The sequence below is a fragment of the Streptomyces sp. NPDC091271 genome, from assembly GCF_044757505.1.
In the GTDB taxonomy this organism is placed as follows: Bacteria; Actinomycetota; Actinomycetes; order Streptomycetales; family Streptomycetaceae; genus Streptomyces.
In genome coordinates this window covers 134508-362120 of record NZ_JBIVVD010000006.1, presented here as the reverse complement: position 1 = coordinate 362120, position 227613 = coordinate 134508, and the positions used below count along the sequence as shown (strand labels likewise).

At 70.8% G+C, this 227613-nt stretch carries 199 protein-coding genes, 2 tRNA genes and 5 pseudogenes (1 of these 206 cut by a window edge); 113 read left to right on the top strand and 93 right to left on the bottom strand.

Features of this window, described 5'->3' with window-relative positions:
• Nucleotides 1-653 carry the 5' portion of a ScbA/BarX family gamma-butyrolactone biosynthesis protein gene (locus tag ACIQM3_RS25745; protein ID WP_401627950.1) on the bottom strand. The gene continues 385 nt to the left of window position 1, outside the view, so 653 of the gene's 1038 nt are visible here — the first part of the coding sequence; its start codon is at nucleotides 651-653; the stop codon falls past the left edge of the window.
• 215 nt (nucleotides 654-868) lie between these two features.
• Between ACIQM3_RS25745 and ACIQM3_RS25740 the strand changes: the two genes are divergently transcribed.
• Nucleotides 869-3766 carry a BTAD domain-containing putative transcriptional regulator gene (locus tag ACIQM3_RS25740; RefSeq protein ID WP_401627948.1) on the top strand — a complete coding sequence of 966 codons (2898 nt, stop codon included), beginning with the start codon at nucleotides 869-871 and terminating at the stop codon, nucleotides 3764-3766.
• 147 nt (nucleotides 3767-3913) lie between these two features.
• Here ACIQM3_RS25740 and ACIQM3_RS25735 read toward each other — a convergent pair whose 3' ends face one another.
• The gene (locus ACIQM3_RS25735; protein WP_401627947.1) at nucleotides 3914-4630 is read right to left on the bottom strand and encodes a DUF5324 family protein; all 717 of its coding nucleotides are present in this window, start codon (nucleotides 4628-4630) and stop codon (nucleotides 3914-3916) included.
• A gap of 348 nt (nucleotides 4631-4978) precedes the next feature.
• Between ACIQM3_RS25735 and ACIQM3_RS25730 the strand changes: the two genes are divergently transcribed.
• On the top strand, nucleotides 4979-5506 hold the full coding sequence (locus ACIQM3_RS25730) for a peptidylprolyl isomerase (RefSeq protein ID WP_401627945.1): 528 nt from the start codon (nucleotides 4979-4981) through the stop codon (nucleotides 5504-5506).
• Between the two features lie 155 nt (nucleotides 5507-5661).
• Nucleotides 5662-6567, top strand: a complete 906-nt coding sequence (locus ACIQM3_RS25725) for a rhomboid family intramembrane serine protease (RefSeq protein ID WP_401627943.1) — start codon at nucleotides 5662-5664, stop codon at nucleotides 6565-6567.
• Nucleotides 6568-6809: 242 nt separating this feature from the next.
• On the opposite strand, the gene crgA is transcribed toward ACIQM3_RS25725, so the two are convergent.
• Nucleotides 6810-7064, bottom strand: a complete 255-nt coding sequence (gene crgA / locus ACIQM3_RS25720; protein ID WP_383567994.1) for a cell division protein CrgA — start codon at nucleotides 7062-7064, stop codon at nucleotides 6810-6812.
• 178 nt (nucleotides 7065-7242) lie between these two features.
• On the opposite strand from crgA, the gene ACIQM3_RS25715 reads away from it, so the two are divergent.
• From ACIQM3_RS25715 to ACIQM3_RS25695, 5 genes are all read left to right on the top strand, one after another.
• A complete protein-coding gene (locus tag ACIQM3_RS25715; protein WP_401628373.1) occupies nucleotides 7243-7968 on the top strand; it encodes a DUF881 domain-containing protein in 726 nt (241 codons plus the stop codon).
• Between the two features lie 117 nt (nucleotides 7969-8085).
• Nucleotides 8086-8274, top strand: a complete 189-nt coding sequence (locus ACIQM3_RS25710) for a hypothetical protein (protein WP_124277875.1) — start codon at nucleotides 8086-8088, stop codon at nucleotides 8272-8274.
• Nucleotides 8271-8909, top strand: a complete 639-nt coding sequence (locus ACIQM3_RS25705; protein WP_401627941.1) for an aminodeoxychorismate/anthranilate synthase component II — start codon at nucleotides 8271-8273, stop codon at nucleotides 8907-8909. Before ACIQM3_RS25710 ends, ACIQM3_RS25705 begins: the two co-directional genes overlap by 4 nt.
• Nucleotides 8906-10321 carry a class E sortase gene (locus tag ACIQM3_RS25700; protein WP_401627939.1) on the top strand — a complete coding sequence of 472 codons (1416 nt, stop codon included), beginning with the start codon at nucleotides 8906-8908 and terminating at the stop codon, nucleotides 10319-10321. Before ACIQM3_RS25705 ends, ACIQM3_RS25700 begins: the two co-directional genes overlap by 4 nt.
• Before the next feature lie 36 nt (nucleotides 10322-10357).
• Entirely contained in the window at nucleotides 10358-11086 is a 729-nt protein-coding gene (locus tag ACIQM3_RS25695; protein ID WP_401627938.1) for a class E sortase, read from the top strand.
• Between the two features lie 80 nt (nucleotides 11087-11166).
• Here the strand turns inward: ACIQM3_RS25695 and pknB are convergent, their stop codons facing one another.
• From pknB to ACIQM3_RS25665, 6 genes are all read right to left on the bottom strand, one after another.
• Nucleotides 11167-13152: a Stk1 family PASTA domain-containing Ser/Thr kinase gene (gene pknB / locus ACIQM3_RS25690; protein ID WP_401627936.1), complete on the bottom strand. Its 1986-nt coding sequence runs from the start codon at nucleotides 13150-13152 to the stop codon at nucleotides 11167-11169.
• A gap of 171 nt (nucleotides 13153-13323) precedes the next feature.
• Complete coding sequence (locus ACIQM3_RS25685; protein WP_401627934.1) at nucleotides 13324-14778, bottom strand: peptidoglycan D,D-transpeptidase FtsI family protein; 1455 nt, start codon at nucleotides 14776-14778, stop codon at nucleotides 13324-13326.
• Complete coding sequence (locus ACIQM3_RS25680) at nucleotides 14775-16175, bottom strand: FtsW/RodA/SpoVE family cell cycle protein (protein WP_401627933.1); 1401 nt, start codon at nucleotides 16173-16175, stop codon at nucleotides 14775-14777. Before ACIQM3_RS25680 ends, ACIQM3_RS25685 begins: the two co-directional genes overlap by 4 nt.
• A gap of 21 nt (nucleotides 16176-16196) precedes the next feature.
• The gene (locus ACIQM3_RS25675) at nucleotides 16197-17702 is read right to left on the bottom strand and encodes a Stp1/IreP family PP2C-type Ser/Thr phosphatase (RefSeq protein ID WP_401627931.1); all 1506 of its coding nucleotides are present in this window, start codon (nucleotides 17700-17702) and stop codon (nucleotides 16197-16199) included.
• Between the two features lie 129 nt (nucleotides 17703-17831).
• Nucleotides 17832-18347, bottom strand: coding sequence for an FHA domain-containing protein (locus ACIQM3_RS25670; protein WP_104787364.1), 516 nt, complete (start codon nucleotides 18345-18347; stop codon nucleotides 17832-17834).
• Nucleotides 18348-18357: 10 nt separating this feature from the next.
• Nucleotides 18358-19218, bottom strand: a complete 861-nt coding sequence (locus tag ACIQM3_RS25665; protein WP_401627929.1) for an FhaA domain-containing protein — start codon at nucleotides 19216-19218, stop codon at nucleotides 18358-18360.
• A gap of 314 nt (nucleotides 19219-19532) precedes the next feature.
• On the opposite strand from ACIQM3_RS25665, the gene ACIQM3_RS25660 reads away from it, so the two are divergent.
• Nucleotides 19533-19615: transfer RNA gene (locus ACIQM3_RS25660), tRNA-Leu, on the top strand.
• A gap of 243 nt (nucleotides 19616-19858) precedes the next feature.
• Here the strand turns inward: ACIQM3_RS25660 and ACIQM3_RS25655 are convergent.
• Nucleotides 19859-20470, bottom strand: a complete 612-nt coding sequence (locus ACIQM3_RS25655) for an FMN-dependent NADH-azoreductase (RefSeq protein WP_401627927.1) — start codon at nucleotides 20468-20470, stop codon at nucleotides 19859-19861.
• A 157-nt stretch (nucleotides 20471-20627) separates the two neighbouring features.
• Here ACIQM3_RS25655 and ACIQM3_RS25650 point away from each other — a divergent pair, with 157 nt between their 5' ends.
• The gene (locus ACIQM3_RS25650) at nucleotides 20628-20972 is read left to right on the top strand and encodes a winged helix-turn-helix transcriptional regulator (RefSeq protein ID WP_401627926.1); all 345 of its coding nucleotides are present in this window, start codon (nucleotides 20628-20630) and stop codon (nucleotides 20970-20972) included.
• A 70-nt stretch (nucleotides 20973-21042) separates the two neighbouring features.
• Here the strand turns inward: ACIQM3_RS25650 and ACIQM3_RS25645 are convergent, their stop codons facing one another.
• A complete protein-coding gene (locus ACIQM3_RS25645; RefSeq protein WP_401627924.1) occupies nucleotides 21043-21495 on the bottom strand; it encodes a MarR family winged helix-turn-helix transcriptional regulator in 453 nt (150 codons plus the stop codon).
• A gap of 81 nt (nucleotides 21496-21576) precedes the next feature.
• On the opposite strand from ACIQM3_RS25645, the gene ACIQM3_RS25640 reads away from it, so the two are divergent.
• From ACIQM3_RS25640 to ACIQM3_RS25625, 4 genes are all read left to right on the top strand, one after another.
• Nucleotides 21577-22650 carry a hypothetical protein gene (locus ACIQM3_RS25640; protein ID WP_401627923.1) on the top strand — a complete coding sequence of 358 codons (1074 nt, stop codon included), beginning with the start codon at nucleotides 21577-21579 and terminating at the stop codon, nucleotides 22648-22650.
• 178 nt (nucleotides 22651-22828) lie between these two features.
• The gene (locus ACIQM3_RS25635) at nucleotides 22829-24283 is read left to right on the top strand and encodes a DUF2252 domain-containing protein (protein WP_401627922.1); all 1455 of its coding nucleotides are present in this window, start codon (nucleotides 22829-22831) and stop codon (nucleotides 24281-24283) included.
• 59 nt (nucleotides 24284-24342) lie between these two features.
• Entirely contained in the window at nucleotides 24343-25368 is a 1026-nt protein-coding gene (locus ACIQM3_RS25630) for a J domain-containing protein (protein WP_401627921.1), read from the top strand.
• A 45-nt stretch (nucleotides 25369-25413) separates the two neighbouring features.
• Complete coding sequence (locus ACIQM3_RS25625; RefSeq protein ID WP_401627920.1) at nucleotides 25414-25758, top strand: rhodanese-like domain-containing protein; 345 nt, start codon at nucleotides 25414-25416, stop codon at nucleotides 25756-25758.
• A 162-nt stretch (nucleotides 25759-25920) separates the two neighbouring features.
• Here ACIQM3_RS25625 and ACIQM3_RS25620 read toward each other — a convergent pair whose 3' ends face one another.
• The 5 genes from ACIQM3_RS25620 to paaA are packed head-to-tail and all read right to left on the bottom strand — an operon-like array spanning nucleotide 25921 to nucleotide 29490.
• Nucleotides 25921-26982, bottom strand: a complete 1062-nt coding sequence (locus tag ACIQM3_RS25620) for a 2Fe-2S iron-sulfur cluster-binding protein (protein ID WP_401627918.1) — start codon at nucleotides 26980-26982, stop codon at nucleotides 25921-25923.
• Nucleotides 26983-27483, bottom strand: coding sequence for a 1,2-phenylacetyl-CoA epoxidase subunit PaaD (paaD, locus tag ACIQM3_RS25615; protein WP_401627916.1), 501 nt, complete (start codon nucleotides 27481-27483; stop codon nucleotides 26983-26985). It lies immediately after the preceding gene.
• Nucleotides 27477-28178, bottom strand: coding sequence for a 1,2-phenylacetyl-CoA epoxidase subunit PaaC (gene paaC / locus ACIQM3_RS25610; protein WP_401627915.1), 702 nt, complete (start codon nucleotides 28176-28178; stop codon nucleotides 27477-27479). The genes paaD and paaC overlap by 7 nt, the downstream gene beginning before the upstream one ends.
• Nucleotides 28175-28465 (bottom strand): 1,2-phenylacetyl-CoA epoxidase subunit PaaB, encoded by a 291-nt coding sequence (gene paaB / locus ACIQM3_RS25605; RefSeq protein ID WP_031090474.1) that lies wholly within the window; start codon nucleotides 28463-28465, stop codon nucleotides 28175-28177. The genes paaC and paaB overlap by 4 nt, the downstream gene beginning before the upstream one ends.
• On the bottom strand, nucleotides 28462-29490 hold the full coding sequence (gene paaA, locus ACIQM3_RS25600) for a 1,2-phenylacetyl-CoA epoxidase subunit PaaA (protein WP_401627913.1): 1029 nt from the start codon (nucleotides 29488-29490) through the stop codon (nucleotides 28462-28464). Before paaA ends, paaB begins: the two co-directional genes overlap by 4 nt.
• A gap of 88 nt (nucleotides 29491-29578) precedes the next feature.
• On the opposite strand from paaA, the gene ACIQM3_RS25595 reads away from it, so the two are divergent.
• The 3 genes from ACIQM3_RS25595 to ACIQM3_RS25585 are packed head-to-tail and all read left to right on the top strand — an operon-like array spanning nucleotide 29579 to nucleotide 32519.
• A complete protein-coding gene (locus ACIQM3_RS25595; protein ID WP_401627912.1) occupies nucleotides 29579-30544 on the top strand; it encodes a DUF5819 family protein in 966 nt (321 codons plus the stop codon).
• Nucleotides 30541-31812 carry an HTTM domain-containing protein gene (locus ACIQM3_RS25590; protein ID WP_401627910.1) on the top strand — a complete coding sequence of 424 codons (1272 nt, stop codon included), beginning with the start codon at nucleotides 30541-30543 and terminating at the stop codon, nucleotides 31810-31812. Before ACIQM3_RS25595 ends, ACIQM3_RS25590 begins: the two co-directional genes overlap by 4 nt.
• Complete coding sequence (locus ACIQM3_RS25585) at nucleotides 31809-32519, top strand: TrmH family RNA methyltransferase (RefSeq protein ID WP_401627909.1); 711 nt, start codon at nucleotides 31809-31811, stop codon at nucleotides 32517-32519. Before ACIQM3_RS25590 ends, ACIQM3_RS25585 begins: the two co-directional genes overlap by 4 nt.
• A gap of 66 nt (nucleotides 32520-32585) precedes the next feature.
• Here the strand turns inward: ACIQM3_RS25585 and paaN are convergent, their stop codons facing one another.
• A complete protein-coding gene (gene paaN, locus ACIQM3_RS25580; protein ID WP_401627907.1) occupies nucleotides 32586-34286 on the bottom strand; it encodes a phenylacetic acid degradation protein PaaN in 1701 nt (566 codons plus the stop codon).
• A 123-nt stretch (nucleotides 34287-34409) separates the two neighbouring features.
• Between paaN and ACIQM3_RS25575 the strand changes: the two genes are divergently transcribed.
• Nucleotides 34410-35000: a TetR/AcrR family transcriptional regulator gene (locus tag ACIQM3_RS25575; RefSeq protein WP_401627905.1), complete on the top strand. Its 591-nt coding sequence runs from the start codon at nucleotides 34410-34412 to the stop codon at nucleotides 34998-35000.
• Nucleotides 35001-35012: 12 nt separating this feature from the next.
• Here ACIQM3_RS25575 and ACIQM3_RS25570 read toward each other — a convergent pair whose 3' ends face one another.
• Complete coding sequence (locus ACIQM3_RS25570; protein ID WP_401520935.1) at nucleotides 35013-35534, bottom strand: Lrp/AsnC family transcriptional regulator; 522 nt, start codon at nucleotides 35532-35534, stop codon at nucleotides 35013-35015.
• A gap of 209 nt (nucleotides 35535-35743) precedes the next feature.
• Here ACIQM3_RS25570 and pdhA (ACIQM3_RS25565) point away from each other — a divergent pair, with 209 nt between their 5' ends.
• The 7 genes from pdhA (ACIQM3_RS25565) (at nucleotide 35744) to ACIQM3_RS25535 (ending at nucleotide 44043) form a co-directional block, all read left to right on the top strand.
• Nucleotides 35744-36907 (top strand): pyruvate dehydrogenase (acetyl-transferring) E1 component subunit alpha, encoded by a 1164-nt coding sequence (pdhA, locus tag ACIQM3_RS25565; protein ID WP_401627903.1) that lies wholly within the window; start codon nucleotides 35744-35746, stop codon nucleotides 36905-36907.
• On the top strand, nucleotides 36904-37935 hold the full coding sequence (locus ACIQM3_RS25560; RefSeq protein ID WP_401627901.1) for an alpha-ketoacid dehydrogenase subunit beta: 1032 nt from the start codon (nucleotides 36904-36906) through the stop codon (nucleotides 37933-37935). The genes pdhA (ACIQM3_RS25565) and ACIQM3_RS25560 overlap by 4 nt, the downstream gene beginning before the upstream one ends.
• Entirely contained in the window at nucleotides 37935-39320 is a 1386-nt protein-coding gene (locus tag ACIQM3_RS25555; protein WP_401627899.1) for a dihydrolipoamide acetyltransferase family protein, read from the top strand. The genes ACIQM3_RS25560 and ACIQM3_RS25555 overlap by 1 nt, the downstream gene beginning before the upstream one ends.
• Nucleotides 39321-39426: 106 nt before the next feature.
• Nucleotides 39427-40302, top strand: a complete 876-nt coding sequence (locus ACIQM3_RS25550; protein WP_401627897.1) for an NTP transferase domain-containing protein — start codon at nucleotides 39427-39429, stop codon at nucleotides 40300-40302.
• On the top strand, nucleotides 40299-41885 hold the full coding sequence (locus tag ACIQM3_RS25545) for a molybdopterin molybdotransferase MoeA (RefSeq protein WP_401627895.1): 1587 nt from the start codon (nucleotides 40299-40301) through the stop codon (nucleotides 41883-41885). Before ACIQM3_RS25550 ends, ACIQM3_RS25545 begins: the two co-directional genes overlap by 4 nt.
• Entirely contained in the window at nucleotides 41843-42985 is a 1143-nt protein-coding gene (locus tag ACIQM3_RS25540) for a potassium channel family protein (protein ID WP_393756420.1), read from the top strand. Before ACIQM3_RS25545 ends, ACIQM3_RS25540 begins: the two co-directional genes overlap by 43 nt.
• A gap of 71 nt (nucleotides 42986-43056) precedes the next feature.
• A complete protein-coding gene (locus tag ACIQM3_RS25535; RefSeq protein WP_401627893.1) occupies nucleotides 43057-44043 on the top strand; it encodes an NAD(P)H-quinone oxidoreductase in 987 nt (328 codons plus the stop codon).
• 87 nt (nucleotides 44044-44130) lie between these two features.
• Here the strand turns inward: ACIQM3_RS25535 and ACIQM3_RS25530 are convergent, their stop codons facing one another.
• The 6 genes from ACIQM3_RS25530 to ACIQM3_RS25505 all read right to left on the bottom strand — a co-directional run bounded on the left by ACIQM3_RS25530 (nucleotide 44131) and on the right by ACIQM3_RS25505 (nucleotide 51523).
• A complete protein-coding gene (locus tag ACIQM3_RS25530; RefSeq protein WP_401627891.1) occupies nucleotides 44131-44679 on the bottom strand; it encodes a bacterial proteasome activator family protein in 549 nt (182 codons plus the stop codon).
• Between the two features lie 107 nt (nucleotides 44680-44786).
• The gene (locus ACIQM3_RS25525) at nucleotides 44787-47651 is read right to left on the bottom strand and encodes an FtsX-like permease family protein (RefSeq protein ID WP_401627889.1); all 2865 of its coding nucleotides are present in this window, start codon (nucleotides 47649-47651) and stop codon (nucleotides 44787-44789) included.
• The gene (locus ACIQM3_RS25520; RefSeq protein ID WP_401627888.1) at nucleotides 47648-48412 is read right to left on the bottom strand and encodes an ABC transporter ATP-binding protein; all 765 of its coding nucleotides are present in this window, start codon (nucleotides 48410-48412) and stop codon (nucleotides 47648-47650) included. Before ACIQM3_RS25520 ends, ACIQM3_RS25525 begins: the two co-directional genes overlap by 4 nt.
• Before the next feature lie 87 nt (nucleotides 48413-48499).
• On the bottom strand, nucleotides 48500-49123 hold the full coding sequence (locus ACIQM3_RS25515) for a PadR family transcriptional regulator (RefSeq protein WP_401627886.1): 624 nt from the start codon (nucleotides 49121-49123) through the stop codon (nucleotides 48500-48502).
• A 71-nt stretch (nucleotides 49124-49194) separates the two neighbouring features.
• Nucleotides 49195-49380 (bottom strand): hypothetical protein, encoded by a 186-nt coding sequence (locus ACIQM3_RS25510; protein ID WP_393756410.1) that lies wholly within the window; start codon nucleotides 49378-49380, stop codon nucleotides 49195-49197.
• Between the two features lie 499 nt (nucleotides 49381-49879).
• Entirely contained in the window at nucleotides 49880-51523 is a 1644-nt protein-coding gene (locus ACIQM3_RS25505) for a protein kinase (protein WP_401627883.1), read from the bottom strand.
• Between the two features lie 294 nt (nucleotides 51524-51817).
• On the opposite strand from ACIQM3_RS25505, the gene ACIQM3_RS25500 reads away from it, so the two are divergent.
• Complete coding sequence (locus tag ACIQM3_RS25500) at nucleotides 51818-53431, top strand: protein kinase (protein WP_401627881.1); 1614 nt, start codon at nucleotides 51818-51820, stop codon at nucleotides 53429-53431.
• Between the two features lie 32 nt (nucleotides 53432-53463).
• Here ACIQM3_RS25500 and ACIQM3_RS25495 read toward each other — a convergent pair whose 3' ends face one another.
• From ACIQM3_RS25495 to ACIQM3_RS25485, 3 genes are all read right to left on the bottom strand, one after another.
• Complete coding sequence (locus ACIQM3_RS25495; RefSeq protein WP_401627879.1) at nucleotides 53464-54522, bottom strand: phosphotransferase; 1059 nt, start codon at nucleotides 54520-54522, stop codon at nucleotides 53464-53466.
• Nucleotides 54523-54547: 25 nt separating this feature from the next.
• Nucleotides 54548-55081, bottom strand: a complete 534-nt coding sequence (locus ACIQM3_RS25490; protein WP_401627877.1) for a pyridoxamine 5'-phosphate oxidase family protein — start codon at nucleotides 55079-55081, stop codon at nucleotides 54548-54550.
• A gap of 84 nt (nucleotides 55082-55165) precedes the next feature.
• Nucleotides 55166-55825 carry a response regulator gene (locus ACIQM3_RS25485; protein ID WP_401627875.1) on the bottom strand — a complete coding sequence of 220 codons (660 nt, stop codon included), beginning with the start codon at nucleotides 55823-55825 and terminating at the stop codon, nucleotides 55166-55168.
• 346 nt (nucleotides 55826-56171) lie between these two features.
• Here ACIQM3_RS25485 and pdhA (ACIQM3_RS25480) point away from each other — a divergent pair, with 346 nt between their 5' ends.
• The 4 genes from pdhA (ACIQM3_RS25480) (at nucleotide 56172) to ACIQM3_RS25465 (ending at nucleotide 60363) form a co-directional block, all read left to right on the top strand.
• Nucleotides 56172-57320: a pyruvate dehydrogenase (acetyl-transferring) E1 component subunit alpha gene (pdhA, locus tag ACIQM3_RS25480; RefSeq protein WP_401627873.1), complete on the top strand. Its 1149-nt coding sequence runs from the start codon at nucleotides 56172-56174 to the stop codon at nucleotides 57318-57320.
• Nucleotides 57321-57322: 2 nt separating this feature from the next.
• A complete protein-coding gene (locus ACIQM3_RS25475) occupies nucleotides 57323-58303 on the top strand; it encodes an alpha-ketoacid dehydrogenase subunit beta (RefSeq protein ID WP_401627871.1) in 981 nt (326 codons plus the stop codon).
• A 10-nt stretch (nucleotides 58304-58313) separates the two neighbouring features.
• A complete protein-coding gene (locus tag ACIQM3_RS25470; RefSeq protein ID WP_401627869.1) occupies nucleotides 58314-59705 on the top strand; it encodes a dihydrolipoamide acetyltransferase family protein in 1392 nt (463 codons plus the stop codon).
• 118 nt (nucleotides 59706-59823) lie between these two features.
• Entirely contained in the window at nucleotides 59824-60363 is a 540-nt protein-coding gene (locus ACIQM3_RS25465; RefSeq protein ID WP_401627867.1) for a hypothetical protein, read from the top strand.
• A gap of 15 nt (nucleotides 60364-60378) precedes the next feature.
• Here ACIQM3_RS25465 and ACIQM3_RS25460 read toward each other — a convergent pair whose 3' ends face one another.
• Nucleotides 60379-60801, bottom strand: a complete 423-nt coding sequence (locus ACIQM3_RS25460; RefSeq protein ID WP_401627865.1) for an ATP-binding protein — start codon at nucleotides 60799-60801, stop codon at nucleotides 60379-60381.
• 208 nt (nucleotides 60802-61009) lie between these two features.
• Between ACIQM3_RS25460 and ACIQM3_RS25455 the strand changes: the two genes are divergently transcribed.
• Both ACIQM3_RS25455 and ACIQM3_RS25450 read left to right on the top strand, forming a co-directional pair.
• Entirely contained in the window at nucleotides 61010-61888 is an 879-nt protein-coding gene (locus ACIQM3_RS25455) for a helix-turn-helix domain-containing protein (RefSeq protein ID WP_401627863.1), read from the top strand.
• Nucleotides 61889-61890: 2 nt separating this feature from the next.
• A complete protein-coding gene (locus ACIQM3_RS25450; protein ID WP_401627861.1) occupies nucleotides 61891-62073 on the top strand; it encodes a DUF397 domain-containing protein in 183 nt (60 codons plus the stop codon).
• Nucleotides 62074-62131: 58 nt separating this feature from the next.
• Here ACIQM3_RS25450 and ACIQM3_RS25445 read toward each other — a convergent pair whose 3' ends face one another.
• A complete protein-coding gene (locus tag ACIQM3_RS25445; protein WP_401627859.1) occupies nucleotides 62132-63031 on the bottom strand; it encodes a D-alanyl-D-alanine carboxypeptidase family protein in 900 nt (299 codons plus the stop codon).
• Nucleotides 63032-63241: 210 nt separating this feature from the next.
• On the opposite strand from ACIQM3_RS25445, the gene ACIQM3_RS25440 reads away from it, so the two are divergent.
• Together ACIQM3_RS25440 and ACIQM3_RS25435 are read left to right on the top strand one after the other, a co-directional pair.
• On the top strand, nucleotides 63242-63925 hold the full coding sequence (locus tag ACIQM3_RS25440; RefSeq protein WP_401627857.1) for a GntR family transcriptional regulator: 684 nt from the start codon (nucleotides 63242-63244) through the stop codon (nucleotides 63923-63925).
• Complete coding sequence (locus ACIQM3_RS25435) at nucleotides 63922-65229, top strand: nitrate/nitrite transporter (RefSeq protein WP_401627855.1); 1308 nt, start codon at nucleotides 63922-63924, stop codon at nucleotides 65227-65229. Before ACIQM3_RS25440 ends, ACIQM3_RS25435 begins: the two co-directional genes overlap by 4 nt.
• Before the next feature lie 62 nt (nucleotides 65230-65291).
• On the opposite strand, the gene ACIQM3_RS25430 is transcribed toward ACIQM3_RS25435, so the two are convergent.
• A complete protein-coding gene (locus tag ACIQM3_RS25430; protein ID WP_401627853.1) occupies nucleotides 65292-66116 on the bottom strand; it encodes a maleylpyruvate isomerase family mycothiol-dependent enzyme in 825 nt (274 codons plus the stop codon).
• Nucleotides 66117-66329: 213 nt separating this feature from the next.
• Here ACIQM3_RS25430 and ACIQM3_RS25425 point away from each other — a divergent pair, with 213 nt between their 5' ends.
• Nucleotides 66330-67127 carry a carbon-nitrogen family hydrolase gene (locus ACIQM3_RS25425; protein ID WP_401627851.1) on the top strand — a complete coding sequence of 266 codons (798 nt, stop codon included), beginning with the start codon at nucleotides 66330-66332 and terminating at the stop codon, nucleotides 67125-67127.
• Nucleotides 67128-67198: 71 nt separating this feature from the next.
• On the opposite strand, the gene ACIQM3_RS25420 is transcribed toward ACIQM3_RS25425, so the two are convergent.
• The gene (locus ACIQM3_RS25420; protein WP_401627849.1) at nucleotides 67199-67705 is read right to left on the bottom strand and encodes an LURP-one-related/scramblase family protein; all 507 of its coding nucleotides are present in this window, start codon (nucleotides 67703-67705) and stop codon (nucleotides 67199-67201) included.
• Between the two features lie 64 nt (nucleotides 67706-67769).
• On the opposite strand from ACIQM3_RS25420, the gene ACIQM3_RS25415 reads away from it, so the two are divergent.
• Entirely contained in the window at nucleotides 67770-69581 is a 1812-nt protein-coding gene (locus ACIQM3_RS25415) for an NHL domain-containing thioredoxin family protein (protein ID WP_401627847.1), read from the top strand.
• Between the two features lie 78 nt (nucleotides 69582-69659).
• Here ACIQM3_RS25415 and ACIQM3_RS25410 read toward each other — a convergent pair whose 3' ends face one another.
• The 3 genes from ACIQM3_RS25410 to ACIQM3_RS25400 all read right to left on the bottom strand — a co-directional run bounded on the left by ACIQM3_RS25410 (nucleotide 69660) and on the right by ACIQM3_RS25400 (nucleotide 73262).
• A complete protein-coding gene (locus ACIQM3_RS25410) occupies nucleotides 69660-69881 on the bottom strand; it encodes a DUF6458 family protein (RefSeq protein WP_124277833.1) in 222 nt (73 codons plus the stop codon).
• 103 nt (nucleotides 69882-69984) lie between these two features.
• Nucleotides 69985-71283 carry a M18 family aminopeptidase gene (locus tag ACIQM3_RS25405; RefSeq protein WP_401627845.1) on the bottom strand — a complete coding sequence of 433 codons (1299 nt, stop codon included), beginning with the start codon at nucleotides 71281-71283 and terminating at the stop codon, nucleotides 69985-69987.
• Between the two features lie 152 nt (nucleotides 71284-71435).
• Nucleotides 71436-73262: an acyl-CoA dehydrogenase gene (locus tag ACIQM3_RS25400; protein ID WP_401627843.1), complete on the bottom strand. Its 1827-nt coding sequence runs from the start codon at nucleotides 73260-73262 to the stop codon at nucleotides 71436-71438.
• Nucleotides 73263-73433: 171 nt separating this feature from the next.
• Between ACIQM3_RS25400 and ACIQM3_RS25395 the strand changes: the two genes are divergently transcribed.
• The 3 genes from ACIQM3_RS25395 to ACIQM3_RS25385 all read left to right on the top strand — a co-directional run bounded on the left by ACIQM3_RS25395 (nucleotide 73434) and on the right by ACIQM3_RS25385 (nucleotide 76169).
• Nucleotides 73434-73874: an SseB family protein gene (locus tag ACIQM3_RS25395; protein WP_103760589.1), complete on the top strand. Its 441-nt coding sequence runs from the start codon at nucleotides 73434-73436 to the stop codon at nucleotides 73872-73874.
• Nucleotides 73875-74046: 172 nt separating this feature from the next.
• The gene (locus ACIQM3_RS25390) at nucleotides 74047-75003 is read left to right on the top strand and encodes a pirin family protein (protein ID WP_401627841.1); all 957 of its coding nucleotides are present in this window, start codon (nucleotides 74047-74049) and stop codon (nucleotides 75001-75003) included.
• Between the two features lie 89 nt (nucleotides 75004-75092).
• Nucleotides 75093-76169: an AI-2E family transporter gene (locus tag ACIQM3_RS25385; protein WP_401627839.1), complete on the top strand. Its 1077-nt coding sequence runs from the start codon at nucleotides 75093-75095 to the stop codon at nucleotides 76167-76169.
• Here ACIQM3_RS25385 and ACIQM3_RS25380 read toward each other — a convergent pair.
• Entirely contained in the window at nucleotides 76164-78284 is a 2121-nt protein-coding gene (locus ACIQM3_RS25380) for a SpoIIE family protein phosphatase (protein ID WP_401627837.1), read from the bottom strand. The genes ACIQM3_RS25385 and ACIQM3_RS25380 overlap by 6 nt on opposite strands.
• A gap of 173 nt (nucleotides 78285-78457) precedes the next feature.
• Between ACIQM3_RS25380 and aspS the strand changes: the two genes are divergently transcribed.
• The 3 genes from aspS to ACIQM3_RS25365 all read left to right on the top strand — a co-directional run bounded on the left by aspS (nucleotide 78458) and on the right by ACIQM3_RS25365 (nucleotide 82324).
• Complete coding sequence (aspS, locus tag ACIQM3_RS25375) at nucleotides 78458-80275, top strand: aspartate--tRNA ligase (protein WP_401627835.1); 1818 nt, start codon at nucleotides 78458-78460, stop codon at nucleotides 80273-80275.
• 150 nt (nucleotides 80276-80425) lie between these two features.
• Nucleotides 80426-81355, top strand: coding sequence for an intradiol ring-cleavage dioxygenase (locus ACIQM3_RS25370; protein WP_401627833.1), 930 nt, complete (start codon nucleotides 80426-80428; stop codon nucleotides 81353-81355).
• 207 nt (nucleotides 81356-81562) lie between these two features.
• Complete coding sequence (locus tag ACIQM3_RS25365; RefSeq protein ID WP_401627831.1) at nucleotides 81563-82324, top strand: hypothetical protein; 762 nt, start codon at nucleotides 81563-81565, stop codon at nucleotides 82322-82324.
• Nucleotides 82325-82408: 84 nt separating this feature from the next.
• On the opposite strand, the gene metG is transcribed toward ACIQM3_RS25365, so the two are convergent.
• Together metG and ACIQM3_RS25355 are read right to left on the bottom strand one after the other, a co-directional pair.
• Nucleotides 82409-84022 carry a methionine--tRNA ligase gene (gene metG, locus ACIQM3_RS25360; protein WP_401627829.1) on the bottom strand — a complete coding sequence of 538 codons (1614 nt, stop codon included), beginning with the start codon at nucleotides 84020-84022 and terminating at the stop codon, nucleotides 82409-82411.
• Nucleotides 84023-84208: 186 nt separating this feature from the next.
• Entirely contained in the window at nucleotides 84209-85651 is a 1443-nt protein-coding gene (locus ACIQM3_RS25355; protein WP_401627827.1) for a VWA domain-containing protein, read from the bottom strand.
• Nucleotides 85652-85942: 291 nt separating this feature from the next.
• On the opposite strand from ACIQM3_RS25355, the gene ACIQM3_RS25350 reads away from it, so the two are divergent.
• The 3 genes from ACIQM3_RS25350 (at nucleotide 85943) to ACIQM3_RS25340 (ending at nucleotide 90343) form a co-directional block, all read left to right on the top strand.
• Nucleotides 85943-88003, top strand: coding sequence for a PhoX family protein (locus tag ACIQM3_RS25350; protein WP_401627825.1), 2061 nt, complete (start codon nucleotides 85943-85945; stop codon nucleotides 88001-88003).
• A 211-nt stretch (nucleotides 88004-88214) separates the two neighbouring features.
• Complete coding sequence (locus tag ACIQM3_RS25345) at nucleotides 88215-89891, top strand: hypothetical protein (RefSeq protein ID WP_401627823.1); 1677 nt, start codon at nucleotides 88215-88217, stop codon at nucleotides 89889-89891.
• Between the two features lie 38 nt (nucleotides 89892-89929).
• A complete protein-coding gene (locus ACIQM3_RS25340; RefSeq protein WP_401627821.1) occupies nucleotides 89930-90343 on the top strand; it encodes an RNA-binding S4 domain-containing protein in 414 nt (137 codons plus the stop codon).
• 16 nt (nucleotides 90344-90359) lie between these two features.
• On the opposite strand, the gene ACIQM3_RS25335 is transcribed toward ACIQM3_RS25340, so the two are convergent.
• From ACIQM3_RS25335 to ACIQM3_RS25320, 4 genes are all read right to left on the bottom strand, one after another.
• On the bottom strand, nucleotides 90360-90605 hold the full coding sequence (locus tag ACIQM3_RS25335; protein ID WP_401627819.1) for a DUF2630 family protein: 246 nt from the start codon (nucleotides 90603-90605) through the stop codon (nucleotides 90360-90362).
• A 49-nt stretch (nucleotides 90606-90654) separates the two neighbouring features.
• On the bottom strand, nucleotides 90655-91596 hold the full coding sequence (locus ACIQM3_RS25330) for an NADP-dependent oxidoreductase (protein WP_401627817.1): 942 nt from the start codon (nucleotides 91594-91596) through the stop codon (nucleotides 90655-90657).
• Between the two features lie 89 nt (nucleotides 91597-91685).
• Nucleotides 91686-92690 carry an endonuclease/exonuclease/phosphatase family protein gene (locus ACIQM3_RS25325; protein ID WP_401627815.1) on the bottom strand — a complete coding sequence of 335 codons (1005 nt, stop codon included), beginning with the start codon at nucleotides 92688-92690 and terminating at the stop codon, nucleotides 91686-91688.
• A 10-nt stretch (nucleotides 92691-92700) separates the two neighbouring features.
• On the bottom strand, nucleotides 92701-93558 hold the full coding sequence (locus ACIQM3_RS25320; protein ID WP_401627813.1) for a hypothetical protein: 858 nt from the start codon (nucleotides 93556-93558) through the stop codon (nucleotides 92701-92703).
• A gap of 127 nt (nucleotides 93559-93685) precedes the next feature.
• Here ACIQM3_RS25320 and ACIQM3_RS25315 point away from each other — a divergent pair, with 127 nt between their 5' ends.
• The 5 genes from ACIQM3_RS25315 (at nucleotide 93686) to ACIQM3_RS25295 (ending at nucleotide 97739) form a co-directional block, all read left to right on the top strand.
• The gene (locus ACIQM3_RS25315) at nucleotides 93686-94108 is read left to right on the top strand and encodes a hypothetical protein (RefSeq protein WP_401627811.1); all 423 of its coding nucleotides are present in this window, start codon (nucleotides 93686-93688) and stop codon (nucleotides 94106-94108) included.
• A gap of 152 nt (nucleotides 94109-94260) precedes the next feature.
• On the top strand, nucleotides 94261-95232 hold the full coding sequence (locus ACIQM3_RS25310) for an ATP-binding cassette domain-containing protein (protein WP_401627809.1): 972 nt from the start codon (nucleotides 94261-94263) through the stop codon (nucleotides 95230-95232).
• The gene (locus ACIQM3_RS25305; protein WP_401627807.1) at nucleotides 95229-96086 is read left to right on the top strand and encodes an ABC transporter permease; all 858 of its coding nucleotides are present in this window, start codon (nucleotides 95229-95231) and stop codon (nucleotides 96084-96086) included. The genes ACIQM3_RS25310 and ACIQM3_RS25305 overlap by 4 nt, the downstream gene beginning before the upstream one ends.
• An 89-nt stretch (nucleotides 96087-96175) precedes the next feature.
• On the top strand, nucleotides 96176-97450 hold the full coding sequence (locus ACIQM3_RS25300) for a MerR family transcriptional regulator (protein WP_401627805.1): 1275 nt from the start codon (nucleotides 96176-96178) through the stop codon (nucleotides 97448-97450).
• The gene (locus ACIQM3_RS25295) at nucleotides 97368-97739 is read left to right on the top strand and encodes a hypothetical protein (RefSeq protein WP_401627803.1); all 372 of its coding nucleotides are present in this window, start codon (nucleotides 97368-97370) and stop codon (nucleotides 97737-97739) included. Before ACIQM3_RS25300 ends, ACIQM3_RS25295 begins: the two co-directional genes overlap by 83 nt.
• 58 nt (nucleotides 97740-97797) lie before the next feature.
• On the opposite strand, the gene ACIQM3_RS25290 is transcribed toward ACIQM3_RS25295, so the two are convergent.
• The 3 genes from ACIQM3_RS25290 to ACIQM3_RS25280 all read right to left on the bottom strand — a co-directional run bounded on the left by ACIQM3_RS25290 (nucleotide 97798) and on the right by ACIQM3_RS25280 (nucleotide 100076).
• On the bottom strand, nucleotides 97798-98220 hold the full coding sequence (locus ACIQM3_RS25290) for a universal stress protein (RefSeq protein WP_401627801.1): 423 nt from the start codon (nucleotides 98218-98220) through the stop codon (nucleotides 97798-97800).
• 93 nt (nucleotides 98221-98313) lie between these two features.
• The gene (locus tag ACIQM3_RS25285) at nucleotides 98314-98979 is read right to left on the bottom strand and encodes an FMN reductase (RefSeq protein WP_401627799.1); all 666 of its coding nucleotides are present in this window, start codon (nucleotides 98977-98979) and stop codon (nucleotides 98314-98316) included.
• On the bottom strand, nucleotides 98976-100076 hold the full coding sequence (locus ACIQM3_RS25280; RefSeq protein WP_362927442.1) for an LLM class flavin-dependent oxidoreductase: 1101 nt from the start codon (nucleotides 100074-100076) through the stop codon (nucleotides 98976-98978). Before ACIQM3_RS25280 ends, ACIQM3_RS25285 begins: the two co-directional genes overlap by 4 nt.
• Before the next feature lie 328 nt (nucleotides 100077-100404).
• Here ACIQM3_RS25280 and trpS point away from each other — a divergent pair, with 328 nt between their 5' ends.
• Both trpS and ACIQM3_RS25270 read left to right on the top strand, forming a co-directional pair.
• Nucleotides 100405-101463 (top strand): tryptophan--tRNA ligase, encoded by a 1059-nt coding sequence (gene trpS / locus ACIQM3_RS25275; RefSeq protein ID WP_401627797.1) that lies wholly within the window; start codon nucleotides 100405-100407, stop codon nucleotides 101461-101463.
• A gap of 33 nt (nucleotides 101464-101496) precedes the next feature.
• On the top strand, nucleotides 101497-101868 hold the full coding sequence (locus tag ACIQM3_RS25270; protein WP_401627795.1) for a VOC family protein: 372 nt from the start codon (nucleotides 101497-101499) through the stop codon (nucleotides 101866-101868).
• 15 nt (nucleotides 101869-101883) lie between these two features.
• On the opposite strand, the gene ACIQM3_RS25265 is transcribed toward ACIQM3_RS25270, so the two are convergent.
• Nucleotides 101884-103896 (bottom strand): NAD-binding protein, encoded by a 2013-nt coding sequence (locus ACIQM3_RS25265; protein WP_401627793.1) that lies wholly within the window; start codon nucleotides 103894-103896, stop codon nucleotides 101884-101886.
• Between the two features lie 606 nt (nucleotides 103897-104502).
• Between ACIQM3_RS25265 and ACIQM3_RS25260 the strand changes: the two genes are divergently transcribed.
• The 3 genes and pseudogenes from ACIQM3_RS25260 (at nucleotide 104503) to ACIQM3_RS25250 (ending at nucleotide 106467) form a co-directional block, all read left to right on the top strand.
• The gene (locus ACIQM3_RS25260; RefSeq protein ID WP_401627791.1) at nucleotides 104503-105570 is read left to right on the top strand and encodes a PucR family transcriptional regulator; all 1068 of its coding nucleotides are present in this window, start codon (nucleotides 104503-104505) and stop codon (nucleotides 105568-105570) included.
• 22 nt (nucleotides 105571-105592) lie between these two features.
• Nucleotides 105593-105796: pseudogene (locus ACIQM3_RS25255) on the top strand (BlaI/MecI/CopY family transcriptional regulator); the annotation flags it as partial.
• A gap of 8 nt (nucleotides 105797-105804) precedes the next feature.
• Nucleotides 105805-106467, top strand: a pseudogene (locus tag ACIQM3_RS25250) (M56 family peptidase).
• Between the two features lie 19 nt (nucleotides 106468-106486).
• On the opposite strand, the gene ACIQM3_RS25245 reads toward ACIQM3_RS25250, so the two are convergent.
• From ACIQM3_RS25245 to ACIQM3_RS25225, 5 genes are all read right to left on the bottom strand, one after another.
• Nucleotides 106487-107734 carry a cation:proton antiporter gene (locus ACIQM3_RS25245; RefSeq protein WP_401627790.1) on the bottom strand — a complete coding sequence of 416 codons (1248 nt, stop codon included), beginning with the start codon at nucleotides 107732-107734 and terminating at the stop codon, nucleotides 106487-106489.
• Nucleotides 107735-107736: 2 nt separating this feature from the next.
• Nucleotides 107737-108207, bottom strand: coding sequence for a cation:proton antiporter regulatory subunit (locus tag ACIQM3_RS25240; protein WP_103515730.1), 471 nt, complete (start codon nucleotides 108205-108207; stop codon nucleotides 107737-107739).
• A gap of 252 nt (nucleotides 108208-108459) precedes the next feature.
• Nucleotides 108460-109905: a flotillin family protein gene (locus ACIQM3_RS25235; RefSeq protein WP_401627789.1), complete on the bottom strand. Its 1446-nt coding sequence runs from the start codon at nucleotides 109903-109905 to the stop codon at nucleotides 108460-108462.
• A gap of 112 nt (nucleotides 109906-110017) precedes the next feature.
• Complete coding sequence (locus ACIQM3_RS25230) at nucleotides 110018-110539, bottom strand: hypothetical protein (RefSeq protein WP_401627787.1); 522 nt, start codon at nucleotides 110537-110539, stop codon at nucleotides 110018-110020.
• 106 nt (nucleotides 110540-110645) lie between these two features.
• Nucleotides 110646-111131: a peroxiredoxin gene (locus ACIQM3_RS25225; RefSeq protein ID WP_401627785.1), complete on the bottom strand. Its 486-nt coding sequence runs from the start codon at nucleotides 111129-111131 to the stop codon at nucleotides 110646-110648.
• 156 nt (nucleotides 111132-111287) lie between these two features.
• Here ACIQM3_RS25225 and ACIQM3_RS25220 point away from each other — a divergent pair, with 156 nt between their 5' ends.
• The 3 genes from ACIQM3_RS25220 to ACIQM3_RS25210 all read left to right on the top strand — a co-directional run bounded on the left by ACIQM3_RS25220 (nucleotide 111288) and on the right by ACIQM3_RS25210 (nucleotide 114254).
• Nucleotides 111288-112031 (top strand): alpha/beta hydrolase, encoded by a 744-nt coding sequence (locus tag ACIQM3_RS25220; RefSeq protein ID WP_401627783.1) that lies wholly within the window; start codon nucleotides 111288-111290, stop codon nucleotides 112029-112031.
• Between the two features lie 74 nt (nucleotides 112032-112105).
• Nucleotides 112106-113800, top strand: coding sequence for a SpoIIE family protein phosphatase (locus tag ACIQM3_RS25215; protein ID WP_401627781.1), 1695 nt, complete (start codon nucleotides 112106-112108; stop codon nucleotides 113798-113800).
• Nucleotides 113801-113852: 52 nt separating this feature from the next.
• On the top strand, nucleotides 113853-114254 hold the full coding sequence (locus tag ACIQM3_RS25210; RefSeq protein ID WP_401627779.1) for a hypothetical protein: 402 nt from the start codon (nucleotides 113853-113855) through the stop codon (nucleotides 114252-114254).
• Between the two features lie 27 nt (nucleotides 114255-114281).
• On the opposite strand, the gene ACIQM3_RS25205 is transcribed toward ACIQM3_RS25210, so the two are convergent.
• Both ACIQM3_RS25205 and ACIQM3_RS25200 read right to left on the bottom strand, forming a co-directional pair.
• Nucleotides 114282-114500: a hypothetical protein gene (locus ACIQM3_RS25205; protein WP_401627778.1), complete on the bottom strand. Its 219-nt coding sequence runs from the start codon at nucleotides 114498-114500 to the stop codon at nucleotides 114282-114284.
• 166 nt (nucleotides 114501-114666) lie between these two features.
• Entirely contained in the window at nucleotides 114667-115257 is a 591-nt protein-coding gene (locus ACIQM3_RS25200; protein ID WP_401627776.1) for a hypothetical protein, read from the bottom strand.
• Between the two features lie 335 nt (nucleotides 115258-115592).
• Here ACIQM3_RS25200 and ACIQM3_RS25195 point away from each other — a divergent pair, with 335 nt between their 5' ends.
• The 4 genes from ACIQM3_RS25195 to ACIQM3_RS25180 all read left to right on the top strand — a co-directional run bounded on the left by ACIQM3_RS25195 (nucleotide 115593) and on the right by ACIQM3_RS25180 (nucleotide 118685).
• Nucleotides 115593-115937 carry a MerR family transcriptional regulator gene (locus ACIQM3_RS25195; protein ID WP_401627774.1) on the top strand — a complete coding sequence of 115 codons (345 nt, stop codon included), beginning with the start codon at nucleotides 115593-115595 and terminating at the stop codon, nucleotides 115935-115937.
• A gap of 304 nt (nucleotides 115938-116241) precedes the next feature.
• Nucleotides 116242-116445: a cold-shock protein gene (locus tag ACIQM3_RS25190; RefSeq protein WP_031090619.1), complete on the top strand. Its 204-nt coding sequence runs from the start codon at nucleotides 116242-116244 to the stop codon at nucleotides 116443-116445.
• A 298-nt stretch (nucleotides 116446-116743) separates the two neighbouring features.
• Entirely contained in the window at nucleotides 116744-118312 is a 1569-nt protein-coding gene (locus tag ACIQM3_RS25185; RefSeq protein WP_401627773.1) for a DEAD/DEAH box helicase, read from the top strand.
• A 64-nt stretch (nucleotides 118313-118376) separates the two neighbouring features.
• Nucleotides 118377-118685: an SCO5918 family protein gene (locus tag ACIQM3_RS25180; RefSeq protein ID WP_401627771.1), complete on the top strand. Its 309-nt coding sequence runs from the start codon at nucleotides 118377-118379 to the stop codon at nucleotides 118683-118685.
• 113 nt (nucleotides 118686-118798) lie between these two features.
• Here ACIQM3_RS25180 and ACIQM3_RS25175 read toward each other — a convergent pair whose 3' ends face one another.
• Nucleotides 118799-119707, bottom strand: a complete 909-nt coding sequence (locus ACIQM3_RS25175; protein ID WP_401627769.1) for a zinc-binding alcohol dehydrogenase family protein — start codon at nucleotides 119705-119707, stop codon at nucleotides 118799-118801.
• A 178-nt stretch (nucleotides 119708-119885) separates the two neighbouring features.
• Between ACIQM3_RS25175 and ACIQM3_RS25170 the strand changes: the two genes are divergently transcribed.
• The gene (locus ACIQM3_RS25170; protein ID WP_401627768.1) at nucleotides 119886-120650 is read left to right on the top strand and encodes an SDR family NAD(P)-dependent oxidoreductase; all 765 of its coding nucleotides are present in this window, start codon (nucleotides 119886-119888) and stop codon (nucleotides 120648-120650) included.
• Between the two features lie 6 nt (nucleotides 120651-120656).
• On the opposite strand, the gene ACIQM3_RS25165 is transcribed toward ACIQM3_RS25170, so the two are convergent.
• Complete coding sequence (locus ACIQM3_RS25165) at nucleotides 120657-121568, bottom strand: ScbA/BarX family gamma-butyrolactone biosynthesis protein (protein WP_401627766.1); 912 nt, start codon at nucleotides 121566-121568, stop codon at nucleotides 120657-120659.
• Nucleotides 121569-121673: 105 nt separating this feature from the next.
• Here ACIQM3_RS25165 and ACIQM3_RS25160 point away from each other — a divergent pair, with 105 nt between their 5' ends.
• Both ACIQM3_RS25160 and ACIQM3_RS25155 read left to right on the top strand, forming a co-directional pair.
• Nucleotides 121674-122318 (top strand): ScbR family autoregulator-binding transcription factor, encoded by a 645-nt coding sequence (locus ACIQM3_RS25160; protein WP_365930852.1) that lies wholly within the window; start codon nucleotides 121674-121676, stop codon nucleotides 122316-122318.
• 92 nt (nucleotides 122319-122410) lie between these two features.
• Nucleotides 122411-123160: a peptidoglycan recognition protein gene (locus ACIQM3_RS25155; RefSeq protein ID WP_401627764.1), complete on the top strand. Its 750-nt coding sequence runs from the start codon at nucleotides 122411-122413 to the stop codon at nucleotides 123158-123160.
• Here ACIQM3_RS25155 and ACIQM3_RS25150 read toward each other — a convergent pair.
• Nucleotides 123138-123503, bottom strand: a complete 366-nt coding sequence (locus tag ACIQM3_RS25150; protein WP_104787217.1) for a PH domain-containing protein — start codon at nucleotides 123501-123503, stop codon at nucleotides 123138-123140. The genes ACIQM3_RS25155 and ACIQM3_RS25150 overlap by 23 nt on opposite strands.
• 126 nt (nucleotides 123504-123629) lie before the next feature.
• Between ACIQM3_RS25150 and ACIQM3_RS25145 the strand changes: the two genes are divergently transcribed.
• The gene (locus tag ACIQM3_RS25145; protein WP_401627762.1) at nucleotides 123630-124475 is read left to right on the top strand and encodes a transglycosylase family protein; all 846 of its coding nucleotides are present in this window, start codon (nucleotides 123630-123632) and stop codon (nucleotides 124473-124475) included.
• A 20-nt stretch (nucleotides 124476-124495) separates the two neighbouring features.
• Here the strand turns inward: ACIQM3_RS25145 and ACIQM3_RS25140 are convergent, their stop codons facing one another.
• Nucleotides 124496-127813: a right-handed parallel beta-helix repeat-containing protein gene (locus tag ACIQM3_RS25140; RefSeq protein ID WP_401627761.1), complete on the bottom strand. Its 3318-nt coding sequence runs from the start codon at nucleotides 127811-127813 to the stop codon at nucleotides 124496-124498.
• A gap of 187 nt (nucleotides 127814-128000) precedes the next feature.
• Between ACIQM3_RS25140 and ACIQM3_RS25135 the strand changes: the two genes are divergently transcribed.
• Nucleotides 128001-129206, top strand: coding sequence for a S8 family serine peptidase (locus ACIQM3_RS25135; protein WP_401627760.1), 1206 nt, complete (start codon nucleotides 128001-128003; stop codon nucleotides 129204-129206).
• 5 nt (nucleotides 129207-129211) lie between these two features.
• On the opposite strand, the gene eccCa is transcribed toward ACIQM3_RS25135, so the two are convergent.
• Nucleotides 129212-133165 (bottom strand): type VII secretion protein EccCa, encoded by a 3954-nt coding sequence (gene eccCa / locus ACIQM3_RS25130; protein ID WP_401628370.1) that lies wholly within the window; start codon nucleotides 133163-133165, stop codon nucleotides 129212-129214.
• A gap of 282 nt (nucleotides 133166-133447) precedes the next feature.
• On the opposite strand from eccCa, the gene eccD reads away from it, so the two are divergent.
• From eccD to ACIQM3_RS25070, 12 genes are all read left to right on the top strand, one after another.
• Nucleotides 133448-134848, top strand: coding sequence for a type VII secretion integral membrane protein EccD (gene eccD / locus ACIQM3_RS25125; protein WP_401627759.1), 1401 nt, complete (start codon nucleotides 133448-133450; stop codon nucleotides 134846-134848).
• Between the two features lie 15 nt (nucleotides 134849-134863).
• The gene (gene eccB / locus ACIQM3_RS25120; protein ID WP_401627757.1) at nucleotides 134864-136303 is read left to right on the top strand and encodes a type VII secretion protein EccB; all 1440 of its coding nucleotides are present in this window, start codon (nucleotides 134864-134866) and stop codon (nucleotides 136301-136303) included.
• A 173-nt stretch (nucleotides 136304-136476) separates the two neighbouring features.
• On the top strand, nucleotides 136477-136812 hold the full coding sequence (locus ACIQM3_RS25115; protein WP_401627756.1) for a hypothetical protein: 336 nt from the start codon (nucleotides 136477-136479) through the stop codon (nucleotides 136810-136812).
• 55 nt (nucleotides 136813-136867) lie between these two features.
• Nucleotides 136868-137188: a WXG100 family type VII secretion target gene (locus ACIQM3_RS25110; protein WP_401627754.1), complete on the top strand. Its 321-nt coding sequence runs from the start codon at nucleotides 136868-136870 to the stop codon at nucleotides 137186-137188.
• Between the two features lie 95 nt (nucleotides 137189-137283).
• The gene (locus ACIQM3_RS25105) at nucleotides 137284-137739 is read left to right on the top strand and encodes a type VII secretion system-associated protein (protein WP_401627752.1); all 456 of its coding nucleotides are present in this window, start codon (nucleotides 137284-137286) and stop codon (nucleotides 137737-137739) included.
• Between the two features lie 2 nt (nucleotides 137740-137741).
• Nucleotides 137742-141146, top strand: coding sequence for an AAWKG family protein (locus ACIQM3_RS25100; RefSeq protein ID WP_401627751.1), 3405 nt, complete (start codon nucleotides 137742-137744; stop codon nucleotides 141144-141146).
• A 23-nt stretch (nucleotides 141147-141169) separates the two neighbouring features.
• A complete protein-coding gene (locus ACIQM3_RS25095) occupies nucleotides 141170-141634 on the top strand; it encodes a YbaB/EbfC family nucleoid-associated protein (protein ID WP_401627749.1) in 465 nt (154 codons plus the stop codon).
• Complete coding sequence (locus ACIQM3_RS25090; RefSeq protein WP_401627748.1) at nucleotides 141631-141996, top strand: hypothetical protein; 366 nt, start codon at nucleotides 141631-141633, stop codon at nucleotides 141994-141996. Before ACIQM3_RS25095 ends, ACIQM3_RS25090 begins: the two co-directional genes overlap by 4 nt.
• Complete coding sequence (locus ACIQM3_RS25085; RefSeq protein ID WP_401627746.1) at nucleotides 141997-156315, top strand: lonely Cys domain-containing protein; 14319 nt, start codon at nucleotides 141997-141999, stop codon at nucleotides 156313-156315. It begins immediately after the preceding gene.
• 183 nt (nucleotides 156316-156498) lie between these two features.
• Nucleotides 156499-159411, top strand: a complete 2913-nt coding sequence (locus ACIQM3_RS25080; protein ID WP_401627745.1) for a hypothetical protein — start codon at nucleotides 156499-156501, stop codon at nucleotides 159409-159411.
• Complete coding sequence (locus ACIQM3_RS25075) at nucleotides 159411-160649, top strand: RICIN domain-containing protein (protein WP_401627744.1); 1239 nt, start codon at nucleotides 159411-159413, stop codon at nucleotides 160647-160649. Before ACIQM3_RS25080 ends, ACIQM3_RS25075 begins: the two co-directional genes overlap by 1 nt.
• A gap of 60 nt (nucleotides 160650-160709) precedes the next feature.
• Nucleotides 160710-161927 carry a ricin-type beta-trefoil lectin domain protein gene (locus ACIQM3_RS25070; RefSeq protein WP_401627742.1) on the top strand — a complete coding sequence of 406 codons (1218 nt, stop codon included), beginning with the start codon at nucleotides 160710-160712 and terminating at the stop codon, nucleotides 161925-161927.
• Between the two features lie 13 nt (nucleotides 161928-161940).
• Here ACIQM3_RS25070 and ACIQM3_RS25065 read toward each other — a convergent pair whose 3' ends face one another.
• Complete coding sequence (locus ACIQM3_RS25065; protein WP_401627740.1) at nucleotides 161941-162159, bottom strand: hypothetical protein; 219 nt, start codon at nucleotides 162157-162159, stop codon at nucleotides 161941-161943.
• Nucleotides 162160-162292: 133 nt separating this feature from the next.
• Between ACIQM3_RS25065 and ACIQM3_RS25060 the strand changes: the two genes are divergently transcribed.
• Nucleotides 162293-163054, top strand: a complete 762-nt coding sequence (locus ACIQM3_RS25060; protein WP_401627739.1) for an HAD family hydrolase — start codon at nucleotides 162293-162295, stop codon at nucleotides 163052-163054.
• Nucleotides 163054-165483, top strand: a complete 2430-nt coding sequence (locus tag ACIQM3_RS25055; RefSeq protein WP_401627738.1) for a glycoside hydrolase family 65 protein — start codon at nucleotides 163054-163056, stop codon at nucleotides 165481-165483. The genes ACIQM3_RS25060 and ACIQM3_RS25055 overlap by 1 nt, the downstream gene beginning before the upstream one ends.
• 30 nt (nucleotides 165484-165513) lie before the next feature.
• On the opposite strand, the gene ACIQM3_RS25050 is transcribed toward ACIQM3_RS25055, so the two are convergent.
• Nucleotides 165514-166206: a class E sortase gene (locus ACIQM3_RS25050; protein ID WP_401627737.1), complete on the bottom strand. Its 693-nt coding sequence runs from the start codon at nucleotides 166204-166206 to the stop codon at nucleotides 165514-165516.
• 79 nt (nucleotides 166207-166285) lie between these two features.
• The gene (locus ACIQM3_RS25045; RefSeq protein ID WP_401627735.1) at nucleotides 166286-167950 is read right to left on the bottom strand and encodes an ABC-F family ATP-binding cassette domain-containing protein; all 1665 of its coding nucleotides are present in this window, start codon (nucleotides 167948-167950) and stop codon (nucleotides 166286-166288) included.
• 526 nt (nucleotides 167951-168476) lie between these two features.
• Here ACIQM3_RS25045 and ACIQM3_RS25040 point away from each other — a divergent pair.
• Nucleotides 168477-169826 carry an SGNH/GDSL hydrolase family protein gene (locus tag ACIQM3_RS25040; RefSeq protein ID WP_401627733.1) on the top strand — a complete coding sequence of 450 codons (1350 nt, stop codon included), beginning with the start codon at nucleotides 168477-168479 and terminating at the stop codon, nucleotides 169824-169826.
• A 40-nt stretch (nucleotides 169827-169866) separates the two neighbouring features.
• Nucleotides 169867-170163: pseudogene (locus ACIQM3_RS25035) on the top strand (VapC toxin family PIN domain ribonuclease); the annotation flags it as partial.
• Between the two features lie 31 nt (nucleotides 170164-170194).
• Here the strand turns inward: ACIQM3_RS25035 and ACIQM3_RS25030 are convergent.
• On the bottom strand, nucleotides 170195-171313 hold the full coding sequence (locus ACIQM3_RS25030) for an NADH:flavin oxidoreductase (RefSeq protein WP_401627731.1): 1119 nt from the start codon (nucleotides 171311-171313) through the stop codon (nucleotides 170195-170197).
• Nucleotides 171314-171491: 178 nt separating this feature from the next.
• Between ACIQM3_RS25030 and ACIQM3_RS25025 the strand changes: the two genes are divergently transcribed.
• The gene (locus ACIQM3_RS25025; RefSeq protein ID WP_401627729.1) at nucleotides 171492-172448 is read left to right on the top strand and encodes an SMP-30/gluconolactonase/LRE family protein; all 957 of its coding nucleotides are present in this window, start codon (nucleotides 171492-171494) and stop codon (nucleotides 172446-172448) included.
• Between the two features lie 149 nt (nucleotides 172449-172597).
• On the opposite strand, the gene ACIQM3_RS25020 is transcribed toward ACIQM3_RS25025, so the two are convergent.
• Both ACIQM3_RS25020 and ACIQM3_RS25015 read right to left on the bottom strand, forming a co-directional pair.
• Entirely contained in the window at nucleotides 172598-173689 is a 1092-nt protein-coding gene (locus ACIQM3_RS25020) for a winged helix DNA-binding domain-containing protein (protein WP_401627728.1), read from the bottom strand.
• Nucleotides 173690-173700: 11 nt separating this feature from the next.
• Nucleotides 173701-174123: a VOC family protein gene (locus ACIQM3_RS25015; protein ID WP_401627726.1), complete on the bottom strand. Its 423-nt coding sequence runs from the start codon at nucleotides 174121-174123 to the stop codon at nucleotides 173701-173703.
• 93 nt (nucleotides 174124-174216) lie between these two features.
• On the opposite strand from ACIQM3_RS25015, the gene ACIQM3_RS25010 reads away from it, so the two are divergent.
• Nucleotides 174217-175200, top strand: coding sequence for a helix-turn-helix transcriptional regulator (locus ACIQM3_RS25010; RefSeq protein WP_401627725.1), 984 nt, complete (start codon nucleotides 174217-174219; stop codon nucleotides 175198-175200).
• A 42-nt stretch (nucleotides 175201-175242) separates the two neighbouring features.
• Nucleotides 175243-176103: a winged helix-turn-helix transcriptional regulator gene (locus tag ACIQM3_RS25005; RefSeq protein WP_401627723.1), complete on the top strand. Its 861-nt coding sequence runs from the start codon at nucleotides 175243-175245 to the stop codon at nucleotides 176101-176103.
• A gap of 58 nt (nucleotides 176104-176161) precedes the next feature.
• Here the strand turns inward: ACIQM3_RS25005 and ACIQM3_RS25000 are convergent, their stop codons facing one another.
• The 6 genes from ACIQM3_RS25000 to ACIQM3_RS24975 all read right to left on the bottom strand — a co-directional run bounded on the left by ACIQM3_RS25000 (nucleotide 176162) and on the right by ACIQM3_RS24975 (nucleotide 183652).
• Nucleotides 176162-176908, bottom strand: a complete 747-nt coding sequence (locus tag ACIQM3_RS25000) for a DUF1838 family protein (protein WP_401627721.1) — start codon at nucleotides 176906-176908, stop codon at nucleotides 176162-176164.
• A 243-nt stretch (nucleotides 176909-177151) separates the two neighbouring features.
• Nucleotides 177152-179239 (bottom strand): protein kinase, encoded by a 2088-nt coding sequence (locus ACIQM3_RS24995; RefSeq protein WP_401627719.1) that lies wholly within the window; start codon nucleotides 179237-179239, stop codon nucleotides 177152-177154.
• Between the two features lie 39 nt (nucleotides 179240-179278).
• Nucleotides 179279-181483 carry a protein kinase gene (locus ACIQM3_RS24990; RefSeq protein WP_401627717.1) on the bottom strand — a complete coding sequence of 735 codons (2205 nt, stop codon included), beginning with the start codon at nucleotides 181481-181483 and terminating at the stop codon, nucleotides 179279-179281.
• Nucleotides 181484-181487: 4 nt separating this feature from the next.
• On the bottom strand, nucleotides 181488-182414 hold the full coding sequence (locus ACIQM3_RS24985; RefSeq protein WP_401627715.1) for a serine/threonine protein kinase: 927 nt from the start codon (nucleotides 182412-182414) through the stop codon (nucleotides 181488-181490).
• 141 nt (nucleotides 182415-182555) lie between these two features.
• The gene (locus ACIQM3_RS24980) at nucleotides 182556-183209 is read right to left on the bottom strand and encodes an SRPBCC family protein (protein WP_401627713.1); all 654 of its coding nucleotides are present in this window, start codon (nucleotides 183207-183209) and stop codon (nucleotides 182556-182558) included.
• A 95-nt stretch (nucleotides 183210-183304) separates the two neighbouring features.
• Nucleotides 183305-183652 carry a hypothetical protein gene (locus ACIQM3_RS24975; RefSeq protein WP_401627711.1) on the bottom strand — a complete coding sequence of 116 codons (348 nt, stop codon included), beginning with the start codon at nucleotides 183650-183652 and terminating at the stop codon, nucleotides 183305-183307.
• 428 nt (nucleotides 183653-184080) lie between these two features.
• Between ACIQM3_RS24975 and ACIQM3_RS24970 the strand changes: the two genes are divergently transcribed.
• Nucleotides 184081-184680, top strand: coding sequence for a hypothetical protein (locus tag ACIQM3_RS24970; RefSeq protein ID WP_401627709.1), 600 nt, complete (start codon nucleotides 184081-184083; stop codon nucleotides 184678-184680).
• Nucleotides 184681-184880: 200 nt separating this feature from the next.
• Complete coding sequence (locus tag ACIQM3_RS24965) at nucleotides 184881-185639, top strand: polysaccharide deacetylase family protein (RefSeq protein ID WP_401627707.1); 759 nt, start codon at nucleotides 184881-184883, stop codon at nucleotides 185637-185639.
• 89 nt (nucleotides 185640-185728) lie between these two features.
• Here the strand turns inward: ACIQM3_RS24965 and ACIQM3_RS24960 are convergent, their stop codons facing one another.
• The 3 genes from ACIQM3_RS24960 to ACIQM3_RS24950 all read right to left on the bottom strand — a co-directional run bounded on the left by ACIQM3_RS24960 (nucleotide 185729) and on the right by ACIQM3_RS24950 (nucleotide 188520).
• Nucleotides 185729-186487, bottom strand: coding sequence for an SDR family NAD(P)-dependent oxidoreductase (locus tag ACIQM3_RS24960; protein WP_401627705.1), 759 nt, complete (start codon nucleotides 186485-186487; stop codon nucleotides 185729-185731).
• A gap of 24 nt (nucleotides 186488-186511) precedes the next feature.
• Complete coding sequence (locus tag ACIQM3_RS24955; protein ID WP_401627703.1) at nucleotides 186512-187858, bottom strand: MFS transporter; 1347 nt, start codon at nucleotides 187856-187858, stop codon at nucleotides 186512-186514.
• 77 nt (nucleotides 187859-187935) lie between these two features.
• Nucleotides 187936-188520 (bottom strand): TetR/AcrR family transcriptional regulator, encoded by a 585-nt coding sequence (locus ACIQM3_RS24950; protein ID WP_401627701.1) that lies wholly within the window; start codon nucleotides 188518-188520, stop codon nucleotides 187936-187938.
• A gap of 247 nt (nucleotides 188521-188767) precedes the next feature.
• On the opposite strand from ACIQM3_RS24950, the gene ACIQM3_RS24945 reads away from it, so the two are divergent.
• The 3 genes from ACIQM3_RS24945 to ACIQM3_RS24935 all read left to right on the top strand — a co-directional run bounded on the left by ACIQM3_RS24945 (nucleotide 188768) and on the right by ACIQM3_RS24935 (nucleotide 190516).
• On the top strand, nucleotides 188768-189304 hold the full coding sequence (locus ACIQM3_RS24945) for a VOC family protein (RefSeq protein ID WP_401627700.1): 537 nt from the start codon (nucleotides 188768-188770) through the stop codon (nucleotides 189302-189304).
• Nucleotides 189297-190100 carry a MerR family transcriptional regulator gene (locus tag ACIQM3_RS24940; RefSeq protein ID WP_401627698.1) on the top strand — a complete coding sequence of 268 codons (804 nt, stop codon included), beginning with the start codon at nucleotides 189297-189299 and terminating at the stop codon, nucleotides 190098-190100. The genes ACIQM3_RS24945 and ACIQM3_RS24940 overlap by 8 nt, the downstream gene beginning before the upstream one ends.
• A gap of 188 nt (nucleotides 190101-190288) precedes the next feature.
• A complete protein-coding gene (locus ACIQM3_RS24935; RefSeq protein WP_401627696.1) occupies nucleotides 190289-190516 on the top strand; it encodes a hypothetical protein in 228 nt (75 codons plus the stop codon).
• Between the two features lie 70 nt (nucleotides 190517-190586).
• Here ACIQM3_RS24935 and ACIQM3_RS24930 read toward each other — a convergent pair whose 3' ends face one another.
• Complete coding sequence (locus ACIQM3_RS24930) at nucleotides 190587-191228, bottom strand: GNAT family N-acetyltransferase (protein WP_401627695.1); 642 nt, start codon at nucleotides 191226-191228, stop codon at nucleotides 190587-190589.
• 320 nt (nucleotides 191229-191548) lie between these two features.
• Here ACIQM3_RS24930 and ACIQM3_RS24925 point away from each other — a divergent pair, with 320 nt between their 5' ends.
• The gene (locus ACIQM3_RS24925) at nucleotides 191549-193840 is read left to right on the top strand and encodes an ATP-binding protein (protein ID WP_401627693.1); all 2292 of its coding nucleotides are present in this window, start codon (nucleotides 191549-191551) and stop codon (nucleotides 193838-193840) included.
• Here the strand turns inward: ACIQM3_RS24925 and ACIQM3_RS24920 are convergent.
• On the bottom strand, nucleotides 193825-194289 hold the full coding sequence (locus tag ACIQM3_RS24920) for a response regulator (protein WP_401627691.1): 465 nt from the start codon (nucleotides 194287-194289) through the stop codon (nucleotides 193825-193827). The two genes, ACIQM3_RS24925 and ACIQM3_RS24920, sit on opposite strands and share 16 nt — an antisense overlap.
• Nucleotides 194286-196058 carry a PP2C family protein-serine/threonine phosphatase gene (locus ACIQM3_RS24915; RefSeq protein WP_401627689.1) on the bottom strand — a complete coding sequence of 591 codons (1773 nt, stop codon included), beginning with the start codon at nucleotides 196056-196058 and terminating at the stop codon, nucleotides 194286-194288. The genes ACIQM3_RS24920 and ACIQM3_RS24915 overlap by 4 nt, the downstream gene beginning before the upstream one ends.
• A gap of 338 nt (nucleotides 196059-196396) precedes the next feature.
• On the opposite strand from ACIQM3_RS24915, the gene ACIQM3_RS24910 reads away from it, so the two are divergent.
• Nucleotides 196397-197257, top strand: a complete 861-nt coding sequence (locus ACIQM3_RS24910) for an alpha/beta fold hydrolase (RefSeq protein WP_401627688.1) — start codon at nucleotides 196397-196399, stop codon at nucleotides 197255-197257.
• A 38-nt stretch (nucleotides 197258-197295) separates the two neighbouring features.
• Nucleotides 197296-197604: a hypothetical protein gene (locus ACIQM3_RS24905; RefSeq protein WP_401627686.1), complete on the top strand. Its 309-nt coding sequence runs from the start codon at nucleotides 197296-197298 to the stop codon at nucleotides 197602-197604.
• A gap of 134 nt (nucleotides 197605-197738) precedes the next feature.
• Here ACIQM3_RS24905 and ACIQM3_RS24900 read toward each other — a convergent pair whose 3' ends face one another.
• From ACIQM3_RS24900 to ACIQM3_RS24890, 3 genes are all read right to left on the bottom strand, one after another.
• A complete protein-coding gene (locus tag ACIQM3_RS24900) occupies nucleotides 197739-198572 on the bottom strand; it encodes a PIG-L family deacetylase (protein WP_401627684.1) in 834 nt (277 codons plus the stop codon).
• A 411-nt stretch (nucleotides 198573-198983) separates the two neighbouring features.
• Entirely contained in the window at nucleotides 198984-200411 is a 1428-nt protein-coding gene (locus ACIQM3_RS24895; RefSeq protein WP_401627682.1) for a PA14 domain-containing protein, read from the bottom strand.
• Between the two features lie 466 nt (nucleotides 200412-200877).
• On the bottom strand, nucleotides 200878-201555 hold the full coding sequence (locus ACIQM3_RS24890; RefSeq protein ID WP_401628368.1) for a DUF4232 domain-containing protein: 678 nt from the start codon (nucleotides 201553-201555) through the stop codon (nucleotides 200878-200880).
• A 407-nt stretch (nucleotides 201556-201962) separates the two neighbouring features.
• On the opposite strand from ACIQM3_RS24890, the gene ACIQM3_RS24885 reads away from it, so the two are divergent.
• Nucleotides 201963-202604, top strand: a complete 642-nt coding sequence (locus ACIQM3_RS24885; RefSeq protein WP_401627680.1) for an SMI1/KNR4 family protein — start codon at nucleotides 201963-201965, stop codon at nucleotides 202602-202604.
• Nucleotides 202605-202776: 172 nt separating this feature from the next.
• Here ACIQM3_RS24885 and ACIQM3_RS24880 read toward each other — a convergent pair.
• From ACIQM3_RS24880 to ACIQM3_RS24870, 3 genes and pseudogenes are all read right to left on the bottom strand, one after another.
• Nucleotides 202777-203004, bottom strand: a pseudogene (locus ACIQM3_RS24880) (hypothetical protein); the annotation flags it as partial.
• 123 nt (nucleotides 203005-203127) lie between these two features.
• A complete protein-coding gene (locus ACIQM3_RS24875; protein ID WP_401627679.1) occupies nucleotides 203128-203439 on the bottom strand; it encodes an NIPSNAP family protein in 312 nt (103 codons plus the stop codon).
• 332 nt (nucleotides 203440-203771) lie between these two features.
• Nucleotides 203772-204167: a winged helix-turn-helix transcriptional regulator gene (locus ACIQM3_RS24870; RefSeq protein WP_401627678.1), complete on the bottom strand. Its 396-nt coding sequence runs from the start codon at nucleotides 204165-204167 to the stop codon at nucleotides 203772-203774.
• Nucleotides 204168-204325: 158 nt separating this feature from the next.
• Between ACIQM3_RS24870 and ACIQM3_RS24865 the strand changes: the two genes are divergently transcribed.
• Nucleotides 204326-205057, top strand: a complete 732-nt coding sequence (locus ACIQM3_RS24865; RefSeq protein ID WP_401627676.1) for an alpha/beta fold hydrolase — start codon at nucleotides 204326-204328, stop codon at nucleotides 205055-205057.
• A 299-nt stretch (nucleotides 205058-205356) separates the two neighbouring features.
• Here ACIQM3_RS24865 and ACIQM3_RS24860 read toward each other — a convergent pair whose 3' ends face one another.
• The 7 genes and pseudogenes from ACIQM3_RS24860 to ACIQM3_RS24830 all read right to left on the bottom strand — a co-directional run bounded on the left by ACIQM3_RS24860 (nucleotide 205357) and on the right by ACIQM3_RS24830 (nucleotide 208597).
• A complete protein-coding gene (locus tag ACIQM3_RS24860) occupies nucleotides 205357-205758 on the bottom strand; it encodes a DNA-binding protein (protein WP_050358426.1) in 402 nt (133 codons plus the stop codon).
• Nucleotides 205755-206003: a hypothetical protein gene (locus ACIQM3_RS24855; RefSeq protein WP_401627674.1), complete on the bottom strand. Its 249-nt coding sequence runs from the start codon at nucleotides 206001-206003 to the stop codon at nucleotides 205755-205757. Before ACIQM3_RS24855 ends, ACIQM3_RS24860 begins: the two co-directional genes overlap by 4 nt.
• Before the next feature lie 363 nt (nucleotides 206004-206366).
• Nucleotides 206367-206980 (bottom strand): annotated as a pseudogene (locus ACIQM3_RS24850) (nucleotidyl transferase AbiEii/AbiGii toxin family protein).
• On the bottom strand, nucleotides 206977-207324 hold the full coding sequence (locus ACIQM3_RS24845) for a transcriptional regulator (protein WP_401627672.1): 348 nt from the start codon (nucleotides 207322-207324) through the stop codon (nucleotides 206977-206979). The pseudogene ACIQM3_RS24850 and the gene ACIQM3_RS24845 overlap by 4 nt, the downstream one beginning before the upstream one ends.
• Before the next feature lie 363 nt (nucleotides 207325-207687).
• A complete protein-coding gene (locus ACIQM3_RS24840) occupies nucleotides 207688-208011 on the bottom strand; it encodes a hypothetical protein (protein ID WP_401627671.1) in 324 nt (107 codons plus the stop codon).
• Nucleotides 208008-208373 carry a hypothetical protein gene (locus ACIQM3_RS24835; RefSeq protein WP_356709407.1) on the bottom strand — a complete coding sequence of 122 codons (366 nt, stop codon included), beginning with the start codon at nucleotides 208371-208373 and terminating at the stop codon, nucleotides 208008-208010. The genes ACIQM3_RS24840 and ACIQM3_RS24835 overlap by 4 nt, the downstream gene beginning before the upstream one ends.
• Before the next feature lie 29 nt (nucleotides 208374-208402).
• Entirely contained in the window at nucleotides 208403-208597 is a 195-nt protein-coding gene (locus tag ACIQM3_RS24830; RefSeq protein WP_024490776.1) for a type II toxin-antitoxin system Phd/YefM family antitoxin, read from the bottom strand.
• A 510-nt stretch (nucleotides 208598-209107) separates the two neighbouring features.
• On the opposite strand from ACIQM3_RS24830, the gene ACIQM3_RS24825 reads away from it, so the two are divergent.
• A complete protein-coding gene (locus ACIQM3_RS24825; protein ID WP_401627669.1) occupies nucleotides 209108-210109 on the top strand; it encodes a hypothetical protein in 1002 nt (333 codons plus the stop codon).
• A 346-nt stretch (nucleotides 210110-210455) separates the two neighbouring features.
• Here ACIQM3_RS24825 and ACIQM3_RS24820 read toward each other — a convergent pair whose 3' ends face one another.
• On the bottom strand, nucleotides 210456-210923 hold the full coding sequence (locus ACIQM3_RS24820; RefSeq protein ID WP_401627667.1) for an NUDIX hydrolase: 468 nt from the start codon (nucleotides 210921-210923) through the stop codon (nucleotides 210456-210458).
• 18 nt (nucleotides 210924-210941) lie between these two features.
• Between ACIQM3_RS24820 and ACIQM3_RS24815 the strand changes: the two genes are divergently transcribed.
• The 12 genes from ACIQM3_RS24815 to ACIQM3_RS24760 all read left to right on the top strand — a co-directional run bounded on the left by ACIQM3_RS24815 (nucleotide 210942) and on the right by ACIQM3_RS24760 (nucleotide 218655).
• Complete coding sequence (locus ACIQM3_RS24815) at nucleotides 210942-211721, top strand: GntR family transcriptional regulator (protein ID WP_360779953.1); 780 nt, start codon at nucleotides 210942-210944, stop codon at nucleotides 211719-211721.
• 138 nt (nucleotides 211722-211859) lie between these two features.
• A complete protein-coding gene (locus tag ACIQM3_RS24810) occupies nucleotides 211860-212192 on the top strand; it encodes a hypothetical protein (RefSeq protein WP_030295466.1) in 333 nt (110 codons plus the stop codon).
• 3 nt (nucleotides 212193-212195) lie between these two features.
• On the top strand, nucleotides 212196-213542 hold the full coding sequence (locus ACIQM3_RS24805) for an FtsK/SpoIIIE domain-containing protein (protein WP_401627665.1): 1347 nt from the start codon (nucleotides 212196-212198) through the stop codon (nucleotides 213540-213542).
• A gap of 36 nt (nucleotides 213543-213578) precedes the next feature.
• On the top strand, nucleotides 213579-214268 hold the full coding sequence (locus tag ACIQM3_RS24800; protein WP_401627663.1) for a DUF2637 domain-containing protein: 690 nt from the start codon (nucleotides 213579-213581) through the stop codon (nucleotides 214266-214268).
• Between the two features lie 13 nt (nucleotides 214269-214281).
• Nucleotides 214282-214470, top strand: a complete 189-nt coding sequence (locus ACIQM3_RS24795; protein WP_382069041.1) for a mobile element transfer protein — start codon at nucleotides 214282-214284, stop codon at nucleotides 214468-214470.
• Nucleotides 214471-214489: 19 nt separating this feature from the next.
• Nucleotides 214490-214645, top strand: coding sequence for a hypothetical protein (locus tag ACIQM3_RS24790; protein ID WP_167398085.1), 156 nt, complete (start codon nucleotides 214490-214492; stop codon nucleotides 214643-214645).
• A gap of 23 nt (nucleotides 214646-214668) precedes the next feature.
• Nucleotides 214669-214974 carry a SpdD protein gene (locus ACIQM3_RS24785; protein WP_401627660.1) on the top strand — a complete coding sequence of 102 codons (306 nt, stop codon included), beginning with the start codon at nucleotides 214669-214671 and terminating at the stop codon, nucleotides 214972-214974.
• 89 nt (nucleotides 214975-215063) lie between these two features.
• Nucleotides 215064-215615 (top strand): GGDEF domain-containing protein, encoded by a 552-nt coding sequence (locus ACIQM3_RS24780; protein WP_401627659.1) that lies wholly within the window; start codon nucleotides 215064-215066, stop codon nucleotides 215613-215615.
• Between the two features lie 100 nt (nucleotides 215616-215715).
• Nucleotides 215716-215907, top strand: coding sequence for a hypothetical protein (locus ACIQM3_RS24775; RefSeq protein WP_401627657.1), 192 nt, complete (start codon nucleotides 215716-215718; stop codon nucleotides 215905-215907).
• Entirely contained in the window at nucleotides 215904-217286 is a 1383-nt protein-coding gene (gene repSA, locus ACIQM3_RS24770; RefSeq protein ID WP_401627655.1) for a replication initiator protein RepSA, read from the top strand. Before ACIQM3_RS24775 ends, repSA begins: the two co-directional genes overlap by 4 nt.
• Nucleotides 217283-217495 carry a helix-turn-helix domain-containing protein gene (locus ACIQM3_RS24765; RefSeq protein ID WP_147982330.1) on the top strand — a complete coding sequence of 71 codons (213 nt, stop codon included), beginning with the start codon at nucleotides 217283-217285 and terminating at the stop codon, nucleotides 217493-217495. Before repSA ends, ACIQM3_RS24765 begins: the two co-directional genes overlap by 4 nt.
• Complete coding sequence (locus tag ACIQM3_RS24760; protein ID WP_401627654.1) at nucleotides 217495-218655, top strand: tyrosine-type recombinase/integrase; 1161 nt, start codon at nucleotides 217495-217497, stop codon at nucleotides 218653-218655. The genes ACIQM3_RS24765 and ACIQM3_RS24760 overlap by 1 nt, the downstream gene beginning before the upstream one ends.
• A 51-nt stretch (nucleotides 218656-218706) precedes the next feature.
• On the opposite strand, the gene ACIQM3_RS24755 is transcribed toward ACIQM3_RS24760, so the two are convergent.
• Nucleotides 218707-218780 (bottom strand) — tRNA-Gly (locus ACIQM3_RS24755).
• Between the two features lie 477 nt (nucleotides 218781-219257).
• Here ACIQM3_RS24755 and dcd point away from each other — a divergent pair.
• Nucleotides 219258-219833, top strand: coding sequence for a dCTP deaminase (gene dcd, locus ACIQM3_RS24750; RefSeq protein ID WP_099173424.1), 576 nt, complete (start codon nucleotides 219258-219260; stop codon nucleotides 219831-219833).
• A 6-nt stretch (nucleotides 219834-219839) separates the two neighbouring features.
• Complete coding sequence (locus ACIQM3_RS24745; protein ID WP_401627652.1) at nucleotides 219840-220340, top strand: phosphoribosyltransferase; 501 nt, start codon at nucleotides 219840-219842, stop codon at nucleotides 220338-220340.
• 75 nt (nucleotides 220341-220415) lie between these two features.
• Here ACIQM3_RS24745 and ACIQM3_RS24740 read toward each other — a convergent pair whose 3' ends face one another.
• The 3 genes from ACIQM3_RS24740 to ACIQM3_RS24730 form a co-directional block, all read right to left on the bottom strand.
• A complete protein-coding gene (locus tag ACIQM3_RS24740) occupies nucleotides 220416-221342 on the bottom strand; it encodes a Yip1 family protein (protein WP_401627650.1) in 927 nt (308 codons plus the stop codon).
• 201 nt (nucleotides 221343-221543) lie between these two features.
• Complete coding sequence (locus tag ACIQM3_RS24735; RefSeq protein ID WP_401627648.1) at nucleotides 221544-223811, bottom strand: heterodisulfide reductase-related iron-sulfur binding cluster; 2268 nt, start codon at nucleotides 223809-223811, stop codon at nucleotides 221544-221546.
• A gap of 92 nt (nucleotides 223812-223903) precedes the next feature.
• On the bottom strand, nucleotides 223904-224500 hold the full coding sequence (locus ACIQM3_RS24730; RefSeq protein ID WP_401627646.1) for a sugar transferase: 597 nt from the start codon (nucleotides 224498-224500) through the stop codon (nucleotides 223904-223906).
• 441 nt (nucleotides 224501-224941) lie between these two features.
• On the opposite strand from ACIQM3_RS24730, the gene dnaK reads away from it, so the two are divergent.
• Nucleotides 224942-226795, top strand: coding sequence for a molecular chaperone DnaK (dnaK, locus tag ACIQM3_RS24725; protein ID WP_401627644.1), 1854 nt, complete (start codon nucleotides 224942-224944; stop codon nucleotides 226793-226795).
• Nucleotides 226792-227445: a nucleotide exchange factor GrpE gene (grpE, locus tag ACIQM3_RS24720; RefSeq protein WP_401627642.1), complete on the top strand. Its 654-nt coding sequence runs from the start codon at nucleotides 226792-226794 to the stop codon at nucleotides 227443-227445. Before dnaK ends, grpE begins: the two co-directional genes overlap by 4 nt.
• Nucleotides 227446-227613 lie beyond the last annotated feature (168 nt).

Below are 227613 nucleotides of genomic sequence, written 5' to 3'. Positions count from 1 at the left end.
CGGATGTCCCTGCGGCCCACGGTGGCGGGAGCGGCGGGAGCGGGCCGGTGGGCGCGCGCGGCGGATGCCGCCCGCGCCTTCCCCAGGCCCTGGGCCCGGAGCATCCCGTACGCCCGGCGGCTGACGAACGTCAGACCGCCCGACGCCCGGAGCGTGGGTGTGCCGTCGAGCTCCACGACGATGTCGAAGTCGAAGCCGAGAATGCGGCCGCCGCGGTTCGTCTCCGGCCGCACGGACAGGTGCAGCACGGTCTGGGCCGGCCGGGCGCCTATGCGCAGCGCCTCCAGGGAGAGCACGTCGAAATTCAGCGCGCTGAAGATGAACGCGCTGTCTATCGCCACGTCGAGGTGGCGGTGCGCGACACACACCCCGGACTGCCGCAGGACCTCGACGAGCAGGAGGAAGTCGTACGCGGCCGGGTGCTCGCCGACGAGGTGGCCGCGCGGCAGCTGGGCGGCGACGTCGAAGGTACGGGTGGTGTCGCCGGGTGCGGACGTCCCGGTCTCCACCGAGTCCGTGACGAAGACCTCGGCCACGGCTGCCCGATGGACCACCGAGCGGGGGAGGGTGGAGTCGAAGCTGAGGGGCACGGGCGCGGGGGCGCCGACGGGAGCGGGTTCGGGTGCTGACGAGCGGCTGACGGGCAGTGCCATGCCTGGAGTCCTCCTGGACCTGTCTGCGTGATGTCTCGTTCGGGGTCGGTTCCTGGGACGGAACCTTCGCCGGAGGTGCTGACGGGCCGCTGGAAGGGACGCTGAACTGCTTCGGAAGGCCGGTGGGGGGCGGCCTGGCGCGAAACAGCCTGTTAATACCAGGAGATCTGATCCGCAGGAGGCTTACGCTCTCTTTACCGTTAACCGGGGGGAAAATGATTGACTCGCACGTACGTTTCGAAGTGATGGGCTCCTTAAGAGCGTTGGTCGGCGGGCGATTACTGCCGCTCGGACCGCCCCGCCAGCGCGCGGTGCTGGTGGCTCTGCTGCTCGGCGGCCCGCGCCCCGTTCCCGCCGACCGGATCATCGCGATGGTCTGGGGTGACGACGCGTCGGCCCACGCCCTCAATCTCGTCCAGAAGTACATATCGGGTCTTCGGCGCTGCCTGCCGGACTCCCTGCCGCTCACCCATTCAGAAGCCGGTTACGTGCTGGGCACGCCCGGCGGGTTCGACTGCGATCTCCTGGAGTTCGAGGAGCTGTTCGCCGCCTCCCGTGCCCTGAGCGAGTCGGGCCGGCCGGCGGACGCCGCCGAAACCCTGGCCAGAGCCATCGCCCTGGCCCGCGGCCCGCTCGCCGAGGGAACCGAGAGCCGCGGTATCGAACTGGAGCGCGACAGATTCCAGGAACGCTGGTTCTCCGCCCAGGAGGAGCTGTACGCCCTGGAGGTCTCGCTGGGGCAGGGCGAACGCCACCTGCCCGAACTCGTGCGCCTCATCAACGAGCACCCGCTCCGGGAGCGCCTGCACGCCCTGCTGATGCGGACGCTCGCCGACAGCGGCCGCCAGGTGGAGGCACTGGACGCCTACGCGCGGATCCGTGAACGGCTGGTCGAGGAGTACGGCGTGGAGCCGGGAGCCGAGCTCAGGGACGCGCACCAGTTCGTCCTGAACGCCGTGCTTCCGGCGGAACGGCCGCCGGAAGCTCCCCTGACACCACACCAATTGCCGAACGCGGTGAGGGACTTCACCGGGCGCGCGGGGGAGATCGAGCACATCACGGAGCTGCTGCGCTCCGGCAAGATGCCCGTGGTCTGTGTGGAGGGCACGGCGGGGATCGGTAAGACCGCTCTGGCCGTGCACTGCGCCCACCTGGTGGCCGACGACTTCCCCGACGGTCAGCTCTTCATCGATCTGAGAGGGTTCGACCGCCTCGGCGCAGCCGACTCGTCCGAGGTTCTCGGCTCCTTCCTGCGCGCGATGGGGGTGGCGGCCCAGCACGTCCCGACGGACTGCCTCGAACGCGGCGCGCTCTTCCGGTCGGTCCTCGCCGCCCGTCGCACCCTGATCGTCCTGGACAACGCGGCCGACGCCGACCACGTACGGCATCTGCTGCCCAGCGCGCCGGGCTGCGCCGTCCTCGTCACCAGCCGCCGTGCCCTGGTCAGCCTGGCCGTGCACGAGGACGCACAACGCATTGTGTTGCCGGTGCTGAGCCCCGAGGAGTCGGCGGAGCTGCTGAGAAGCGCGCTGGGCGGCCGGCGTTCCACCGGGGAGCCGGACGCCGCGGTCGCCGAGATCTCCCGGCTGTGCGGCCACCTTCCGCTGGCCCTGCGCGTGGTGGCGGCCGGATCCGCGGTCGCACCGCACTTCGACCTCAGGTCTGTGGCCAGGGAGCTCGCCGCCGCCGGACCGCTGGCCGGAGCCTCCGTGGCGGACGACGAGCGGGCGTCCGTGGGCGCCTCGCTCGATCTGTCCTACCAGCACCTCGACGACCAGGGGCGCCGAACCCTGCGTCTCCTCGGCCTTCTCCCCGGGTCCGATCTGACCTACGCGGCCGCGGCCGCCCTGACCGGCGCGGACGAGGCGGCCGTCCGCCCGGCCCTCCACGCGCTCACCACGGCGAACCTCCTGGTCCAGCACGCGCCCGGCCGCTTCGGCTTCCCGCACGACCTGCTCCGCGAGTACGCCTGGAAGCGGGCCGGCGACGAGGAGCCGGCCGAGTCCCGGCAGGAAGCGCTGCACCGCCTCATGGGCTGGTACACACAGGTCGCGACCGTGCTCGACGGCCGCGTCGGCCGGATACACGTGGTGGGCCAGGAATCCCGTGCCACCGAGCACGCGCCGGTCTCGGAGGAGGACGCGGAGGCCGAGCTGCGCAATCTCACCGCCGCCGTGGAGCACACCGCGGAGCACGGCCCCTACGTCGCCGCCTGGACACTCGCGGGCATGCTGCGCGAGACCTGCAAGCGCCGTTCCCGGGTCCCCGAGTGGCTCACCGTCGCGAGGGCCGGGCTGCGGGCCGCGCAACGCGGGGCGAACCCGCGCGCGGAGACCGAGCTCTCCCTCAGCCTCGTCGACGCCTCTCTCACCGCGGGTCTCGTCGACGCCGCGGAACAGCACGTCCAGCGCGCCCTGCGGCTCAGCGAGCTCCACGACTGGCCGGATCTGCTGGCCGCCGCCCGTGAGGAGCTGGGGCGGGCCCGCTGGACCACAGGCGCGCTGGACGAGGCGCGCCGACACCTCACGGAATCCATCCGGCTCTACTCGGCGGGCACCGACCATCTGCGGACCGCCCTCGCGTACGGCGCCCTGGGCCGGGTCGAGCTCGACTCGGGGGCGCCGGACACCGCCTACCGTCTCTACTCCCGCTGCCTGCGGCTGATCCGGTCGCAGTCGCACCGCGGGGCCGAGGCGATGACCCTCGTCGAGCTGGGGCTGGTCCACGAGGCGCTGGGTCACCCCCACACCGCGTCGCTCTCCCTTGAGGCGGGCCTCGCCCTCAGCAGGGACAACCGCGGGCTCCAGCGGCCCGAAGCCCTGTCCCAGGCATACCTGGGCGCTTTGAAGGCGAAGGCGGGCGACCACGACGCCGCCCGCTCCCTGTGCCTGGCAGGCATCAGGGTCGCGGAGGAGCTCGGCGATCTCTGGGCCCAGGCGGAGTGCCGCAACGCGGCGGGACGTGCGATGACCGCGCTCCTCTGCCCCCGCGAGGCCGCGGAGCACCACCGCGAGGCCCTCCGGATCGCGCGGGGACTTCACTTCCACCGAGCTGAGCAGCATGCCCTGGAGGGCCTTCGCAGCAACCACCCCGAGCCGTGCCGGGCGGGGTGAGGACGGTGCACTGAGCGGCCGGGTCTCGTTCGGGGAACGTCCGGGGGCCGGGCGTACGCCTGTCGGTTTCACGTGAAACGAGAGAAGGGCGCCGGAAGACCGCGAGGTCTTCCGGCGCCCCTCTCCCACACGCCGTGCGCCGCGTGCTCAGCGACGGTCGTCGTGGTCGCCTTCCGCCGTGTCCGAACCGGCCTCGTCCTGCTTGGCGCGGACCTCCGGGTCGAGCACGGTCGAGCCGCTGCCGTCGACCGATGTCAGGGGGGCGCGGTCGTCGCCCACCTCGGTGGGGGCGGGCGGCTCGACCAGCCAGTCCGGGTTGGCCTGCTTGTCCCACCACTTCCAGGCGGCGAAGGCCCCGCCGGCCAGGACGCCCAGCACGAGGAAGCCCTTGAACGCCCGGCCCGCCTTGGCCCGGCGCTCATGCTTCCTGACGAGCTTCTGGATCTCCTTGGCCGTCACCTGGCCGCGGAGAGCGGCCAGTGCGGCGGTGCTGCGGGCGGTGGCCTCCTCGGCCATGGGGCGACTTGCGGCCACCGCGTACTCGACGCGCGGCACGGTGTAGTCCGCCGCCGTGCGGGCGGCGTTGCGCGTCCGGGCCGCGGCCTTCTGCGCTGCCTCGTCGACCTTGGGGGGTACATGGGTGAGCGCCTGTTCGATACGCGGTGCGAGGTGTGCGCCGTACTGGACGCGGGCCTGCGCGGCTGCCTTCGACACCTTGGGCGCGAGCCGCGCACGAGCCTCGTGCGCGTAGTGCGTGGCCTGTTCCTTGGCCGTGTCGGCGTAAGGCGCCACCACTTCCGCGGCGTGCTGCGCGCTGTCCTTCGCCGAGTAGGTTGCGGCGCGCACGCTGTCGATGCGGGTCACGGGATCCTCCTCATTGGTGGCGGGTAGGTACTCCGCCTATCCACCCAATTCGAAATCATGCCCGCTGACGCCTAGGGCGCCATGCGGGACGGGCATCCGGGTCATGAACGTCATTCTCTGGCAATACGGTGCAAGGGGAGCGTGTCGCAGACGATGCCACGGTTCGTGTCCGCGCGCTTCGTGTCGTCGGGCACTTGGCCGCATTTATCCCGCAGGAAGTGTGGGAAAGGTGCAGGAAAGCGAGCAACAAGGTGAGTGCCGCCCTTCCCGGTGCTGTGACCGCGCTGTGGACCGGGTTCCCCGTGCGAGGATCGGTGGTCATCAGCGGAGACTTACGGAAGGCAGACCGTGGCCGAGCAGCTTTACGCCACTTTGAAGACCAGTCTGGGCGACATCGAGATCCGGCTGCTGCCGAACCACACGCCCAAGACGGTCAAGAACTTCGTCGAGCTCGCCCAGGGCGAGCGCGAGTGGACCAACCCGGAGACCGGCCGGAAGTCCACCGACAAGCTGTACGACGGCACTGTCTTCCACCGCGTCATCAGCGGTTTCATGATCCAGGGCGGCGACCCGCTGGGCAACGGCACGGGCGGCCCCGGATACGAGTTCGGCGACGAGTTCCACCCCGACCTCGCGTTCGACAAGCCGTACCTGCTGGCGATGGCCAACGCCGGACCGGGCACCAACGGGTCGCAGTTCTTCGTGACCGTGTCGCCCACCGCCTGGCTGACCGGGAAGCACACGATCTTCGGCGAGGTCGCCGGCGAGGCGGGCAAGAAGGTCGTGGACGCCATCGCGGCGGCTCCGACCAATCCGCGCACCGACCGCCCACTCCAGGACGTGGTGATCGAGTCGGTCGTCATCGAGACCCGTTGATCCGAGGGAAGGCCGGCCTCCCGGGCCGCTGACCCGGCCGGCCGCCGCCCTGCGGGAACCAACCGCCCTGCTCATCCGTACTGTTACATAACGGGCGAGCGGGGCGGTCGCATGTGTGCCCCCTGCACGGACGAGGACCGAAGGGGCCGTGACCGATGGACCAGCAGCCGCCGGAAGACCAGGACAGGTCCGCGGCCGCGGGCGGTCCACCCACGTGTTACCGGCATCCGGGCAGGGAGACGGGAATCCGCTGCACGCGGTGCGAGAGGCCGATCTGTACGGACTGCATGATCGAGGCGTCGGTGGGCTTCCACTGCCCGGAGTGCGTCCGTCAAGGATCCGGTACGGGCCACCATCCGGCGGCGAACCGGCCGCGGACGCTGGCCGGCGGGAGCGTGGCCGCCGACCCCAGGCTGGTCACCAAGATCCTGCTCGCCGTCAACCTCGCCGTCTTCATCGCGGTCTCGGTCGGCGGCCGTTCACTGCTCGACGATCTGCTGCTGTTCGGCCGTGCCTACTCGGGCGATCCGTCGGCCGGCATCGAAGGAGTGGCGGAGGGGCAGTGGTACCGGCTGGTGACGTCGATGTTCCTGCACCAGGAGGTGTGGCACATCGCGTTCAACATGCTGGGGCTGTGGTGGCTCGGCGGGCCCCTGGAGGCCGCGCTGGGCCGTGCCCGGTACCTCGCGCTCTACCTGCTGTCGGGGCTGGCGGGCAGCGCTCTCACCTATGCGATCGCGGACCCCGGCCAGGGCTCGCTCGGCGCCTCAGGGGCGGTCTTCGGACTGCTGGGTGCCACGGCCGTGCTGATGCGCCGGATGAACTACGACATGCGGCCGGTGATCGCGCTCCTCGTGGTGAACCTGATCTTCACCTTCAATCCGTGGGGCGGGATCGCCTGGCAGGCGCACGTCGGTGGGCTGGTCGCCGGGGCGCTGATCGCGACCGCCATGGTCCACGCACCCCGGGAGCGCCGGAATCTCGTGCAGTACGGAGCCTGTGGGCTGATCCTCGTGGCGGTCGTGGTGACCGTGCTCGTCAGGACCGCCGTGCTCACCTGAGCGGAATCTGTTGCTCCAGGGGTGCGGTTGTCCACAGAGCGTGCCGGATCTTGTGCATGACGTGGGGAACAGGTGTGCCCCTTGTCGCTGGACCGGGTTTTACCAGGCAGGACAAGGGGCGTACCCTCGCGCGACGCGTAAGTGTGTAGTCACACCGGCGTCAACTTCGAGGGAAGTTATCCACAGATCGTCTGACCTTTTCCCCTACCTGTGGATAACTCTGTGGGTAACTCAGGGCAGAGCTACTTCCACTGCGTGGAGACTCCGAAGCCACCGGCGATGAACCCGAAGCCCACCACGATGTTCCAGTTGCCGAGAGCGTCGATCGGCAGGTCGCCCTCGGTGACGTAGAAGACCACGATCCAGGCCAGACCGATGAGGAAGAGCGCCAGCATCACCGGCGCCACCCAACTGCGATTGGTCAGCTTTATGCTCGTCGCCTGCTTCGCCGGCGGAGGCGTGAAATCTGCCTTCTTGCGGATACGTGACTTCGGCACGAGGGACTCTCCTGTCGATGCGCTGCGTGACCGCGCAGGGATCTGTGGCTGGCGCCGGGGCGCGAGGGGGAATGCTGCCTCCCCGGGGCGTCCGTTAGCGTAGTGCTTCCGTGGCGCCTAAGGAGATAAGGGTACGTTGAGCAATTCTGCCGACTCTCCTCGCGGCCCGGCCGGGCGCATGTCCCGATGGCCGGTCCAAGGCCTCACCGCTGCCGTTTTCGCACTGGCCGGGCTGATCTTCGTGACCAGCGCCAATGCGGCCAAGGGGACCGATATCCGGACCGACTCCTCTCTGCTGAAGCTCTCCGACCTCATTCAGCAGCGCAGCGAGAACAACGCGGAGCTGGACGAATCGACCGCTTCCGTGCGCGCGGACATCGACACCCTCGCCCGGCGCGACGACGGGAGCACCCGCGCCGAGGACGCCGAGCTCGACGCGCTGGAGAAGGCCGCGGGCACCACGGAGGTCTCCGGTGAGGCGCTCTCCGTCACGCTGAACGACGCCCCTGCCGACGCCACCGCCAACCCCGGGTACCCCGAGCCTCAACCCAACGACCTGGTGATCCACCAGCAGGACCTGCAGGCCGTGGTCAACGCCCTCTGGGAGGGCGGCGCCCGCGGGATCCAGGTGATGGACCAGCGGCTGATCTCCACCAGCGCGGTGCGCTGCGTGGGCAACACGCTGATCCTGCAGGGCCGGGTCTACTCGCCTCCGTACAAGGTCACCGCCGTCGGTGACACCGGGAAGCTGCGGCAGGCGCTCGACGACTCCACGGCCATCCAGAACTACCAGCTGTACGTGAAGGCGTACGGGCTGGGATGGAAGGTCGAGGAGGACGACAAGCTGAAGCTTCCCGGCTATTCGGGCACCGTCGACCTCCACTACGCACAGCCTGTGGAGTAGCCCGCGGGAGACCCGCGCGGGACTGTGACGCACGTCCGCACGAGCGGCTTTCCACAGCTGACCCACGCCTGTGCCCCGGCCGTTTAGTCTGGTGCCGTACCGAATGGAGGCAACAGCATGTACGGCTGGATCTGGCGGCACCTGCCGGGCAACGCATGGGTGCGGGGCTTCATCTCGCTCGTGCTGGCCCTTGCCGTTGTCTACGCGCTCTTCCAGTACGTCTTCCCCTGGGCGGAGCCTCTGCTCCCGTTCGGTGATGTGACGGTGGACGGCGAAGGCACCAGCGGAGCGGGGTCCGGTCAGTGAGCGCACGCATTCTCGTCGTCGACAACTACGACAGCTTCGTCTTCAACATCGTCCAGTACCTCTACCAGCTCGGCGCCGAGTGCGAAGTGGTGCGCAACGACGAGGTGACCACGGCACACGCCGAGGACGGCTTCGACGGCGTTCTGCTGTCGCCCGGCCCCGGCACACCCGAGCAGGCGGGGGTCTGCATCGAGATGGTCCACCACTGCGCGCGGAGCGGGGTGCCGGTCTTCGGCGTCTGCCTGGGGATGCAGTCGATGGCCGTCGCGTACGGCGGTGTCGTGGACCGCGCGCCGGAGCTGCTGCACGGCAAGACCTCCCCCGTGCTGCACGAGGGCAAGGGCGTGTTCGCCGGACTGCCTTCCCCCTTCACCGCGACGCGTTACCACTCGCTCGCCGCCGAACCGGCGACGGTCCCGCCCGTGCTCGAAGTAACCGCACGCACCGCCGACGGCATCATCATGGGGCTGCGCCACCGCGAACAGGCGGTGGAGGGAGTGCAGTTCCATCCCGAATCGGTGCTCACGGAGCACGGTCACCTGATGCTGGCCAACTGGCTGGAGCAGTGTGGTGACGAGGGCGCGGTCGCGAGATCGGCGGGGCTCGCCCCGGTGGTGGGCAAGGCCGCCGCGTGACCTCACTCCGCCCCTCCGCCGGGCAGGAAGGCCCGTACGCGCAGGGTGCGTACGAGCCCGACGGCACGTTCGAGGCGGCGGTGGAGCAGCTCGCGGACCCGCTGAACGACCCGCTGCCGGGTCAGCGGCCCACGGACCCGTCGGCGGGGCAGCACACCTCGCCCTGGTTCCGGGCGGAGGGCCCCCAGGACAGCGGGACGCAGCAGATGCCCCAGACGGCGCCCCAAGGAGCCGCGGAGACCCCGGGCGAGTGGTACGACCCGGAGGGGTACCAGAGGGACTGGTACGGGCACCAGGGGCCGGAAACAGCTCCTGGCGCACCGACCGCCCAGGGGACAGCGGTGATATCCGGTCAGGGGACGCCGCCCCCGGTCCGGGCAGCAGCTGCCCCGGGCCCCGTGAAAGCTTTCGCCGACGTCCGTCCGGACGCCGCGTGGCCCGTCGCCGATGTCGGCCCGGACCCTGCGCGGCCTGTCGCCGACGTCGGTCCGGTCCTGCACGACGAGACCATGGCGCTGCGGACCTCCGACACCCGGCGGGCGTCGGAGCCGGACGGGGCCGACACCGCCGGTCCCGCTCCCGAACCGCCGCCGACAGGTGGCCGGGCCGAGCGCCGCCGGGCGGCCAAGGGGCACGGCAGACGACGGGGCGAACCCCGGCGCGCCACCGGGACCGAGGCGGCGGAGCCCGCGGTCCCGATGTCACGGCTGGAGGCCCGGCGCGCGGCCCGCGCCGCCAAGGACAGCCCCGCCGTCGTCGCCAGCCGGGTCGTCGGCGAAGTGTTCATCACCTTCGGCGTGCTGATGCTCCTGTTCGTCACGTACCAGCTGTGGTGGACCAACGTCCGCGCCGACCAGATCGCCGGGCGGGAGACGAGCAAGATCCAGGACGACTGGGCCAACGGCGAGCGCAGCCCGGGGGCCTTCGAGCCCGGCCAGGGGTTCGCCATCATGCACATCCCCAAGCTGGACGTGGTCGCCCCGATCGCGGAGGGCATCAGCAAGGAGAAGGTCCTCGACCGCGGCATGATCGGTCACTACGCCGAGGGCAAGCTGAAGACCGCGATGCCGTCGGACGAGCAGGGGAACTTCGCGGTGGCCGGTCACCGCAACACCCACGGTGAGCCCTTCCGCTACATCAACAAGCTGAAGCAGGGCGACGAGATCGTGGTCGAGACGCAGGACGCCTACTACACGTACGAGATGACCAGCATCCTTCCGCAGACGTCGCCGTCCAATGTGTCGGTGATCGACGAAGTGCCCCAGGGCTCCGGCTTCACCGGCCCGGGCAGGTACATCACGCTGACGACGTGCACCCCGGAATTCACGAGTACGTACCGAATGATCGTGTGGGGCAAAATGGTCGAGGAACGGCCGCGCAGCAAGGGGAAGCCCGACGCGCTCGTCGGCTGACGCGAGCTGGACGACATCACGACAGGGACGGGTGCGGTGGCAGCGAGGACCGAGCACGAAGAGCGCACCGACGAGCCGGCGGCCCCGGTCCGGCGCAGGAGCCGCCACCCCGTCGCGACGGCGGTGAGCCTCTTCGGCGAACTGCTGATCACCGCCGGGCTGGTGCTGGGGCTGTTCGTCGTCTACTCACTGTGGTGGACCAACGTGCTGGCCGACCGTGAGGCGGACAAGCAGGGCAGCACCGTCCGAGACCGCTGGGCAGGCGGCCCGGGAGCGCTGGACACCAGGGACGGGATCGGTTTCCTGCACGTCCCCGCCATGAAGAACGGCGAGGTGCTGGTCAAGAAGGGCACCGACACCGAGACGCTCAACAACGGCATCGCCGGCTACTACACGGACCCCGTGAAGTCGGCCCTTCCCTCGGACGCGCAGGGCAACTTCACTCTCGCCGCGCACCGGGACGGGCACGGCGCCAAGTTCCACAACATCGACAAAGTGAAGAAGGGCGACGCGGTCGTCTTCGAGACCAAGGACACCTGGTACGTCTACAAGGTCTTCGCGGAGCTGCCGGAGACGTCGAAGTTCAACGTCGACGCGATCGCCCCGGTGCCCAAGGAGTCGGGCGTGAAGAAGGCCGGCCGCTACATCACGCTGACGACGTGCACGCCGGTCTACACCTCGAAGTACCGCTACATCGTCTGGGGCGAGCTGGTGCGGACCGAGAAGGTGGACAGGGACCGCACCAAGCCGGCGGAGCTGCGGTAGTCACGGACGAACGCACAGGGCCCCGGTCACCGTTGAGGTGACCGGGGCCCTGTGCGTTCGTCCGTACGGCGCTACGCGGGTCAGTCCCCGGAGCCGGACCGGCCGCCGATGATGTCGCCGCCGATCGTGGTGAGGGTGACCGTGGTGCCCTTGGCGACCGGGGTGTTGGGCCCCGGGTCGGCCTGCATCACCATGGCGTTCGGCTTGTCGGACGAGTTCTGCGCGAGCGCGACCACGAGGCCCATTCCTTCGAGCGTTGCCTTCGCCTGCTGGAACCGCTGCCCGACAAGGTCACCCGGGATGGTGACCTGCTCGGGCTGCTCGGGCTGAGCCGGGCCCTTGGAGACCTTCAGGACGATCTGGACGTCCTTGGACTGCTCGCTCGGACCCGTGGGGGTCTGCTCGATGACCGTCCCGGCGGCCTCCTCCGAGTCGACATCCTGCTTCGACACGTTGGTGAACCCGAGGCCGTTCAGCTGTGCCACGGCCGCGTCGTAGGAGCGGGTGCGCACGTCGGGCATCGGCACGGTGGCCTCCTTGGCCACGGTGATCGTGACCTCGGTGTCCTTCTCCACCTTCGAACCGCCCTCGGGGTCCTGGGAGATGACCGTGTCCACGGTCTTCTCGGACTCCTCGGTCTTGACGTTCACCGTGAAGCCCTTGTCCTCGAGCGCCTTGCGGGCGCTGTCCTCGGACTTCTCCAGGACGTCGGGGACCTCGACCTTGGGGGCGCCCGTGGAGACGACGACCGTCACGGTCTCGCCCGTCTCCATCTTCTCGCTCGCGGACGGGGACTGGCTGCAGATCTTGCCCTTTGCCTGGTTCGCGCAGGGTTCCTTGGAACCGACCGCCAGTTTGACCTCGGCGTTGTCCGCGCGCCCTTGGGCCTCTTCCATCGTGGAACCGATCAGGTTCGGCACATCGACCTTGCCGCCGCCGCCGTCGGTGGAGCTGAAGACCGTACGGCCGATGAGGATCGCTCCGATGAGCACCAGGATGCCGGCGACGACCAGGAGGATCGTCGAGGTGTTGCTCTTCTTCTGGCGCCGGCGGTCCGGGCGGTCGTCGTAGCCGTAGCCGCCGTCGTCCGGATTGACCGGGGGCAGCATGGACGTCTGGGCGCCACCCTGGTCCGCGGCCCGCAGGGCGGTGGTGGGCTGGTCGTTGTTGTAGCCGTCGTACCCGCCGTAGCCCCCCGCTCCCATGGCCGCCGCGGCCGCGACCGGCTGGCCGTCGAGGCAGGCCTCGATGTCGGCCCGCATCTCGTCGGCCGACTGGTAGCGGTAGTCGGGGTCCTTGGTCAGCGCCTTCAGGACGATGGCGTCCATCTCGGGCGTGATCTCGGGGTCGAAGTTGCTCGGAGGCTGCGGCTCCTCACGGACGTGCTGGTACGCGACCGCGACCGGCGAGTCCCCGACGAACGGCGGCCGGACCGCGAGCAGCTCGTAGAGCAGGCAGCCGGTGGAGTACAGGTCGGAGCGTGCGTCGACCTGCTCGCCCTTGGCCTGCTCCGGGGAGAGGTACTGGGCGGTGCCGATGACCGCGGCGGTCTGGGTCATCGTCATGCCGGAGTCGCCCATGGCGCGCGCGATACCGAAGTCCATGACCTTGACCTGGCCGGTGCGCGTCAGCATGACGTTGGCCGGCTTGATGTCACGGTGGACGATCTGGGCGCGGTGCGAGTACTCCAGCGCCTGGAGGATCCCGACCGTCATCTCGAGGGTCCGCTCCGGCAGCAGCTTGCGGCCGGAGTGCAGGAGCTCTCTGAGCGTCGATCCGTCGACGTACTCCATCACGATGTACGGGATGGAGACGCCGTCGACGTAGTCCTCGCCGGTGTCGTAGACGGCGACGATCGCGGGGTGGTTGAGCGAGGCGGCCGACTGGGCCTCACGGCGGAACCGTGCCTGGAAGGACGGATCGCGGGCGAGGTCGGCCCGCAGCGTCTTCACAGCGACGGTGCGGCCGAGCCGGGTGTCATGCGCGAGGTAGACCTCGGCCATGCCACCACGGCCGAGCACCGAGCCCAGCTCGTACCGGCCGCCGAGGCGACGCGGCTCTTCCATAACTGATCCAGCCCTCTCCGTCAGTCCCGACCGCACCCGTGTGTGGTCCGGCGGTGCGCTGTTCGCGCATACGCTACCGGGCACGCCCGGCGTGATCGGCCCGCACCCGTCAGCTGATATCCGACCGGTATCCCAATGTGCTGGTGTGAACAGAAGTTGTGACTGGTGTCACTACTTTCCGTCGAGTACCGCCTTCATCACGTTCTTGGCGATCGGAGCGGCCAGCCCGCCGCCGGAGATGTCGTCCCGGTTGGCGTTGCCGTCCTCGACCACCACGGCGACGGCGACCGGGGAGCCGCTGTCGGTCTTGGCGTACGAGATGAACCAGGCGTACGGCTTCTCGCTGTTGTTGAGGCCGTGCTGGGCGGTACCCGTCTTGCCACCGACAGTGACGCCGTCGATCTGCGCGTTGGTTCCCGTGCCGTCCTGGACCACGGTCTCCATCATCTGCTGCACCTTCTGGGCGTTCTCCGCCGAGAGCGGCTCGCTGAGCTGCTCCTTCTCGTGCGTGTAGATGACGTCCAGGTTGGGCGCCTGGCGCTGGGCGACCATGTACGGCTGCATGAGCTTGCCGTCGTTGGCGATCGCCGACGCGACCATGGCCATCTGGAGCGGAGTGGCGCGGTTGGAGGCCTGGCCGATGCCCGCCATGGCGTTCTGCGGCGGGTTGTCCTTCGGGTAGACGCTGGCGTCGGCGCGGACCGGTGTGAAGACCTCTTCGTTGAAGCCGAACTTGTCGGCCTGCTCGATCATCTTCTTGTTGCCGAGGTCGTCGCTCATCTTGCCGAAGACGGTGTTGCAGGAGTAGCGCAGCGCCACCCGGAGCGAGGCGTCCTTGCAGGGGATGTTCCCCTCGTTCTGCAGCAGGTTGGTCGACTGCGGGAGCCGCCAGGGCAGTGGGGAGTCCGTCTTGGCGTCGATGTCGGTGTAGAGGCCGTTCTCCAGCGCCGCGGCGGCCGTGACGACCTTGAACGTCGAGCCGGGCGGGTAGGTCTCCCGCAGGGCCCGGTTCAGCATCGGCTTGTCCTCGTCCTTGAGGAGCTTCTGCCGGGCGTCCGAGTCCTTCATGGAGTTGCCCGCGAAGACCGAGGGGTCGTACGAGGGAGTGCTGGCCAGCGCCAGGACGGCGCCGGTCTGCGGGTCGAGCGCGGCGACCGCGCCCTTCTTGTCGCCCAGCCCCTCGAAGGCGGCCTTCTGGGCGGCACCGTTGAGGGTGGTGACGATGTTCCCGCCGGTCTTCTTCTCGCCGGTGAACATCGACAGGGTGCGGTCGAAGAACAGGTCGTCACTGTTGCCGGTGAGGATGCCGTCCTCGATGCTCTCCAGCTGCGAGGAGTCGAAGGCCTGCGAGGAGTAGCCGGTGACGGGCGCCCACATGGGGCCGTTCTTCCAGACCCGCTTGTACTTGAAGTCGCTGTCCGTGGTCTCGACGGAGCCGGTTACGGGCTCGCCGTCGACGATGATGTTGCCGCGCTCGTGGGCGTAGCGCTCGATCTGGATGCGGCGGTTGTGCTCGTTCGCGGTGAGTTCGTCGGCACGGACGTACTGGATGTAGTTCGTGCGGATCAGCAGGGCCAGTACGAGGATGCCGCAGAAGATCGCGATCCTGCGGAGCGGCTTGTTCACGGTCGGACCACCTGGGTCATCTCGGCGTCCGGGGACGGTGCGGGGGCCGGGGCGGGACGTCGGGCCGTGTCGCTGATTCTGATCAGGATCCCGATGAGCGCCCAGTTCGCGATGACCGACGAGCCACCCTGCGCGAGGAACGGCATGGTCATACCGGTCAGCGGGATGAGCCCCATGACACCGCCGGCGACGACGAAGACCTGGATGGCGAAGGAACCGGAGAGGCCGATCGCGAGGAGCTTGCCGAACGGGTCGCGGGCAGCGAGCGCGGTACGGACACCCCGCTCGACGATCAAGCCGTAGACGAGCAGGACCGCCATCATGCCGGCGAGGCCGAGCTCCTCGCCGACGGTGGCAAGGATGAAGTCGGAGTTGGCGGCGAAGCCGATCAGGTCGGAGTTGCCCTGGCCGAGGCCGGTCCCGAGCGTGCCGCCGGAGCCGAACGCCATCAGGGACTTGGCCATCTGCTCGCTGGCGGGAATCTTGCCCCAGCCCGCGAACGGGTCGAGCCACGCGGTGACGCGGTCCTGTACGTGCGGCTCGAAGGTGGCCACACCGACGGCGCCGGCCCCGGACATCAGCAGCCCGAAGACGATCCAGCTGGTGCGCTCGGTGGCGACGTACAGCATGACGACGAACATGCCGAAGAAGAGCAGCGACGAACCCAGGTCCGTCTCGAAGACCAGGATGAGGATCGAGAACGCCCAGACCATGAGAATCGGCCCGAGGTCACGGCCACGCGGGAGGTAGAGCCCCATAAAACGGCGGCTGGCCAGGGCCAGCGCGTCGCGCTTGACCATGAGGTAGCCGGCGAAGAACACCGCGATGACGATCTTGGCGAACTCTCCCGGCTGGATCGTGCCCACGCCCGGGATGTTGATCCAGATCTTCGCACCGTTAACGGCGGGGAAGAACATCGGCAGGATCAGCAGGATCAGCGCCACCACCATGGAGATGTAGGTGTAGCGCTGCAGGATGCGGTGGTCCTTGAGGGCGATGAGGACGCCCACCATCAGGGCGACACCGACCGCGGAGAAGATCAGCTGCTTGGAGGCCGCAGGAGCGAAGGTCTTGAGCGCCTGGAAGCGTTCCGACTGGTCCAGGCGCCAGATGAACGCCAGACCAAGCCCGTTCAGCAGCGTCGCCAGAGGCAGCAGCAGCGGGTCCGCGTACGGGGCGAATCTGCGGACGGCGATATGCGCCACTCCGCCGAGCAATGCGAGCCCCAGCCCGTAGCCGAGCATGCCCGCGGGCAGTTCGCCGTTGAGGGCGAGGCCCACATTGGCGTACGCGAACACCGAGATCAGGACGGCGAAGGCGACGAGTACCAGCTCGGTGTTACGGCGGCTCGGCGCGTCGATCGCGCCGATGGTGGTCGTGTTGGTGACAACGCTCATGTGCTGAAGGCCCCCTACGGCTTACTGCTTACCGCACTGCAGGGCCAGCTTCTTCTCTTCCTCCGAGAGGCTGGGGCCGGGAGTGGGAGTCGCGGTCTTGGTCCCCTTGGCGGGAGACGTGGCTGACGGGCTGTCGGAGGCGGTGCCGGCCTCGCCCTGGTCCTTGGCGGCATTGTTGTCCGCGGCGGCATTGGTGTCCGCCTCGGCCGCGCGGCGCTGCGCGTCCTTCTTGCAGGCGGAGGCCTGTGCCTCGAGCTCGCTGAGCTTCTTGCGGGCATCGGTGAGGTTGCCCTGGGAGATGGTCGCCTCGACCCGCTTGCGCCAGTAGGGCGGGAGGTACTTGAGTTCGATCTTGGTGTCCTCCTCGACCTTCGAGAGGGACACCCAGGCGAGGTCCTGGCTGATTCCGCGGTACAGCGCGACGTTGTCGTCCTTCGTGCCCACGTAGAACTGCGTCTGGGTCCAGCGGTATCCGCCGTAGACGCCACCGCCGATGACGGCCAGCGCGAGCACGATGTAGAACGACCGCTTCAGCCACCTGCGGCGGCCGCGGGGCTTGACGAAATCGTCGTCGGTGTACGAGTTGAAGGCGTCGTCCGGGCCGGAGCCGTAACCCATGTCGTCGCCGCTGCCAGGGGGGCCGAAGCCCCCGGACGGCGGCGGCACGGGGCGGCCGAGGCCGGCCGCGCGGCCCGCCGGGGTCTCCATGGCGCGGCCGTCGTTCGCCTGGGCGGCCTGGTTCTCGGCGACGGCGCCGACGATGACCGGGGTGTCGTTGAGCTCCCCGGCCAGGGTGTCGTTGCTGTCCACGTCCAGGACGTCGGCGACGATGCAGGTGATGTTGTCGGGACCGCCGCCTCGCAGGGCGAGCTGGATGAGGTCCTGGATGGTCTCCTGAGGGCCCTGGTAGCTGGCCAGGGTCTCTTCCATGGTCTGGTGGGAGACGACGCCGGACAGTCCGTCAGAGCAGATCAGGTAGCGGTCACCGGCGCGGACCTCCCGGACGGAGAGATCGGGCTCCACGTGGTCGCCGCTGCCCAGCGCCCGCATCAGCAGGGAGCGCTGCGGGTGGGTGGTGGCCTCTTCCTCGGTGATCCTGCCCTCGTCGACGAGGCGCTGGACCCAGGTGTGGTCCTGGGTGATCTGCGTCAGGACGCCGTCCCGCAGGAGGTAGGCGCGGGAGTCGCCGACGTGGACGAGGCCGAGACGCTGACCGGTCCAGAGCAGGGCCGTGAGCGTCGTGCCCATGCCCTCCAGCTGGGGGTCCTCCTCGACCATGACGCGCAGCTGGTCGTTGGCCCGCTGGACCGCCGTGCCGAGCGAGGTGAGGATGTCGGAGCCCGGGACGTCGTCGTCGAGCTGCACGAGCGTGGAGATCACCTCGGAGCTGGCGACCTCTCCGGCCGCCTGGCCGCCCATGCCGTCGGCGATGGCCAGAAGGCGGGGGCCGGCGTAGCCGGAGTCCTCGTTGCCTTCCCGGATCATGCCCTTGTGCGATCCGGCGGCGAAGCGCAGGGACAAGCTCATGCGCACCTCGCCCGTCGGTTCGGGGTACAGCCGGTCTCGAGCCACACTGCCCACCCTCCGGTCGGGAGCCGGGCCGGGTCCGTCGTCAGGACCGCGGCGGCTCGCTCGCTCCGCTCGCTCATTGTCGTACTACTTCCGCAGCTCGATGACGGTCTTGCCGATGCGGATCGGCGCGCCCAGCGGAACAGGTGTCGGGGTGGTGAGCCGGGTCCGGTCGAGATACGTGCCGTTGGTGGACCCGAGATCCTCGACGATCCACTGGCCGTCACGGTCCGGGTAGATCCTGGCATGCCTGCTGGACGCGTAGTCGTCATCCAGCACGATCGTTGAGTCGTGCGCCCGGCCCAGGGTGATGGTCTGCCCCTGGAGCGCGACGGTGGTCCCGGTGAGCGTGCCCTCGGAGACGACCAGCTTTGTGGGTGCCCCGCGGCGCTGGCGCCCGGACTGCTGGCGCTGCTGAGGAGGCGCTGCTTGCTGTTGGCGTCCCTGCTGCGGACGGGCGTCAGCGGCAGTGCGGCGTGAGCCGCGCTGCGTGACACGCGTACCGAACAGGTCGCTGCGAATGACCTGGACGGCCACGATTACGAATAGCCACAGAACAGCCAGGAAACCTAGCCGCATGACCGTCAGGGTCAGCTCTGACATTGCCCCCGCTTCACCCTTCGGCTTGCCGGTAAACGATGGTGGTGCTGCCCACGACGATCCGCGAGCCGTCGCGGAGCGTAGCGCGGGTGGTGTGCTGCCCGTCTACCACGATGCCGTTGGTAGACCCGAGATCCTGGATCGTCGAGGGCGTTCCGGTCCGGATCTCACAGTGCCGGCGCGATACGCCGGGGTCGTCGATCCGCACGTCGGCGTCGGTGCTTCGTCCCATCACCAACGTCGGGCGGGAGATCTGATGGCGGGTGCCGTTGATCTCGATCCAGCGCCGCACCTGGGCGTCCGGCATGGGGCCGGACGCGGCCGGAGGGCGCCAGTCGCTGGAAGGGCCTCCGGAGCGCCCTGCGCCCGGCGGCGGGGCCGGGGGCATGGGAGGGGCGGAAGCCGGCGGGTAGCCGTAGCCACCCTGCCCCTGAGGGGCGGCGGGGCGGTTCGGCTGGGCATGGGAAGCGGGGCCGCCCTGCTGGCCCTGCTGTGACGAACTCGACGCCAGGGTCCGGCTGCGTACGCGGTAGAGACCCGTGTCGAGGTCGTCCGCCTTCTCCAGGTGGACCTTGATCGGTCCCATGAAGGTGTACCGCTGCTGCTTGGCGTAGTCACGTACGAGGCCGGACAGCTCGTCCCCCAGCTGGCCGGAGTACGGGCTGAGGCGCTCGTAGTCCGGGGTGCTGAGCTCGACGATGAAGTCGTTGGGCACGACGGTCCGCTCACGGTTCCAGATCGACGCGTTGTTGTCGCACTCGCGCTGAAGGGCTCCCGCGATCTCGACCGGCTGCACCTCGGACTTGAAGACCTTGGCGAAGGTGCCATTGACCAGACCTTCGAGACGCTGCTCGAAACGCTTCATGACTCCCATGGGGCACCTCCTCCGGTGTCGTCATCCCTGTACTGCTTACTGATCGTATCCACGCGTGGGGAAATCGGCTGGTTCCCCTTGTCTGCACAGTGGATGAGTGTCACCTCTCACACGGATCGTAGAGGTGCCCTCCTGACAGTGTCCCGCACTCCGGGTGCACTCAGGAGGAGTGGGGCCAGGCTTTCCGCGTTCCCGGTTCCCCCCGTGGGTTCGGCGAAACAACGGATGTGAATCCACCCTGTCCAGCGTGCTAATCTTCCGTTGTCGCCAGGCGCTCGCACCACTCGGTGAGAGAGTCTGAAAACACCACTCATGCGCGAGTGGCGGAACGGCAGACGCGCTGGCTTCAGGTGCCAGTGTCCTTAGGGACGTGGGGGTTCAAATCCCCCCTCGCGCACAACAGGCAGTCGCTTGCGACCGCCGGGTTGGTTCGACAGAACCCCCGCACCGGAGAGATCCGATGCGGGGGTTCTTCGTTGTCCGGGGTTCTTCGGTGGTGGATCCGGGTGGGTGCGAGGGGTGCTGTGACGAAGCCCGCATCCACCTCGGAAGCACGTCCCGGGGAGGCTCCTGTTTCACGTGAAACGTCAGAACCGCACCTAAAGAGGCCTTTCGTGCGGGCCTGCCCGCCAGGGTCGGCTCAGGCCGCGAGGCGCGCTGCGAGGGCCTTGGCCTTCTCCGCGGCGTCGGTGAAAGCCTGGGCGCGGGAAGCGTCGGCGAGGGGGATGAGCTCGGCCATCTCGGGCTTCGAGTGGGCCAGCGTCAACTCCGGGACGATGAAATCGACTTCGGCTCCCAGCATGCCCGTCAGCACCTTCTCCAGGTAGTTCTGGACGAACTCGAACTCCTCACGCGGCGTGCCGGGGGCGTACGAGCCGCCTCGGCTGGCCACAACGGTGACGGGCATGCCGGTGACAGAGCTGCCGGGCCCCGCGTTGTGGCCCACGATGATCACCTGGTCGAGCCATGCCTTGAGGGTGGACGGGATGGAGAAGTTGTACATCGGCGCGCCGATGAGCACGGCGTCCGCAGCAGCCAGTTCGGCTGCCAGCTCCCCGCGCAGCGGGTCCTCGGCGCCGGCGGCTACGGCCGAGGCGTCCAGGTGGGGCAGGGGGGTGGCGGCGAGATCGCGATAGACGACCTTGCCGTCGGGGTGCTGCTCGCTCCAAGCCGTGACGAAGGCGGCGGTGACCTCACGGGACGTGGAGCCCTGGGGGAAAACGGCGGAGTCGAGGTGCAGAAGCGTGGCCATGGGGATCTCCGTAGGAGTCGGGTGGGCGGATCGGTACGAGCCACGGGTGACGGTCGTGGGCGGGTGAGCGCGATCCGGCTTTTCAGTACGTACCTAGTATTAACATAGTCACTTACTTTTCATAAGCCCCGCACTCCGGCGCAGTACGCTGGGGAGCATGGCGGAACACAGTGAGCAGGCCTGTCGGCAGGTGGATGGGAGCATCACGCGCGTCTTCGAACTGTTCGGGAAGCGCTGGACGGGCCCGATCGTCTCGGTGCTGATGCAGCGGCCGGTGCACTTCGCGGATCTGCGTCGAGCGATTCCGGGGATCAGCGAGCGGATGTTGTCGGACCGGTTGTCCGAGCTGGGGGCGGCCGGTCTCGTGGTGCGTGAGGTCGACGAAGGGCCCCCGCTCCGGGTCGCGTACCAGCTGACGGAGGCCGGCGCCGCGATGGGGCCCGCGCTCGAGGAGCTCGGGCGGTGGGCCGACGCCTACCTCGGGGGCCCGAAGGGCTGCTGAATTTCCGCCGGGCCGCCCGAGGGGCTTCTGACCCGCCGCCGGGCCGTCCCGCGGCGGAGTGGTCAGGTGTCTATCGGGGTCCGGCGTCTTCGCCCGCCGCGTTGTAGCGCAGCAGGTACTCCGCGAACCGTTCGAGATCGTCCGATGTCCACGCTCCGAGGCGTTCCCGGTAGGCGGCGCGCCGACTGGCCTGGGTCGAGGCGAGTGCCTGGGTGCCGGCGTCGGTGGGGTGCAGTACCTGGATGCGCTGGTCGTCCGGGTCCGGATGGCGCTCGACCAGGCCGAGCTTCTCCAGTGCCGCCACCTGTCGGCTGACCGTCGACTTGTCCAGCATGTAGTGCGCCGCCAGGTCGGTCGCGCGGCAGCCGTTCAGGTCGTCGATGTGGGCGAGCAGCGTGTACGAGACCAGCGGCAGATCCGGGTGGAGCCGTGCCGCGGTCGAGCGTGCGCGGCGCGCGAAAGCGGTCAGCTCGCGCTGGATGACGTCCAGCGACTCCTCGCGTTCCCGGGGGGTGTCTGCCACATGAATCACCTTCTCGAATTTTAGTTGTATGCTACAACGAGACTAATAGTTGTAAAAACCAACCATTGGAGGAGTGGTCGCATGTCCGCAGGTCCGAGCTCCGCCTCCGGCTCAACCGCCGGTGCGCTGCGTCATGTGCTCAGCCATCTCATAACGCCGTTGCTGATGTGCATCGGTATGGGGCTTGCCTATCTGGGGGCCTTTCACGCCCCGGCGCCGCACGACCTGAGGGTGGACGTCGTCGGCTCGGGAGCAAGCGCGCAGGTGCTCGCCCAGACCTTGCAGGACAAGGGCGACGGTGCATTGAGTGTGCGTACCGTAGCGAACCGCGACATCGCGGTGAACCACCTGAGGACGCAGCAGAGTTACGGCGCGTACGTCCCGGGCGGCAGCCCTGAGCTCCTGGTTGCCACCGCCTCGTCGGACACCAGCGCGACGGTGGTCCAGAAGGTCTTCACCGAGGTGGCCGCCGAGCAGGGTGCCCCGCTCGAGGTGACGGATGTGGCGCCCACGGCGGATGGTGATCCGACCGGCCAGGGGATCTTCTTCCTGCTGGTGGCGGTCAGTATCGGGTCGTACGCGTCGGTCGCGGTGATCGGCGGTGCGGGGGCGGTGCTGGCCCTGCGGATCAGGGCCGGTCTGGCCATCGGCACCTCGCTCGTGGTGAGTGTGATCGGAGCCGCGTTCGCGGGGCCGGTGTTCGGTCTGGTGGATCACGGCCTCGGCGGACTGTGGGCGATGGCGTGGCTCTATTCGGCGGGGATCCTGCTGATCGGGGTGGGGCTGCACACCTTCCTCAAGCGGTGGACCACGCTCGGCGTGATGCTGCTCTTCGTCATGCTCAACTTCACGAGTTCCGGGGGCATCTTCCGGCCTGAGGTCCAGCCGGGCTTCTTCGGCGCCCTGCACTCCTTCTGGAACGGTGCGGGATTCGTCGAAGGGGTGCGCAGCCACGTGTACTTCGGCGGGCACGCCCTGGGCGGGCACCTGCTGGTGCTGGCTCTGTGGTTCGTGGCCGGCCTGGCCGCCCTGGGGGTGGCGGGCCTGGCCGAGGCGAAGCGGCGTCGCGAGGAGGCGGAGAAGGCGCGTGAAGCGGCCGCCGTGCGGGCTGCGGCCGGGGCCGAGGAGGAGATGGAAGAGGCCGTCGGGGTGTGACGGCCGGACGCCGGGGCTCTGTCCGCAGGCATGGAGGCCCGGCCGCTGCGGGAGGTTGTCCACAGCGGGCTCCGAGTTGTCCACAGGGGCAGACGGCTGTCACGGACGGTTGTACCGTCGTCCGCGGTTGATGTTGGTCGGACGGGACGGCTGAACGAGGCGGGGGAGGCGGCGCACCATGGGCGAAGTCGAGGCGACGGTGCCGGCACAGCGGATGACCGGGGACGGGCGTATCCCGGTCGTGCCCGGATTCGCGCGGCGCGTGGCCGGAGCGGTGCGGCCCGGACCTGGGGCGGCTTCCCCGAAGGCGGCCGGTAAGGCGCTGAGGCTCGAGGTGCCCCGGTCCGCGCACAGTTCGCTGGACCTGCCCGCCGGGAGGCCGGACGCGGTCCAGGCGGTCGTGGAGTCGAACGAGGGCCGGGTGCCCGGCCTCACGCCCATACGGGTGGGGCGGATGGCCGCGACGCCGTTCGCGTTCCTGCGCGGCTCGGCCGGTCTGATGGCACACGACCTGATGGGCACTCCGGTCACGGGCGTGGGCGCCCAGCTCTGCGGTGACGCGCACGCGGCCAACTTCGGGCTGTACGGCGACGCGCGCGGCAACCTGGTCATCGATCTCAACGACTTCGACGAGACCGTGTTCGGCCCGTGGGAGTGGGATCTCAAGCGGCTCGCCACCTCGCTGGTGCTCGCAGGCAGAGAGGCGGGGGCGGACGAGGCCACCTGCCGGCAGGGCGCGTACGACACGGTGGGCGCGTACCGCCGCACGATGCGTCTGCTGGCGGGGCTGCCCGCACTCGACGCGTGGAACGCCATCGCGGACGAGGAGCTCGTCTCGCACACCGATGCCCGGGACCTGCTCGGCACTCTGGAGCGGGTTTCCGCGAAGGCGCGGAACAACACGAGTGCCCGCTTCGCCGCCAGGTCCACGGAGGAGTGCGAGGACGGCGGTCGCCGTTTCGTCGACTCACCGCCCGTACTGCGCCGTGTGCCCGACGCGGAGGCGGCGGCCGTGGCGGCGGGGCTGGAGGGTTACGTCGGGACGATCTCGGCGGACAGGGTTCCGCTGCTGGCCCGTTACGCGATCCATGACGTGGCGTTCCGGGTGGTCGGCACGGGAAGCGTGGGGACCCGGTCGTATGTGGTGCTGCTGCTCGACCACCGCGGTGAGCCGCTGGTGCTGCAGGTGAAGGAGGCCCGCCCGTCCGCGCTCTCTCCCTATCTCGGGCGGATCGGCTTCGAGGTGCCGGACGTGGTGCACGAGGGGCGCCGGGTGGTGCTCGGCCAGAAGCGGATGCAGGTCGTCAGCGACATACTGCTCGGCTGGGCCGAGGTCGACGGCCGGCCGTATCAGGTACGCCAGTTCAGGAACCGCAAGGGGAGCGTGGATCCGTCCGCACTCGTCGCGGACCAGGTGGACGACTACGGGCGGATGACCGGCGCCCTGCTGGCCCGGGCCCATGCGCACAGCGCGGACCCCCGGCTGCTCGCGGGTTATTGCGGGAAGAACACCGAGCTGGACGCGGCGGTGGCCGATTTCGCCGTGACGTACGCGGACCGGACCGAGGCGGATCATGCCGAGCTCGTCCGGGCTGTCCGGGCGGGGCGAATAGCCGCTGAGCTCGGCGTCTGAGCGGGTTCTGCGGCCACCGTGTGTCCTCACGGCGCGGGCCGTGGCCATACGCTGGACGGGTGACCCACGAAGCCGCCGGGGTGCCGACCACCCGGAACGACGAAGACCGGCAGAACCAGGACCGGCAGGACGCGCCGAAGCACGCGCGGGATGTGCCGCGGCACGCGGAGGACGCGTCGCGGGGTGACGACCTGCGGGCGGGCCCGGACGGTGCGCCGGAGGCGGGTCCCGCCTCCGGCGACGCGGCTGGTGATCCCGCAGGCGGCGCGGCTGGTGAGGCCGGCGGTGACGCGGCGGGTGAGGGGGCCGTTCCTCGGCCCGAGGAGCGGCTCGCCAAGGCTGTGCGGGTGGCCGAGCAGGCGCTGATCGAGTTCGAGATCGCGGTGGAGACCTTCCGGGTGGAGGTGGAGAACTTCTCCCGGCTGCATCACCAGAAGCTCGGCCCGATGTACGCCCGCCTCGACGAGCTCGACGCGCAGATCGCGGAGGCGCGGGCCGCGAAGACCGGCGATCCGGAGGACCTGCGCAAGGCCCAGGAGGCGCGGGCGATCGTCATGCCGATGCCTGGTGTCGAGGAGCTCTTCCACGACTGGATGGACTCGGACGGCCTCTCGCCCGAGGCCTCGGCCATGCTCACCGACCAGCCCGTCCGGCCGCCGAAGCGGGTCAGGCCCAGCGAGGAGGCGCGCAAGCTCTACCGGGAGCTCGCCCGTCAGGCACACCCGGACCTGGCACCGGACGAGACGGAGCGGGCACGGCGGGACGAGTTCATCGCCCGGGTCAACGCGGCCTACGGGCGCGGAGACGTGGCGTTGCTGAAGGAGCTGGCCGCGGAGTGGGCGGCGGGGCCTGTGACGCCGGAGCTGCGGCTGAGCGAGAGCGAGGAGCTCTACGCACGGCTGGAGTGGCTGAGCCGCCGTAAGGAGCTGCTGACGGTTCTGGCCAAGGAACTGGAGGAGAGCGCGATCGGTTCGATGCTGCGGATGGCGCCGGACGACCCCGACCGGCTGCTGGACGACATCGGCGAGAAGCTTCTGGCGGAGGTGTCCCAGCGTGAGGGCGAGCTGGCTGGGCTGGTGCAGTAGCGTTCCGGATGACCCTGGCGCGTACGTACGAGAGAAGGCACACCCATGAATTTCGCTCCACTGCCCTCGGTGGACGTCGCGGCGGTTCCGTCGGACGGCTTCGTGCTGGACGTCCGGGAGGACGACGAGTGGGCGGCCGGGCATGTCGAGGGTGCTCTGCACATTCCCATGAGCGACTTCGTGGGCCGCTTCGGTGAGCTGACAGAGGCGGCCGACGACGGTCGGCGTGTGCACGTGATGTGCCGCGTCGGAGGCCGGTCGGCCCAGGTCACCCAGTATCTGGTGCAGCAGGGCATCGACGCCGTGAACATCGACGGCGGCATGCTCGCCTGGGACGGCGCCGGGCGCCCGATGGTCACGGACACCGGGAGCTCGGCCTTCGTGCTCTGACCGCTTCCGCGGCGCCGTGCGCACGGCGGTCGTGCGTACGGCGGTCGTGCGTACGGCGGTCGTGCACACGGCGGTGCCGGCGCGGGCAGGTCACTTTTCGGGCGGGGCCGCGCGACCTCCTCGGGCGGCCCCGGCGATCGGCTGCATCAGCGTTGGGCGGTCTCAGCGGTCGAAGTCGAGTTCGACCTCGGGGGTGACGGGGTGCGACTGGCAGGCCAGCACGAAGCCTGCTCCGGTCTCCTCCGGTTCCAGGGCGAAATTGCGGTCCATCCGCACCTCGCCCGAGACCAGGAAGGCCCGGCAGGTCCCGCACACTCCGCCCTTGCAGGCGTACGGAGCGTCCGAGCGGCTTCGCAGCACCGTTTCCAGCAGCGATTCGCCGTCCTGCACCGGCCAGCTGCCCGACCGCCCGTCGAGTGTCGCCGTGAGCCTGCTCTCCGACGGCGTTGCCACCCTGGCGGCCGTCGGCAGGGCCGTCCCCTCGTCGGCGACGTGGAAGATCTCCTGGTGGATGCGTGACCGGTCGGCGCCCAGTGCGCGCAGCGCCCCTTCCGCCCCCCGGACCAGGCCGAGCGGCCCGCAGAGGAACCAGCCGTCCACGTCGGGCACGGACAACAGGGCGGGCAGCAGTCCGGTGAGCCGCTCGCGGTCCAGCCGGCCCGAGGGGAGCCCGGCAGCCTGTTCCTCCCGGGACAGCGCGGTCACCAGCTGGAAGCGGTCCGGATAACGGTCCTTGAGGTCCGCCACCTCGTCCAGGAACATCGTCGACGCAGCCGTACGGTCGCTACGGATCAGACAGAAGCGCGCCGAGGGCTCGCGTGCCAGCAGGGTCGCCGCCATCGACAGCACCGGGGTGATTCCGCTGCCACCGACGATCGCGGCGAAGTGGCCGGGGCGCGGAGCGAGGACGAAACGGCCCATCGGAGCCATCGCCTCCAACTGGTCCCCCACAGCCAGCTCCTTGAGGGCGTACGTCGAGAACGCACCTCCGTCGACCATGCGGATGCCCACCCGCAGCAAGGGGTCGCCCGGCTGCTCGGTGGCCGGGGCGCAGATCGAGTACGACCGCCGGATCTCCTCGCCATCGACGCGGTAGCGCACATTCAGGTGCTGGCCGGGAGCATGGCGGAAGGTCTCGCGCAGTTCGGACGGCACGGCGAAGGTGACGGCCACCGCGTCGTCCGTGATCCGTTCGATCGCGCTGACCCGGAGCGGATGGAACATCTACAACTCCTTGAAGTGGTCGAACGGTTCGCGGCACGTCACACAGCGGCGCAGTGCCTTGCAGGCCGTGGAGGAGAACCGGCTCAGCAGCTCCGTGTCCGTGGAACCGCAGTGCGGACAGCGCACCGAGAGCGTCAGAGGAATTGGCCCGCCGGGCCCGCTCCCCGGCCGAGGCGGCGCTATGCCGAACTCCGCGAGCTTGCGGCGCCCCTCGTCGCTGATGTCGTCGGTCGACCAGGCAGGGGCGAGGACCGTGACCACGGACACCTCACTGACGCCGTGGTCGTGCAGCACACGCTCGATGTCGGCGGACATGGCCTCGATGGCCGGGCAGCCGGTGTACGTCGGGGTGAGCCGAACGGTGACCTTGTCCGGTCCCTCGGCCCGCACGCCGCGGAGCACGCCGAGCTCGGCGAGTGTGAGAACCGGCAGCTCGGGATCGGGAACGGAGCCCGCCAGACGGTGGAGCTCCGCTTCCAGCGGGGTCTCGGTGGTCACCATGACGCCCCCGGGTGGCTGCGGTGCAGGTGCTGCATCTCGGCGAGCATCCGCCCGAAGGGCTCCGTGTGCAGACCCTGCCGGCCCGCTCCGGCCGCCCAGGCGCCGGAGTGCGGCCCTGACGGGAGGGTCAGGGTGGCCCGCTCCACCACCGAGGTGACAGCGGCCAGCCAGCCGTCGCGCAGGGCCTGCCGGTCGACATCGACTCCTTCGACCGGCTCGAACAGCTCGCCGGTGAACCGCCACAGGGCGTCCAGCGCCCGCTGCATGCGCTCATGGCTTTCCGTGGTGCCGTCGCCCAGCCGCAGGACCCACTGCTCCGCGTGGTCCCGGTGGTAGGCGACCTCCTTGACCGCCTTGGCCGCGAGATCCGTGAACTCGCCCTCGCCGGCGGCCAGCGCCTCCCACAGCAGGTGCTGGTGCACGGAGAAGTAGAGCTGGCGGGCGATGGTGTGGGCGAAGTCGCCGTTCGGCTGCTCGACCAGCTGGACGTTGCGGAAGGCTCGCTCCTCACGGAGGTACGCCAACTGGTCCTCGTCGCCCACGAACGAGAGCAGCATCCTGGCCTGACCCAGCAGATCGAGGGCGATGTTGGCCAGGGCCACCTCCTCCTCCAGCACGGGAGCGTGGCCCGCCCACTCCCCCAGCCGGTGCGAGAGCACCAGTGCGTCGTCGCCGAGGGCGAGAGCCGCGCTCACAGGTGCTTCACCCCTTCCGGGATCTCGTAGAACGTGGGGTGACGGTACGGCTTGTCCCCGGCGGGCTCGAAGAACGAGTCCTTCTCGTCCGGCGAGGACGCGGTGATCTCCGTAGAGGGGACCACCCAGAGGGAGACGCCTTCCGAGCGCCGGGTGTACAGATCGCGGGCGTTGCGCAGGGCCATCTCGGCGTCCGGCGCGTGCAGGCTGCCCGCGTGGGTGTGGGACAGCCCTCGCCGGGAGCGCACGAACACCTCCCACAGGGGCCAGTCGGTCGAGCTGCTCATGCGGTCGCCTCCACGGGCTGGGCGGCCGCTCCGGCTGTGCCGTGCCGTGCCGCGTGCTTGTCTGCGTATGCCGCCGCCGCGTCGCGGACCCAGGCGCCTTCCTCGTGGGCCGTGCGCCGCTGGGTCAGCCGTTGTTCGTTGCAGGGGCCGTTGCCCTTGAGGACCTCCTGGAACTCCGTCCAGTCGATCGCCCCGTAGTCGTGCTGTCCCAGCTCCTCGTTCCACCGGATGTCGGGGTCGGGGAGGGAGAGCCCCAGCGCCTCTGCCTGCGGGACACAGATGTCGACGAAGCGCCGGCGCAGCTCGTCGTTGGAGTGCCGTTTGATCTTCCAGGCCATCGACTGTGCGGAGTGCGCCGAGGAGTCGTCGGGCGGACCGAACATCATCAGGGAGGGCCACCACCAGCGGTTCACCGCGTCCTGGGCCATCTCGTGCTGGGCGGGGGTACCGCGGCTGAGGGCGAGCAGCAGCTCGTACCCCTGACGCTGGTGGAAGGACTCCTCCTTGCAGACCCGGACCATCGCGCGGGCGTACGGGCCGTAGGAGCAGCGGCACAGCGGCACCTGGTTGGTGATCGCGGCGCCGTCCACCAGCCAGCCGATCGCGCCGACGTCCGCCCAGGTCAGCGTGGGGTAGTTGAAGATCGAGGAGTAGCGCTGCCGCCCGGCGTGCAGCTTGTCGAGCATCTCCTCGCGGCTGGTCCCCAGCGTCTCCGCCGCGCTGTACAGATACAGGCCGTGCCCGGCCTCGTCCTGCACCTTCGCCATCAGGATCGCCTTGCGGCGGAGCGAGGGCGCCCGGGTGATCCAGTTGGCCTCGGGCTGCATGCCGATGATCTCGGAGTGGGCGTGCTGGGCCATCTGACGGACCAGCGAGGCTCGGTACGCCTCGGGCATCCAGTCCCGCGGCTCGATCCGGTCGTCGGCCGCCACGGCGGCGTCGAAGGCCGCCAGACGCTCCTCGTCCGCCTCGTCCGCCGCGCCTGCTGTCCTCTGCGTCGTCTGGTCCGCAGTCACTGCCGCCATCCCGGGCTCCCTACCGACCGATCGTTCGGTTCATCCGCTTCAATGGTGATCCGGAGGCCCGTAGGGTGTCAACCCTGTGGATAACTGAGTGGTGATCGACGGTGATCGGGGCGAGATGGATGCGGACCACGGTGGGCGCACCGGTAACGAGAAGAAGCTCGCCTGGCCCGGCGTGAAGAACCGCCGGTCAGCGGATCAGGAGGCGGAGGCCGCACCTGCCGGAATACCGGACGCCGGGGCAGCCATCCCCCCGGACCCGGACCCGGACCCGGCCTTGGACCCGGACCCGGTTGCCGCCGTGCCGTCGCCGGAGCCCGCCGCCGAGCCCGGGCCAGGCACCGGAGGACCCGAGCCCGGGCCGGCCGGACGCCGGCCGGGCGGCGGGATGGCAGCGCTCTCGCTTCCGTACCAGGTCGTCGCGGTGCTGGCGCTGTCCGGCCTCGGGCTGCTGGCCTGCACACACATAGCCATGATCTTTCTGCATGTCGCGCCGTCCAACACACTGACGAAGCAGCACGGCAAGGTGGTCGACGACTGGGTCTACCCCGAGTTCGAGCAGAACTGGAAGCTGTTCGCACCCAACCCGCTCCAGCAGAACATCTCCGTGCACGTACGCGCCGAGGTGGCCGACGACGGCGCTGACGGGAGCAAGGTCACGCGCTGGATGGATCTCTCGGGCGAGGACGGCGAGGCGATACGCGGCAACCTCCTCCCCAGCCACATCAACCAGAACGAACTGCGCCGTGCCTGGGACTTCTACTCCGGATCCCACGACAGCGAGCACCGGCCCAACGGCTTGCGCGGCGAGCTGTCCGAGCGCTACATCCGCCGCATCGTCATGCTGCGTCTCGCCGACCACGGCTACGGCGGCACGGTCGAGCGCATCCAGGTGAGGTCCGCCGTACGTTCCGTCGCTGCCCCGGCTTGGAGCGACGAGAAGATCAACACCCGGCCGGAGTACACGGAACTCCCGTGGTGGACCGTCACCCCGTCCGACCTCTCCGGGGCTGCCACGGTGGATGAGGCCTCGCAGGCCGGAAAGGCGGAGCAGTGAGCGCCCCCGCCCCCGTCGGTACGGGCGCCGGGGCTGTCGGCCCTGCGCTCGCCCGCGCCGTCCAGCGCGTCACGGCCGCCCCCCTCGGTGCCTACCAGAGCGCCGTCGTCCGGATCGGCGTCTCCGCCACCTGCCTGCTGTTCCTCCTGCGCGAGCTGCCCCACCGTAACGAGATGTACGGTCCCGACGGTCCGTGGAGCTGGGGCATGGCGCGCCGGCTCATCGCCAACAACGACGCCTTCACCGCCCTGATGTGGTCGGACTCCACGGTCTGGTTCGAGACCGTGTACGGGCTCACGCTGGTGTCGGCCGCGCTCCTGATGGCCGGCTGGCGGACCCGCGCCATGTCCGTCCTGTTCATGGCCGGGGTGCTCTCCCTCCAGAACCGCAGCATCTTCATGGGCGACGGCGGCGACAACGTCATCCATCTGCTGGCCGTCTACCTGATGCTGACCCGCTGCGCGCGGGTGTGGTCCCTGGACGCGCGCCGTGCGTCGCGGGACGCCTCACGTCTCGCGGAGGGCGGCCCGCCGGCGCGTGATGTCGCGGGGCCGGTCCTGTGGGCGGTCCTCGGCTGCGTCCTCCTGCCGGCGACCTTCATGGGAGGATTCGGCGGCACATGGTGGCTGCCGTCCCTCCTGTGGGTGCTGTGGCTGGGCAACGGCACCTGGTGGGCTCTGAACCGTCGCGCGCCGGACCATGAGCTGCGTGCCCTCCTCGACGTCCTGGCCAACCTCGCGCACAACGCCGCACTTCTCGTGATCATGGCCGAGGTGTGTCTGATCTACGCGACCGCCGGCTGGTACAAGATCCAGGGCTCCCGCTGGCAGGACGGCACCGCGGTCTACTATCCGCTCAAGCTGGACTACTTCACCCCGTGGGCCGGTCTCTCCGGGCTGATCGCGTCCAGCGCCCTGTTGATCATGGTGCTGACGTACGTCACGGTCATCGTGCAGGTCGCCTTCCCGTTCACCCTGTTCAACCGGCGGGTGAAGAACGTCCTGCTGGTCCTCATGATCGGTGAGCACGCAGGGATCGCGGTCATGCTGGGGCTGCCCTTCTTCTCCATGGCGATGATCGCCGCGGACGCAGTCTTCCTGCCGACGGTCTTCCTGGTGTGGCTGGGGCACAGGGTGTCGCTGGGCCGGCAGCGCCTGTCGTCGGGGACGGCCGGGAGGTTGAGGCTCCCCGGGCAGCGGCGGGCAGGGCAGGACGACGAGGAGGCCGCGCGCGACGGCGGTGGCGGTGGCCATACGCTCGTCGGGTGACCAGCGAGACCGGCAGTGCAGAAGAGCCCCGGGCGGCAGCCGCGCCCGGCCCCTCCGAGGAACCGATCCAGTACGACGAGGGGTACGGCGCCGTGATCGGGGTGGGTCCGCACCCGCTGCCCTGGCCGGAGGGGGAGCGCTACGACCCCGAACTCCTCGCCCAAGGTGACCGGCGCAATGTGGGTGACGGCTACCGGTACTGGACGCGGGAGGCGATCGTCGCCGATCTCGACCTGCGGCGGCACGATTTCCATGTGGCGGTGGAGAACTGGGGCCATGACTTCAATATCGGCTCGGTGGTGCGCACCGCCAACGCCTTCCTCGCGAAGGAGATCCACATCGTGGGGCGGCGGCGCTGGAACCGGCGAGGTGCGATGGTCACCGACCGCTACCAGCATGTGCGGCACCACCCGGACACGGCGGACCTGACCGCCTGGGCGGCGGCCGAGGGACTGCCGATCATCGGGATCGACAACCTCCCCGGAGCCGTGCCGCTGGAGCGGACCGAGCTGCCGCGCCGGTGTGTGCTGCTGTTCGGGCAGGAAGGGCCCGGGCTGACGGAGGAGGCACGCAAGCACGCCTCGATGGTGTGCTCGATCGCGCAGTTCGGTTCGACCAGGTCGATCAACGCCGGTGCGGCGGCCGCCATCGCGATGCACGCCTGGGTGCAGCGGTACGCGGACGTTCCGGATCCGCGGGACGGGTGACGGACCGGTGGAGTGTGGGCCGGCGCGGGCCCGCACTCCACCGGATGCCGTCGGCCGGATCCGTCCTCAGGCCTGGCGGCGGACCTCCACCACCCGGAAGCGGTTGGAGACGAACGCGCCGTCGCAGAGCGCCGCGTTGGCAGCCGGGTTGCCTCCCGAACCGTGGAAGTCGGAGAAGGCCGCCGTCTGGTTGACGTACACGCCGCCGGTGAGGTTCAGCGAGAGCTGAGCCGATTCGTCGAAGCAGACATCCTCCACCGCGCGTTCCACGTCGGGGGAGGTGGTGTACGCGCCGACGGTCATCGCGCCCTTCTCGCGGATCGTTCGGCGCAGCAGGTCCAGCGCGTCACCGGTCGAGTCGACGGCCACCGCGAACGAGACCGGGCCGAAGCACTCCGAGAGGTAGGCAGCCCCGTCGTCGGGCTTCGTGCCGTCGAGTTTTACGAGGGCCGGCGTGCGGACCACGGCGTCGGGGAAGTCGGGGTTGGTCACCGGGCGCGAGGCGAGCGCCACGTCACCCAGGTCCGGGGCCCCTTCCAGCCGGGCCTTCACGTCCGGGTTCACCAGGGCGCCGAGCAGTCCGTTGGCCCGGGCGTCGTCACCGAGCAGCCCGTTCACCGCCTCGGCGAGGTCCGCCACCACGTCCTCGTAGGATTTGGCGCCCGCGTCGGTCGTGATTCCGTCGCGCGGGATGAGCAGGTTCTGCGGGGTGGTGCACATCTGGCCGCTGTAGAGGGAGAGCGAGAAGGCCAGGTTGGAGAGCATGCCCCGGTAGTTGTCGGTGGAGTCGAGGACGATCGTGTTGACGCCCGCCTTCTCCGTGTAGACCTGGGCCTGCCGGGCGTTGGCCTCCAGCCAGTCGCCGAAGGCGGTGGAACCCGTGTAGTCGATGATCTTGATTTCGGGGCGCACCGCCAGGGTCTTGGCGATGCCCTCGCCGGGCCGCTCGGTCGCCAGGGCGACGAGATTCGGGTCGAAGCCTGCCTCGGCCAGCACCTCGCGCGCCAGCTGGACGGTGAGCGCGAGCGGCAGCACCGCCCGCGGGTGCGGCTTGACCAGCACGGGATTGCCGGTCGCCAGCGAGGCGAAGAGGCCCGGGTAGCCGTTCCACGTGGGGAACGTGTTGCAGCCGATCAGCAGGGAGATGCCGCGCCCCACCGCTGTGTACGACTTGTCCAGCCGCAGCGGCTCGCGCTTGCCCTGGGGCTTCGACCAGTCGGCGTTGCGCGGTGTACGCGTCTGTTCCGCATACGCGTACGCCACGGCCTCCAGGCCGCGGTCCTGGGCGTGCGGGCCGCCCGCCTGGAAGGCCATGACGAACGCCTGCCCGCTGGTGTGCATCACGGCGTGGGCCAGCTCGTGCGTACGCGCGCTGATCCGGGCCAGGATCTCCACGCAGACCAGGGCCCGCGTCTCGGGGCCCGCCGCACGCCAGGAGCCCATCGCGGCGCTCATGGCGGGGAGCAGGATGTCCGGGTCGGCGTGCGGATACTCGACGCCGAGCTCCGGACCGTACGGCGAGACCTCCGCGCCGGTCCAGCCGTCGGTGCCGGGCTGGCCGAGGTCCAGCCGGGTGTTGAGCACGGCGTCGAACGCGGCTTTGCCCTCGGCCGCGCCGAGGCTGCCGGGAAGGCCTCCCTCGCCGTAGGCCTTGGGGTGCTCGGGGTGCGGGGACCAGTAGGCGCGCGTGCGGATCGCGTCGAGGGCCTGGTCGAGCGTCGGGCGGTGGATCTCGGACAGCTTCTCGGGGGAAAGCTCGGCGGCCATGACGGACCAACTCCTCGTCGAGCCGGGCAGGGACATGCTGACGGAGTTAGAGTAACCGAACGATCGGTCGGGACAAGGGGCCCCAAGGAACCTGTGGACAACTCATGGGGGAGGATCGCGGTCATGACCACGGCCAAGCGGGACACGTACACCCCGGAGACACTCCTGACCGTTGCCGTCCGCGTCTTCAACGAGCGCGGCTACGACGGCACGTCCATGGAGCACCTCTCCAAGGCGGCGGGCATCTCCAAGTCGTCCATCTACCACCACGTGGCGGGCAAGGAGGAACTGCTGAGGCGTGCGGTGAGCCGGGCGCTCGACGGGCTGTTCGGGATTCTCGACGAGGCGGGGGCCACCCAGGGGCGGGCGATCGCCCGGGTCGAGTACGTCACGCGCCGGACGGTCGAGGTGCTCATGGCGGAGCTGCCGTACGTCACGCTGCTGCTGCGCGTACGGGGCAACACGAAGACGGAGCGCTGGGCCCTGGAGCGACGGCGTGAGTTCGACCAGCGGGTCTCCGAGCTGCTCAAGGCCGCGGTGGCGGACGGAGACCTGCGTGCGGACGTGGACATACGCCTGGCGACCCGGCTGCTCTTCGGCATGGTGAACTCGCTGGTCGAGTGGTACCGCCCGCAGCCCGGCGGATCCCAGGAGGCGGAGCAGCTCGCGGACACGGTCGTCCAGCTCGCCTTCGAGGGGATGCGGGCCGGCTGACGGGGACAGTCCTCAGCTGAGCTCGGCCGTGCGGTCCGGGCGTGGCCCCAGGTCGGTCTCCTCGAACACCAGCAGGGTGCGGGTGGACAGCACCTCGGGTATGGCCTGGATCCTGGTGAGTACCAGCTCGCGCAAGGCCTGGTTGTCCGGGGTGTGCACCAGGAGCAGGACGTCGAAGTCGCCGCTGACCAGCGCGATGTGGGTGGCACCTGGAAGCGCCTGGAGCTGTTCGCGCACGGTGCGCCAGGAGTTCTGGACGATCTTGAGCGTGATGTAGGCGGAGGCGGCCTGCCCTGCCCGTTCGTGATTCACCCGTGCGCTGAAGCCCCGGATCACGCCGTCCTCGACGAGCCTGTTGATCCGGGCGTACGCATTGGCGCGGGAGACGTGGACGCGCTCCGCGACGGCCCGTATCGAGGCGCGGCCGTCCGTCTGGAGGATGCGCAGGATCGCGCGGTCGATGGAGTCCAGCGGCCGGGCGGGCGGAGTGCGGTCCGGGGTACCGCCCCCGTCGGCCATTTGTTCAGCTGCCATCTGCCCGCGCCTCCCTGTTGTGGACGACCTGCCTCTATCCCAGGCTGTGGAGAACCGTTTGTCCACAGGCTGAAGGCGCCTGTAGCCAAATTGCCCTCGCGACCGAACAATCGGTAGGTGAGGCGCACCACATCCGCGCCTTGCCCACACCCGACATTCTGCAGATTTCGACACTCCTCGATATATCTCGATGCCAGGAGGTGCTTGTCATGACGGTCCAGGAGCTGCCCGGCGCAGCCGCCTACCGGCCCACGCCGCCCCCGGCCTGGAAGCCGCTCACCGATCCCGCGCCGCTGCTCCCGGACCCCGAGCCCTACCGCGTGCTCGGTACGGACGCGGCGGCCGGGGCCGACCCCGAGCTGCTGCTGAGGCTCTACGCCGAGCTGGTGCGTGGCCGCCGGTACAACGCGCAGGCCACCGCACTGACCAAGCAGGGCAGGCTCGCGGTGTACCCGTCGAGCACCGGCCAGGAGGCGTGCGAGATCGCTGCGGCGCTCGTCCTAGAGGACCGGGACTGGCTCTTCCCCAGCTATCGCGACACGCTCGCCGCGGTCGCGCGGGGCCTGGACCCGGTCGAGGCGCTGACGCTGCTGCGCGGGGACCGGCACACCGGCTACGACCCGCGTGAGCACCGCATCGCCCCGCTCTGCACCCCGCTGGCCACCCAGTTGCCGCACGCTGTGGGCCTGGCGCACGCGGCGCGCCTCAAGGGCGACGACGTGGTGGCCCTCGCGATGGTCGGCGACGGCGGGACGAGTGAGGGCGATTTCCACGAGGCGCTCAATTTCGCCGCCGTCTGGCGGGCCCCGGTGGTCTTCCTCGTACAGAACAACGGCTTCGCGATCTCCGTGCCCCTGGCCAAGCAGACCGCGGCACCGTCCCTGGCCCACAAGGCCGTGGGCTACGGGATGCCGGGACGCCTGGTGGACGGTAACGACGCGGCCGCGATGCACCAGGTGCTCAGCGAGGCGGTGGCCCGCGCCAGGCGGGGCGAGGGACCGACGCTGGTCGAGGCGGTCACGTATCGCATGGACGCCCATACGAACGCCGACGACGCCACCCGCTACCGCGGCGACAGCGAGGTGGAGGCATGGCGCGCGCACGACCCGATCAGGCTTCTGGAGCGGGAGCTGACCGGGCGGGGGCTGCTGGACGAGGACGCCATCGGGGCGGTGCGCGAGGCGGCGGAACGGATGGCGGAGGGGCTGCGGGAGCAGATGAACGCCGACCCGTCGCTCGACCCGATGGATCTGTTCGCCCATGTCTACGAGGAGCAGACCGGCCAGCTGCGGGAGCAGGCGGCGCGACTGCGGGCCGAGCTGGACGCCGGGGACGGTGCGCACGACGAGAGCGGCGTGGAGGAGGGACGATGAGCACCGCTGCGGCCACGGCCGGTGAACGGACCGGCAGGGCCAGACCGGCCACGATGGCGCAGGCCCTCGGAAGGGCGCTGCGTGACTCGATGGCGGAGGATCCGACGGTGCACGTCCTCGGGGAGGACGTGGGCACGCTCGGTGGCGTCTTCCGCGTGACCGACGGCCTGGCGAAGGAGTTCGGCGACGAGCGCTGTACGGACACTCCCCTGGCCGAGGCGGGCATCCTCGGCGCGGCCGTGGGCATGGCGATGTACGGGCTGCGGCCCGTGGTGGAGATGCAGTTCGACGCCTTCGCGTATCCGGCGTTCGAGCAGCTGGTCAGCCATGTCGCCAAGATGCGGAACAGGACCGGGGGCGCGATGCCTCTGCCTATCACGGTGCGCGTGCCGTACGGCGGCGGGATCGGTGGGGTCGAGCATCACAGCGACTCCTCCGAGGCGTACTACATGGCGACCCCCGGGCTGCACGTCGTCATGCCGGCCACGGTCGACGACGCGTACGGGCTGCTGAGGGAGTCGATCGCCTCCGACGACCCGGTGGTCTTCCTGGAGCCGAAGAGGCTCTACTGGGCCAAGGCCGACTGGTCGCCTGACGCGCCGGCCCGGGTCGAGCCGATCGGGCGGGCCGTGGTCCGCCGCCCCGGTCGCAGCGCGACCCTGATCACCTACGGCCCGTCCCTCCCGGTGTGCCTGGAGGCCGCCGAGGCGGCCACGGCCGAGGGATGGGACCTCGAAGTGGTGGACCTGCGCTCGCTGGTTCCCTTCGACGACGAGACCGTGGCCGCGTCGGTGCGCCGCACGGGGCGTGCGGTGGTCGTCCACGAGTCGTCCGGGTTCGGCGGGCCGGGCGGTGAGATCGCGGCACGGATCACCGAGCAGTGCTTCCACCACCTTGAGGCGCCTGTCCTGCGCGTCGCCGGGTTCGACATCCCCTATCCGCCGCCGATGCAGGAGCGGCACCATCTGCCGGGCGTGGACCGGGTGCTCGACGCGGTCGCCCGTCTTCAGTGGGAGGCCGAGAACTGATGGCGCAGGTGCTCGAATTCAAGCTCCCGGACCTGGGCGAGGGCCTGACCGAGGCCGAGATCGTGCGCTGGCTGGTGGAGGTCGGCGACGTCGTCGCCGTCGACCAGCCGGTGGTCGAGGTCGAGACGGCCAAGGCCATGGTGGAGGTGCCCTGCCCCTACGGGGGCGTGGTGACGGCACGATTCGGCGAGGAGGGTGCGGAGCTCCCGGTCGGCGCCCCACTGCTGACGGTGGCAGTGGGCTCGATGGAACGGGTGGACGGGCACGAGGCTTCCGGCCGGCCCTCCGGCGACGGTGCCGGGAGTGAGGCGTCCGGCAATGTGCTGGTCGGCTACGGCACGGCCGCACCGGCCGCGCGGAGACGTCGGGTCCGGCCCGCTCCGGTCTCGGCGCAGACGGCTGAGCGGACAGCCTCGGCGCAGGCCCCGGCCACAGCCCGGGAGTCGGTCCTCGCGGCGGCGGAGCAGTCGGCCTCCGGGACGTCGGCGCCCCCGGTGGGGGATGCGCAAGGGCCCGTCGCCGTCATCTCCCCGCTCGTCCGGAAGCTGGCGCGGCAGCACGGTCTCGATCTCCGGCAGGTCATCGGTACGGGACGGGACGGGCTGATCCTCCGTACCGACGTGGAGTGCGCGATCAGAGCCGCGGACGAGGAACGCTCTGCCGGCGCGGCCCCGGCCGACCGGCCGGAACCGGACACATCGGCCGAGCGGATCGCGCTGCGCGGGGTCCGGGGCGCGGTGGCCGAGAAGCTCTCCCGCAGTCGGCGTGAGATTCCCGATGCCACCTGCTGGGTCGATGCCGATGCGACCGAGCTGATGGCGGCGCGGGCCGCGATGAACGCCGCCGGGCCCAAGGTGTCGGTGCTCGCGCTGCTGGCCCGCATCTGCACGGCGGCCCTGGCGAGGTTCCCCGAGCTCAACTCCACGGTGGATGCCGAGGCCCGGGAGATCGTGCGGCTGCCCGGGGTCAATCTGGGCTTCGCAGCCCAGACGGAGCGAGGCCTGGTGGTTCCGGTGGTCCGGGACGCGCACACGCGTAACGCGGAGTCGATCGGGGCGGAGATCGCCCGGCTGACCGAGGCCGCCCGGGACGGGAAGCTGACCCCCGCGCAGCTCACCGGAGGGACGTTCACGCTGAACAACTACGGGGTGTTCGGCGTAGACGGTTCGACCCCGATCATCAACCACCCCGAGGCGGCCATGCTCGGGGTCGGCCGGATCGTGCCCAAGCCCTGGGTGCACGAGGGCGAGCTGGCGGTCCGCCAGGTCGTCCAGCTCTCGCTCACGTTCGATCACCGGGTCTGCGACGGCGGCACGGCCGGCGGCTTCCTGCGCTACGTCGCCGACTGTGTGGAACAGCCGGCGATCCTGCTTCGCACGTTGTAGCGGAGCAGGACGGTGGACGGCCCGGGCCCGGGCCCGGGCCCGGGCATCGTGTGAGTTCGGTCCCCGGGGGCTCCGTCATCGGCGGGCGGCCCCCATACTCGTGGGCATGACCGCGTATGACGCCATCGTGCTTGCCGGAGGGGCTGCGAAGCGCCTCGGCGGGGCCGACAAGCCAGGGCTCCGCGTGGGCGGCCGTGCGCTGCTCGACCGGGTGCTCGCCGCATGTGCCGACGCCGCGTCCACCGTGGTGGTCGGCGGACGCAGGCCCACCGTGCGTCCGGTCACCTGGACACGTGAAGTGCCGGAGGGCGGCGGCCCCTTGGCGGCCCTCGGCGCCGGGGTACGGCACACGGCCGCGGAGAGCGTGCTGGTTCTCTCCGCGGATCTGCCGTTCCTCGGGGAGGCGACGGTCCGCTCGTTGCTGTCCGCGGCGGAGCCGGGAGGCCGCGAAGGCGCCCTGTGCACCGACCAGGACGGCCGGGACCAGCCGCTGGTCGCGGTCTACCGGGCCGAGCCGCTCCGCCGTGAACTCGCCCTTCTCGTCACCGAACACGGCAGCCTGGCCGGTCTCCCCCTCCGGCTGCTGACCGCCGAACTGGATCTGGCCCGGGTCCAGGCCGGCCCGCTGGCCGCGTTCGACTGCGACACCTGGGAAGACATTGCCGCCGCCAGGGCCCGGATCAGGGAGCATGGGACCGTGCTGGACGAATGGATCACCGCAGTCAAGAACGAACTGGGCATCGAGCTCGACGTCGACACCGGCGTCCTGCTGGACCTCGCCCGGGACGCCGCGCACGGAGTGGCCCGGCCCGCCGCGCCGCTGACCACCTTCCTGGTGGGGTACGCGGCGGCGATGGCGAGCAGCGGCAGGAGCCCGGAGGCCGCGGCTGAAGCCGTGGCCGAAGCCTCCCGCAAGGCCACCGCCCTCGCGCTCCGGTGGGAGGAGGAAACGGCGGCGGGAAGCGAACCCGGCACGCCATGACCCCGCACGGACGCGATGCGCGGGCGGCCGAGGAGGAGCGGGCAGCGGCCGAGGAGGAGCGGGCGGTCGAGCAGGCACTGGCCCTCGTGGGCCGGCAGTCAGGCACTCCGCAGCCCGCACCGGGCCGGCAGTCAGGCACTCCGCAGCCCGCACCGGACCGGCAGTCAGGCACTCCGCAGCCCGCACCGGACCGGTCCGGAGCGGGGGAGCCGCCTTCCACGCCGGCACCGGCGGCGCCGGGCATGCGCACCGGCCCGACCCCGGACGCCCCTTCGCCAGGAGGGGCGGAGCCGGGCGGCCCGGCCCCGACCCCCCCTGGTCATCACGGATCCCCGTCGGCCCACGGTTCTTCCTCCCACGCCCACAGAGCCGAGGCCACCGACTGGGCCGCGGCGCGTGCTCTGGCCGACCGCCTGGGCCGGGCCGCTCCCCTGGCCGCCCACCGGCTCCCGCTGGACCGGGCTCTCGGGCACGTCCTCGCCGAGGCCGTCGTCGCGCTCACCGATCTGCCGTCGTTCGACACCTCGGCGATGGACGGCTGGGTCGTCGCGGGGCCGGGCCCCTGGGCCGTACGGGAAGGGGAAGGGCTGCTCGCCGGACGCGGATCCGCGGAGCCGCTCCCTGACGGGCACGCCCTGCGGATCGCCACGGGCGCACGCCTCCCGGCGGAGGCCACCGCCGTGATCCGCAGCGAACACGCGCACTGCGACGAGGCCAAGGGGCTGCTGCACGCCACCCGCGCAGTGGTGCAGGGCCAGGACATCCGGCCCCGGGGCCAGGAGTGCCGGTCCGGCGACGAGCTCCTGCCCGTGGGGACCGTGGTGACCCCGCCCGTTCTCGGGCTGGCGGCTGCCGCGGGGTACGACGCTCTCGTCGCCGTGCCCCGGCCCCGCGTGGACGTCTTCGTCCTCGGTGACGAGCTCCTCACGGCCGGGCTTCCACGGGAAGGGCTGATCCGCGACGCGCTCGGCCCCATGCTCGCCCCCTGGCTCCGCGCCCTGGGTGCGGAGGTTGCCGAGCCCAGGCGGCTCGGTGACGACGCCGACGCCCTCCGCCGGGCTCTCGTCTCCTCCGATGCCGACCTGATCCTCACCACGGGCGGGACGGCCGCCGGCCCGGTGGACCATGTCCACCCGGTCCTGGCCGGGATCGGGGCCGAGCTGCTGGTCGACGGGGTGGCCGTACGTCCAGGCCATCCGATGCTCCTGGCCCGACTCGCCGAGGGCGGCCCCTGCCTGGTCGGCCTGCCCGGCAACCCCCTCGCGGCGGTATCCGGACTGCTGACGCTGGCCGAGCCTCTGCTCCGGGGGCTCGCCCGTCAACCCGCCCAGGACCGCTACAGCGCGCCCGTCCATGAAGAGGTGCACGGTCACCCGTATGACACCCGGCTGATCCCCGTGGTCCACCGCGACGACAGCGTCGTACCCCTCCACTACAACGGTCCCGCCATGCTGCGTGGGATCGCGGCCGCGGACGGGCTGGCCGTGGTGCCACCCGGCGGGGTACGGTCCGGCACCGAGGTGGAGATCCTCGATCTACCGTGGGCCTCGGCGTCGCCGTGGACGGAAGGGTGTTTCACGTGAAACTTCCCGGCCACGATGCGATGGCCAGGCGGGCGGACGAACATGTTGTCCCCACCCGGGTGCTCCTGCCCCGTCGCGTCGTCGACAGACCGCTGCGACAGGTGGCCAAGCGACTGGCAATGGCTCTCACGGTGCTGGCCATAACGGTCTTCATCGTCTGGGCCGACCGGGACGGCTACCACGACAACGCCGACGAGAAGGTCGACTTCCTCGACGCCGTCTACTACGCGACGGTGACGCTGTCGACGACCGGCTACGGCGACATCGTCCCGTACAGCGACCCGGCCCGGCTCGTCAACGTGATTCTGGTGACGCCGTTGCGGGTGCTCTTCCTGATCATCCTGGTCGGCACCACCCTCGAGGTCCTGACGGAACGGACCCGCGAGGACTTCCGGCTGAATCGTTGGAGAAGCAACTTGCGTGAACACACCGTGGTCGTCGGCTTCGGTACGAAGGGCCGCTCTGCCATCCAGACGCTCTGCGCCACCGGTCTGAAGAAGGACCAGATCGTCATCGTCGACCCGGCCGGCAAGGTGATCGAGGCGGCCAACGCGGAGGGCTTCGTAGGCGTGTTGGGTGATGCGACGCGCAGTGATGTGCTGTTGCGGGCCGAGCTCCAGAAGGCCCGTCAGATCATCATCGCCACCCAGCGCGACGACACCGCGGTGCTGGTCGCCTTGACCGCGCGTCAGCTCAACCGGGGCGCGAAGATCGTGGCCGCGGTCCGCGAGGAGGAGAACGCGCCGCTGCTTCGGCAGTCGGGCGCCGACGCTGTGATCACCAGCGCGAGCGCGGCCGGACGGCTGCTGGGCCTGTCGGTGCTCAGCCCCAGCGCAGGCACGGTGATGGAGGACCTCATCCAGCAGGGCAGCGGGCTCGATCTTGTCGAACGGCCGGTGATAAAGGCCGAGGTGGGCAAGAACGTCCGCGAGACCGACGACCTCGTGGTCAGCGTCCTGCGCGGCCACCGGCTGCTCGGTTACGACGACCCGGCGGCCAGCCCCCTGCAGCTGACGGACCGGGTGATCACCATCGTGCGTGCCTCACCGATCCACACGGCGCCGACGAGCTATCCGCAGCAGCCCAATCAGCGGCCGTAGGAGCGGGGCCCGGACGCGGCGCAGGCACGTCCGCCACCGTCCGGGACTCTGTACGGAGTAGCCTCGCGGCCATGTATGCGATCACGATCCCAGAACCCGGTGGCCCCGAAGCGCTTGTGTGGGCCGAGGTTCCCGACCCCGTACCTGGCGAGGGCGAAGTTCTCGTCGAGGTCGTGTCCAGCGCGGTGAACCGGGCCGACGTGCTGCAGCGGCAGGGCTTCTACAACCCCCCGCCCGGCGCCTCCCCGTACCCCGGCCTGGAGTGTGCGGGCCGTATCGCGGCGCTCGGCCCCGGGGTGACCGGGTGGTCCGTGGGCGACGAGGTGTGTGCACTGCTCGCGGGCGGCGGATACGCGGAGAAGGTCGCTGTGCCGACCGGACAGTTGCTGCCCGTGCCCGACAGCGTGGACCTGATCGAGGCGGCGGCGCTGCCCGAGGTCACGTCGACGGTCTGGTCCAATGTCTTCATGGTGGCCCACCTGCGGCCCGCCGAGACTCTCCTGGTCCACGGCGGTTCCAGCGGTATCGGCACGATGGCGATCCAGCTCGCCAAGGCCGTCGGCGCGCGCGTCGCGGTGACGGCGGGAGGCCCCGAGAAGCTGGCGCGCTGTCAGGAGCTGGGCGCCGACATCCTCATCGACTACCGCGAGCAGGATTTCGTCGAGGAGGTGCGGCAGGCGACGGACGGTGCCGGAGCAGACGTCATCCTCGACATCGTCGGGGCGAAGTATCTGGACCGGAACGTCCGCGCCCTCGCTGTGAACGGCCGTCTCGCCATCATCGGTCTCCAGGGCGGGGCCAAGGGCGAGCTGAATCTGAGCGCCCTGCTGAGCAAGCGGGCGGCTGTCACGGCCACGTCGCTCCGCGCGCGTCCGCTCGCGGAGAAGGCCGCGATCATCGCGGCGGTACGCGAGCATGTGTGGCCGCTGCTCGCCGACGGTGTCGTCCGGCCGGTCGTGGACCGCACGATGCCGATGGCGGACGCGGCGGAAGCCCACCGGCTGATGGAGTCCAGCAGCCACATCGGCAAGATCCTCCTGGCCGCGCCGAAGGCCTGACGAGGGCGCCCAGGACAGACGCCGGGGCCCGGCACACATGGTGTGCCGGGCCCCGGTGCGTACCGCGGTCGGTATGGGCTCAGGTCACTAGAGGTACGGGCCGGAGCGCGCCGGTCCGTGCGGGTCGACGCTGCCTTCCTCGTCCTCGTGGCCGACACCCGGAGGGAGGGCGCGGCGCATCTGCTCCAGCTGCGCACGGGCCGCCATCTGCTGGGCGAACAGCGCCGTCTGAATGCCGTGGAAAAGGCCCTCCAGCCAGCCGACCAGCTGGGCCTGCGCGATCCGCAGCTCGGCCTCGGAGGGGACGGACTCCTCGGTGAACGGCAGCGAGAGCCGTTCCAGCTCCTCCACGAGCTCCGGCGCCAGACCGTCCTCGAGCTCCTTCACCGAGCTCGCGTGGATCTCCTTGAGCCGGACACGGCTCGCCTCGTCGAGAGGAGCCGCCCTGACCTCCTCCAGAAGCTGCTTGATCATGCTGCCGATCCGCATGACCTTCGCGGGCTGCTCGACCATCTCCGTCACCGGAACCTCGCGCGACTCGTCGTCACCGCCACCACCGCCGATGGCCATTCCGTCCTGCCCCACCACGAGGACTTGGGGGTGCTCCTGCGACCGTTCATTCCTCGGCATTTCCATGCCGCCATTGTCTCCCACACCGGCTTCACAACACGGTGGTGCCCCCGGAAAGACAAGATCCACCCTTTCCGGGGGCACCGGAACACCCGCTCACGCCACGAGGACGCTCAGCCCGCGCGCCGTGCCAGGGCCAGCCGTGATCCGGCGAACGCGGCGGCCAGCAGCCCTGCCAGCACGGGTACGCCCAGGGCCAGCAGCCCGATGGTCTCCCACGGCATCACGATGGGTGTGTACGCGGAGTCCATGGGCTGGGCACGCATCGCCTCCATCGCCTCCCGCAGGTCGACCAGACGCAGGGCCACCGCCGGCACCACGCCCGCGGCCGTGCCGAGCAGCACGCCCGTGAGCGCGACGACCACGCACTGGAATCCGGAGAGTGAGCGCCGGACGCCGGGCGGTGCCCCCACCGCGCTGAGCGTGGTGAGGTCGGCCTCCGCGTCGGCCTTGGCGAGACCGGTGGTGATGGCCGCCGCGCCCAGGGTGACGACACCCGCGAAGAGCGCGAGGATCAGCAGGACCACATCCTCCTCGCGCGTCTCCGTCAGTGTCTCGCTCTGCAGGTAGACCCCGTTCCCGGCCTGGGTGAACGCGGCCGCCACCGCCTGCTGCTCGGCGTCCGTCGGCGTGTGCGTGACGGTGTAGATGCTCCCGTAGGCCGTGGTGTGCAGGCCGAGCCGGTCCGCGGCCTGCTGCGGCAGGATCATCCGGATCCCGGGGGTGGCGGCGTACTTCGCGGGGGCGACGTACACCTTCAGCCGGTCCGTGGTGGTCCTGGACTTCCCCGGATGGAGCTTGCGGTTCTCCTTGTCGCGCTCGTTGTACGTGTGTACGGCCTTGAGCGTGACCTGGCCGTCCTGCGCGTACGCCGGGTTGAGCAGCACGGGAGTCCCGGCAGCCAGGGCTTCGGCCGCCGCCGGGTCGTCGAGTTTCACGTACGACCTGAGGAGCGAGGCGTCCCCTACGGCGATGTTGCTGTCGCCCGTGGAGAGCGCCTGCGCGGTGATGTACTCGTCGACGCAGGCGGGGGAGTTCATCAGCTTCTTGTGCTCGTCGGCGGAGAGACTCCCGGCGAGCTTCTTGGCACCCGTCCCCTGGAGCGGGCAGCTGTGGCCCTTGCCGGTGGGTTTGACCAGTTCGAGCCTCCCGCAGCTGTTCTCCTCCTCGTAGTAGACCGTGCAGTCGGATCCGGCCCAGACCCGCCCGATGTCGGCGCGGCCGCCGCTGACCGCCAGATTCTGTTCCGCGGCGGTCCTGGCAAGGGGGAGCTGGTCCACGCCGGTCGGTTCCGCGGCGATGAGCGCAACCGTGCCCGGGGTGAGGGAGCGCATGTGGTCGTAGTCGTGTTCCGCCATGACGCTGGTGGTGTACGTGGCGATGGCGACGGTGCCCGCCACGGCCGCCATGACGGCGGCGACCGCCGGCGCCGTACGCCCTCGGTTACGTGCCGCGTCGCGCAGTGCCATGCGCGGGGAGAGCGGCAGCCGGGTGCCGAGCCGCCCGAGGAAGCCGACGATCACCGGGATGCAGGCGAGCACCCCGAGTTCGGCGACCACGGAGCCGCCGGCGACGAACCGGGTGTCGCCGGTCGTGCCGCCGTACACGGCGACCGCCACGCCGCCCGCCAGCGCCACGCAGCCCACGACGGGCAGGACGCGTGAGCTCCGGCGTGTTCCGCGGCGCCCGGTGAGCGATTCGAGAACCGACTGCCGGCCGGCGACGATCGCCGGTGCCAGAGCCGCCAGGATGCCGGTGACGAGGCCGATGACGGCGATACCCAGCAGCTCCCAGGGGCGGATGTCGAGCTCGCCGAAACGGCTTTCCCTCCAGCCCTCGATCATCGGACGGAACAGGACGGTGAGGCCGATCCCGGCGGCGACACCGGCCACGGCGCCCACCGCGCCGAGGACCAGGCCCCCGGACAGCACGACGGCTCGCACCTGGCCCCGGTCGCCGCCACAGGTGCCGACGAGGCCGAGCTGCCTGCGCGAGCGCCGCGCACCGACGGCGAACGCGGGGCCGGCCAGCAGGACGATCTCCAGGACCGCCATGGCGACGACGGTCACCAGCGCCGCGCTCAGCTCCGAGGAGCTCTCACCGAAGGAGGAGACGTCCTGGTGCGCGAGCAGCGGGACCTCGGAGTCCGGGGGCGGATCGAGAGCGACCTGGCGGGACAGCACCACGACGCCCTTCTCGTTGGCCTTGAGCACGTCCGGCCAGGAGATTCCGTCGCCGGCGGGGCCTCGGACGAGCCAGGTCATGTCGCCGGGGTAAGGAGGGACGATTTTCTCGTCACGGTCGGCCGCCGTCTTCCACGGGGCGAGTACCGCCCCCGGGTCGGCGTACAGCGCGCTCTTGGCGAGCTCCCCGGGCAGCTCGACGCTGCCTGTGATCGTGTACGTCTGCTCGGGGCCGCGCAGTGTCGTGCGGGAGCCGATACCGAGTCCTGCGGACTCCAGGAAGTGCTCGGTCGCGACGACTTCCCCCTCCCCGTGCGGGTACGCCCCGTCGACCAGGTCGAGTCTGCCCCGGACCGCCGGATCGGAGGTGCGCAGCTCCACGATCTCGGTGTTGGCGACCCCGTGCCGCGTGGTCACCACGGCGGGAACGGACTGCTCCGTGAGGTACCGCGAACCCTTCGGGAACGTGGCCGGCACATCGACGGGCGCACGCTCGTCCTCGGCCGCGATCTCGGCCCTGTCGTCAGGAGTGCCCCATGTGCTGGCGTCGGGCATCTGCTCCAGAGGGGCGGGCCCGATGCCTGCCGAACTGAACACGGCGTCCGCCGAACCCATCTTGGCCGTCAGGTCCTCGGCGACGGTGGGAGTGGAACTGCGGTACGTCACGTCGGCGGCCGTCACGCCGAGGACCGGCAGGGCGATCATCGCGACGACGAGCGCGCTGCGGCCCTTGGCCCGCAGGGCGTCGCGCCGGGCGATCCGGAGGGCGGCGCGCCACCCGGTGAGGACGCTCACTCGGCACCTTCAGCGGCGAGCAGGGATTCGGCGGCGGTGGCCACCGTCTGGTCCACGATCGACCCGTCCCGGAGGAAGACCACCCGGTCCGCCCAGGCCGCGTACCGGGGCTCGTGCGTCACCATCACCCCGGCAGCGCCCTGGTCGCAGCGGTTGCGGAGCAGGGCGAGCACGGCCTCACCCGTCTCGGAGTCGAGCGCTCCGGTCGGTTCGTCGGCGAGCACGAGGCGACGGTCACCCACGAGGGCGCGGGCGATGGCGACACGCTGCTGCTGGCCACCGGACATCTCGTCCGGGAAGCGGTCGGCGACCTCCGCGAGGTGCATCTCCTCCAGCGAGGCCATGGCCTCCTTGCGCGCCTTGCGTACGGAGACGCCGTCGAGTTCGCGCGGCAGGGCGATGTTCTCCGCGGCGGTGAGAGCGGGGATCAGGTTGTAGTCCTGGAAGACGTAACCGACGCTGCGCCGGCGCAGACGTGCGATGCCCTTGCGGCCGAGCGTGGAGATGTCCTGGCCCTCGATGACGACCTGGCCGCTGGTCGCGGTGTCGAGGCCGCCCGCCAGGGTCAGAAGCGTGGACTTGCCGGAGCCGGAGGGGCCCATCACGGCGACGAGCTCACCGGTGTGGACGGACAGGTTGATGCCGCGCAGGGCGTGCACCTCGGCGATACCGGAACCGTGGGTACGGGTCAGGGCCTTCAGCTCGAGGACGGGAGCATCCACGGAGAGACCGGTGGACGGTGCGGGGACGGACGAGGACATGGTGGGCTGTTCCCCCCTGAGAACGGTGTACGGAAAGGGGCCGCGGGCCGGAGTGGCGCGGGCCGGAGTAGCTGCCGTCGCCGGCGGTCAGCGGCGGGTGGACGCTCGCGAGGTGGCGGACCGCGTGGCCCCACGGCTCGTGGTCGCGGCGGGGCGTGCGGTGGGTTCGGTCGCGGCGGCCTCGGCGAGGCGCACGAGACGGGACTCGCAGTGGTCGAGCCAGCGCGCCTCCGCCTCGGCCTGGAAGATCAGCTGTTCCACCACGAGCAGCCAGGCGACCTCGTCACGGTCGGCGGGTACGTCGGCGAGTGCCTGGGCCTTCAGCCGGGTGTAGTCCTGCATCGCCTTCAGCGTGTGGCTCCGCTGGGACTGGATGACGGCGCGGATGTCGACACCGGGCGCCCCGACCGCCATCGCGAGCTTGATCGCCAGCTCGTCGCGGGGCGGACTGCTGCGGTCGACGGGGGTCTCGAACCAACTCCTCAGCTCGCTCCGCCCGTCCTCGGTGATCGAGTAGAGGGCGTGGCCCGCGTCGTCCTCACCGTCCTGGGCGACCATGCCGTCCCGCTCCAGACGGCTGAGCGTCGTGTAGACCTGCCCGACGTTCAGCGGCCAGGTGGAGCCGGTGCGGGACTCGAACTCGGTGCGGAGCTGGGAGCCGTACCGAGGCCCCCGCTCAAGGAGGGCCAGCAGCCCGTGACGGATCGACATACTGAGTATGTATACCCAGTATGTTGCTCGACGCAAGCGTCCCTGGCCAACGCCCCGGCCGTTCGGACGGGTCAGTTCGGGCGGCGCATACGGAGGGCCAGAAAGGCCAGTCCCAGTCCGACCAGGGCGATTCCGCTGCCCAGCGACACGTCCCGCACCTGCTTCAGGGCGGGTTCGTCCAGCGCCTGCCGCTGCCGCGCCGTCTCACCGGGCTCCGGGAACGCCTCGGGCGGCGGTGTGAACGCGGGAACCTTCACGGGATCCGGATCCGGCGGCATCTCGTCCGCCGCGGCCTCGGACTCCGCGACCTCCAGGGGGGAGAGGGACCTCCCCGGCCGCGCCCGCCCCTCCCCGGCCTGCCGCCCCGCCAGAGGTGACTCGGCGGTGGAGGCGGTGGGGCTCGCGGTGGGGGAAGAGGAGCCCGGGGGCCTCGCCGGAACCGGAACCGGAACCGGAACCGGAGCCGGAGCCGGATACCCCGGGTGTGCCGACTGAGCCGACTGTGCCGGGCGAACGGACGCGACGGCCCCGTCCTCCCCGTATGCCAGGGCGGGGGGCCCGAGTGCTACACCGACCGCTGTCACGAGGCAGGCGACACACCGTGACGACCGTGAAGCCGGGAGTCCTGGAGGCATGGGATCAGCGTCACACGCACCGATATGTCCGGCATCCCGGGTGCGTCCGGACGCCGCACCTCAACCGCGCCGGATCAGCGCGGGAAGGCCCGGCAGCGGGCGGAGGGAGGCGGCCGGCCGGTCAGGCCGGGTCACCCGTCGCGATGCGCAGCTCGAAGTGGGCGTTCCGCTCGGCCACGGCCGCGCCCGAGGTCGGGAACTGGTCGATGACCTGGTCCTCGGCGTAGGTGTTGCCCTCCACCTTGATCTCCTTGATCGTCCAGCCTGCGGCCTGGGCGCACGCCTTCGCGGAGAGGATGTCCTTGTAGACGAAGTTCGGCGCCTGGACCTTCGCCGGGTCGTCCGTGTCCTCCGTGGCGTCGGTGCACTCCTCCTCGTCCATCGTCCGGTTACGCTCCGGCGGCCTGTGCTCGCCGGCCACGCTGGACTCGCTGGAGCTCGGGTCGCCGCCGCCCTTGCCGTTCTCCGAGTCGCCGTTCATGTTCAGGAAGGCGATCAGACCGCCGATCGCGACCAGGGCGACCACGATCGACCCCACGACGACCGGCATGTTGCGCCTGGACCCGCCGCTGCCGCCCGCACCCGTCGAGGTCTGCGGGGACATCGTGTACGGCGGCGGGGTCTGGTGCCCCAGCGGTGCCGGGGTGCCGTACGGCTGGGCCGTCTGCGGGTAGCCGTAGCCCGGTGTGGGGGCGGGGGTCGGTACGCCGTAGGGGCCTGGCTGGTGCTGCTGGTGGGGGTGCGGCTGGTACGGCGTCTGCACGCTGTGCGGTGCCGGGGTGGCCTGGTCGACGGGCGGGAAGACCGCCGATCCGACGCCGGCGCCGCTGTTCGCCGGGGAGCCGCCGCCGATGATCACCGGGGCGCCCGCGGGACCGCTCGCGCTCAGGACGCGGGTGATCTCGTCCTGCATCGCCGCGGCGCTCGGGAAGCGCTCGTTCGGGTTCTTTTTCAGCGCGCGGGCGACGAGGGCGTCCATCGCGGGCGTGATCGACCGGTTGACGCTCGACGGGGCGACCGGCTCCTCCTGCACATGCGCGTACGCGATGGCGAGCGGGGAGTCCGCGTCGAACGGGATACGTCCCGTGAGCAGCTGGAAGAGCATGATGCCGACCGAATACAGGTCGGAGCGCGCGTCGACGCCGCGGCCGAGCGCCTGCTCGGGGGAGAGGTACTGCGGGGTGCCGACGACCATGCCGGTCTGGGTCATCGAGGTGACGCCGGACTGCATGGCACGGGCGATGCCGAAGTCCATGACCTTGACGACGCCGCGCTTGGTCATCATCACGTTGCCGGGCTTGATGTCGCGGTGGACCAGGCCCATCTCGTGGCTGGTCTCCAGGGCGGCGAGCACGTCGGCCGTCACCTTGAGGGCCTTGTCGGCCGGCATCGCGCCGTACTGCTGGATGTCCGACTGGAGCACGGAGCCGAGCGGCTGCCCCTCGACGTACTCCATGACGATGTACGGCATCAGCGCACCGCCGAGCTCGTCCTCGCCCGTGTCGAAGACCGAGACGATGTTGGTGTGCTGCAGCTTGGCGACGGCCTGCGCCTCGCGCCGGAAACGCTCGCGGAAGGACTGCTCGCGTCCCAGCTCCGTGTGCAGCGTCTTGATGGCGACCTGGCGGTCGAGGGCCGAGTCGTACGCGAGGTAGACGGACGCCATGCCGCCCTCGCCGAGCAGGTCGCGCAGCTGGTAGCGGCCGCCGGCCACGGAACCGCCCGCGTAGCGCCCCTGGGCGCCGTGTGCCCCGTCGTGGCTCATGACTTGCATCCCCCTCGGCGCCCGACGGACGCGATCATCCCTATTACGGGCCAAGTCTGCCCGAGGGGTACGACACGTCAAGCCGGGTGCCCGTTCCGTGACCCTACGCACAAGAAGCGTCTCGGAAGCGTTACAGGAAGAGCATGGAATTTGCGCGTAAGGCACGCGAGCCGATTGGATGACCGGTCACTCTGGAAACCGGTGTGTCGGACAGAGGCTGTAGCGTGACGTGGCAATGCAGCAAGGCACCGTGAGAACCCGCGGACGCGCGGACAGATACGACGGCGAGGACTGATGGCACCCGGATCCGAAGCAAACGGCGGCGGAGTTTCGGATGGCACCGACTCCTGGGGTGTCGGCGGTGTGGTCGGAGACGGCCGTTACCGCATGACCCACCGGCTCGGCCGCGGCGGCATGGCCGAGGTCTACGCCGCGGAGGACGTGCGTCTGGGGCGCACGGTGGCGGTGAAGCTGCTCCGTTCCGACCTTGCCGAGGACCCGGTCTCCAAGGCCCGCTTCACGCGTGAGGCACAGTCGGTCGCGGGGCTCAACCACCACGCGATCGTCGCCGTGTACGACTCCGGTGAGGACGTCGTGGGCGGGTCGACCGTGCCGTACATCGTGATGGAGCTCGTCGAGGGCAACACCATCCGCGATCTGCTGCTCGAGGCCGAGGCCCCGCCGCCCGAGCAGGCGCTGATCATCGTCTCGGGCGTCCTGGAGGCGCTGGCCTACTCCCACCAGCACGGCATCGTGCACCGCGACATCAAGCCGGCGAACGTGATCATCACGCACTCCGGCGCGGTCAAGGTGATGGACTTCGGCATCGCCCGCGCGCTGCACGGCGCACAGTCGACGATGACCCAGACCGGCATGGTCATGGGCACGCCCCAGTACCTCTCCCCCGAGCAGGCGCTCGGCAAGGCCGTCGACCACCGTTCCGACCTGTACGCCACGGGCTGCCTGCTCTACGAACTGCTCGCCCTGCGGCCCCCGTTCACCGGCGAGACCCCGCTCTCCGTCGTCTACCAGCACGTCCAGGACACCCCGGTCCCGCCCTCCCAGGCCGCCGGGTCCGTCCCGCCGGAGCTGGACGGCCTCGTCATGCGCTCACTCGCGAAGGACCCGGACGACCGGTTCCAGAGCGCCGAGGAGATGCGCGGTCTCGTCCAGTACAGCCTGCAGATGCTGCAGGTCCAGGGCGGGCACACGGGCACGTGGAACACCGGCCCGGTCAACGTGCACGACAGCGGCCACACCGCGGCGATGAACGTCGGCGGCAGCACGGCGGCCATGGGGCACCCCATGCACGGGGACACCTCGCAGGGCCCGATCCTGCCGCCCATGAACCCCGACGACGGGGCGTACGCGGGCGGCAGTCACCGCGAGGGCGGCGGTCGCGGCAAGATGTGGCTGTTCGTCGTGCTCGCGCTGATCGCGATCGGTGGGGGCGTCGCGTTCGCCCTCCAGGCAGCGAACGGCGACGGCGGCAACAAGAAGGCCCCGGTCACGCCCTCCACTTCGTCGTCCACGTCACCGACCCCGTCCTCGGCGGAACCGACGGACGAGGAGACGGAGGAGACCGAGGAGCCGAACGGCTCCACGGGCGGCCAGACCTGGCCCACCGACGACCCGACGTGGACCCCGTCGAACGACCCGACCGAGCCGACGCAGGAGCCGACGGTGACACCCACGACGCCGACCCCGAGCACGGGCGGAACGTCGGACGGCGGTACGACGACGGATGGCGGCACCGGTGACGACGGTGGCACCGGTGACGACGGTGGCACCGACGACGGTGGCACCGGTGACGACGGGGGAGCGACCACGGAGGGAAGCACCACCGGCACCTCGGCCGGCGCCGCGGAGGGCGCCGCCGCAGGAGCTGCGGGCGCCACCGCCGGGTGACCACGGGCACCATCGGGCGGTGACGAGGGCTCTCACCCCGTGAAGGCCTCGCCGACCGCCTCGTACTCACGCGTCCACCACACCGCCAGGGCCGACACCGCAGGGAACTGCGGGTCGGCCCTGCGGTCGTGCAGGCGGTAGCGCCAGCGCAGTATCCAGAAGTCGTTGAGGCGCTCCCACCAAACCCGGTGCACCGCGGCCGCCAGCTCGGCCGCCCCGGCGCCCGCCGATCGCCGGTAGGCGCGGGCGTACGCCCGGACCTTCTCCAGCGCCAGCTCGCCGTCCGGCCGTACGAAGAAGATCGCCGCCGCCCGTACGGCCTCCTCGGCCCGCGGCTGCACGCCGAGCCGGTCCCAGTCCACGATGGCGACGGGGTCGGCGCCCCGGTAGAGGAGGTTCAGCGGGTGGAAGTCGCCGTGCACCCATCCCCTGGCGGACCCCTCGGGCGTGGGCGGGCGGCGGTGCGCGTGCTGCTCCAGCAGCGCGCGGCGCTCGACGAGACGGTGCACGGCGAGCTCGTCGAAGGCGTCCCGGGGGCCCATGTGCCGCGCGGCCGTCAGCAGCTCGTCGATCAGCGTGAACGTGTCGGCGGGATCAGGGCTCTGGCCCCGTGCCGGAGGCGGCGGCGGGTCCGCCTCCATGACCTGCTCCAGACCCATGTGTACGGCGCCGAGGAGCGCCCCGAGCCGACGCGACTGTGCGGTCGTCAGCTGGGCGCCGTCCCGATGGAGCCCGTCCACCCACCGGTGCAGGGCGTAGCGCTGCCCCTCGATCACCGTGACCGTGTCACCCTCCGTGTCCGAGAGCGGCGGGGCCACCGGCACACCGAGGGAGTGCAGCTGCTGGGTCGCCCGGTGCTGCCGCACGATCGTGGCGTGGTCGCCGCTGGCGTCGTCGAGGTGGTGCTTGTCGAGATGGTGCTTGAGGAAGTACGAGCCGCGGGTGGTGGACACGCGGTAACCGTGGTTGAGCAGGCCCTTGCCGATCGGTTCGCACGCGAGGGGCTCACCGGTGTCCGGGTAGCGGCGCAGGACCTCGACGACCGGAGGGACAGGCGGAAGGGTCACAGATGAGCGCAGCACTCGCCACATGTTAGGTGACGCTGAGTGGCCGGTTTTACGGACTTGCGTCGAAGGTCAGAGTGTGCATATGGGACAGGTGCGGATCGAGCCTCAGATACACCGGATCGAAGTGCTCGCCGTTCACCTCGGCCGGACCGGACCCGAAGCGTTCGCGCTGGTCGAAGGCGGGTTCCACGATCTCGGCGGGGCCGGTGAACTGCACCGACCAGAGGTCCTCCGTACTGCCGGACGCGGGGGAGTTGAAGTTGTCCGCCCCATAGGCGACGACGCTTCCGTCACAGGACTCGTGGAAGCCGAGTCCCCTGTGCATCCGCAGGACGACACCGCCCTCGACCACCAGGTGCCGGGCCACCGCCAAAAAGGGCAGGGCCCGCATGCTCATGGCCAGCCGGCCGTAGCGGACACTGCCGAGCAGCTCGATGGCCCGGCGCTTGTCCGCCACGGAGGAGACGGTGGAGGCCGACGGGCCGGAAGGGCCGGACGCGCCGGAAGGGCCGGATGTGCCGGAAGGGCCGGATGTGCCGGAGCCTGCCGCGGCGCCGGTGTCGGAGGGGCGGGAAGAAAGCATGCCCCCACTCTCCGCCACGGGTAGGAGCCGTGTAAGGGTCCGCCGCCCCCGACGGTCAGGGACCAAGGTCCCTGACCCGCCCCTTCAGCGCTTCTCGGCCTGAAGCCTCGCCACGTACGCCGCTGCCTGTGAACGCCGCTCCATGCCCAGTTTCGAGAGGAGGCTGGAGACGTAGTTCTTGATGGTCTTCTCGGCGAGGTGCAGCCGCTCGCCGATCACCCGGTTCGTCAGCCCCTCGCCGATCAGGTCGAGGATCTTGCGCTCCTGCTCGGTCAGCCCGGCGAGACGGTCGTCGCCCTTGCCGTCCTTGCCCTCGCGCAGCCGTTCCAGCACGCGGGCGGTGGCCGCCGGGTCCAGCAGGGACTTGCCGGCCGCCACGTCGCGCACGGCGCTGAGCAGCTCGTTGCCGCGAATGGCCTTCAGTACGTACCCCGAGGCGCCCGCCATGATCGCGTCGAAGAGTGCCTCGTCATCGGCGTAAGAGGTGAGCATGAGGCACTTGATGTCCTCGTCCCGCGAGCGGACCTCGCGGCAGACCTCCACCCCGCTGCCGTCCGGCAGCCGGACGTCGAGGACGGCGACGTCGGGGCGGGTCGCCGGGATCCGTGCGAGCGCGTCCGCGGCCGTGCCCGCCTCGCCGACGACCTCGATGTCCTCCTCGGAGGAGAGCAGCTCGTGAACTCCGCGCCGGACGACTTCGTGATCATCGAGCAGGAATACCGTGATTTTTCCTTCTTCGCGCACATTCGCAGTCTCACACACTCCTTAGTCGTCCGCCCTTCCCTGTGACTGCCGACCGGGATAACGTGCCGTTGTTCCGGCCGCCTGCAAGGCTGTTACCAGTGCTGTGACCAGCGGGACTTGGCGATTTTCTGGATTTACTTGGAAATCCAAGCAAAATCGCAGGTCACAAGGTGTTTCGCAGTTATGCGATGCACTGGGTAACGTGCTTATGACAGGACGCTCGCCGGGGCACCTGTCACGCCTGTTCCCGGCCGAGTGGCACCCACCCCGTGCACGGGTCCGGATACAGGCGAGCCGCACTGGTTCCCGGCCATCCCGGGGGCCGGACCGACGGAGGAGCACGCACGTGACCGTGGAGAGCACTGCCGCGCGCAAACCGCGACGCAGCAGCAAGCGGACCAGCGCCGCGAAGACGCCACAAACAACCGAGCCCCAGCTGGTACAGCTGCTGACGCCCGAGGGCGAGCGCGTCGAGCACCCGGATTTCGAGATCGACCTGAGCGCGGACGAGCTCCGTGGGCTCTACCGTGACATGGTCCTGACCCGCCGCTTCGACGCCGAGGCCACCGCGCTCCAGCGCCAGGGCGAGCTGGGCCTGTGGGCCTCGCTGCTGGGCCAGGAGGCCGCGCAGATCGGCTCCGGCCGGGCGCTGCGGGACGACGACTACGTCTTCCCGACCTACCGGGAGCACGGCGTCGCCTGGTGCCGGGGCGTGGACCCGACGAATCTGCTCGGGATGTTCCGTGGCGTGAACCACGGCGGCTGGGACCCGAACACCAACAACTTCCACCTGTACACGATCGTCATCGGCTCGCAGACCCTGCACGCCACCGGCTACGCCATGGGCGTCGCCAAGGACGGCGCGGACTCGGCCGTGATCGCGTACTTCGGCGACGGCGCCTCCAGCCAGGGCGATGTCGCGGAGGCCTTCACCTTCTCCGCCGTCTACAACGCCCCCGTCGTGTTCTTCTGCCAGAACAACCAGTGGGCGATCTCCGAGCCGACCGAGAAGCAGACGCGAGTGCCGCTCTACCAGCGCGCGCAGGGTTTCGGCTTCCCGGGGGTGCGGGTCGACGGCAACGACGTACTCGCGTGCCTGGCCGTCACCAGGTCGGCGCTGGAGCGGGCCCGGCGGGGCGAGGGGCCCACCCTCGTCGAGGCGTTCACCTACCGGATGGGTGCCCACACCACCTCCGACGACCCGACCAAGTACCGGGCGGACGAGGAGCGGGCGGCCTGGGAGGCCAAGGACCCGATCCTGCGGCTGCGTACGTACCTGGAGAAGCAGGACCTCGCCGACGCGGCGTACTTCACCGCGCTGGAGGAGGAGAGCGAGACCCTCGGCAAGCGGGTCCGCGAAGCGGTGCGGGCCATGCCCGACCCGGACCGGCTGGCGATCTTCGACCACGCCTACGCCGACGGCAATCCGCTCGTCGACGAGGAGCGCGCCCAGTTCGCCGCCTACCAGGCATCGTTCGCCGAGGAGGGCAACTAGCCATGGCCGCTGAGAAGATGTCCCTCGCGAAGGCGCTCAACGAGTCGCTGCGCAAGGCTCTCGAGACCGATCCCAAGGTCCTCATCATGGGTGAGGACGTCGGCAAGCTCGGCGGGGTCTTCCGCATCACGGACGGGTTGCAGAAGGACTTCGGCGAGGGCCGGGTCATCGACACCCCGCTCGCGGAGTCCGGCATCGTCGGTACGGCGATCGGCCTGGCGCTGCGCGGATACCGCCCGATCGTCGAGATCCAGTTCGACGGCTTCGTCTTCCCCGCGTACGACCAGATCGTCACGCAGCTCGCGAAGATGCACGCCCGGGCCCTCGGCAAGATCAAGATGCCGGTCGTCATCCGCATCCCGTACGGCGGCGGCATCGGTGCCGTGGAGCACCACAGCGAGTCGCCCGAGGCGCTGTTCGCGCATGTGGCGGGGCTGAAGGTCGTCTCGCCGTCCAACGCGAGCGACGCCTACTGGATGATGCAGCAGGCCGTCCAGAGCGACGATCCGATCATCTTCTTCGAGCCCAAGCGGCGCTACTGGGACAAGGGGGAGCTCGACACCGAGTCCATCCCCGGTCCGCTCCACAAGGCCGCCGTGGCCCGTGAGGGCTCCGACCTCACGCTCGTCGCGTACGGCCCGATGGTGAAGGTCTGCCTGGAGGCCGCCGCCGCGGCGCAGGAGGAGGGCAAGTCGATCGAGGTCCTGGACCTGCGGTCGATGTCCCCGATCGACTTCGACGCCGTACAGACCTCGGTCGAGAAGACCCGCCGGCTCGTGGTGGTCCACGAGGCGCCGGTGTTCTACGGCTCCGGGGCCGAGATCGCGGCCCGGATCACCGAGCGCTGCTTCTACCACCTCGAAGCACCGGTGCTGCGGGTCGGCGGCTACCACGCCCCCTACCCGCCGGCCCGGCTCGAGGACGAGTACCTGCCGGGGCTCGACAGGGTGCTCGACGCCGTCGACCGCTCGCTGGCGTACTGAGGAGAGGGTCGTGACGACGATGACCGAAACGTCCGCGCGTTTCCGTGAGTTCAAGATGCCCGACGTGGGCGAGGGACTGACCGAGGCGGAGATCCTCAAGTGGTTCGTCCAGCCCGGCGACACCGTCACGGACGGCCAGGTGGTCTGCGAGGTCGAGACCGCCAAGGCCGCCGTCGAGCTGCCGATCCCGTTTGACGGGGTGGTGCACGAGCTGCGCTTCCCCGAGGGCTCGACCGTCGACGTCGGCGAGGTGATCATCGCGGTGGACGTGGCGCCGGGCAGCGGTGACGCCCCGGCGGCTCCCGAAGCCGTGCAGGAGCCCGTGCAGGAGCCCGAGCCGGAAACGCCCAAGGGCCGTCAGCCGGTGCTCGTCGGCTACGGGGTGGCGGAGAGCTCCACCAAGCGCCGGGCCCGCAAGGGGGCCGAGATCCCGGGGCCGGCCGCCGCCGCGATCCAGGCCGAGATCAACGGCCACGGCGCGAAGGCCGTGGAGAGCCGTCCCCTCGCCAAGCCGCCGGTGCGCAAGCTGGCGAAGGACCTGGGCATCGACCTCGCCACGGTCACCCCGACCGGGGAGGGCGGCGTGATCACCCGCGAGGACGTCCACGCGGCTGTCGCCCCGGCCCCGGCCGAGGCCGCCGTCCTGACGGAGGAAGCCGCCCCGGCCCCCGCGCCCTTCGCGGTACCGGTGGACCGGGCGGGCCGCGAGACCCGCATCCCCGTCAAGGGCGTGCGCAAGGCCATCGCGCAGGCCATGGTCGGCAGCGCCTTCACCGCGCCGCATGTCACCGAGTTCGTGACCGTCGACGTGACGCGCACGATGAAGCTCGTGGCGGAGCTCAAGGAGGACAAGGAGATGGCGGGGGTCCGGGTCAATCCGCTCCTGATCATCGCCAAGGCGCTCCTGGTCGCGATCAAGCGCAACCCGGGGGTCAACGCCGCTTGGGACGAGGCCAACCAGGAGATCGTGCAGAAGCACTACGTCAACCTGGGCATCGCCGCCGCCACCCCGCGCGGTCTGATCGTGCCGAACATCAAGGACGCGCACGACAAGACCCTGCCCCAGCTGGGTGCGGCACTGGGCGAGCTGGTCTCCACCGCACGCGAGGGGAAGACGTCCCCCGCGGCCATGGCGGGCGGCACGGTGACCATCACCAACGTCGGCGTCTTCGGCGTGGACACGGGTACGCCGATCCTGAACCCGGGCGAGTCCGCGATCCTCGCGGTCGGGGCGATCAAGCTCCAGCCGTGGGTCCACAAGGGCAAGGTGAAGCCCCGCCAGGTCACCACCCTGGCGCTCTCCTTCGACCACCGGCTGGTCGACGGCGAGCTCGGCTCCAAGGTGCTCGCGGACGTCGCGGCGATCCTGGAGCAGCCGAAGCGGCTGATCACCTGGGCGTAGGTGTGAACGATGGGCCCGCGCAGTCTGCGCGGGCCCATCGGCATGTGCGCCGACGGTTCGTCCGACTACTCTGCGGGCAAGATGTGTCATTCGACGCAGTCACCCGAGGGGGCGCCCTGTGCCATCGAGTTGCGATCCCCGGGACGCTCCCGCCGGCGATGTGGGCGCGGCGCTGATGATGATCGACTCCCGGCTCAAGAGCATCCACGACGGCAACGCCGAGAGCGACCTGGAGCAAAGGGCGCTGGCGGAGCAGGTCGTCGCTTCCCTGGGCCCTGGAGGTGCCGAAGACGTACTGGACGGCACGTGCACGATCATCTACATGTTCATGAGCTGGCTGCGGCAGGCGCATGAAGCGCAGGACAAGGACGTCATCGAGTACGTGGTCCCCACCCTCGTGGCCTCGCTGCGCCAGATGCCCAGGAGTATCCGCCCCGAGGCCATCCCCACCATGGCCGGCCTGGTCGTCGCCGCGGGTACGGGCCTGAGCCCCAACCTGTGGCGCAAGCAGTACGGGGACTGGACCGAGGGGGAGATGAATCCCTTGGAGGCCACCGCGTTCCTGCTCGCGGAGCACATCAACCGCATCACGGACGACCCGGACTTCGCCACCCGCACGATCGCCGAAGCGCTGTCCCTTGCGGAGGAGGGCGCCTGAACTGCCGTTCCGCAGTCACTCCACGGTGAGTTCGGCGAAGACGGTCTTGCCGACGGTGCGCGGCTCGACGCCCCAGCGGTCGGCGAGCCGGGCGACGACGAGCAGCCCCCGCCCGTAACAGTCGTCGGCGCCGACTTCGCGCAGTCCGGGCAGCCGCTCGCCGCGGGGGTCGCTCACCTCGATGCGGAGGGCGGTGCCGGTGAGGGTGAGACGCACCCGGAAGAGCCGCCCGCGCATGCAGCCGTGCAACAAGGCGTTGGTCGCCAACTCGCTGACCAGCAGCGCGGCTTCCTCGGCGCGATGGGGCTGCCCCCACTCCGCGACGAGGCGCGCCGCCCGTCGGCGGCAGAGGGAGACGCTACGGGCGGTCGGGGTGTAGTCGAGGCGGTCCTCGTGGAGTACGGGTTCGGGGGCCGGGATCTCTTGGGCTGCGGTCATGCGCGCGAGCTCCTTGGGTGCGGGCGGTGGCGATGTCGCGCCTGCGCAGGGGCAGGGCGGTGCACTTCCGCCGTGGCGGTGCCGCTGGGAGCGGCGGTTCGCCGAACGTAGCGAGCACGGGTCTATGGGTGCAAGTGAAACGGAGACAAGTGTCTCCAACGAGTGACGGTGGTCGACGACCCGGGCCGTGGGGCGGGACACTGAAGTGGTGAATCGAGCGACTCAGCAAGGCAACCGGTCGTCAACTGTTCTGGCACGCAGGCTCGGTAGTGAGCTCCTGCGCCTGAGGGACGCGTCCGGGAAGACGCAACAGCAGGCAGCCCAGGTCATCAGCGCGACCAACTCGAAGATCGTGAAGATGGAGCGAGGCTGGGTTCCGATGAGGGACCCGGACGTGCGCAGCCTCTGTGAGTTTTACGGTGTCGAGGACACGAAGCTCGTCAGCGGCTTGCTGGAGGTAGCCCGACTGGATCGGGAGCGCCGCAAGGCGAAGGGCTGGTGGAACCAGTACCCGGAGCTGCGCTCGCTGGTTGAGTACGTCGCGCTCGAAGACATCGCTACGGCGGTCAGGACCTGGCAGGGGGCCTTTGTGCCGGGGCTGCTCCAGACGCCGGACTATGCGCGGGCGCTGGCGGTCGGCAACGCGGACTGGGACGACCCGGACGAGATCGAGCGCTTCGTCGAGGCGAAGATCGCCCGGCAGGCGCGCCTTGCGGACAGCGCCCCACTGGCGCTGTGGGCGATTGTCGGCGAAGGAGCGCTGCGGCAACTGGTCGGCGGTCGCGAGGTGATGCGCGCGCAACTGGATCGTCTGGCTACGGCTGCCACCGAGCCAAATGTCACGGTGCAGGTTGTCCCCTTCCTGGCCGGATCCCACCCGGGCATGACCAGCGCTTTTAGCGTTGTTTCGTTCGCCGAACCCGGTGCGATGGACGTGGTCTACATGGACACCACGTCGTCTACGCTGTGGCTGGAGAGCGAGAGGGACGCCGCCCGTCACAACGTCACGTTCAGTCGTATCGCCCGATGCGGACTCGCTCCCCGCGATTCCATTGCCTTGATAGGGCGTATTCGCAAGGAGCTGTAATCGTGCGTTGCTTCGAGTTCGTCAAGTCCAGCTACAGCAGCGGCAACGGCGAGTGCGTCGAAGTGGCCCGCAACGTTCCCGGCGCCGTTGCCGTCCGCGACAGCAAGCGGTCCGACAGCCCCTTCCTCATCCTCGCCTCCGCCGCCTGGGACCGCTTCATAGCGGATCTGCGCCGGCAGCTCTGAGGACGACGGAGGGCCCCGCCCGCGCATCGCGCGAGCAGGGCCCACTTCGGCCTCGGCGCTACTTCTTGAAGGCGTAGTCCAGGAGCTTCTTCGCGTCGGCCGTCCGGGTGGTGGCGGACGTCGAGGTGAGGACGGTCCCGATGAGCGTCTTGCCGTTACGGGTCGCGGCGAAGACCAGGCAGTACTTGGCCGACGGGCCCGAGCCGGTCTTCACGCCGATCGCGCCGCTGTAACTGCCCAGCAGCGGATTGGTGTTCGACCACGACATGTAGCGGTAGCCGCCGCTCTTCGTCGTGACCTTCTGCTTGGTGGACTTCGTCTTCACGATCGCGCGGAACGTGGAGTTCTTCATCGCGCTGCCGGCGATCTTCGTCAGGTCACGCGGCGTGGAGTAGTTCGAGCCGCTGCCGATGCCGTCGAACGAGTCGAAGTGGGTGTTCTTCAGGCCGAGGCTCTTCGCGGAGGCGTTCATCTTGCCGATGAAGGACTTCACCCGGGCCGCGCGCGTGGAGCCGGAGCCGAACTTGTCGGCGAGGGCGTACGCGGCGTCGCAGCCCGACGGCAGCATCAGGCCGTACAGGAGCTGGCGGACGGTGACCTTGTCGCCGACGATCAGCCGGGCCGACGAGGCGGTGTTCTTGACGATGTAGTCGCTGTACGCCTTCTGCACCGTGACCTTGGAATCAAGGTTCAGGTTCTTCTGGGCCAGCACCACCTTGGCGGTCATTATCTTCGTCGTGGAGCCGGTGGAGCGGCGGGTGTCCGCGGCTTTTCCGTAGAGCGTCTTCGCAGTGCCGCTGTTCATCACGAAGCCGCCCTTGGCGGCGATCGTGGGCGTCGGCGGTGCCGCGGCCTGAGCCGTGGAGGCGAACGCGCTGCCCGCGAGGACGGCGCCCGCGGTGAGAGTGACGGTGGCGGCGACGCTTACGCGGTTTATGCCCTTGAGACCAGTTTTCAAGTCGAACGCTCCAAATACACCTGAAATGCGGCCACATGGGGTGCCGCTCGGTGGTGAGACTCGCGAGCCGCCCGGATGGATGCCCTCTCGTACGGGTGATTTCACACCTGGCCGGAGCCCGGCCGGACGCCAGGGTCGGATGTCCGCCCTCCCCGTCCGGATCGCGGACGGGGGAAGCGGACGCACCCATCTTGTATCTATGCTGTGTGCATGCCTGCCGCACCCACCGCCGAACCCGCCGCCCACAAGGCGGCCCCCAAGTCGCCGCCCGCAGCCGAGCGCGTCTACACCCACATCAAGGAAGCCGTCCTCGACCGCCGTTACGAGGGCGGCACGCTCCTCACCGAGGGCGACCTGGCCGAGGCCGTCGGTGTGTCCCGGACCCCGGTGCGGGAAGCGCTGCTCCGGCTCGAGGTCGAAGGGCTGATCAAGCTCTACCCGAAGAAGGGTGCGCTGGTGCTCGCGGTCTCCGCGCAGGAGATCTCCGATGTGGTGGAGACCCGGCTGCTCGTGGAGGAGTTCGCCGCGCGGAAGGCCGTGCCCGCGTCGGCGCAGCTGATCGCCCGGCTGGAGCGGCTCCTGGAGGAGCAGCGGGAGCTCGCCGAGGCGGGGGATCTGGCAGCGGTCTCCGTCAAGGACCGGTGCTTCCACGCCGAGATCGTGAAGAACGCGGGCAACGAGATCCTCTCCCGTCTCTACGACCAGCTCCGTGACCGGCAGCTGCGGATGGGCGTGGCCGTGATGGAGGCGCACCCCGGCAGGATCGCCGCCAACATCACCGAGCACGGGGAGCTGCTGGACGCCATCAGGGCCGGCGACGCCGAGGGCGCCGCACAGGTCGTGCGGCGCCACGTCAGCCGGGTCAAGGTGCTGGTCCGGGGGGAGGACCGATGAGCTCAGCGTCCTCCACCCTCTCCCTGCCCGGAGACCCGCCCGGCGGCCGGCGTGCCGCGTGGGTCTGGGGCATCGGCGTCGCCGTCTACTTCGTCGCCATCATCTTCCGTACGAGTCTGGGCGTCGCCGGGCTCGACGCCGCCGACCGGTTCGAGGTCAACGCTTCGGCCCTGTCGACGTTCTCCATCCTGCAGCTGCTCGTCTACGCCGGCATGCAGATACCCGTGGGCCTCATGGTCGACAGGCTCGGCACCAAGAAGGTCCTCACCATCGGGGTGGTGCTCTTCACGCTGGGGCAGCTGGGCTTCGCGCTCTCCCCCTCGTACGGCATGGCGCTTGCCTCCCGGGCGCTGCTCGGCTGCGGCGACGCGATGACGTTCATCAGCGTGCTGCGACTCGGCGCCCGGTGGTTCCCGGCCCGGCGAGGACCGCTGATCGGACAGGTGACCGGGCTCTTCGGGATGGCGGGCAACCTCGTCTCGACCCTCGTCATCGCCCGCGCGCTGCACGGATTCGGCTGGACCGCGACCTTCGTCGGCAGTTCGCTGGCCGGCGTGGTGGTGCTGGTCCCGCTGCTGCTCTTCCTCAAGGACCACCCCGAGGGCCATGAGCCGCCGCCCGCCGAGCACGCCGGAGCGGCGTACGTGCGGAAGCAGATCGCCGCTTCCTGGCGGGAGCCGGGCACGCGCCTGGGCATGTGGGTGCACTTCACCACGCAGTTCCCCGCCATGGTCTTCCTGCTGCTGTGGGGCATGCCGTTCCTGGTCGAGTCCCAGGGGCTGAGCCGGGGCACCGCCGGTGAGCTGCTCACCCTGGTGGTGCTCTCCAACATGGCCGTGGGGCTCGTCTACGGGCAGGTCATCGCCCGCCACCACGGGGCGCGAGCCCCGCTGGCCCTGGGGACGGTCGCGATGACCGCGCTGCTCTGGGCGTCGACGATCTTCTACCCCGGCGACCACGCGCCGATGTGGCTGCTGATCACCCTGTGCGTGGTGCTCGGCTCCTGCGGACCGGCCTCGATGATCGGCTTCGACTTCGGCCGGCCGGCCAATCCGCCGGAGCGCCAGGGCACCGCTTCCGGCATCGTCAACATGGGCGGGTTCGTCGCCTCGATGACGACACTGTTCGCGGTCGGCGTCCTGCTGGACGCGACCGGGGACAACTACCGCGTCGCGTTCGCGTCGGTCTTCGTCCTGGAGGCGCTCGGCGTCGTACAGATACTGCGGCTGCACGCCGGCGCCACCCACAGGGAACGCGACCACCACGTCGTCAGCCGGGTCGAAGCCGTGCACGTCCCCGCCTGACGGCGGACCCGGCGGCGCGCCCGTCCCGGACTGTCCACGGGCGGGCGCCGCCGGTCACGGTGTCACGGGGTCACGGCGAAGTGGCGCAGGATCTCGGCCGCCAGGTCCTGGTCGCCCTCGATCTTGATCCGGTCCTCCACGGCCTGCGCCCGGACCCGGCCGCAGGCCAGCCGGTAGTAGGTCTCCCAGTCCATCGCCAGGGCCGCCGCGGGGCCCAGCGACGGCGCGCCGTCGACCGAACCGTGGCCCTCGCCGTCGACCCTGACCGTACGCAGGAACTCCAGCGGGCCGTGCACATCGAAGACCACGGCCGAATTGGGCGGCGCGCCCGCGTCCTTGGCGACCACCTTCGCCAGTCCGGCCAGCAGGGTGTCCCGGACGACCAGGGCGCCGGGGGAGTCCAGATTGCCGGGCTGACCCAGCGTGGTGCGCAGGTCCTGCTCGTGCACCCAGACGTCGAACGCCCGCATCCGCAGTGCCAGTTCCAGCGTCTGCTCGGCGCCGAGGGGCGCCCGCACCATGGTCTCGGGGGCGCGTGACTCGTTGCGCAGCTGACGCATGCGCCGGATGAGCGTGTACTCCAGCTCCGAGGTCATCTCCGGCGCGGTGTGGTGGCGCCGTACGTCGACCTGCATCTCCATGTAGCGCTGGTGGTCGTTCTGCACGTGGTAGAGGTCGCGCGGCAGCGTGTGGATCGGGCGGGGGTCGCCGAGCTGCTCGCATTCCATGCCGATGACGTGCGAGACGATGTCGCGCACCGACCAGCCCGGGCAGGGCGTCCGGCGGTTCCACTCCCCCTCGACGAGCGGCTTGACCAGCTCGGATATCGACTCGACGGAGTGGGTCCAGGCATCGGCATAGGTCTGGAGGCTGGGATGGACGGTCACGGGACCCCTCGTGCGGTTCTGCGGTGCATGGGCTGGAGAGCAGGGAGTGCCGACTGGAGGGCCGGCACCGACGTCGCTGTCTGCGGGCTGCGGGCTGCGGGCTGCGTGGGAGGTTCGCTCGCTAAGTTACGCTGCGAGCAGGCACCCCGGCAGTGCTTTCGTGTGACGATCGTAGGCCCGCGTTGACGGCTTCCATGCCAGGACGGTGGTAGTGTGCACGCCTCCCTCATCCAGATCGCAGTAAACCCGGATGAATCGGTCAATTCCCGTAGAGAGCGCGCGGCTTCGCTGGTCGTGGCCCAGCGGGGTGCGGACCTGGTCCTCCTTCCCGAACTCTGGCCGGTCGGCGCCTTCGCCTATACCGCGTTCGCCGATGAGGCCGAGCCCTTGCAAGGCCCCACCCATGACGTCATGGCGAAGGCGGCGGCCGAGGCCGGGGTCTGGCTGCATGCCGGGTCGTTCGTCGAGCGCGCCGAGGACGGCGCCCTCTACAACACGTCGCTGGTCTTCTCGCCCGAGGGCGAGCTGGCCGCCTCCTACCGCAAGATCCATCGCTTCGGCTTCGACAAGGGCGAGGCGGTGCTCATGGGTGCCGGAGAGGAACTTGTCACCGTCGCTCTGCCGGAGACCGTGGTCGGCCTCGCCACCTGCTACGACCTGCGCTTCCCCGAGCAGTTCCGGGGGCTCGTCGACGCGGGGGCGGAGACCCTGATCGTCGCGGCCGGCTGGCCGGAGCGCCGCCGCTCGCACTGGACCCTGCTGGCGCAGGCCCGTGCGGTCGAGAACCAGGCGTACGTCCTGGCGGTCGGGTCGGCCGGCACTCACGCGGGGGTCGAGCAGGCGGGCCACAGCATCGTCGTCGACCCCTGGGGCGAGGTGCTCGCCGAGGCCGGGGCCGGCGAGGAGGTGCTCACCGTGGAGTTCGACCCGGCGAAGGCCACCACCACCCGGGAGCAGTTCCCGGCCCTCAAGGACCGCCGGCTGGGCCTCGCGCCACGCCGCCTGGCCTGAGCCGTACGCAGACGTCCCGAGGGCCCGGTTTCACGTGAAACCGGGCCCTCGGCTGTCCGGCCGGCCCCCGGTCAGTCCTCGCCGTGGTCCTTGTCGTGTTCCTTGTCCGCGAGGACGATGACGCACACCGCCACGGCCAGAAGCAGCGGCACATCGGCGTCCTCCCGCACGATGTCGACGCCGTAGGTGTCGCGGACGGTCAGCCAGCGCCGGGAGACCTGGGCGAGCAGCTCACCGTCGTAGTCGATGGCGAACTCGCGGTCCAGGATCTTGCCGCTGACGTCCAGCTCGGTGCCGTCCACCAGGGTCACCCGGTAGTGGTTGCGCAGGAGCGAGAGCCGCTTCCGTTTGATCTTGGCGAGTTCCTCGCCGTTCCGCTCGATCAGCATCGTGTCACGCAGGCTGATCAGTTTCTGGCGGATCTCCACCAGCACCTGGCCGTTGGTGTCCTTCAGCTCGAAGGTGTCACGGAGCCGCATGGCCTTGCCGTCGACGAGGAAGAGCTTCCGCCCGTCCGCGTCCTCGATCCAGTAGTCGTCGCCGACGCCGAACAGTCGCTCACGTACGAGAAGTCTCATGGATCACAGGTTCCCCGACGACCTGCCGGAATGCGGGCAGGCCACGGTGCTGTTGACTGTTGTCATGACAGCACGTGCACGTGTCCGCGCCCCCGAACTGATCGGCAAGGGCGGCTGGCTCAATACAGGCGACCGGCAGTACACCCTGGCTGACCTGCGGGGACGCATTGTCATTCTGGATTTCTGGACATTTTGCTGTGTCAACTGTCTGCATGTGCTCGATGAGCTGCGTGAGCTGGAGGAGAAGCACCGCGACACGGTGGTGATCATCGGTGTCCACTCCCCGAAGTTCGTGCACGAGGCCGAGCACCAGGCCGTGGTCGACGCCGTCGAGCGGTACGGGGTGCACCACCCCGTCCTCGACGACCCCGAGCTCGCCACCTGGAAGCAGTACGCCGTCCGCGCCTGGCCCACGCTCGTCGTCGTGGACCCCGAGGGCTATGTCGTGGCCCAGCACGCCGGTGAGGGCCACGCGCACGCCATCGAGAAGCTGGTCGAGGAGCTGGAGGCCGAGCACGCCGCGAAGGGCACCCTGCATCGCGGCGACGGCCCCTACGTCGCTCCGGAGCCGGTCGCCACACACCTGCGGTTCCCCGGCAAGGCGCTAGCCCTCCCGGACGGCGGCTTCCTGGTCTCGGACACCACCCGGCACCGCCTGGTGGAGCTGGAAGCCGACGGTGAGACCGTGCGGGGTCACTTCGGCGCCGGTGAGCGCGGATTCGTGGACGGCGGCCGCGACGACGCCCGGTTCAGCGAACCGCAGGGCCTCGCCGTCCTGCCGGACGGCCGGATCGCCGTCGCGGACACGGTCAACCACGCGATCAGGGCGCTCGATCTCGGGACGGGGGTGACGACCACGCTCGCCGGGACCGGACGCCAGTGGTGGCAGTCCTCCGCCACCAGCGGCCCGGCCACGGAGGTGGCCCTGTCGTCGCCGTGGGACATCGCCTGGTTCGGTGACCGGCTGTGGATCGCCATGGCCGGGGTGCATCAGCTGTGGACGTACGACCTCGAGCAGGGCACGGTGCGCGTCGCCGCCGGGACGACCAACGAGGGCCTGGTCGACGGGCCCGGGGACGAGGCGTGGTTCGCGCAGCCGTCCGGTCTGGCCGCGGCAGGCGACCGTCTCTGGGTCGCCGACTCCGAGACCTCGTCGCTGCGCTACGTGGACCGGGAGGGCGCTGTCCACACCGCCGTCGGTACCGGCCTCTTCGACTTCGGCCACCGCGACGGCCCCGCGGAGCAGGCGCTCCTCCAGCACCCGCTGGGCGTCACGGCCCTCCCCGACGGCTCCGTGGCCGTGAGCGACACCTACAACCACGCGCTGCGGCGGTACGACCCGGAGAGCGGCGAGGTCACCACGCTGGCCACCGATCTGCGGGAGCCCAGCGACGCGGTCCTGGTGGACGGCGATCTGGTCGTCGTCGAGTCCGCACGGCACCGGCTGACCCGGCTGCGGCTTCCCGAGGAGGCCGTGCGGGTCGCGGACCGGGCCCACCGCACCCGGCGCGCGGCCACCGAGGTCGCCGCCGGCACGCTGAGGCTGGACGTGGTCTTCCAGGCGCCCGCAGGGCAGAAGCTCGACACCCGGTACGGTCCCTCCACCCGGCTGCTGGTCTCCTCGACCCCGCCGGAACTGCTGGCCGAGGGGTCGGGCCAGGGGACGGATCTGGGTCGTGACCTGGTCCTCGCGGACGGGGTCACCGAGGGCGTTCTGCATGTGTCCGCGATGGCGGCGTCCTGCGACGACGACCCGGACAACGAGTACCCGGCCTGCCATGTGCACCAGCAGGACTGGGGCGTCCCCGTGAGCGTCACCGCCGGAGGGGCGTCCAGGCTCCCGCTGGTGCTGGCCGGGATGGACGAACAGGGCTGACGGCGGACCGAGCGGCGGCGCCGCGCCACGAGCCCTCAGGGCACGTGCCGGCGCCGAGCCGCGTGTCGGGACGTCAGCTCACTGGTAGCGGCGCTCGTCCTCCGAGACGACCGTGGTGGTGGGCGGCACGACCATGCGGCGACGCCGCGCGATGCTCACGTAGACGAAGACCCCGACGAGGCCGACGAGCATCATGATCCAGCCGACCAGGTCGACGTTGACGGTATCCATTTCCCAGTCGGTGGCGAACGCCAGAATCGCCCCGGCACCGATCAGGAGAATGCATCCTCCGAGTCCCATGATTTCCGCCTCCTCGACGGCCCGGTGAATCCGAGCCGGTGTACGGGTCGCGTACCCGGCCCGGCAACAACCATGTCCGCCGGGGCGGTTGGGACGGTCGGGTTCAGCCCGCGAGGAACGCCGTGAGCGCGTTTGCCAGGAGGTACGGGTCGTCGGCGCCGCAGAGTTCGCGCGCGCTGTGCATCGACAGGATCGCCACGCCGATGTCGACGGTCGTGATGCCGTGCCGGGCCGCGGTGATCGGGCCGATCGTCGTGCCGCACGGCATCGAGTTGTTGGAGACGAACGTCTGCCACGGCACGCCGGCCTTCTCGCAGGCCGCGGCGAACACGGCGCGGCCGCCGCCGTCGGTCGCGTAGCGCATGTTGACGTTGACCTTGAGGATGGGCCCGCCGTTGGCCACCGGGTGGTGCGTCGGGTCGTGGCGCTCGGCGTAGTTGGGGTGGACGGCGTGGCCGGTGTCCGAGGAGAGACAGACGGTTCCGGCGAAGGCCCGGGCACGGTCCTCGTACGAGCCGCCGCGGGCGAACACGGAGCGCTCCAGGACCGTGCCCAGCAGCGGGCCGTCCGCGCCGGTGTCGGACTGGGAGCCGTTCTCCTCGTGGTCGAAGGCGGCCAGCACGGGGATGTACGGGAGCTCGGCGTCCGGCTGCCCGGACACGCCGGCCAGCGCGGCCGTCGCGGCGTGCACCGAGAGCAGGTTGTCCATGCGCGGACCGGCGAGGAGTTCACGGTCCCGGCCCAGGTAGGCGGGCGGCTCGACGGGGTGCGGCATGAGGTCCCAGCCGGTGATCTCCGCGGCGTCGACGCCCGCCGCGTCGGCGACGAAGCGGATGAGGTCGCCCTCCTCGACGTCACCGAGTCCCCAGATCGGCTGCATGTGCTTCTGGCGGTCGAGTTTGAGGCCGTCGGGGTTGGCGGACCGGTCCAGGTGCACGGCGAGCTGGGGGACCCGCAGCAGGGGCCGGTCGATGTTCACCAGCCGGTGCGTGCCGTCGCGCAGGGAGATGCGGCCGGCGAGACCGAGGTCCCGGTCGAGCCAGGTGTTCAGGAGCGTCCCGCCGTAGACCTCGACGGCGATCTGGCGCCAGCCGTGCGCACCGGAGTCGGGCAGCGGCTTGACCCGCAGGTTCGGGGAGTCGGTGTGGGCGCCGACGATCCGGAACGGGGTGTGGGCGGTGGCGCCCTCCGGCACGTACCAGGCCACGATGGCGCCGCCCCGCAGGACGTACTTCCCGCCGGTGGAGCCGTCCCACGCGTCCGTCTCCTCGACCTGCCGGAATCCGGCCTTCTCCAGCCGCGCGGCGGCCGCGGCCACAGCGTGGTACGGGGAAGGGGCCGCCATCAGGAAGGCCATCAGATCGTCGGTGTGCCCGCGGTCGAAGCGGAGGGGAGAGCTCATGTTCTTCACTGTAACGACGGCGGACCGGGACGTTTAACGGTGTACGACGTCGGGCCGCCGCCGTGTCCGGAAAGTTGCCCCGCCCATGACGACGCCGCCACCCGGAGGGATCCGGGTGGCGGCGTCATGATGCGCGGGGTGAGCGGCGACGACTAGAACGCGGCCTCGTCCAGCTCCATCAGCGAGTTGTCGACGGACTCGGCCAGCGCGCGCTCGCCGGAGACGCCCGGCAGGACGTTCGCGGCGAAGAACTTCGCAGCGGCGATCTTGCCCTGGTAGAAGGCGGCGTCCTTGGCGGAGGCGTTGCGCAGCTTCTCGGAGGCCACGACCGCGCCCTTGAGCAGCAGGTAGCCGACGACGACGTCGCCCGAGGCCATCAGGAGGCGGGTCGTGTTGAGACCGACCTTGTAGATGTTCTTGACGTCCTCGCCCGTGGCGGTGAGGTCGGTGATCATCGTGCCGACGATCGCCTCCAGGTCCACCGCGGCCTTGGCGAGGTTGTCCAGCGAGCCGGACAGCTCCTCGTCGCCCTGGGCGCTCGCGAGGAACTTCTTGATCTCCTCGGAGAGGGTGTTCAGCGAGGCGCCCTGGTCGCGGACGATCTTCCGGAAGAAGAAGTCCTGGCCCTGGATCGCCGTCGTGCCCTCGTAGAGGGTGTCGATCTTGGCGTCGCGGATGTACTGCTCGACCGGGTACTCCTGGAGGTAACCGGAGCCGCCGAACGTCTGGAGCGACTGCGCGAGCTGCTCGTAGGACTTCTCGGAGCCGTAGCCCTTCACGATCGGGAGCAGCAGGTCGTTGAGGCCGTTGAGCGCCTTGGCGTCCTCGCCCGCGGCCTCCTTCACCTGGATCGCGTCCTGGACGGAGGCGGTGTACAGCACGAGGGAGCGCATGCCCTCGGCGTAGGCCTTCTGCGTCATCAGGGAGCGGCGCACGTCGGGGTGGTGCGTGATGGTGACCTTGGGGGCCGTCTTGTCCATGAACTGCGACAGGTCGGTGCCCTGGACGCGCTCCTTGGCGTACTCCAGCGCGTTGAGGTAGCCCGCCGAGAGGGCCGCGATGGCCTTCGTGCCGACCATCATGCGGGCGAACTCGATGATGCGGAACATCTGGCGGATGCCGTCGTGCTTGTCGCCGATCAGCCAGCCCTTGGCGGGGTGCTGGTCGCCGAAGGTCATCTCGCAGGTGTTCGACGCCTTGAGGCCCATCTTGTGCTCGACGTTCGTCGCGTACACGCCGTTACGCGCACCGAGCTCGCCGGTGGTCCGGTCGAAGTGGAACTTCGGGACCAGGAAGAGGGAGAGGCCCTTGGTGCCCGGGCCGGCGCCCTCGGGGCGTGCCAGGACGTAGTGGAGGATGTTCTCGGACATGTCGTGCTCGCCCGAGGTGATGAAGCGCTTCACACCCTCGATGTGCCAGGAGCCGTCCTCCTGCTCGACCGCCTTCGTGCGGCCGGCGCCGACGTCCGAGCCGGCGTCCGGCTCGGTCAGCACCATCGTCGAGCCCCACTGCTTCTCGACGGCGATCTCCGCGACCTTCTTCTGCGCCTCGTTGCCCTCGTCGAAGAGGATGCCGGCGAACGCGGGGCCGGAGGAGTACATCCAGACCGCCGGGTTCGAGCCGAGCAGCAGCTCCGCGTAACCCCAGATCAGGGAGCGCGGCGAGGTCGTGCCGCCGATCTCCTCGGGCAGGCCCAGGCGCCAGTACTCGGAGTCCATGAAGGCCTGGTAGGACTTCTTGAAGGAGGCCGGGACGGGCGCGGTGTTCGTCGTGGGGTCGAAGACCGGCGGGTTGCGGTCCGCGTCGGCGTACGAATCGGCGAGCTCGTTCTCCGCGAGGCGGGTCACCTCGTCCAGGATGCTCTTCGCGGTGTCGACGTCCATCTCCGCGAACGGACCGGTGCCGTACAGCTTGTCGCGCCCGAGGACCTCGAAGAGGTTGAACTCGATGTCGCGGAGATTCGACTTGTAGTGCCCCATGGGAAGGCTCCGTAATCAATAGCAGTGGCGCGCAGCGCCCCGTGGAGGAGTGAGGATCGGGCGACGGACGGCCGGGCGTGGGTATATCACCTGACCCCCACGATGATGCTACCCGTCAGTAATAAGACGCAACCCCCCGAGGCACAGATGTGTCCGATTACTCTTTGCGGCATGTATGGCTACGACCAGAACCAGGGCGCGCAGCAGCAGATGGGCGGCGGCTACGGCGAGCAGCCGTTGTACCCCGAGCCCTCGCCGCCGTCCCTGGCCGACGCGGTACGGGCCTTCACGACCGGTTCGCTGTCCGCGGAGGACTTCCAGCAGATCTTCGCCACGGCGAAGGTCTACTGCCCGCGCGGCGACAACCCCGGCTTCCTGGCGCTCCACAACACCCAGCAGCCGGTGATCCCCATGTTCACCACGCTCAAGGAGCTCCGGAGCTACGCCGGCAAGGAGTCCAAGTACTTCGTGATCACGGGCGCCGAGGTGATCGACCTGCTGCCGACCGGCTACGGCTTCGTCCTGGACATGGAGGGTGATCACCGCATGGTCTTCGACGCCAAGGCGGTCGAGCAGATGGTGGACTTCGCGATGCGCCGCATGTACGGATAGCCGCCCCTGCTCCGCGGACGGCCGAGGACGTCCGCGGCCCGAGGCGCCCGAGGGCCCGCACCGATCGGTGCGGGCCCTCGGTGCTGTCCGGGGCGGCGGGAATGAATGCCGCCTTGCTAGATGTTCACCGTTCAACTAAATTGGACGCAGAAGACTCCCGGAGGTGGCTCCCATGCCCGCAGTGACCGTCGAAAACCCGCTGACCCTGCCGAAGGTCGCTGCCCAGGCCGAGGCCGTGGCCCGCCCTGTGCTGACCGTCACGACCGCGCCCAGCGGTTTCGAGGGCGAGGGGTTCCCGGTGCGGCGTGCCTTCGCCGGGATCAACTACCGGCACCTCGACCCGTTCATCATGATGGACCAGATGGGTGAGGTGGAGTACGCGGCCGGCGAGCCGAAGGGGACCCCCTGGCACCCGCACCGCGGCTTCGAGACCGTCACGTACATCATCGACGGGAGCTTCATCCACCAGGACAGCCACGGCGGCGGCGGTGCCATCGAGAACGGCGACACCCAGTGGATGACCGCCGGCAGCGGGCTCCTGCACATCGAGACGCCGCCCGAGGCGCTCGTCATGTCCGGCGGCCTCTTCCACGGCCTCCAGCTCTGGGTGAACCTGCCCAAGGCCGACAAGATGATGGCCCCGCGCTACCAGGACATCCGTGGTGGCCAGGTCCAGCTCCTCGCCTCCCCGGACGGCGGCGCGCTGCTCCGTGTCATCGCCGGTGAGCTCGACGGCCACGAGGGCCCGGGCATCACGCACACACCGATCACCATGGTCCACGCGACGATCCGGCCGGGTGCCGAGGTGACGCTTCCGTGGCGCGAGGACTTCAACGGCCTCGCGTACGTCCTCGCCGGGCGCGGCAGCGTCGGTGAGGAGCGCCGCCCGGTCCGCACCGGGCAGACCGCGGTCTTCGGCAAGGGGTCCTCGCTGACCGTCCGTGCCGACGAGACGCAGGACGGCAACACCCCGGACCTGGAGGTCGTGCTGCTCGGCGGGCGTCCGATCCGTGAGCCGATGGCGCACTACGGGCCGTTCGTGATGAACACCCAGGACGAGCTCAAGCAGGCCTTCGAGGACTTCCAGGCCGGCCGCCTCGGCAAGGTCCCGGCGGTCCACGGCATGTGACCGGCCCCTCCGGTCGTACGGGTGACGGGCCGTCACCCGTACGACCGTGCGGAAGGGACACCACTCCCCGCCCGTGATCGGGTGGGAGGGTGCCTATCCGGAAGCCCCTCCTGCCCGATGTCGCGCGGCGGACGGCCGCTTGGTGCGGCGTTCTGCTCCTGGTCGTCGGCGTCGTGGCTGTGGCCATCTGGCTGGTGGTGGTGCTCAAGACCGCGGTCACCCCGGTCCTGCTGGCGCTGCTCGGCACGGCACTGCTCGGCCCTGTCCACCGCTGGCTGACCGCCCACAAGGTGAACAGATCCGTGGCGGCCGGACTCACCTGCGCCGCGCTCGTCGCGGTGGGCGGCGGAGCCGGATACATCGTCGTCACCGCCCTCGTCGACACCGGCGACCAGATCGTGGCCTCGCTGAAGGACGCGGCACAGTGGGTCATCGACCACTTCGACATCGAAGGGGTCGCGAATGTGGACGACCTGGCGGACAACGCGAAGAAACTGATCGGGAAGTTCGGCGCGAGTGCGGCGGGCGGACTGCTCACCGGGATCAGCGTCATCGGGTCGCTGGTGACCACCGCGGTCCTGGCGCTGCTGCTGACGTTCTTCTTCCTGCGCGACTCCGACCGTGCCGTCCACCTCGCCCACACGATCGCTCCGCGCGGCACGGGCGAACTCGTGGAGGCCATGGGGCGCAGGGCCTTCGAAGCCGTCGAGGGGTTCATGCGCGGCACCACCTTCATCGCCCTGATCGACGCGCTGTGCATCACGGTGGGCCTGCTGATCCTGCGGGTGCCGGGGGCGGTGGGGCTGGGCGCGCTGGTCTTCGTCGGCGCCTACATCCCGTATCTCGGGGCTTTCATCTCCGGTGCCGTGGCCGTGCTGGTCGCGCTCGCCGACCGGGGCATCGTGATCGCGCTCTGGGCGCTGGGAGTGGTGCTCGCCGTCCAGGTGCTGGAGGGGCACGTGCTCCAGCCGGTCATCCAGAGCCGTACGGTCCAGATGCACCCCGCCACGATCATGATCGCGCTGACCGCGGGTGCGAGCGTCGCGGGGCTGCTGGGCATGCTGCTGGCGGTGCCGGTGTGCGCCGCGGTGTTCGGGGTGATCGGCGAGCTGCGCAAGGGATACGAGGCCGGAGGCCGGGAAGGCGCGGTTCCCGGGAGCTCATGAACCGGCGACGCCCAGCTCGGCCGGCTCCGCGGACTCGTACAGCTCGAACCAGATCGACTTCCCCTCGCCCCTCGGGTCCACCCCCCAGACGTCGGCGAGCATCTCCATCAGCACCAGCCCGCGGCCGCTGGACGCCATCTCCCCGGGTCGCCGCTTGTGCGGCAGCTCGTCGCTGGCGTCGGCCACCTCGACACGCAGCCGCCGCTCGCCCCGCTCGCCCGTCACCTCCGCGACGAGCAGCGCGTCCCCGTCCGTGTGGACGAGCACGTTCGTGGACATCTCGGAGACCATCAGCTCCGCGGAGTCGACCTGCTCCGTGTCCGCCCAGTCGTGCAACAGCTCCCGCAGCTGCTGCCGGGCGGCCGCGACGCGCTCGGGCTCCGCCTGGGCGATGGTCATGGCCGAGCGCCGCCCCGGGGCCCTGCGCGTCCGTACGGCCTCGCGGCGCAGCACCATGACCGCGATGTCGTCCTCGCGGCGGTCCACCAGCGGCCCGGTCGTGTAGTGGGAGCCGGGGCCGTGCACCGTCTGCACGAGTGCGTCCGCGAGCTCCTCCAGGTCCTCGACGGGTTTCTCCAGGACCGGCCTGAGCCTGGTCCATCCGGTGGCCATGTCGTGTCCGCCGGTCTCGATGAGCCCGTCCGTGCACAGCATGATCGTTTCGCCGGGCCCCAGAACCACGCGGGTCGTCGGGTAGTCGGCGTCCTTCTCGACGCCCAGGGGCAGCCCTCCGGCGGTCTGCCGGATCACCGCGGTGCCGTCGACGCTGATCACCACCGGGTCAGGGTGGCCCGCGCGGGCGACGTCGAGGGTCCCGTTCTCGGGGTCGGCCTCCGCGTACAGGCAGGTCGCGAAGCGCGTCGCGTCGGACCGGTCCTCGCCGTCGTCGAGGTCGTAGCTCTCGGTCAGTCCGGACAGGAAGCGCGAGGCCCGGGAGAGCACGGCGTCGGGGCGGTGCCCCTCGGAGGCGTACGCGCGCAGGGCGATCCTCAGCTGGCCCATCAGGCCCGCCGCCCGCACGTCATGGCCCTGGACGTCACCGATGACGAGGGCGATACGGCCGTTAGGGAGCGGGATCACGTCGTACCAGTCGCCCCCGACCTGGAGCCCTCCTCCCGTCGGGATGTAACGCGCCGCCACCGTCAGGCCGGGCACACCGGGGCCCAGGGAAGGCCTCATCGCCCGCTGGAGGCCCAGCGACAGCTCGCGCTCGGTCTCGGCGGCACCGGCGCGGGTCAGGGCCTGTGCCAGCATCCTGGCCACCGTCGACAGCACGGAGCGCTCGTCCGGCGAGAAGGCCACGTTGTGCCGGAACCCGGCCATCCAGGCTCCCATGGTGTGACCGGACGAGATCAGCGGCAGAAAGGCCCAGGACTGGCGCCCGAAATCCCGGGCGAGGGGCCAGGTGGCCGGGAAGCGCTGCCGGTACTCCTCGGGCGAGGCGAGGTAGATGGCCTGACCGGTCCGCACGACCTCGGCCGCCGGATAGTCGGTCTGCAGCGGCATGTCGGTGAACGGCTTCTCGTCGCCGACGTTGTGCCCGTGGTGCCCGATGACCGTCAGCCGCTCGCCCGACACCCCGAAGACGGCGAGCCCGTCGGGCGAGAAGCCGGGCATGGAGAGCGAGCCCGCGACCCGCAGGACCTCCTCGGTGGACACCGCCTCGGCCAGCGCCCGTCCGGCGTCCAGCAGGAACGCCTCGCGTGACCGCCGCCAGTCACCCGTGAGCGGGGTCTTCGCCGCGGTGTCCTCCGGGGGCGGGGTGACCTCCTGGAGGATGCCCGTCAGCACGTACGTGTGGCGGCCCGGGGTGTCCAGCGGGATCGGCTTCGACCGGGTGCGCACCGTGCGTACGACCGCGCCGTTCTCGTCCACGATCCGCATCCTGGCCTCGGCCACCGTGCCCTCGGCGATCGCGAAGTTCACGATGCCGTCGATCTCGTTCCAGTCGGCCTGGTGGAAGCGGGGGCGCACTTCCTCGCCGGGGCGGGCCGTGGCCTCGGCGGGTAGTCCCACCAGCCGCGCCGCCTCGGCGTCGAACGTGACCGTGCCCGATGAGCTGTCCCAGCTCCACAGCCCGGTCCCGATCGCAGCCAGGATCTCCTCGGTGCGCATTGCCCCACTTTAGGAAGATGTTCTCCGCGGTCGCCACCGAGGGAGGCCGCCCCTGGAGGCCTTCGGGCGGGTCTCGGACAGCCGTGCGGCGACAATGCCAATGAAGCGGTGCGTCCACGGGCGGTAGCCTGGGGTGTCAATCCACCCCGACCGCGAAGACTGGATGAACGACGATGCATCGGTACAGGTCCCACACCTGCGGCGAGCTCCGCGCCTCTGACGTCGGCACCGACGTCCGGCTGAGCGGCTGGCTGCACAATCGTCGAGACCTGGGCGGCATCCTCTTCATCGATCTGCGCGACCACTACGGTCTGGTGCAGCTCGTCGCCCGCCCCGGCACCCCCGGCAACGACGCCCTGTCGAAGCTGACCAAGGAGACCGTCGTCCGGATCGACGGCAAGGTCTCCGCGCGCGGCTCCGACAACGTCAACCCGGAGCTCCCGACCGGTGAGATCGAGATCGAGGTCACCGAGGTCGAGGTGCTGGGCGAGGCCGGCCCGCTGCCGTTCACGATCAACACCGAGGACGGGGTCAACGAGGAGCGGCGCCTGGAGTACCGCTTCCTCGACCTGCGCCGCGAGCGCATGCACCGCAACATCATGCTGCGCTCGTCCGTGATCGCCTCCATCCGTTCCAAGATGGTGGCCCTCGGCTTCAACGAGATGGCGACCCCGATCCTCGCCGCGACGTCCCCCGAGGGCGCCCGCGACTTCGTGGTCCCGTCCCGTCTGAACCCGGGCAAGTTCTACGCCCTTCCGCAGGCTCCGCAGCAGTTCAAGCAGCTGCTGATGATCTCCGGATTCGACCGCTACTTCCAGATCGCGCCGTGCTTCCGCGACGAGGACGCCCGCGCCGACCGCTCGCCCGGCGAGTTCTACCAGCTCGACGTCGAGATGTCGTTCGTCGAGCAGGAGGACGTCTTCCAGCCGATCGAGAAGCTCATGACCGAGCTCTTCGAGGAGTTCGGCAACGGCCGCCCTGTCACCTCGCCGTTCCCGCGCATCCCGTTCCGCGAGTCGATGCTGAAGTACGGCAACGACAAGCCGGACCTGCGTGCCCAGCTGGAACTCGTCGACATCTCCGACATCTTCGCGGACTCGGAGTTCAAGGCCTTCGCCGGAAAGCATGTCCGCGCCCTTCCGGTGCCGGACACCGCGGGCCAGTCCCGCAAGTTCTTCGACGGCCTCGGCGCGTACGCGGTCGAGCACGGCGCCAAGGGCCTCGCCTGGGTCCGCGTCGGCGAGGACGGCACGCTGGCGGGCCCGATCGCCAAGTTCCTCACCGAGACGGACATCAAGACCCTCACCGAGCGTCTGTCCCTCGTCCCCGGGCACGCCGTCTTCTTCGGCGCGGGCGAGTTCGACGAGGTCTCCAAGATCATGTCCGTCGTCCGCGTCGAGGCCGCCAAGCGCGCCGGCCTCTTCGAGGAGGGCGTCTTCCGCTTCTGCTGGATCGTCGACTTCCCGATGTACGAGAAGGACGAGGAGACCGGCAAGATCGACTTCTCGCACAACCCGTTCTCCATGCCGCAGGGCGGCATGAAGGACCTGGAGGAGAAGGACCCGCTCGACATCCTGGCGTGGCAGTACGACATCGTCTGCAACGGCATCGAGCTGTCCTCCGGCGCCATCCGTAACCACGAGCCCGAGGTCATGCTGAAGGCCTTCGCGATCGCCGGTTACGAGGCGGAGACCGTCGAGAGGGAGTTCGCGGGCATGCTGCGCGCGTTCCGCCTCGGCGCCCCGCCGCACGGTGGCATCGCCCCGGGTGTCGACCGCATCGTGATGCTGCTGGCCGACGAGCCCAACATCCGCGAGACGATCGCCTTCCCGCTCAACGGCAACGCTCAGGACCTGATGATGGGTGCCCCGAGCGTGCTGGACGAGACCCGGCTGCGCGAGCTGAACATCCAGCTCCGCAAGCCCGTCGCGGCCGCGAAGGACAAGCCCGACGTCACGGACGCCGTGGCGAAGGACACCGGAGCGAAGTAGGCGTCACCGGTTCCGCTTCGGTTCCACGTGAAACAGTCCCCGGCCACCGGCCGGGGACTGTTTCACGTGTGGAGCCGGCCAGGCACTCGCACAGGAACGCACAGCCGGCTCTCATCTCCCTGCCAGCCTGGCTGCCTAGGGTCACCGCTCATGACGGAGAATCAGGGACCCGCACACAAGAAAACCCTCACCCGGCGCCGCCTGGTGATCGGCGGAGCGGCGGTCGTGGCCGCGGCAGGAGTCGGGGCCGGGGTCGTTGCCACCGCCTCGGCCCAGGAGGAGGGCGAGGCGTCCGGCGCGGCGACCGGACAGGGTGAGGCGTGTTACCGCCTGACCTCGGAGACCACCGAGGGCCCGTACTACATCGACGCCGACAAGATCCGGAAGGACATCACCGAGGGCAAGGAGGGCATCCCGCTGACCCTGCGCCTGAAGGTGATCGACTCCGACACCTGCAAGCCGCTGAAGAAGGCGGCCGTCGACATCTGGCACTGCGACGCACTGGGCATCTACTCCGGTTACGAGAGCATGAGCCAGGGTGGCCCCGGCAGCGGCACTCCGCCGAGCGGCGCCCCCACGGACATGCCGACCGGAACCCCCACCGGAACCCCCACCGGGACGCCTCCTTCCGGGGGCCCGGGCGGCGGCGGTGGCGGACACAGCGAGCCCACCGACGACAAGCGCTATCTGCGGGGCACGCGCCTCACCGACCAGCACGGGTACGTGGAGTTCACGACGATCTTCCCGGGCTGGTACCAGGGCCGCGCCGTGCACATCCACACCAAGGTGCACGTCGGTGGGAAGATGACCGACGCCGGGTACGAGGGCGGGAACACCTGCCACACCGGTCAGTTCTTCTTCGCCGAGTCCGCCGTCCTCGACTCCGCGAAGGAGGAGCCGTACTCGACGAGCACCACCACCCGCACGACCCTCACCGAGGACACCATCTACGACCAGAGCGGTCTGACGGGCGGGCTGCTGAAGCTCTCGTACCGCAAGGGGAAGATGGCGCGCGGTGTGATCGGCTCCATCACGATGGGCGTCGACCCCGACGAGACCCACGACGGAACCGACCTCTAGACGGCACAGGACCCCCGGTGAAGGGCCCGGAACCATGACGGTTCCGGGCTCTTTGCCTGCGTACGGGTGGACCGTGCGGAACTCCCGGACCTCGGGTACACGAAGCGGGTACATCCGGATGGCCCCGGTTCCGGTTCGGCGCCGTCGGGCCCGGCAAGGACTGGCACGGGAAGTGCTCGTCCGCCCCCACCCGAGGAGTTCCGCACCGTGTCCGTCCCGCGCCGTCCGTACGTCCTGCTAGTCGCCCTGTTCCTGCTGGTCATCGGCTGTTCCGCCGGGGCGGTGCAGACCACCGACCCCTCCGCGCCCCGCGGCGCGGCCGGCCCGGAGTCCTCGGCCGCCACGCCCCGCACCGTGGAGAGCGTCCGCCCCCCGGCGGAGATCCCGGGGCTGGGCCCGGAGACCCGGGCGCAGATCCCGGCCACGGCCCGGCAGGCCGTCGTGGTGACCGGGCAGGGCCCCGATTCCAATCGGTCCGCGGTCATGCTCCACAACCTCGACGACCCCGCTCTCGGCTGGAGACCCGGGGCGGGCCCCTGGCCCGCCCACAACGGCATGGAGGGCTGGACGGACCACCATCTCGCGGACGACCTCCGGTCCCCCGTCGGGGTTTTCGGCCTCACCGACGCGGGCGGCCGGCTGCCCGACCCGGGCGCGCTGCTCCCGTACGACGAGCAGCACCGCTTCGCGGTGAGCGGCGAGGGCTTCCTGGGGGAACCGCTCGAAGGCTCCTTCGACTACGTCGTCGCCATCAACTACAACCGGACCCCGGGCACCAGTCCCCTGGACCGCACCCGGCCGCTCGGCGCGGAGAGGGGCGGCGGCATCTGGATCCACGTGGACCACGGCGGGCCGACCCAGGGCTGTGTCTCGCTGACCGAGGACCGGATGCGCGAACTGCTGCTCACCCTCGACCCCGCCAAGCACCCGGTGATCGTGATGGGGGACGCAGCGTCGCTGGCCCGGTGAAACGCCGGACGCGCTGACGGGTCACACGCAGGAGCCCGGGTCCCGATGTGTTCGGGTCCCGGGCTCCTGCACTGCGTACGCCGCTTATGCGGGCTTCTCCTCCAGGCGCGGGAACAGCACCGCGCCCTTCGTCACCGTCGCGCCCACGGCCAGCTGACCCCAGCGGCCCGCGTCCTGCACCGGCTGGCCGGCCAGTGCGCCCAGGGACGCCTCGGCGCCAAGGGACTCCCACAGCTTCTGCGAGGTGTCCGGCATGACGGCGTTCAGCAGGACGGCGACACCGCGCAGTGACTCGGCCGCCGTGTACAGGATGGTCGCGAGCCGTGCCTGGCCCTCGGGCGACGTGTCCTTCGCGACCTTCCAGGGCTCCTGCTCCGTGATGTAGCCGTTGACCTGCTTCACGAAGTCGAAGATCGCCAGGATGCCGCCCTGGAAGTCCAGCTCCTCGCCGATCTTCTGATCGGCCGAGGCGACGGCCTTGACCAGGCCCTCCTGGACCGCCCGCTCCGCGTCACCGGCGGCCGTGGCCTCCGGGAGCGCGCCGCCGAAGTACTTGCCGACCATGGCCGCGACGCGCGAGGCGAGGTTGCCGTAGTCGTTGGCGAGCTCGGAGGTGTAGCGGGCGCTGAAGTCCTCCCAGGAGAACGAGCCGTCGCTGCCGTAGGCGATGGCCCGGAGGAAGTACCAGCGGTACGCGTCCACGCCGAAGTGCGAGGTCAGGTCCTGCGGCTTGATGCCCGTCAGATTCGACTTGGACATCTTCTCGCCGCCGACCATCAGCCAGCCGTTGGCGACGACCTTGCCGGGCAGCGGCAGGCCCTGCGCCATCAGCATGGCCGGCCAGATGACCGAGTGGAAGCGCAGGATGTCCTTGCCGATCAGGTGCACGTCCGCCGGGAAGGTGCCGTCGAACTTCTCCTGGTTGGCGCCGTAGCCGACCGCCGTCGCGTAGTTGAGCAGCGCGTCGATCCACACGTAGATGACGTGCTTCGGGTCCCACGGCACCGGGACACCCCAGTCGAACGTGGAGCGCGAGATCGACAGGTCCTGCAGGCCCTGCTTGACGAAGTTCACGATCTCGTTGCGGGCGGACTCGGGCTGGATGAAGCCCGGGTTGGCCGCGTAGAACTCCATGAGCTTCGGACCGTACTCACTGAGCTTGAAGAAGTAGTTCTCCTCCTTGAGGAGCTCCACCGGCTTCTTGTGGATCGGGCACAGCTTCGTGCCGTCCTCGGCCTCGATCAGGTCGCCGGGGAGCTTGTACTCCTCGCAGCCCACGCAGTACGGGCCTTCGTACCCGCCCTTGTAGATCTGGTCCTTGTCGTACAGGTCCTGCACGAACTCCTGCACACGGTCGGTGTGCCGCTTCTCCGTCGTACGGATGAAGTCGTCGTTCGCGATGTTCAGGTGCTCCCAGAGGGGCTTCCAGGCCTCCTCGACGAGCTTGTCGCACCAGGCCTGGGGCGTGACGTCGTTCGCCTCGGCCGTGCGCATGATCTTCTGACCGTGCTCGTCCGTGCCGGTGAGGTACCACACCTTCTCGCCGCGCTGGCGGTGCCAGCGGGTGAGCACGTCGCCTGCGACGGTCGTATAGGCGTGCCCCAGGTGAGGAGCGTCGTTGACGTAGTAAATGGGGGTCGATACGTAGAAACTCTTCACGCCGTCGCCCCCTTGCTTCTCGGATCCAGTGGCCGCCATGGTCGAAATCCTAACGGTCCGTGGGAGATCCACTCACATCGATTACGGCCGCCCCGGCCACGGAGAGCCGGCGACCGGACGCGGCTGGAGTGACACGGCGTCTGTCGTGATGGTCCACGGCGGTACGGTCACGGCGCTACCCGGCCCGGAGGGCGGGCTCGCCGTGACCGTACGGCTGCCGGTGGATCAGTCCTCCGCGACGGCCCCGCGGGCGCCGGCCCAGGCGGGCAGTGCGGCGAGGACCTCCCGGTAGAACGCCGCGTCGGGGACCTCGCGCGGGGCGGGGCCCGCGTGGAAGAACCCGGCGTTCTCGACGTCCAGCCTGCGCAGGAAGTCGAAGGCCTTCGCGTCCTCGTCGCCGAATGCGACGAACTGGAAGAACAGCGGCAGCCGTGCCGCGTCCGCGAGGGCCTGCTTGGCCGCCACCTTGGCGTCCGGGGCGCCGTCCGTCTGGAAGACGACCAGTGCCGGGCCGCTGGCGCCGGACTTCTCGTAGTGCGCGACGACCTCCTCGACGGCCCGGTGGTAGTTCGTCCGGCCCAGGCGGCCGAGGTCCGCGTTCAGCTCGTCGATCCGGCCCTCGTGGGCGGTGAGGTCGATCGCCCCGGTGCCGTCGATGTCGGTCGAGAAGAAGACCACGGGCACGGTGGCGTTCGGGTCCAGGTGGGCAGCGAGCGCCAGGGCGCGGTCGCCCAGGTGCTGGGCGCTGCCGTCCTTGTAGAACGGCCGCATGGAACCGGACCGGTCGAGCACCAGATACACGGTGGCCCGCAGCCCGGTCAGCCCGTGCGCCTTGAGCCCGGCCTGTGCGGCCTTGTACGGGGCCACGAGCGCGGGCGCCGCCGCCTTGACCCGGGCGAGGGTGACGGCGGGCTTGCCCGCGGCGGCGGCGGACTTGGCCGCGGGTGCGGCGACGGGCTCGGCGGCGGCGACGGGCTCCGGGGCGGCTTCCGGCTCGGCGGCGGCGACGGGCTCGGGTGCGGCTTCCGGCTCGGGCTCCGGCTCCGGTGCGGTTTCGGCGACGGGCCGGGCCTCGGCGACCGGCTCGGCGGCAGCGACCGGCTCGGGCGCGACGGCCGGCTCGGGCTCCGCGGCGGCGACCGGCTCGGCCGGCTTCTCGGTGGCGGCCGGCTCGACGACCGCCTCCGCCTTCTCCTCGGCGGCCGGTGCCTCGGCAGCAGGAAGCTGCTCCGCCTCCGGCTCCGGGTCGATGTCGATCGTGATCGGCGCGGCGACAGCCGGTTCCGTCAGCGTCACCGCGGCGGTCTCCTCGGCCGCGTCCTTCCCGGCGTCCGCGGCCGGCTTCGCCTCCGGGTCCGACCCCTGGGCCGGAACCCTCGGCGCGGACGTGGAGGCAGGCGTGGCCGCCGAGGTCGTGGCCGCCTTGTCGAAGGCCGCCGCGACCAGGTCCGACGCCTGTCCGCTGTCGTCCCCGGTACCGGCGGACCGGTCCGAGGAGGAGGCCGGGGCCGGTACCGAGGCCTTCGCGGGCTCGGCCGCCGAAGTGGCGTTCTCCGGCTCCGGCTCCGTGGGCTGGGTGCGCTCGGCCTGGGGCGGGACGGTGGCCGTGGTCGGCTCGTCCTGCTCCGTCCGGCCGAACACCTTGCGCAGCAAGCTCCGAATGCCCATGGGCGAGGCCTTTCGCATGAGTTGGGTGCGATAAATGTCCGTACTGCGGGAATTGATCCCTGGCCAGGGCGGATACGTAAGGTTAGCGGCCGGATCCGGCCGTTCGGCGGCGCGGCCCGCCCCTGCGTCAACCGAGCTCCAACCGAGTCGTCATCGAGTCCTGAACGGGGCCCAGGACAAAGGGAAGAGGAGCGGTGTCCCGGACTTCACCCTCCGTTCACCGGCAGTCCCACGAACGGCGTGGATGCGCACCTACCGTCACGCGTGACACACAGACGGAGGGACGAAAACGTGCGCGATCTGCTGCCGCTCATCGGCTCGCACCAGGGCGGGCGCTCTGCGCTGACCTGCCGCTACCGCTGCGGTGACGCCTGCTTCCAGGAGGTCCCGAACACCAGCGACAACGAGTACGCCGGCGACATCATCGCCGGTGCCCTGTCACGCCGGTCGATGATGCGCGCCGCCGCCGTGGTGACCGTGGCAGCCGCCGCCGGAACCACCGCTCTGGCCGGCCCCGCGGCCCCGAGTGCCGAGGCCGCCCCCCTCGCGGGCCGTACGGGCGGCAAGCCGAAGCCCACCGCCCAGGGCGCCCGGGGTCTGCGCTTCGCGGCGGTCGCGCCCAACACGGACGACAAGGTCACGATCCCCGACGGCTACGGCCAGAACGTCGTGATCCGCTGGGGCGAACCGATCCTGCGCGGCGCTCCCCGCTTCGACCCCGACAAGCAGTCGGCGAAGGCGCAGGCGGGACAGTTCGGCTACAACAACGACTTCCTCTCCCTGCTCCCGCTGCGCGGTGAGCACGGCCGTCAGGTCCTGGTCGCCAATCACGAGTACACGGACGAGATCCTGATGTTCCGTGCATACGATCCGGCCAGTCCGACCCGTGAGCAGGTCGAGATCGCCTGGGCGGCGCACGGACTCTCCGTGGTCGTCGTCCAGGAGGAGAACCGCACCGGCAAGCTCGCGCCGGTCAACCGCCACCCGCTGAACCGCCGTCTCACCGCGACCAGCGAATTCCGGGTCACCGGCCCCGCCGCCGGGAGCCCGTTGCTCCGTACCTCCGCCGACCGCACCGGCCGCAAGGTGCTGGGCACCCTCAACAACTGCGCGGGCGGCACCACCCCGTGGGGCACCACGCTGCACGGCGAGGAGAACTTCAACCAGTACTTCGCGAACGGTTCCACCGACACCGACAAGCGCTACGGCATCGGCACGGCCGCCACCGAGCGCAAGTGGGAGCGGTTCGACAAGCGCTTCGACCTGGCACAGGAGCCCAACGAGGCGCACCGCTTCGGCTGGGTCGTCGAGCTCGACCCGTACGACCCCGACTCCACGCCCCGCAAGCGGACCGCGCTCGGCCGGTTCAAGCACGAGGCGGCGCAGCCCCGGCTGACCGCCGACGGCCGTCCCGTGGTCTACATGGGCGACGACGAGCGGTTCGACTACTTCTACAAGTTCGTCTCCAGCAAGCGGATGAAGAAGGGGAACTCGCGGGCCGCCCGGGAGCACAACCTCACGCTGCTGGACGAGGGGACGCTGTACGTCGCCAAGCTGACCGGGGACTCCCCGTCCGCGGAGTTCGACGGCACGGGCAAGCTCCCCTCGGACGGCGAGTTCGACGGCAGTGGCGTCTGGATCCCGCTCGCCACCGGCACCACCTCGCACGTCCCGGGCATGACGGCCGACGAGGTGTACGTCTTCACCCGTCTGGCCGGTGACAAGGTCGGCGCGACGAAGATGGACCGCCCCGAGGACGTCGAGCCCTCGCCGCGCACCGGCCGGGTCTACATCGCGCTCACCAACAACACCGACCGCGGCAAGGCGGGCAAGGCCGGCGCCGACGAGGCCAACCCGCGCAACGCCAACAAGCACGGTCAGATCCTGGAGCTCGCGGAGAACTGGGACGATCCGGCGGGTGACGGCTTCGCCTGGCGGCTGTTCCTCGTCGCGGGCGACCCGGAGGACCCCGCGACGTACTTCGCCGGGTTCCCGAAGGAGAAGGTCAGCCCCATCTCCTGCCCCGACAACGTGGCCTTCGACGACCACGGCAACCTCTGGATCTCCACGGACGGCGCCCAGCTCGGCTCGCACGACGGCCTGTTCGGCGTCGCGACGCAGGGCGAACGCCGGGGCGAGCTCAAGCAGTTCCTGACCGTGCCGACCGGCGCGGAGACCTGCGGCCCGGTGATCCAGGACCGCCGCGTCCTCGTCGCCGTGCAGCACCCGGGCGAGGTCGACGGCGCCTCCGTCGAGAAGCCCGCGAGCACCTGGCCGGACGGGAAGGGGAGGATCGTGCGCCCGTCGGTCGTCGCCGTCTGGCGCAAGGACGGCAGCGACATCGGCGTCTGACCGGCCCGGAGACCGGCGCCGGCCACCGCGGCGGCGCCGGAAACGGAAGCCCGTCTACGGACTGTGCGCGCCCGGTGCATGCCTGATGGGGGTCGTCCCTATGTGTGAGCGGGGAACGCAGTTGCGTTGCTAGCGTGACCGGCCGGTGTGCCTGATGACCGATCAGATGCACCGGCCGATCGGTTCACGCGCACTCACGAAGGGCCCCCACATGGGACAACCATCCCGCAGAACACGCCTCGCGGCCTGTGCCGTGGCGGCAGGCGCACTGCTGTCCGCGCTGGTCCCGGCGGCGGGAGCCACAGCCGCCCCCGCCTCCGCCCCGCGCACCGTCGCCGCGGACGACCCCGTCCCGGGCCATGAGGGCATGCCGGACGACGGCTTCGAGGACGAACCCGAGGGCGAGCAGGACGATCTCGCCGGCCCGGACGGAACCCTCACCGGCCGGTCGGCCGCCGACGTGCTTCCGGCCCCGGTCCCGGGCCGCGCCGGGGACTTCAAGCTGGCGGCGGGTTCCTCCCTCACCGGCCTGGTGAACGATCTGGACGCCGCGCTGCCCAAGCAGGGCCTCACCGAGCTCATGGAGCAGGCCAACCGCCCCGCAGGCTGGGAGGGCGCCTGTGGCAGTTCCAGCATCTACGGACCCGATCTCGCGGTGAACCACCGCATCTGCTGGAAGAGCGACGACGCCACGTCCACGGAGTGGATCCCGCAGGCGATCACCGGCGTCTCGGACGCGCAGGAGGACGAGGACTGGGGTTCGTCGAACGCGGAGCCGATCGCCGTCGCGGGGTACGACGCCGCCAACCCGGGCCGCAGCGACTACACGTCGGGCCGGGACAACTGTGTCCAGGACTCCGCTTCCGACGCCTGCAACGAGAAGGGCATCCGGGTCAGCTTCTTCAACCAGGCCACCCAGATGTACCGCCATGTGCTGCTGGTCTGGCCCTACGTCAATTCCAAGGACCACATCTCCTTCGACGCGCTGCACGCGCGTGAGGGCACGTGCACGACCAGCGTGACGGCCTCCTGCAAGGCCCAGGGAGGCATACACGCCGGCGGCATGGTCTGGTACGGCAACTACCTGTACGTCGCCGACACCGCCAACGGCATGCGGGTCTTCGACCTGCGCAAGATCATGGACCTCAACCCCGACAACGACGCGGATGTCAACGACCCGACCCCGGACGGCCTGGTCAGCGACGTCCTGGACAAGAAGCGGGTCGGTCGCCAGAGCAACGTCTGGTACAGCTACGGCTACCGGTACGTGATGCCCCAGGTCGCCACGCTGAAGTTCACGACGGCGAAGAACGGTCAGGAAACCAGCGGGAACCAGTGCTACTCCACCGGCCGCCCCAAGGCCTCGTACATCTCGCTGGACCGGACGGACACCGATCACCTCGTCCTCGGTGAGTACTGCAACCACAACAACGGCGGTGACAGCACGGGCCGGGTCGGGACCTATCCGATGACCGCCCTGACGGCCGCCGTCGAGGGCGCGGCGGGGACGACCGCGAGTGCCGACCTCGCGTACGGGCTGCCGGCCGGTGCCGTCTTCAACGGCGAGGACCTGTGGCACAAGATCCAGGGCGTGACGCGGTACGAGGGCAGGTGGTACTTCCACCGCAGCAACGCGTCGGGCAACGGGCGTCTGCTCCAGGCCGCACCGCAGTCGGCCGACGGCACCTCGCAGCTCGTCGGGAACGCGAAGGTCCTGCAGTCCGCGGTCGGGCCGGAGGACCTCTACGTCGCGCACGGCCGGGGTGACGGCTTCGCCCCGCAGCTCTACTCGCTCGGCGAGCACGCCCCGACCACGGAGTGCCCCGGGTGCAAGCGTGAGATGTACAGCTACAACATGGCCGAGGTCATCGGCGACTTCGGTTCCTGACCCGTCCCGCGGCGCCTCACCGGATTAGAGTCGTAGGCATGGTTTCCGGTGAGGCGCCGCAGGCGGAGGGAAGCGTCCGGGTCGATGCCTGGATCTGGGCGGTCCGGCTGACGAAGACCCGGTCGCAGGCGGCTGCCGCCTGCCGCGCGGGACATGTGCGCGTGAACGGCGAGCGCGCGAAGCCCGCCCAGGCCCTGCGTACGGGCGACGAGGTGCGGCTGCGGCACGCCGGCCGGGACCGGATCGTGGTCGTCTCCAAGATCGTGAAGAAGCGGGTGGGCCCGCCGGTCGCCGCAGAGTGCTTCGTCGACAACAGCCCGCCCCCGCCGCCGCGCGAGATGGCGGTCCAGGTCCCGGTCCGCGACCGGGGCACGGGCCGCCCGACCAAGCGGGACCGCCGCGAGATGGAACGCCTCCAGGGCTTCCAGGGCCGGGGCCCGGACGCCGGCTAGACGGCTCGGCAGCCCTTCAGCTCTGGTAGCCCTCCACCTCGTCGGCGGGGCGCACCCGCGCCTGGGAGGGGTCCTCGCCGAATTCGCTGAGCGCGCGCCGCTGCCGCAGCAGGTCCCAGCACTGGTCCAGCTGGACCTCCACCTCGCGCAGCCGTGACCGCTCCTCGGCGGAGAGGCCCAGTTCGGCGGTGGAGCGGGCGCGCAGGGCGCGCTCCTCGGTGATCAGCCCGTCGATGTTCTCGAAGATGTCCTGCTCGGCCATGAGAGCTCCCGGTCGGTGTCCTGGTCGGTGTCCTGGGACTACGTGTCCTTCAGATGACGAAGACGGTCTTGCCGCGCGCCCCGCCCGCGCGGTTCTGGGCGAGTGCCTGCGGTGCCTTCTCCAGGGGCAGCTCCATGTCGATGGGCACATCAAGCTCCCCACGCGCCACCGCCGAGGCCAGCTCCTCCAGCACCGCGGCGGTCGGAGCGAGCCGGAAGTCGGCCCAGGCGATGCCCGGCGGCGCGGTTACGCCCCGGGTGGTGACCGCGACCCCGCCGTCACGCACCAGGGCGGTGTACGCCGCGAACGAGGCTGCGTCCGCCGAGACGAGGTCGACGAGGGCGTCGACGCCGTCCGGGTACAGATCGCGCACCGCGGCCTCCAGCGCTTCCGGGCCCATGGTCGTGTCGACCGTGGCGGCGGCGCCGAGCGCCCCCATCCGCCGCTTCTCGTCGCCACGCACGGCGGCGACCACCGCTGTCCCGCGGGCCGCCGCGAGCTGGGTCAGGAAGCTGCCGACACCGCCCGTCGCCCCGACGACCAGCAGGCTGAGTCCGCTGCGCACGGCCGTGCTCGACAGGATCTGCGCGGCGGTCGACCCGGCCGACGGGAGCGCCGCCGCCAGCTGGAGCGGCATGTCGCGAGGGACCAGGGCGATCGGGGAGTCCTGCGGGACGCACACGTATTCGCCGTAGGCCCCACAGCGTCCGAGGGGCGGGGCCGTCGCGCGGCCGAAGACGGGGTCACCGACCCGGAAGCGGTTGTCGCCGCTGCCGATCATGTCCACCCGGCCGGCGAAATCGGTGCCCAGGACGAGTGGGAACACCTGCGGGACGGCACCGTCCGGAGCGGCGTCGGCGGTCTGCCAGTCGAGCGGGTTCAGCGCCGCGTACTCGACCTTGACCCGCACCTCGCCCGCACCGGGGTCGGGCTTCGGCAGCTCGACGGGACAGGGCTCCGCACGGAACGCGCTGACGGCGATGGCTCGCATACGGCAGACCTCTCACTCGCCCCCGGCTCTCACGCATCCCACTGTCGCCCGGCCCACGCACCCCCGCACGTCGGGCCCGGGACCCGGGATCACCCGTCGTGGAGGGCCAGCGAGACGAGCAGGGCCCGGTGGTCGGTGCCGCTCAGGTCCAGGAAGCGGGCGGACCGCACGGAGAAGTCGTCGCTGACCAGGACGTGGTCGATCTGGGTGCGCAGGGGCGTACGGCGGTCGGCGGGCCAGCTGTACGTACGGGACCTGCCGGCGATCCTCGCGCTGTCGTGGAGCGCGCCCGCGTCGAGCACCTCGCGGAAGGCGGCATGGTCCTGGGAGGCGTTGAAGTCGCCCGCCAGCAGGACCGGCCCGCCCTTGGCCTCCGCCGCGAAGTCCTTGATGCGGCCGAGCTCGTCCCGCCACCCCCCGACCCTGCCCGGCACCGGCGGCAGCGGGTGCGCGAGCTGCAGCCGGACGTCCCTGCCGGCGACTTCGGCCACCGATCCCGGCATCGCCATGACTCCGTCGACAGGGTCGGCGGGCCGCAGCGGATACCGGCTGAGCAGGGCGGAGCCGAGCGAGCCGTCGAGGCGGACGACCTCGCGGTAGGGGTACACGGCCTCCGGGATCCGGGCGGCGAGGGCGTCGGCGCAGAGCAGATCGCACTCCTGGACGAAGACGAGGTCGGGCCGTTCGCGCCGGACCGCGTCGATCAGCCCTTCCGTGGCGCCGCCGAACTCCACGTTGGAGGTCAGGACGCGCAGCTCGGCCAGGACGGGCCCCTGCGCCCCCGTGGTGCCGGGGCCGTACGGCTTGGCGTACCAGCCGGTGGCCGCGAGCACCACGACCGCCCAGACCATGCCCGTACGCCACCGGGCGATGCCCGCGAGCACGAGGCCGGCGCCGCCGGGGACGAGCAGCCAGGGCAGGAAGGCGAGGGCCTGGGGCACCGGTGTGGGGCCGTCGGCGTCCGCGGCGCGGAAACCGAGGACGAGGGTGGCGCAGGACAGGGCGAGCGCGGCGCACCCGCCGGCGGCTGTGCGCCCCCGCCCGCGTGGGTGGGCCCCGTCCTCCACGGCCGCCCTCGCGGCGCTGCTGCTCACGCCGGGAGTCCTACCCGCGCCGCGCCGCCACGACCCGTCCCACAAGGCCGACGACCGCCAGGACCGCCCCCACGAGCAGCACGATCCACACGGTCGTACGCAGGGACGCGGTCAGCGCGTCGTACACCGCGGCGGCCCCGTCCCGGTCGGTTCCGGGCACCTGGTCGAGCACCCGGTCGCGGCCGGCCGCGACCGCGATCCGGAGCAGGCCCGCGCCGAGGACGAGGCCACCGCCGGCCAGGGCCGAGGCCGTCAGACCGGCGTGGAGGCCGCCGCGTACGAGCGTGAGACCCAGCACCAGGACGAGCAGCACCACCGTCGCCACGGCCGGCCAGACGCTGCAGTACCTGAGCCACTGGAACGAGGACCGCAGGTCGTCCGCGCGGTCGGCGGACAGCACGGTGATGGAGGTCTCCCTGACCGGGATCCGGTCGGCGAAGGGCACCCCGCTGCTGACCAGTTCCTTCTTGACCTCCTCGATCACCGGCGCGAGACCGATGGTCACCGCCTGCCCGTCGTCCCCGTGCAGTGAAGCGGTCACGGTCTGGTGCGCCGTCCGGTTCGCGCTGTCCCAGGCCCGCCGGAACGCCTCGGTCGTGGTGAACGACAGGGCGGACTCGTGCAGGAACTGCTCGACGGTGTCCTGGAGCGGACCGACGTCGATGTTCTTCATCGCCTCGTCCGTGACCAGCGTGGCGACGGTTTCCCGTACATCGGCGTCGGAGGCCAGCGGTGAGACGGCGGCCAGATAGCGGTCGGTGTCGTCGAGCTCCAGATCGACCCACGCCGAGAGCGCGCTCACCGGGACCAGCAAGGCCAGCACGACGAGCAGCACCGCCGAGAGAGCCGCTGACAGACAGTTCCGCACAGGCCCCAGCCAATCCCCTGTGGCGGCGGGGCGCTCCGGGCCGTGGGCCATTCGAGTTGCCGGGTGGCCCGGCCGGGTGTGCGCTGGAGGAACACAGGGACGGGGGCGACGGAAGGAGCTGTGCGCCATGGCCACACACGCGACGATGCCGACACGCCGACGGACGCAGGCCCGCGCCCCCGCCCCCACCCGGCAGGAGCACCGGCACACCGCGCTCGCCTGGGCGGTGCCCCTCGCGCTGGGCGTGATCCTCGGCTTCTGGGCCTTCTTCATCAACCGGGACGGTGGAGCGACCACCGGTGGGCAGATCTGGCTCGGAGTCGTCTCCGGGGTGGTCTTCGCCGCGCTCTGCTACGCACTCGCGCGGGTCCGGTGGGCCTTGCCGCGTGAGTTGCGGGCAGCCGCCTTCGGCGTGCTGGCGGGGGGCGCGGTCGGCTTCCTCTCCAGCCTGAACGGCAAGAGCGTGCTGATGTCGGGCTTCATCGGGCTGGTGATAGCCGCGGGCACCTTCTGCACGATGTTCTACGCCTACTACACGCGCGAGGAGTGACGCGGCCGTCCTTCCGGAGGAAGGGGCGCGGTGGCCGGATCCGATCCGGCCGCCGCGCCCGTCCCATTCCGTCCGATCCGCCCCACTACCGGCGTGCACCGTGCCATCGTTGGCCCGTATCCGCCCTCGACAGAGCCGACAGGGAAGGGACCATGAGTACTGAACTGGCCATCGAGACCACGGGGCTGGTGAAGGTCTTCGGTGACAACCGCGCGGTGGACGGCGTCGATCTAGCCGTGCCCTCAGGCACCGTCTACGGGGTGCTGGGCCCCAACGGGGCGGGGAAGACCACGACCGTGAGGATGCTGGCGACCCTGCTGCGGCCGGACGCGGGCCAGGCGCGGGTCTTCGGACACGACGTCGTGAAGGACGCCGACACGGTCCGCGGCCGGGTCAGCCTCACCGGGCAGTACGCCTCGGTCGACGAGGACCTGACCGGCACGGAGAACCTGGTGCTGCTGGCCAGGCTCCTCGGCCACTCCAAGCCCGCCGCCAGGACCCGGGCCGCGCAGCTGCTGGAGGCCTTCGGGCTGAGCGAGGCGGCGGGCAAGCAGGTGAAGAACTACTCCGGCGGGATGCGGCGCCGGATCGACATCGCCGCGTCGATCCTGAACACACCGGACCTGCTCTTCCTCGACGAGCCGACGACCGGGCTCGACCCACGCAGCCGTAACCAGGTGTGGGACATCGTGCGGGCCGTCGTCGCGCAGGGTACGACGGTCATGCTGACCACCCAGTACCTCGACGAGGCCGACCACCTGGCCTCCCGCATCGCCGTGATCGACCACGGCAAGGTGATCGCGGAGGGTACGAAGGGTGAGCTCAAGGCGTCCGTCGGCGCGGGGTCCGTCCATCTGCGTCTGCGCGACCCCGGGCAGCGCCCCGAGGCCGAGCGGGTGCTGGCGCTCGCGCTCGACGCGGCGGTGCAGCTGGACCACGACCCGGTGGCGCTGACCGCCACGGTCGGGGGCCACGGCACCGACAAGGGGGCGGCCGAACAGGCCGCACGGGCGCTGGCGGAGCTGGCCCGGTGCGGGATCCACGTGGACAACTTCTCGCTGGGGCAGCCCAGCCTCGACGAGGTCTTCCTCGCGCTCACGGACAAGAAGGGGGTAGCGGCATGAGCACCGCGCCCACCACGGCCGAACGTGACGACGCCGAACTCACCGCACCGGACGCGGAGACCCTGGCCTCCCTGCTGGTCGGCCAGGAGCGGCCGCACCGGCCCGGCGCGCTGTCGGCGTCGCTGACCTTCGGATGGCGGGCCATGCTGAAGATCAAGCATGTGCCTGAGCAGCTGTTCGACGTGACGGTCTTCCCGATCATGATGGTGCTGATGTTCACCTATCTCTTCGGCGGGGCGCTGGCCGGCTCGACGGAGGGCTACATCCAGTTCCTGCTGCCCGGGATCCTCGTCATGAGCGTCGTGATGATCACGATGTACACGGGCGTCGCGGTCAACACCGATATCGCGAAGGGGGTGTTCGACCGCTTCCGCACCCTGCCGATCTGGCGGCCGGCGCCCATGGTCGGCTATCTCCTCGGCGATGTCGTGCGCTACCTCCTGGCCTCGGCCGTGATGCTCGTCGTCGGCATCGTCATCGGCTACCGGCCGGACGGCGGACTCCTGGGAGTGCTGGCGGGCGTCGCGCTCCTGCTGGTGTTCTCCTTCGCCTTCTCCTGGATCTGGACGATGTTCGGTCTGATGCTGCGCACCGAGAAGTCGGTGATGGGCGTCAGCATGATGGTGATCTTCCCGCTGACGTTCCTGAGCAACGTCTTCGTCGACCCCAGGACCATGCCCGGCTGGCTGCAGGCGTTCGTGAACAACAGCCCGGTGACGCATCTCGCCGCCGCCGTACGGGAGCTGATGGCCGGCAACTGGCCGGCGACGGACATCGCCTGGTCCCTGGGCTGGTCGGCGCTGTTCGTGGTGGTCTTCGGCGCGGTGACGATGAGGCTGTACAACCGGAAGTGACAGCGGCGGACCGGAGCTTGACCTTCCCGGCGGGGGAAGCCCCAGCATCGGCGTGGCCGGGCGTATCCGCCCGGCGCGAGGAGGCCGTGGTGGAACACGAAGGCGCGGAAGGGCGTGCCGGGCTGGTGACGATCGGGGAGTTCGCCCGGCTGTCCCGGCTCTCGGCGAAGGCCCTGCGCCGCTACGACGAGCTGGGGCTGCTCCGCCCCGCCCTGGTCGATCCGGTGAACGGCTACCGGCACTACGACCGGGCGCAGGCGGAGCAGGCGCGGCTGGTGGCGTGGCTGCGCAGGATCGGGATGCCGCTCGCCCGGATCTCCGAGGTGGTGGCGCTCGACGACGGCGCGGCCGCGGCGGAGATCCGCGCCTACTGGGGGCGGGTGGAGGCCGAGACGGCCGCCCGCCGGGAGCTCGCGGCCTTCCTCGTCGACCATCTGTCAGCGAAGGAGAACGCCGGAATGTCGAACGGCGACGGGACCGGCCGGGGGCCGGCCACCCTCGGAATCCGCTATGCGGCACTCGCCCACCCGGGCGCGGTGCGCACCTCCCAGCAGGACACGGCGTACGCCGGGGCACGGCTGCTCGCCGTGGCCGACGGCTTCGGGGTGAGCGGCGCCGGCGCGAGCGCGGCGGCCGTCGCCGCGCTGAAACCGGCCGCGCGGGGTGCGGTGGACGCGGCGGATCTGCTCAGCGCCCTGCACGAGGCGGCGGAGTCTTCCGCACGGGCGGTCCACGACGCGGTGGCCGGTGACGGCGCGCCGGAGGAGTCCGGGACCACGCTCACGGCCCTGGTGTGGACGGGGGAGCGGCTGGGTCTGGTGCACATCGGGGACTCGCGGGCCTATGTGCTCCGTGGTGGCGAGCTGTTCCGGATCACGCACGACCACACCCTGGTGCAGTCGATGATCGACGACGGCTCACTCGGCCAGGAGGAGGCCGCCTCGCACCCGCAGCGCGCGATGCTGCTCAGGGCTCTGGCCGGCGGTCCGGAGGCGCAGGCCCGCCCCGACGTCCGGCTGCACGACACGTTGCCGGGCGACCGCTATCTGCTCTGCTCGGACGGGCTGTCGGCGGTCGTCGACGAGGCGGAGGTGACCCGCGCGGTCATCGCGGCGGACGGCCCGGACGCGGCCGTGCGTGCTCTGGTCGCCCTGGCCGGTGATGCCGGTGCCCCGGACAACGTGTCCTGCGTCGTGGCCGACGTCGTCGCCCTCCGACATCGCGTCCCGCCGGAGCCGGGCCCAGACTGGAAGGGGGACGGAGACCGGCTCTGGAGGAGCCATGACGGCGACGACATGGAACGAGACGCCCGTTGCGATCCGGACCGACGAGGCGGAGCTGCGCAGGACGGAGATCGGCGGTGACCTGAGTGTCGCCCTGATCCGGCTGGTCAAGGGCGCGGACATGGGCCCGGCGCTCAAGGGCCTCCCCGACGACATGTGCCCCTGCCCGCACTGGGGCTACCTCCTGAAGGGCCGGCTGAGGCTGCGGACCGGCGCGGGCCCGGAGGCGTACGAGGTCTACGAGGAGGGCCAGGCGTTCTACTGGCCGCCCGGGCACGTGCCCGAGGCGCTGGAGGACTGCGAATTCGTGGACTTCTCGCCCACGAAGGAGTTCGACCGGGTGATCAGCCACATCAACGCTCAGGGCTGACGCGTCCCGGAAGGGCGGGCATCCGGCGTACCGGAGGCCCGCCCGTCGGCGTGTTCGCTCAGTCGCGGACGACGGTGACCGGGCAGTCGGCGTGCTGGGTGACGTGAAGGCTGACCGAGCCGAGCAGCGTCGCCTTGAAGCCGGTGTAGCCTCGCGCGCCCACGACCAGCAGGTTCGCTCCTCTGGCGCGGTCCAGCAGAGTCTGGGCGGGGTTGCCGATCACGACGATCTTCTCGACGGCCGCCGCCCCCTCCGTACCGAGGGCCTCCTCCAGCGCCTCCGTGAGCGCCACGGTCGCCGCCTCCTGCGGGTCGAAGTCCTCGGGCATGCCCGGCATCATGGACGCCCAGCTGGTCGCGGGGTACTCCCAGCTGTTGACCGCCTCGACGGTGTCGCCGGTCAGCTCGGCCTGACGCACGGCCCAGCGAAGTGCCTTGATCGAGGCGTCCGATCCGTCCACGCCCACGACGATCCTGCCCATGTCTGCCTCCATTGTTTTCAACATTTACGGCATACAGGCGCCAACTGTAGTCAAGGCGGACATCGGGGGCCGGGCGGCCCCCGATGCCGGGGTTCAGCCGACCCGCAGACCGGCGAGCTGCTCCTCGAACGGGACGACCGCGTCCTCGCCGTCGTCGAGGGTCAGGGCCCGGGAGGCGCCGGAGACGGTCCGCCCGGTGACGGCGGAGGCGAGCTCGCCTCCCGCGCGCCGGATCCGGGAGGGCAGGCCCTCGGTGTACTCGTCGCCGTTCGAGCCCCAGTCCTCCGACGCCGCGTACACGGAGGTCGGCAGGACGACCGCGCGCAGATAGGCGAAGAGTGGGCGCAGCGCGTGCTCCAGGACCAGCGAGTGCCGGGGCGTCCCGCCGGTCGCCGCGATGACGACGGGCTTGCCGGTCAGTGCGGTGTGGTCGATCAGGTCGAAGAAGGACTTGAACAGCCCGCTGTACGAGGCGGTGAAGACGGGCGTCACGGCGATCAGCCCGTCCGCCCCGGTCACCGCGTCGATCGCCTTCTTCAGGCCGGCCGGCGGGAAGCCGGTGACCAGGTGGTTGGCGATGTCCACGGCGAGGTCGCGCAGCTCGACGACCTGGACCTCGACGCGACGGTCCTGGTCCGAAGCGAGCCGCTCGCGCGTGGCCTCGGCGAGCCGGTCGGCCAGCAGCCGGGTGGAGGAGGGGCTGCTGAGTCCCGCCGCGACGGCGACGATCTTCAGGGGGGTGGTGGCGGGCACGGTCATCGGAGCTCCTTCGGGTCCCCGGCGGCGGCGCGGGCGGCGGTGACGGCGGGGTGGACGGGGGCGTCCGGCACTCCGGCCGGGCGCAGGCGGGCGAACTCCTTGCGCAGCACGGGCACGACCTCCTCGCCCAGGATGTCGAGCTGCTCCAGGACCGTCTTCAGCGGCAGACCCGCGTGGTCCATCAGGAAGAGCTGGCGCTGGTAGTCACCGACGTCCTCACGGAAGGAGAGGGTCCGCTCGATGACCTCCTGCGGGGAGCCGACGGTCAGCGGGGTCTGCTGGGTGAAGTCCTCCAGGGAGGGCCCGTGCCCGTAGACCGGCGCGTTGTCGAAGTACGGGCGGAACTCCCGCACCGCGTCCTGCGAGTTCTTCCGCATGAAGACCTGGCCGCCGAGGCCCACGATCGCCTGCTCGGCGGTGCCGTGCCCGTAGTGGGCGTAGCGGCGCCGGTAGAGGTCGACCATCTTCCTGGTGTGTTCCATGGGCCAGAAGATGTTGTTGTGGAAGAAGCCGTCGCCGTAGTACGCGGCCTGCTCGGCGATCTCCGGGGAGCGGATCGAGCCGTGCCAGACGAACGGCGGGACGCCGTCCAGCGGGCGGGGGGTCGCGGTGAAGGACTGCAGCGGGGTGCGGAACTTCCCCTCCCAGTCGACGACGTCCTCGCGCCACAGCTTGTGCAGCAGCGCGTAGTTCTCGATCGCGAGCGGGATGCCCTGACGGATGTCCTTGCCGAACCAGGGGTAGACCGGCCCGGTGTTGCCCCGGCCCATCATCAGGTCGACGCGGCCGTCGGCCAGGTGCTGGAGCGTGGCGTAGTCCTCGGCGATCTTCACCGGGTCGTTGGTGGTGATCAGCGTGGTCGAGGTGGAGAGGATCAGCTTCTCGGTGCGGGCGGCGATGTAGCCGAGCGTGGTCGTCGGGGAGGACGGGACGAACGGCGGGTTGTGGTGCTCGCCGGTCGCGAAGACGTCCAGGCCCACTTCCTCGGCCTTCAGCGCGATCGCGAGGGTCGCCTTGATCCGCTCGTTCTCGCTCGGTGTCGTACCGGTCGTGGGGTCGGTGGTGACATCCCCGACGGTGAAGATCCCGAACTGCATGGCGCCCGCCTCCAATGGTGTTGAGCGGAAGTTGTTGAACCTTGAACTATGTGAACACACCCTACAACGGGGCGCCCCCTCTCTCTATTCCAGCCCTCTCCGGGACGCCCGGCCGGCAGGAAAACGGTCCACGCTCCGGGGACCGGTGCGCGCTAGACTCCGCTCATGACCTCCGTACCGTGCCGGAACTGGTGGCGCTCCTCCTAGGAGCGGCCACCTTCTCTGCACGGAACCAGGGCCGTTCGATCTTCGGACGGCCCTTTCTCGTTGCCCCGGTGCCCTGTGACGGGCCGTCCTCCACGCGTAGACCACCAGCGAGGAGACCCCCGTGACCACCACCACCGATCTTGCCGTCAGCCCCGCCGCGCGCCGCAGCGCCGAGCTGGAACAGCAGCTCGCCGGGGACCCCGGCCGCTTCCGCGTCCTCACCGGCGACCGGCCCACCGGAGCCCTGCACCTCGGGCACTACTTCGGCACCCTCCAGAACCGGGTGCGCCTCCAGGACCTCGGCGTGGAGGTCTTCGTGCTCGTCGCCGACTACCAGGTCCTCACCGACCGTGACGTCGCCGAACGGCTCACCGAGCATGTGGAGGGGCTGCTCCTGGACTATCTCGCCATCGGGATCGACCCGGCCCGCGCGACGGTCTTCAACCACAGCGCGGTCCCCGCCCTCAACCAGCTGCTGCTGCCGTTCCTGTCCCTCGTCTCCGTCGCGGAACTCGGGCGCAACCCCACCGTGAAGGACGAGATCGCGCACTCCAGGCAGTCCGCCGTCAGCGGCCTCATGTACACCTACCCGGTGCACCAGGCCGCCGACATCCTGTTCTGCAAGGGCAACCTCGTCCCCGTCGGCATGGACCAGCTGCCGCACCTGGAGATCACCCGCACCGTCGCCCGCCGTTTCAACGAGCGGTACGGACATGTCTTCCCCGAACCCGACGCGCTGCTCTCCGCCGCGCCCCTGCTGCTCGGCACCGACGCCACCAAGATGAGCAAGAGCAGGGGCAACTCCATCGCCCTGGGCGCCGACGCCGACGAGACCGCCCGGCTGATCAAGGGCGCCACCACCGACGCCGACCGGCACATCACCTACGACCCAGGGCTCCGGCCCGGGGTGTCGAGCCTGGTACTGCTGGCCGCGCTCTGCCTCGACCGCGACCCGCACGAGGTCGCCGAGGAGATCGGAAACGCCGGCGCGGCCGGTCTCAAGCGGACCGTGACGGAGGCCGTCAACGCCCGCATGGCCCCGATCCGCGCCCGCCGGGCCGAGTACGCCCAGGACATGGGGTACGTGCGGGACGTACTGCGCACCGGCAACGAGCGGGCGAACGCCGTTGCCGAGGAGACCCTTCAGGAGGTGCGGGACGCGATGGGGACAATTCGTTAGCCCGGCGGCGGGCCCCTGGGCACACTGGCCCGCATGCCTGTCTCCCTGCATCACATCGTCATCGACGCCCATGATCTGCCCGCCCTGGCCCGGTTCTGGGCCGACGTCCTGCGCTGGCGCATCCTGTCCGAGCGGGAGAAGGAGGTCGTGATCGGACCGGACGTGAACGCGCCGGTGGGCATCTGCTTCATGCCGGTGACGGACCGCAAGAGCGTCAAGAACCGCCTGCACCTCGATCTGACCTCCGCCGCGGAGGACCGGGAGGCCGAGATCGAGCGCATCCTCGCACTCGGCGCCCAGCACGCGGACGTCGGGCAGACCGGCGACGAGTCGTGGACCGTGCTGGCCGATCCGGAAGGGAACGAGTTCTGCGTGGTCCGCCCGAAGGAGACCCTCATCGGCTGAGGGTCTCCGCCGGCCTCACCGCCGCATCGCCGAGCGCTGCCCGCGCAGCATCTCGGCCAGACCGCGCCGGGTCGCGGCGATCACGACCCGGTCCTCCGGCCGCAGCACATAGCCCGGGTGCAGGTCCCAGACCAGGCCGGAGGGCCGGTCCGGGCCCCCCGGGCCCGGGGGGCCGAGGGGGTCGTACGGCGGTACGGCCGCCAGGTCCGGGAGGCGGTCGGCCGGCGGGGTGGCGTCCAGGGCCAGGATCCGCCAGGCGCCCGCCCGGAACGCCTGGTCGACGGTCCGGCCCTCCAGATGGGGGTTCCCCGCCACCTCCAGGGCGGCGAAGAGCATGACCTTGCGCTCCACCGGTACCGCCCCCAGGATCTGCCGCCCCATCATGGCGACCGCGAACGCCGGTGCGGCCAGGTGCGACACGGAGCGGGAGCGGGTCAGGGCGCCCGGGTGGACCGTGCGCAGGGTGCGGTAGACGGCCGTGGCGAACTCGTCGTCGTACAGGCGCAGCGCCACCCGCAGGCCCGGCTTCACCGAGCGGGCGTACAGCGCGGCTTCGAGGTTCGTCGTGTCGACGCTGGTCAGGGCGAGCAGCGCGCGGGCCCGGCGGATCTTGGCCGCCTCCAGGACGCCCTCCTGGGTCACGTCCCCGAGGACCGTCGGGACGTGCAGGCTGCGGGCCAGCGGGATGCCTCGCGCCTCCGGGTCCTCCTCGACGACCACCACCGGGATGTCCAGCTCGCGAAGGCGCACCAGGACCCTCGTGCCGATCTTGCCGAGTCCCAGCAGGACCACATGGCCGGACAGCCCGCGCGGGGGGCGGCGCAGGGAGGACGCGGTACGCAGCGTGCCGAACGCCTCAAGGACGGCGGCGACCAACAGGGGCAGCAGCAGGAGCCCGGCCATGCCGGAGAGCAGCTGGATGACCTGGCGGGAGTCCGAGTCGGTGTCCTCGACCGCGGGGTCGCCCATCGCCAGCAGGTCGAGCAGGGTCAGATAGGCGGCGTGCACCGGGTTGTCGCCCGTGGTGATCACCGAGGCGACGGCCAGGCCGACGACGGCCGCCGCGACACCCAGCGCCGACCAGCGCAGCCGCCGGGAGAAGACCTGGCCGAGCGGCGCGCCCCTGCCTCCCATGCGGGCGGGCCCCCGGTCGGGCCCCGCCTGGCTGATGGCCTCCAGGACGACCGTGCCCCGGCCCGTGGCGGCGTGCACCGTCGCGCGGTCGGGCAGGAGCTGAGGGCCGTCCTCACCGCTGCTGTCGGAGCCCTCGCTGCCGGCCGGGTCCTGGCTGGTGGAGGAGAGGAGCGCCAGCGTGCACAGCCCGGGGTCGGCGAGCTCGCCCGGGCGGGGCGGGGTGCGTTCCACGGCACGCAGGAGCAGGCCCTCGGCCTGGATGACCTTGCTGCTGCCGGTCAGCGCGGTGGCCGCCAGGGCGGGGGCCGCGGTGTCGGCGTCGGACAGGACGGTGGTGGAGGCGTCCAGCGCCGCCGGGTCGAGTCCGGGCATGGAGACGGCGGCCGCCTGGTCGAGCAGCGTCTCCAGATGCTGGCCCAGCTTGCGGTTGTAGAGCCGGATGACGAGGCGCAGGCGCGGATTGAGCCGGCGGGCCGTCAGGGCGGCGCGGATGTTGAGCTCGTCGTCGTCGTAGACGAGCGCGAGCGCGGCGGCCCGGTCGACTCCGGCCTCCTCCAGCACCTCGTCGGAGGGCTCGTGCGCCTCCATGATGCGGACGGCCTCGACCCCGGCGTTCGTGTCACCGCTCCCGTTCGCCCCGCCTGCCCCGTTGCGGTTCATCGCCGCCGACATCCGCCCGAACAGGGCGCCGGCCCGGGCCCGTTGGGTCAGGGGCACGTCCGGTCTGCTGGGCTCCCGGCCCGGCGGGACGAGGAGCGTGACCCGCTCCCCGTAGACGTAGCGCAGCTCCACGGCGAGCCGGCGGCCGAGGGTGTCGTCCCCGCAGACCACCATGTGGCCGCTGCTCGGGGGGCGTTGGGGCTGTTGCGGAAGTGAGGACACCTGACCCAGCATGCCTTGCTCCGTTGCTTTGAGTATCAAGGGATCTCAGCAATCCCGGCGTTTCTGCCGGAATGGTCCGTGACGGTGTCACCAGAGTGCGAGTTGCGTCCTGATGTCCGGTTGACGGTCTCCCGTTTCTGTCCAGGCCCGGGGGCCGGGGATTGTGCCACCTGCCCGCCCCGTCCCGGCCGTGAGGCGCGGGCGGGTGGTACGGGTCTTGCGGACGGCTCCACGGGGCTTCGACTCCGCCGTCGCGGCGGGGTCCAGGTCTCCGGCCACTCCGGTACCTGTGAGGGAGGGCGGTGCGGGTCGCGAGGGGGTCATCCGGTCCACCCCCTGTGACGCCGTGCGGTCCGGGGGACCGGGCGGCGTCGGGCGGGACGGGGGACCGGCGCTGCGACACCGCGAACGGCGTCGCAGCGACCGGTTTCTTCCCCCGTGATCCCCCGTAACCCCCGTGATTCCCCCGTGTGTTGCTGAACAGATTTTGTCAGTCGGGCCGGTCCGGGCGCATTGCCGGAATCCGGCAGCCTTTACGGGGCCGGCCTGCCGGGCACCGGCACCGGCTTCCGCGCGTTGACGGGATGACGATGCCGGCGAGGTGTGGAGGAGTGGCAAGTGGCGGAGCCCGAGATCCCCGAACGGTTCCTGGAGGGCTATGCCCGGATCCTGGCCGAGATCGCGGACACCGGCCGCCGTCTCACCCGGGACGAGCTGGAGACGCGGCGCACGCTCGGCCGTGAGGCCGCGGAGGCCGGGCATCAGCTGCGGGCCCTGGTGCGGCTCCATCTCTCGGAGACCCGCGCCGCCTGGCCGCTCACCACGCAGGGCGCGGTCGCCACCGACGCCGTGCTGGGCGCCGTGGAGCAGTCGGTCGACGCGTTCGCGGAGGGCTTCGAGCGGGCGCAGCGCATCACGGTGCGGCGGGAGGAAGCGGCGCGGCGGGAGTTCATCGACGACCTGCTGTACGGGCGCAGCGACCTGGGCCGGCTCGCGGAGCGCGCCACCCGGTTCGGGCTGCGGCTGTCGCGGGCCCATGCCGTCGCGGTGGCGGCGGGGCCGGAGGCCTACACCGAGTCCGACGCGGTGCCCCGCAGCGTGGAGGCGGCCCTGCTCGCCCGCTTCGGCGGCCGGAAGATCCTGCTCACCACGAAGGACGGGCGCCTCGTCTGCATAGCCCCCGGCAGCCAGCCCGACGTCCTGCGGTACTTCGCGAAGCAGGCCCACGCCGCGACGGACGGCGGCCAGGTCGCGATCGGCCGCCCCCACCGGGGCCCCGGCGGGGTGGTCCACTCGTACGACGAGGCGCTCGACGCCCTCGATCTGGCTCAGCGGATGGGCCTCGACGACCCCGTGCTGTACGCCGCCGACCTGCTGGTCTACCCGGTGCTGACCAGGGACCGGCAGGCGATGGCCGACCTGGTGCGGAGCGAGCTCGGTCCGCTCAAGGAGGCACGGGGCGGCGCGGAGCCCCTGCTGCGCACGCTCTCCGTGTACTTCGACGCGGGCTGTGTCGCCGCCGAGACGGCCCGCCGGCTGTCGCTGAGCGTGCGCGCGCTGACGTACCGGCTGGAGCGGATACACCAGCTGACCGGCTCCGACCCGTCCGACCCGATGCACCGCTACACGCTGCAGACCGCGGTGATCGGCGCCCGGCTGCTCGACTGGCCCGCGAAGGAGCTCTGACGGCCCCCGGCCGGCCCCCTCGTACGTCTGGACCGCGGCCTCCGACGAGGCCGGCCTCGCCGCCCTCCGCATGCGCCGCGTCCTGGACGGCGAACGCGACAGGGAGGCCGTGCTCGCCCGGTTCGTCTCCGCGCTGTCCCCCGGTGACGAGGCGGGACTCCGCGCGCTGCTCTCCCGCGCGGCCGACGATCACGACGACGACCCCGGCGGTCCGGAAGGCCGATAGCCACCACGATGGGCGTCTTCGTCCACCTGCCACTCGTCCTGCCGCTGACCGCCCTGCCCATGGCGCGTCTCGCCGGACAGCACCTGCACCCCAGGAGCGCCACCCGGCTGCTGGCCGCCATGGGTACGACGCTGGCCCTGTGCAGCACGCTGTGCCTGGCCCTGCTCATGGTGGTGGGCACGGCCCAGCTCCCCGGCAACCCGCTGCCCGACGGCTGGTCGGACCCGGAGGTGCGCGCCGCGTTGCCGTACGACGAGAAGACAGGCCTGGTCGCCATCGGCGCCCTGGGTGCGGTGCTGGTGGCGCCACCACCGCTACCTGCTGGTGACACAACTGGCGGCCCGCGCCAACCCGTTCCTGCTGCCCCTGCGCACGGCGGTGGCGTACAGCACCGAACGCTGGGCGGACGAGGAGGCGGCGTACGCGGTCGGCAAGGCGCGCTGTTCTCGCACCGCACGCCGGGGCCCGCCGTGCTCCCCGCCTTCGCTGCTTCCTCGCCGGCGGGTCCCGTGCCGCGCCGGGTGGCGGCGCTGCTCGATCCCGAGGCCTTGGCCGGACTCCGGCCCCCGGCCTCCGTGACCGCGACGGTGGGGACGGCGGCCTCGGCGCTGTCGTCGCTCAACGCGGCGGTGACGCTCGTCGGCATCCTCCACGCGGCCACCCCGCTCTGACCGCCGTCCGGCGGACCCGTCAGTCGGATTCGCGCCCGGCGTGCTCCGGCGTGAGGTCGTCGTGCGACGGCATCGGCTGGTCGGCCACCACGGCCGGCTTCTTCCGCTTCCCGGCCAGAGCGGCCTGGAGCTTCGAGGCGACCGGCTCCGTCCAGCGGGCGGTGAGGGGCCCGACGATCACCAGGATCAGCACGTACGCGGTCGCGATGGGCCCGATCCGCGGCTCCGTGGCCACGGCCAGACCGGCGATGACGATCGAGAACTCCCCGCGCGCGACGAGCGTGCCGCCCGCGCGCCAGCGGCCCCGGGGCCCGATGCCGGCCCGCCGGGACGCGTACCAGCCGGTGCCGATCTTCGTGAAGACCGTGACGACCGCCAGCAGCGCCGCCGGAAGCAGCACGGGCGGGATCTCCGCCGGGTCGGTGGACAGTCCGAAGAACACGAAGAAGACGGCGGCGAACAGGTCCCGCAGCGGCGTCAGCAGCTTGCGCGCACCCTCGGCGACCTCGCCGGACAGGGCGATACCCACGAGGAAGGCGCCGACGGCCGCGGAGACCTGGAGCTGCTGGGCGACGCCGGCCACCAGGACGGTGAGCCCGAGGACGACGAGCAGCAGCATCTCCGGGTTGTCGGAGGACACCGCGCGGCTGATGAGCCGGCCGTGGCGCAGTGCGAGGTACAGCACGAAGCCGACGGTCCCGAGCGCGATCAGCAGGGCGATGCTGCCGCCGGCGAGGCCGACACCGGCCAGCATCGCGGTGAGCAGCGGCAGGTAGACGGCCATGGCGAGGTCCTCGATGACGAGGACACCGAGGATGACGGGCGTCTCGCGGTTACCGAGCCGCCCCATGTCGGTCATCACCTTGGCGATCACGCCCGAGGACGAGATCCAGGTGACCCCGGCCAGCGCCACGGCCCCCACGGGGCCCCACCCGAGCATCAGACCGGCTATCGCGCCGGGCGTCGCGTTGAGCACGAAGTCGACGGCCCCGGACGGGTACTGCGTCTTGAGGCTGGTGACGAGCTCCGACGCGCTGTACTCGAGACCGAGCAGGAGCAGCAGCAGGATGACGCCGATCTCCGCCCCGATGGCGGTGAACTCCTCGCTGGCGCCGAGCGGCAGCAGACCGCCCTCACCGAACGCGAGCCCGGCCAGCAGGTAGAGCGGGATCGGCGAGAGACCTATCCGGCCGGCGAATCTTCCGATGATGCCGAGCCCCAGAATGACGGAGCCCAGCTCCACCAGCAGTGCGGTCGTGTCGTGCACGGTCAGCCCTCCGCAATGATCTCGGAGAGCGTGTCGACGCCCTCACGCGTGCCTACAACGACGAGCGTGTCCCCGATGGCCAGCCGGAAGTCCGGCCCGGGCGACGGATGCGCACTGTGCGTACGCAGTACGGCCACGATCGAGGCCCCCGTCCGCGTCCGCGCCCGGGTGTCCCCGAGCAGTCGCCCGCCGTACGGGGAGCGGGTCCCGAGCGGGATGTGCTCGGTGACCAGGTCGATCCCCTCGGTCCGTACGGCGTCGATCGGCGCGGCGTCGATGAGGTGCGCGAGCCCGGTGGCCTCGGTGGTCGTCAGGGGTACGGAGAGCACGCACGAATCTGGGTCGTCCTTCTCGTAGAACCCCAGAAACCGTCGCCCGTCGTGATGCACGACCACGGAAATGTGCTGCCCCGACTCGGTGATGTAGTCGTACTGGACGCCGACTCCTGGCAGCGACGTGCGGTGCGTTCCCATGGCTTCCTCCCGAGGGGCGCGCGGCTGCACGGCGCGCTTTTGATCAGCTTTTTATCTGCTCATTACCCTAACCGGAGCAAGGTTTCGGCCCGGGGCGCGGCGGAGCCACAGGCTCCTGCACGAGGCGGGGCGGGCCGTCGTAGGCACAAGAACCCGGCTCTGCCGCGCTCGTGCGACAGTCGGCCGCCCGGACGAGGCCGGGCCCGGCGGTGACCGAGGGTCGCCGCCGGGCCCGGAGGGAACAGCGGTGCGTCAGTCCTTGATCTCGATCTTCTCGCCGTCCGCCGCCGACGCGGGCGCGGGGACCGCCGGTGCGGACACGGCGCCACCCGCCTTGCCCTGAAGGTTCCGGAGCAGCGCGGCCAGGTCGACGCCTGTGGTGGAGTTGAGGAGCTCCACCCCCTGGGCCACGTTGTCGGCCACCGTGCGGGACAGCTGACTGGCGCCGTCCGTCGAGATGACCGTCAGCTTGTCGATGGCGCTCAGCGGCTCGGACGCCTTGGCCACCACCTGCGGCAGCACCTCGACCAGCATCTGGAGGACGGCCGCGTCGCCGTACTGCAGATAGGCGTCGGCCTTCTTCTGCATGGCCTCGGCCTCGGCGGCGCCCTTCGCGGCGATGGCGGCCGCCTCGGACTCACCCTCGATGCGTACGGCGTCGGCGAGGGCGGAGCGGTGGAGCTTCTCACCCTGACCGGTGAGGCGGGAGCGCTCCGCGTCGGCCTCGGCCTCCTTGACCTGGGCGATGCGGCGGGCCTCCGCCTCCTGCTCCGCCTGGTAGCGGGCGGCGTCGGCGGGCTTGCGGACCTTGGTGTCGAGCTCACGGTCCGTCAGAGCGGCCTGGCGCTCGGCGACCTTCTCCTGCTCGCTGAGGACTTCCTGCTGGCGGGCGGCCTCGGCGAGGGGGCCCGCGGCGTTGGCCTTGGCCGCCGCGGCTTCGGTCTCGGCCTTGATCTCGGCCTGCTTGAGGTAGAACGTCCGCTCGGCGATGGCGATCTCCTCGGCCGCCTTCAGCCGGGCCTGCTCGGAGGCCCGCCGGGCGATGGCCTCGGCGATGTCCGCCTCCTGCTTGGCGCGGGCGGCCTCCGGACGGCCGAGGTCCTCCAGGTAGGAGCCCTCGGTGGTGATGTCCTGGATCTGGAAGGCGTCCAGGATGAGGCCCTGGCCGGAGAGGCTGGCCTCGGCCTCCTCCGCGACCTGCCCGGCGAACGCGGCGCGGTCACGGATGATGTCCTCGACCGACATGCGGCCGACGATGGCGCGGAGGGCCCCGGAGAGCACTTCCTGGGTGAAGCCGACGATGCCGTTCTGCTGCTGGAGGAAGCGCTGGGCCGCGGCGCGGATCGCGTCCTCGCTCCCGCCGACCTTGACGATCGCGACACCTTCGAGGTTGGACTTCACGCCGCGCAGGGTGACGGCGCCGCGTACGGCGACGGGGATGTGGCGGCTGGAGAGGTCCAGGGTGAACTTCTGCTGGACGAAGGGCACGACGAAGACGCCGCCGCCCACGACGACCTTCTGGCCGCTGTTGTCGATGCTGGTGCGGCCGGTCACCGGGTCGGTGGACTTCTTGCCGCGGCGCCCCGTGATGATGAAGGCCTGGCTGGGGCCCGCGACCTTGTATCTGGTGATCACGGCGAGGGCCAGGAGTACGAGAAGTACGACGATGCCGATGACGGCGATGACTACTGGGCTCATGAGAGGTGTCCCCCTTGCCCTCCCCACGGAGTTCCCGGCGGGACGGCAGTCTGTTCGGCTGTACGGGTTTCGGACAGGCGTGTGTCTCTGTGCTGGTCGGGCTCTGTGCTGGTCAGCGCTCGACGGGGCGGACCGTGACCGAGGTGGTCGAAAGCGTGGCCTCCACCCAGATCTCGGCGCCGCGTTCGACCGGGACGGCGCTCTTCGCGGAGAACTTCACGGTCTGGCCCGCGAGCCGGAGCAGGACCTCGCCGTAACCGTCGGCCGGGATCGGAGTGACCACCGAGCCCGAGGTGCCGACGAGGTCGTCCCCGCGTGGTGTGGCCGTGGTCTGATCCCGCATCAGGGCCTGGCTGAACTTCCATGTCAGCCAGGCCGCGACGACGCCCGCCGCCGCTCCGGCCGCGAGGGCCAGGGGGATTCCGGCCCCGGTGGTGCCGAGGACGATCGCTCCCCCGAAGCCGAGCATGGACAGGAAGCCGGCGATGACGGGCAGGGAGAGCAGACCGTCGAAGAAGCCGTTCAACAGCCCGCCCAGGGCGTCACCGAGGAGCCCTTCGAAGATCCCGTCGAAGATCAGGGAGAGGGCGAGAAGTGCGATTCCCGCAATGCCGAGACCGAGGAGAACGGTCACGTGATCACTCCCCCGTTTGTTCGCTGTCCCCCGAAACGCTTCCGTCGAACCGACTGAATGGTCCCACGGAGGACGTGGTGGCGGCACTGCCGGAGTCCGGCAGTTTTCAGCGCGTTCCGATGCCGGAAAGCTGCTGGGCGAGCGTGTCGAGCGACTGGAAGGTGGCACCGAGCAGGGCGACGTGCTTCCACCGCACCACGCCGTCCGGCCCGATCAGGAAGACGGAGCGGCGTACGCCGATGCCGGGTGCGGCGACCCCGTAGGCCCGGGCGGCCTCCCGCCCCGTGTCGGCCAGCAGGGGCATGCGCAGACCGTGGCCGCGGGCGAAGGACTCATGGCTGTCCACACCCTGTGGACTGATTCCCCAGACCTCGGCGTCGAGGTTCTCGAAGGTCTCAAGGCCCGAGGAATAGGAGCAGAGCTGCTTGGTGCAGACGGCCGTGTTGTCACCCGGGTAGAACGCGAGGACGACGGCCCGGCCGCGCGCGGCGGAGAGCGTGTAGTCGCGCCGCGTGAAGGTGTCTTCGGCGAGTATGCCTCCGGGCAGGGTGAAGTCCGGCGCGGGCTGGCCGATTTGAGGTCCTGACGCCATGTCGGCGGCTCCTTGGGTCGCGTACGGGAAGAGTCCGTGCGTCCCCCAGTGAACGGCACTTTCCACGCATCGACACGTTCGACCCATCCGTCGGCCCTCCGGCACCGAACATGGGGTGTGCGGGCGTCGGCCCGCGACCCCGATCTGGAGGTACGCGTGGCCCGAAGACCGCCGTCGGCAGCGGTGCTCGTTCTCCACGGCGGTTACGAGACGGGCATGGCCGCGCCGGCACCCGGCGCCCTGAACCTGCCCGGTCTGCGGATGCTGCCGGTCTCGCGCGCGGTGGCCCGCGCGGTGCGCGGTGACCCCGGCGTGCGCGTGCAGCGCGTCCGTTACACGCACCGGGGCTGGAACGGCTCCCGTGAGGACCCGTTGCACGACGCCTTACGGGTGCTGGACGCCCTGCGGCGCGAGGCGGGCGACATCCCCGTGGTCCTTCTCGGCCACTCCATGGGAGCCCGCGCCGCCCTCCACGCCGCCGGGCACCCGCTGGTGCGCTCGGTGGTGGGCCTCGCGCCGTGGTGCCCGCCCGGCGACCCGGTGACGCAGCTCGCGGGGCGCGACGTCGTCCTGCTGCACAGCACGCGGGACCGGGTGACGAGCCCGCTGGCGTCCCAGTCGCTCACGGCCAGGGCACGCCGGGCGGGCGCCCGGACCTGTCTGGTGACGATCCCCGGCAGCGACCACGCGATGATTCGCCGGGCTCCGGCCTGGCACCACCTGGCGGGTCTGCTGGTGACCGGGCTGCTGGGCCTCGCACCGGTGCCGAAACGGGTCGAGGTGGCGTTCGGGCTGCCGCGGGGTGCCACGGCCTCCGAAGGGACCCTGTCGCTGGACGGACTCGACGCCGGCAGGCCGGTCACGCGGAGATGCGGGGCGGTGCGGGACGGCGGACGATGAGGGGCCGGGCGCCCGGTGGCCCGTGAGGGCCGTGCGCTCCGCCCCCGCCCGGCATGATCCCTCCGGAGGCTCCGTTGCAGGCCGAAGAGCACGCCGATCCGCCGCCCTTCGACGTGACGGCGCTGGCCGCGCTGATCGGCAGCAGCCCGGCAGGGGTGGCGGTCTTCGACACGGAGCTTCGCTATGTGTACGTGAACCCGGCACTCGAACGGCTCAACGGGGTGCCGGCCGCCGCGCACCTGGGCAGGGGCGTCGCCGAGGTCCTGCCGGACATGCGCGTCCGGACGCACGTCATGCGTCAGGTGCTGGCCGACGGCAGGCCCCGTGAGATCACCACCAGCGGACAGACCTGGGTGGACTCCGTCATCGAGCGGAGGTACTGGCGTGTGGCCCTGCACCGGTACGAGGAGCACGGGCGGGTGCGCGGGCTGATCGCGATCGCCCAGGAGGTCACCGCGACCCAGAACGAGCGGGAGGAGCTGCGGCGGGCCAGGAGCTATCTGACGCTCCTGGACAACGCGGCCGTCGAGATCGGTACGACGCTGGATGTGGAGACCACCTGCCAGGAACTCGCGGAGTTCGTGGTGCCGGTGATGGCCGACGTCGCCGTCGTCGAGATGATCCCGGAGGACAACGGGCGCCCCCGGCGTGAACCGCCGGCCGGAGTGCTGCGGCTGCGGAGGGCCGGGCTGGCCGCGATCCCGGAACTCGCCGACGCGATCTCCCAGTTCGGCGGGCCCGGTACGGACATCGACTACCAGGAGGACGCGGCCGTGCCCCGCTGCCTGGCAGCCGACGAGCCGGTGATCGAGAACCTGTACGGCGACGAGCAGCTCAGCCGTTCGGAGCCCACCCCCGAACGGGTCGCCGCCTACCGGGCCGTCGGCCTCCACTCGGCCGTCGTCGTCCCGCTCACCGCGCGCGGACGCCCGCTGGGGGCGCTCAGCCTGCTGCGGGCCGGGGACTCCCCTCCCTTCACGGAGGGTCTGGACGTGGTCGTCGCCCGTACGCTCGCGGGCCGCGCCGCCGTCGACGTGGACCACGCCTACCGCTACACGCACGAGCACCGTGTCGCCCGGGAACTCCAGCGCTCCCTGCTCTCCGAGCCGCGGGGGCCGAACCCGGGCATCGAGATCGCGTCCCTCTACCTTCCCGCGGGAGCGGGGGCGCTGGTGGGCGGGGACTGGTTCGACGCCATCCCACTGCAAGGGGGGCGGCATCTCAAGGTGATGGGCGACGTGATGGGGCACGGGGTGGAGGCCGCCGTCGCCATGAGCAACTACCGCTCGATGCTGCGCATCATGGCCGAGGACGACCAGCCCCCGCACCGCATTCTCGAGCGGCTCGACAAGGCCGTGGAGCACTCCGGCCTCGACCGGGCTGCGACCTGCCTGATCGCCGTGGTCGACCGGAAGGAGGGGGTCTGCGCGGTGGCCAGCGCGGGACATCCGCCGCCGGTGTTCATCGACCCCGGGGCGTCCGGGGCGCGGGTGGCGCGCATGCCCGTGGGACCGCCCCTCGGTACGGGCCTCGGGGGATACCGGACAGCGGTGCTGCCGTGCGGTCCCGGGACGGTGCTGTTCATGTACACCGACGGCCTGGTGGAGCGCCGGGGCGAGGACATCGACGACTCCATCGAGCGGCTCACACGGCTCACCATGCCGGTGAGCGGACGGCTCCAGGACCTGCTGGAGGAGGTCGTCGACCGCTTCGCCGAGGGGGCCGAGGACGACATCGCGGTGCTCGTCTCGCGGAGCCGGGGCTACTGACCGACGCCCGCAGTACGGGGCGTTGTCAGTGGCGGGTGCGAGGATCCACGGCATGGAACCCCTGCTGCTCACCGACATCGAAGCCGCCGTCCGCAGCAGTTGGGACGCGGACACCACCACGCCCGCGCACCGGGCGCAGTGGGATCCGGGGAACCCGGCCCGCGACCAGTGCGGCGTCACCGCCCTGGTGATCAACGACCTGCTGGGCGGTGCGCTGGTCCGGGGAGAGGTGCGGGTCGACGGTGTCCGCGTCGACTACCACTGGTGGAACCGGCTGGGTATGGGGATCGAGATCGACCTGACGCGGGAGCAGTTCGCCCCGCACGAGCTGGTGTCAGGGGGTGTGGTCGTCGAGCGTCCGGCGGAGATCGTGCGGCTCCGCGAGGAGTACGAACTGCTGAGGGCCCGGGTGCTGGAGAGGCTGCGAGGACGGATACGGGACGGGGCGGTCTGAGCGAGAGGCCCTGGTGGCGGTGCCGGTTCAGCCGGAGTGCTGCCGGGAGTGCCCGCGCAGTCGGCGCAGGATGATCAGGGCGGACGTGACCAGGGGGAGCAGCCCGGCCACGGTGTTCGCGGCGGTCATCTTGCCCTGGGTGCCTCTGGCCCGGCGCATCTGCTTGACGGTGCGGACGACGGCGATCGCGCTGCTGCCCAGGCTCAGGAGCAGGCCGACCTTGGAGCTCGCGGTTTTCCTGGGCATCTGCGTGCCTCCCGGTGACATCGCTGCGCGGCCCCCGCGTCCACGTAACCGGCTCCCGGCCGGCTCCGCAATCGGGGAGGTCGGGGGAGACCGGGGGTAGAGCGAGATCGGTGGTCACGCGAGATCGAGGGTGAGGCGAGATCGGTGGTCGGGCCGAGATCGGTGGTCAGGCGAAGAGGAAGCCGGCCGCCGTCGCAGCGCCCGCGGCCGCCCCCGCCATCGTCTGGGCCACCGAGTGGTAGCGCAGCGCCACCCGCGACCAGCACACGGCGAATGCCGCCACGCCCGCGCACAGCCACCACAGGGAGTGCGTGACGCTGAGAAGGGCCACCACGGCCGACGCCACCGCCGAGTCCACGGAGATCTTCCAGACCGTGTTGACCGCCAGGAGCACCGTCGTCATGGCCCACAGGGAGATCATCGCGACCAGGATGCCGAGGGGAGCGTGGCCCAGCACCATGATCAGCGCTCCGGAACCGATCGAGCCGAGGATCACCAGGAAGATGGGCGCCCGCTGGGTCCGGTCCACGACATGGCGGTCGCCCCAGGTGCCGCGCCCGCGTTCCCACTCGATGTAGCCGGCGGGGACGAGTCCGGCGCAGAGGGCGCCCAGGAAGCCCCAGGGGAGCCCTGTCCAGTCGCCGGCGGACGCCAGCCCGATGGCGAGCATGCCGACGAGCAGCACATTGCGGGGCTGTAGGACGTCCGTGACCCTGCGGGCCACCGTGGTGGCCGTGGTCGTGTCCGTGCCGCTCATGCTGGGTGTGCTCCGGGTCGCGCGGGCCGCGCGGACACCGGCGGCCGCGCGTGAACGTAGCCCTTCACGACGGGGGATGCGTGAAGGGCTACCCGAGCAGTATGACCGTTCGCCGGTCTGCCGACAACTGACCGGTCGGTCAGCCCTGTTGGGGTGGTCATGCGGCTACGGAGGGCTCCCGCCGGGCACCGCCCGGTCGGCGGCCGCACGCGGGCGACGCCGGTGGGGTGGCGGAAACCTGTTCCGGCGGCAATAGACATGACCTACCCGTACGCCTAGGGTTTCTCGTGCAGCCAGGCCACATCGGTGGTCGGTGCGCAACAGAAGAGGTGCAGATGCCCCCGGAGTCCCCGTCGCATGCCACGGACCGTCTCGACGACGACGACTACCCCGCGTACACGATGGGGCGGGCCGCCGAGATGATCGGTGCGACGCCCGGCTTCCTCAGGGCCATCGGCGAAGCCCGACTGATCACGCCGTTGCGCTCGGAGGGAGGTCACCGACGCTACTCCCGCTACCAGCTCCGTATCGCGGCCCGGGCCCGGGAGCTGGTGGACGCCGGCACGCCGATCGAGGCAGCCTGCCGCATCGTCATCCTGGAGGACCAGCTCGAGGAGGCGCTGCGTCTCAACGAGGAACTGCGGCAGCCCGCGCCCGGCCGGAGCGGCGTCGATTCCTGACCGGCGCACGGGTGTATATCTGTTTCGGTCGGCACAGAAATACGCGCAATCAGCGGTGAGGGTTTATGCCCTGCGCGATGGAGTGAACCATAGTGATATGGCGTACAGCTCGCTTGTGCCCGAATCGTGCTACTGTTGATCTCAGTTGCAGTTGTGGTTCCCAAAACTTCAAGTGCACTCACCGTTTTCACTCCGGTGGGCGCGCTTTTGTATTTCCGGTTTCTTCCGGTCGGGGCAATCATTTGCGGCGACGTAGGGCTCACACAGTGTGGGCCCACGGGCAACGCCCCGAAGGAGATATGACATGGCTACTGGCACCGTGAAGTGGTTCAACGCGGAAAAGGGTTTCGGCTTCATCGAGCAGGAGGGTGGCGGCGCTGACGTCTTCGCCCACTACTCGAACATCGCCGCCCAGGGCTTCCGCGAGCTGCAGGAAGGCCAGAAGGTGAACTTCGACGTCACGCAGGGCCAGAAGGGCCCGCAGGCGGAGAACATCACCCCCGCCTGATCGCTCAGGCGTACGGCGCAGCTGGGGCCCGCACCTTGGGGTGCGGGCCCCAGCTCGTTGTGTTTTCCCGGCCGTGCCGAGGTCGTCGCACCGGTGGAGTAATTCCCGGTGAGGGCGGGCCGGGGCACGGCAGTTATCTGCAGTCATATGGAGTGCCGAATCCGGCTGGTTCATCCGGCGGACGGACTTCGTTTTTCGATATTTCATCGGCTCGTTCTTGCGATTCTTGGCGCCGTACATGGCTGCAGCCGCCCGGAAAGAATCCCTCGATACGTGCCATTCGAGGGAAGGGTTCTTCTTGAACCGCGATCGCACAGCTCGCACGAACGACCGATTTTCCCGGACACGCTCCGGCGGATCCGCAGGCAGTCGTACCGCCAACGGATTCCGCGGGACGGCATCCGGCCGCCAGGGCGCCCCGGGTTCGGGTGGCCGCTCCGGCGGACCCAAGCGCTCCGGTGGCTACGGCCGCCGCTCCTCCTCCGTCTCGGGCGAGTTCGCCCTGCCGGTGACCATCACCCCCGCCCTCCCCGCCGCCGAGTCCTTCGGGGACCTGGACATGCCCGCGCCCCTCCTTGCGGCGCTGGCTTCCGAGGGCATGTCCGTGCCGTTCCCCATCCAGGCGGCCACCCTGCCGAACTCGCTCGCCGGACGGGACGTCCTGGGCCGCGGTCGCACAGGATCGGGCAAGACGCTCGCCTTCGGCCTGGCCCTGCTCGCCCGCACCGCGGGCAACCGTGCCGACGCGCGCCGTCCGCTGGCCCTGGTCCTCGTCCCCACCCGGGAGCTGGCCCAGCAGGTCACCGACGCGCTCACCCCGTACGCCCGGTCCCTCAAGCTCCGGCTGGCCACGGTCGTCGGCGGCATGTCGATCGGCCGCCAGGCCAGCGCCCTGCGCGGCGGCGCCGAAGTCGTGGTCGCCACTCCGGGCCGGCTCAAGGACCTCATCGAGCGCGGCGACTGCAAGCTCGACCGCGTCGCCATCACCGTCCTCGACGAGGCCGACCAGATGGCTGACATGGGCTTCATGCCCCAGGTCACCGAGCTGCTGGACCAGGTCGACGCCGAGGGGCAGCGGATGCTGTTCTCGGCCACCCTGGACCGCAACGTGGACCTGCTGGTCCGCCGCTACCTGCACGACCCGGTGGTCCACTCGGTGGACCCCGCAGCCGGTGCGGTGACGACGATGGAGCACCACGTGCTCTACGTCCAGGGCGCCGACAAGTACGCCACGACCACCGAGATCGCCGCCCGTGAGGGCCGGGTGATCATGTTCCTGGACACCAAGCACGCGGTGGACAAGCTCACCGACCACCTGCTGCACAGCGGTGTGCGGGCGGCCGCGCTGCACGGCGGCAAGTCGCAGCCCCAGCGCACCCGCACCCTGGACCGGTTCAAGACCGGTCATGTCACGGTGCTGGTCGCCACGAACGTCGCCGCCCGTGGCATCCACGTCGACAACCTCGACCTGGTCGTCAACGTGGACCCGCCGAGCGACCACAAGGACTACCTGCACCGCGGCGGGCGTACCGCGCGGGCCGGGGAGTCCGGCAGCGTCGTCACGCTCGTGCTGCCCAACCAGCGCCGCGAGATGACCCGGCTGATGGCGGACGCCGGCATCACGCCGCAGATCGCCCAGGTCCGCTCCGGCGAGGCCGAGCTCAACCGCATCACCGGAGCCCAGGCGCCGTCGGGTGTGCCCGTCACGATCACCTCACCGGTGTCGGAGCGCGCCAAGGGCAGCGGTTCCGGTCCCCGCGGCCGGCGCGGCGCGCGTCCGGGCCAGGGGCGCCGCTCCAACGCCAACACGCCGACGCCGCAGGCGCGTGCGGCGTCGGCGCAGCGCCGGGCCAACAAGGCCGCGTAGTCGCCCGGCCGGGAACCCGGCCGACCCTGTCCGGCTTTCTCCACGACCACCCTGTTGAGGCACCATGCGCTGTGTCATCGCCCGCTTCCCTTTCGACCTCTTCAAGCACGAGGTCGAGGACTCGATGAAGGGCGTCAAGCCCGAGCCCGTCACGGGTGACGCGGTGGTGGTCAACCGCCGCGTCTACCCCGTCAAGCAGGTCGGCGAGATCATCACCCGGCAGGACCGCCGGGACTTCTCCGCCGGCGAGGTGACCAGGGCGCTGTCGCGTCTCGGCTTCACCTGCCGCCCGGCTGAGGTGCCCGCCCCCGCGGCGCCCCTCACCCCGCTGGAGAACGCGTCCGCCATGCTCGGAACTCCCGGCGAGGTCTGAGCCTCCGCCCCGTCCCGCGCGAACCGCACCCCCGAGGCCTCCGGGCCCGGGGGTGCGGTGCGTCCGGGGGCACGGCGCCGGGGAGGCCGCGGGCCGCCCCGGAAGCCGGCTGCTCAGGGGGTGAGGATCAGCTTTCCGGTGGTCCGGCGCGCGAGCAGGTCCTCGTGGGCGCGCCGGGCGTCGACCAGCGGATAGCTGCCGCCGGTCACGGGCCTGAGGCGGCCCTCGGCGACCAGGGTGAAGAGCTCCTTCAGGGGGCCGCTGACCCCGCCCGGTGCCGCGAGCGCGGGGCGCAGCCAGAACCCGACGACGGAGGCGTTGAGCCGGCCCAGCCGGCCCGGGTCGACGGGGGTGAAGCCGTCGCGTGCGGCGTTGCCGTAGGTCACCAGCCGGCCGAACGACGCCAGGGAGTCCAGGGCCTGGCCGAAGAGCTCCCCGCCCACGGCGTCCAGGACGATGTCCGCCTTCTCCGCGAGGGGGTAGGTGATCACCGCGTCCGCCCCGAGGTCCAGGGCGAGCCGCTCCTTGTCCGGCGTGGAGGCCTGGGCCAGCACCCGGCCCGCTCCGAACTCCCGGGCCAGCTGGACGGCCAGGCTGCCGACCCCGCCCGCCGCGGAGTGCACGACGACGGTCTCGCCGCTGCGCAGCCGGGCCGCGGACCGCAGCAGGTGCCAGGCGGTCAGGCCCTGCATCATGAGGGCGAGTGCCTGGGCCGCGCCGAGGTCCTCGGGGATCTCCACGACGCCGGACTCCTTGGCGGTCACCTGCTCCGCGTACCCGTGGGAGACCCGTGCCAGCACCCGCCGGCCGTCCTGGGTGCGGCCCACGACCTCGCTGCCGGGGACGTACGGCAGGGCGTCGGCGGCGAGGTAGGAGCCGTCCACCTGGTGGGTGTCCGCGAAGTTCACCCCGGCGGCCTCGACGGTGAGGAGCACCTCTCCGGGGCCGGGCACGGGAGCGGCCAGTTCCACGGGGCGGAGTACGTCAGGACCACCGAAGCGGTCGAACTGGATGGCGAGCATGCCGCAGAGTACCGCGGGGCCCTCCGGGCGGGGGCTTGTGCGGTCCGTTGTCGGAATCCGGTGAAGGGTGAGACGAAAACAGGACAATCGGTCGGTTATGGTCGGGTCCCTGGGGGCCTGGACGAGGTCCGGGGGAACGGCCCTGGCCGGGTTCCGGAGTGCCTGCCAGACTGCCGCCATGAGCGATCTTCTCCACGACAGAGTCGTCCTGATCACCGGGGCGAGCAGCGGTATCGGTGCGGCGGCGGCGCGGGTGTTCTCCGAGGAAGGTGCGACGGTGGTCCTGGCCGCGCGCCGGGAGGACCGACTGGCCTCGCTGGTGGCCGACTTGAGGGACAAGGGGGCCCAAGCCTCGTACGTCGTCTGCGATGTCACGGTGGCGGAGGACGCCGCCCGCGCCGTCGGTTTCACGGTCGACACCTACGGGCGTCTGGACTCCGCCTTCAACAACGCGGGGCTCGGCGGCGACCGGACTCCCCTCCATCTCATGGGCGATGACGTCTACGACGCGGTCATGGACACCAATGTGCGCGGTGTCTGGAACTGCCTCCGCCATGAGATCGCGGCCATGTTGCCCAACACCAGGGGCTGTTCCATCGTGAACAACAGCAGTGTGGGCGGCCTGGTGGCCATACCGACGGCCGCGCCCTACATAGCGGCCAAGCATGCCGTGGTCGGCCTCACCCGGGCTGCCGCGGACGAGTACGCCCAACAGGGCATCAGGGTCAACGCGGTGGCGCCCGGCACGACCCGCAGCGAGATCACGGCCGACTGGTTCGGGCGCAATCCCGGGCTTGAGGAGATGGTCAACAGCCGTACGCCGCAAGGACGTACGGCTGAGCCGGAGGAGATCGCCAACGCGGCTGCCTGGCTGCTCAGTGACCGCTGCCCCTTCCTCACGGGCACGGTCATGCCGGTGGACGGCGGCTTCATCAACCAGTGAGCCGGGTCAGCCGCAGGGACCGGTGAGCCTGCCCCGGAAGACCGTTTCTCCGTCCTGTTCAGCGGTGACCAGGACGGAGATCTCCCCGGGGCCGGCGGGCAGGGTCTCCGCCTCGACCCAGCAGGGGCGGTCGAATTCGGCGTACCGCTCGAACGCGCTGGTGACGGTGGTCGCCTCGAAGCGAGCGGGGTGCACCGCAGCGTGCGCGGCCTGGTGCGCGGCTTCCATCAGGACGAGTCCGGGGACGTGGTCCACCGGGTGGTCGTAGAGCACGATGTTCTCCACGTCGTTGCGCAACTGCCAGTGGCGGAGCCGGTTTCCGGCCGCCAGGACCACGTCCGCCGGGGAGTGCCGGCCGACGGTGCGGGGGTCGACCGGGGCGGGCAGGGGCCACGCGTTCCAGTCGACGGCGAGGTGCCCACCGCGGAGCCGGCGGTAGGCGCGCGGAGAAATCCAGCCGAACTCGGACTCCGCGCGGGCCACCATGCTGTCACCCTGGAGGACGCGGACGTCCATTCCGAGCGAACTGACGGACCGCCCGCGCTTCTTGGGCTCCGTGACGGAGACCTCGACGGCGAGATCACAGGAGCCCTCCGGGGGAATGCTGAACCCCGGGGCGACGGTGAAGTCGAAGTAGTGGAGCAGGGTTTGATCGGAGAGGGGAACGCCGTACGCCGCGTGCGCGATGACCAGACCGCTCTGCCGGATGGTCTGTGTGAGCACGCGGGGGTCGTACGGGAGCCCGGCCTCGGGGGCGGGCCACCTCGCGGAGAGCGAGAACTCGCCATCTTCGAGGCGCCGCCAGGCGGTCAGGAAGACCATGTCGGGACGTCCGAGGTGGACGTACTCCTTGGGGATGCCCTTCTGGTCCTCCGCTGCGTCGCGCGGCGGGGGCGGAGCAACAGGTATGTCGGGCACAGCCCTCCCGGACATAGAACAAAATGGGCATTACGGCGCTGATATGATACCGGTTCACCGGTACTTTTTGAAGAAGCGTCAGGCCACGTTCAAGGAGAGCGCGAGTTGGCACGACAGCAACGGGCGATCCGCACGCGCAGAATCTTCCTGGAGGCCGCGGCGGAGGTCTTCGACGAGCACGGCTACGACGCCGCCACGATCGCCGCGATTCTCGACCGGGCCGGCCTCACGAGGGGTGCGCTCTACTTCCACTTCACGTCGAAGGAGGAGCTGGCCCGCGGTGTCCTCCAGGAGGCGGTGACCTCGGACGGGGTCACCCCGCAGACCTTCAAGCTGCAGGAATGGGTGGACATAGCTCTCCTGCTGGCCTACCGCCTGCCGCGGGAGCCCCTGCTCAGCGCCTCGATCCGGCTCTCCGTCGACCCACGGGCACGCGGGCTCTTCGGCACCCGCTGGCCCGACTGGATCACCCTCGGTACGGAGATACTCACCGAGGCCCGGGAGCGGGGTGAGCTCCTTCCGCACGTCGATCCGGAGGCCACATCGCGGCTCTTCGTCGGGGCGTGGACCGGGGTCCAGCTGGTGACCGAGTCCATGGCCGAGCCCCCGGACCTCGTCGGCGAGATCTCCGCCCTCTTCGAGCTGATCCTCCCGAACAACGCGGTCCCGGGCGTGCTGGCCCGGCTCGACACCTCCCCGCACCGCGCCGCACGCATCATCGAACAGCAGCAGGCGGTCGCCGTTTCCTGACCCCCGGACGGTGCAGGGGCCGCGTCGGTACGGGGTCACCCGACTGGGTGTGGGCGCCTGCGACGTCGCTGGTCAGCCCGCATGGTGGCCCTATGTGGCTTCGCCGAACCGCCGTGTGCGCCATGGTCGTGCCGCTGGCGTTCCTGGTCCTCCGGGACGCGCCGGTACGCCTTGCCGCGCCCGATCGGGCCACCGCGAAGCCGGCTGCGCCGCCCGCCGCCCCACGGCCCGCGATCGTCAGCCGGGCGCAGTGGCACGCGGACGAGAGCCTGGTGAAGGAGCACGCGGTGTACACGGGGGCGGTGAAGGCCGTCTTCGTCCATCACACCGGCCACACCAACAGCTACGACTGCGCCGACGCCCCCAAGATGCTCCGCGCGATGGAGGAGATGCACGTCCGGGGCGAGGGGTGGGACGACATCGGCTACAACTTCGTCGTCGACCGCTGCGGGACCGTGTACGAGGGCAGGGCGGGGGGTGTCGGACGCTCCGTGCGCGGGGCCCACACCACCGGGTTCAACGCGCACAGTGTGGGCATCGCGGCCCTCGGCACCTTCGACCCCGGCGTGCCGGTGCCGAAGGCGCTTATCGAGGGGATCGCGAAGGTCGGCGCGTGGAAACTGGACCGGACCGTCGACCCGCGGGGCTTCGTGCGTCTGGTCTCGACGAACGACGACAGCCTGTACCGGCGCGGTGAGGTGGTCCACCTCCACGCCGTGGCCGGCCACCGTGACACCTTCTCGACGTACTGCCCCGGAGAGGCGCTGTACGCCCGGCTGCCGGCGATCCGCACGGAGATGGCCAGGCTCCGGGACCGGGCTAGCGCGCGACGTACTGGGTGAGGACGGCCTGCACCTCGTAGATGTCGACGCCCTTGGTGAACGTCTTCTGGATCGGCGTCGCTGAACCGGAGACCCAGATCTTGAGCTCGGCGTCCAGATCGAAGGTCCCAGCCGTCTCCACCGCGAAGTGCGTGATGCTCCGGTACGGCACGGAGTGGTACTCCACCTTCTTGCCGGTGATCCCCTGCTTGTCGATGAGGACGAGCCTGCGGTCGGTGAAGAGGATCGTGTCGCGGATCAGGAGATACGCGGCGTGCACCTGCTCCCCCTGCCCGAGAAGCCGTGCGTAGTCACGCTGCGCGGCCGCCGGATCGACGGTGTGCGCGTTACCGAACAGTGCCATGAGGGACCCTCCACCCGAGTGAATGTGCGGGCGTTGAACGCGTCAAAGCCCAACGAAAAGAATATCGGCGGCTTATCTGTTCGTGCCCTTGCACACCTTCCGGAGCACAGCGGAGGAAATACCGTCATGCCGGCATCACCCCTCGCCAAGCGGCCCGTCGAATCGGTGCTCGCCCTTCTGCTCGTCCTCCTGAGCGTGCTCGGCCTCGCCGGCCGCAGCGTCGCCGACGCCCCCGCCCAGGCCCCGGCCCAGGCACCCGCCCAGGCCGTACCGGCGCAGGCCGCCCCCGCCCGGGCCGTCATCGCGCCGACCGTCACGGCGGGCACCGACTGGGACCGCATCGCCGAGTGCGAGAGCAGCGGGCGCTGGAACACCAACACCGGCAACGGCTACCACGGCGGCCTCCAGTTCGCCCCGTCCACCTGGCGGGCCTACGGCGGCGGGAAGTACGCGCCCCGCGCCGACCTCGCCACGAAGTCCGAGCAGATCGCCGTCGGGGAACGCGTCGCCCGGTCGCAGGGAATGGGCGCCTGGCCCAACTGCGGACGCCTCGGTGCGAACGGTACGTCGAGCTCCTCGTCCGGCAGCGCCGAGAGCGGCAGCGTCGAAGGGAGTGACACGGCGCAGACAGCCCCTGAGCGCCAGTCGACCGGTAGTTCGAACAGCGGCTCGTCCAGCAGCACGTCGTCGGGCAGCACGTCGTCCGGGAACACGTCCTCCGGCAGTACGTCGGGCAGCACGAGCGACAGCGACGACAGCACCGCCGGCAGTGACAGCGGCGCGACGCACTACTCCGAGGACCTCGCCGACACGGAGACGTACGTCGTCGAGCCCGGTGACTGCCTCTCGGCGATCGCCGAGCGTGCGGACGTGTCCGGTGGCTGGCCCGCGCTGTACGAGCTGAACCGCGAGGCCCTGGACCACGGACCGCACCTCATCTTCCCCGGTCAGCACCTCCGACTGGACGCCTGAACCATGACGACCGCGGTGATTCAGCGACCCGGCAGGGCCGGAACGTCCTCGGGGAGCAGCCGGCGCAGCACGTCGAGAGCAGGGGAGTCCAGTCCGGAGAGCCTGCGGGCCTGGTGCGTGGTCATGATGTCGAGGATCTGCCGCGAGGTACGCGCGTTGCCGAACGAGGCGTCACGCGGAAGCGCGTCCACATAACTGTGAAGAGCCTTGAGCGTGTCGTCCGGACAGTCGTATCCGGAGTCCGCGGCGTGCCGGGCCATGATGCCGACGAGTTCGTCGGTGGTGTAGTGCTCGAATTCCACGGTACGCGAGAAGCGTGAGGCGAGACCCGGGTTGGAATCCAGGAAGCGCCGCATCTCGTGGGTGTAGCCGGCCGCGATGACGACGACGTCGTCACGGTGGTCCTCCATCAGCTTGAGCAGTGTCTCCACGGCTTCACGTCCGAAGTCGGAGGTCGCCCCCTCGGGAGTGAGGGTGTAGGCCTCGTCGATGAACAGCACACCACCCAGGGCGCTTTCGAAGACTTCCTTGGTGAGCTGCGCGGTGTGGCCGACGTAACGGCCGACGAGGTCCGCGCGTGCCACCTCGACGAGCTGGCCCCGGGGCAGTACCCCCAGAGAGTGCAGGAGCCCGGCGTAGAGGCGGGCCACGGTGGTCTTACCGGTGCCGGGAGGCCCGGAGAAGATCAGGTGGTGGCTGACCTTGGGTGTCGGCAGACCGGCGGCCTTGCGGCGGCGGGAGGAGTCCAGGAGGGACACCAGGTCGTTGACCTCACGTTTGACCGCTGCCAGACCGACCATGGAGTCGAGCCGGGAGAGGAGTTCGGTGGAGTCCGACGCACCACTCGCGGGATCGGCGGGCGGAGCCACATCGTCCGGCAGGAGCATCGAGAGGTCGCTCTCGGCGGGTTCGGCCATGCTGCTCAGCCGGAAGGCCTGGCGGTCGACCATCTCCTCGAAGACACGGCGGGCGGCCCGGCCGTTGCCGAAGGAGGCGTCGCGGGTCATGGACGTGTAGTGCGCGGCGAGGGCGTCGAGCGTGCGCGGGTCCAGCTCGTAGCGGTGGGTCTCACACATGGACTCGGTGATGGTGACGAGCTCTTCGACCGAGTAGTTGGCGAATTCGACGGTGCGGGTGAAGCGGGAGGCCAGGCCGGGGTTGGACGTGAGGAAGGAGTCCATCTCGCCGGTGTAGCCGGCGGCGATGACGACGACGTCGTCGCGGTGGTCCTCCATGAGCTTGAGCAGCGTGTCGACGGCCTCCTTGCCGAAGTCGGCGCCGGACCCCTTGCTGTCGGAGAGCAGGGCGTACGCCTCGTCGATGAACAGGACCCCGCCGAGGGCCTCGTTGAAGGCCTCGGTCGTCTTGATGGCGGTGCCGCCGATGATCTGTGCCACCAGATCGGCGCGGGAGACCTCGACCAGATGTCCTGAGCGCAGGACGCCGAGGTCGGTGAGGATCCCGCCGTAGAGCCGGGCGACGGTGGTCTTGCCGGTTCCGGGCGGGCCGGAGAAGACGAGGTGGCGGCTCATGGGCGGGGCCGGCATGCCGAGACGGGCGCGTCGCTGCGCCAGCTGGTTGAGGTGGACGAGAGTGCGGACCTGGTGTTTGACGTCGGCGAGGCCGATCAGTGACTCCAGCTCCTCCAGGGGGCCGGCGGGTGGCGGAGGTGAGGCCTTGCGACCGGGCGCGCCGGCCTGGCCCGGTGTGGTGCCGGCCGATTCACCCCAGGAGTCGGGGAGCGCGTTGTCGGCACTGATCAGGTGCTCGACGACGAGCCGGTCGCCCGCTGTGGTCCGGCGCAGGCCCGCGCCGCGGTTGTCGCGTACGGCGCATCCGGTGACGGTGACCGCTTCGGCGGTGTCGACGCGGATGCCGTCCCCCACGTTCGCGTCCGCCCGGCAATCGTCCAGGGATGCCCGGGATCCGGCCGCCAGCAGCACGCCGTGGGCACCCGAGGCGGTGAAGTGGAGGCGCAGCGCGGTCAGTTCGCCTCCGCCCTCGACGAGGACGCCGGACGCGGCGGAGGACCGGACGCTCCCGTCCCGCACGGTGACGGCTCCCTGGGGGCCGACGACAATGCCGGCCTCACCGCTGGCCTCCACGGTGGTGTCGGCGATCTCCGGCCGGCCCCCGTCGGCGGCCCGGACGCCGGCCTTGCCCGCCCCGCGGACCTCGCAGGACTCCAGCCTGCCGCGGCCGCCCTCGACGACCTCGACTCCGTGGCCGCCGGGCGAGGCGACCCGCGCCCGGCGGAGCAGCGGCTGGGCGCCGGATCGGATCAGGATGCCCGTCCCGGCCGGGTCCGTGACGTCGAGTCCGTCGAACTCCGCCAGTGAGTCGTCCTCCAGGACGACCGCGCCCGAAGTGCCCGTGTCTGCCGCGCAGTCGCGGACGGACGTGGCCGTGAACATCGGGGTGCTCGATCCCCGCACGAGGACGGCGGGTGCGGCCGAGGCGTCGAACTCGCAGCCGTCGAAGGTGCCCCGGGAGCGTTCCGAGACCACGAGCCCGCCGCCACCGGTGCGTTGGGTCCGGCAGCGGCGCAGTTCGGGGTCGGCGCCCGAGGCGAGGGCGATCCCGAGTCCCGTGGTGTCCAGGACGGTCACCTCTTCGAGGGCGGGCCGGGCGTCGCTGGTGATGTAGACACCGACAGCCGTGTCGTGCACCGTCGTCTGCCTGACCTGGGTCGAGCTGCTGCCTTCCAGGGCGACGGCGGGTTTGCGCGCACCGGAGATGTCGCAGTGTTCGACGACCCCTTGTGCCGAGCCGTTGGCGAGGACGCCGTTCCCCCGGGTGTCGCGGATCCGGCAGCCGCGCACCGTCGTACGGGCCTCTTCGCTGAGGACCACGCCCGAGGTTCCCAGGTTCTCCACGACGCAGTCGGCGACGACGCTGCCCGTGGGGGACATGTCCACGATGCCCGCGCCCGCCGGGTTGGTGATGCGGCAGCCCCGCAGGGCGAGTGCTCCGGTCTCCCTCGCCAGGACGGCGGTCCACCCCGACCCGTGGACGGTGCAGCCGTCCATGCCGAGCTGGCCGCGCGGCGCGTCCACGACGGGCAGGTCGTCGGCGCCGCCGCGCAGGGTGAGGTCGGTGAGCATCACCGCGTCGGCGAGGAGGACGAGGGCGCTGCCACGGCGCGGGCATATCTCCACGCTGCCGGCCTCCCCGTCGGCGACGAGGGTGACCCGATTGCGTACGGTCAGGCTCTCGGGGTAGCGGCCGGGGGCGATCTGGATCACCGCTCCGGTGCGCGCCGCGGCCAGGGCCTCACCGATCGTCCGGAAACCACCGTTCGGTCGTTCCGGTGACACCGTGAGCAACTGCCGTGACACGCCCTGAACCCCCTCGCTTCGCCGCCGCGTCCGATACTTCCGGACGCCGGGGGACGGGACGGGAGGGCCTCGGTGTGCGCTGGGTGAAGCCTGGGGGAACGGCGGGTGTCCCGGCGGGCGTCGAGGGTGGCGGTGCTGTGCCGTACACGTCGCCCCGACGTCATCTGCGGTGCCTAGCGTGTGGGCCATGCGACGAGCTTGCTGCCACCGTGCATCCGCAGGACCGGGAGCGACGGCGGCTCTCGCAGCCGTGGCCGCCATGCTGGTAACGGTGGGCAGTACGCCCGCTGTCGCGGCGGACACCGTCGAACTCCCCGTCGTGCGAGGCCTTCTCGCCCGGGATGAGGCGTGTGCCACCGCGTCCGGCCGCAGCGCCGAGGCGGAGCCCTGGACGGTGCGGGCCCTGGGGCTGTCCCGGGCGTGGACGCTGGACGACGGCGACGGGGTGACCGTGGCCGTGGTCGACACCGGGGTGGGGACGGACGTTCCGGCGCTCGCCGGACGGGTCCGTGCGCTGGGGGAAGCGGGCGAGGACTGCGTGGGCCACGGGAGCTTCGCCGCCGGGATCATCGCCGGTGCGCGCATCGAGGGGGTGGGGCCGGCGGGCGTCGCGCCCCGCGCACGGATTCTGGCCGTACGCGGCACCGACCGGCGGGGGGCCGCGACGCCGGGCCGGGTGGCGGCGGGCATCAGGGCCGCCGTGGACGCGGGGGCCGGGGTCGTCTACGTCGGGCAGGCGCTCGCCACGGGGGAGAAGGAGCTGACCGCCGCGGTCGCCCATGCCACCGCGGGGGACGCCCTCGTCGTGGCACCCGCCGCGCCGGACGCGCTCGCCGAGGACCGGGACGAACCGGGCGGGTACGCGCCTGCCGCGCCCTGGTACTGGCCGGCGGCGGCCCCGGGGGTCGTCGCGGTCACCGACTTCGGTCCGGACGGAGGGCGGCCCGCGAACGCGCCGGGTGTGCGCGGCGCGGACCTCGCGGCGCCGGGTGACGCCGTGGTCAGCGTCGGGCCGAAGGGCGCCGGGCACTACCTCGGTTCGGGAGCCTCACTGGCCGCCGCCCAGGTCGCGGGGGCGGCCGCGCTCGTACGGGCGCAGCACCCCGGGATGACGGCGGCCCGGACCGCGCGCCAGCTCATCGGGGCGGCGTACCCGGCCACGCCACCACGGCTCGACCCGTACGCGGCGATGACGGCGGTGCTGGACGGCGGCCTCGGTGGCGTACCGGAAGCGGCGCCCGCCCATGTGGCGGCACCGGCGCCCGACGGACCGCGCGACCGGGCGCTGTTCGTCGCCGGGATCTGCGGCGGGCTCGTCCTGCTGCTGGCGGGGGCGGGCGTGGCACTGCCCCGGGGCCGGGCGCGGCGCTGGCGGCCGGCCGGCGACGAGTAGCGACCTCAGGGCGTGTCCAGCAGGGCCGTCTGCATCTGCACCGTCCTGCGGCGGGCGATGCGGGTGGCGCGGCCGGGCGGGAGGTTGCGGCCCTTGACGTTGCCGAAGACGTAGCCCTCCGAGGGCGGGCAGGACAGCAGCAGACCAGGCGTGTTGACCTCCTGGAGCCTGCGCAGCAGATGGTCGCCGAGGCCCCGGCCCGCCCCGGCCGCCGAGCGGGCGACGACCAGGTGGAGCCCGACCTCCCAGCCGAGCGCGAGCTGGTCCAGGAGGGGGTCGAACGGGGCGTTCATCGGGCCGGTGCCGAGCATGTCGTAGTCGTCGACGAGGACGAACAGCCGCGGGCCCGTCCACCAGTCGCACAGCTTCATCCGGGCCGGCGCGATGTCGGGGCCCGGCACCCGTGTGCGCACCGCGCGGGCCGCGCCGTCGACGAGGTCCTTGAGCGCGTCGATGGAGACGGCGTGGCCGAGCCGGTAGGCGTCGGGGACCACCCCCACCAGCTCGCGGCGGTAGTCCACCACCATGATCCTGGCCTCGGCCGGGGTGTAGCGGGCCATCACGGCCTCGGCCGTCAGCCGCAGCAGATTGGTCTTGCCGCTCTCGCTGTCGCCCACCACGATCATGTGCGGGCTCTCGCTGAAGTCGTGCCAGACCGTCGAGAGCTCCTCCTGCTCCAGGCCGAGTGCCATACGGAAGTCGCCTTCCGGCGGGGGGAGTTCCGAGGACGGCAGCGCGGTCGGCAGCATTCGTACCGGCGGTGCGGGCGGCCCGGACCAGGACTCCTGGAGGGCGGCGACCAGACCGGTCACCCCTTCGGCGAGGTCGTCGGCGCCCTCCACCCCGTCGATGCGGGGCAGCGCCGTCAGGTAGTGGAGCTTGCCCTCGCGGGTCAGGCCCCGGCCGGGGGTACGGGGGACCGTGGCGGCACGGCGCATGTCGATGCCGGAGTCCATGGGGTCGCCCATCCGCAGCTCCAGGTGGGTGGCCGCCTGGTCGCGTACGGCCGAGGACAGCTCCACCCAGCGGGCGGTGGTGACGATCAGGTGGATGCCGTAGTTCAGCCCGCGCGCCGCTATCGCGTTGAACGTGCTGATGTGGTGGTCGTAGTCCTGCCGGACCGTCGACCAGCCGTCGATGACGAGGAAGACGTCACCGTGCCGCTCCTCGGGGAACTCCCCGGCCGCGCGACGGCGCCGGAACGTCGCCATGGAGTCGATGCCGTGCTCCAGGAAGAAGCGCTCGCGCGCCGCCATCAGGGTGTTGACCTCGGCGATCGTACGGCCCACGCGTTCGCTGTCGAGGCGGGCCGCGACGCCGCTGGTGTGGGGCAGGCCCGCGAGTGACGCGAGGGTGCCGCCACCGAAGTCGAGGCAGTAGAACTGCACCTCGTCGGGGGTGTGGGTGAGCGCCAGGGACGTCAGGATCGTCCGGACCATGGTGCTCTTGCCGCTCTGCGGGCCGCCCGCGACGGCCACGTGCCCGCCGGACCCGGCCAGGTCGACCTGGAGCAGGTCGCGGAGCTGGTCGAAGGGCCGGTCGATGATGCCGATGGGCACCCGCAGCCGGCCGCGCCCCTCCCAGCCCGTCGTCGTCAGCCCCAGAGCGGGGTCGGGGGTGAGCGGCGGCAGGATCTGGTCGAGTGTCGGGGGCAGGCCGAGCGGCGGCAGCCACACCTGGTGCGCGGGCGGGCCCGCGCCCAGCAGCCGCTCCACGGCGACGGACAGCAGCGTGTCGCCGGTCTCGTCGGGCTCGGGCTCGGGGTCCGGGGCGGCGGGCAGATGGCGCGGCACCACGTAACCCGTCGTCCAGGGCACGGTCTGGCTGGCCACCCTGGCCTGGTTCGCCCCGCCGGCGCGCTGCCGGTAGGGGCCCGAGACGTAGGCGGCGCGGAACCTGGTCAGCGCCTCCACGCCCGACTTGAGGTAGCCGCTGCCCGGCTGGGGCGGCAGCTGGTAGGCGTCCGGTACCCCGAGGACGCCGCGGCTCTCCATCGCCGAGAACGTACGCAGGCCGACGCGGTACGAGAGGTGGCTCTCCAGCTGGTGCATACGGCCCTCGTCGAGCCGCTGCGAGGCCAGCAGGAGGTGCACGCCGAGGCTGCGCCCGAGCCGGCCGATCATCACGAAGAGCTCCATGAAGTCACGGTGGGCGGAGAGCAGTTCGCTGAACTCGTCGACCACCACGAAGAGGCTGGGCAGCGGGGCGAGCGGGACGCCGGAGGCGCGGGCCTTCTCGTAGTCCAGCGCGGAGGCGTAGTTGCCGGCGCTGCGCAACAGCTCCTGGCGGCGGATCAGTTCACCGTGCAGGGCGTCCTGCATGCGGGAGACCAGGGCGGCTTCGCCAGCAAGGTTGGTGATCACGGCCGAGGTGTGGGGGAGTTCGTCGAGACCGAGGAAGGTGGCGCCGCCCTTGAAGTCGACCAGGACGAAGTTGAGCGTCTCGGAGGAGTTGGTGAGCGCCAAGGCCAGGACCAGTGTCCGCAGCAGCTCGCTCTTGCCGGAGCCGGTGGCGCCGATCAGCATCCCGTGCGGGCCCGACCCGCCCTGCGCGGACTCCTTGATGTCGAGCTCCACCGGGGTGCCGTCCGCACCGACCGCGATCGGCACCCGCAGCCGGGCGGGTCCGGTGTTCCGCTGCCACAGGCCGGGCGGATCGTGGCGGTACAGGTCTCCGATGCCGAGCAGGGCGGTCAGCTCCACGTTGGTGGAGAGCGGCTCGCCCGTGTCGGTGCCGGTCCCCATGCGGTACGGGGAGAGGCGCCTGGCCAGGGCGGCGGCGCCGGTGGGGCCGAAGCGGTCGGGGCGGCCGAGCAGCGTCGTCTGCTCCTTGCGGTCGCGGTCGGTCCGGACGAGGCCGAAGGAGTCGGGGGTGACGTCGAAGCGGAGGGTGACCCGGCCGGGGCGCCAGGTCAGGGCCCCGGACAGGTCGAGGACGACGGTGTTACGGAGGCCGGGCCCGTCCAGCCGGTGGCCGGCCGGCACGGTGCCGCCGTCCACGACGATGACGGTGAACGGCTCCTCCCGTCCGGCGGCCGCGTCCGGGTCGAACGGCGGGCGTTCCAGGAACTCCGCGCCGAGCAGGTCCTCCAGCTCGTTGAACGCCGCCCCCGACATCCTGGCCGGGCCGGCGCCGTCGCTCTCCTGCGGGTGCATGTGGTGCGGGAGCCACTTGGCCCACTCCCAGTCCGGCCGCCGTTCGTCGGACACGCACAGGGCCACCCAGACGTCGTCCGGCGCGTGGAAGGTGACCAGCTGGGCCACCATCGCGCGTGCCACGGAGCGGATCTGCTCCTCGTCGCCCCGGAACAGCACCCGCGCCCAGGCCCGCAGATAGATCGCGATGGGCTGCTCGGGGACGGTGGCGTACGCGCGGATGAAGCTGCGCAGGGCGTGCGCGGCGAGGGGCTCCAGGTCCTCCACGGGGCTGGTCGCCATCGGTGTCAGCCGCAGCCCCAGCTTCTGCTCCCCGACGGCGACCCGGACCTCGCCGAAGTCCTCGTCCTGCGGGCGGCGTTCCCACAGCCGGGTGGAGCCCACCAGGGACCACAGTGCGGCCGGTTCGGGGTGGCGCCAGGCCAGGGCGCGCTGCTGGTCGACGACGGCCGCCCTGACCTTGCGCCGGGTCTGGCCCAGATAGCGCAGGTAGTCGCGGCGTTCGCCCTTGAGCCGCTCCTTGCGCTCGCTGCTCCTGCGCATGGCCTGGCCGACCATCATCGCCCCGGTCGACAGGACCATCAGGCCCAGCGCGAGGTAGATGAAGCCGCCGCTGCCCTTGGTCATGCCGGGCCGCATGAACATCAGCATCATCGACACGGACATGAGCGCCATCGGCAGGTAGGTCCAGACGGCCGAGGAGTCCGGGACGACCTCGGGCAGCGTGGGCGGTTCCTGCAGGCTCAGTTCACCGTCGGGCATCTCCGGGCCGCGTCGACGGGCCGGCCGGCGGAACAGGACCACGCTCAAGGAAGGCTCTCCATCGTCAGACGGGTCACACAGGGGTTCGACGAAAGCATGGGCCGGGGGCCGTGAACGGACGGACAACGCCCAGGGGCGGATCAGTGAACGCTGGCGGAGAGTCGGCCGTCACCCCCCTCCGGGCGCTCCGGGAGAGGGACCGCCGTGCTTACGATCCGTCGGACGTCCCCCACAACACCCTGGGCAGCGGCGTTCGTTGGAGCCCTCGTGGCTCAGGCGGGCGCCCGCGCCGCACGGTGGCCGTGCCCCGGGAGAGAGGCCCCCATGACCGACATCCAGGTGGCCGGAGTGTGCCGCCTGACCGTCCGTGCTCCCGCCCGGAGCATCGACCTCGCCGTGCCCGCCGACGTACCCGTGGCAGATCTCCTGCCGGCGGTGCTCGGTTACGCGGGAGACGACCTCGCCGAAGAGGGCATCGAGCACGGGGGCTGGGTCCTGCAACGCCTGGGCGGCCTTCCGCTCGACGAGGAGCGCACCCTCGACTCGTACGACCTGCGCGACGGCGAGACCGTCTATCTCAGGCCCCGTACCGAAGCGCTGCCCGAGGTCCACCTCGACGACCTGGTGGACGGCATCTCCACGACGATGAACGGCCGCCCCTACGGCTGGGGGCCCGCGGCGGGGCGGCGGGTGCTGTGCGGTCTCGCGGTGGCCGCCCTCCTGGCCGGGCTCCTCGTCCTCGCGCTCCCCGCACCGCACTCGGGGACCCGTGCGCTGTGTGCCGCCCTCGCCGGGCTGCTGCTGCTGGCCGGGGCGGCGGCGGCGAGCCGGGCGGTCGGTGACGCCGGGGCGGCCGCGGCACTCGGCTTCATGGTCGGTCCCTATCTGGCGCTGGCCGGCTGGCTGCTGACCGGCGGCGACCTCGGCGGCCCGCACCACGAGGACGTCCTCGGGCCGCGGCTGCTCGCCGCATCGGCGGCCGGCACGGGCGGAGCCGTGCTCGCCCTCGCGGTGGTGGCGGCGTTCGCCGCGCTGTTCCTGTGCGCGGCCGTGATCGCCGTGTTCGGGGTCCTCGGTGGCGTTCTGATGATCACCGCGGACCTCGCACCGGCGGAGGCGGCGGCGGTCTGTGTGCTGGCCGCGGTGGTGCTCGGCGCCTTCGTGCCCTCGCTGTCGTTCCGGATGTCCGGGCTGCGGATGCCACCGCTGCCCACCAACGCCCAGCAGCTCCAGGAGGGCATCGAGCCCCACCCCACCGCACTCGTCGCGAACCGGACCGTGCTCGCCGACGGCTGGATGACCTCGCTCTACGGTGCGGTCGGGCTGATCTGCGCCGGCTGCCTGGGGGTGCTGGTCCGCCATGCCGGGCTGCCCGAGACCGTCCTGGTGTCGGTCCTGATCGTGCTGCTGGCGCTGCACTCGCGCGGACTGGGCCACGTCTGGCAACGGCTCTCCCTCGTGGTGCCCGCCGCGGGAGGCGCCCTCCTGCTCGCGGTCGCGGGCGCCTGGACGGCCGATCCGGGGCCCCGGCTGCTGGTGACCGGCACCCTGCTCTCCGTCGCCGCGCTGGCCGCGATCCTCTCCTGGACCGTGCCCGGCCGCCGACTGGTGCCGTACTGGGGACGGGCAGGGGAGCTGCTGCACTCGGCCACCGCGATCAGCCTGCTGCCGCTGACCCTGTGGGTGCTCGGTGTCTACGGCGCCCTGCGCGCCCTCAACGCCTGATTCCGAGGGAGCGCCGTGCAGTCCAAACGCGATCAGGTCCAGGCCCACATGTTCGTCATGGGGCGCCTCACCTCCGGGATGCTCCGGGGCGATCCCGACGCACCGGAGAGCCCGCAGGGGCGCACCAACCGGGGCATCGCCCTGGGCATCGTCATCGCCGTGCTGTTGTCCGCGGGGGCGTTCGTCTTCGGGCTGCTGAAGCCAGGCACGACGGACTCCTGGAAGGAGGCCGGGACGTTGGTCGTCGACAAGGACACCGGCTCCCGCTACCTCTACCTGGACGGCCGGCTGCGTCCCGTACGCAACTACGCGTCCGCGCGGCTGCTGGCGGGCGCGGAGATGAAGACCACGCAGGTCGGGGGCGCCTCGCTGCGGGGCACCCCGCACGGCACACCGGTCGGCATCGCCGGCGCCCCCGACGCCCTGCCCGCCGCCGGCGATCTGGAGACCGGCGCCTGGCAGGTGTGCTCGGGGAGCGCGACCGGTTCCGCGGCCACCACGCTGGCCGTGGGCGCGGGCACCGGGGGGCAGGGGTTGCCCGCGGACCGGGGACTGCTGGTGAGCGGTCCCGACGGCACCGACTACCTGGTGTGGCATGGCAGCAAGCTCCGGCTGGACCGTGCGGGCGGCGCGCCCGAAGCGCTCGGATACGCCTCGGCTCCCCGGTTGCGGGTGTCGGCCGCGTTCCTCAACGCCCTTCCGTCCGGCCCCGGTCTGGAGCCCGTCGAGGTCGCTGGGCGGGGCGGGAAGGGACCCGTACTGGGTGGCCGGGAGACCCGTATCGGCGAGGTCTTCCGGATCATCGTCCCCGGGGCCGCAGGGCGCTACCACCTGCTGACCGAGGAGGGCCTCGTGCCGCTCACGGCCACCGGTGCCGCCCTGGTGCTCGGCGACCCGGACACCAGGAAGAAGGTCTACGACGGTCGCTCGGCCACCGCTGCCGACCTGGGGGCGGACGCTCTCGCGGACCACCGGGCGCCGTCCGGCACGGCCGCCGGGGAACTTCCGGAATCGCCGCCCGAGGCGGTGCCCCTGGAGGACGGGCGGACCCTCTGTGTGCGGATCCAGGCCGGCGACTCCGGTACGCGGGTGAGCGTGGTGCTCACCCCGCAGGGCGCGCTGGGCACCGCCGCGCAGGCCCCGGCAGAGGGGCTGACCCCGGCCTGTGTGCGCGTCGGCCGGATCACCGTCCCGCCGGGCGGTGGCGCGCTGGTGCACGCGCTCGGAGCGGGCGGCGGCGAGGTCGGCGGCACGGTCTACCTGGTGACCGACACCGGCATGAAGTACCGGGTCGGCACGGAGAAGGCGGCCGAGGCCCTCGGCTACACCGCGAGCGCGGCCGAGGGACTGCCGGCCCCGCTGCTGGCGATGCTGCCGACCGGGCCGGACCTGACACCCGAGGCGGCGGCGACCGGACGCTCCGCGACCACCGCGGCCCGGTGCGATCCGAAATGACGGGTTACCGGAAATGCGTGGCGTACGGAAAGTGAATTCCAGGGGCGGTGACTGCCAATAGAGCAAGGCGGACCGAGGAATTCCCAGCCTTTCGTTGCTGCCTCAACTTCCCTTTGTCTACGTTTGATTGACACGACACCCACAGGTGTCGCCATTACCAGGAGGTGCTGTCCATGGCGGGCATGCAGCAGTCGGAAGCACGCGCCACACAGAACGGTGTGACCGCTCTGGAGCAGGCGTTCACCGGTGTCCAGCGCAGCCGGCAGGACGTCGAGAACATGAAGTTCAACCTCGCCTCCGGCCTCAAGGGATCGGACGGCAAGGCCTATCAGGACCTGCTGAAGCAGTGGGACGACCAGGCGGAAATCATCTCCCGCAACGTCCGGGAGATGGTCGACACGCTCAACGAGACGCTCCGCACCCAGGGCATGACCCAGGGATCGTCCAACGAGTCCATCAATCAGGCCTACAGCCAGTCGCAGTCGGTCTTCGACGCGCTGAAGGGCTGACTCCGAACCGCTGGGCCCCCGCATTCCCCCACCCCTTGCGAAACGAGGCCGGACCATGAGTGATTTCAGCGACGGTTACATCTATGTCGACTACTCCCATATGCAGAATGCCGCCGACGACATGGTCCAGCAGACCAAGGCGATAGCGAGCATCCTCGTGAACCTGGACGCCGAGCTGCAGGAGCTCAAGAACACCTGGGAGGGCGAGGACCGCCAGGTGTACACGCAGAAGCAGGTCGCCTGGAACTCGGCCGTGGACGCGATGAAGGGCCTGCTCGCCAGCCACTCGGCGCTGCTCACCGATGTCTCGGGCAGCTACCAGTACAGCGAGAAGTCACTGACCCAGCTGTGGGAAGGCGTCCGCGTCGGCCGCTGACCGCGCGGCACATCCCCACGGGCGGCTGCCCCCGGCACGGGCCGTGGCGGCGGCCGCCCTCATGTTCTGTCCCCACGGCACCAGGAGGTATCGGTATGGCGCAGGGCACGCCCGTGAACCTGGACAAGGCCTGGCTGGAGAAATTCCTCAGCCAGGACATCAAGGGTTTCTCGGAGGAGATTCGGAAGATCCAGGGCGACGGGACGGACGCACCCGCGCTCTCCAACCTGCTGCCGGAGGGTGAGCGCCCGGAGGGCACCCTGGCCGGGGCGTCCGTGCCACTGACGATCGGCGGCATGGTGAAGGACACCCTCACCAACGGGCAGCGCCTCAACAAGGCGGTGGTCGACATGATCACCGAGATCGTCACGATCCTCGAGGAACAGAAGACCCTCTTCAGCAGTATCGAGGAAGGTCTGGAGAGCACGATCGAGGATCTGTTCAAGACGCAGGGGGACAATCTGGAGAAGATCGACGGGCAGAAACTGCTGGACATCTTCTCGGATGTCGACGACGTGCTCGGCGGAGGCAGCGGCGAGGACGACGACTGATCATGGCCGACGAGAATGTCAAGCCGCTCACCGCGGCCAACGATTCCTGGCAGCAGGCGGTGATGTTCTTCACCGGATACAAGGCACCTGCGCGCGACACCCTCTTCAAGAGCCTCGAAGGCAACGAGGGCATTCCGCAGATGAAGGTGGAGATCAGCAAACAGAACTCCGTGACGTACGTCGATGTGGACGACCTCAACTGGATGGTGGAGAACTCCGGCTGGCGCATCGAGAACACGGACTTCGTGATTCCGTTCTACGCGACCAGCGATGACACGGCGTCCACGGGCGACCAGATCTCGATGTACAAGGCGCGTTTCACCCTGCTCGGCAACAAGAGCAACGACGGCCCTCCGGAGGGGGGCGTGGTGGAGGGCGGCGAGTTCAAGAGCCAGTACGACAATCACCTTGGTCTGTCGGGGGACAAGGCGACCTGGAGCACCGAGGACCTCACGCAGTACAGCTACGGCACGGGCCGGGCGCTGGAGGCGCTGCTGTACAAGGACCAGGGGACGCACGGCTTCGCCTGGAACGGTGTGGACGTGCCGAACGACCAGGCCGTCTCGCTGGGCTCCTTCGACACGGCGGCGGCCTCATTCGACCGGGTCGCCCAGTTCTTCGCCGCGCGCAGCAAGGCCGTGGAGGAGTGGGAGAGCAGGCTCGGGACCGAGCAGAACGAGGCGTGGCGTGGCCAGGCCGCCGGTGTCTTCTGGAACCTCGTCCACACGATCGGCAAGCAGTACGCCGGCTATGAGAAGGACATGCGGCCGGCGGATACGACCGGATCCCTCCAGGGCGACGAGATACGCCAGGCGAAGACGGACTTCCGTAACGCGGTGGTCGAACTGCACCGCCGGTGGATGGACTGGGAACTCTATATGGGGAACCCGCTGCGATGGCTCCATGACCTGCTGAAGGAAATAGCAGATCATGTATGGCACAACAATATAAAGAAGATCACTTATAAAGTAAACAGTACGGGTGGGCAGTATGCGTCCTACTACACCACCTATCACACGACGGATACGTTCAATCAGGATGCGACCCGTCTGGGTAAAGCCGATAATTTCGGTAATCTGACGGAACTCTCGACGTGGAAGAAGGTCGGGGAAAGGGCCATCGAGAACTGGCAGGCGTCGGTGATCGAGAATCTGGTGAGCCCCGCCGACGAGGCGATCCGCCAGGTGCACAACAGCTGGAGCACCAAGAACTTCGACCTCGGGTCCATCAGGACCAGGGGCGGCGACGACCTCTCGTCCCAGTACGCCGAGGACCAGGCGGCCAAGGACAAGGCGGATGCGGAGGCCGCGGCGGCTGCGGCTGCGAAGAAGCAGGAAGAGTTCATGCAGTGGCAGAAGGACCAGGCGGCGGCCGCCGCCGCGGCTGCCGCTGCTGCCAAGGCCGAGCAGGACGCGAAGGAGAAGGCGGCCAAGGCCGAGCAGGACGCCAAGGAGAAGGCCGCCAAGGCCGAGCAGGACGCCAAGGAGAAGGCCGCCAAGGAGGAGCAGGCCCGGCGCGACGCGGAGGCTGCGGCCAAGCAGGCCGAGGCCGAGGCGAAGCAGGAGGCGAAGGAGGCCGAGCAGGAGGCGAAGCAGGAGGAGAAGGAGAAGGAGCAGGAGGCCAAGCAGGCCGAACAGGAGGCCAAGCAGGAGGAGAAGGAGAAGGAGCAGGAGGCCAAACAGGCCGAACAGGAGGCCAAGCAGGAGGCCAAGGAGGCCGAGCAGAAGGCCGAGCAGGAACGTCTGCAGGCCGAGCAGGAGGCCAAGCAGGCCGAACAGGAGAAGAAGCAGGAGGAGGCCCAGGGGCGCCAGGAGCAGATGCAGCTGCTGCAGATGAACCAGGCGAAGAGCGAGCAGGAGCGGGCCAGGAAGGAGCAGCAGGAGCAACAGGCCGAGCAGGAGGCGAAGCAGGAGGCGAAGGAGGCCGAGCAGGAGGCCAAGCAGGCCGAGCAGGAGGCGAAGCAGGAGGCCAAGCAGGCCGAGCAGGAGGCGAAGCAGGAGGAGAAGGAGAAGGAGCAGGAGGCCAAGCAGGCCGAACAGGAAGCCAAGCAGGCCGAGAAGGAGAAGGAGGCCGAGGCCGCGCAGGACGCGGCGCGCAAGGAGGCCGAGCAGCAGCAGGCCGAGCAGGAGCAGCGGCAACAGGCTCAGGAGAAGGAGCGCGAGGAGGCCCAGGCACAGGCGCAGGCAGCGTACGACGAGCAGCGACAGCAGGTGCTGGGCGGCGGCTCCCTCGACGGCGGCTCCCTCAACGGCGGGTCGCTGGACGGCGGCACCCTCAACGGCGGCGACCTCGACGGAAGTTCGGCGGCGCGTGAAGCGCTCGGCAGGATCTCGGCCGACGCAGGAGCGGTCGGCGGCGGGTCCCTCAACGGCGGATCCCTCAACGGCGGGCCCCTCAACGGCGGGTCCCTCAACGGTGGGTCGCTCGACGGTTCCCTCGGCGGTGACGACCTCACCTCCCCCACCAGCATCAGCGGCCCCGTCTACCAGGGCGACGGTCTCCCCGGCCCCGACGGCGCCGTCACGCACATGGACAGTGACGGCCGGGTGGTCACGGAGCATCCGGACGGCAGCAGGACGACCATCGACCCGCAGAACCACACAGCGACGATCACCCGTCCGGACGGCACGTCCATGACCGGCCCGCTGAACACCGGCGACACCCTGCCGAACCCCGACGGGAGCCTGTCCCACCTGGACTCCGAGGGGCGGCTCGTCACGGAGTTCCCCGACGGCAGCAGCTCGGTCCTGGACCCAGGCACGGGCGCCACCAGCTACACGCTCCCGGACGGCACGACGACCTCCGGCTATCTGAACGGCGGCACCGGCAGCCCGCTCTCCGGGTACGACGGGGCCTCCTACGGATCCGGCTCCCCCTACGAGGAGGAGCTGTACGACGAGCTCCCCTACGCCTCCCCGTTCGACCGGGCGGCGGCCGCCTCGGCTTCCACGCCGATGATCGGCACGCCCCTGAACACCGGCTCACTGCCCGGCTCTTCGCTGCCCGGCTCTTCGACGTCCGGCGCCGGGCAGACGGGCGGCACACCCATGGGCGGCATGCCGATGGGCGGGATGCCGATGGGTGGCCAGGGTGGCGGTCAGGGCGGTCAGGGAACCTCCGAGCGCATCCGCAACGTGATCGACGGCGGTCAGGTCGTCAGCAACCGCAGGAACAGGGGTGGTGCGGGCCTGTCGGCCGCGAGCAGGGCGCCCGACGAGGCCCCCATCGCCCTGCCGCGGAACGCCACCACCACGAGTGGCATGCCGATGGTCCCGCCCCCGGGCGGTGGTGCTCCGGCCCGTCCGCAGACGGAGAGCGGCGACCGCGCGAGGGACGCCTGGATCCAGGAGGAAGAGGACGTCTGGGGTACGGACGAGGGAGGGGCGCCCGCCGTGATCGGCCGATGATTCCGGGAGATCCGCTCGAGCCCATGGAACAGCGCGTGGCCCAGGCGATGGCCGAGCTCCAGGCGGTCGAGGCCGCCGTCGCCCGGGCGGAGGAGGACCTGCGCGATGCCTCGCACACCGTGCGCTCGCGTGACCGCACCGTCGAGGTGACCGTCGGGCCGCAGGGCGAGCTGACGGGGCTGCGCTTCCTGGACGGCCGGTACCGCTCCATGCCGGCCGGCCAGCTCGCCGCGTCGGTGCTGGAGGCCGCGGACCAGGGGCGCGCGGAGATGGCACACCGGGTGCGGGAGGTCTTCGAGCCGCTGACCCGGCCCAGCGGTGTGGCCCCGGAGTTCGGCGGGTTCGACGTCGACTGGGACCGCATCCTCGGCCCCGCCCACGAGGGTGCCGGGGGCGGCGGGCGGACGGCTCGCGACCGGCTGCGGGACGAGATCCACGACGACACCGACGACGGACGGCCGGGCACAGGGAGAGGCGGACGGGCATGAGCGGGCTGTACGAGGCGGACCCGGGCGGTCTGCGGCGCAGCATCGAGGAGATGAAGAACCTGCCCGCCCTGGCGAAGCAGATGGGTGAGGCCTTCCGTCGCCAGGAGAACGACTACACGGAATGGCCCGGCTGGACGGACGACTTCGCCCGCGAGGTGCGTCCGAAGTACGAGGAGAACAACAGGTACTGCACCGACATCACCCAGGGCCTGTACGAGGCGCTGGACGCCCTGGTCTCGGCGACGCTCACCAACCTGGAGAACATCGAGGGCACCCGCACCGACACCACCGAACAGATCCAGGCCCACCAGCGGAAGACGGACGAGGCCCTCCAGGGCGACGGCGGGCAGGGGAAGCGCTGAGTGCAGGAGATCAATTTCCCCGAGGACGTCAGGAAGATGCTCTGGATCCTGCTCGGCGAGATGCCGTTGCAGGCCAGGGAGAACCTGGCGTGGGACAGCCGTGCCCTCTACCTCGACCTGGGGAAGCGGGTCCTCGAACTGCGTGACGCCGTACAGGAGTCCGTCCAGAACGCCGGCCGTGCGCTGCCGGAGGACGTCGCGCGCGGTTACGTCCAGGGTCTGTCCCTGCTGACGGACGACGGGGGGATCAACCGGCTCCAGGAGCTGGTCCGGCAGCTGGACGACATGGCGGACGGTCAGATCGACTACTCGATGAAGATCCAGGAGTCGAAGTGGGAGATCATCGCCGAGATCGTCATGCTCCTGATCGAGCTGGCCTTCCTGGCGGCGATGGCGTTCTTCACGGGCGGCACCTCGATCTCCCAGATGGCGCTGGCCCGTGCCCGCAGCCGGCTGGCGCTGCTGATGATCATCGACCGGCTGCTGCGGATGACCCATATCGCCCCGGCGCTCAGCGAGGCCTTCGCGGAGGCCATCCAGACGCTGGCGGTCAAGCTCGCCCAGATCGCGTTCAACCCGCCGGGCCGTAAACCGGACGGGATCGACTGGGGTGACGTCGGCAAGGCGGCGGCGTTCGGTGCCCTCGGCGGCCTCTTCGAGAGTGTCGGCGGGTACTTCTCGAACAAATTCAAGAACTGGCTCAACAACAGCGGGGACTACTTCGACAACCTGGACGTCATCGATTTCCCCAAGCCGAATCCGTTCGTGACCAAGGTGCTGAACGACGTGTACGACGTCCCGGCGGTCTTCGTCGTCTCGGGGCTCAGCGAGACGCTCGCGGAAGTGCTGGTCAACGGACTCTTCGACGGGAACTGGGAGTTCAAGTGGGAGACGTTCGTGGGGTCCGGCACCAGCGGGGTGTTCGGGATGTACGCGGAGTCCGCGGTCGGGGGCGGGGCGCTGTGGCTGAACAACAAGTTCTTCGCTCCGCCGGTGGGCCCCGGTGGGCTCAACGATCTGCCTCGTACGGGAGGGCCGGGCGGCTCCGACGGCCCGTCGAGTTCGGTGCCGTCCGCCGGTCCTGGGCTCAGCTCCGTGCCGGGCCCCGGTCCGGCGACCGCGACCGCGACCGGGACCGGCCCCGGCCCCGGCACGGTCGTGGGGAGCACCCTGCCCCTGACCACGACGCCTCCGGTCACCACACCACCGCCGCCGTACGTGGCAACCCCGGCGGTCGTGCCGCCGCTGACCTCGTCCTCGCTCCCCACGGCACTCACGTCCGACCCGCGGACGGGCCCTGAGCCCGTTCCGTCGTCCGGCCCGTTGCCGTCAGGGTCCGCGCTTCCGGATTCCACGCTCTCCTCGCCGCCGACGGTCCTCCCGACTCCAACCGCGACTCCGACTCCAACCGCGACTCCGACTCCGACCGCGAATCCGACTTCGACTCCGTCCCCCATGCTCCCCAGCCCGTCGGGCGGGACGGCGGACCTCGATCCCGAGCTCACCAGCGACGACGAGCTGACGTCCAAGGACGCGGCGACGCAACCGTCGTCGGCGGCGACACAGCCGCCGCCCGGGCGAGGTGCGGCAGGCGTGACCCCGGAGCAGCGGTCGCCCGGCGTGACGGAGTCGGACGGCGAGGGCACGCAACCCGGACTCGGCAACGAGTCGCCGGAGTCACCAACCACCGCGCCGCATCTGCCCGCAGCGTCCTCGCCCGCCCCGCACGTGCCTTCGTCCCCGGCCGCGCGGGCGGGGACCGGGGCGGATCGGTCGGGCTCGGTCGAGGAACCGGGGCTGGAGCACCCGGCCGTCCCCGGGACGTCGGCCGTCTCCGGTTCGCCGACGGCGGTGCACGGGCCCTCCGCCGCACTGCCGGACGCGCCGGCCGCGTCGCCGGACACTTCCGAGGCACCCGTGACCGTGCCGTCGCCGGTGCCCACCATGCCGGCCACGGGCGCCCCAGGTCAGTCCGTCACGCCGTCGACCGCCCCCGTCGCTCCGTCATCCACCGTGCCCACGTCCTCGCCGCGGCAGGAGGACCTGCCCGGCGAACCCGGCCCGGCGACGGACCGTCCCGAGGTGGCCGGGGCGTCCGGGCCCGCACCGGGGCCCGCTGCCCCCGGCGTCACCCCCGGGTCACCCGCGTGGGAGGCGGCGCGCGACGGGGCGGAGCCGGTGCCGCGCTCGCACACCTGGGTGGACCCGGTGTCAGCTCCGCCGGACCCTCAACGGCCCGGTGGGACGACCCAGTTCGCGGTCCGGTCGAAGTTCGACGTACGCCGCTTCGAGCTGGACGGGGAACAGGTCACCGACCTCACCGTCAAGGTCGGTGTCGGCAGCCCGGACCGGATGCCCGAGGGTGTCTGGGAGAAGGTGCTCAGCGGCGTCGAGACCGCGCTCAACGCACCGGGCCACCGGCTGCCGAACGGTGACCTCCTGCATGTGACCGTGGAGCGCGTCGAGAGCGACCCGCACCCCAACGGGCTGAACGTCGGCTTCATCGGCCGCGACCAGCAGATGACCCGCTCCGCCTGGTGGGCGGACGCCGACCCCGTCGACTACGCCCACGAGATCACCCACATGCTCGGCCTGCGCGACGAGTCCCGGCACGCGGTCGCTCCCCACCGCCCGGACGTCGAGGGGAGTCTCCTCGGGGACTACCGGCGCCCCGCGCCCGAAGGGCTCGCCCAGGGCGGCCTGCGCGGCCGCCATCTGCAGCTCATCAGCACGCTCGTCGGGGACCTCACCCCCGCCCGCGCCGAAACCGTCGGCGCCACCACGGCACCCGCACCCGCGACTGCACCCGCACCCGCACCCGCGACCGCGACGGCGACGCAGTCCGCCGCGCCACCCGTCCGCCGCCCGGCCACGACCGGCGGCGCGCCCGGCGCCGAGCCGTACGCCCCCGTGCTCCCCACCACCCGGCCCCCCGTCCTGGACCGGGACCTGCCACGGCCGCTCGGCGGGCGCCGGGACCGGGCCGACTTCGGCAACGGCTCCCGGATGCCCGCCTACATCGACGACGTACAGGAACTCCTGCAGGACGCGCCCCCGGAGGTTCTTCTCGAACTGGTCTCCGGTGGCGTGACCTTCGGGCACAGCGACGTCGTCCTGCGCGGCACCGGCCAGGCGCTGGCCGAGATCGGCCGGCTGCTGTCCGCGAGGGCCGACACCGTGCGTCCGGCGCGGCCGAAGAAGGGCCGCCCGACCGGTTCGAGCCTGATGGACGACGTCACGTACGCCTTCACCCAGGAGCCCAAGACGCTGGCCGGGGACGGGCGCGTCTTCCCGTACACCGCACAGGACGGCAGCGCGCGGAAGCTGTCGGTCGTCGTGCGGCACTACGGCGACTGGGAGCAGTTCACCGACACCTACGGCAGCCCCGTCAAGGTGGACGGGATGCACCGCTCGGTCGTCACCGCCGGGCAGAGCAAGACCATGCAGTCGGCGGTCCAGATCGCGCTCGGCGGGCCCGTCGGACCCGTGGGTGCGGCCGCCTTCAGCGGCTTCGGGCGGATCGGTCTGCGGCTCGGTTTCACCGACCGCGTGGGATACGGGCAGACCGAGCAGGGGACGAGCCAGACGGAGACCCGCGCGCTCGACGGCTCGCGGTCGTACCTGGACCACGTCTACTACGACCTGCGGGTCACCGACGCGGAGGGCCGGATCGTGACCGGCCCCGAGCCCGCCGTCTTCGGGTTCGCGGTGCGCGACGGGCTGTCCGTGCGGCTGCCGGACAGCGTGACGAGCACGACCGCGTCCCCCGGGCGCATCCCCCGCTCGCTGGAGCTCGGCCGGCAGTCGGCCTACCGGCTCGTCCGGACGGAGGGGTTCGGCCCCGTCTCCCGGATGCGGGACTGGGCCGCCCAGGAGATCGGCGTGGCACCGGGCAGCACCGCCTACGGTGAACTGAACTCCTTCTTCTCCTCGTTGAGCTTCCAGCGGCAGAGCCCCGCACTGTCGAGGGGCCGGGTCACCACCGTGCCGCTGTTCGCCGACGACAAGGCCCGCACGCCGCTGGGCGTCTTCGTCGTCGATGTGGTGCCGGGCCGGGCGACGCTGATCACGGAGACGCCCGACGCGGAGATGCGCGACATCAACACCCTGACCGTGCGCAACGACCGGAGCGTCCAGAAGACGGCGGCGCTCGGCATCGACGGCGTCGCGGGACCGGCCTTCAACTTCTTCGACCTGGGGAACGGCACCCTCAATCTCCGGCTCCAGTTCGGCGGGGCGTTCCGCTACCTCTTCTCCGTGTCGCGCACCGCCGGCCTCGGCGGCTCCGGGGCGATCAAGACGGCAGGCCAGGTCAAGGGCGACGCCACCGGCCTCTACCTGGTCCGCAAGACGGTGTACGTCCAGCGCAGCGGCAGCGGCGCCCGGCCGCAGCAGTTCCACACCTGGAGTGTGGACCGGATGACCCGTACGGAGGCGCGGCGGCTGGCCGGCTGGGACGACGGGCTGCGGCGCGCGCTCCGGGCAGGAGCACCCGAGCCGTTCGCCCCCGCGTATCTGACCCCGGACAGGCCGCCCACCCTGGGCATGCACCGGGTGGAGGAATTCGCCTTCAGCGACGGCACGAAGACCGGGCCGGCCGGTGTCACAGGGCAGGAGCGCACCCTCCTGGACACCTTCGCCGACCAGGTGCTGACGGCGCTCGCGGCGACGTATCCGGGGCTGGTCGCACGGCTCGACCAGCTGGCGCCGCCGGAGCACAGGACCTGGCGGGAGCGGGCGCACGTCCTGCTGGACCGGCCCGACCCGTCCGCCGTCGCACGCCCCGCGCCGACGACGCGGTGGCGGAACGACGACGAGTACCGCACGGCTCTCGCCAACACGCTGGAGGTCCTCAGCGCCCTGTCGCACCGGAGCATGGCGGGGAACCTGGAGGCACTGACCACGACCGGCATCCGGATCCGGTTCAACGAGCCGGGCCGGATCGGACAGGGCCACCGCTACATCTGGCTGCACGGAGAGCTGACCAACCGCCGCTTCGAGGGCGTGCAGGACGACTTCAAGCTGCGCTACAGCTCGGTCGGCGTGGAGCGGGTGGACGGTCAGAAGAGTGCCAAGCGCATCGGGGAGGCGGGCGTCGAGGGACTGCTCGCCTTCCGCGACCCCATGACCGACGACATCGGCGCCCCGAACAACTCGGGCGGTCCGAGCGCCGGCGTGCGCTGGGGGTGGCAGAACGACGAGGAGACCAGCTTCGGCGCGACGGCCACGTACGAGCCGATGACGGTGAGCGCCGGGCCGTCGCACCTCTACCGTTACGACCTCTCGCTCACCGTGGACCGCGGCGGGTACTGGCGGTTCCGGGGCCTGCTGCGAGGGGCGGCGACGCTGGGGCTGCTCGGGACCCAGCCGTTCGTCTTCAGCCGGCCGCAGGACCTGCTGATCGGTACGGCCCCCGGCGGGCGCCGGATCGGTGGTGGCCCCCTGGCCGCGCAGGTGCTCATCAGCATCCCCGGCACCCACGCGCCCGCGGTGGACCCGCACCACCACGGCGCCGCCAACCCCTATGCGAGCGTCGCCCTCCAGCCGGTACGCACCCTGCGCCCCGACCGGGCGCGGGCGCTGGCCCTAGGTGACCTGTCCCGGCCGGGCAGCCTGGTGCGCGCCACCGACCTGGTAGGGGGCCCTGGCCCGGTGACGGCGGACGGCCGGGGCTCGAAGATGTTCCGGGACCTGCAGAACCATCCGTTCCTGACCATCGACGTCGTGTCGTCACCGGCACTCGTCTCGGCCCTGGGGCAGACGATGACCTCCGGGTCGGGCGGTGCGTGGCAGCTCACCGAGGAGGGGGCCCCGACCCGCGAGGCGGTGCTCCGTGCCTTCCAGCCGCAGTATCTGACGGCCAACTTCGACCAGAGCTCCGGGCCGCTGGGCTGGAGCGCGTCGGGGCTGATGGGGAAGGGCCCGTACGCCACCCTGTGGGCCACCTTCCGGCACCTGACGGCGGTGAACGGCATCCAGGCCCTGACCGGGTCGGTGCCGATGGACACGGAGATGGTGCTCGGCGGCACCGGCCAGACGGCGGGGAAGCTCACGAAGACCCGCACCTTCTTCGTCGGCGGGCAGCTCGTCTACGCGCGCTCCCACGCGGCCGGACCAGGACTGCTCGGCACCTACGGTCTGGTCGCCAGCCCCTGGTCGACGGCCGACCAGTCGAGCAGGACCGTGACCCGCTCCTTCGTCCACGACATGAACCGCAAGGGCTTCGGCCACCAGGTGCTCGTGTCGGGCACCGCCGAGCACTGGCTGGCCCTGACATCGAGCCTGCTGAACCGGGGCGCCGCCGGGAGACCGCTCGTGCCCGACTGGATCGCCGCGGCGGCCGGCCGGATGACGACCGTGCCCGGCGGCTGGCTTGCCCATGTCCCGGAGAAGAGCGCCCACCTCGTGGGGCTGATCGACGACGGCATGGGCGAGGTGCCGCGCTACACCCGCCACCGCTGGTCCCCGCAGCCATGGCTGCGGGAGGAGAACTTCGGTACGTACGCCGTCAACGCGCTGGACCCGACGACGGCGCTCGCCGCGTTCGAAGCGCAGGTGGCCGCGCTCGGGCTCGACGACGCGGGCAGCGAACGCGTGCGCACCCTGGTCTCCTCCCGCGTCCTGCGGTCCCTGGACAAGGAGACGACGGGCAGCGGCTCCTCCGTCCCCGCCCGCACCGGGGCGTGGGGCTGGCACACCCTCCGCCTCGGCAAGCGGCAGGTCCGGATCAGGGTCCAGCTCGAACCTGGCACGCCGACGTTCGAGATGCTGGACCACAGCGTGGAGATGGAGGAGAACCGGCGGGCCATCGAGACGGTCACCGAAGGCGCCGAGTCCACGAGGGGCGCCGACTTCGGCTACCTCGTGGGGGAGGCCGTCCACACGGAGAACACCACGGGGGCCGTGGCGGGGGGCCCCACCTTCACGGAGACCGGCTCCGGCCGGAAGTCCAGCGGCGAGAGCCGTACGGAATCCACCCTGACCGTGTTCCGGGCGGCGTCGACGGAACCGTATGCGGAGATCGCCACGCCCTACACCCTCCGGATCACACTGGAGGCGGACGACCCGGCGCCGGGGGAACGGGGGCCCGTACGGAAGGGGTTCGACCGGTTCCGCGGCAGGCAGGTCATCAGCGTGGCGCACTCCGCCGGGACCCTGCGCGAGCACGTGCCCCTGAGCCTGATGGCACCCGACGCCGAGCCGGGCACCGATCTGCTGCCGCCCCCGGACCTGACGCGGCTCGCCGCGCCCCGGCAGGGCATCTCGCCGTACGTGCTGGGCCCTGACACCCTGCACGGTGACGGCACCCTGAAGCCGTTCCGTTTCCCCGCCACCGGTTTCGACGTCCGCCGGATCGTCGGCCTCGCGGACATCCAGGTGGCGAACACCTACGCGCTGGCCCTGTCGTACGACGCGGGGTTCTCCATGGACGGGCCCGACGCGGCGCGCCGGGCCAGGGACACCGGGCTGACCCGGCTGGGCACCGGTTCGGCCCAGGCACTGGAGGACGGCTCCGGCAACGCCGCCCTCACGGCGTACTACCACCGCGCGGTGACGCCGCAGGGCTACGGCATCCCCGGGCTGACCGAGAAGAACATCGCCGCCACCGAGAGCGCGCAGCTCGAGCTGTACGCCAAGCCCGACTTCAGCCGTGCCCGGCTGCTGACCGTCGCCGACGGCAAGAAGATGGAGATGCTCCGCCGGACCGGGGTCGGCGCCGCGGCTTCCGTCGGCCGGGAGAACGTCCAGGACTCCGCTCTCGGGGCGGGAGTCCTGATCAGCTCCGACAAGACGGGCCTCCACCAGGTCGGCGGGTCGGGCACCGGGCCGTACGCCGCCGAAGGCGACGCGCTGCCCACCTCGGCGGATCAGCTGACCTCCATCAACACGAAGCCCAAGACGGGGCGGGTGTTCCTGTTCGCCGTGCCGACCTCGTGGCTGAGCGTCGCCGATGTGCGCCGGGGCATCAAGGACACCCCTGTCGGGCGCTTCGTCGGCGGCACGTTCGGGCGGGTCAGGCCCGGCCCGAAGGCGGTGGGCTCGGAGGCGTACGCCCTGACCTGGATCAGGGACGACGTCGCCAGGGACCTCGGCCTGATCGACGACACGAACTTCCCCGCCCAGGTGGGCGCCGCGTGGGACGCGGTCGGCAAGGCGAGCAAGGCCTGGGTCGACGCGGACAAGGCGTTTTGGAAGAAGCGCCGTTCGGCGACCGGCCTGAGGGAGGAGCGGGACGCGGCGCAGGTCGTCCTCGACGACGCGGAGACCGCTGCCGGGGCTGCGGGCCGACGGCTGTCCCGGGCGTACGACGTGGCCGAGGCGGCCCACCGCGCGGTGGACGCGGCGGAGGAACGCCTGGACCGGATCCGGAGTGCCGGTCAGCGAGACGTACGCGAGGCCCGGGAGGCCCTCGACGCCGCCGAGGCGGCCGACACCGGCGAGGCCGCCCATGACGGCTGGGCGGAGCTGATACGCGAGCAGATCGCGGAGGCCCGTACGGCCCTGACCGCAGCCGAACGGGCCGCCCGGGAAAGGGTCGCGGCCGCACAGGTCCGCACCGTCACTCCGCGGGAGCGGGCGGTCGCGGCCGACCGGCGCGTGACGGCGGCCGAGAAGGACGTGGCCACGGCGGACAGCCGGGTCGGGGCGGCCACCCGCCGGCGCGACGCCGCCGCCACCGCCTTCGGTAACCGGCGCGCACTGCTCGACACGCTGAGGACGACCGCGGAGGACGCGGCGGCCGAGTACCACCGGGTGCGGTCGGCGACGGCCCAGCTGACCCGGTGGCACCAGGAAGCGGCCACTGCCGAGGGCCGGGAGCGCCTGGCGGGCCGGGCGGAACCCCCGGCGGTCACCTACCGGAAGCCCGCGGCGGTGCCGCCGCCCCCCGCGTCGCCCGCGCCCCCGGCGTACACGAGGACCGGCACCGGCACGGACGCCCGGCTGACCTCGCCCGACCACGTCACGTACGCGCTGCACGACGTGCCGGAGGACGGGGACGCCTTCCTGCACTCCCTGGTCGAGGGGCTGAGCAGGAGCGCGCCGCACCTGCTCACCGACCAGGGAGTGGACCTCGGAGACCGGAGGGCGGCGGCCGACGCCGTACTACGGATGCTCACCGCCAGGCTCATGGACCCGTCGGACGCGGACCTGCTCGACGCCGTGGCCCCGGACGTCACGGACACCTTCAGCGACGCCGAGGCGACCGGGGCGGGGCTGCGGGGGGCCGGGCCGCTGGGGTCGCGCACCCCTGGGGGCCGCGAGTTCGACGGGCTGGGAGGGCTGATGCCGCACTCCGTGACCCCGGACCGTGCGGCCCGGGCCACATTGGCCGTCGCCCAGCTGACGCGCCCGGGGAACACGGAGGGCGAGGCGGGCTGGAACCACGGGGCGGCCGATCTGCTGCCGGTGCTGGCCGCCCGGACGTTCGGGGTGGACATCACCGTCGTGGACGAGGCAGGGCGCTTCCAGGACTTCGGGCCGGGACCGTCCGACCCCACAGGGCACCTGGCGGGCTCGCTGGACGCGCTGCCGGACGGCCCGAGGCCGCGCGTGGTGCTGAGCCTGGCCGACCGCCACTACCAACTCGCGGTTCCCGAGCCGGTGATGACGGAGACACCGAAGCCCGAGCCGACGCCGCAGTCTGAGCCCGAGCCGAAACCGCAGTCTGAGCCTGAGCCGAAGCCGAAGCCGAAGCCTGAGCCCGAGCCCGAGCAGGCACCGAAGCCGAAGCCCGGGCAGCGCCCGCCCGGCGCGGCCAAGGGGCGGCCCGTCCGGGTTCCGGGCACCGGGGCGTGCCTCTTCCTCTCGTTCATGGCGAGCGACCCCGGATACGTACGCAGCCGGCTGCCCGCCCTGGCGGAGTCCCACCCCACCGCGTACGCCTGGCTCGACGACGCCGGCACCGTACGCCGCGAACTGAGCAGCCGTGCGGAGGTCCGGTCGACGAGCGGGTACTACCCGGGCGGCCCGGAGACCGCCGTCGTCGACGCCATGCGCACGGCCGTCGAGGACTACCTGACCGGCAGCGAGGGCCGGCTGCCCCCGTCCCTCATCGGGCAGCTGCGCCTGTCGACGGTGGCGGAGTTCGGGTCCAGGATCGCGCGACTGCACCGGGCGGGACTCGTCTCGCTGCTCGCGCACCACGGGGTGGACGCGGACACACTGGTCGACCGCTCGGAGGCGGGCCTGCGCACGGAGCTGGCGCTCCTGTACCCGACGAGTGAGGCCCCCCTGGACCCCGCGGAGACGCACGCGGTCCTGGACGCCGTCTCCCACTGGGAGGACCGGTACATGACCGACGTCGGCGAGGTCTTCCTGCCCCTGCTCGCGTACACCTTCGAGGCCCGGGTCGAGGTGGCGTGGAACGGCCGCCTGGCCGACACCCGCAGGGCCGGCCCCGGCGACGCGTCCCGTGTGATCGAGGTCCACTACAACGGGGTGGACCACTACGACGGAAGCAGCGCGGAACCCGGTGACCTGCTCGTCTTCGGCGAGAGCGTGGCGCCCAAGCGCGTGAAGCCCGAGGAACGTGACAGCGAGGGTGACGTACGGGTGAACCCGCTGTGGATCCCCCTGGACGAGGTCGACCCCGATCTGATGGTCACGGCGAACCCGGACGCGGTGTGGATCTACACCGTGACCGGGGACGGGCGGGTCCTGCTCGGCAGCGAGCAGCCGAGCGCGATCCTCACGCAGGAACAGTTCGACGCGCTGCTCGACGGGATGCGGCGGGTGACGCCGGACCTGACGACGGACGCGCTGCGGAGGGACCTGGACGGTCTCGGGCACACGGGCATCGCGGCGCGGTTCGGGGAGTCGGGCCGGTCGGAGCCAGGGATGAGCCGGGTCTCCGGCGAGTTCCTCTGGAGCAAGGAGCTGAAGCGGTGGACGGTGAACGACAAGTCCGGCCGCTACATGAGCGAATCCGTCCGGCCCGGCCTCGATCCGGCCATCGCGGCGGGCTGGTTGCAGGAGGTGGCGAGACTCTTCACGGAACGGCTGGGCGTGCGGGTCGTACCCGAACAGGTCAAGACCGCCTCCGCCGCCCCCGCGCATCCTCCGGCTCCGCCCGTGGTGGAGCCGGTAAAGGGGATGGTGTCGCTCGCCGAACTCGACGCGATCGGGGTGTCGTTGTCGCTGGCGCAGTCCACCCAGGCGGCGATCCTCGGTGACAGACTGCCCGTCGGCGAACTGGGCCTGACGCCGGAGCAGCACCGGCTCATCCGGGTGCAACGAGGCGAGCCGGACACCTCGGCGCCCACGCGGTTGCTGCTCGATTCGCCGGAACCCTCGTCGCCGGGGAGCAGCGTCGACTCCCTCGACATGATCCTGGACTGGGAGGACGGTGACGGGGGAGGCAGCCCGCACGTCGAGCCGGACCACCACCAGATCCTGGAGGACCTCTACGGCCCCGGGATCGACGCGGCCCCGCTCTACCCGGCGCTGCGCGAGACCCTGGTGCGGCTGGACACCCTGCGCCGGGCGGTGGCCACATCCCCTGTCCGTGACGGCCCGTTCGACCTGGACGCGGTGACCCGGTACGTCCTGGGGCTCGGCGAGCAGGCGCCCGTGAGCAAGGCGCAGCGCGGCGAACTGTTCCGGGTGGCACTCGACGAGAACGTGGAAGGGGCCACGAACCTCGCCGGCTTGGCCGCCTTCCGTCTGATGCTGGACGGGGTGTTCTCCGTCGCCCGCACGCTGCCCCGGACCGGTGGCAGCCGGGGGAGGAACTGGACGGGTGACAGGATCAGGAACCTGGACACCGCACAGACGGCCGGAGCGGCTCAGCAGCCGTACGGGGAGCTCCCGTTCGGCGACACCGGCCCGGCGCCGTACGTCGTCCTGGCGGCCGAGGGCGGCCACGACCACGTCGTCGTGCTGGACGGGGACGGCACCCCGCACCGAGTGACCACGGAGGTGTTCGCCGAGCTGCTCGCTCTGGACCCGGTGCTGGCCGGGCTGCCGGACGACACCCCTGTGGTCCTGCTGGTCCCGGAGGCCGGGGCGCGGGGCCTTGATCTGCCGCGCGCCGTCGCCGACCGCACCGGCCACAAGACCTGGGCCACCAGCGGTCGTCTGCGGTTCACCCCGCAGACGGCGGGTGGCCCGGCCGTCGTCTCACCGGAGCACCGTCCCGGTGAGACGGCGGGGACCTGGAGCGTCAGCGAACCGGGCGAGGTGCTGGGGCCGGACGACCTGCGGGACGCGCCCGCCTGGGAGAGCGAGGTCGTGTCGTACACCCAGGTCGCGGAGGGCCGGTCGATCGGACGATTCGTGTTCCACCCCGCCGAGGCAGCCCGCTTCGAGGGGCTGATGCGGCGGATGCCGGCGGCGACGGAGCTCTGGCACCAGGACCCGGTCACGGGTGTCCTGACCAAGGACCCCGACCCGGTGCCCTGGGCGGGCCGGCCGGCCTACTTCTTTGCCGTACACGGGTTCCCGGGGATGACGGACATGGCGCTGGAGGACGGCACGAGCCACATCGTGCGGTCCACCGCGACCGGTGCCTTCCTCAAGCGGCGGCCGAGCGTGGCATGGCTCTCCGACGACCACGTGATCGTGATGGACGAGTGCTGGCACGCGACCGCGGGGGGCCCGGACTTCGTCAACGGGGACGCCCCGCTGATCCCCTATGTCGCCGACCCCCTGGCGACCGTCAGCGACGCCCAGCACACCGCCAACGAGACCGGCCGCACGGTGTTCGCCTCCACCAGGCCGAGCGGCATCCAGCGGCTGAGCGCGGAGCAGGGCGGCGGATACGTCCGCATCCTGAGCACCGATCCGCGGGGCAGGCGGGGGCGGTGGCTGGAGTTCCGGCCCGAGCCGTCCGGTGCCGCACTCGACGAGGTGGCCCGTGCCGCCGGCCTCCACCAGGACGACGGTCCGGCTTCGCCCGCCGTCCGGGACGCGACCCTGCGGCTGATACGCGCCCTGCGGACGGTCTTCGGGGCGGACGTGGAGCAGGACGCCGACCACCCCCGACTGCTGGCCGGCCTCGGGGCCCTGGAGACGATGCGCGGGAGAGATCCATGGCTGGCCGGCGCCACGCCGTTCACCATGGACCTGCTGGACCACGCCGTACGGGAGATCCGTGGGTCCCTTCCCGACGGTCCGCCGGACGGCGCCGCCCTCGGCGCCGAGGACTACCGTGCCGCGCTGCTGCACACCGCCACGGCACCCGGCACCGATGCCGCCCTCACCGCGTTCGTGCCGCTGCCCCCGCTCGTGGAGGCGGCCCGGCGGCTCGGCGGCTTCGACGGGCCCGGCGCCCTCGACGCCGAGGCCGTACGCGTGTTGCGGCTGCCGGACGGCGCCGCGGTGGGGCCGGCCCAACGGGCCCGGTTGTTCTGGGCGACCGCGACGGCGCTCGCCTGGGAGCGCCGGACCCCCGACCCGGACAGCGCCGGCGCGCGGATCCTTCACCTGGAGCGGGCCGACCCGGCGCGGCGCGGCGAGCTCGTCGGCCTGGTCGCGATGGCGGCGGCCGCCGGACGGGACCTGGACAACCCGGCGGCCCTGGCCGCGTTCCATCTGGAGGTGCTCGGGGCCCTCGCACCGGAGACCCGGCTGCTCGGCGCGGACGGCACCACGGCGGGACGCACCTGGTTCCCGAGTGCGCGGACGCCGGGACCGCTGAACACGGATGTCCTCGTCACCGCCGTGCCCAAGCCGGGCGGCGGACATCAGCCGGGCGGCGTGGAGCCCGCGCCGTGGAAGACCCCCGGCGGCCCCGACCCGTACGTCATCTGGGCCCCCGGTAACTCCGGCCATCTCCTGATGTCCCTGCCCGGCAGCCCCGTTCTCCGGGTGCCGTACGACGAGGTCGGCGAGCTGCTGTCCTGCGACCGGGAACTGGTGGGCAAGCCCCTGCGGACCGACCTGGTCCTCGCCGTGCGGGAGGCCGGGGCGGCTGCCGGGGCCGACCCGCGCGACACGGTCAGCGCGCTGACGGGCCGGGGCGTGTGGACCACCACCGACAAGGTGTTCCTGACCGGCAACGCCGCGCCCGGCTCTCCGTACGTCGTCGTGTCCCTCAGGGATCCGCCGGCCCCGGGCGGGCCGTCGGCTGCGGGGGCATGGTCGCGTGCCCGGCCCGGGGACTCCGCGCGGCCGGAGCCCGGCACCACGGTGCCGCACACCGGTGAGCCCGGGCTCATGCTGACGCCGGACAGCGCACCGGGCGCGCCGGACGTGGAGAGGCAGGCGGGGCCGGGCGACGACGGCGCCGCCGGGCCGGCCGCCGCATCCACGTCCGTCGGCGCCGGCACGCTCCCCGGATCCGCCCCAGTGCCGCGAGCGGGCGGAGGAGCGGAGTGAGGGAAGAACCACTGACCGGTGCCGCCGCGCCGGGGAGCGGGAGCTGCCGTATGTTCACCCAGTCTTCATGACGTAACTGCCGCTTTTCTGCCACCAGTTGGGCCTACTCGGGTGATGTGGGGCGGGTGTGGTTGCCGAGGCGTAGACACGTGAGGACCGTATGACCGATCCCGGAGCCGGGCTGTGAGCCGATGGTCCCTCAAGCGCAAGAGGGAGACCGCTCACGGCCGCACCCCGGAGGCAGCCGGCACCGCCGTGTTCGCCGTGGAGGAGTACGACGGGATCGTGCTGCTCAGGTCGTCCACGGACGACTCGCTCACCACCGCCGACATCGGCGACCTGGCTCGTTCCCTGGCGTCGGACGACGGCACGGTGACCGTGGTGACCGGGGCGGAGGAGGAGACGGCGGACGCCCTGTGGCCGCGCCTCGCCGCCCTGCTGGACTCCCTCCGCGACGAGGACGTCACGTCCGTCAGGCTGGTCATGTCCGGCGCCGGGGACGACCGGCCGGGCCGCGAGGCACCGGCGCGCCGCATCGCGGAGGCCTGGGGGCTGGAGGTCATCGCCCCCGACGCCGTCGTCCTCGTCGTACCGGGCGGTGGGCTCTTCGTCCCGGGGGTGCGCCCCGACTCCCGTACGGTGTGCGGCTGGTGGCGCTTCGCGCCGGGTGAGGAGCCCGTCGCGCTCGGCCCTCGTCAGCCCGTCCCCGCCTGGCAGCCCGGGCCCCCGGCCCGGGTGGAGAACACCGCGGGCGGATGCGTGGTCGAGCAGATACCCGCCGGACTGCTCGTACGGCCGAAGGACGCGCTCGCTCCGCGCCTCGGGGACCTCTGTTACGCGATACCCGTGGACCGGAGCGGACCGCTGGTCCTGGTCGGCGTCCCGGACGGGGAGGACGTCCTGCCCGCCGATGTGGCCGAGGCCGTCGGATCGCTGCCCGCCTCGGCGCGGTCCCGGGTCCGGATCGCCCCCGGGGGACGGAGCGACGTGCTGGACGCGGGCCGCTCCCTGGCCGGGTCCCTCGGCCACGATGTCGTCGTCCACACCGGGCTGCCGCTGCTGCCCACGGGCGGCCTGACGGACCGGTACGCCGTACGGGCCACCATCGCCGACGCCGACGGGGTCCCGCGCTGGCATCCGTACGTGGACGCGGTCGTGTGTCCCCCCGGGGAGGAACCGCGGCTGCTGCGGTGGAGCTCTCCGGTGCCGGGCCGGGGGCGGGGGGAGCGGGGCGTGCTGCCGCTCTCCGACCGCTGGCAGGCCGCCGTGACGCGGGCGGGGCTGTGGATCAGCGGCCCGGACGGCGACCCGGTGGCGGTCGCCGGGCGCCCGGTGGCTGCCGACGGCCCGGTGATCGAGGTGGGGAGAGCCGGCGAGCCGCTGGACGCGTCGCTCTGGCCGGAGCTGTCCCGGCTGCTCGACGCGCTCGGGCCGGATGTCTGCGCCCGTGCGCGGCTCATGGTGCACGGCACCTGCGTGGACGGCGGCCAGGCACTCCGGGGTCTGGCCGGGCGCCATCACCTGCGGAGCCTCCGCTTCGGGACGCTCCCCGTGCCGGGGGCGGGGCGTGCGGGACGTTCCACGGCGGCGGCCGTACCGGCGCCGGCCTCGCCCGCCGGTTCCACGGCGACGGCGACGGCGACACAGGGGGCCCGGCCGGCCCGGGGGCTCACGTCCGGCGCTGCGCCTGTCCGGGCCTCTGCGCCCACCCGGGCCTCTGCGCCTGCCCGTGCCTCCGCGCCGGCGTCGGCTCCGGGGTCCGCTTCGTCCGCTCCGGGGGCCGCGTCTGCCTCCGCCTCTGCGTCCGCTCCGGGGGCCGCGTCCGCCTCTGCCTCTGCGTCCGCTTCTGCTCCCGGGCCGGTGCCCGCGCGCGCCCCCGCGCGTGCGCTTGCTCCGGCCGCGCGTCCGCGCGGAGCCGGCCCTCGGATCCCTCTGGCCCAGCTCCTTGAGCCGGACGCCGGCCCCGAGCCGGTCACGGTGTCCGGCTCCCCGGCGCCCCCCTCGCCCGCTCCCGCGCCGACGCCTGCCACGGTCACGGCGGAGGAACCCCGCGCGGCCACCGGGACAGCTCCCGGCGCCGGCGAGCCGGGCCCCGCGCGATCGTCCGGCGCCGCGGAGGCGTCGGGCGTGACCGTGCCCCCGGGCGAGTCCACAGACCCAGCGACTGCCGCCCCAGCTCCCGCACCTCCGGCGCCCGAGCCCGCCGAGCCGCCCACCGCGCCCGCCAGGGTGATCGCGACCTCCTCGGACCCGGACCCCGTACCGGTGGCTCCGACGGCGAGCGGCGCCGTCCGGGGCGCCGAAGCCTTCGCCCCGGCGCCCTTCCTCCCCGGATACAGCAGTACGGAGGAGGAGCGAGCCGCCTTCCGGGAGCTCGCGGGGAGCGAGTGGGAGCGTTACGGGGCCGCCGTGGCCCGGATGCTCACCCGCATGCCCGCGCTGCGCGGGCGGGAGCAGGAGGCGGCCCGGGCCGACCTGATCGCCCTGCGGCTCTATCTCCGGGGAGCGGAAGGTTCGTTGAGCCACGCCGCACTGCGCCACGCCCTCGGAACGGGCGATGGGAGGCTCCTGCCCTACGCCGCCTGTGTGGCGTCGGGGCTGCGCCGTCTGCCCGCCTTCCGGGGAGCCGTCGTGCGGGGCGCAGGCCCGGGGGAGACCCCTGCGGCCGGGAGCCTGCTGAGGGACGCCGGCCCGGTCAGCGCCCTGCCGGCCGACAGCGACCAGCCGGTGCCCGGCGGCGCGCGCTACCTGGTCTCGTCGGTCACCGGGCGCCGGGTACGGCAGCTGTTCGACGGATCCGCGGACGACGTCCGGACCGACGAAGTGGTCTTCCCACCGGGGACGGTGTTCCGGGTCCTGGACGTCCGCCCGGACAGTGGGTCCCCCGCCTCCGCTCTGATTCTTCTGCGTGAACTCCCTGGAATCCCACCGGCGTCCGCCTCCGGCGGGGCACCGCTCGTCGACCAGGACAACGCCGCGCTCGCACGGCTGGACGCCGCGCTCAGCGGTGGCCCCGCGGCAGCGGCCCCGGGCCCCTGGCCCGACCGCTGCTCCGGACCGGTCGGCCTCCCCCACAGCAACGGAAAGAGTGACTGATGGCCCGTGAAGAAGGCTCCACGCAACCTGCGGTGCGCCGCGCCACGGCTCTGCCCCAGGTCTCCGGCACCGCCGTGGGCCCCGGACTCACTCCTCGTACCCCCGCGGCCGGCCGGCCGGCGGGCGAGGAGCCGGGTGGAGAGGCGGAGGGGGGCGCGAGGGCCGTGGGAACCGCCCCGGCGCCCGCGACCGTGTCCGAACCGGAGACCGGTTCAGGGCCCTCCGCCACCGCCACCACCGCCGGTGCCACGACGGCCACCCCCTCCGCCGAACCGGACCACACGGCCGCGGTGGCGCCAGGGTCCGGTGGCATGACCGAGCCGCCCGCGGCGACGGCGGCCGCCGGTGAACCCCCGTCCCCCCGGCCCAACAAGCCGCTCCTGGCCGCCGCCGCCATCGGGGGCAGCCTCCTCATAGGCGTACCGCTCCTCTTCATGGGGATGAGCGACGACGACACCCGGACCCGGCCCGCCGCCGCGTCGGTCTCGTCCGACGTGATGCCGCTCGACAAGGGGCAGACCGGCCGCACGGCGGGGAGTTACGTGCCCGCCTCGCCCTCCGCGACACCTTCTCCCACCGGCACGCCGAAAAAGCCCGCCGGGCCGTCGCCGTCGGCGCCGGTCACGCAGGACAGCGGGAAGGGCACGACGAGCGGTGCGCGGAAGCAGACGGAGGCGAAGAGCACCGGGAAGCCGGCCCCGTCCAAGGCCGCTGTGCGCCGGGCGGCCGTCCGGGCCGGGGGCGCGCTGCCCACGGCGGCGCAGTTCTCGACGGTGACGGGCGTTCTGATCAAGAACCGGATGACCGGGCTCTGTGCCGATGTCCCCAATTACGGGAAGGGGAAGCTCAACGGCAAGGTCGAACAGTTCACCTGCGACGGGTCCAGCCGGGACAACCAGCTCTGGGACCTGGTGGTCAACCAGAAGGGCGCGGGCCCTGGCGGCGCCGACCTGTTCACGGTCCGCAACGCCAAGGACGACTACTGCCTCGACCTGCCGGACTACGGGTCCCGGCCCTCCCGTACCGGCGTCTTCGAATGGCACTGCAACCCCGGCGCGGGTGACAACCAGATGTGGTTCCTGGACAAGCGGGCCGACGGTTCCTTCTGGATCCGCAACCACAAGAGCTCCAGCCTCTGCCTGGACGTCTCCGGCTTGGGAGGCTCCGGCGGCCGTGGCGCTCATCTGACCGTGTTCACCTGCTCCGCCCAGGACGACCACGCGTGGTCGTTCGCGTGATCCCGTACCGGGCCGCCCCCGGCCGCGCCCGCGTTCCCTCACCCCACGGAGGTTGATCCGATGCCCGCTCCCCGGGCTCCCGAAGGCCCCGGATCCGCTGCCGCGGCCGGTCCGCCTGCCGTCCGCCAGGCGGTCGCGCTCCCGGCGGGCACCGGAGCGCCCAGCGGCGCCCTGGCCCCGGCCGGTTCCCGGCGCGGCCCCGCCGCCCTCCCCCAGACACCCGGCCCAATCGCCGCCCCGCACGGGGGAGGGAGCACGGAACCGGAAGCCGGGACGGCCGCGACGACAGGCGAGGCCACGGCGGTCGGCGGGGAGCCGACGACGTCCGGGCCCACGACGTCCGGGCCCACGACGTCCGGGGCCACAACGACCGGGGCCACGACGGCCGGCTCCCGGCCGGCCACGGGCGAGGCCGCGGGTGGCCCCCCGGCCACGGGTGAGGCCGGAGTCGCAACGCCCGGTGGGTCTCCGAGCGCCGCGGCCGCCGCGCCCGACGAACCCGACGCCGGTGCGGACGGGGCGCACGCGGGGCGCCCGAAGAAGCCGCTGCTGGCCGCCGCCGCGATCGTCGGCTCCCTCCTGGTCGCCCTGCCCTTCGCGCTGGCCTCGGACGGCGGCCGGGACGAGGCGGCGGCCGGTCTCGTCACCTCGGCCACGACAGGCACCGTGCTCCACGACGACCCCACCGGCCTGCCCGGTGCCTTCACCGCTGAGTCCCCCTCCGCGTCCCCCGCGGCCTCCCCATCGGCGGAAGCCGCCACCGAGAAGCCCAAGAAGACGGCCCCGAAGTCCCCGGAGCCGCCCGCGGCGTCCACCGCGCCCGCGAAGGTGAAGGAGAAGGAGAAGCCCGCCGCCACGCGGAAGGCCGCGCCTGCGGCGGGTACCGAGAAGGCGGCGCCGCGCCACCCCGGACGCCCCCTGGTCAGTGCCCAGTCCGGCAAATGCCTGAGCGCGGGTTCCGGCAAGGACGGCACCCAGCTCGAGCTGTGGACCTGCGACGGATCAGCCTCCCAGCGCTGGGACTTCAGGTCCGACGGCACCGTGCGCGCCCTGAACATGTGCATGGACGTCGCCTGGGCCTCGACGGAGGACCTCACGGCGATCCAGGTGGCGTACTGCAGTGGCAACCCGGCCCAGCAGTTCACGCTCAACTCCACGCAGGACCTGGTCGCCGGGATCGCGAGCAAGTGCGTGGACATCTATCAGGCGGACACGGCGAACGGCACCCCGGCGGTGCTCTTCCCCTGCTCGGGCGGCCCGAACCAGACCTGGTCCTGAGCCGGGACGCCCCTCACCGCCCGACGGGCCCCAGCCCCCGGGTGGTGTCGGAGGTGCCCTCGGACTTCGCCTCGTAGCTGTGGCACTCGGGGTTGTGACACGGCCCGGCTCCCCAGTGCGGGACGAAGATGCCGAGTGTCTTGTGCCGAGCCAGGACTGTCTCGACGGGCTGCTTGCAGGCCGGACACACGTAGTCCGCCTGCCGGTCGGTCTGACGCTCGGTTCTGGCCATGCTTTTACGGTAGCCCCGAAAAGGACATGTAGAAACTTTTCCGACTTTTTGCCAAGCCGGTCACGAGGAGCGGTCCGGGCCGGAACCTGGTGCCATGGAACGGGGAGACGCCTCGACGAAGGGACCACCGGGCATGGCACGTGCAGCGTCACCGGCCGCAGTCCTGCTCTCCGTGCACGCCGTCGTCTTCGACACGGACGGCGTGATCACCGACTCCGCTCCGGCGCACGCCGCGGCCTGGAAACAGGCGTTCGACGCCTGCCTGGCCACCGCCGAAGGTCAGCGGCCCTTCGACGAGGAGGTCGACTACCGGCGCTACGTCGACGGGAAGGCGCGCATGGACGGTGCCGCCGCGTTCCTCGCGTCCAGGGGCCTCGACCTCCCCGAAGGCAGCCCCGACGACCCCCCGGGCACCGGGACCGTGCGGGCGGTCGCCGCGCGCAAGGACCAGGCGTTCACCCTGCGCCTGCGCGACCGTCCGATCGAGGTCTGGCCGGGGACGGTCCGCCTCCTGCGCGTGCTGCACGAAGCGCGGGTGCCGTTCGCCGCCGCGTCGGCGTCCCGGCATGCGACCGAGCTGCTGGCCGGGGCCGGTCTGCTGGACCTGTTCACGGCGGTCGTCGACGGCAACGACGCGCGCCGCCTCGGACTGCCCGGCAAACCGGACCCCGCCCTGTTCACCGAGACGGCACGGCGGCTGGGCGTCCCGCCCGGGGACACCGCCGTCGTGGAGGACGCCCTGGCCGGGGTGGAAGCGGGCCGGCGGGGCGGCTTCGGGCTCGTCGTCGGGGTCGACCGGACGGACAGCCCGGAGGGAGCCGCCGACCTGCGCCGTCACGGCGCGGACCTCGTGGTGGCCGATCCGGGAGACCTGCTGATCAACGGGGTGGACTGATGGCGCGCGGCTGGATCTGGGCGTACGAGGGGTACGACCCGGAGAAGGAACGCCTGCGCGAAGCGCTGTGCACCCTCGGCAACGGCTACTTCGCCACCCGCGGAGCCGCGCCCGAGACCCCGGCGGGGGAGACGCACTACCCGGGTACGTACGTCGCGGGCTGCTACAACAGGCTGACCTCCTCCGTCCAGGGGCGGCAGGTCGAGAACGAGGACATGGTCAACCTCCCCAACTGGCTTCCGCTGCGCTACCGCATCCGTCCCGCCGGTTCCCGCCCCGGCCCGTGGCTGACCCCCGACCACGCCCACCTCGTCGACCACCGTCAGGCGCTCGACCTGCGCGGCGGGACACTGACCCGCCGCTCGGTGTACGAGGACAGGGCCGGCCGCCGGCTGACGGTGGAGCAGGAGCGCCTGGTGCACATGGGCAACCCCCATCTCGCCGCGCTGCACACGGTGTTCACCGCGGAGGGCTGGTCGGGCGAGCTGGAGGTGGAGGCCGGGATCGACGGGGACATCCGTAACAACGGCGTCGCGCGCTACCGCGACCTGGCCGACCGCCACCTCACCGGCTGGGAGACGGGCACGGAGCCCGGCTCCATGGTGTGGCTGCGCTGCCGCACGGTGGAGTCGGACATCGGCGTCGCCCTGGCCGCCCGCACCGTGGCCTCCTGCGGCCCGGAACGGAACGGCGACCACCGGGCCGAACCGGAGCAGCAGCCCCGCGCGGTCCACCAGACGCTGCTCCTCCCGCTCGCCCCGGACTCCGGCGCCGTCGTCGACAAGACGGTCGGCCTCTACACCTCCCGCGACCCGGCCATCGGCAGCCCGCTGCGGGCCGCCGTGTCCGCGGTGGGCGAGGCTCCGGCGTACGTCCGGCTGCGGGCCTCGCACCGCCGGGCCTGGGCGGACCTCTGGCAGCAGGTGAAGCTGGAGGTGCCGGGCGAGCCGGGGCACATCCTGCGGCTGCACCTCTTCCACGTGCTCCAGACCCTGTCCCCGCACACCGCCGAGCTCGACGTCGGGGTGCCGGCCAGGGGGCTGCACGGCGAGGCGTACCGGGGGCATGTCTTCTGGGACGAGCTCTTCGTCCTGCCCTTCCTGAATCTGCATCTCCCCGAGGTCTCCAGGGGGTTGCTCGACTACCGCCACCGGCGGCTCCCCGCGGCCTGCGCCGCCGCGCGAGCGGTGGGCAGGGCGGGAGCGATGTATCCGTGGCAGAGCGCCGACGAGGGGCGCGAGGAGACCCAGGAGGTCCACCTCAACCCCCGCTCGGGACGCTGGCTGCCCGACCGCTCACGGCTGCAGCACCATGTCGGTTCGGCGGTGGCGTACAACGTGTGGCAGTACTGCCAGGCCACCGGCGACACGGAGTACCTCTACTCCAAGGGCGCCGAGATGCTGATGCAGATCGCCCGCTTCTGGGCGGACAGTGCCGAGTGGGACGACGCCCTCGCGAGGTACCGCATCCGGGGAGTCGTCGGGCCGGACGAGTACCACGACGCCTATCCGGATTCCGAGGCCGCGGGGCTCGACGACAACACGTACACGAACGTGACGGCGGCCTGGGTGCTGGCCCGGGCCGGTGAGCTCTGCCGCACTCTGCCCCGGAGCCGGTGCCGGCAGCTCCTCGACCTGATCCGTCTCGACCCGTCGGAGCTGGAACGCTGGGACGACATCTCCCGGCGGCTGTACGTTCCCCACCACGGGGGTGTCATCAGCCAGTTCGCCGGCTACGGCGACCTGGCGGAGCTGGACTGGGACGGCTACCGGCAGCGGTACGGGGACATCCGGCGGCTCGACCGGATCCTGGAGGCGGAGGGCGACACCGTCAACCGCTACCAGGCGTCCAAGCAGGCCGACGTGCTGATGCTCGGCTACCTCTTCTCACCCAAGGAACTCGTCGCGCTGTTCGGCCGGCTCGGCCACACCCTCGACGACGAGACCTGGCGGGCCACCGTCGACTACTACGTGGGCCGTACGAGCCACGGCTCCACCCTCAGCTCCCTCGTCCACGCCTGGGTGCTGGCGCGCGTCCACCGCGACGACGCCTGGGCGTACTGCGAGGAGGCGCTGATCGGCGACGTGGCCGACATCCAGGGCGGTACGACGGAGGAGGGCATCCACCTGGGCGCGATGGCCGGCACCCTCGACTTCGTGCAGCGCGGCATGACGGGCCTGGACACCCGCGAGGACGCCCTGTGGCTCGCGCCGGCCACGCTGCCCCAGCTCTCCAAGTTCCGTGTGAGGCTCCGCTTCCGGCGGCACTGGGACGTGGACCTGCGCATCCGCGCCGAGAGCCTCCGGATCGCCGTACCGGACTCGGAACGGCCGGGGGTCCGGGTGAAGCTGGACGGCAGCGCCCACATCATCGAGCCGGGTACGGCGCGGTGGCTGGAGCTGCCCGAGGACACGCCCGGCGGCTGGTGAAGGGCAGGTTCACGCGGGCGGGGGCGCCGTTCACGCGGGCCGGGAGGAGACCAGTACGCCGATCTTGTCGATGCGGTGCTCCGGATTGTGGTGGACGTCGCGCCAGAAGTTCCCGGCCGCGTCGTCCTCCGGGGTCGCGCAGGTGGACAGGGTGATCATCGGCCGGGTCGGCTTCTCCCCCGGCTCGCCCGGCACCTCGGCACGCTGTTCGGCCAGCGAGCGCTCGGACCGGAAGGACGTCTCCCTGGTCTCCGTGATTCGGTACTCGTACACCGTGGAGCCCTCCGTGACCAGGACCTTGTCGCCCTTCTCCAGCGACGGCAGATCGCGGAACGGGCCCCCGGCGGAGAGCCGGTGGGCCGTCACGAGGTAGTTCCCGGTCTCGCCGGGTCCGACGCCGCCGTCCTCGCCGTACGGGCTGGCGGCCGCACCGCGGTCCTGGACGCGGGTCCCGGGCCCGTCGTCCGTCGTCCCCTCGTACGGCACCACGCGCAGTTCCGTCAGTCCGATCGCCGGGACGGTGAGCTCTGCGGTCGCCGTGCGCGGATCGGTCCGGTCGGCCGGGGCCCCGGCGGACAGGCCCGCGACGGCCGGCGCTGCCGCAGGCGCGGCCGGAGGGCCGGCGGCGGCCACCGCCGGCCCTCCGGCCGCCACCAGGGCGACGGCCGCGCCCGCGAGGGCCCGGGAAACGCCTCGGAATCGGAATCCTTGAGGACGGTGCATGACGGGATCCGGATCAGTAGCCGGTGATGCCTGGGGCGGGCCCGGGAGCGCGGCCCGCACCCTTCCAGTACACCACCGGTCACCCGATCGCGTCGGGCGTGCCGAGCAGCTCGCGCACCTCCTCGGCGCTCAGCTCGGTGAGCTCCTCGCCCACGAGCAGCCAGCGGGTGATCCCGACCGAATCCAGGAACGCCAGATCGTGGCCCGCGATCATCAGCGCGCCCTCGTAGGACTCCAGGGCGCTCGTCAGCTGCCGCACGCTCGCCAGGTCCAGGTTGTTGGTCGGCTCGTCCAGCATCAGCAGCTGCGGGGCGGGTGTGGCGAGCATCGTCGCCGCGAGCGCCGCGCGGAAGCGTTCGCCGCCGGAGAGGGTGCCCGCCGGCTGCTCGGCGCGTGCCCCCTTGAACAGGAAGCGGGCGAGCTGGGAGCGGATCTCGTTGTCGGTGGTCCCGGGCGCCGCGCGGGCCACGTTCGCGGCGACGCTCAGCCCGTCGTCCAGCACGTCCAGCCGCTGCGGAAGGAAACGCAGCGGCACATGTGCCCTGGCCTCGCCGGCCTCCGGCGCCAGCTCCCCGGTGAGGGTGCGCAGCAGCGTCGTCTTGCCCGCCCCGTTCCGCCCGATGAGCGCGATGCGTTCCGGCCCCCGGACGTGGAGTTCACCGTCGCGCAGGGCACCGAAGCGGGGACGCAGGCCCTGCGCGCTCAGGACCGTGCGGCCCGCCGGGACGGCGGTGTGCGGCAGCCGCACCCGGATCTCGGCGTCCTCCCGGATCGCGTCCGACGCCGTGTCGAGCCGCTCCCGCGCCTCCTGGAGCCGGTCCTCGTGCAGACCGTGGAGCTTGCCGGCCGCCTCCTGGGAGGACCTCTTGTGCGCACCCGCGACGATGCGGGGAGCGCGCCGCTGGGCATCCATCTTCTTGTTGTGCCGCTGGCGGCGGGCGACCTTGATCTGGGCCTCCTCCAGCTCACGCTTCTGACGGCGTACGTCGGACTCGGCGGCCCGCACCATGCGCCCGGCCGCCTCCTGCTGGGTGGCCAGCGCCTCCTCGTAGGCGGACCAGCCGCCGCCGTACCAACTCACCGCACCGGCCCGCAGATCGGCGATGCGGTCAACGCGTTCCAGCAGGTCACGGTCGTGGCTGACCACGAGGAGCACTCCGGAGCGCCAGGACTCGACGGCGTCGTACAGCCGGCGTCGCGCGAAGACGTCGAGGTTGTTGGTCGGCTCGTCGAGCAGCAGGACGTCGGGGCGTTCCAGCAGGAGCGCGGCCAGCCGGAGCAGCACGGTCTCGCCACCGGACAGCTGTCCCACGGTGCGGTCGAGACCGATGTCGCCGAGGCCGAGGGACCCCAGGGTCGCCAGGGCCCGCTCCTCGACGTCCCAGTCGTCGCCGACGGTCTCGAAGTGCTTCTCGGCGACGTCGCCGGCCTCGATCGCGCGCAGCGCCGTACGCCGCTCGGTGATGCCGAGGGCGTCCTCGACGCGGAGGTCCGTGTCGAGGGTGAGGTTCTGCGGGAGGTAGGCGAGGTGCCCGCCGACGGTCACCGAGCCGGCGGAGGGCTTCAGCCGGCCCGCCAGCAGCCGCAGCAGGGTGGACTTCCCGGAGCCGTTGGTCCCGACGAGCCCGGTGCGGCCCCGGGGGACGCTGAGGGACAGCCCCTCGAAGACCTCCGTGCCGTCCGCCCAGCGGAAGGACAGGGCGGAGCAGCTGAGGGAGACGGCGGGCGTAAGGGGGTGGGTCATGTGGTCCTCGCAGTCGCAAGCGTGTGAACAGGGGCTTCGTGTGCGAGCACCACGCGGCGACCGGCCGGAGAGAAAGGGGTGCGGTCCTCCGGGCATACCGGGGACGGATCCTGCACCGAGGTCGCATCCACGCGGTGGGTCACGCGGCGGCGGAAAGCCGACAAGGCGTGACGGGCTACGGCAGGGGCCGTACCGCGCGATGATCGCGGACCTCAGATGCGCAACGTCCACCTCTATCGGAGACGACAGGACTCAAAAACTGTACACCGGGCCCGGCCCCGGCGGTCCGGAATCACGGCGGGGACGCTCCGTGCGGGGGCGGCGGGCCCTCTTGACGCGGGGCTGTGGGCATCCATACCGTCTGCTCGCCCGATCGCACGCCGTTCGAAACTTTTCGGTCCCGCGAGGCGACCAAGGGAAGAGGAGGCGGCGCTGCGCCGGGACCCCCGTCCGGAGGTGCCGCCCGGGCACCTCCGGGCAAGGGGGCGTCCGCATCCCGCCCCTCCAGCCCAGGAGACACGCCTCCATGAGACCGCACCCCGCAGGATTCCCGGCAACCCCGGACACCGCCCGCCCCGCCGGCTTACGGGCCGCCCGCCACCTGGTCGCCGTACTCACCGGAGCGCTGCTCCTGGCGACGGCGGCCGCACCCGCCATGTCCGCCGAGGCCGCGTCGGCCGGCCACAACACGCGTTCCTGGACCGGGACATGGGCCGCCGGGCCCACGACCGCCCCGGCCTCGGACACCACGGAGTTCGAGAACGAGACGATCCGCCAGACCGTCCACACCAGCATCGGCGGCGACCAGGTCCGCGTGCGGCTGTCCAACGAGTTCGGCAGCGGGCCCCTGGTCATCGGTGAGGCCCGTGTCGCCCGCCCGGCGGCCGGCGGGCCCTCCTCCCGTATCGACCCGCGCACCGACCGGCCGCTCACCTTCGGTGGGCGTACCTCGGTGACCGTCCCCGCGGGCGCCCCGCTCCTCAGCGACCCGGTCTCCCTGCGCGTGCCCGCCGGGACCGACCTCGTGGTGAGCATCCACCTGCCCGGGCCCACCCGCGGCTCGACGCTCCACGCGTCCGCCTTCCAGCACAATCACGTGGCCGCCGGGAACGTCACCGGCCGTGCCGACATCGAGCCGACCGCGACCATCGAACGCTGGTACTTCCTGACCGGCGTGAGCGTGAGCACCGGCCGGTCCTCCTCCGCCGTGGTCACGCTCGGCGACTCCATCACCGACGGCTCCGACACCGACGTCGACGCCAACCACCGCTGGCCCGACTTCCTCGCCGGCCGGCTGCGCGCCTCCGCCGGGCCGGACGCCATGGGCGTACTCAACGAGGGCATCGGCGGCAACCGCCTCCTGCACGACCCCAACCCGCCCGCCGGGTCCGACGCCGAGGACTTCGCGGCGTACTTCGGGCAGAGCGCCCTGCGCCGCTTCGACCGTGACGTCGCGTCCCAGCCCGGCGCCGAGCACCTGATCGTGCTCCTCGGCGTGAACGACCTCGGCCACCCCGGCACCGTCGCCCCCGAGTCGGAACGGGTCACGGCGGCAGAACTCATCGAGGCCCACCGCCAGATCATCGCCCGCGCCCACGACCTGGGCCTGAAGGCCTACGGCGGCACGGTCCTGCCCTTCAAGGGCGACACCCTGGGCTTCTACAGCCCGGAGAACGAGGCTGCCCGGCAGACCCTCAACCGCTGGATCCGCACCGGCGGCGAGTACGACGGGGTGGTCGACTTCGACAAGGCGCTGCGCGACCCGTCCGACCCGCAGCGCCTCCTCGCCCGCTACGACAGCGGCGACGGCCTCCACCCCAACGACGCCGGGGCCGAGGCGATGGCCGCGGCCGTGCCGCTGCGCCTCCTGCGCTGAACCCTGTGCTCCCCCGCCGCACCGGCGGGGGAGCACAGGAACGAGGGAGCTGGGTCGTACGGCCGCGGTGAGTGCGATCGACGACATCCGGGGCTGGATGCGCCGCGGCCGGGTCTCGGTGCCGGAGATCACCGAGGACCACCTCGGCGTCGCCCAGCCGGTGCGAGCCCGTTACGAAGCGCTCGACCTCGACCTCGCCGACGCGGTGAACGTGTCCCTGGCCGCCGACTACGACACCGACGCGATCCTCACTCTGGACCGCCGCGACTTCCGCGCCGTGCGTCCGCTGGGCCGCCACAAGGCGTTCCGTATCGTGCCGGACGACCTGCCGCTCTGAGCCCGGCCCTGCCACGGCTGGCCCCGCCCGGTCAGTGCAGGGTCTTCAGCATCTCCGCCCCGAACGGCGTGATGTCCTCCGTACGCCCCCGCAGGGTCTTCGCGGCCCACTCCGGGTCGGCGATCAGCGCACGGCCGACGGCGACCATGTCGAACTCGTCGCGCTCCAGCCGGTCCAGCAGCTGGTCGACGCCGGTGACCGAGGAGCTGTTGCCCTGGAAGGCGCTGAAGAAGTCACCGTCCAGGCCGACCGAGCCGACGGTGACCGTCGGCCTGCCGCTGATCTTCTTCACCCATCCGGCGAGGTTCAGGTCGGAGTCGTCGAACTCCGGCAGCCAGTAGCGGCGGGTGGAGGCGTGGAAGACGTCGACACCGGCTTCGGCCAGCGGCGTCAGGATGGTCTCCAGCTCCTCGGGGGTCCGGGCGAGCTTCGCCTCGTAGGCGTCCATCTTCCACTGGGACATGCGGAAGAAGAGCGGGAAGGCGTCGGACACGGCCGCGCGGCACGCCGCCACGATCTCCGCCGCGAAACGGGTGCGCGCGACGATGTCGCCGCCGTACGCGTCGGTGCGGCGGTTGCTGCCCTCCCAGAGGAACTGGTCGATCAAGTAGCCGTGCGCACCGTGCAGTTCGACGCCGTCGAAACCGAGACGCTCCGCGTTCGCCGCCGCGTCGGCGAACGCGGCGATGACGTCGTCGAGGTCCTTCTGCGTCATCGCGCGCCCCTTGGGGTCGCCCGCCAGGGTCACGCCCGACGGGCCGACCGGCTCCGCCTCCGCCACCGGCGGGGCGCCCTCGTCGCGCGTGACGCCCACGTGCCAGAGCTGCGGGATGATCGCGCCGCCCTCGCGGTGCACGGAGTCCACGACACCCGCCCAGCCCGCGAACGCGTCCTCGCCGTGGAACAACGGGATGCGGCCGCTGGTGCCGGCGGAGGCGTGGTCGACGTAGGTGCCCTCGGTGATGATCAGCCCCACGCCGCCCGCGGCGCGGCGTGCGTAGTAGTCCGCCACGTCCTGGCCCGGAACACCGTTCGGGGAGAACTGCCTGGTCATGGGTGCCATGGCGATCCGGTTGCGCGAGGTCAGGCCGCGGACCGCGAACGGGCGGGAGAGGGCGGCTGCTGCTCGGCGGGCATTCTCGTCTGTCACTGCGTGTCCTGTTCGAAGGGTGGGGGCAGGTCCACCCGTCGCCAACAGACGACCGCCGCCTCCGCATCCCCGGACCGGGCCCGATGTGGTGAAGGTCTCCCCTTGATCTTCGGCCCCGGCATCCAGCAACCTTCGACGGAGCCGAAGCGTTCGGCGTCTGCCGAAGGGATGGATGTCCATGACCAGCGAGCACCCCGGGCTGTACGAGAGCTTCGACGACCGGTTCCGTGCGGGGCGGTGCATGAACGGCGACGACGCCCTCGAGGTCCTCCACACCGGCTGCCGCTGGGCCGAAGGCCCGGTGTACGTGCCCGCCTGGCGCCACCTGATCTGGAGCGACATCCCGAACGACCGGCTGCTGCGCTGGGAGGAGGAGACGGGCGCCGTGAGCGTCTTCCGCCGTACGGCGGGGCACACCAACGGCAACACCCTCGACCGCGAGGGGCGGCTCGTCACCTGCGAGCAGGGCAACCGGCGGGTGACACGGACCGAACACGACGGCACGGTGACCGTGCTCGCGGACCGCTGGCAGGGCCGGCGTCTGAACAGTCCCAACGACGCCACCGTGAAGTCCGACGGCTCGATCTGGTTCTCCGACCCGGACTTCGGCATCACCAGCGACTACGAGGGCTACCGCGCGGAGAGCGAGATCGGCTCCAACAACGTCTACCGCGTCGATCCGTCCACCGGCGAAGTGCGCCTGGTCGCCGACTGCTTCGGCGCACCGAACGGGCTCGTCTTCTCGGCGGACGAGCAGCAGCTGTTCGTCTCCGACACCCGCGCGGGCTTCGTCCGGGTCTTCGACGTACGGGACGACGGCACGCTCTCGGACGGTGAGATCTTCGCCGAGGCCGCGGCCAGGGGGGCCGCCCGCTTCGACAACCTCCGCTTCGACGACGGCGGTCGGCTCTGGGTGGCGGCCATGGACGACGGGGTGCACTGCTACGACCCGGACGGCACGCTGATCGGACGGCTCGTCGTCCCGGAGGCGGTGGCCAACATCTCCTGGGGCGGCGCCAAGCGCAACCGCCTCTTCATCACCGCGGAGACCAGCCTCTACTCGGTCGTCATGGGAGTCACGGGCACCCACCCGACGGGCCCCGGCCGCAGGCCCTGGCTGGACGCGGCACGGTGAGGCAGGCCTCGGCGCAGGGAACACAGCCGGCTGGAACACCTCGGACAGCGCGGCCCGCACCGGCAGCGGCGGGGGCGCGTACGGGGAACCTCCCCGCACGCGCCCACGGCCGGCGCTGACCCCGGAGCCTCCCTGTCGTGGACGACGGCTCAGCCGGGTGTGATCGCGACGCGGTCGATGCCCTCGTCGAGGAAGGCGGCGAGCCCGTGGCCCTCCTCCTCGACGGCTTCCCGCTCCTGGGGCGAGAGGGGCCGCAAGGGCGTGATGCCGAGGCGCCGGCCGTGCGTCGTCCAGGTGGCGGCGACGCGGCCGTCGACGAGCACGGCACGCTCCCCCGCGACGGACAGGCCGAGGTCGGCGTCGTCGATGATGCGGCTGCGGTCGCTGTAGCCGAGGATCGCGTTGTCGAAGGCCGGGAGGAACCGGACGGGGGCGGGTGTGTCCGGCGCCGGCCGCGGTGCGTCGGGCAGGTCGAGGAGCAGTCGCCCGCGTTCGTCCCGGAAGGTGATCAGCTCGTCCCGGAGGGCTTTCACCGCCGCGGGGAGACCGGCCAGACCGCTCCATGAGCGGATGTCCGCCGTGGCGGCGGGCCCGTAGGCGGCGAGGTAGCGGCGCACCAGCCGCTGTCCGACCGGGTCGTCGGCGTCGTCGGGCAGCGGGGCGGGATCACGTCCGAGCCACGCGGCCAGGGGCAGGTTCCGCACGCCGGCCGTCGTCTTCCACAGACCGCGCGGGGGAAGCTGCGCCATCGGGACGAGAGCGGCGACGACGAGCTCGCCCAGGGCGCGGCGCGGTGGGCCGGGCCAGCGGTCCTGGAGCGCCTGGACGAGCTCGGCCATGGTGCGGGGCCGGCCGTCGGCCATGACCGCCCGCCCGGCCGCGGCCACTTCGCCGGGGTCGACGCCGGCGAGTTCGAGCCGGTAGGTGCCCCTCACCCGCTGGAGCAGCATGGCGTCGTGACGGGACCGCCAGGCGAGAGCGTCGTCGTCGGTGACCAGGTGGACGGTGCGCCGCATCAGGTGTGTGCGTACGACGTGACGTTCCGTCAATGCCTGGTCGAGCCGGTCCGGTGTGAAGGCGCGCAACCTCGTCCACAGGCCGGTGAAGGGCTCCTGCGGTTCCTGGGCCTGGAGGCCCGCGAGGTGCGCCACTGCCTCCCGGACCGGTGTGGTGGCACGCTCGAGCAGGTACTGGCGGGCGAGGGTGGCGCGGTTGAGAGCGCGTGCGCCGAGGACGGTCATGGGGGCGCGGATCAGCCGTTGTACGGGGCGGCGACGTCCAGCACCCAGGTCACGCCGAAGCGGTCGGTGAGCATGCCGTAGAGCGGTGCCCACCGCGACGGCTCCAGGGGCTGCACCACCGTCGAGCCCTCCGCCAGCTTCTGCCAGAGGGCGCTGATCTCGTCCGTGTCGTCACCGCGCACGGAGACGAAGAAGGGGCTGCTGCCCTGGTCCCAGGGCAGCTGGGACGGCACGTCGTAGGCCATGACGTGGAAGCCGTTGTCGCCCGTCACCTCGCCCCAGACGACCTGGTCCGCCTCGCTCTCGTTCCGCACGTCGCCCATGTCCTTGTACGTGACGGCGGTGACGCGCCCCCCGAAGACGGACCGGTAGTGGTCCAGCGCCGCCCTCGCGTCGCCCCGGAAGTTCAGATGGGTGGTGGTCGTGACGGACATGGCCTTCTCCTTGCTGCTGCGGCTGATCTCGGTACCGACCTTTCCACGGGTAGCGGACAGGTTGTGTCCTGTAATCCGGGGAGAATGGTGAGCATGCAGAAGACGTCCTCCCGGCTGCTCGCGCTGCTCTCGCTGCTCCAGACGCACCGCGACCGGTCCGGTGACGATCTCGCCGAGCGGCTCGGCATCACCCCGCGCACGGTGCGCCGCGACATCGACCGCCTACGGGAACTGGGCTACCCGGTCCGCGCCTTCAAGGGGCCCGCCGGCGGCTACCGCCTGGACGCCGGCTCGCAGCTGCCCCCGCTGCTGTTCGACGACGGCCAGGCCGTCGCCCTGGCTCTCGCCCTGCAGTCCGCGGCCACCGACGGCACGATCGGCGAGGATGCCGCACGAGCCCTGGCCACCCTTCGCCAGGTCATGCCGCCCCGTCTGCGTCAGCGCATCGACACGCTGCGGGTCACCGCCGTCCAGCCGCCCGGCGCCGAGGAGGCCTCCCCGGCCGGCACGGAGCTCCTCGTGGAGCTGGGCCGCGTCATCCACGCACGCGAGGAGCTGCGCTTCGACTACGGGTCCGGCGCCCCCGGCGGGGCCCGCCGGGCCCAGCCGCACCACCTCGTCACCTGGCGCGGCCACTGGTATCTGATCGCGTGGGATCTCGACCGTGACGACTGGCGCACCTTCCGCGTCGACCGCATACGTCCCCGCACCCCCACAGGCCCGCGCTTCACGCCGCGCGACCTGCCCGGGCGGGACGTGGCCGCGTTCGTCACCGGCCGGTTCCGGGGGACCGACGGCTCCACCGCCGACTGGCCCTGCCGTGGCGAAGTCGTCCTCGGCCTCCCCGCCCAGGCCGTGGCGCCCTTCGCGCGGGACGGAATCGTGGAGGAACTCGGCCCCGACCGCTGCCGCCTCACCCTGGGCTCCTGGTCGTGGACCGGCCTCGCCACCACCATCGGCCACTTCGGGACCGACATCCGCGTCGTCGGCCCACCGCCGCTCACCCGTGCGTTCGCCGAACTCGCCGCGCGTTACGCCGAGGCAGCGGGCGGTGGTTCCGAAAGGGAACTTACTTAGTATGGGCGGACTGTCCCACCCTCGCCCCTCCGGAGTGCAGCCATGAATCCACGCCGCGCCGCCGACGACACCTGTGGGATCGCTCAGGCGGCCGCCGTGGTGGGGGACTGGTGGAGTCTGCTGGTGCTCCGCGAGGTGGCACGCGGGCATGTGCGCTTCGAGAGCCTCGCCCAGGAACTCGGCGTCTCTCGCAAGGTCCTCACCGAGCGGCTGCGCGGACTGGTCGGGAGCGAGGTCCTGGAGCGCCGTCTCTACCAGGAGCGCCCGGAGCGGTACGAGTACCACCTGACGCCGCGCGGGCAGGGGTTCGTGCCCGTCCTGGTCTCCCTCCAGGACTGGGCGGACCGCTGGCTGCTCGGGGACGGCACCGTCACAGGGCTCCCGGGCGAGGAGGCCGCCGAGACCCGGCGTACCCGGGGGCTGGTGGGGGAGACGGTCCCCGCGGGTCTGACCCTGCCGGGCACGGACGGCCGACCGCACGGCGTGGTCGGCGAAGGGGCGCGGGCCACGGTCGTCTTCGCGTACCCGGGCACGGGCATCCCGGAGGGGATCCCGGGCGGCGTGGGATGCACCCTGGAGAACCGCCTGTTCCGGCAGGCGTGGCCCCGGTTCGAGGCGGCCGGAGTCGTCGTCCACGGTGTCAGCACCCAGTCCCCCGAGACGCAGGCGGACTTCGCGGAGGCCGAGGAGCTGCCCTTCCTCCTGCTGTCCGACGCCCGGCTCCGGCTCACGGCGGCGCTGCGGCTGCCGACCTTCCGCACGGGCCAGGATCTCCGGATCAAACGCCTCATCCTGATCGTCGGCCCGGACCGCGTGGTGCGCCACGTGATGCTGCCCGTCACCGACATCCCGGGCGCGGTGTCCGAAGCCCTGGACCTGGCGGCCGCCCTTCCCGGCAGCTGAGCGGGGCCCCGGCCCGGCCCCGCTCCGCCGGGGCCGGGCCGCGTGCGACGCCCGGCGGCTACTCCGGGGGGTTGAGCTTGCGGAAGTAGGTCCAGCTGGTCTCGTTCGGCTCGCTCCACTCCTCCGGGGCGTGGGCGAACTCCGGGTGGTGACCCGCGATGTAGGCGCGGGTCCGCCCGGGGACCTCGGCGTACGAACCGAGCTTGCGGCCCCGGCAGTGGAAGGTGAGGCCGCCGGGCCGCTGCCCGCGGGCCATCCACGGGAGCCACGGGGACATCCGGCTCCACGACATGGTGGCCGGGACACCGGCCCCCGGGCCGGCCAGGTCGGCGCGGTCGGCGAAGAACTGGAAGAGCTCCAGGGCCTTGTACGTGTCGCCGGCCGAGTGGACGGGGTACTGGGCGACCGGCAGCGGCGAGGGGTAGGCGAGCGGGATCTCGAGGCTGAAGCAGACCTGTCCGCCGAGTTCGGTCGTGGGGATCGGGAAGGGACGCCACTTCTGGTTCGCGGGGTCGTTCCAGACGTGCACCACCGGCAGGTCCTGCCAGGTCTCCAGGATCTCGCGAGTGGCGGGGTCCAGGTAGAAGGCGGCCTCACGGGTGAGCAGTCGGTAGGCGTCCGGGCCGGCCTCGGCATCCTGGACCAGGCGGGAGACGTTGAGACCCTCGAAGCCGAAGACGCGCTGGTAGGGCTCGTCAGGGGCCCAGGAGTACACGTCCCCGGACCACCAGTACGTGACCTCCTCACCGTCGAGCGAGGCGCGGGTCCGGGCGAAGGAGCGGAGCAGCTCCGCGGGAGTCGTCATAGGGACCACTGTGCGCGACCGCCGCCCCGGCCGGGGGGCGAACGCATGGGCCGGGGGCGGCCGATACGGCGGGCGGCCCGGCGAGGTACGGCCGGACGCCGTTACTCAGGCCCGGCCGATTCAGCAGGACCACCAGGAGCAGCCGCGCACTCGGCGTGCCCGTTTCCAGCGGTACTCCGGCCCGCCCGGACATCGACGGGCGCGCCGCCGTACGACTGCGCGGGTCCGGGCCGTGGCGTGCGTTCAGAACACCGGCAGGGCGACGACCGAGCCCTTGTTCAGGAGGAACACCCGGTTTCCCGCGGCGGCCATGTGCCAGTCGCCCTCCGACTCGGGCTCGTAGGTCCACATGAGCTCGCCGTCCGATTCGCTGCTCGGGCTGTCCCCGAAGGCCGATACGCCTGACGAGGTGCCCCCCTCGACGATCCAGAGAGTGCTGCCCTGGACGACCGGTGGTGTACGGGACGGGAGGGTGCTGTCCGGCCACGCGACGTATCCGTCCTCGGCACCGGATGCCTTGTCGACCCGGTAGAGGCGGCCGTCGTCGATGGCGACGAGCGAGCCGCCGGATATGGCGGGGGAGCCCCACCCGTCCTGCTCGGGGCTCAGGGAATGCGAAGACGCCGACCAGACCTCGTCGCCGCTCGCCAGGTCGAGTGCCAGGAGCGACTCCCCGCCGACGTAGACGAACCGCTCCTCGACGGCGGGGGTCAGCGCCGTCCCGGCGTGGCCGCCCAGCTGCCAGGCCTCGTCGCCGTTGGCGGAGTCGAGGGCGAAGTAGTGCCCGTCCGCCGTGCAGACGACCAGCCGGCCCGGTCCGGCGACGGCCACGGCGGCCTGGTCGACGGTGGCCTCGGCGGGGGCGCCCACCGTCCAGCGGACCTTGTGCGCCTCGGTGTGGACGGCGGCGATTTCCCCGTCCTTCGTCAGCACGAAGACGAGCTTCGTGTCGGACGCGGTGGCCAGCAGCTTCTCCGCCTTCGCCGGGACACTCCACTGCGGCTCGCTGGTGGACGCGTCGTAGCAGCGGACGTTGCCGTCGGCGTCGGCTGCGACGAACTGCTCGCCCGTCACCCTCAGGAAGCCGGCGGACGGCGACACCTCCGGGAGCGTCCACTTCAGGCGGCCGTCGGTCACCCTGTGCGCCGCAAGACCCTCCGACGAGCCGGCCATCATGACCACATCCCGCACCGGCAGCAGCATGGAGGCACTCGGAGCGGCTGCCTCCAGCGGCCCCCACAGGGGCTCCGGCAGCGTGCCCGACTCGTACTCACCGGCAGCCAGCAGCTCCGCCGGCGCGGCGTCCGCGGCTTCGGGCAGACCGGGCCCTGCGTTCAGCCACCAGGCCGTCGCGCCGCCTCCCAGAGCGAGCACCGCTCCTCCGGCGGCCAGCGAGGTGAGGAAGAGCCGCCGCGACGGCTTCGCCTCCGCGACAGTGGTGCCGGCCAGAGTGCTGAGCCGGCTCGTCCGGGTCTCGTGCTCCTTGATCTGCGTGCCGAGAACCCCCTTCTTCCACAGCCTGTCCGCACCGCGAGGAGGCGCGGACATCTGGATGACCGCAGAGGGCTGGGGACGGTGTGCGGGATCCTTGGCCAGGCACGGCGCGATGAGGGGGCGGAGTGCTTCCGGCACGGCGTGGAGCGCGGGGCTGCCGTGCACCACCTCGTACTGCACCGCCGCGACATGCGCACCCTCGTACGCCTGCCTGCCGCTCGCCGCGTACACCAGGACCGCCCCGAGGGAGAACACGTCGGCCGACGGGCCGACGCGCTGACCCAGGATCTGCTCAGGTGCTCCGTATCCGGGGGTCGCCGGCGCCTGGCCCGTGGTGGTGAGGGTGAGGCCGTGTTCGGGGCGCGCGATACCGAAGTCGATGACGCGGGGACCCGACGAAGTGAGCACGATATTGGCCGGCTTGAGGTCACGGTGGATCAGCCCTGCCGTGTGGATCTCCCGCAGGGTCGACGCCAGTGCGGCGGCCAGCGCGCGTACACCGGCTTCGTCCAGCGGCCCGTGGCCCGCGACCGCCTGCTCCAGCGTCGGCCCCGACAGATACTCGGTGGCTATCCAGGGACGCCCGCCCTCGGTCTGCGACCCGACGACGCGTGCCACGCCGGTGCTGGTCACCGCCTGCGCGGTCTGGGCCTCGCGCAGGAACCGCTGGGCGAGGTTGTGGTCGTGCGCGAGCTCGGGGCGGAGCACCTTGACGGCCGCGAGGCGGCCGGAACTGTCATGACCCACGTACACCTTGCCCATGCCGCCCTCGCCGAGCACACCGGCGATGCGGTACGGCCCCAGCCGGATCGGGTCGCCGAAACTGAGAGGTTGCATGGTGTGAGCCGAGCCCTTCGTGGTGATGAGGTGGGGCGCCTACGACGAGGCCTGGTCCGAGGGCGACTCCAGCGGCAGGGCGGCCACGGGCCCCTCTCCGACGCCGATGAGCAGTCCCTCCGCGATCAGGGCGCTGAACTTGTCGAGACTTTCCGGGTGGAGCCAGGCCGTTTCGTGGCTGCGGAGACCGATGGCGCGCAGCCCCGCCGCGCAGTGCTTGTAGACGTAGTCGTCGTCGACCGTGGGTGCCACCCTCAGCTCGTGCCCGGACGCCACGGGGTTCTTCTCCCGCCACAGGAGTGTGCCGGTGCCCGCGTCGATGGCCACGAGGCCGCGCTCTCCCACTGCCTCCACCGCGTAGACGACTCCGTCCTTCACCGCCGGAGGGCCGTACGCCGTCACGTTCGCCCCCTTGTAACTCCAGGCCTCCTTGCCGTCCTTCACGCGCCGCGCCCTGACCGCGTCCGACGCGGTGTAGAGGTGCTCGGCGTCCACGGAGACGGGACTGCGCGCGGCGTCGACGGCCGTGAGACCGAGAGGCGCCCGCCAGACGCGGGTTCCTGTACGCGTGTCGCAGACGAGCGCGTCGACCCCGCCGGCTTCCGTACGGAAGAAGAGGACCAGGCTCGAACCGGTCACCCGGGCACCGGTCACCCAGGGGTAATCCCCGGGCACGGCCTCGTCCAGGACCAGCTCGGTGCGCCGCTTGCCCGTCGAGAGCGAGAAGGAGGCGATGAGCCAGCCCCGTTCGGGGCCGACGCCGCTCGACTCGGCGGTGTCCTCCTCACGCACCCGCGCGGTGAGCAGCCAGGCCACGTCCCCGTGGACGCAGAGAAGCTGATTCCCCACCAGCTTCCCGTTGTACGCCTTCTCGACCACGACCGGATCCGTCAGAGACCCGTCGCCGAGGTCGATCTCCGCGATACGGACCCCTTCTCCCGGGTCCAGGGAGTAGTCCACCGCGAAGAGCCGCTCCCCGTCCGTGGCCACGTCCCAGGAGCTCAGCACCGCGTTGCCCGACCAGACAGGCCGCCCGGTCGACGCCTCCACGGCGCTCACTCCGGCCTCGGTGGTCACGATCAACTTGTCGCCGACCACCAGCGGTCGTCCCAGCTCATCGGGCGGAGCCGTCGTGATGTTCCGCTTCCACCGGGCCACAGGAGCGCTGCCCGAGCCCGCGGCCGTCGGCGCGTCCGGGCCCCGCTCCCGCGTCGCCGCCCAGACACCCGCGCCGGCCGCCGCCGTGGCCAGCAGCGCACTGCCGCTGATGGTGAGGAGCTTGCGGCGGCTCATGCCGGGTGCTGCGGTGGCCGGGACGGTCTCGGCCACCGCGTGACCGGCGGGAGCGGGGAGCCGCTCGGGCCGGTGCTGCCAGACCTCCGACGCCCTCCGGGCTATGTCGGCGAGCAGGGCGTCCGGCAGATGGTCGGCGAAGTGACCCTCCCCGCTGTGGAGCCGGCTGACCAGGTCGTGGGTGGTGGGCCGCCCTGCCGGATCCTTGGCCAGGCAGGGGGCGAGGACGGCGGCCAGGGCCGGGGGGAGGCCGGAGAGGTCCGGTTCGGCGTAGCGGACGCGGTACAGGAGGTCCGCGGCCTGCCCGGTGCCGAAGGGGCCGTGGCCGGTGGCGGCGTACAGAAGGACACCGGCGAGGGCGAACACGTCACCCGCGGGGGTGTGCTCCTGGCCGACCGCCTGCTCGGGGGACATGAAGGCGGGGGTTCCGGCGGCGGATCCGGGGCGGGTGAGGTGGTCGCCGCCGGAGGCGTGGGCGATACCGAAGTCGATGATCTTGGGCCCGTAGGCGGTGACCATCACGTTCGAGGGCTTCAGGTCGCGGTGGACCACGTCCGAGGTGTGGAGCTGACCGAGGGCCCCGGCGAGCGCGGCGCCCAGTGCGCGTACGGACTCCTCGGGCAGGGGGCCGCAGAGGGCGACGGCGTCGTCGAGGGGCGGGCCGAGGACGTATTCGGTGGCGAGCCACGGGGCGGGCGCCAAGGGGTCGGCGTCGAAGACGACCGCGCCGTGATGGCCGCCGATGATGCGCGCAGCGTCCGTCTCCAGGCGGAAGCGGGTGCGCGACGCCGGGTCGGCCGCGATGGACGGGTGCATGGTCTTCAGAGCGACCGTGCGGCCGCCCTGCGAACGAGCCAGGTAGACGGTTCCCATACCGCCGTGGCCCAGCCGCGCGAGCAGGCGGAAGCCGGCCGGCCCGGCCGGATCGTCATGGGTCAGAGGGGAGAGCATCGCGTCAGGTCCTGGCGGTCTGTGAGATCGGAGTACGGACTTCCGCGGCGAGGACCTCCGCGGACTGGCGCGCCACGGCCGCGACCACCCGGCTCGGCAGCCAGCCCGGCCCCAGCAGTGCGCCGGCCGGGTCCAGGACCGTCGCCACGGGGGCGGACGAGGCTCCCGCCAGCGCGCCGAGCACCTCGGGCGCGGCCGGGCGGGCGGCGGCGTCACGCGCCAGACAGCGCGCGACCAACGACCGGAGGGACTCCGGCAGTTCCGATGGGTCGGGGACCGAGTGCCCGGTCGCGGCGTATGCCAGCACCGCGCCCAGTCCATAGACGTCGCCGGGCGGCCGGGGCCGCCCGCCCGAAGCCTGCTCGGGGGCCAGACTGCCTGGCTCGAGCCCGGGCAGGCCGGTGCGTCCCGTGCCGTCCGGGGCCGCCGCGCGGACCGCGCCGAAGCAGGTGAGGCGTGGTCCGTCCCAGGCGAGGAGTACGGAGGCGGGGGACAGACCGGCGTGCGTGATGCCGACGGCGTGCGCGCCCGTGAGGGTCTCCGCCAGGGCCGCGCCCAGGGACCGGACCGTGCGCTCGGGCAGGGGCCCGCCGTGCACGGCGAGCGCCACCGGGAGCGGGAGCACGGGGAGATACGGGGCCGCGTACCAGGGCGTGTCGGGCGGGGCGGCAAGCTCCGCGACGGGCAGGACCCAGGGGCCGAGGAGCCGGCGGCCCGCGTCGGCCTCGACGAGGAAGCGCCCGGGGTCGGCGCCGTCGAGCGGCGCGCTGATGAGTACCGTACGGTCACCGTCCGCGCTGCGCCCGATGAACCGGCTTACGGGGACGGGCGGTTGGCCCGGTCCGCTCGGGTCGAGCCGGGCGATGAGGTGGTACGGGCCGATGCGCCGCGACCCGTCCGGGTGCGGGCGGTCCGTGCGTGCTCGTTCCATGTGCGAATCCCCCCACCCACGACAGCGGCCAGATGAGACTACCGGCGTGCCCGACCGCAGGCGCCGCCACCCTCCGCCCGGGGACGTGGAGAGCGACGGCAACCCGGGAACGCCGCGCGGCGGCGCGTCAGGACCGCCGGGTCAGCAGTCGGCTCGGGCCTCGGCGGCGGCCTTGAGGTCCTTCAGCCAGATTTCGAGGCCAGCGCCCAGTGCCTCGGTCGACGTGGGGACGTCGGCCTCGGCCTGTTCGCCGGTCCAGGTCTCCTCGGTACGGACGAGGACACCGCCCTTGACCTCGGTGAAGGTCCACACGTGGGTCCCCTCGTCGATGTGTATGCCCTCGCCGTCCGCGGGCCCGGTCCAGCGGACGCAGTGATTGCGCTGGAGCTGCTGGACGGTGGAGGTGATCTCCAGAGTGGTGGCCGGCGTCGCGGGGGTGGCGGGCACCGGGGTGGTCCACCTGAAGGAGGACCCCGCACGCAGAGGGCCCGGGTCGAGCCGCTCGCTGGTGAGGACGGCATCCTGCCAGGACGGCCACTGCTCCACGTCCGTCTGCGCCCTGAAGACCGTACTGAGCGGTGCGTCGATCTTGGTCTGGGACCGGTAGCGGACGCGGGCGTCGGTATCGACGCCCTGCCCGCGGCACTCGAGAGCCGCGGTGTGACGGCCTGTGTGCGCGGGCCCCGAAGCGGCCTGGGCGGACGAGGTGGTGGCCGCGAGGACACTGCCGGCCGCGGCGAGCGAGAGTGCGAGCGCTGCGATGTGCGTGGCGAGGCTGGGCCGGGTGTTGAACATGGGGACGGATTCCTTCCGCGAAGAGCGTCTGAGCTCGGGGAGTTGTGGACGTGCGGGGCAACGGAGTTCGGACGCGACGTACGAGGCAGGGGCCTTCAGCGTCGGCGGACTCCGTGGAGGGTGAGGAGGAGTGCGGCGGACGCGGCGACGATCAGCCCGATGAACCCGGGGTGGATGTCCTTCGACAGGCTCGGTGCGCCGTCGGGCCGCGTCTGCCAGATGACGAACGGGATCGCGTAGGTGACGGCGAGGGCCATGGCTGCCGCCTTGACCACCCCGTCGCGGGCCCGTGCGAGGGTGCCGATCAGCACGATCAGGACCGGGACGAATGCGACGAACGCGAACCCGGTGAGCACCAGCAGCGGGGCGACCCAGGCGGAGACGGTCACCGCCAAGGGGGTGCGCCGCCCCTCACGTGCGATGGAGCCGGACAGGTGTGCCACGACTTCCTCCTTGCTTCTCTCGGTCTTCCGTTCCGGGCTTACGGTTGTAAGGCTACGGTCGTAACGTGAGTACGGCAAGAGGTCGCGGCCATAAACTTTCACCCGTAAGGTCACGTCGGCCGCAGGGTGGCGAGAGGCTCCCCGGGTGAGGGCAGCGCCGCGACGCCGCGACGCCGCGACTCGCACGCCGGGCCGTGGCAGGGGGGTATTCGCTTGGGACCGCTCGAATTCCACTCGACGGCTGAGCTAATTCCGAAAGCCATCCGCCGAAGCCTCGAATCGTTCTCGCGTCGCATTTATCTGCAGTGGCTGCGCTTTGCCTGCGATGCGAAAATATTCTCCCACTGCCCTGTCGGAGGAAATTGCTCGCTGCTTTCGTGGTATAGTCCTAATGGATTTACAGGACGCCGCGAAAAAAGGGGAATGGCGTGAATACCGAGAAGGTCACGGCTCGACGTCTTACGGCCGCAGAGGTTTCCGAACTCGGCCTCCAGGACGGCATCTTCGTCACGGCAGGGACGGACGGCCTTCCTCTCGACTGCTACGCACCGGCTTTCCTCACGGAGCCGGGAAAGAATTTCGAGGGAGGGGCTTTCGCCGTGAGGACCATCTTCGGCGAGGAGGCCCATGTTCTCCCGGACAATGCCGAGGAGAGCGGGATCTGGGTTGCCGACAAGGCGGGGGAAGAGATCGAGGTTCTCCAGAGTGCCGGCGTCCTCCTGAATCTCGCCCTTTTCGTGCCTGCCGGGAACAAGGATTCCCTGGAATCGCTCTACTCCGCCGCACGGGACGCGTTCGGCGCGGGCATCGTGCAGCGCTGGAGCGAGGAAACCGTCGCGGTGCCGGACGTCAAGGTCGACCTGTACGAGGAGCCGGCCCGGGGCCGGAAGAGCGCGAACAGCCAGAACCGCGACCGCCGTGCTCTGGACATCTACCCCACCCGGGTGCGGTTCCTGGAACCCAGCGACGGCTGGAGGTTCATCGTCGAACCGCACAAGGAGATCGTCGACGAGACGCCGACGATCTGACCTGACGACAGGCTGAGCCTCAGTCTTCCGCGGAGCCCGTCAGCTTGCTGACGGGCTCTTCGTCTGTCCCGGAACCCCTGCGTTTGTCGCCGGCCCCCTGCGGGTTCGTCCGTGATCGGTAACAGGGGTGCCTGGCCAGGACGTTCGTGTGACTTGATGGGGGCACGGCATCGGCGGAAGCAGCAAAGGGGCGGTCGGACATGGCAAGGCACAAGGGAAAGGGATGGCACGGCCGGCTCCTCGCCGCAGGGCTCGGGGTGACGGTGGTGGCCGCCGCCGCCTCGGTGTGGACCGCGCAGGCCGACCCCGCCGGAGAGCGGAAGCCGCAAGTGCATGTCTCGGCACCGGTGGCCGAGGTGGCGGCCGACATCGCGCACGCCTCCGACCGCGGCGCCCGCGGCGTCAACATCACCATCGACGACGGACCGGACCCGGTCTGGACGCCGCAGGTGCTGCAACTGCTGGAGGACAACGGCGTGAAGGCCACGTTCTGCATGGTGGGCACGCAGGCCAAGGCGTACCCGGACCTGGTCAAGAAGGTCGTGGCGGCCGGACACCGGCTGTGCGACCACACGGTCGCGCACGACACCACCATGGACACGCAGTCCGAGGCGTTCCAGTCGCAGCAGATCCTCGATGCCGAACGCATGATCACCGAGGCCTCCGGAGGCGTACGACCGCAGTACTACCGGGCCCCGGGCGGTGCTTTCACCCCGTACAGCCGGCAGCTCGCCGCGTCCCGGGGCATGCGGCCGTTGGGCTGGAACGTCGATTCCAAGGACTTCGAGCTTCCCGGCGCGGACACCATGGTCGCCACCGTGAAGAGGGAGATCTCCAACGGCCCGACCGTCCTCTTCCACGACGCGGGAGGGGACCGTTCCCAGACCGTGGCGGCTCTGCGCGAGGTGCTGCCCTGGCTGAAGCAGCAGGGATACTCCTTCGGCTTCCCCGTGCGGTGAGTGCGGCCCGGCCGTCTCCACCGGTACACCGAGAAGTGCGTCAGCGGGGAAGGCCGGGCTCGCGGGGCGTCATCCGCGTCTGCGAACTCTCAGGCTGACGCCCCGCTGTCGACGACCAGGTCGGTGCCGACCATCGCGCCGGCCATGGGCGAGGCGAGGTACAGCACCGCGGCCGCCACTTCCTCGGCCTCCGCGACCCGGCCGAGCGGGTTCTCCGACTTCACCCGCTCGGCGCGGTCGGCCTCGGTCTCACCGGGCCGTAGCGACATGGGCGCCGCGGATGCGCCCGGGCTGACCGCGTTGATGCGAATGCCCTGGTGGATGTGGTCGAGAGCGGCGGCGCGGGTCAGCGCGGAGACCGCTGCCTTCGAGGTGATGTACGCGGCGGCGTTCGGGATGCGCAGGTGCGCGCCGAGGTTGGAGGAGATGTTGACGATGACCCCTCCGCCGCTCTCCTTCATGTGCGCGATCTCATGCTTCATGGCCAGCCAGACGCCGGTGACATTGGTCCGCAGCACCGCGTCCCAGTCCTCCTCGCTCACGTCTCCGACGGGTGCGGTGCCGCGGAGTATCCCTGCGTTGTTGACCGCGATGTCGAGGCCGCCGAAGCGGGCGACGGTCGCGCGTACGAGGTTTCGGAGCATGCCGGAGTCGGTCACGTCGGCGGTGACGGCGGCGGCCGTGCCGCCGGCCGCCTCGATGAGGCCGACCGTCTCGTCCAGAGAGGCCGCGGTGCGGCCCGCGACGATCACGGACGCCCCCTCTGCGGCGAAGGCGAGTGCGATCGCGCGGCCGAGACCGGAGCCCGCACCCGTGACGAGCGCCCTCTTGCCGGTGAAGCGGTTCATTTCGGTAACTCCTTGCGTGAGGGATTACTTGGTGTGGTGGTTGAGGAGGGCGACGAGAGCGAGGGCGGCCCCCGTCGCTCCGAGCGACCGGTCGTCGCCGCCGAGCGAGAGCAGCGCGGCGAACAGGACGGTCGGGCCGAGCTCCATGGCGCTGTTCAGCACACTGCCCGCGAGCCCGGTCTGCTGAGGCGGTACACCTTCGGCGGCGAGCACGGCGGCTCCTCCGAAGCAGGCCGCGGCGCCGGCCGACAACACAACCAGGCCCGGCACCAGTCCGTATGCGTACGGGGTGTGCGCCTGCAGCCCGGTGGACGCGAGGAGTGTGAGTCCGGCCGCACCGGTGCCGAGTCCGGCGGTCGTGACGGCACGGGCCCCGTACCGGGTGATGAGCGGCCCCGTCGCCCGGCCCGAGACGATCAGCGAGACGGCGAACGGCGTGAAGGCGGCCGAGGTCTGCAGCGGTGACCAGTCGCGTGACTCCTGGAGGTGGAGCGAGAGGACCACGAAGGTCGTCGCGGTCGCACAAGCGCTCAGCGCGATGGCCGTGAGGGCGAGGGCTCGCCGCTGATCGAGGAGGAAGGAGGGCGGCAGGAGCGGGTCGCGGGAGCGGCGCTCGGCGTACAGGAACCCGGCTGAGAGTGCGGTACCGCCGAGTAGGGGCACGAGCACGCCGGCCGAGGACCAGGGCCGGGTGTCGGTGACGACGAGCCCGTAACTGGCGAGGGTGATCCCGGCGGTGGCGAGCAGGGCGCCCGGAAGGTCAAGGGTTCTGCCCAGGTTCGGAGAGGTGGGCGGCAGTAATCGGGGAGCGAGAACGAGGGCGGTGACCGCGACCACGAGGGGCACCGCGAAGGTCCAACGCCACGAAAGCAGCGACAGGATGACGCCGGAGAGCAGATTGCCGGCGGTCGCGCCGAGTACGGAGAGCCCGCCCCAGGTGGCCATGGCCGCGCCGTACTCGGTGGGGGAGGGGAAGACGACGCGCAGCGCCGCCATGGCGGCAGGTGCGACGAGGGCCGCGCCGGCGCCCTGCGCGAAGCGGGCCGCGATGAGCGCCCCGAGGCCGTGTGCTGACGGGGCGACGGCGGAGGCGACGGCGAAGAGGGCGAGGCCGGCGGCGAGCGTGGGCCGCCCGCCGTAACGGTCGGTGAGGCGGCCGCCGAAGAGCAGCAGTCCGGCGAAGGTCAGTCCGTATGCGGCACTGAGCAGGATCAAGTCGGCCCGCGACAGGCCGAATTCGCGTCCGATGTGTGGCAGCGGTACGGCGATGGCGGAGAGCGTGAAGACCAGCGTGATCTGGATGCTGCCGAGAAGGGCGAAGGCGTATCGGTCCTGCACGTCGACGGCGCGGGTGACTCCCTCGGCAGTCATGACCCTCTCTCATACTTGATCGATCGGTCTATTATCCGGCCATGAAAAGGGAGCCTGACGGCACTGGCGGGTGCGATTCAGTCCAGCAGGGACAGTGCCTGTTCGGCCGCGTCCCGCACCCGGGCGGGATCGCTGGAGGCCTTCCCGACGATCCGGACGCCCTGCAGCAGGACGAGGAGCATGCGGGCCAGTGCCCGAGGGTCGCGATCCTCGGGCAGCTCGCCCTGGGCCTGGGCCCGCACGAGCGCGGAGTGCAGCGGGGTCTCCAGGTGTTCCCAGCTGATCTCCACCCGACGCGCCGCCGCGGAGTCGTGCGGGGCCAGCTCGGCCGCGGTGTTGGTGATGAGACAGCCGTTCAGTCGGCCGTCGGGGGAGGTGGCCTCCGACGCGAAGCGTCGTACCACCGTCCGCACGGCGGGCAGTGCGGGTCCCGGCTGGGACAGCTCGGCGACGAGGGACGGATCGCGCCCCTCCGAGTACCGGTCCAGGGCCTTCAGGTACAGCTCGTGCTTGTTGCCGAAGGTGGCGTAGATGCTGGCGCGGCCGATGCCGAGGTGCTCGACGAGGTCGGCCATCGACGTTGCTTCGTAACCGCGTCGCCAGAACAGCTCGAGGGCCGACTGCAGCGCGGCGTCCGGATCGAACTCCTTGGTCCTGGCCACACCGGAGACCATAAGCGCATGTAGAACGATCGGTCAATAACTCGCGGGCGCCTCATCCCGATACGCGGGTCACATCGTGAACCGGACCGCACGCTCGCAGCCGTCCGACCGGCGGCAGTGGGCCCGCGATCTCGCGAGACGTACGGGTGCGGGGCCGCCCGGCCACGGCCTCGGGCGCATCGCCGGCGGGACAGGACTCGCGGTCCGGCTTGACCCTCACGTCGCGTGAGGCCGCACCGTGGGGTGCATGAGCGACTACTACGACGCGTTCGAGATGAGCCCCGTGCCCGACCCCGGCCCGGGAGCGGTTCCGCCGGAGCCGTTCCGGGGCATCTACGGGATGCCGGCGTTCGTGACGATCCCCACGACCGATCTGGCGGCGTCCATGGACTTCTGGATCCGTGGACTCGGCTTCATCGAGCTGTTCAGCATCCCCGGACAGGTGGTGCATCTGCGCCGGTGGGCGTTCCAGGACGTACTCCTCGTCCCGGCGCCCGGCGTTCCGGAGCGGGCACCGGCGGTCACCTTCAGTTTCGCCTGCGTGCTCAGCCAGGTCGACTCCCTCGTCGAGGCCTGCCGTGCCTTGCGTCCGGACTCCGTCGAGGGCCCACGGGATACCCCCTGGAACACCCGGGATGTGGCGGTGACCACCCCCGAGAACGCACGGATCATCTTCACCGCGGCGAAGCCCTTCGACCCGGACAGTGAGGAGGCGCGGAACCTTGCAGCCGTCGGGATCACCCCACCGGGCGTCGGCCCCGGGGACAATGAGGAGCATGCCTGATGCCACTGACGACGACGACCTGACCGTCGGGCAGGTCGCGGCGCGTCTGGGGGTGACGGTCCGCGCGCTGCACCACTGGGACGAGATCGGTCTGGCGCGCCCGTCACTGCGTACGACTGCCGGATACCGGCTCTACACCGCCGCTGACCTGCAACGTCTGCACCGCATCGTCGTCTACCGGGAGATCGGGCTCGGCCTGGACAGGATTCGGGCCGTCCTGGACGACTCGACCGCGGACGTGCCCGGTGCGCTGCGCGCGCAGCGCACCCAGGTCGCCGAACGGATCGACCGCCTCCAGCAGCTCACCGCCGGACTGGACCGGATGATCGACGCCCACGAACGCGGCCTGCTGCTGACCGCCGAACAGCAGGCCGCGATGTTCGGTCCCACATGGAACCCGGACTGGCCCGCCGAAGCCCGCCGGCGTTACGGAGACACGACCCAGTGGCTGCAGTACGCCGAACGCTCGGCCTCCCGTGGCCCGGAGGAATGGAAAGCCGTCGCCGAGGCCGTGGCCGGCCTCGACCGGGCCCTGGGAGACGCGATGGACGCGGGCGTCGCGCCGGGGAGCCCGGAAGCGAACCAACTCGTCGAGCGGCACCGCGAGGTCTTCGCTTCGTACTTCCCCCTCACCAGGCAGATGCAGGTCTGCCTCGGCCGCATGTACGAGGCCGATCCGGGATTCGCCGCCCACTACGACGGCATCCGCGACGGCCTTGCCGCTTGGTTCCGCCGAATCGTCGACGCCTCCGCGCGCGCCCACGGCATCGACCCCGACACCGCGACCTGGCAGTAGAGCGCGGTCCGGGGGGCGGCGCACCTCTCCGAAACGGGGGGGGCTCCTCCGGGGCGGGACATGAGAAGCCCGAGGCGGACGGGCGTCTTCAGGTCGGGTACGTCTACGCGACGATCCGGTTCGAGTCCTACCTGCATCCCGGTTACGCGTCGGTGGAGTTCTGGGCAGCGACGTCGGGGATGAGCCGCTTGTTCGCACGGTCGGCCAACGTCAGGAAGGTGTTCACCGACCTCACGGCCGCCAGTGGCGGAGTGTGCTGTCTGTTCGACACCGGCGACGGCGGCCCCGAGCAAGTGTGCTGGCTCAACGGTGAGATGGCCGAGGAGATGGTGCCCGGACCCCGCTTCCCGGACCGGCGGGCCCTTGTGGAGACGTGGCCCGACCCCGGTGACATCGAGATCGCTCAAGACTCATGACCGCCGACCGCCGACCGGGGATCGCCGACCGGGAATCGAGCGGCCGAGCCACAGGTGACGGGAGGGCGGGTCAGTCGCGGAGGTCCATCCCCAGAGTGAGCGAGCCGGGCTCGTCCGCGAGTTGCTCGAAGCCCAGGTGGCGGTAGAAGCCGATCGCGCGGGTGTTCGCCTTCCCCACTCCGAGGTGGACGCCGCGAACGCCTTGCGCGCGCAGCGCACCGAGCAGGGTGCGGATCAGACGGGAGCCGTTGCCGCCACCCTGAGCCTCGGGCAGAAGATCGATATGCAGGTGGGCCGGGTACGCGGACGCCAATTCGGCCGGTGCGGTACGGGGATGGGTGATCCACTCCCAGGACCGGGCATCCGCCGTACCCTCACGGACCGCTTCCCCGTCGTACCGGTGCCGGAGCGCGGGCCACCACTCCCGTTCCAGGGTCTGCTCGAACGAGGCCGTGTCGGCGACGCCGAGGACGTACCCCGCGGGGGGCTGGCCCGCCTGGGCGAGAACCCAGGCGAGATCGGGTGCGTACCGCAGGTAGGGGCCGACGAAGATCTCCCCCGGCAGGCGGGGGTCCTCGAACATCGCTGTCGCGTCCTCGCCTCCCGCCGCCGTGCGTACGCAGATCTCGTAGAGCCGGTCGACTTCGGCCCTGTCGTCCGTGTCGGCGGCGCGGATCTCGAACTCGGTGGCCGGTTGCGGACGATCGATCACGTGCACCTCGCAGAGGGGATGGGCTGGGCCGTCCATGGGGGGCGGGCAGGGCGGGGCCCGTGATCAAGCCTATGACGTGAGGCTGACGACCGGGCGTCCTGCACCGGCCGTCACGCCGCGCCGGTCACGCCGGCCGTCACGCCGCGCCGTTCGGTTCCCTTTCGACCAGAGCCTTCGTGGGGAGGGGCCGCTGTCCACCGCCGCCGTGAGCGCCGACACGCGCCCGCGGCACACCCTCCGCCGCGGGTCGTCGTGGAAGGATCGCGGCGATCCGGACGTCCGACCGGACCGGATCGAGAACTCGGTGCGTGGGAGAAGAGATGTCCCTGCCGGAACCGCCGGAACCGGAGCGCGAGGCCGAAGCCGCGGCGGCCATCGGCTTCGACCTCAGCGAATGTGTCCGGGAGCCCATCCACCGTCTGGGCATGATCCAGTCCCACGGCACCCTGCTCGCGGTGGAGGCCGATACCGGCATTGTGGACACCGCAGCCCTGAACACGGCCTGCCTGTTGGGTATCGCCGCCGAGGAGCTGGTCGGGGGGCCCATCACGCGGGTGCTGTCCCCCGAGCACTGGGCCGAGGCGCTCGAGGTCGGTGCCCAACACGATGCGGCGAGCCTGGTTCTCCCTGTCTCCATCGATGTGGCGGGCGCCCCCCGGATGTTCGACGTGACCGCTCACCGGCAGGGGCCCCTACTGGTCCTGGAGTGTGAGTCGCGTGCCGCCGCGGCTCCGCACTTCGCGCACTTCTACCAAGGGGTCCGGCGAGCTCTGACGCGTCTGCGGTCCTCGACGACGGCGGCCGAGTGCTGCCAGGCGGCCGCCCGTGAGATCCGGGCGCTGACCGGCTTCGACCGGGTGGTCGCCTACCGCTTCGACGGAGAGAACGGGCCAGGAGAGGTGGTCGCGGAGGACGTCGCCGAGGGCCGCGAGCCCTGGCTGGGACTCTGGTTCCCCGCCAGCGACATCCCGCCCCAGGCGAGGCGGCTCTACCGCGACAACTGGATCCGCGCGATCGCCGACGTGGACGACGTCAGTGTGGGCCTGCACCCTCCGCTCCGAGCCGATTCGGGCCTGCCGCTGGACCTGTCGAACTCCGTGCTGCGCACGGTGTCCGGCTTCCATCTGGAGTACCTGCGGAACATCGGTGTGAGGTCGTCGATGTCGGTGAGCGTCCTTCGGGAGGGCGAGCTCTGGGGGCTGATCGCCTGTCATGGCTACACCGCTGTCACCATCCCGCCGGAACTGCGGGCGGCATGTGAGTTCTTCGGCGTGGCCTTCTCCCTCCAGCTCGCGGTCATCGAGGAACGGGTGCAGGCCGAGGCTCTCACCGCGTCCCGCGAGCGCCTCGACCGGATCATCTCCCGGGTCACGTCCGACCTGGAGGACTCGCTCCTGGCAGGTGACGACGCCCTCAGCACACTGCTGGACGCGGACGGTGCGGTGCTCTCCCGCGGCGGCAGCAGCACCATCAGCGGGATGAGCGTTCCACCCGCTCTGCTGGAGGCCCTTCAGGAGCGCGCGGCAGGGCCGGCACCCGGCACGGTCTGGAGCACGGACCGCCTCGCGGAGGAGCCGGACATTCCCGCCCACGCGGTGGAGGACGGTCCGGCGGGGACCCTGATGGTGACACTGAGCCGTTCGGGCGACTTCCTCGCCTGGTTCCGCAGGGCCCGTCCGACCGCCCGCCAATGGGCCACCGACCCCTCCAGACCCGTCCAGGTCGGGCCGCGAGGCGAACGGCTCACCCCTCGCGGGTCAGGTGCCGTGTTCCGCGCGGTGGTGCACGGACAGTGCCTGCCCTGGACACCGACCGACCGTGCCACCGCGCAGGAACTCTGGCGCACGCTCACGGGAGTCGTGCTCCGGCACGAGGCGGAACTCGCGGCGCTGAACGAACAGCTGCGCATCACCAACTCCGACCTCGACTCATTCGCCCACGTGGCAGCCCATGACCTCAAGGAACCGCTTCGAGGCATCTCCAACGCCGCGGCCTTCGCCATCGAGGACGCGGCAGCGGAGCTCGACGCCACTACCGTCCGCCGACTGCACACCATGCGGCGACTGGCCGGCCGGATGGACGACCTGCTCGACTCGCTGCTGCACTTCGCCCGACTGGGCCGAGGCGGGCTGCACCGCACCCGTGTCCCCCTGGACCGGGTGCTGGACTCCGCTCTCGACGTGGCCGGTGAACGGCTGGCCGATGCCCACGTGCGGGTCGTAAGACATGACCTGCCGGAGGTGTACGCCGACGAGAACCGGCTCTACGAAGTCCTGGTCAACCTCCTGGTGAATGCGGCCAAGTACGCCGCCGACCGCGACGATCGCACGGTCGAGGTCCTGGTCGACACGCTCCGCCCACCGGCAGGCGGGCCTCCCCAGCAGACCGTCGTGGTCAGGGACAACGGCATCGGCATCCCGCCGGGGCAGCAGCAAGAGGTCTTCGAGCTGTTCCGCAGACTGCACGGGCACGGCGAGCGCGGGGGTGGCACCGGCGTGGGACTGGCGATCGTCAAGCGGATCGTCGAGCGCCACGGCGGCGAGCTGTGGCTCGACAGCGAACCAGGCCGCGGGAGCACCTTCTTCTTCACTCTCGGTCAGGAAGGAGGCTGAGCGGCGGGACCCTCCTCCTCACCCTTCGCCCTTCCCTGCCAGTAGTCGACTGCCCCCTTCAGTACCGCCTGGAAAAGTTCGAAGTTGACCGGCTTGTAGATGTAACTGTCGGCGCCTGCCGCATAGGTCGTGTCCACGTCGTCCGGCCCGGTGGCCGACGTGAAGGCGACCACGGCCACGTCGTCCAGTTCCGGCCGGGAACGGATCGACCGCAGCACCTCGGCTCCCCCGGGACCAGGCAGCTTGAGGTCCAGAAGGACAAGCCCCGGCCGTCGGCCGGCTTCCAGCAGGCGCTCGACGAATCCCGTCCCCCGGTCGGTGAATTCCAGTGCCAGACCGGGGTGGGTGCGGCCGAGCGCCCGCGCGATGGCCTCGGCGTCCTCCGCCGAGTCCTCGACCACCCAGACGAGGTCGTGATCGATCCTCTGCTCCCCGGCAGCCCCGCTCATCCGACGAGCTCCGCCCGCGCGACCAGCACGGCGATGTCGTCGGCGCCCGTCGCCCGGAATTCCACAGCAGCCTCTGCCAGCCGCTCGGCGAACCCCTGGGCCTCACCGGTGCCCTCCTGCGCCACCGCCTCCTGCAGACGTGACTCGAAGAACGTCCCGTCAGCCGCTCTCGCCTCGGTCACGCCGTCGGTGAACATCACCAGCGCGTCTCCCGGCGCCAGGTGCACCGACCCGGATCCGTACTCGATCTCCTCCAGTACGCCCAGCAGATCCCCGTGGGCCGGGAGCTCCTCCACGGTGCCCTCCTCACGCCGCACCAGAGGCGCCGGATGCCCGGCACTCCAACAGCGCACACGGAACCCCTCTCCGTCGGGTGCCAGCACCGCTACGAGCGCCGTCACGAAGCGGGACGTACCCTCCCTGACCAGGGCCTCGTTCAGCCGTCCCAGCGCGTGCTCGGGCGTACTGCCGTCCTCGAGAAGGGTGCGCAGGGTATGGCGGGCCAGCCCCGTGAGGGCCGCCGCCTCCGCCCCGCGACCGCAGACGTCACCGATGAGGAGGGTCACACCCCCCTGCGCCCCCGGCACGGCGTCGTAGAAGTCACCGCCCACATCGAGCGAGACGTCACCCACTTCGTATGCGGAACTCAGCGTCAGCCCCGGAATCCGCGGCAGCTCCCTCGGCAGGAGATGTCGCTGGAGGGAGACCACGTGAAGGCGCCGCTGTTCGTACAGGGTGCTGCTGTCGATGGCCAACGCGGCCCGGTCGGCCAGACCCGCGAGGAACCGCGAGGCCCCCTCGGCCACGACCACCCGGTGGTAGATGAAGGTCAGGGTGCCCAGGGCCCGGCCCCGGGCATGGAGCGGGTTCACACTGATCGCATGCACGGCACGGCCCGCCCCGGACGAGGCCGGCCCGAACGGTCCCCCCTCCAGCTCCTCACCCTTCAGTACCAGTGCCTGCCCGCTGTCGAGTACCCGCTGCAGCACATCCGTCAGCCAGGTGTCCTCGGCCGCGACCCTGCCGAGCCACTGCTGCTCACCGGCGTCCATGTGCGCGAAGGACACGGGCGTCAGCCCTTCGAGCAGACCCAGATGCACGACGCACCCCTCGGCGATGGCGGGAACGGCCGTGCGGGCCACCCGTCGCACGGTGCTCCTCACATCAAGGCTCGAATCCATCTGCAACGACGCCTCCGCCAGGAACGCGTCGCTCACCTGACGCACCTCGTCGTCGCGCCGCGCCGTGATGCGCCTGTCCGAGACCATGGCGACCTCGGCCACCTGCTTCAACCGCGTCCGCAGCGTCGCATCGACTGTGTCCCTGCCCGCGGTGCCGACCATGAACGACGCCCAGCCACCCTGTCCCAGCGGCACGGCACACTCGGCCACGCTCCGCGCTCCGGCTGCCGCCAGCACCTGGACATGCGGCATGGTGCCGTCGAGCTCCGACACATCGTGAACCGTGACAGCCGGGTCACCGTGCGGAGCCCCGGCAGCGCCGGATTCACCGTAATCCTGTTCGATTTCTACGCGTGACGGCATCGGCTCCGCCGAAGTGACACTGCGCAGGTAGTGCAGCAGTCCGCCGCTCCAGCGGGTACCCACGACGGTCAGTACGCCGGGCATACGGAGCAGCATGGCGTAGAGGGAATCGGACAGCCCCGCCACGTCCTGCGCCGTCTCGGCGACACGCCAGAGCTCATGCAGACGGCCGGACCACCATCCGTCATCCGTCTGACGGGAAGCTCTGCCCTCGTGCTGCTCCACCGCTGATCCGCCGTCCCGTATCGCCACTGTCGGCCCCGGCCCATCAGGGGAAACGCTATGCCAACCCGAGGCCGAGCGCCTCCAGGCGCGGTCGGCCCGGGCGGTCACGAGGACCGGCTGCCCGACGTGGGTGACGCACCGCGAGGTGGCCGATCCCCGCAGCCGGCGCGGCAGCCCCGGAGCGAAGCTGTCCCTAAGGGCACGGACGGGGCGCGCCGGCGAAACTCTCGTCCTCGGCGTATCCGTCGAAGGGAAGCCCGCTCTGTTCGCAAGCATTGACTTGCCCGTTCATGCCGCAACTCCATACGCACAGCGCGTGAGTGAGCGATGCTGGGGGGATGTTCAAGGACTTCGCATCCGAGCAGATCCACGTCGAAGGAGCATCGATCTTCACCCGCTGGAGTGGCCAGGGACCTCCGGTCCTGTTGTTGCACGGCCACCCCAGAACCTCCGCGACATGGCACCGAGTCGCGCCTCAGCTGGTCGAGCGGGGGTTCACCGTCGTCTGCCCCGACTTGCGGGGATACGGACGCTCCCGGGGCCCGGCACCCACAGCGGACCATGCGGGTCACTCCAAACGCGCGGTCGCCGCCGACATGGTGGCAGTCATGCAGTCGCTCGGCCACTCCCGCTTCCTGCTCGCCGGGCACGACCGCGGCGGAGCGGTGGCCCTGCGGCTGGCCCTCGACCATCCCGATGTGGTCGCACGGGTGGCGCTGATCGACTGCCTGCCCATCAGCGAGCACCTGTCCCGTATCACCGCGAAGTTCGCCACGAAGTGGTGGCACTGGTTCTTCTTCGCGCAGCCGGAGATCCCCGAGCGTGTCATCAACGCCGACCCGGACGGCTGGTACCGCGGCGACCCGCGGAGCATGGGGCAGGAGAACTACGACGAATGGCGCGAGGCCACCAGGAACCCTGATGTGGTGCGGGCGATGCTGGAGGACTATCGCGCCGGGCTGACCATCGACAAGCGCCACGAAGAGAGCGACCGTACCGCCGGTGTACGGATTCAGTGCCCCGCGCTCGCTCTCTGGTCGCTCCAGGACGATCTCGAAGACCTCTACGGCGACCCGCTGAAGGTCTGGCAGCAGTGGGCACCCGACCTACGAGGCCACGGAATCGACTCGGGGCACCATGTGGCCGAAGAGGCTCCGGATGCGCTGGCCGCCTCCCTGGGCGACTTCTTCGCCGACTGACCGAGGGGCACGCGCGTCACCCCAGGGAGGGAAGGACGATGGCGGCGGCGGCGCTCAGCAGCCCGGTCATCTGCGCGCGGGTGACCTTCTCGTTCAGCAGCGTGAGGCCGAGGACGGTGGGCCGGACCTGCGCAGTGGCGCAGCCGGCTGTTCAAGATTCGGCTTCCGCCGTCGTACGGCTGCTCGTCATGCTGGCGACGAACGCCATGGACGTACCGCGGCAGGACGGCTTCGTCGACCGCAGGCCGGGCATGGAGGCACACGCGCAGGTGATCCTTTCGCGCTTCCCGGACGGCTCGCAGTTCCTCACGAACACCCGCGACGGCGACGACCACCCCGAGAGCTGAAGTGGGGTGTCCGGCTCGGCTTCCCAGGAGTTGCCGAGCGGGGGTCACCACCAGCAGCTGTCTGCACGCGTGGCCACCGGACCGGTGGGGAGGTCCGACGAGGTCGACGAGCTGTCCAGGGCCCGTGTGGGCGGTCAGCGCAGGCCGGCGAAGAGATCGGTCTCGGGTACGGCCGCACCCGTGGCGTCCCTGACGCGTACGAAGGTCTCCATGCCCATCAGCTCGCCGAACCGCTCCTTGCCCATCTTGAGGAAGAAGATGTTCTCGCCCTGACTGGCGTGCGCGGCCAGCGCATCGAACTTCTGACCGCTGAACGCGGTGGTGTCCACCCAGGTGGTGATCTCGTCGTCGGGGAGGCCGATCTCGGCCATCGCGGCCTCCTCGGCAGGATCCGGCTCCGGCGCGTCCTCATTCAACTCGCGCATGGTCTCCCCGAACCGCTGCATCATCGAGCGGGGCATCGTCGTCCAGTACACCTTCGGTGTCAGCGCGGTCATCTCCAGCGCCGCCATCGTGATGCGGTGGGCCTGGATGTGGTCGGGGTGGCCGTAGAAGCCGTTCTCGTCGTAGGTGACGACCACATCGGGCCGGTAGTGCCGCATGAGTTCCGCGAGCCGGGCGGCGCCTTCCTCCACGGGGGTCTGCCAGAAGGATCCGGGGGCGTCGTTGCTCGGCCAGCCCACCATCCCGGAGTCGGCGTAGTCCAGCATCTCCAAGTCGCTGATCTTCAGCACCTCACAGCTCGCCTCGAGTTCCTGACGGCGCATGGAGGCGACGGCAGCCGGATCGTGCCCGGGTTCGCCTGGCTTCGTGCCTCCGGGACCGTCACCGCAACCGCCGTCGGTACATGTCACAAGAACCGTGCGGATGCCCTCCGCCGCGTACCGCGCGAGGACCCCTCCCGTTCCGGTGGCCTCGTCGTCGGGGTGAGCGTGTACCGCCATGAGCGTCAAGGGCCGGTCAGTCATGGAAACAGTCCTCCTGCAGAACTACGTGCTGGTCCGAGTGCGCGGCGGGCGTACCGCCATCCTGGGGCCCGGGCCCTGGTGAGGCGGAAGACCTTGTGGTCTCCGTGCTCCCCGCCCGTGCGGCGCCGGTCCCCCCGGTTGCAACCGTGCCGGCCGTGCCGGCTGTTCCCGGACCGGCCGACCGGCGAGATCCGTGAGGTTCACGCAGCGGCCTGCACCGGGCGAACGAGGCATGGCGTACCTCGGAAAGCCTGGGCTGTGATGCCGTGCTCGGTCGGCCGGGAAGAGGCCCTCAGGTACGAGGAAGCCCCGGGCCGCCGGCCTGGGGCTTCGGCACGTGGTGGCACGGCCTCCCGTGCGGCGTCGATGAGACGCCGTCTGCGGGCCTTTGTCGTGTGTTCCCCGTGACCGTCAGCCGACCGGCATGGTCACGGCACGGATCTCGCTGTACGGCGAGTAGTTCCCGGCCGCGTCAAAGGTACGGGCTCGGTATTCATGGGTGCGCCCGTCGGCGGGCAGCGGGTCGCAGACGGTGGCCGTGGCGCCCAGGCGCGGATCGTAGCCCTTGCGCAGGACGACCGACCAGGGATCCGTTCCCGCTGTGCGGCGCTCGATCGCGAAGCCGGTGAAGTCGCGGATCGGGGCCGGCGTGTAGTCGGTGGAGGTCGCCTGTATGCCGCTCGCGCAGGAGCCCAGGGTCAGCTCGGGGGCGTAGACGGGGGCGATGCCGTCGGGGATGTCGAGCCAGAGCTCGTTGGTGGCGGTGGCGTCGAGCCAGCCCGGGTTGTAGGTGGTGGTGCCGCCGTCGTTGGTCACGAGTACGCGGTAGTGGCGGGTCTCGCCGTCGGCGACGACGGGGCCGGTGGTCCAGGTGCTGCCCTTGGTGGTGCCCAGGGGGACCCAGACGTAGGAGCCGTTCACCTTGTCGTTGCTCAGGACCGTGTAGCGGTCGAAGTGCGGCTCGGTGTTGAGGGGCCACTTCATGGTGACCTTGCCGGTCGCCTTGTCGTAGGTGCCGGTCAGTGAGGTGACGACGGGCAGTGGACGGACGATGGTGTCCGTGCTGCCCGACGAGGTGTTGCCCGCCTTGTCCTTGGCGCGAATCTCGTAGTAGTAGGGCGTGCGGTCGTCAGGGTTCACAAGGGGGTCGGTGTGGCTGCGTGCGGTGGTCGTGGTGACCCTCGTCCAGGTGCCGGAGCCGACGGGCCGCCGATACAGGGAGTAACTCGCCAGGTCCATCTCCTTGTTGGCGGACCAGGAGACCGTCGTCCTACGGGTCGTGGTGTTGTAAGCGGTCTTCACGCCGGTGGGGGCAAGTGGCTTCGTCCTGTCGTACGTGGCCGAAGTCCGGGGTGTGTACGCGTACGTGACCTTCGCGGCGCCGGTCCAGTTCACGTAGTCGACGCGGAGGGCGTGCTTGCCGGAGGGGACGGTGAGGTTGACGCTCTTGGACCGGGCGGTGTCACCGGTGCCCTTCCACAGGTCGATCTTGCGGACGCCGTCCAGGTAGACGCGGACGCCGTCAGTGGCGGAGGTGGTGAACGTGAAGGGACCACCGGAGCCGAAGTCGCGGGTCACCGACCAACGGACACCGAAGTTGTTCGACGGCACGCCGGAGACCGGGCCGCCGGACCAGTTCTGACTGATGGCGCTGTCGCAGTCGGTCCTCACCGGGGAGCCGGAAAACGAGGTGTTCTTGTAGAACGTCCGCTTGTATACGTTGGTCGAGCAGGTGACGTCGGCGGCTGCCGCCTGCGGGGCGGATACCAGCAGGCTGCCGAGGACGACGGCGGACATGACGCCACCGGTCCGGGCGGCGACGAGACTCTTCAGGTGCACGGGGGCCTTTCGCGCTGTGCGGGCAGAACGTACAGCGTGGAGACCCACGGGGTGGGAGGAAGGTTGCACGACGCGCCCGGTGACGTGAAGGAGCGCAACGGCGGAGAAGGGGTCAGCCGTACTGCTGAGAGGCTGAACTGCCCGTGCGACGGCCACGGGAAGAACACGCGCAGGGCTCCTGGCCACGGGCGTGGCCGAGAGCCGCCCTCACCGCAGCACCCCAAGGCCGTGACAGTTCCAGGCAACAAAGAAGCCCCTGGCCACTGGCCTGGGGCTTTTTCATGGAGCGGGTGACGAGAATCGAACTCGCGCTCCGAGCTGGAGGACCAGCGGTTCTCGGGACGTCGAAGGCCCATCTGACTGGACACGCCATCGACGAGGCGCTCCCCAGGGGCGCGGGAATGACTGCGCTGACGGAGGCCCTGGTGTGGAGCGCGATGTCGACGGTGCTGGTGCCGCCGGTTCGTCAGACGATGACGGGGACGGCCTCGGCGCGGTCGGTGGCCCAGTTGGTGACGATGGGCTTGTCGACGGTGGCGGTGTCGGGGAGCTTGAGTTCGGCGGGGTCGGGATCGTCGTTGGTGGTGGCGATGATGACGTTCTCGAATTCCTTGCCGCCATCGCTGTTGGTGGTCTTGGGGCTGATACCGGTGTATGCGACGGCGGAGCCGGTGAGCTTGATGGGGTCTGCGCCGCCCTGTCCGACAGGGGAGGCGACGCCGTCGGCACCGGAGCCGAAGGACACGCTGGGGGTGTTGACGTCCAGGTAGCAGGTGATACCGGACTTGGCCTTGGCGGTGACGAGGTAGTAGCCGCCGGCCTGGGACTCCGAGGTGACCGTGAAGTCCAGGTCGTTGGTACCGCAGGACTGCCCGTAGCCGCTCTTCTCGCTGTCCCCGGAGTCGCCGGTCTTGTCATCGGGGACGCCGGATGCGGAGGAGCCGCCGGAACCGGCCGCGCTGGCGGAGAGGCTGTTGCCGGAGGAGGGGCTGTCGCTCCCGCCGCTGCCGGCGGAGGGGGCCGAGGAGCTGCTGGTGTCCTTGACGTCGTCGGCGCTGCAGGCGGTGGTGGTGGCGGCGAATGCCGTCACGGCTGCAGCAGCGAGGACGAGACGGGTGGAACGGGCGGCGAGGCGGGAACGCATCATGATCTCCAGCGGCTGTCGTTTGCGGTGCTTCCTGCTTGCACCGACGACACTAGGGCCGAGGCGATCTTGAAATGATCCGGGACATGTCCGGGTTCTGTCTCAGCGACATCGGTTCCAAGGATCGGGGTCGATTTTCACCACCCCGGCTCAAGGGGGATGGCTTCTGGCCGGGCCGACTGCCCGAACTGCCCCTCACCGGGGGCGGTGGTCGAGTGGCAGCCGGGAGCCTGGGAGCCGTGTGTGCCCGCCGCTGCTCGCTCCGTAGGGCACGGGTGGGCCAAGGCACCAGCAGGTCGGCAGCGCGCGAGCTTGTCGGAGGGAGGCCCCAGTCGGCTGCATCGGGTTACGACCACCGGCTGTCCGTGCACGGAAATTGTCAGTGCCGGGCGGCAGGATGCCGTGCCATGACCGCACTGATCAGTGAGTCCTGGACGCGAATAGAGAATTGGTTGGCCGAGCACGCTCCGGTGACCTACACCGCGCTGGCGCCGCCCGCAGATGTGGCGCACATCGCCGCGGCCGAACGCGTCATCGGCCGGCCGCTCCTCAAGCCCTTGGTGACGTCACTTCTGCGACACGACGGCCTGCTCGACCAGTGGAGCTCCCTGATACCCGGGTCCTACAGTTTGGTGAGTACACGTCAGATAGGGGCTGAGTGGGAACTTTTCACCAGCTTCCACGACAAGCCCGCCGCAGACGAGAAGGGCGACGAGGTGGACTACGACTTCATGAAGATCGGGGTCAGTAGCGTCCTGTACGGCGATCCGCAGTTGATTCCCATCGCGCGGGAACTCGGCGGGGGCTACCTCGTCCTGGACCACCGTCCCGAGATCGACCGGGGTCGCGTGCACGAAGCCGAGTCCACGGAGGGCGTTATGCGCAGACCACACGAGATGTGGACGTCCCTGCCCGCGCTCATGGACGCGATCGCCACGTCTCTTGAGACCAACCAGCCCCTGAACGACTACACACCCGCAGTGGATGAGAATCAGAGGCTGTGCTGGGATTTCATACCGTTGTGTGGCCGGACCTCGCATCGGCCATGACGCGGCAGCGGATCGTGGGTCGCTTTCAACAGACCCGCCCTACCTCGTCTTCAGCTGGGCCACTGGCCTGGGGCTTTTTCATGGAGCGGGTGACGAGAATCGAACTCGCGCTCTGAGCTCGGAAATCACTGGTTCTCAAACGGTTGTGTTGGCTCTGACCTGTATGTTTGGCCGAGACGTGCGAGCCGCCGAAGATCTTAGAGCGGGCCTCGGCGAGCTCCTCGTCGCTGAAGCCTCCGTGCTCCCTCTCGTGCCGGCGAAGGCCGTCGCACAGCAACTGGTGCCGGATCGGGCGGGCCACTGCTTCCGCCACGCAGCCGGAAACGTTGTCCGTGAGCTTGCGCAGCTCCGCCACCTGATCGCTGGGGAGCGTGACGGTGATGCGAGTCGCTGAGGACATAGACGAAGCATGCGGTGTGCGCCGGGAGGATCAGGTCATGACCTCGAACCCCACGGCGGTAGCTGTCATCGCAGCGCTGGGCTCAGCTGCTCGGCGGGATCGCGCCGCATGCCTCCCGCCGGTCTAGGACAGGCCGTCGAGCGGCCTGAGGAACCGGCGCTCGTAGCGCTTGATGCAGCGGGTCTCACGAGCCAGGTCGAACGCTTGCTGGCACTCCGAGTCGGACATGCTGTCCGAGCGGTACTGCTCGTACGCGGCCAGACTGGGGAAGGAGAACAAGGCGTAGGCAATGTCGCTGTCGCCCTCACTCGGCAGGAAGTAGCCGTGGTGTGTCCCGCCGAACCGGTCGACGAGCCGGACCCAGCGGCGACCGTACTCCTCGAAATCCTCAAGCTTGTCAGCGTCGATCTCGTACTTCAGGTGGATGGTGATCATGCTTGCATCATGCCGTGTGACGGACGGGCACCCGTACGATCGGGGCCGGTGGCGAGGGCACCGGGCACGGATATGGCCCGGCGGACGCAAAGAAGCCCCCGCCGCTGGTCTGGGGCTTCTTTATGGAGCGGGTGACGAGAATCGAACTCGCGCTCTGGGCTTGGGAAGCAGGCGGCACCCATCCCCGTGTATCGCACCTGACCTGCGGGAACGTGCACCGGTGACATCGTCCCGGCTGTTCCGTCAGCCCCCTTGGTGACCGCTGCTTACCGCCCCTTCTGGCACGTGTGGCAGGGGCTCCCGTACGGGCAACTGCTCGGCCGGGGCCGGGGTCAGGCGGGCGGGGTGTCGGGGCGGGCGTCGTACGCGGCGCGGGCGGCGTCGATGTGCGTGAGGTGGGTGATGCTCCACTCCAACAGGGGCGCGGTGGCTTCGCGGAGGGTCCTGCCCATCGGAGTGAGATCGTAACTGACGTGCGGTGGCATGACATTGCGGACGGTCCGTGTGAGGATCCCATCGCGTTCCAGGCCGCGAAGGGTGACGGTGAGCATGCGCTGGCTGATCCCGTCGACGGCCCGCTTGAGTTCGGTGAAGCGGCGTGGCCCCTGGCTGAGGTTGCGCACGATCAGCAGCGACCACTTGTCGCCGACGATGCCGAGCACTTCACGGGCCTGGCACGGGTCCTCCGCCCGTGCCGCCCTCGACTCGCCGCCCGCTGTGCCGTTCATGGTTACCTCCAGAGAACCAGGGCACGTAAATGTGCCTTATTGATCGGGGTGTGGCAGATGCAGCACGATGATTACGGTTCCCGAAGAGTACCGAGGCACAAACAGGAACCATGATGTCCCCGTGCCGACACGCCCCGAAGAGGAAGAGAAATCCCCTCATGGCAACTTTTCTGCTGGTACACGGCGCCTGGCACAGCGGCCGGTGCTGGGAGCGGGTGGTCCCGCTGCTGGAGTCGGCCGGACACCGCGTGTTCGCGCCCTCGCTGACCGGCTACGGCGACAAGGCACACCTGCTCGGCCCCGAGGTGGGGCTCGACACGCACGTCCAGGACGTCGTAGAGCTGATCCACGAGGAGGACCTGAGCGAGGTGGTGCTCGTGGGGCACAGCTACGCGGGGCTGGTCGTCTCGTCCGTGGCCAACGAGGTGCCGGAACGGATCGCGCATCTGGTGTACCTGGACGCGATGGTCCCGGAGCACGGCGAGACCGCCGTCGACGTGCAGCCCATCACCCAGAACCTGATCGACCTGGCCGCCAAGTCCGACAACGACTGGCGCATCCCGCCGCTGCCCGAGATGCCTCCGCCCCTCGGGCTGTTCGGGGTCACCGACCCGGCGGACATGGCATGGCTGCGTGCGACGCTCTCCGACCAGCCGGTGCGCTGCCTGCGGCAACCGGTCCGGCTGGACAACCCCGCCTTGGACTCGGTTCCGCGTACGCACATCCACTGTGTCGGCGCCGAGCCGGAAGGCATCGTGCGGCGGCCTGTCCCCGCGACACAGCCCAACGGCTCCCCGGCACGGATACGGGAACTGCCGACCGGACACGACTGCATGATCACCATGCCGTCGGACCTGAGCGAACTGTTGCTTGAATCCACTCTTAGTTAGCAGCCTTCTGGTGCGGATCTGGTGCGGTCCCCCTGAACGGGCCAGACAACAGAAAAGCCCCCGGCCGTTGGCCTGCGGATTTTTCATGGAGCGGGTGACGAGAATCGAACTCGCGCTCTGAGCTTGGGAATCAGCGGTGCTTGGGCTGCTAAAAGGGCTCTGACCTGCGGTTTCGGAACGGGCAGGTGGATGGCTCCCGGTCTCTGGGCGCCGTATCTGACCGCTGTTGTCGGCTCTGCTGGGCACGGATGGGGCACGAGGGTTGGCAGTGCGACGCGTGCTCCGGGCGGGCCGGCTGGTCAGAGGGGGATGATGCGGACTTGGTTGCCGCAGAGCTTGGTCATGTCATCGCTGTCGGAGGTCAGCAGGGCGACCGGTTTCGGCTGGCGGAGCGCGACCTCGGCGACCGTGGCGTCGATGGCGTACTTGTGCCCGTGCAGTCCGGCACCTTTGAGGAGCTCAGCCGCCGCTTTCGCCGCCTGCTCGGTGACCGGCTCCACCTTGACACGGGACAGGGCCCAGTTCAGGCGAGGCATGTTAGTACGGGAGTGGGTGACTTCCACGATGGTGTTCGCCCCGATCACCAGGTCGGCTCCCATGTCGTGGAAGACCTGCAGCATCGCGAGGAGCTTGCGGTCCTGCGCGATCCAGGCGGAGAGTCCTTCCGAGTCCAGGACAACGGTTTCGATGCGCTCGCTCACGCGGCGTCCGCGTCCTTGGAGGTGCCGGCGGCACCGAAGATCTTCGAACGGGCCTCGGCGAGTTCCTCTTCGCTGAAGTGTCCGTGTTCTTCCTCGTGGCGGCGAAGGTCATCGCCCAGCAGTTGGTGCCGAATCTGGCGGGCCACGGCTTCCGCCACGTAGCCGGAGACGTTGTCCGTGAGCTTGCGGAGCTCCGCCACCTGGTCGCTGGGGAGCGTGACGGTGATGCGAGTCGTTGAGGACATAAGTCAAAGCATACTGGAGTATGCACATGCTGGCTCGGGTCTCAGGGCCCCAGCCATTGACCAGGGCCTTAATCAAAGAGCGGGTGACGAGAATCGAACTCGCGCTCTGAGCTTGGGAATCAGCGGTTCTTGGGCAGACGCAGTGCCTTTGACCTGCATGTTCGTCCGGGCGGGGCGAGGTTGGCGCGCGTCTCTGGCCACTGCTCTTGACCGCTGTTGTCCGCTCCGAAGGGCACGGACAGGGCACCGTCGCTGAGGTCTGAGCAGCCTGATGTGCATCCTGCTGAGCGCCCGGTCTCTATGTAGCCATCAGTCTTCGTGCGGAGCTTCCAGTTCTTGGAGTCGTTCGCCGATGTCGTCGCCTCATGCCTGTGCCCACTGCCGTAGCCCGGTGATTGCTTGCTCGTCGAGGCCGTAGGCGGCGAATTCTGTGTCGTCGATCCAGTCGGATCCGCCCAGTCGGGCTTGCAACTCGCTCAGCTCGAAGGAGTCGCGCGCATGGCGCCGCCCGAGCTCTTCGAGTTCGACATGGCTCCAGCGGTCCGCAGCGGCCTGCACGTCGATCAGGTCTCTGGCGAGTCCGCGGTCGGCGAGTGCGCGGACCTTGGTCCCGACGACATCTTCGAGGGACAGCACCAAGCCGTGCTCTGTGTGTACGGGTGGCCGCCAGAGTGCTTCCTTGAGGATGTCGACCTCGCACTCTTCACGGCTGACGGGATCGGTGACGATCAGGCGTGCGGAGAGCGGGTCTGTTTCCAGAGCGCTGACCTGCCACCCGCGTTGTTCCAGGCCAGCGCGCACGGCAGCAGCGATGTCCTCCATGCGAGGTTCTCAGTCGCGACGTCGAGGTCTTGGCTGAGCCGGTCGACCAGACCGTGGGCCTGAACCGCGTAGCCGCCGGTGAGCGCCAGAGGGTATGCACCGCCTACGGCGAGCACATCTGCAGGCAAGCGACGGTGCAGGTCGGTGAGGTTCACGCAGCGGCCCGGGCGCTGTGAGCCAACTCGTCGAAGGAGCGTTCCCAGACTTCACGAACATCACGGCTGATCAGTGTGCGCAGTGTGGGCCACAAGCTGACGAGGAGGCCGCGATTGAGATATCGGACCAGATCATCGTGCTGGCCCTCGGCCAGGACGATGCGGTAGTAGCTCATCCGCAGCCGGGGCTGGTCGAGGTCGAATGTGGTCAGTCCCGACCACGCCAGGTGAAGCGGCAGGCTTACTGTGCCGTGCTCGGGGCCCGCAAGCTCGGACAGCGCTGCGGGCACACGCCGGGCGAACTTGGCACGGCGGAGATCGGAAAGGCTGGGCTGTGATGCCATACCTCGATTATCCGGGGAGAGGCCACCGGGGCCGACCGGACGGTGACAAGGTGCGGCATACAAAGAAGCCCCCGGCCGCTGGCCTGGGGCTTTTTCATGGAGCGGGTGACGAGAATCGAACTCGCGCTCTGAGCTTGGGAATCAACGGTTCTTGGGCTGCCAGAGGGTGCCTGAGCTGGGGTTTTGCAGCGGGCAGGTGGATGAGCCCGTGCCTCTGAGAGCCGTATCTGACCGCTGTTGTCCGCTCTGCTGGGCACCTGGGGCACGTCGGCGGCGGGTCATCAGTCTGAGGTTCTGCGCTGGAGCGGGTGACGGAAACGGAACGGGACCACCTGTGCTGCAGATGCTCCGGTGGCGCAGACGTCAGGCCCAGAAGGCTTCGGTGACGACGATCTGGGGATCGGCGTGGCGCCGCATGAAGGTGTAGATGAGCCAGCCGCGTCCGCCGGCCAGGTCCACGATGTGAGGGCCGCCGGGGCTTGTAGAGGCCAGAGGTCGGACGGTCATCCAGTGCGGGAGCGAGGCATCGGCGTCGATCCCCCGGAAGTACGGGTCTTCGGCCGTGATCAGTTCCGCACGGGCACTCATGATCAGGTCGCTGCCTTCGGCGGGCATGTTCTGGAAGTCGTGCTGCGCCTGCTTCGTCCAGTCCATTTCCCAAGGCGGCCGGAGTGGTTCGTCGATCACTCTCCGGGCTTCCTCTCAGCGGCTTCGTGCCGGAGGCGGCTGTACTCCTCCAGAAGCCGGAGGGACTCCTCGGGGTCCACGGACTTGGCGGCGCGGGCTTCGAGGTCGCGAAGGTGCGAGTCGAGAACGGGATTCCGCGCGATGGCGTACTGCGTCCACCACAGGCGCATGAAGGCGGGCACGGGCGTGATGTTGAAGGCGTCGCCGATGACGCGCTTCCAGTGCGCCTCAAAGTCCGGGAGGAGGTGCGGAGTGTGTTCCTGAATCGCCAACCGAAGTGCCTGAGGCGTGCGTTCGGGCATGGGCGGCAACCGCAGGGGTTCCCCCTCGTAACCATCGAAGTGGAGTGCGTGGGCGGGCATGGTTCGTGCTCCTTGGTGTGGAGGGTGGGTCAGGCCGCCTCGTGTCGGTCCTCGTGTGGCTGGCGCCCGCGGGCCATCTGCTCGAACCACTCGGCCGGCACCAGGTAGGCGACCGTCTTGCCCTTGCGGGTGATGGCGGCGGCCTCGCCGGCGATCCGGGTCCGGTCCAGGATCTCGCCCATCCCCTTGCGCAGGTCGATGGTTGTGTACGTCTTCGTCTCCATATGCCGAAACATATAGCAACTATCATAGTTGACATACATGCCCGTGGGGTGCGACGGCTGGAGGAAGCCAACGGGCACGTCGGGTGCAGGGTGAGCGCGGGGTGCCTGATCGGGCTTGTGGCAACAAAGAAGCCCCCGGCCACTGGCCTGGGGCTTTTTCATGGAGCGGGTGACGAGAATCGAACTCGCGCTCTGAGCTTGGGAATCACGACCCCCTTCGGATCGATCGTGCCGTTGACCAGCTACGAAAGTCCCTAGCCGCCTCTGCACCCCGGATCCCAGGAGGCCATTGGTGACCGTGGTTTGCCGCCCGATCTGGCAGGCAACTGGCACGCCGTCACCGCTGCGCGCTCGATCACGCCCAGGGTCGTGGGCGCCAGTTGCGGCGGACCAAGTGCATGCCTACATACAACGGCATCATGCAGGCACTGAGTGCCATTTCGGGCAAACGGCTGACAGGGCCGTCTAGTCGGTTATATTCTCCCGCTCCCGAACAGTCAGGAGTGCACAATGATTCTGCGTGAGTTCTTGTACGTAGATACCGACAAAGTCAGGGCCATGTTGGCGCAGTTGGATGGTGGAGTGGCCGAGGAGACTCGGGATACCAGTAGCACCGAAAAGAAGAACACCCTTGGGCCGAGAAGCATGGCCCAACACTTGCAGGTGACTGGGACCGAGACCTATACGCAGAAATCTCTCGGCGATGCGATCTTCCCCACGCTTGAAGATGCGCTGGAATCCGAGGGTCTACTGCGAGACATCTCGGAAGAGGTGGCCGAACTTTCTGAGTGGACGTCGGGTAATCTGCGCAGCATCGCCCCGCCGGGGTCGCTCGTTCGAATTACGGCCAAAGGTTCTCTGTTCGATAGTCGTTACAGCGCGAGCGTCTTTGCTGCTTTCGCCTCTGCTGCAATCGGTCTTCAGGGCTTGGGTGTTGACCTGGGGCCTGTTGCCAAAGCGTCTGCGGGTAAGGGGAGGCCGGGGCAACAGTCTGCGCGCCCACCGAAGCGGAATCACGTCGAGGTGGATCGGCAGTTGGAGGATTCGATCCCTGACTTCACAGGCCCGGGAGGTGTAGACGCAGATTCTCTGAGGGCTATCATTCGAATGGCGAGGGGGATTTTTGCTCCAGGACTTCACATCAACCTGTCCCCGGTTGATTCGGGCGAAGTTATGATCGGGTCGCGCCTCCAGGAGGGGCGGCAGTACCTCGACACTGAGGCCGATATTCTGTTCGCGCGATATGGTACTGAGCCTCAGGAGTGGACGCTGGTTGGCAGTGTCGGAAGTTACGGTCCCGAAGATACGACAATGCCGGACCTGAATTTCGTTCATCCGGGAGGTTCGGTTAATCGGGGAGCTTTCGCAGATGGGATTAATAGCCTCATGAAGCATTTGGGCGGAATGGGGTTTATCGATCTGCCGCAGTATCCTGGATTCTCTCTCATTCCGTTCGCTGTATATCGCTCGATTCCACGGAATTCGAGTGCGCTGGCTCTAGGGGAACGATAGGTCGGCGGAGCGGGTTTGGCCGGTGTCCTGCCCGGTTTGGGGTCGAGCATGATCAGGGGGCCGTACGCTGGCCGGCAACTCGGGCAGGCTGTGATCCTGCCCGGAATTTGAACGAGTGGCCCCCTGGTCTTGCTCGACGCGGGACCCGAACCGGGGAGGTGGCTAAAGCCGTGGAGCCGACCGCCCCAGCCACAGCGGGTTTCTCCCCACCATGGTGCTCGCTCCAGCCGCGCGACCGGCGTAGCCGGGGCCAGAGCGGGCCGAAGGCAGGAGCGTCAGGCCCCGGCGGTGAGCCGGGGAGCGCGCGGCGAGCGGAGCGAGCCGCCTTGATGAAGTAGGGAAAGTTCTACCGCGCTGGGAGCAGGTGCTTGCCGTCGTGGCTCCGGACGTGGGGGCCTGTCTCATCGAGGGCGTCCAGCAGGCGGATCGCGTAGACCTCGGACATGCGCTCGGTGATCTGTTCCGGGGTGAGCCACTCGACTGCGGTCGACTCGTCGGACGTGCGCTCCGTGCCTCCGGAAGGCTTGCACCGGAAGACCATGGCGACGACGCCGCGGCTGGTGTTCTTGTAGACGCCCGTGAGCTGGTCGACCTCTACGTTGATGCCGGTCTCTTCCCAGACCTCGCGGCTAACCCCCGCCTCCGGGGACTCCTCCAGCTCCAACACCCCGCCCGGCAGCTCCCACTTCCCATTGTCCGCCCTGCGGATCGCCAGGAGCCGACCGTCCTCGCGCACCACCGCCCCCGCCACGGACACACTGTGCTTCGGCGTTGACGCGGCTTCTTGGGCGCTGTTACTCATGTACAGGAGCATAGGAGAGTGAGTAGGACGATGGGAACAGCAGTAGGAGGTGGCAAGTCCGTACCTCGATACGTTCAGATCGCCGACGAGATCGTTCAGCAGATCCGGGCCGGTGTCCTCAAGCCGGGTGACATGGTGCCGAGCGAGTCCGAGTTGGTCGACCGCTACGGCGTGGCCGGCGGAACGATCCGCAAGGCCATGGTGGAAGTCCGCGCGAGCGGCCTGGTGGAGACGCGGCACGGCAAGGGCTCCTTGGTGAAGGCCCGGCCCCCCGTGCGTCATCGGTCCTCGGACCGGTTCCGGCGCTCGCATCGCAAGGGCGGGAAAGCCGCCTACCTCGCCGAGTCCGAGCAGGCCGGGGCGACCGCCAAGGTCAGTGTCCTGTTCATCGGCCCCGCAGATGCCCCCGACGACATCGCTGAACGCCTCGGCGTCGATGCCGGGGACAAGGTGCTGGCCCGCCGCCGCCTCTACTTCCGGAACGGGACTCCGGTGGAGACTGCCACGTCGTACCTGCCGTGGGACGTCGTGAAGGACATCCCGGAGCTCTTCTCCGAGAACCCCGGCCCCGGTGGGATCTACGCCCGGCTGGAGGACGACGGCCACGTCTTCGCGGAGTTCGTCGAGACGCTCCAGGCTCGGCCGGCCTCCAAGGCGGAATCCTCGGAGCTGGCGTTGAGCCCCGGTGCTCCGGTCGTTCACCTCATCCGCGACGCCGTCACCGAGGAGGGCCGCGTGGTCGAGGTCTGCGACACACTCATGGCCGCTGACCAGTTCGTTTTCAGCTACCGCATCCCCGCCGCCGACTGACACGCGCTCAACTCACCTCAACCCGCTGCGACTTCTTCTTCGCGGCGGGTTGACTCATGTATAGGAGTGGTGCACTCTTCTTCATGTCACTCATATACATGAGTGATGGAGTCAAGCACTTCTAGAGGAGTGATCTCTGTGCGTGTGATCCCCGTCGACATGTCCGGCATGACGATGCTGACCGCCCAGCCCCCGCAGCCGAAGCTCAAGGACCGGAAGACCGGTCAGATCGCCGTCGACGTCGAGACCGGCAAATCGCTGATGACCGTCGGCATCCTCTTCGTCGGCCACGGGATGGCGGAGGTGGTCTCCGTCGTCGTGGTGGAGGACGACATCTCCGGCGAGCTGACGACCGGTACCCCCGTGGCCGTCACCGGCCTGATCGCCAAGCCGTGGGAGAACGAGTTCAACGGCCAGAAGAAGCACGGGATCTCCTTCCGCGCTGCCGCCCTCACCTCGCTGGCGGGCTGAGCGATGACCGGCGGACACATTGCCGCGCTGGGTGTATTAGTGCTCATAGCCGTGGGCCTGCTGGTCCTGCGCCGCCTTCGGCCCGCGTGGTTCTGGGTCGTCTTCGCCGCCCCGGCCAAGCTCCTCCGCATCGCGGTCACGTACCGCTCGGTGATGGAGTCCTGCGGGTTGGACGAGCCGCCCTCCCGGCTCCGGCTGACAATCGCTGCGGCGACGCGACGGACACCGGCTCGGATGCTGCCCCGGATCACACGAGTCCGGATCAACGCCAACGGGCTCGTACTGCGCATTCGAATGCGCCCCGGCCAGGAGGTCAGGGACTTCGAGACGGCGGGCGAACGGCTCCGCCACTCCTGGCGGGCGTACGCGGTGCACATGTCGCCCCTGCGGCCTGGGTGGCTTCAGCTCCGGGTCATCGGATACGACGTCCTCCGGCGGGTCGTGATGCCGGAGACGGGTTCGCCTGAGCTGCTGCGCGTCCCCGTCGCTCTCCGCGCTGACGGACTCCCGCACTTCCGGGACTACCGGGCCATCGCCCACGAACTCGTCATGGGTGCAACGGAGTCGGGCAAGTCCGTCTACCTTCGCGGGCTCATCGCCGGACTCGCTCCGCAGCCGGTCGCCCTCGTCGGCATCGACTGCAAATGGGGAGTGGAGCTCGCGCCGTTCTCCCGTCGCTTGTCCGCTCTCGCCTGTACTCCTGAGGAAGCCGCGGACCTGCTCGACGCCTTGGTGTCCGAGATGACCGACCGGTACGAGCTGATCCGGACGATCCAGCAGTTCGCACCCGGCACCGGGCCCGAGGGAATCAGCTCGGATATCTGGGGCCTTCCCGAGGATCTGCGACCGGTGCCGCTGGTGCTGTTCGTAGACGAGGTGGCGGAACTCTTCCTCGCGTCGACCGCTGCCGACGAGAAGCGCCGGGATCGGATGGTCACCCAGCTCGTGCGCATCGCCCAGCTCGGCCGCGCCGCCGGCATCTACCTCGAAATCTGCGGGCAGCGCTTCGGGGCCGAACTCGGCAAGGGTGCAACGGCTCTCCGTGCTCAGCTCACCGGCCGGATCTCGCACCGGGTCAACGACGAGACCACCGCCAAGATGGCCCTCGGCGACATCAGTCCGCTGGCTGTCATGGCCGCCACCGCGATCGGTCCCGACCAGCGCGGGACAGCGATTGCCGGTGACTCCTCTGGGGGCTGGTCCATCGTCCGGAGCCCGCTGCTCACGCTCGACCAGGCCGTTGCCGCCTGTGCCGAGCACGCCCAGCTCACCCCGGACCTTCCCGGCCTCGCCGCCTTCCGCCCGCAGAGCACGCCCGTCTCGTACGCCCTGGTCCCCGACAAGGGCTGACCACCTCCGCCCCCGATCCCGAAGGGAGGGCCTGCCATGCGGTCATCGCTCCGCCTGGACGCCGTACTCGTCCAAGCCGTGATCGCCGGTGCACTGTCCTTCTCCCACCTCCATGATTTGGCCCAGGCCGCCGGGCAGAGCGGCTGGAAGGCGTGGGCTTACCCGGTCTCCGTGGACTTGCTCCTCGTCGCCTCCTGGCACCGGCTTCGCACCCTGCGGAACACCGACGCGCCCCGGCAGGCCGCATGGGTCTGGTTCACCGTCGCCCTCGCTGCCTCGCTCGGGGCGAACGTCGCCACCGCCGGACTGCTCGACCTGGCGGACGTGCCCGACTGGCTCCGCATCCTCGTCGCCGGTTGGCCGGCACTCGCCTTCCTCGGCGGAACGCTCCTGGCCCACTCGCCGGTCCCGACCCCGAAGCAGGACGAACCGGCCCCGGTTCCGGACGAGGCCCACGAGGAAGAGCTCGACCAGCCCGACCACCCGGCACCCGTGAGCGAGCTGTCCGAACCGGCTCTGCCGGAGCCGGAAGCCATCGCCCCGACCACCACCGCGCCCGCTCTCCCCGCGATTCCGTCCGTGCCTCCGGCTCTCATCGCCCATGCCCGCAAGCTCGCCGACAGCCACCAGGCCGCGACGGGCCACGCGATCGACCGGGACACCCTCCGCTCCCGCCTGGGAGTCCCCGCTCCGATGGCCGACGCCATCGCCGCCCAACTCACTTGAAGGAGGTGACTCGATGGCCCGCACCCGCTTCTGGGACGTCGACCGCATCGGTCCCGTCCAGATCGGCACCCACCGCGACCGTCACGGCCGCGAGGCGCACGCCGCCGCCTGCACGGCCCCCGGCTGCGACTGGTCCGCCGACTACCTGAACCGCGCCTCGGCCGAACTGGCCGCCCGTACCCACCGCTGCAACGCCCGCTGATCACCGAGGAGACACCGTCATGGACGTTCCGCTCTGGCTCGCCCTGGTCGCCGTCGGCGCTCTCGGCATCAAGCTCATCCGCCCGCCGCTGTGGCTGGTCGCCGTCCTCCTCTTCGGCGGCTACCTCCTCGCGGACAGCTTCCTCGCCCCCGCCATCGACAGCTTCGCCAAGTAGCCAGCCCAGAAGGGAGAACCACCGTGCTCACGCCCAAGTACCCGCAGTCCGATACCCACACCTTCACCCCCGCGAGCCACAACACTGGCCCGGCCCCGGTCCCGACCGACCGCATCAGCGAGTCTGCCCCCGCCGTCGCGCCCACCCGGTCCGGAGTGGTCGACGCCGTCCGCGCCAACCCCGTGGTCGCCATCACCGGAACCCTCGTGGTCGGTGCGGTCGTGACCTCGATGCTCCTCGCCGTCGCCATCACCGCGCTCGCTCTGTCCGTCAGCGGCGTCGTGCTCCTGGTCCTCGTACGCATCCTCCGCCAGGAACTGAACCGCTGACCGGCCTCCGGGCGGTGCCACAAGCCGCCAAGCATCGCCGCCGCCCGGACGGCCCACGCAACCCCTTCCAACCGCATCGAAGGAGAACCGTGGACACCCAAGCGCTCGCTCTCGCCTTACCGCTCATCGGCTGGGCCTCCCATACCGCCCTGCTCACCCACCGGCTCGCCACCGCCCGCCGGGATCCGCTCACCGGCCTGCGCACCCGTGCCGGATGGACCGTCCTCGCCGAACGTGTCATCCGCCGGCACCGGGACGCCGTTGTTCTCCTGCTCGACCTCGACGACTTCAAGAACCTCAACGACACCCACGGCCACGCTGTCGGGGACGTCGCCCTGGCCGTCACCGCCGATCGCCTCACCGCCTGGTGCGGTCGCCACGGCATCGCCGGACGCCTCGGCGGAGACGAGTTCGTCGCCATCGCCCGCCAGGCCCCGGACCTCGACAGCCTCCACCACGTCCTGCGCCAGCCGGTCACCCACGCGGGGCACCGGCTCCCGGTCTCCGTCTCCGTCGGCTCTTGCCGCCTCTCGGACCTGCCGGTCCGCAGCCTCTCCGACGCGCTCGCCGCGGCTGACTCCGCCATGTACGCGGCCAAGGGATCGACCGGCCGACGCGGGGCCCGGTCGTTCTCTCACTGATCCAGCTCTGACCAGCCTCCGGACGGCGCACAAGCCGCCAAGCATCGCCGCCGTCCGGACGGTCCGGCCCCTTCCAACCGCAATCGAAAGGACCACCATCATGGCCCAGCACACCCCTGCCCGGTCGCGCATCTGCCCGGACTGCGACGGCTTCCCCGCCGTTGCCATCGACACCGGGGCACTCCTGGACGACGGCACCCGCGCCACCCTCAAGGTCACCTGCCGCCGCTGCCGGGGCACCGGCTCGACCCGCGCCGTCCCCGCCCCGGTCGTTCAGCGGGAGCACGCGTGACGGACACCGCGACCCTCGCGGGCCTTGACCCGGCCACCCTCGGCGATCTGCTGCGGGTGGCCGGGTCCACCGGCTTCGACCGCTGGCAGGACCAGATCCGCCGCACCGGCGGCTGCTCCAACCCCATCCACCTCTCCGGCTGGACCCTCACCAAGGACAAGACCACCGGCCAGACCCTGCACCGCTACTCCACCGACACCGAGCCCGGAGGACGACTCCGCGTCGCTTGCGGCAACCGCCGCGCCTCCCGCTGCCCGGCCTGCGCCTGGACCTACTCCGCCGACACCTACCACCTGATCCGCGCCGGACTCGCGGGCGACCAGGACAAGGACGTCCCCACCACCGTCCGCGACCACCCCCGCGTCTTCGCCACCCTCACCGCCCCATCCTTCGGCCCCGTCCACAACCGCCCCGACACCGGCCGCTGCCGCTGCGGCACCACCCACTGCCCCGACGACGACACCCTCGGCACCCCGCTCGACCCCGACTCCTACGACTACGCGGGCGCGGTCCTCTTCAACAACCACGCCGGGGACCTCTGGCAGCGCTTCACCAACCGGCTCCGCCGCGAGATCGCCGCCCGCGCCGGCCTCACCCAACGCGAACTCAAAGAAACCGCACGCGTCTCGTACGGCAAGGTCGCCGAGTTCCAGAAACGCGGCGCCGTCCACTTCCACGCCGTCATACGCCTCGACGGCCCGGACGGACCCGACAGCCCACCGCCCTCCTGGGCCTCCGTGCAGCTGCTCGACGACTCCATCCGCGCCGCCGTCGCGCACTCGTACACGACCATCACAGTCCCGGCCGCCGCCGGCCAACCCACCCGCGAACTGCGCTGGGGCACCCAGCTCGACATCCGCCCCATCCGCGCCTTCGACGCCGGGACCGACATCACCGAACAGGCCGTCGCCTCCTACGTCGCCAAATACGCCACCAAAGCCGCCGAAACGACCGGCACCATCGACCGCCGCATCGGCAACCGCGAAGCCCTGGTCCTCCTCGACGTACCCGACCACCCACGCCGCCTCATCGAAGCCTGCTTCGACCTCGACCCGCTCTACCCCGACCGGCGGCTACGGGCTTGGGCTCACATGCTCGGCTTCCGAGGCCACTTCTCCTCCAAGTCCCGCCGCTACTCCACCACCCTCGGCGCACTCCGCCAGATCCGCGCCGACTACCGCGCCACCCAACAACGCGAAGAACTCGGCCTGCCCGATCCCAACCAGGACCCGACCGTCCTCGTCCTCACCGACTGGCAGTACGCCGGACAAGGCCACAGCCCCGGCGAATCGATCCTCGCCGCCTCGATCGCCAGAAACCTGCAACACAACCGCGAAACCGCACGCGAAGCCCTCGCCCTGGAAGGAGACCGGTCGTGACTGACCCCCTGCTCACCGTCGACCAAGCCGCCGAACGCCTCGGCACCACCGCCCGCTTCCCGCGCCGCCTCATCGCCGAACGCCGCATCGCCTTCGTCAAGGTCGGCAGCCACGTGCGCATCAAGGCGAGCGTCCTGGAGGCGTACATCGAGGGGAACACCGTCCAGCCGATCCGCCGCCGCCGCTCCCGCTACGGAAGGGCCGCCTGATGGCCAACAAGAAGGGCAGGCGCCGTACGTTCGGAGCGGTGCGGAAGCTGCCTTCGGGACGCTTCCAGGCTCGCTATCCCGGCCCCGACGGCGTGATGCGACCTGCTCCCGAGACGTTCGAGACCGCTCGCGACGCCGACGGCTGGCTGGCCGAGAAGCAGACCGAGATTCGGCGCGGTGACTGGCAGGACCCCGATGCCGGGGCAGTAAAATTCCGGGAGTACGCCCTTCTCTGGGTGAAGGAACGCCGCCTCTCGCAGACCACTGAGGAGCTGTACCGGCGACTCCTGCGGCTGCACATCCTGCCGGCCTTCGAGGACCTGGACCTCGACCAGATCACCGCGCCCCGCGTGCGGTCCTGGCGCTCGGAACGGCTCGACGCCACCGGGGCCGAGACCACCGTCGCCAAGAGCTATCGGCTCCTCAAGGCCATCCTCGAGACCGCCGTCGAAGATGAACTGATCCGCCGCAACCCCTGCCGCATCCGGGGAGCCGGAAAGGAGATCGCGGCCGAACGTCCCGTCGCCACCGTCGACCAGGTCGACGCGCTCGCCGACGTCCTCGGCCCCCGCTGGCGGCTGATGGTCTACCTCGGCGCGTACGGGCCCCTTCGCCCCGAGGAACAGGCGGAGCTACGCCGAAAGGACATCGACCTGGACAACCTCACCGTCCGCGTCAGGCAGGCCGCCCCGGAGCTGACCACGGGCGAGCGGGCGGAAGGGCCCACCAAGTCTGAGGCGGGCAAGCGGCTCGTCGTTCTGCCGGCCTTTCTGCGGACCGACCTTCGTCGACACCTCGACTGGTACGCCGAGAAGGGCGCGGACGGACTGCTGTTCGTGGGGGAGAAGGGCAAGCCGTTCCGCCGTTCCTCCTTCGGGCGGAAGTGGCGCGCGGCTCGCTCGAAGGTGGGTCTTCCCGATGGCTTCCGCTTCTACGATCTTCGTCACACCGGGCACACCCTGACGACCCGGTCCGGGGCCACGCTGAAGGACACGATGGTGCGCGCGGGGCAGTCGACCGAGCGGGCCGCGCTGATCTATCAGCACTCGGACCTTGAGCGGCAGCGTGAAGTGGCGGCCGGCCTCGACCATCTCGTGCGAGCCCGGCGTGAAGAGGCGGATGACCAGGCATCTGGCACGGATATGGCACGAGATACCTGAACTGGTCCAGACAACAAAGAAGCCCCCGGCCGCTGGCCTGGGGCTTTCTCATGGAGCGGGTGACGAGAATCGAACTCGCGCTCTGAGCTTGGGAAGCTCATGTTCTACCATTAAACTACACCCGCGAGGCGCACCGATGATCGGCTGTGCATCGCCCCACACTGTACCCCATCGCAGGCCCCCGGCGTGTTCGCCGCGGGGTCTGTGTGTCGTTCCGGAGGGTGGACGCGGGTGCGGGTGGGGGGAGTTGAGGGCGTAGCGTAGGTGGGCGGAGTGCCGCCTGGAGTGGCGTCCCGTTCATCCCCTAATGTGGCGGTCTCGTCCAAGGCTGGTTGGGGAAGGGACTTGATGGAGTCGATGGAGCGCACCGTCGTCCGCTGTGCCGAAGGGCACGTTTTCGCTACCTCGTCGTTCCCGATGCAGCAGCTCGGGTCCGGGCGGATCGGGCCCGGGCGGCTCATCCGCTGCCCGCGCTGCGCGCGGTTGCGGCAGGCGGTTCCCGTGATGTTCGAGGAGCGTTAGCGGGCGGAAGAGGTCTGAGGCAGGCACGCGCGGGGCGGTCCGGTTGGGGTCGGCTCGCGCGTTCTGCGTATCCTCGGAGCGTGCTTCTCTCAGATAAGGACCTCCGGGCCGAGATCGATGCCGGGCGGGTTCGCATTGACCCGTTCGACGCTTCGATGGTGCAGCCCTCGAGCATCGATGTGCGGCTGGACCGCTACTTCCGGGTGTTCGAGAACCACCGCTATCCGCATATCGATCCCGCCGTCGAGCAGGTGGACCTGACCCGTCAGGTCGAGCCGGACGGTGACGAGGCGTTCATCCTCCACCCCGGGGAGTTCGTCCTGGCGTCGACCTACGAGGTCATCTCGCTCCCCGACGACCTGGCGTCGCGGCTGGAGGGGAAGAGCTCGCTGGGCCGGCTCGGGCTGGTGACGCATTCCACGGCCGGCTTCATCGACCCCGGTTTCTCGGGCCATGTGACGCTGGAGCTGTCAAATCTGGCGACGTTGCCGATAAAGCTCTGGCCGGGAATGAAGATCGGGCAGCTGTGTATGTTCCGGCTGACGTCGTCCTCTGAATTCCCTTACGGTTCCGAGCGTTACGGATCGCGTTATCAGGGCCAGCGAGGGCCGACCGCCTCGCGTTCTTTCATGAATTTCCATCGGACTCAGGTGTGATACGGCATGGCTGGTGAAGTGCGGGAGAATCTGACGTACGAGGTCTTCGGACACGCCGTACGTGAGCTGGCCCAGACGGTGGCCGACGACGGTTACGAGCCCGATGTCGTGCTGAGCATCGCGCGGGGCGGGGTCTTCGTCGCGGGCGGTCTGGCGTATGCCCTGGACTGCAAGAACATTCATCTGGTGAACGTCGAGTTCTACACCGGGGTCGGGACCACCCTGGAAATGCCGGTGATGCTGGCGCCCGTGCCGAATGCCATCGACTTCACGCAGAAGAAGGTGCTCATCGCCGACGATGTCGCCGACACCGGGAAGACGCTGAAGCTGGTCCGCGACTTCTGCATCGATCATGTGGCCGAGGTGCGCAGCGCCGTCATCTACGAGAAGCCGCATTCGCTCGTGAAATGCGAGTACGTGTGGAAGAAGACCGATCAGTGGATCAACTTCCCGTGGAGCGTCGAGAAGCCCGTCGTGCGTCGTGAGGGTCAGGTTCTCGACTCCTAGGACCCCGCCCCCGCCACGGGACAGACATGGGAAGGGCCCCGGTGCGTCGCACCGGGGCCCTTCCTGCGCGTCGGATCAGATCGTGCCGAGCTTGATGATCGAGAGCAGCGCGATCAGCTGGATCGCGGAGGCGCCGAGCGCCTTCGGCCACGGCAGGTCGTGCGACTTGCTCACCATCGAGGTGAACAGCGCTCCGGCGGCCAGCCAGGTGATCCAGCCGAGGATCTGCACCAGGGAGTTCTCGCCGCCCAGGAACAGGGCGAAGACCAGGCGCGGTGCGTCCGTGATCGACATGATGAGCATCGACAGGCCCACGGTCGGCTGCCAGGAGCCCGTGCCGCCCAGCTGGCGGGCCAGGGTGTGCGTGACCGCGCCGAGGACCAGCCCGCCGATGACGAAGCCGACGCCCGTGAAGATCACGTACGGGGCGGCCGTGGAGACCTCCGCGTGGATCGCCTCGTCGCGGGCCTGGTCGAAGCCGAAGAGCGCGAGCAGGCCGTAGATGAACGTGACGACGATCGCGGTGCCCCAGACGGGGTAGTCGCGCATCTGCCAGAACGTCGGCCCCGGCCGCGTCACGATGCCGCTCAGCAGCTGCTTCCAGTGGAGTCTGGGCCCCGAGGGGTGTGCGGGGGCCTGGCCGGCCTGGTAGGTGTTGCCGTCGCCGTACGGGTCCTCGTTGATGCTGAACGCCTGGGTGTGTCCCGGGGCGTTGGCATACGGGTCCTGCTGCGAGGGCTGTTGGTACGGGTCGCCGAAGTACTCCGGTTCGCCGTGCCCGCCTGCGTGCCCGTTCCCACCCCCGTGTCCGTTGCCGCCGTGCCCGCCGCCGTACGGGGCGCCCTGGGGGCCTCCGTGCGGTGCGCCGTTGCCTCCTGCCGGGGGCCACGACTGCCCGCCGTACGGCGGCGGTGATGCCTGCGCGCCGTACGGCTGTTGCTGCTGCGGGTGTTGTTGCGGTGTGCGGTTGTCCCGGCCGCGTCCGATCCTGAATCCAGCCACACATCGAACGTACCTGGTCCGTGTGGGTGCGGTGTGAGGGCCGGGGGAACACGGGGCCCATTGCGGCCTAGCTGTGACATCCCCTAGGGGAACCCCGGGGGGTCCGCGCCACCCGTGAGCGGCCCGGCAGCACCCCTGGAACGCCGGAGCGGCCGGTCCTGCCCCCGAGGCAGGTCCGGCCGCTTCCGTGGAGGGAGACAGCTACTGGACGGGTTCCGGTTCCGGCTGGTCGGCCGTCTCCGCGTCGCCCGCCGGGTCGGCGGGTGTCTTCACCGACTCGAGGAGCAGCTGGGACACGTCGACGACCTGGATGGACTCCTTGGCCTTGCCGTCGTTCTTCTTGCCGTTGACCGAGTCGGTCAGCATGACGAGGCAGAACGGGCAGGCGGTGGAGACGATGTCCGGGTTGAGGGAGAGGGCTTCGTCGACACGCTCGTTGTTGATGCGCTTGCCGATCCGCTCCTCCATCCACATCCGGGCACCGCCGGCGCCGCAGCAGAAGCCGCGTTCCTTGTGGCGGTGCATCTCCTCGTTCCGCAGACCCGGGACCTTCGCGATGATCTCGCGCGGAGGCGTGTAGATCTTGTTGTGGCGGCCCAGGTAGCAGGGGTCGTGGTACGTGATCAGACCCTCGACCGGTGTCACCGGGACGAGCTTGCCCTCGTCCACCAGGTGCTGGAGCAGCTGCGTGTGGTGGATGACCTCGTACTCGCCGCCGAGCTGCGGGTACTCGTTGGCGATGGTGTTGAAGCAGTGCGGGCAGGTCGCGACGATCTTCTTCGTCGCCTTGGCCTTCTTCGTGGAGTCGTCCTCGTCGTCCTCGCCGAACGCCATGTTCAGCATCGCGACGTTCTCCTGGCCGAGCTGCTGGAACAGCGGCTCGTTGCCGAGGCGGCGGGCGGAGTCACCGGTGCACTTCTCGTCGCCGCCCATGATCGCGAACTTGACGCCCGCGATGTGGAGGAGCTCCGCGAAGGCCTTCGTCGTCTTCTTGGCCCGGTCCTCCAGGGCGCCCGCGCAGCCGACCCAGTACAGGTAGTCGATCTCGCTGAGGTCCTCGACGTCCTTGCCGACGATCGGGACCTCGAAGTCGACCTCCTTGGTCCACTCCACGCGCTGCTTCTTGGCGAGCCCCCAGGGGTTGCCCTTCTTCTCCAGGTTCTTGAGCATCGTGCCCGCCTCGGACGGGAACGCGGACTCGATCATCACCTGGTAGCGGCGCATGTCGACGATGTGGTCGATGTGCTCGATGTCGACCGGGCACTGCTCCACGCACGCACCGCAGGTGGTGCAGGACCAGAGCACGTCCGGGTCGATGACGCCGTTCTCCTCGGCGGTGCCGACGAGGGGGCGCTCGGCCTCGGCGAGGGCGGCCGCGGGAACGTCCTTGAGCTGCTCCTCCGTGGCCTTCTCGTTGCCCTCCATGTCCTTGCCGCCGCCGGCCAGCAGATACGGGGCCTTGGCGTGGGCGTGGTCGCGCAGGGACATGATCAGGAGCTTCGGGGAGAGCGGCTTGCCGGTGTTCCAGGCGGGGCACTGCGACTGGCAGCGACCGCACTCGGTGCACGTGGAGAAGTCGAGGATGCCCTTCCAGGAGAACTGCTCGACCTGGGAGACACCGAAGGTGTCGTCCTCGCCCGGGTCCTCCCAGTCGATCTCCTTGCCACCCGTGGTCATCGGCTGCAGCGCGCCGAGCGCGACCGCTCCGTCGGCGTTCCGCTTGAACCAGATGTTCGGGAAGCCGAGGAACCGGTGCCAGGCGACACCCATGTTGGTGTTGAGCGAGACCGTGATCATCCAGATCAGCGAGACGCCGATCTTCACCATCGCGGTGAAGTAGATGAGGTTCTGGAGGGTGCCGAGCGCGAGTCCCTTGAAGGCGAGCACGAGCGGGTACGAGACGAAGTACGCGGCCTCGTAGCCCTCGACGTGGTGGATCGCGCCTTCGAGACCGCGCAGGGTCAGGATCGCCAGGCCGATGACGAGGATGACGTACTCGACGAAGTACGCCTGCCAGGCCTTGGAACCGGCGAAGCGGGACTTGCGGCCGGCCCGGGAGGGCAGGTTCAGCAGTCGGATGGCCATCAGCGTCACGATGCCGAGCACGGTCATGATGCCGATGAACTCGATGTACAGCTCGAACGGCAGCCAGCTGCCGACGATCGGCAGCACCCAGTCGGCCTGGAAGAGCTGTCCGTACGCCTGGAGCAGCGTCGGCGGCAGTGTCAGGAAGCCGATCGCGACGAACCAGTGGGCGAAGCCCACGATCCCCCACCGGTTCATCCGGGTGTGGCCGAGGAATTCCTTGACCAGGGTGATCGTGCGCTGCTTGGGGTCGTCGGTGCGGCTGCCTGCCGGCACCGGCTGTCCGAGACGGACGAACCGGTAGATCTGCGCGACGGCTCGGGCGATGAGCGCAACGCCGACGACAGTCAGCACCAGCGACACGATGATCGCGGCGAGTTGCATTTGGGGGCTCCTCGGGCCTGCGAGGGTGGGATCCAGCGCGTACAAGCGATTACTAAGCAGTAACTTAATCAGTCTGTGCTGACACTATCCACTTATTCCGCCACGCTGTAGCCGGGCAGGCGGTGATCTGTGTCGCTCAGGTGAGCCTTCCCCGGGCGTCGCAGTCCGCGGAGTGCCGCACGCAGGGGGATGTGTGCGGATTGCGCCAGGATCGCCAGGTCGAGCCCTGTCCCATGATGCTCTGCGTAGTGCGCGTCCAGGAGGGCGGGTTCGTCCCAGGGCATCCCTGAGCGGGCGCGTACCTGGGCCAGCCCGGTCAGGCCGGGCCGGACGCTCTGCCGCCAGTGGCCGGCGGCGGCCCCCAGGAGGGTGGCCTCGTCCGGGGTGAGGGGCGCCGGGCCGACCAGGGAGAGCTCTCCCCGTACGACGTGGGGCAGCCGGGACAGCAGGTCCAGCCGGAGCCGCCGGGTGCGCAGCGAGCGCAGCTCGAAGGGGCGGCCGCCCAGGCCCACCCGGTTCTCGCGCTTCAGTACGCCTCCCCCGTCGCGGGGTGGCCGGACGGCCAGAGCCAGCGCGGTGAGGGCGAGCGCCGGGGCGGTCAGGAGCAGCAGCGCCGAGCCGAGTGTCAGGTCCAGGGCCCGTTTGGCCGTCATGGCCGACAGGGGGCCGGCGATCCGCCTGGCGGCCATGGATGTCAGAGCCCCGGTCGCGCGCCGGACCGTCACGGTTGCGACGGCGATCCCGGGGAAGGGGCCAGTGGCGGACCGGGGCACCCTGGCCGCCGACGGGGCGGGGGGCCGTCTCCTTCGTTCCGCAGTCTGCTTCGCGTTCCGCATGGCACCTGCCCGGAGTCGATGACGGGACGGTATGACCGTCTCGATGCATTTTGTGACAGAACGATCCCACGGTGCGATGGTGGGTGGGGTGTGTGTGACGTGCCGCGCATCGCGGTGTCGCGGATCGAGGCGGCCGCGGCGGGCCTCTTTCACCACCCGAACGCGGGAAATGCCTGTTCAGTGCGGCCGCGAGCACATAAATTGAGCGTAAGTGGCTCAGGTCCTTTGACTCAGGGGTGGGTGTCATGCATCCTTGAGTCAGATCCACTCAAGTAGTCAGTTGGAGGAATTGAAATGGCACGTGCGGTCGGCATCGACCTGGGCACGACTAACTCCGTCGTCAGCGTTCTCGAAGGCGGCGAGCCCACCGTCATCACCAACGCCGAAGGCGCCAGGACCACGCCGTCCGTCGTCGCCTTCGCGAAGAACGGCGAGGTGCTGGTCGGCGAGGTGGCCAAGCGCCAGGCGGTCACCAACGTCGACAGGACGATCCGTTCGGTCAAGCGCCACATGGGCACTGACTGGAAGATCGAGCTCGACGGCAAGAACTTCAACCCGCAGCAGATGAGCGCCTTCATCCTGCAGAAGCTGAAGCGCGACGCCGAGTCCTACCTGGGCGAGAAGGTCACCGACGCGGTGATCACCGTCCCGGCGTACTTCAACGACTCGGAGCGCCAGGCGACCAAGGAGGCCGGTGAGATCGCGGGCCTGAACGTCCTGCGTATCGTCAACGAGCCGACCGCCGCAGCCCTGGCGTACGGCCTCGACAAGGACGACCAGACGATCCTCGTCTTCGACCTCGGTGGCGGCACCTTCGACGTGTCCCTCCTGGAGATCGGCGACGGCGTCGTCGAGGTGAAGGCCACCAATGGTGACAACCACCTGGGTGGTGACGACTGGGACCAGCGGGTCGTCGACTACCTGGTGAAGCAGTTCGCCAACGGGCACGGCGTGGACCTGTCCAAGGACAAGATGGCTCTCCAGCGTCTCCGCGAGGCCGCGGAGAAGGCGAAGATCGAGCTCTCGTCCTCGACCGAGACCACGATCAACCTGCCCTACATCACGGCGTCCGCCGAGGGCCCGCTGCACCTGGACGAGAAGCTCACGCGCTCGCAGTTCCAGCAGCTGACCGCGGACCTCCTGGACCGCTGCAAGAACCCGTTCCACAACGTCATCAAGGACGCGGGCATCCAGCTCTCCGAGATCGACCACGTCGTTCTCGTCGGTGGCTCGACCCGTATGCCGGCCGTCGCCGAGCTCGTCAAGGAGCTCACGGGCGGCCAGGACGCCAACAAGGGTGTGAACCCGGACGAGGTCGTCGCCATCGGCGCCTCGCTCCAGGCCGGTGTCCTCAAGGGTGAGGTCAAGGACGTCCTGCTCCTCGACGTGACCCCGCTGTCCCTCGGCATCGAGACCAAGGGAGGGATCATGACGAAGCTCATCGAGCGCAACACCACGATCCCGACCAAGCGTTCCGAGATCTTCACGACGGCCGAGGACAACCAGCCGTCCGTGCAGATCCAGGTCTACCAGGGCGAGCGCGAGATCGCGGCGTACAACAAGAAGCTCGGGATGTTCGAGCTCACCGGTCTGCCGCCGGCCCCGCGTGGTGTGCCGCAGATCGAGGTCGCCTTCGACATCGACGCCAACGGCATCATGCACGTCGCTGCCAAGGACCTCGGCACCGGCAAGGAGCAGAAGATGACCGTCACCGGTGGCTCCTCGCTGCCGAAGGACGAGGTCAACCGGATGCGCGAAGAGGCCGAGCAGTACGCCGACGAGGACCACCGCCGTCGCGAGGCCGCCGAGTCGCGCAACCAGGGCGAGCAGCTCGTCTACCAGACGGAGAAGTTCCTCAAGGACAACGAGGACAAGGTCCCCGGCGATGTGAAGACGGAGGTGGAGACCGCGCTCACCGAGCTGAAGGAGAAGCTCAAGGGCGAGGACACCGCCGAGATCCGCACCGCCACCGAGAAGGTCGCGGCCGTCTCCCAGAAGCTGGGCCAGGCGATGTACGCCAACGCGTCCGAGGGTGCGACGCCGGGTGCCGAGGCGCCGGGCGACGACCAGGCCAAGGCCGCTGACGACGACGTCGTCGACGCCGAGATCGTGGACGACGAGAAGGACACGAAGGGCGGTGCGGCGTGACCGAGGAGACTCCGGGCTTCGACGAGAAGCCTGACGTCCCCTCCGGCGCCGATGCCGACGACGCCGAGCCGAAGGCCGCCACCCCCTCCGAGGAGGAGGCGGCGGCGGCCCCGGCCGGGGACGTACAGCAGACAGCGGCCCTGACGGCCCAGCTGGACCAGGTCCGTACGGCGCTCAGCGAGCGCACGGGCGACCTCCAGCGGCTCCAGGCCGAGTACCAGAACTACCGTCGCCGCGTCGAGCGCGACCGGGTGACGGTCAAGGAGGTCGCTGCGGCTGGCCTGCTGACCGACCTCCTGCCCGTGCTCGACGACATCGGCCGGGCGCGGGAGCACGGCGAGCTCGTCGGTGGCTTCAAGGCCGTGGCCGAGTCGGTGGAGACGGTCGTCGCGAAGATCGGCCTCCAGCAGTTCGGCAAGGAGGGCGAGCCCTTCGACCCGACGATCCACGAGGCCCTGATGCACTCGTACGCGCCGGACGTCACCGAGACGACCTGCGTGGCGATCCTGCAGCCCGGGTACCGCATCGGGGAGCGCACCATCCGCCCCGCGCGGGTGGCCGTGGCCGAACCGCAGCCGGGCGCCACGCCCGCGGCGGCGAAGGAAGAGAAGGCAGACGACGAGGAGAGCGGTGGCACCGAAGAGGTCTGACATTCCGTCCGACCACAGCGGTGAACACCGACGGGGCGTGGGGGGGGGGCCCCGGGGGGCCCCCCCCCCCCGCCGGGCCCGCCGAACGGCACCGAGATGGCCCGGCCCGCCAAAACGGGTGGCCACAACAACGACAGAAACAGCGCCCACCCCGCCCACCACACCCCC

Coding starts and splice junctions, on each gene's coding strand:
- ACIQM3_RS25740 (WP_401627948.1), top strand. CDS start 869: ATGATTGACTCGCACGTACGTTTCGAAGTGATGGGCTCCTTAAGAGCG.
- ACIQM3_RS25725 (WP_401627943.1), top strand. CDS start 5,662: ATGGACCAGCAGCCGCCGGAAGACCAGGACAGGTCCGCGGCCGCGGGC.
- ACIQM3_RS25715 (WP_401628373.1), top strand. CDS start 7,243: ATGTCCCGATGGCCGGTCCAAGGCCTCACCGCTGCCGTTTTCGCACTG.
- ACIQM3_RS25710 (WP_124277875.1), top strand. CDS start 8,086: ATGTACGGCTGGATCTGGCGGCACCTGCCGGGCAACGCATGGGTGCGG.
- pknB (WP_401627936.1), bottom strand. CDS start 13,152: ATGGAAGAGCCGCGTCGCCTCGGCGGCCGGTACGAGCTGGGCTCGGTG.
- ACIQM3_RS25680 (WP_401627933.1), bottom strand. CDS start 16,175: ATGAGCGTTGTCACCAACACGACCACCATCGGCGCGATCGACGCGCCG.
- ACIQM3_RS25675 (WP_401627931.1), bottom strand. CDS start 17,702: ATGAGCTTGTCCCTGCGCTTCGCCGCCGGATCGCACAAGGGCATGATC.
- ACIQM3_RS25670 (WP_104787364.1), bottom strand. CDS start 18,347: ATGTCAGAGCTGACCCTGACGGTCATGCGGCTAGGTTTCCTGGCTGTT.
- ACIQM3_RS25665 (WP_401627929.1), bottom strand. CDS start 19,218: ATGGGAGTCATGAAGCGTTTCGAGCAGCGTCTCGAAGGTCTGGTCAAT.
- ACIQM3_RS25655 (WP_401627927.1), bottom strand. CDS start 20,470: ATGGCCACGCTTCTGCACCTCGACTCCGCCGTTTTCCCCCAGGGCTCC.
- ACIQM3_RS25650 (WP_401627926.1), top strand. CDS start 20,628: ATGGCGGAACACAGTGAGCAGGCCTGTCGGCAGGTGGATGGGAGCATC.
- ACIQM3_RS25640 (WP_401627923.1), top strand. CDS start 21,577: ATGTCCGCAGGTCCGAGCTCCGCCTCCGGCTCAACCGCCGGTGCGCTG.
- ACIQM3_RS25635 (WP_401627922.1), top strand. CDS start 22,829: ATGGGCGAAGTCGAGGCGACGGTGCCGGCACAGCGGATGACCGGGGAC.
- ACIQM3_RS25625 (WP_401627920.1), top strand. CDS start 25,414: ATGAATTTCGCTCCACTGCCCTCGGTGGACGTCGCGGCGGTTCCGTCG.
- ACIQM3_RS25620 (WP_401627918.1), bottom strand. CDS start 26,982: ATGTTCCATCCGCTCCGGGTCAGCGCGATCGAACGGATCACGGACGAC.
- paaD (WP_401627916.1), bottom strand. CDS start 27,483: ATGGTGACCACCGAGACCCCGCTGGAAGCGGAGCTCCACCGTCTGGCG.
- paaB (WP_031090474.1), bottom strand. CDS start 28,465: ATGAGCAGCTCGACCGACTGGCCCCTGTGGGAGGTGTTCGTGCGCTCC.
- paaA (WP_401627913.1), bottom strand. CDS start 29,490: ATGGCGGCAGTGACTGCGGACCAGACGACGCAGAGGACAGCAGGCGCG.
- paaN (WP_401627907.1), bottom strand. CDS start 34,286: ATGGCCGCCGAGCTTTCCCCCGAGAAGCTGTCCGAGATCCACCGCCCG.
- ACIQM3_RS25575 (WP_401627905.1), top strand. CDS start 34,410: ATGACCACGGCCAAGCGGGACACGTACACCCCGGAGACACTCCTGACC.
- ACIQM3_RS25570 (WP_401520935.1), bottom strand. CDS start 35,534: ATGGCAGCTGAACAAATGGCCGACGGGGGCGGTACCCCGGACCGCACT.
- pdhA (WP_401627903.1), top strand. CDS start 35,744: ATGACGGTCCAGGAGCTGCCCGGCGCAGCCGCCTACCGGCCCACGCCG.
- ACIQM3_RS25560 (WP_401627901.1), top strand. CDS start 36,904: ATGAGCACCGCTGCGGCCACGGCCGGTGAACGGACCGGCAGGGCCAGA.
- ACIQM3_RS25555 (WP_401627899.1), top strand. CDS start 37,935: ATGGCGCAGGTGCTCGAATTCAAGCTCCCGGACCTGGGCGAGGGCCTG.
- ACIQM3_RS25550 (WP_401627897.1), top strand. CDS start 39,427: ATGACCGCGTATGACGCCATCGTGCTTGCCGGAGGGGCTGCGAAGCGC.
- ACIQM3_RS25545 (WP_401627895.1), top strand. CDS start 40,299: ATGACCCCGCACGGACGCGATGCGCGGGCGGCCGAGGAGGAGCGGGCA.
- ACIQM3_RS25535 (WP_401627893.1), top strand. CDS start 43,057: ATGTATGCGATCACGATCCCAGAACCCGGTGGCCCCGAAGCGCTTGTG.
- ACIQM3_RS25530 (WP_401627891.1), bottom strand. CDS start 44,679: ATGGAAATGCCGAGGAATGAACGGTCGCAGGAGCACCCCCAAGTCCTC.
- ACIQM3_RS25520 (WP_401627888.1), bottom strand. CDS start 48,412: ATGTCCTCGTCCGTCCCCGCACCGTCCACCGGTCTCTCCGTGGATGCT.
- ACIQM3_RS25515 (WP_401627886.1), bottom strand. CDS start 49,123: ATGTCGATCCGTCACGGGCTGCTGGCCCTCCTTGAGCGGGGGCCTCGG.
- ACIQM3_RS25505 (WP_401627883.1), bottom strand. CDS start 51,523: ATGAGCCACGACGGGGCACACGGCGCCCAGGGGCGCTACGCGGGCGGT.
- ACIQM3_RS25500 (WP_401627881.1), top strand. CDS start 51,818: ATGGCACCCGGATCCGAAGCAAACGGCGGCGGAGTTTCGGATGGCACC.
- ACIQM3_RS25495 (WP_401627879.1), bottom strand. CDS start 54,522: ATGTGGCGAGTGCTGCGCTCATCTGTGACCCTTCCGCCTGTCCCTCCG.
- ACIQM3_RS25490 (WP_401627877.1), bottom strand. CDS start 55,081: ATGCTTTCTTCCCGCCCCTCCGACACCGGCGCCGCGGCAGGCTCCGGC.
- ACIQM3_RS25475 (WP_401627871.1), top strand. CDS start 57,323: ATGGCCGCTGAGAAGATGTCCCTCGCGAAGGCGCTCAACGAGTCGCTG.
- ACIQM3_RS25460 (WP_401627865.1), bottom strand. CDS start 60,801: ATGACCGCAGCCCAAGAGATCCCGGCCCCCGAACCCGTACTCCACGAG.
- ACIQM3_RS25440 (WP_401627857.1), top strand. CDS start 63,242: ATGCCTGCCGCACCCACCGCCGAACCCGCCGCCCACAAGGCGGCCCCC.
- ACIQM3_RS25435 (WP_401627855.1), top strand. CDS start 63,922: ATGAGCTCAGCGTCCTCCACCCTCTCCCTGCCCGGAGACCCGCCCGGC.
- ACIQM3_RS25420 (WP_401627849.1), bottom strand. CDS start 67,705: ATGAGACTTCTCGTACGTGAGCGACTGTTCGGCGTCGGCGACGACTAC.
- ACIQM3_RS25415 (WP_401627847.1), top strand. CDS start 67,770: ATGACAGCACGTGCACGTGTCCGCGCCCCCGAACTGATCGGCAAGGGC.
- ACIQM3_RS25410 (WP_124277833.1), bottom strand. CDS start 69,881: ATGGGACTCGGAGGATGCATTCTCCTGATCGGTGCCGGGGCGATTCTG.
- ACIQM3_RS25405 (WP_401627845.1), bottom strand. CDS start 71,283: ATGAGCTCTCCCCTCCGCTTCGACCGCGGGCACACCGACGATCTGATG.
- ACIQM3_RS25400 (WP_401627843.1), bottom strand. CDS start 73,262: ATGGGGCACTACAAGTCGAATCTCCGCGACATCGAGTTCAACCTCTTC.
- ACIQM3_RS25395 (WP_103760589.1), top strand. CDS start 73,434: ATGTATGGCTACGACCAGAACCAGGGCGCGCAGCAGCAGATGGGCGGC.
- ACIQM3_RS25390 (WP_401627841.1), top strand. CDS start 74,047: ATGCCCGCAGTGACCGTCGAAAACCCGCTGACCCTGCCGAAGGTCGCT.
- ACIQM3_RS25380 (WP_401627837.1), bottom strand. CDS start 78,284: ATGCGCACCGAGGAGATCCTGGCTGCGATCGGGACCGGGCTGTGGAGC.
- aspS (WP_401627835.1), top strand. CDS start 78,458: ATGCATCGGTACAGGTCCCACACCTGCGGCGAGCTCCGCGCCTCTGAC.
- ACIQM3_RS25370 (WP_401627833.1), top strand. CDS start 80,426: ATGACGGAGAATCAGGGACCCGCACACAAGAAAACCCTCACCCGGCGC.
- metG (WP_401627829.1), bottom strand. CDS start 84,022: ATGGCGGCCACTGGATCCGAGAAGCAAGGGGGCGACGGCGTGAAGAGT.
- ACIQM3_RS25355 (WP_401627827.1), bottom strand. CDS start 85,651: ATGGGCATTCGGAGCTTGCTGCGCAAGGTGTTCGGCCGGACGGAGCAG.
- ACIQM3_RS25345 (WP_401627823.1), top strand. CDS start 88,215: ATGGGACAACCATCCCGCAGAACACGCCTCGCGGCCTGTGCCGTGGCG.
- ACIQM3_RS25340 (WP_401627821.1), top strand. CDS start 89,930: ATGGTTTCCGGTGAGGCGCCGCAGGCGGAGGGAAGCGTCCGGGTCGAT.
- ACIQM3_RS25335 (WP_401627819.1), bottom strand. CDS start 90,605: ATGGCCGAGCAGGACATCTTCGAGAACATCGACGGGCTGATCACCGAG.
- ACIQM3_RS25330 (WP_401627817.1), bottom strand. CDS start 91,596: ATGCGAGCCATCGCCGTCAGCGCGTTCCGTGCGGAGCCCTGTCCCGTC.
- ACIQM3_RS25315 (WP_401627811.1), top strand. CDS start 93,686: ATGGCCACACACGCGACGATGCCGACACGCCGACGGACGCAGGCCCGC.
- ACIQM3_RS25310 (WP_401627809.1), top strand. CDS start 94,261: ATGAGTACTGAACTGGCCATCGAGACCACGGGGCTGGTGAAGGTCTTC.
- ACIQM3_RS25305 (WP_401627807.1), top strand. CDS start 95,229: ATGAGCACCGCGCCCACCACGGCCGAACGTGACGACGCCGAACTCACC.
- ACIQM3_RS25295 (WP_401627803.1), top strand. CDS start 97,368: ATGACGGCGACGACATGGAACGAGACGCCCGTTGCGATCCGGACCGAC.
- ACIQM3_RS25290 (WP_401627801.1), bottom strand. CDS start 98,220: ATGGGCAGGATCGTCGTGGGCGTGGACGGATCGGACGCCTCGATCAAG.
- ACIQM3_RS25285 (WP_401627799.1), bottom strand. CDS start 98,979: ATGACCGTGCCCGCCACCACCCCCCTGAAGATCGTCGCCGTCGCGGCG.
- ACIQM3_RS25280 (WP_362927442.1), bottom strand. CDS start 100,076: ATGCAGTTCGGGATCTTCACCGTCGGGGATGTCACCACCGACCCCACG.
- ACIQM3_RS25270 (WP_401627795.1), top strand. CDS start 101,497: ATGCCTGTCTCCCTGCATCACATCGTCATCGACGCCCATGATCTGCCC.
- ACIQM3_RS25265 (WP_401627793.1), bottom strand. CDS start 103,896: ATGCTGGGTCAGGTGTCCTCACTTCCGCAACAGCCCCAACGCCCCCCG.
- ACIQM3_RS25240 (WP_103515730.1), bottom strand. CDS start 108,207: ATGGGAACGCACCGCACGTCGCTGCCAGGAGTCGGCGTCCAGTACGAC.
- ACIQM3_RS25235 (WP_401627789.1), bottom strand. CDS start 109,905: ATGAGCCCAGTAGTCATCGCCGTCATCGGCATCGTCGTACTTCTCGTA.
- ACIQM3_RS25225 (WP_401627785.1), bottom strand. CDS start 111,131: ATGGCGTCAGGACCTCAAATCGGCCAGCCCGCGCCGGACTTCACCCTG.
- ACIQM3_RS25210 (WP_401627779.1), top strand. CDS start 113,853: ATGGAACCCCTGCTGCTCACCGACATCGAAGCCGCCGTCCGCAGCAGT.
- ACIQM3_RS25205 (WP_401627778.1), bottom strand. CDS start 114,500: ATGCCCAGGAAAACCGCGAGCTCCAAGGTCGGCCTGCTCCTGAGCCTG.
- ACIQM3_RS25200 (WP_401627776.1), bottom strand. CDS start 115,257: ATGAGCGGCACGGACACGACCACGGCCACCACGGTGGCCCGCAGGGTC.
- ACIQM3_RS25195 (WP_401627774.1), top strand. CDS start 115,593: ATGCCCCCGGAGTCCCCGTCGCATGCCACGGACCGTCTCGACGACGAC.
- ACIQM3_RS25190 (WP_031090619.1), top strand. CDS start 116,242: ATGGCTACTGGCACCGTGAAGTGGTTCAACGCGGAAAAGGGTTTCGGC.
- ACIQM3_RS25180 (WP_401627771.1), top strand. CDS start 118,377: ATGCGCTGTGTCATCGCCCGCTTCCCTTTCGACCTCTTCAAGCACGAG.
- ACIQM3_RS25175 (WP_401627769.1), bottom strand. CDS start 119,707: ATGCTCGCCATCCAGTTCGACCGCTTCGGTGGTCCTGACGTACTCCGC.
- ACIQM3_RS25170 (WP_401627768.1), top strand. CDS start 119,886: ATGAGCGATCTTCTCCACGACAGAGTCGTCCTGATCACCGGGGCGAGC.
- ACIQM3_RS25155 (WP_401627764.1), top strand. CDS start 122,411: ATGTGGCTTCGCCGAACCGCCGTGTGCGCCATGGTCGTGCCGCTGGCG.
- ACIQM3_RS25150 (WP_104787217.1), bottom strand. CDS start 123,503: ATGGCACTGTTCGGTAACGCGCACACCGTCGATCCGGCGGCCGCGCAG.
- ACIQM3_RS25145 (WP_401627762.1), top strand. CDS start 123,630: ATGCCGGCATCACCCCTCGCCAAGCGGCCCGTCGAATCGGTGCTCGCC.
- ACIQM3_RS25135 (WP_401627760.1), top strand. CDS start 128,001: ATGCGACGAGCTTGCTGCCACCGTGCATCCGCAGGACCGGGAGCGACG.
- eccD (WP_401627759.1), top strand. CDS start 133,448: ATGACCGACATCCAGGTGGCCGGAGTGTGCCGCCTGACCGTCCGTGCT.
- ACIQM3_RS25115 (WP_401627756.1), top strand. CDS start 136,477: ATGGCGGGCATGCAGCAGTCGGAAGCACGCGCCACACAGAACGGTGTG.
- ACIQM3_RS25110 (WP_401627754.1), top strand. CDS start 136,868: ATGAGTGATTTCAGCGACGGTTACATCTATGTCGACTACTCCCATATG.
- ACIQM3_RS25105 (WP_401627752.1), top strand. CDS start 137,284: ATGGCGCAGGGCACGCCCGTGAACCTGGACAAGGCCTGGCTGGAGAAA.
- ACIQM3_RS25100 (WP_401627751.1), top strand. CDS start 137,742: ATGGCCGACGAGAATGTCAAGCCGCTCACCGCGGCCAACGATTCCTGG.
- ACIQM3_RS25095 (WP_401627749.1), top strand. CDS start 141,170: ATGGAACAGCGCGTGGCCCAGGCGATGGCCGAGCTCCAGGCGGTCGAG.
- ACIQM3_RS25090 (WP_401627748.1), top strand. CDS start 141,631: ATGAGCGGGCTGTACGAGGCGGACCCGGGCGGTCTGCGGCGCAGCATC.
- ACIQM3_RS25075 (WP_401627744.1), top strand. CDS start 159,411: ATGGCCCGTGAAGAAGGCTCCACGCAACCTGCGGTGCGCCGCGCCACG.
- ACIQM3_RS25070 (WP_401627742.1), top strand. CDS start 160,710: ATGCCCGCTCCCCGGGCTCCCGAAGGCCCCGGATCCGCTGCCGCGGCC.
- ACIQM3_RS25065 (WP_401627740.1), bottom strand. CDS start 162,159: ATGGCCAGAACCGAGCGTCAGACCGACCGGCAGGCGGACTACGTGTGT.
- ACIQM3_RS25060 (WP_401627739.1), top strand. CDS start 162,293: ATGGCACGTGCAGCGTCACCGGCCGCAGTCCTGCTCTCCGTGCACGCC.
- ACIQM3_RS25055 (WP_401627738.1), top strand. CDS start 163,054: ATGGCGCGCGGCTGGATCTGGGCGTACGAGGGGTACGACCCGGAGAAG.
- ACIQM3_RS25050 (WP_401627737.1), bottom strand. CDS start 166,206: ATGCACCGTCCTCAAGGATTCCGATTCCGAGGCGTTTCCCGGGCCCTC.
- ACIQM3_RS25045 (WP_401627735.1), bottom strand. CDS start 167,950: ATGACCCACCCCCTTACGCCCGCCGTCTCCCTCAGCTGCTCCGCCCTG.
- ACIQM3_RS25040 (WP_401627733.1), top strand. CDS start 168,477: ATGAGACCGCACCCCGCAGGATTCCCGGCAACCCCGGACACCGCCCGC.
- ACIQM3_RS25025 (WP_401627729.1), top strand. CDS start 171,492: ATGACCAGCGAGCACCCCGGGCTGTACGAGAGCTTCGACGACCGGTTC.
- ACIQM3_RS25020 (WP_401627728.1), bottom strand. CDS start 173,689: ATGACCGTCCTCGGCGCACGCGCTCTCAACCGCGCCACCCTCGCCCGC.
- ACIQM3_RS25015 (WP_401627726.1), bottom strand. CDS start 174,123: ATGTCCGTCACGACCACCACCCATCTGAACTTCCGGGGCGACGCGAGG.
- ACIQM3_RS25010 (WP_401627725.1), top strand. CDS start 174,217: ATGCAGAAGACGTCCTCCCGGCTGCTCGCGCTGCTCTCGCTGCTCCAG.
- ACIQM3_RS25005 (WP_401627723.1), top strand. CDS start 175,243: ATGAATCCACGCCGCGCCGCCGACGACACCTGTGGGATCGCTCAGGCG.
- ACIQM3_RS25000 (WP_401627721.1), bottom strand. CDS start 176,908: ATGACGACTCCCGCGGAGCTGCTCCGCTCCTTCGCCCGGACCCGCGCC.
- ACIQM3_RS24995 (WP_401627719.1), bottom strand. CDS start 179,239: ATGCAACCTCTCAGTTTCGGCGACCCGATCCGGCTGGGGCCGTACCGC.
- ACIQM3_RS24990 (WP_401627717.1), bottom strand. CDS start 181,483: ATGCTCTCCCCTCTGACCCATGACGATCCGGCCGGGCCGGCCGGCTTC.
- ACIQM3_RS24985 (WP_401627715.1), bottom strand. CDS start 182,414: ATGGAACGAGCACGCACGGACCGCCCGCACCCGGACGGGTCGCGGCGC.
- ACIQM3_RS24980 (WP_401627713.1), bottom strand. CDS start 183,209: ATGTTCAACACCCGGCCCAGCCTCGCCACGCACATCGCAGCGCTCGCA.
- ACIQM3_RS24965 (WP_401627707.1), top strand. CDS start 184,881: ATGGCAAGGCACAAGGGAAAGGGATGGCACGGCCGGCTCCTCGCCGCA.
- ACIQM3_RS24960 (WP_401627705.1), bottom strand. CDS start 186,487: ATGAACCGCTTCACCGGCAAGAGGGCGCTCGTCACGGGTGCGGGCTCC.
- ACIQM3_RS24955 (WP_401627703.1), bottom strand. CDS start 187,858: ATGACTGCCGAGGGAGTCACCCGCGCCGTCGACGTGCAGGACCGATAC.
- ACIQM3_RS24945 (WP_401627700.1), top strand. CDS start 188,768: ATGAGCGACTACTACGACGCGTTCGAGATGAGCCCCGTGCCCGACCCC.
- ACIQM3_RS24940 (WP_401627698.1), top strand. CDS start 189,297: ATGCCTGATGCCACTGACGACGACGACCTGACCGTCGGGCAGGTCGCG.
- ACIQM3_RS24925 (WP_401627693.1), top strand. CDS start 191,549: ATGTCCCTGCCGGAACCGCCGGAACCGGAGCGCGAGGCCGAAGCCGCG.
- ACIQM3_RS24920 (WP_401627691.1), bottom strand. CDS start 194,289: ATGAGCGGGGCTGCCGGGGAGCAGAGGATCGATCACGACCTCGTCTGG.
- ACIQM3_RS24910 (WP_401627688.1), top strand. CDS start 196,397: ATGTTCAAGGACTTCGCATCCGAGCAGATCCACGTCGAAGGAGCATCG.
- ACIQM3_RS24905 (WP_401627686.1), top strand. CDS start 197,296: ATGGCGGCGGCGGCGCTCAGCAGCCCGGTCATCTGCGCGCGGGTGACC.
- ACIQM3_RS24900 (WP_401627684.1), bottom strand. CDS start 198,572: ATGACTGACCGGCCCTTGACGCTCATGGCGGTACACGCTCACCCCGAC.
- ACIQM3_RS24890 (WP_401628368.1), bottom strand. CDS start 201,555: ATGCGTTCCCGCCTCGCCGCCCGTTCCACCCGTCTCGTCCTCGCTGCT.
- ACIQM3_RS24885 (WP_401627680.1), top strand. CDS start 201,963: ATGACCGCACTGATCAGTGAGTCCTGGACGCGAATAGAGAATTGGTTG.
- ACIQM3_RS24875 (WP_401627679.1), bottom strand. CDS start 203,439: ATGATCACCATCCACCTGAAGTACGAGATCGACGCTGACAAGCTTGAG.
- ACIQM3_RS24870 (WP_401627678.1), bottom strand. CDS start 204,167: ATGAACGGCACAGCGGGCGGCGAGTCGAGGGCGGCACGGGCGGAGGAC.
- ACIQM3_RS24865 (WP_401627676.1), top strand. CDS start 204,326: ATGGCAACTTTTCTGCTGGTACACGGCGCCTGGCACAGCGGCCGGTGC.
- ACIQM3_RS24855 (WP_401627674.1), bottom strand. CDS start 206,003: ATGTCCTCAACGACTCGCATCACCGTCACGCTCCCCAGCGACCAGGTG.
- ACIQM3_RS24845 (WP_401627672.1), bottom strand. CDS start 207,324: ATGGCATCACAGCCCAGCCTTTCCGATCTCCGCCGTGCCAAGTTCGCC.
- ACIQM3_RS24835 (WP_356709407.1), bottom strand. CDS start 208,373: ATGCCCGCCCACGCACTCCACTTCGATGGTTACGAGGGGGAACCCCTG.
- ACIQM3_RS24830 (WP_024490776.1), bottom strand. CDS start 208,597: ATGGAGACGAAGACGTACACAACCATCGACCTGCGCAAGGGGATGGGC.
- ACIQM3_RS24825 (WP_401627669.1), top strand. CDS start 209,108: ATGATTCTGCGTGAGTTCTTGTACGTAGATACCGACAAAGTCAGGGCC.
- ACIQM3_RS24820 (WP_401627667.1), bottom strand. CDS start 210,923: ATGCTCCTGTACATGAGTAACAGCGCCCAAGAAGCCGCGTCAACGCCG.
- ACIQM3_RS24815 (WP_360779953.1), top strand. CDS start 210,942: ATGGGAACAGCAGTAGGAGGTGGCAAGTCCGTACCTCGATACGTTCAG.
- ACIQM3_RS24805 (WP_401627665.1), top strand. CDS start 212,196: ATGACCGGCGGACACATTGCCGCGCTGGGTGTATTAGTGCTCATAGCC.
- ACIQM3_RS24800 (WP_401627663.1), top strand. CDS start 213,579: ATGCGGTCATCGCTCCGCCTGGACGCCGTACTCGTCCAAGCCGTGATC.
- ACIQM3_RS24795 (WP_382069041.1), top strand. CDS start 214,282: ATGGCCCGCACCCGCTTCTGGGACGTCGACCGCATCGGTCCCGTCCAG.
- ACIQM3_RS24790 (WP_167398085.1), top strand. CDS start 214,490: ATGGACGTTCCGCTCTGGCTCGCCCTGGTCGCCGTCGGCGCTCTCGGC.
- ACIQM3_RS24775 (WP_401627657.1), top strand. CDS start 215,716: ATGGCCCAGCACACCCCTGCCCGGTCGCGCATCTGCCCGGACTGCGAC.
- ACIQM3_RS24760 (WP_401627654.1), top strand. CDS start 217,495: ATGGCCAACAAGAAGGGCAGGCGCCGTACGTTCGGAGCGGTGCGGAAG.
- ACIQM3_RS24745 (WP_401627652.1), top strand. CDS start 219,840: ATGGCTGGTGAAGTGCGGGAGAATCTGACGTACGAGGTCTTCGGACAC.
- ACIQM3_RS24735 (WP_401627648.1), bottom strand. CDS start 223,811: ATGCAACTCGCCGCGATCATCGTGTCGCTGGTGCTGACTGTCGTCGGC.
- ACIQM3_RS24730 (WP_401627646.1), bottom strand. CDS start 224,500: ATGGCCGCCAGGCGGATCGCCGGCCCCCTGTCGGCCATGACGGCCAAA.
- dnaK (WP_401627644.1), top strand. CDS start 224,942: ATGGCACGTGCGGTCGGCATCGACCTGGGCACGACTAACTCCGTCGTC.